Consider the following 226,318-nt stretch of genomic DNA (forward strand, 5'->3'; position numbering starts at 1 on the left):
CTGGCCGTGCTCCAAGCCGAAGCCGTAGAAGATGACAACCTGCACCTTGGCGCACTTGAAGGTCCGGGCCTGCAACTGCTCGACCTGCCTTACCAACTGGATCGTGATCGTGAAATCCAGCGTTAACAGCAGCACTTGTCGCAATACCCTAGAGAAAAGAAATGAGCGAGCTGGCGGATAAGGTCCAACAGGATTTGGTTGAGGCCATCGATAACGATGACCTGGTTCTGCCAACATTACCGGAAGTGGCCCTGCAGATTCGCAAGGCCGCCGAAGACCCGGAAATCAGTGTCAGTACCCTGAGCAAAGTGATTGGCCGCGATACCGCGCTGTCGGCGCGACTGATCAAAGTGGTCAATAGTCCGTTGCTGCGCGCGACCCAGGAAGTGACTGACCTGCACACGGCCATCACCCGACTGGGCGTCAACTACAGCAGCAACCTGGCCATCGGTCTGGTGATGGAACAGATCTTCAATGCCCGTTCCGAAGTGGTGGAACAGAAAATGCGCGAGGTCTGGCGCAAAAGCCTGGAAATCGCCGGCGTCAGCTATGCGTTGTGCCGCAGCTACACGCAGCTCAAGCCTGATCAGGCAGCCCTTGGCGGCCTGGTGCATCAGATTGGCGTGCTGCCGATCCTGACCTACGCCGAAGATCACTATGAATTGCTGGCGGATCCGGTCAGCCTCAACCATGTGATCGACCGCATTCATCCGCTGCTTGGCGATAAATTGCTCAGGGTCTGGGAGTTTCCGGAAATGCTGGTGCAACTGCCAGGGCTGTATCTGGATTTCAAGCGGCAATCGGAGCGGGTCGATTATGTCGATCTGGTGCAAGTGGCCAGTCTGTATTGCCACAAGGACCCCGATCATCCACTGGCCCGTATCGACCCGTTCAGCGTGCCGGCCCTCAAGAAACTGGGGATCGATCTGGAGAACGAGGCGATATGCAAGGATCTGGAAGAATCGCGGTCGATGTTTTACTGATTGTGAACACAAGCAACTGTGGCGAGGGAGCTTGCTCCCGCTCGGCTGCGCAGCAGTCGTAAACCCGATAAATAGGGTTTAACTGAAATACTGCGCTGTATGGTTTTGGGGCTGCTTCGCCGCCCAGGGAGCAAGCTCCCTCGCCACAAAAGCCTCTGTGCCACAGGGTTGTGTTCACTCTCCCGCAATAAAACTCACCCGCACCTTCAACCCCGCCCGATCGCCATCGTGCAGGCTGATCTGCGCCAGGTGAGCGCGGCAGATCTCGCCGACAATGGCCAGGCCCAGCCCCGACCCGACCACCTGCTGGTTGCGCCGGTAAAAGCGCTCAAACACCCGATCCCGCTCTTCGAGGGGAATCCCCGGGCCATCGTCCTCGACTTCCAGCACCGCCGGTGCCGTGACCCGCAAGATCACATTGCCGCCCGGCGGCGTGTGAGCCAGGGCGTTGTCCACCAGATTGCTCAACAGTTCGTTCAACAGCGTCGGCTCGCCGCGCAGCCATACCGGCTCGTCGGCTTCCAGCGCCAGTGCCACGCCACGTGCATGGGCCAGCGGCGCCATGGCCATGCCCAGTTCACGGGCCAACTGACTGAGGTCGAGCAACTGCGCACCACCCTCGGCGATTGCCCGGGCGCCATTCTCGACCCGTGCCAGCGAGAGCAATTGATTGGCCAGATGGGTCAGGCGATCCGTGCCCTGGGCGGCGGTTTCCAGGGTGCTGCGCCAGGTTTCGGGTTCGTTCGACCGCAAGCCCAGTTCGAGTCGTGCCTTGAGCGCCGCCAACGGAGTACGCAATTCATGGGCGGCATCGGCGATGAACTGCGCCTGACGCTCGAACTGCCCGCGCAAACGCTCGGTAAAGTGATTGAGCGCACGCACCAGCGGCCCCAACTCATGTTGCACTTCCACCAACGGCAAAGGCCGCAAGTCATCGGGCTGGCGCTCTTCCACCGCCGTGCGCAAGCGTTCCAGCGGACGCAGCGCCGCACTGACCGCAAACCACACCAGCAGCAGCGCACCGATCGCCAGCATGCCCAGCCGCAACAATGTGTCGGCCATCAAGCTGCGAGCCATGCGGACCCGCGCTTCATCGGTTTCCGCCACGCGGATTTCCGCCATGCCGTTCATGTTCGGCTCGCTGACCGCTTTAAGCAGGCTGACCACTCGCACGTTCTGCCCTTGATAAGTGGCGTTGTAGAAACGCGCCAGCGCCGGATAGTCATCGGTGCGCGGCGTTCCCGGCGGCGGTGCCGGCAGGTTTTCGTAGCCCGAGATCAGCTTCTGATTGATGTCGTTGACCAGGTAAAAAATCCGCCCGGCGCTGTCGTAGGCGAACGTATCGAGGGCCACATAAGGCACGTTGGCACTGAGGCTGCCGTCGCGCTGGGACAGGCCGGCGGCGATGGTTCGCGCCGAGGCCAGCAAGGTCCGGTCATAAGCGGTGTCGGCGGCTTCGCGACCGTTCCAGTACGCACTCAAACCACTGGCCAGCATCAACACCACCAGCAGCAGCGCGAGGTTCCACAGCAACCGCCAACGCAGACTGCTGAGCTTACGCATCGCGGCTTTCCAGCAAATAACCAAGGCCGCGGAAGGTCACGATAGCCACCGGTTGGCCGTCGAGTTTCTTGCGTAAACGGTGGACATAGATTTCGATGGCATCGGGACTGGCCTCCTCGTCCAGGCCGAAGACCTGGGCAGCCAGTTGCTCCTTGCTCATCACCCGACCGGGACGGGCGATCAGGGCTTCGAGCACCGCCTGCTCGCGGGAAGTCAGGGTGAGCAATTCTTCGCCGAGGGTGAAGCGCCGGGTGTCCAGGTCATAGGCCAGCACGCCACAACGCTGCTGGCGTTCACCGCCGAGCACACTGCGGCGCAGCAAGGCTTTGACCCGGGCTTCGAGCTCGGTCAGTTCGAAGGGTTTGGCCAGGTAATCGTCAGCCCCAAGGTTCAGGCCATGGACCCGATCCTTGACGTCGCTGCGGGCGGTCAGCATCAGCACCGGCAGGTTCTTGCCCCGGGCCCGCAGACGCGCCAGCACTTCGAAGCCATCCATGCGCGGCAGGCCGACATCGAGGATCGCCATGGCGTACTCCTCGCTGCTCAAGGCCAGGTCGGCCGCCACACCGTCGTGCAGCACATCCACGGTCAGCCCGGTGCTCTTGAGTGCCTGGGCGACACTTTCGGCAAGCTGCAGATGGTCTTCGACGAGCAGAACACGCATGGATCTTTACCTCATTCAGGGATGGTCGACGCCATTCTTTGGCGCGGAGTTTACAGCCGCATCCGTCGCTGTGAAGCCCGAAAACCGTGAAAGTCAGCTGAAAGGTTAGCGAAAGGTTGGCCGGTTAGAGTCCAGCCACGGACAGTTTCGACTGCCGTCGCTATACGAAAAACGCCTCGAAGCGTTTTCGCCAATAAGAACAATAAACGGAGTACGTCACCATGCTGTCCATGCAGCTTCAGGTTTGCCCACCTGCTCGTTTTTCCCGCCTCAGCCAGACCGCCCTTGCCAGTGCCGCCGCCCTCGCCGGCTTTTCGCCGTTGAGCCAGGCTGCCTTCTTCGAAGACAGTACGGCAACCTTCGAAACCCGCAACATGTATTTCAACCGCGACTTTCGCGACGGCACCAGCGCCCAGCAATCCAAGCGGGACGAATGGGCCCAGGGGTTCATGCTCAACCTGCAATCGGGTTACACCGACGGCACCGTGGGGTTCGGTGTCGATGCACTGGGCATGCTGGGAGTAAAACTCGATTCGAGTCCGGATCGCACCGGCACTGGCCTGTTGCCGACCCATGACGACGGTCGCGCGGCGGATGAATATTCCAAGCTCGGCCTGACCGGTAAAGTGAAGATCTCCGCCACGGAACTGAAAATCGGCAGCCTGATTCCGGAACTGCCAATTCTCAAACCCAACGACGGGCGCATTCTGCCGCAGACCTTTGAAGGCGGCCTGCTGACCTCCAAAGAAATCAAGAACCTGACCTTCACCGGCGGGCGCCTGGAGAAAGCCAAGGACCGCGACAGCACCGACTTCGAGGACATCGCCCTCAACAACAAGAACAGCCGCTTCGCCGGCACCGTGGCCGGCAAGCATTTTGACTTTGGCGGTGTGGACTATAAATTCACCGACAAGATCACCGGCAGCTACCACTTCGCCCAACTCGATGAAGTCTATAACCAGCACTTCCTTGGCGTGGTCGCCTCGCAACCGTTCGGCCCCGGTACTTTCGGCACCGACCTGCGATTGGCCATCAGTGACGACGAGGGCGCGGCCCGAGGCGGCAAGATCGACAACAAATCCCTGAACGGGCTGGTGAGCTACGCCTTGAACGGGCATAAACTCAGCGCCGGCTATCAGCACATGTCCGGCGACAGTGCCTTCCCCTACGTCGATGGCAGCGATCCGTACCTGGTCAACTTCGTGCAGATCAACGACTTTGCCGGTGCCGAAGAACACTCCTGGCAGGCACGTTACGACTATGACTTCTCCAAAATCGGCATTCCCGGCCTGAGCTTCATGAGCCGTTACGTGAGCGGCGACAACATCAAGCTCAAGAACGGCGACGAAGGCAAAGAGTGGGAACGCAACACCGAGATCAAATACGTCGTACAAAGCGGCGCCCTGAAGGATGTCGCCGTACGCCTGCGCAATGCCACCTACCGCTCCAACTACTCCGCTCGCGATGCCGATGAAGTGCGTCTGCTGGTGAGCTATAGCGTTGCCCTTTGGTAATTCAGTACGTCCATAACAAAAACACTTAAGGAGACTTGAATGAACCTATCACTGCGTAAAGTTGCTTTGGCCACCGGCATCATGCTGTTCGCCGGCCAATTGCTGGCCGAACCCAAACGCCCGGAATGCATCGCCCCGGCCTCGCCGGGCGGTGGTTTCGACCTCACCTGCAAACTGGCGCAAAGCGCGCTGGTCAACGAAAAACTGCTGACCAAACCGATGCGCGTGACCTACATGCCCGGCGGTGTCGGCGCGGTGGCGTACAACGCGGTGGTCGCCCAGCGACCGGCCGATGCCGGTACGCTGGTGGCGTGGTCCAGCGGTTCGTTGCTGAACCTGGCCCAAGGCAAGTTCGGTCGTTTCGATGAAAGCGCGGTGCGCTGGCTGGCGGCCGTTGGCACCAGTTATGGCGCCATCGCGGTGAAAAGCGATTCGCCTTACAAGACCCTGGACGATCTGGTCAAAGCCCTGAAGAAAGATCCGAGCTCCGTGGTGATCGGTTCCGGCGGCACCGTCGGCAGCCAGGACTGGATGCAGACCGCACTGATCGCCAAAGCCGCCGGGATCAACCCGCGCGACCTGCGTTACGTCGCTCTCGAAGGCGGTGGTGAAATTGCCACCGCCCTGCTCGGCGGCCACATTCAGGTCGGCAGCACCGACATCTCCGACTCCATGCCACACATCCTGAGCGGCGACATGCGCCTGCTGGCGGTGTTCTCCGAGAAGCGTCTGGACGAGCCGGAAATGAAAGACATTCCGACCGCTAAAGAGCAAGGCTACGACATCGTCTGGCCCGTGGTTCGCGGTTTCTACCTCGGGCCAAAAGTCAGCGACGAAGACTACGCCTGGTGGAAAAACGCCTTCGACAAACTGCTGGCCTCCGAGGATTTCGCCAAGCTGCGCGATCAGCGTGAACTGTTCCCGTTCGCCATGACCGGCCCGGAGCTGGACACCTACGTGAAGAAACAGGTCGCGGACTACAAAGTGCTGGCCAAAGAGTTCGGCCTGATCCAGTGATCGCCTCTGTCTAGCGGCTGCGGCCCCGGTTCTCGGGGTCGTGGCCCAGGAGTTCCGCATGCTCATACAACGCATTTTCGCTTCGGTGCTGTTGCTGGCCTGTGTCGGCCTGGCGCTGATGGCGTGGCCGTATCAAGCGGCTTTTTCCTACGAACCGGTCGGGCCTCGCGCCTTCCCCCTGCTGATGCTCGGCCTGATGGGCCTGGCTTTGCTGTACATGGTGTTTCGGCCAGCGCCGATCGTGCACAGCGATGACGACCCGAAACTGGACCGCGAAACCCTGACCAAAATCGGCCTCTGCGTGCTGCTGTTGCTGGTGTTCGCCGGGGCCTTCGAACCTCTTGGCTTCATCGTCGCCAGCATTCTGATCGGGGTCCCGATGGCACGCCTGTATGGCGGCCGCTGGCTGCCCAGCGCAGTGATCATCAGCCTGATGGCCATCGGTCTTTATCTGCTGTTCGACAAGTTGATGGACGTGCCACTGCCGTTGGGCGTGCTCGACGTTCTGGAGAACTGACATGGATACTCTTGGCTATTTGGGTCAGGGTTTCGGCGTTGCGCTGAGCCCGTACAACCTGGTGACCGCGCTGTGCGGCACCCTGATCGGCACCGTCGTCGGGCTGTTGCCGGGGCTGGGGCCGATCAACGGCGTGGCGTTGCTGATTCCGATCGCATTCGCCCTCGGCCTGCCACCGGAGTCGGCGCTGATCCTGCTGGCGGCGGTGTACCTGGGTTGCGAATACGGTGGCCGGATCAGCTCGATCCTGCTGAACATTCCAGGCGAAGCCTCCACCGTCATGACCACCCTCGACGGTTACCCGATGGCCCGCAAAGGCCTGGCCGGTGTAGCGCTGTCGTTGTCGGCGTGGAGTTCGTTCATCGGCGCGTTCATCGCGACTTGCGGCATGGTGCTGTTCGCCCCGCTGCTGGCGAAATGGGCGATTGCCTTCGGACCGGCGGAATATTTCGTGCTGATGGTGTTTGCGATTGTCTGTCTCGGCGGCATGGCCGGTGATCGACCGCTCAAGACTTTCATTGCTGCGCTGATCGGTCTGTTTCTGTCGAGCGTCGGGATCGACGCCAACAGCGGCGTATACCGTTTCACCGGGGATAACATTCATCTGACTGACGGCATTCAGTTCGTCGTGCTGGTATTGGGCCTGTTCTCTATCAGCGAAATCCTCCTGCTGCTGGAGAAAACCCACCGAGGCCAGGAAGCGGTGAAAGCCACCGGGCGCATGATGTTCAACTTCAAGGAAGCCTCGGCGGTGTTCGTGGTGAACGTCCGTTGCGGTTTGCTGGGTTTCATCATGGGCGTGTTGCCGGGTGCCGGCGCGACGCTGGCCAGCGCAGTGGCTTACATGACCGAGAAACGTATCGCCGGCGCCAAGGGCACGTTCGGACAAGGCGACATGCGTGGCCTCGCGGCTCCGGAAACTGCCATCGGTGGCGCCGCCTGCGGCGCACTGGTACCGATGCTGACTCTTGGTGTTCCGGGTTCGGGTACCACGGCAGTGATGATCGGCGCGCTGTCGCTGTACAACATCACCCCGGGCCCGCTGTTGTTCCAACAGCAACCGGACATCGTCTGGGGCCTGATCGCGTCGTTGTTCGTCGCCAACGTGATGCTGGTGATCCTCAACATTCCGATGATCCGCATCTTCACCCGCATCCTTGCCGTGCCGAACTGGGCACTGGTGCCGGTGATCGCGATCATCACCGGGATCGGCGTCTACGCAGTACACGCTACAACCTTCGACCTGTTCCTGATGATCGGCATCGGTATCTTCGGCTACATCCTGCGCAAGCTGGACTTCCCGTTGTCGCCGGTACTGCTGGGCTTCATCCTGGGCGGTCTGATGGAACAGAACCTGCGTCGCGCGCTGTCGATCTCCAACGGTGCACTGGAAATCCTCTGGTCGAGCCCGATCACGTTCGGTTGCTGGGTGCTGACTGCAATCATGTTGCTGATGCCACTGCTGCGCATCTGGCGCAAACGTTCGGTCGCCCGGCGCGCTATTGCCGATGTCTGATCGAACACCTTTCAAAGCCTGGTGGGGAACACCGCTGGTCGGTCTGCTGGGCGGTTACCTCGCCAGCCAGATCGGCTGGCCGCTGCCGTGGATGGTCGGCTCGTTGCTGGCGATCATCCTGGTGCGCTGCCTGACCCCCTGGCAACTGGCGGAAATCCCTGGCGGCCGCAAGTGCGGCCAGTGGGTCGTCGGTATCGGCATCGGCCTGCACTTCACTCCGGTGGTGATGGAGCAGGTGCTGAGCCACTTCGGTCTGATCTTCTTCGGAGCGTTGGTCACCAGCCTGTCCGCGGTGGTCGGGGTCTGGTTGATGCGGCGTACTGGCGAAGATCGCGCCACGGCGTTCTTTTCCAGCATGCCCGGCGGTTCCGGGGAGATGGTCAACCTCGGCGCCCGCAACGGCGCGGTGCTCAGCCGTGTCGCGGCGGGACAAAGCCTGCGGGTGTTGGTGGTGGTGCTGTGTGTCCCGGCGGCATTCAAGTATCTGTTGGGCGGCGGTGCGCTGGTCTTGCATCCATCGACCGTCAACGGGTGGTGGCTGGCCCTTCTGTTCCCGGCGGGCGCCCTGGCCGCCTGGATCTGGGAGCGCCTGCGTCAACCCAATCCGTGGTTGTTCGGGCCACTGCTGGTAAGTGCGGCGATGAGTATTGGTTGGGACCTGCACATCGGACTGCCCAACGGCGGCAGCCAGATCGGCCAGTGGCTGATCGGTAGCGGGTTGGGTTGCCACTTCAATCGGCAGTTCTTCCGGCGGGCACCGTCCTTCATGGGCCGCACCCTGATCGGCACGGCGTTGACCATGTTGATCGCCACATTGGCGGCGCTGGGGTTGAGCGCGCTGACCCATCTGGATCTGCGCTCGCTGACGCTGGGCATGATGCCCGGAGGGATTGCCGAGATGAGTTTGACGGCGGAGACCCTGCAATTGTCGGTGCCGCTGGTGACGGCGATGCAGGTGATGCGGTTGTTGTTTGTATTGTTTCTGGCAGAGCCGTTGTTTCGGTATTGGAACCGGGAGCCGGATTCTCCCTGATAGACCGAGTCGCTTTCATCGCGGGCAAGCCCGCTCCCACAGGGGCCGCGCAGTCCTTGTGGGAGCGGGCTTGCCCGCGATAGGGCCCTCCCGGTCAACACATCAGACCGACGGCAACCGCCACTCGATCGGCGTCTCGCCATTCTGCTCCAGAAACTTGTTCACCCGACTGAAATGCCCGCAGCCAAGGAAACCGCGATAAGCGGACAGCGGTGACGGATGGACCGAGGTCAGCACCAGGTGTTTGGTGGCGTCGATGAGTTTCTGCTTGCTCTGGGCATGCGCGCCCCACAGCAGGAACACCAGATGGGGCTGGTGCTCGCTGACCACTTCGATAATCCGGTCGGTAAAGTACTGCCAGCCCTTGCCCGCATGGGCGTTGGCATTCGCGCGCTCCACGGTCATGGTGGTGTTGAGCATCAACACGCCCTGCTCTGCCCAACTCTGCAGGTAGCCGTGGTTGGGGATGTCGATGTTCAGATCGCGTTTCAACTCTTTATAGATGTTCACCAGCGACGGCGGAGCGGGCACGCCCGGTTGCACCGAGAAGCACAACCCATGGGCCTGGCCCGGGCCGTGATAAGGGTCCTGACCAAGAATGACGACCTTGACCTTGTCCAGCGGCGTGGAATTGAGTGCGTTGAAAATCAACGGCCCTGGCGGATAGATCTCCTTGCCCGCCGCGCGCTCCTGCTGCAGGAATGTGCGCAACTCTGCCATGTAAGGCTGGTCGAATTCGGCACGCAGGGCCTCCTTCCAGCTCGGTTCGAGTTTGATACGGTCGTCAGCAGTCATGGTTACATCCGGCAAAAACAATGGGGCGAACCCTAGGAAACCCTATCTCCCTTGTCAATTGATCTGACGCAGATACGGCACTTTCCTATAGAGCGATCATACTGAACGCTCAAATTCCCGATCGAGGTCATGATGAATCTGCACTTCGAAGAACTCACCGGCACCGACGGCGCACGCATCGGCATCGCCAGCCTGGATGCCGAAAAGTCCCTCAACGCCCTCTCTTTGCCGATGATCAACGCCTTGCGCGATCAACTGGATGCCTGGGCCAAGGAACCACAGATCGTTTGCGTGCTGCTACGCGGCAATGGCCCCAAGGCTTTTTGCGCCGGCGGTGAAGTGCGCAGTCTGGTGGAGGCGTGTCGCGCGCATCCCGGAGAAGTGCCGCCCCTGGCTGCACACTTCTTTGCGGCAGAATATCGCCTCGACTTCAATCTGCACACCTACCCGAAACCGTTGATCTGTTGGGGGCATGGTTATGTGCTCGGCGGCGGCATGGGACTGCTGCAAGGGGCAAGCATTCGGATTGTCACGCCGAGCAGCCGGTTGGCGATGCCGGAGATCGGCATCGGCTTGTACCCGGACGTCGGCGCCAGTTGGTTTCTGTCGCGGTTGCCCGGCAAGCTCGGGTTGTTTCTCGGCCTGACTGGCGCCCAGATAAACGGTCGTGATGCGATCGATCTGGACCTGGCTGACCGTTTTTTGCGCGATGAACAACAGCAACAACTGATCGAAGGCTTGCTGCAATTGAACTGGCAGGAACAGACAGCCATGCAGCTCAACAGTCTGCTCAAGGCCTTGCAGCAGGAAGCGCTCGTAAAAATGCCCGAAGCGCAGTGGTTGCCACGACGCCAGCAGATTGACGAGCTGCTGGATGTCAGCGATGTCCGTTGCGCCTGGAAGGCCGTCAGTGCGCTGCGCGATCACCCCGATCTGCTGCTCAGCCGTGCCGCCAGGACTCTGACTGAAGGCTCACCGTTGACCGCTCATCTGGTGTGGGAGCAGATCGCTCGCGCCCGCCACCTGTCGCTGGCTCAAGTCTTTCAGATGGAATACACCATGAGCCTCAATTGCTGCCGTCATCCGGAGTTCAGCGAGGGCGTGCGTGCGCGGTTGATCGACAAGGACCAGAAACCTCACTGGCACTGGCCGGATATCAACACGGTGCCGGATACGGTGGTGGAAGCGCATTTTCGCAAGGTCTGGGAAGGTCGACACCCTCTGGCCGATCTGTCGGAATACTGAATGGCGGGCATAAAAAAGCGGCGCTTCATGCGCCGCTTTTTTGTGGAGGATTAACGGCGGCCGCCTCGGCCATCGTTATCGCCGCGATCGTGGTTATCGCCTCTTCCGTCACGGTGATCCCGCCCGCTGTGGCCTCGATAGTCATCGCCCCGACCACCCCGGTTCCGGCCGTCCCAATCGCCGCGGTCATGACGGTCCCATCCGCCATTCTGGTGGCCACGATAGTCTGCCCGTGGCGCCGGCTGGTAGTAGCGTGGAGCCGGTTGATAAACCCGCGGCTGGTGGTAATAACGCGGCGATGGCTGGTAATACCGTGCAGGCGGTGAGTAATACCTGCGCGGGGCTGTGTAGTAACCATCGTTGGAGTAATAAGACCCGCCACCGGAGTAATACGGCGCAGGGGATGTGTAGACCTCGGAACGGTAGTAGCTATCTCCTTCATCGGAATAGGGCACGCACGCGCCAAGAGACAATCCCAATACAACAATCAGAAGAATTCGGCGATACATAGCGGCCTCCTGGACCGCGAGTGAGCCACACCAGCGACGCTGGCAGGCGACAGTCAATTGTTCGGCGACTGTCGAAAGATCAGACACTGAAATCGGAATCTGGTGCGTTCCTGCAACACGTTGAAACAAGTAGCCGATGAAAGGTTTTTCATCTATCCCATAAGAAAACGACGCGTCCGTAAACCGGACGCGCCGCTGCATTCATGAGCTGATTAATGGTGCCCGCGATTGTATCCACCGCGGTAATGACTGGGTCCATGTCCATCATAGTAATGGTAGCGATAGCCACCGTAGTAACGCGGGCCGTAATAGCCACCGTAGTAGTAAGGCGAGTAGTAGCCGGGGTAGTAATAAGGTGCCGGGTAAACATCGGCAGGACCTACGTAGTAGTAACACCCGGACAGACCCAAACCAAAACACACACTGAGCAGTATTTGGCGGAGCTTTTTTCGACAGAGCATGGCGGCCTCCTGGAAGACCCGCAGCAGCCGGCATAGACCGACCGACACCTGTTTTGACTTTCAAACCGGACCCGAGTGCCAGATGTCGCCGGCCTCTCGGATCAGCGGCCAAATCCGTCCACCTACGGTGCATAGACATGCGCCAACGCACCATGACAAGGCAGGAGATGCCGCTCGTCTATCTCTCCCCTTTCCTCCATGCCGCCAGACAGAGGCCTCAAGCCAACTTGGCACGGCTCTCGCTTAACCAAAGACGTGCAGGAGTCATCACAGGTTCGCGGCACCACAATTTGCAATGGCTGACTAGGGTTCCGGCTCGCAATCGCGAGTGGCTGGTCCGAGAGTTGGCGACCTCCAGTTGAGGTTACACGGCGGGACAAAAGCCCGGGAGACAAGCCACCGTTCGCGGTGCCGCTGCCTTCCTGTCCGCCCTTGATCAACTGGAGAACCACCCCATGTCCCGACTTCGTTTACCCGCCCTGCTCGCCGCTGCTTTTGCAGCCCTGGTGAGCGTCTCGTCCCAGGCCGCACAGAAAGACCATTTCAGCGTTTGCTGGACTATTTATGCCGGATGGATGCCGTGGGAATACGCTGGCAGCCAAGGCATCGTCGACAAATGGGCGAAAAAATACGGCATCAAAATCGATGTGGTGCAGCTCAACGATTACGTCGAATCCATCAACCAATACACCGCCGGCCAGTTCGACGGCTGCACCATGACCAACATGGATGCGCTGACCATTCCGGCTGCCGGTGGCGTCGACAGCACGGCGCTGATCGTCAGCGACTTCTCCAATGGCAACGATGGCATCGTGCTCAAAGGCGAAGGCAAGAAAGTCGCCGACCTCAAGGGCATGGACGTCAACCTGGTTGAGCTGTCCGTCTCCCATTATCTGTTGGCCCGCGCTCTAGACTCGGTAGACCTCACAGAGAAAGACCTGAAAGTGGTCAACACCTCCGATGCCGATATCTCGGCTGCCTTCAACACTGAACAGGTCAACGCTGTCACCACCTGGAACCCGATGCTCTCGGACATCAAGGCCAAGCCTGGCGTGACCGAAGTCTTCAACTCCAGCCAGGTTCCCGGCGAAATCATGGACATGATGGTGGTCAACAGCGCCACCCTCAAAGACAACCCGGCCCTGGGCAAAGCCCTGACCGGCGCCTGGTTCGAAGTGGTCGAGTTGATGAACGCGAAAAACGCCGCCAGCAAATCCGCCCTCGAACACATGGCCAAAGCCTCGGGCACTGACCTGGCGGGTTTCCAGGCGCAACTCGACACCACCAAATTGTTCACCACACCGAAAGAGGCGTTGGAGTTCTCCACCAGCAAACAACTGCCCGACACCATGCGCAAAGTCGCCGAGTTTTCCTTCCAGCACGGCTTGCTGGGTGAAGGCGCCAAGGACACCAGCGCCATCGGCATGGCCTTCGCCAATGGCGTGACCAGCGGCGACAAGGCCAACCTCAAACTGCGCTTCGACCCGAGCTACGTGCAGATGGCTGCCGACGCCAAGTTGTAACAACGGAGGACGAGGCCATGCGCCTGATCAATCGCCACCCGGATCGCCCGAGTCGCCTGTTGTTGGTGATCCTGCCGTTCGCCCTGGTGCTGTTCGCCTACTTCATGGGCTCGGCCGAGCGGCTGATGGACAACCCCAACGACAAACTGCTGCCCAGTGCCGTGCAGATGACCGACGCGGTGAAACGCCTGGCCTTCACCGCCGACACCCGCACCGGTGAGTACCTGCTCTGGCAAGACAGCGTCGCCAGCCTGCGACGGCTGGCCATCGGCCTCGGCATCAGTGCGTTGGCCGGGCTGTGCCTGGGCATCGCCGCCGGGACCCTGCCGCTGTTTGGCGCACCACTGTCGCCGGTGCTGACGGTGCTGTCGATGGTGCCGCCGCTGGCGATCCTGCCGATTCTGTTCATCGTTTTCGGGCTGGGGGAGTTGTCGAAAGTGATGCTGATCGTGATTGGTATCACCCCCTGCCTGGCCCGGGACCTGGAACAGCGTGCCCGGGAAATTCCCGTCGAGTTGCTGATCAAGGCGCAGACGCTTGGCGCGTCGACCTGGACCTTGATGTTGCGGGTGGTGCTGCCGCAATTGCTGCCGCGTCTGCTGATCTCGCTGCGGTTGATGCTCGGCTCGGCGTGGTTGTTTCTTATCGCTGCCGAAGCCATCGCGTCGACCGACGGTCTCGGCTACCGGATTTTCCTGGTGCGTCGTTACCTGGCGATGGACGTAATCCTGCCCTACGTGGTCTGGATCACCCTGCTCGCCTGGCTGATGGACTGGGGCCTCAAGCGCCTGACCCAGCGCGCCTTTCCTTGGTACGAGGGGGCCCGCGCATGAGCTTCATCACGGTAAAAAACGTCTGGCAGCAATACGCCGATCAGGTAGTGCTCGAAGGTCTGAACCTGAACGTCAACGAGGGTGAGTTCTGCACCTTGGTCGGCGCGTCCGGTTGCGGCAAATCGACATTCCTGCGGCTACTGCTGGGCCAGGAACGGGCCAGTCGCGGCGAGATTCTGTTGGACGGCCAAGCCCTGGCCAGCGAACCGGATGCCAGCCGTGGCGTGGTATTCCAGCGCTACTCGGTGTTCCCGCACCTGACGGTTCTGGACAACGTCGCCCTGGGCCTCGAACTGCCCCGCTCCCCGTTGCTGGGCCGGTTGTTCGGCAGCTCGAAAAAAGACGCGCAAGAACAAGCCTCGGTCTTGCTGCACAAAGTCGGCCTCGGACACTCGCTGGACAAGTACCCGGCGCAGCTCTCCGGCGGTATGCAACAACGGCTGGCAATCGCTCAGGCATTGATCATGAAACCGCGAGTATTGCTGCTCGACGAACCGTTCGGCGCGCTCGATCCGGGCATCCGCAAGGACATGCACGGCCTGCTGCTGGAGCTGTGGCGCGAGACGCAACTGACGGTGTTCATGGTCACCCATGACCTGTCCGAAGGTTTCAGCCTCGGCACCCGCTTGCTGGTGTTCGACAAAGTCCGCCTCGACCCGCACGCCCCCGGCGCCTATGGCGCACGCATCACCTACGACATCCCTTTGAACAGCGACCGCCGCACCCATCGCGCCGCCGTCGACGCCCTGCCGGCAACGCTGGCAGGCACGCTTCGCATCGCTTAGAGGCATTTACACATGACTGATTCGACCCAACTGTTCCCGCCGTTCGCCGAAGAAATGCTCCCCGGCGGTGGCCATCGTTCTTTCGTTCTGAAACGCGGCCAATTGCTGCGCCTGACCGACCTGCGCGGCGGTGCCAACGTCAGCCTGACGCTGCTCAACGCCAACGAAAAAACCGAACGCTTGAACCTGCCCGACAGCCTCAAATGTCAACACACCGCCAAGCTCACCACCGGCCATTGCCTGTACTCGGACATGGGCCGGGTATTGGCCGCCATCACCGCCGACACCTGCGGCTGGAGCGACAGCCTCGGCGGCGTGCTGTGTGCTGAAGAGGTCGCGCAAAAGTACGGCGCGGGCCGCTATCAGGAACTGCGCAATGGCTTCTTCCGCAACGGCACCGACAACCTGTTGGTGGAGTTAGGCAAGTGGGGGTTGGGCCTGTCCGACCTGTTGATGACCCTCAACCTGTTCAGCCGTGTGAACGTCGATGAAGTCGGGGGTTTCCACTTCGTCGAAGGCCACTCCAAGGCCGGTGATTACATCGAGTTGTACGCACCGATGGACACTCTGGTGGTGCTCACCGCGCTGCAACACCCGATGGACCCTTCGCCGGAATACGCACCGAAACCGCTGAAGCTCAGCTGGATGAACGCCGATGCCAGTGTCGCCGAACACTGCCGCACCTCGCGCCCGGAAAACGAGCGTGGCTTCATCAACACCGACCGTCTGTTCGCCTGAGGATCGCTGCCATGTCACTCGCAATCGCTACTATTCACAAGCAACCAGAAGCTGCGGTCTACCGCGCCACCGTCTCCGCCGGTGAACCCTGGCTGATGGAGGTCAAGGCCGGCCAGACCCTGCGTATCCTCGACCTGGAAGGCAATCAGGCGGTCGACACTCTGTTCTACAGCCTCGCCAATCCAAAGGAGCGCTATGACGTGCAGCGCACGTTGCGTCGGCAGAACAGCGTCTACCTGAGCACCGGCAGCGTGCTCTATTCCAACCTCGGCAAGCCCATGCTGACCATCGTCGAAGACACGTGCGGCCGTCATGACACCCTCGGCGGCGCCTGCGCCCAGGAGAGCAACACCGTGCGGTATGCGCTGGAGAAACGCTACATGCACAGCTGCCGCGACAACTACCTGCGCGCCTGCGTCCACGACGGTCGGCTGGGCAAGGGCGACATCGGGCCGAACATCAATTTCTTCATGAACGTGCCAGTGACGGCCGACGGCGGCCTGACCTTCGAAGACGGGATTTCGGCGCTGGGCAAATACGTCGACCTGCGGGCCGAGATGGACGTGATCGTGCTGATCTCCAACTGCCCGCAACTGAACAACCCGTGCAACGCCTACAACCCCACCCCTGCGGAGCTACTGGTATGGAACTGAAACTCGCGCGTTTGCGGCGGTGGTTGTTTGCCCTGTGCCAGGCTCGCTCCGGGCAGTGCCTCAAATAGAAGAACACCCTCAATCCAATGTGGGAGCGAGCCTGCTCGCGATGGCGTCAGCACATTCACCATTGATGTCGACTGATACACCGCTATCGCGAGCAGGCTCGCTCCCACAGGGGTTCGGTGGCGTTTTGACGTGAACTGATTCTGCCGCCGGGGACGACCTCGGCGCCTATCGAAAAACTGCGGGACGGCCCGCATCCCAGGTCGAGGCTGATGCGCCATCGCCTCCAGGGGTTATGCCATGTTCGAAAAAGTCCTGATCGCCAACCGTGGCGCCATTGCCTGCCGCATCCTGCGTACCCTGCGAGAGTTGCAGGTCAAGGGCGTCGCGGTTTACTCCCAAGCCGACGCCGCCAGCCTGCACATCCTGCAAGCCGATGAAGCCCATGGGCTGGGCGAAGGCGCGGCAGCCGGCACTTACCTGGCCGTGGACAAAATCCTCGCCATCGCCACATCCACCGGCGCTACGGCGATCCATCCCGGCTACGGCTTCCTCTCGGAAAACGCCGCATTCGCTGAAGCCTGCGAAGCCGTTGGCATCGCCTTCATCGGCCCCACGCCGGAACAGCTGCGCGTCTTCGGCCTCAAGCACACCGCCCGCGCTTTAGCCAAACAAAACGGTGTACCGATGCTCGAAGGCACCGAACTGCTCGACAGCCTCGACGCAGCCCTGATCGCCGGCGAACAGGTCGGCTACCCGGTGATGCTCAAAAGCACCGCCGGCGGTGGCGGCATCGGCATGCGCGTATGCCGCAGTGCTACTGAATTGAGCGAATCCTTCGAAGCGGTCAAACGCCTCGGTCAGAACAACTTCAGCGACGCCGGCGTGTTCATCGAGAAATACATCCAGCGCGCCCGGCATCTGGAAGTGCAGGTGTTCGGCGACGGCCAAGGCGAGGTGATTACCCTCGGCGTGCGCGACTGTTCGGTGCAGCGGCGCAACCAGAAAGTCCTCGAAGAAACCCCGGCCCCCAACCTGCCCGACGGCATGGCCGAAGCGCTCTGCCTTGCTGCGATCAAACTCGCCAAGGCAGTGAATTACCGCAGCGCCGGCACCGTGGAATTCGTCTTCGACAGCGATACCCAGCGTTTCTACTTTCTTGAAGTGAATACCCGCTTGCAGGTGGAACACGGCGTCACTGAACAAGTGTGGGGCGTGGACCTGGTGCGCTGGATGGTGGAACTGGCGGCCGGAGATTTACCGCCATTGAACACATTGAGCCAAAGCTTGAAAGCCGACGGCCACGCGATTCAGGCACGGCTCTACGCCGAAGATCCGGGGCGGGACTTTCAACCAAGTCCCGGCCTGCTGACCGCTGTAAATTTCCCCACCGCCGATGGCCAACACCTGCGCATCGACACGTGGGTCGAGGCCGGTTGCGAGATCCCGCCGTACTTCGATCCGATGATTGCCAAGGTCATCAGTTGGGCGCCGACTCGCGAAGCAGCCCGTGTCGATCTGCATCAGGCCCTGGGCGACAGCCTGTTATACGGGGTGGAAACCAACCGCAATTACCTGCGGCAGATTCTGCTCGATACACCCTTTGCCAGCAGCCAGCCGTGGACCCGTTGCCTGGAAGGCCTGATCTATCAAGCCAACACCTTTGAAGTGCTCAGCGCCGGCACGCAGACCAGCGTTCAGGACTATCCGGGACGCCTCGGTTACTGGGCGGTGGGCGTGCCGCCGTCGGGGCCGATGGACAGCCGGGCGCTGCGTCTGGGCAATCGCTTGCTGGGTAACGATGACGGTGCAGCGGCGCTGGAAATCACCATGAGCGGGCCGTTGTTGCGCTTCAATTGTGATTCGGTGGTGGCCGTCACGGGTGCGGTGATTGCGGTGATGCTGAACGGTGAAGCGGTGCCGATGAATACCGCACTGTTGATTCCTGCCGGTGCCACTTTGAGCCTCGGCACCATAGGCGGCGCAGGCGCGCGCAGCTATCTGTGCCTGCGCGGCGGCCTGCAAATTCCGGATTATCTGGGCAGCAAAAGTACCTTCACCCTCGGCCAGTTCGGTGGCCATAGCGGTCGTGCGTTGCGTGCCGGGGACGTGTTGCATGTGCCAGCCTTGATCGACCGTAGCGCGGATGTTCAATTGCCTGAAGAACAGGTCAGCGAGTTACCGGCCGTGCGGCAAATCCGGGTGATCTACGGCCCGCATGGCGCGCCGGAATACTTCACCGAACACTACATCGGCACCTTCTTCGCCACTCAATGGGAAGTGCATTTCAACTCCAGCCGCACCGGTGTGCGATTGATCGGGCCGAAGCCTGAATGGGTGCGGGCCGACGGTGGCGAAGCCGGGTTGCACCCGTCGAACATTCATGACAATCCGTACGCGATTGGCGCGGTGGATTTCACCGGTGACATGCCGGTGATCCTCGGCCCCGATGGCCCGAGCCTCGGTGGGTTTGTCTGCCCGGTGACGGTGATCGAGGCGGACCTTTGGCAGTTGGGGCAGCTCAAGGCTGGGGACAAAGTTCAGTTTCACCCAGTCGACCTGAAAACCGCCCGCCAACTCGCCTTGAAATGGGATTCCTGTGGGAGCGAGCCTGCTCGCGATGAAGTTGATGCGGTGTCTGATCTGGCCCCATCGCGAGCAGGCTCGCTCCCACAGAGGATTGCGTCGCCTGTGGTGTTGGATATTGGTCAGGGGGATACGCGGCTGGTTGCACGTCTGTCGGGCGACACTCATTTGTTATTGGAAATCGGTGCCCCCGAACTGGACCTGGTCCTGCGCTTTCGCGCTCACGCGTTGATGCAGGCATTGGAAAGCAAACACCTGCACGGCGTGATCGACCTGACACCGGGCATCCGCTCGCTGCAAGTGCACTACCAACCCGAACAACTGCCGCTGGCCGATCTGCTGGGCATTGTCGCCGGTGAATGGGACGCCGTGTGCGCCACCAAGAACTTGCAAGTGCCCTCGCGCATCGTCCATTTGCCGCTGTCCTGGGATGACCCGGCCTGCCAATTGGCCATCGAGAAATACATGACCACTGTGCGCAAGGACGCGCCCTGGTGCCCGAGCAATCTGGAGTTCATCCGCCGCATCAACGACCTGCCGAACCTCGACGAAGTGCAACGCACCGTGTTCGACGCCAGTTATCTGGTGATGGGCCTGGGCGATGTCTACCTCGGCGCACCGGTCGCCACCCCGCTTGATCCGCGGCATCGCCTGGTGACCACCAAATACAACCCGGCCCGCACCTGGACCGCGGAAAACTCGGTAGGCATCGGCGGCGCCTATATGTGCGTGTACGGCATGGAAGGCCCCGGTGGTTATCAGTTCGTCGGTCGCACATTGCAGATGTGGAATCGCTACCGCGAAGTCGCCGCGTTCGACGGTAAACCTTGGCTGCTGCGCTTCTTCGACCAGATCCGCTTCTACCCGGTGAGCGCCGATGAACTGCTGCGTATTCGTCGGGATTTCCCGCTTGGGCGCTTCGATCTGAACATCGAACACAGTCAGCTGAATCTGGCGGATTACCAGGCGTTTTTGGCCAAAGAAGCACAGAGCATCGCGGCATTTCGGGATCAGCAAAAAAGCGCGTTCAACGCCGAACGCGAGCGCTGGATCGCCAGCGGCCAGGCGCATTTCGACAGTGAAGAACTGGCCCCGGAAGTGACCGAAGAGGCGCCGTTAGCCGACGGTCAACAGAGCGTCGACAGCCACATCGCCGGCAACCTCTGGCAGGTTCAGGTGCAGGCTGGCAGCCGGGTCGCCGCGGGTGATGTGCTGGTGATTCTGGAGTCGATGAAGATGGAAATCCCGCTGCTCGCGCCCATGGCCGGGGTGGTGCGCGAGATTCGCGTGCAACCGGGTTCGGCGGTGCGCGCCGGACAGCGTGTCGTGGTACTGGAACTCGACTGAAGCCATTTGAAAAGGATGAACGCCATGAACATCAATCTACAACTCGACGCCCTGCGCAACGCTTACCGCGACGGCCGCATTACGCCTCGGCAACTGCTGCTGAGCCTGCGGGAAAAAGCCGCGGCACTGAACCCGGATTATCATCTGTTCATCCATTTGCTCAGTGCCCTGGAACTGGAACCGTACCTCGCCGCACTCGACGGCCGTGCCCCAGACAGTCTGCCGCTGTACGGCGTACCGTTCGCGATCAAGGACAATATCGATCTGGCGGGCATCCCCACCACGGCGGCGTGTCCGGCGTTTGCCTACCTGCCGGAACGTTCGGCGACCATCGTCGAGCAGCTGCTGGCGCTGGGCGCGATCCCGTTGGGCAAGACCAATCTCGACCAGTTCGCCACTGGCCTTAATGGCAGCCGCTCGCCGTACGGCGCTTGCCCGAACAGCGTGTTGCCGGAGTATCCGTCGGGCGGTTCCAGCGCCGGGTCTTCACTGGCGGTGGCGCTCGGCGTGGCAAGTTTTTCACTGGGCACGGACACGGCAGGCTCCGGTCGCGTGCCGGCGGCACTGAATAATCTGGTCGGTTTGAAAGCCACCAAAGGGCTGATCTCCACTGCCGGTGTGGCTCCGGCCTGTCGAACGCTCGACTGCGTCACGACTTTTACGGCCACGGCCCGGGAGGCCAGCCAGTTGCTGGCGCTCACCGCTCATCCCGATCCACGGGACGAATACAGCCGCAATAACCCCCTGTGGAATGACGGCTCGGCCTTCGGCACACCGCGTCCATTCCGTTTCGGTGTACCCCGTGCGCGGGATCTGGCGTTCTTCGGCTGTCCTGAAGGCCCGTTGTTGTTCGGCGACGCCATCGACCAGCTCAGAGCCATGGGCGGCGAAGCGGTCGAACTGGATTTGTCGCCGTTTCTCGAAGCGGCGCGGTTGCTCTACGAAGGGCCGTGGGTGGCCGAGCGTTACAGCGTGGCCGGCGAATTGATGGAGCAACATCCTCAAGCCGTGCTGCCGGTGATTCGCGCCGTATTGGCCAAGGCCCCGGCCGTGACCGGTGTGCAAACCTTCCGCGCCCACTACCGTCTGCAAGCCTTGAAGGCGCTGTGCGACAAAGCCCTGGAAGGCCTTGATTGCGTGGTCACGCCAACCATCGGCCGCCCGGTGACACTGGCGGAACTGGAAGCCGAACCGCTGCTGCGCAACTCGGAACTGGGCTACTACACCAACTTCATGAACCTGCTCGATTACGCCGCCGTCGCCGTGCCCAGCGGATTCATGGGCAATGGTTTGCCATGGGGCGTAACGCTGTTTGGCCGGGCGTTTACCGATCAGTACCTGTTGAGCGTGGCGGATGCCTTGCAACGGCAGCAAGGGTTGGCCGCGCCTGCGCCGACGAATGCTGCGCGCAATGATCGCGCACGGCTGGTGGTCTGCGGCGCGCACCTGGATGGGCTGGCGCTGAATTGGCAACTCAAGCAGCGTGGAGCGCGGCTGGTCGAAGCGACTCACAGCTCTCCCGACTATCAGCTGTATGCCCTGGCCGGCGGTCCACCGTATCGTCCCGGCATGGTCCGTGTGAAAGAAGGTGGCGTGGCGATTGCGGTGGAAGTATGGGAGTTGCCGAGCAGTGAGCTGGGTTCGTTCCTGACCGCCATTGCGGCGCCGCTGGGGTTGGGCAAGGTGCAACTGGCGGATGGCCGTTGGGAGAGCGGGTTTATCTGTGAACCGTATGGGCTGGAGGGCGCGGTGGATATCAGCCATTTGGGCGGGTGGCGTGCGTATCTGCAAGATCGGCGTTGATTTCCAGGGTCGCCGGCTTGCGCAGGAGTGCTTGCCGGCCGATCATGCGCGGTCTCGGGCCAGACAAACCGGCCGTAACCGAACGCCCCCCCATGAATAAGCCTGACCTCTGCCCGGCCTGCGGCGCCTCCAACAACTGCAGCCTGGCTGACCCGCGAACCGTCGATCGTGCCTGTTGGTGCTACGGCGTCAGCATCGACCCGGCGGTGCTCCAGGCGCTGCCGGCCGAGCTGCGCGACAAGTCCTGCCTGTGCCCGGCCTGTGCCCTGGTCGAGGTGCAGTTGCAAGCAGCCGCCTGGCCGATCACGTAAGATGCGCCCCCCTTTTCCCACCGATCCCTAGTCATGCGCGTTGACCGCTTTCTCAGCAACCTGCCCCGCTTCAATCGCAAGCAGGTACGCCTGTTGCTGGTGGAAAAGCGCATCAGGGTCGACGGAAACATCGTCAGCGACCCTCACGCCGAGGTGCTCGAGTTCAGCCGCGTGGAAGTTGACGGTGAGGTGCTGCAAGTCGGTAAACCGGCCCGCTACTTCATGCTGCACAAACCGCCCGGCTGCGTCAGCGCCACCCGCGACCCGCAACACCCGACGGTGCTCGACCTCATCCATGAACCGGACAAGGATGACCTGCACATTGCCGGTCGCCTGGACTTCAACACCACCGGCCTGATGCTGATCACCAACGACGGCACCTGGTCGCGACGCCTGACCCAACCGCAAACCAAACTGCCCAAGGTTTACTACGTCGAGACCGAGCAGGACATCACTGCCGAATACGCGATCACCTTCGCCAACGGGCTGTATTTCGCCTTCGAAGACCTCACCACACAACCTGCCGAACTGGTCATCCTCGGGCCAAAATCCGCGCGTCTGAGCATCGTCGAGGGCCGCTATCATCAGGTCAAACGGATGTTCGGCCATTTCGACAACAAGGTATTGCGCCTGCACCGCGAATCCATGGGCCCGCTGGTGCTCGACGACGCGTTGAAGCCCGGCGAATACCGGCCGCTGAGCGATGAAGAGATCCGATTGATCTAAGCAGACGACCGCTCAGCAGAAGTTGTCGAACATTTTACGAAAGATACTTGCGCGATGACGTGACCCCTGCTTGAATCAGGACGTCGGCGCGAAATGTGACCGACGAGTCACCAAAACTACTCTAAGAAACTTTTTGCCGGCAGAGAACCCTCAGGTTCCGCATTCCCCCGGCAAACTGCCCGCTTATAACAATACCCGTCGACCGGCCTTCAATGGATCGACATGGGCCTTCAAAAATTCCAGGCGTATGCCTACCTGTCACAAAGCTCGTGCAATCTGATTTGCGCGCATACCCGCTTGCCAGGAGTCTTTGACATGAGGCCAGAAATCGCTGTGCTGGATATACAGGGTCAGTATCGGGTTTACACGGAGTTCTATCGCGCAGACGCCGCAGAGAAGACCATTATTCTGGTCAACGGCTCGATGTCCACGACTGCGTCGTTTGCACAGACCGTGAAAAACCTTTATCCGCAGTTCAATGTGGTGTGCTACGACCAGCCCTACGCGGGCAAGTCAAAAGCGCACAACCTGCATGAGAAAATGCTCACCAAGGAAATCGAAGGGCAGATCCTCCTTGAGCTGATCGACCACTTCGCCGCCGAACACGTGCTGTCGTTTTCCTTTGGTGGCGCTGCCACGCTCGTCGCCCTCGCCCAACGGCCACGGCGCATCGAGAAGGCTGTGATCAGCTCGTTCTCGCCGGTGGTCAACGAGCACATGCTCGACTACCTTGAACGCGGTGTCGATTACCTCGGCAGCCGTGACGGTGAGCGGGTCGGCCATCTGGTGAACAGCACCATTGGCAAACACCTGCCTTCGCTGTTCAAGCGCTTCAACCACCGTCACGTCAGTTCGTTGGCCGAACATGAATACGGGCAGATGCACTTTCACATCAGCGACGTGCTCAACAGCGACCGCAACTGCTATCTGAACGCGGCAAAGAAAATCAATGTGCCGGTGCTGTTCATGAACGGCGAATGGGACGAGTACACCGCCGCCGACGATGCCAGGCTGTTCGCCGGACACGTGGAGCACAGCACCTTCAGCACTATTCAGGCCACCGGCCACTTTCTCGACATGGAGCACAAATCCGCCTGCCGAGACAGCCGTAATGCACTGCTGGGCTTCCTGAAACCGGCGCAACTCGAAAGCCGACCGCGTTACCACTACGTCCAGGACCACCATGCGTTGGCAATCTGAAACAGAGTCATCGCGAGCAAGCTCCGCCCTACCGTGTTGAACGCACTCCTGTAGGCGCGAGGCTTGCCCGCGACAGACCGCAAAGCGGTCTCTGGTTCGTTTCACCTGTGCTAAAGCCATCGCGCATAAAGAAAAACTTCAAATCCGCGCTCACATCTGGTACAAAGTCAGCCGCTCTGAGCGGGTGTCGTATAATGGCATTACTCCAGCTTCCCAAGCTGATAACGAGGGTTCGATTCCCTTCACCCGCTCCAATCAGATTTCAGTCTCACGTCGTTTTTTGACGGGGGATGCAGGTAAAGAAAAAACCGGCTTTGATGGTCGGTTTTTTTGTGTCTGGGATTTGGTGGAATCGGGCTCTGAGGCATCCCTAATTTCGTTCGTTATCCGCGCCTTCCATACCTTGACGCTTCCCTCTCAACATGCTAGCGGGTGCTATACTTCTCTCGAATTGCATGAAGTGTGCAACGTTCCCCACGGGCACAGATACCGACTGAAAATCTCAGTTAACGGCTGCAGGACAGAGAAGGGCTACAGCCAACACGAGATGGGAGGTGCAGCATGAATCGGCACTATTACATCAGTGATAATCTCGACGATCTCGAAGCCGTTGAAAATGAACTGGAAGCCAACGGCATCAATACCGAACAAATTCATGTGCTCAGCGAAAAAGTGGCTGATGTTGAAGAACATCACCTCCACGAGGTTAACTCGCTGATGAAACAGGATGCTGTTCACTCTGGCGAGATTGGTGCAGTGATCGGTGTGCCACTCGCGGCACTGGTCCTTGGCGGCGCCTATTGGCTGGGCTGGACCGAATCCGCCGCAGGCTGGGTGCCTTTTATCTTCCTGGCCGTTGTTATATTTGGCTTCTGCATCTGGGAAGGCGGTTTTTTCGGGTTCCAGGTGCCGAATGCTCACTTCCGCAACTTTAAACAGATGGTAGAAGAGGGCAAACATGTCTTCTTCGTGGATGTTGAACCGAGCCAGGAATTGGTACTGGACCAGGTCATCGAACACCATCCAACGCTGAAGATCGCCGGCACGGGAGCGGCAGCACCCCACTGGACAGTCGCCTGGCAGCACAAATGGCATCAGTTCAAGCGAGTGATATCGGGTTAGCCCCTGGAGGCTGAAGGCCATCCGACAGTGGATTATTGGCCGAAGAAAATGACCCGGCTGAGGAAAACATAGTCCGCCTCGGTGGCCATCAGCCCGACGAGCACCAGTAAGCACAACGGTGGCACCAATATGGCGTAGACCATGGCCAACCGTTCCCAGGCCATATGCATGAAGATGGAGACAATTAAACCTGCCTTCAACAACATGAACGTGATAATCAGGGCCCACCGAAGGTAGCCATGGAAGTGAAAGTAGTCGACCAGATACGACATCGTGCTGAGGACGAATAACAGCCCCCAGATTTTGAGGTACAAACTGATTGGATGTTGCTGACCCTGAGCATGTGCCATCACCCGTGCTCCTCTACCATAAATAGAAGAAAGCAAAAATAAACACCCACACCAAATCCACGAAGTGCCAGTAAAGCCCGGCTATCTCGACGTTCTGATAGTTTCCGGAGCGCTCATAATCTCCCCGCATTACCTTCATCGCCACAATGCTGAGGTAGATGGCGCCGATTGACACATGCAGCCCGTGAAAACCGGTAATCATGAAAAAGCTGGCACCAAATTGCGCCGCCCCCATGGGGTTCCCCCAGGGACGCACCCCTTCTGCGATGAGCTTGCTCCATTCAAATGCCTGCATGCTGACGAAGGTCACACCCAACGCTGCGGTCACCAGCATGAGGGCCGTGGTTTTCGCGCGATCACGGCGATAAGCGAAATTAACGGCCATGGCCATGGTGCCGCTGCTGCTGATCAGCACAAAGGTCATGATGGCGATCAGAATAAGTGGGATTTCTCTGCCGCCGATCGTCAATGCGAACACTTCACTGGGGTTCGGCCAAGGGGCGGTGATGGTCATGCGGACCGACATGTAGCCGGTTAAAAAGCAGGTGAATATAAACGTATCGCTGAGCAGGAATATCCACATCATCGCCTTGCCCCACGGGACCTGCTTGAAGGCCTCCTTATCCGAGGCCCAGTCGCTGGCGATGCCCTGCCATCCGGGTGCAGATGGCGAACCTGGTGGATTGGGGGAACTTGACTCGCTTGGGGCTTGTGGGTGCGATGCCATGGCTTTTCACCTCAGGCCGCAGAATCTGGCGATGGCTTCATAGGTTTGCGGCGTGCTGGTCAGCAGCGCGAACAGCACGAACCAAAGACCCAACAAGTAGTGCCAATAGATGGCACAGAGTTCTACGCTGGCGCTGAGTTGCGGCAACGGTACGCGATACAGGAATTTAGCGACGATGATGCTCCAGGCTATCAACCCGCCGAGCAGGTGGAGCCCATGCACACCGGTCAACAGGTAGAAGAAACTGTTGGCCGGATTGCTGGCGACAAAGTAACCCCAGGCGACAAACTGCTGCCAGACCCAGAATTGCCCCACCAGAAAGGCAATGGCAAATACGCCCCCCAATACAAAGCCAATGACCATTGCGTCCAGTCGAGCCCGTCGGGCGGCCATGCGCGACCATTGCAGTGCGATGCAACTGAACACCAGAAAAGCCGAATTCACCCACAGCGGCCATGGATTGGCTAACGGCGCCAAGGGTTCTGTCAGGGGTAGCCAGTCGGCCATTTGTGAGCGGGCGATAAAGGCGAGCAGGAAGAGAAAGAATAACGAGCTCACCACGGCCAAAAACAAGCGCAGGCCTATTCTTGCGGTTTGGTTTCTATCGGCACCCTCGCCGGCCTGAATACCTTCAGGATCGCGATTCCAACTGCCGCCGGGGTCCGCGCCGTCGGCGTTTCTCAATAGCAGTCTGTTCATGTTTTAACGTCCGCTATCTTGGTTGCGGCACTGAGTTGCCGCATTTGCTCCAACTCCTCGGCGGAGACCGTTTGCGGAACGAAATCCTGTTCTATCCCCGGCACGCTGTAGTCATAGGCCCAGCGATGCACGACCGGCAGTTTCGCTCCCCAGTTACCGTGTATCGGCGGGGTGTTCGGCGTTTGCCATTCCAGACTGGCCGCGCCCCAGGGGTTACTGCCTGCGGGCTTGCCTTTAAATACACTCCAGGCCAGGTTGAACAGAAACAGCAACTGGGAAACGCCGACGGTCAATGCGATCACCGTAATGAAAGCATTCAACTCTTGCGCCGACTGCGGGATGAACGCGTAGTTTTCATAGGCGTAGTAACGGCGTGGCATGCCCTGGAAACCCAGGTAGTGCATGGGGAAGAAGATGGCGTAGGTACCCAGAAAGGTAATCCAGAAATGCAGTTTGCCCAGGGTGTCATTCAACATGCGCCCGGTGACTTTCGGGAACCAATGATAAATGCCGCCGAACACCACCAGTACCGGCGCGACCCCCATGACCATATGAAAATGGGCGACGACGAAGTAGGTGTCCGAGAGCGGAATATCCACGATCACATTGCCGAGAAACAACCCGGTCAGACCGCCCACCAGGAAGGTGACGATAAAGGCCAGGGCAAAAAGCATCGGCACGGTCAGATGGATGTCGCCCCGCCAAAGGGTCAGCACCCAGTTGTAGACTTTCAGTGCGGTTGGCACCGCGATGATCAAGGTGGTGGTCGCGAAGAAAAAGCCAAAGTACGGGTTCATTCCGCTGACATACATATGGTGCGCCCAGACCACAAAGCTGAGTACGCCAATCGCAATAATGGCCCACACCATCATTCGGTAGCCGAAGATATTTTTACGCGCATGCGTGCTGATCAAATCGGAGACCAGACCAAACGCAGGAAGAGCAACGATGTAGACCTCCGGGTGGCCGAAGAACCAGAACAGGTGCTGGAATAAAATCGGGCTGCCACCCTGGTGATCGAGCGACTGCCCCAACGAGACCATCGCCGGCATAAAGAAGCTGGTGCCCAACAGCTTGTCAAACAGCATCATGACCGCACTGACAAATAATGCCGGGAAGGCCAGCAAGGCCATGATCGAGGCCATGAAGATTCCCCATACGGAGAGCGGCATGCGAAACAACGTCATGCCGTGCGTGCGCGCCTGCAATACCGTGGTGACGTAGTTCAACCCACCCATGGTGGCGGCGACAATAAAAATCGCCAGTGAGACGAGCATCAGGACGATGCCCCATTGGCCCCCCGGTGTCCCCTGAGAAATGGACTGTGGCGGATAGAGCGTCCAGCCCGCACCGGTGGGGCCGCCAGGGACAAAGAAACTGGAGAGCAACACCACTACCGCTAGCAGGTAGAACCAGTAACTCAGCATGTTGACATAGGGGAAGACCATGTCGCGGGCGCCCACCATCAGTGGGATCAGATAGTTGCCGAAGCCACCCAGAAACAAGGCCGTCAGCAAGTAAATGACCATGATCATGCCGTGCATGGTCATCGCCTGATAGTAAGTACTGGCGTCCATGAACGCCAAAGTGCCGGGAAAGCCAATCTGTATGCGCATCAAGCCGGACAACACCACGGCGATAACGCCCACGAATAAAGCCGTCAAGGAATATTGAATGGCGATGACCTTGTGGTCCTGACTCCAGATATATTTGGTCAGGAAACTTTTTGGTTCGTGCAGTGCTTCTGTTTCGGCTTGCTCCGCATAGGCCATCACGTCATCCTCCTGTCGAAGTTTCGGTGCATTCCTGGCTGCTTTACGGCTACTTCCCTGGCTCCGCCTTGCTCGCATCAGCGTCGGTATTCGCTTTGGATTTGATAAAAGCGATCAGTGCATTCAACTCCTTATCATTCGGAGAAAAGGCCGGCATGACGGCTGCATAGCCTTTGACGATTTTGGCGCCGGGATTAAGAACCGAATCCTTTATATAGCCCTCATCGACCTTGATACTCGTACCATCGGCAAGGGTTTCTGTCTTGCCATACAGGTCCTGCCAGCTGGGGCCGACGCCCTTGCTGCCATCGACACTGTGGCAGGCCAGACAGCCGAGCGACTGGGCCAGACGCTGTCCCTGCGCCGCCAAGTCGTCACCCGGGCCCGGCGCTTCGCTGGCAGAAGGTTCATTGTCTTGCCGCGCAGCACCCAGCGATTTGATCAGGGCGACGAGTGCACCCAGTTCATCGTCATTGAGAGTATAGGTCACCATGACCGGCGGGTAGCCCTGTACCAGTCGGGCCTTCGGATCGAGGATCGACTCTTTCAGGTAGGCCTCATCGACCAGCACACTGGTGCCATCGGCAAGCTGTTCTGTCCGACCGTACAGCCCCTTCCATCCCGGGCCGAGACTGGCACTGCCATCCTGGCTATGGCAGGCATTGCAGCCAAGCTTTTCGACCAACTGGCGGCCTTTTTCCAGCACGCTGTCCCGACTGGGCTTGGTCGCTGTCGTTAATGTCTGCGCAAAAGTCGGTTGGCTGTTCAGCCATTGATCGAAGGCGTCCTGCTCCTCAACGATCATATGGCCGCGCATGTTGTAATGACCTACGCCACAATATTCAGCACAAAGGACTTCATACTTCCCGGTTTTAGTCGGCGTAAACCAAAAGTACGACACCATCCCTGGCACCATGTCCATCTTGCTGCGCATTTGTGGCACATAGAAATCGTGAAGTACATCTTTAGAGCGCAGTAAAACTTTTACCGGCTTATCGAGCGGAAGGCGAACTTCATTGTTTAATACAAGTACATCGTCTTGCCCAACAGGATCCTTGGGGTCAAGGCCGAAGGGATTGGTGGAATCAACAAACTTGATATCCGACTTACCCAACTTCCCGTCCTGGCCGGGAAAGCGAAAGGCCCACTGCCACTGCTGGGCGACTACTTCAAGTTCATAAGCATTTTTCGGCACCCGGATGAAATCATTGTAAACAACCAGACCTGGCGCCAACATGGCGGCAATACCTACCGAAGTCACGATAATCAACCATGTTTCCAACTTTTTACTTTCTGGCTGGTAATGCGCCCTGGAACCCTCCTTGTGACGATAACGCATCACGGCTACTGCCATGAATACCGTAATGGCGATGAAGAATATTCCGCTAATGATCAGGGTGATGAACAGGGTGGTGTCTATTGACCCCCAGTTGGAAGCTGCCGGTGTCGCATGCCAAGGCGCCAGTATGTGGAAGAGCACTGATGCAATAACGATTAGTATTAAGATAATTGCTATTGCCATTTTCTCGTCATCCTATGCCTGTTGCTCATTGGCTTGCAAAAGCATCACCACTAAACAGCATAGATTGAGAAGGCCAAGGCGCAGGTGCGGTCGAAGGTCGGACAAGCGAGGCCCGGTTGCCAGCTATACTCAATTTCAGATTACGGACGGCAGAGGTCGGCCAGAAGCGCCCCCGATGACGTACCCTGCCCCGAGAAGAGACAAGAGCTACCGAGCCCAGCAGTCCACGACGGAGATTTCGTCATGAGTACCCTGACAATCGAAGGCTGGTGCAAAACCAGCCCCGACCAAAAGTCCACCCCGACGGGCGAGATCCATTTTTACGTCGACGGCCCCCTCCATCTGCGTCTGGAGCAAGCTGAAGAACGCCTGCAGAAGACCCATGAGCGTGAAGCCATGGTCGATGTCGACATGAGCTCAATGGATTTGATCTTGCCAGAGGGATACGGCCCCTTGTCCGACTGCCAAATGCGCGTCTATTTGCACCATGAGCGCGGTCAGTTCCATTTGGTCGGGCATCGAGCGAGCGATGGAAGCTTGATCTATACCAACGCGGTTTTGATTGATCAGCTGCTTTAGAAGCACGATGTCCTGTCTCATCGACGAGAGCAGCGTATTTATCCCTGGGCCGTCAGGTTTGAATCCCCGAAGTATCCGTTTAGAAATAAAAATGCCAGTCAGACTAACTGACTGGCATTCCCCTTGAAGGACCCTTTTGTACTCAACCAAAATCACTTGGTCAGCCAAGACTTGAATCGCTTGCGATGGCGGCTAGATCGCCTAGAGCGTGTAAGAAATACCGACCTGAACGGTTCTTGGCTCACCAGGGTAGGCATAAACATTGCCGAAGGCGCCTTCTTCATAGTCACGGTCGAACAGGTTCTTCACATCGAGATTAAGCCTGACCTGGTCATTGACCTTGTAGAAACCAAGCAGATCGACAACTGTGTAGCTGCCCATCGAAAACGCCGTGTTAGCGGTCTGGCCCGCACGTTCATCGACGTATTTACCCCCCACACCCAAGCCTAACCCTTTGAAAGTGCCATCCTGGAACTCGTAGACGTTGAGCAGGCTGAAGCTGTTCTGCGGAATGTTCATCAGCCGGGTTCCCGACTGGATCACATTGTCCTTGGTGACCTCGGCATCGACATAGGCATAGCCGCCAATCACCCGCCATTCTGGAGTCAGATTGCCTGCCACGTTCAGATCAAAGCCACGGCTGCGTACCTCGCCAGCCGCCACGCTGAATGTAGAGTCCACGGGGTCGGTGGTGAGGACGTTGCGTTTTTCAATCTGGTATATCGCCGCGTCAACGCTCAACTGGCGATCCAGGGCTTCCCATTTGATACCCATCTCATAAGACTTGCCCTTTTCCGGCTCAAAGCCACCGCCCTGACGGCTGGCCCCCGTATTGGGTTTGAAAGAGCGTGCGGCATCGGCATACACCGCCACAGTATCGGTCAGGTCGTAAATCACCCCAAGACGCGGCGTCACCGCGTTATCGCTCGCAGCCCAGCTTCTGCCACCCGGTACAAAGTTTTCGTATTCATGCTCAAAGCGCTCGAAACGGGCACCCGCCAAGACTTTTAAACGCTCGGTCAACGCTACCTGATCCTGAACGAAGGCCGCGTATGTCTTGAGGTTTTCCTTGTCGTTGGTCGGGGTACGGGTCAGGGCTGGACGAGGCTGACCGTACACCGGATTGAAGAGGTCGATCGAATAGGCGCCGACCGCTCCGCTGGAGCGCTGGATGATGGACTTGTAGTCATAATCCTCGTACTCGACACCGGTCAACAGCGTGTGATCGAAGCCGCCCGTGGAGAAATGCCCGGTGAGGTTCAGTTGAGTGTCTTTGTCCGTCCATTCCAGCTTGCGGTAGCTGAAGTTACGACCCAGCGTGCGCCCATCAGCGGCGACACCATTGGCTTCAATTGCGTTGCCCTGCAAGGTGCCATCGAGCCATTGAAAACCACCACCCAATGTCCAGTCATCACTTAGCAGGTGCTCGAACCGCAGTTGCGCCATGTTGTTGTCGTTGTGTAATTTGCCCGCGTCTTTTTCACCGAAGAAGGTGTCACGGGATGCTGTGCCAATCTGATTCGGATAGCGCGTCACACCGCGATCCAGCGGGTGATTGTTGCGCATGAAGTCGCCCTCGAAAATCACCTTGGTGTCGTCGTTGGCCTGCCAGGATAGTACCGGTGTCACACCATAACGTTCGGTTTCGACATGGTCACGGAAGGTATCCCCGCCCTCGCCCACCACATTCAGGCGATAGGCCAGACGACCTTCTTCGTCGAGCGGGCCAGAGGCATCCAGCGTGCCGCGCTGCATACCCTGGTCGTCCAGTTGGCTGCCCAGTGTTACCGTGCGTTCTGCCAGCGGCTGTTTGGAGACCACGTTGAACGTGCCACCAGGGTCGCCCCGGCCATAGAGCATGGTCGCTGGGCCGCGCAGTACCTCCAGCCGCTCGATGGTGTTGGCATCAGGCATGTTCGGATAACCACGGTTGATCGGAAAACCGTTGCGATAAAACTCACCGGTGGTAAATCCACGCACCGTAAAAGTGGTCAGCCCCTGACCACCGAAGTTGTTGGCCCGCCCCACTCCGCCAGCATAATCGAGTGCGTCCTGAAGACGAGTTGCACCGATGTCCTCTACAACATCCTTGGACACCACGCTGATGGACTGCGGCGTCTCGTGAATCGCAGTGTCGGTTCGCGTCGCACTGGCCGACCGCGTTGCGTGATACCCCTTCACCGGCCCTTGTGCCGTTTCATAATCCGTCGTACCGATGATGTCGGTCGCTTGCAACTCCAGACTGGTCTTTTCCGTAGCGGCTTGCTCTGCCCATGTAGAAGGAGAAAACGCCTGAAGCACACAGATAGAAAGCAGAGTACGACGCATTGATGATGAACCTTGGTGAAGAAGCCAAATGGAATGGCATACGTGCCAATAATTTGCGGCGAATGGTATACCGTACCGACAGCTTTTGATACGTATTCGCATTTGAATTCTTCACGGAGCTCACCAAAGGGCTCCAGGGACAAACGATCAAGCGTGTGTCCCTTTATTCGTCAGCGCGTCGCCACCATGAACAACCGCGGAAACGGCAGCAGCACCGAGCCATCGCTCAGCGCTGGATAAGCCTGCTCGATCGCCGTCTGATACTGCTTGAGATACTGCGCCCGCTGCGCGTCATCCAGCGGTTCGAGAAAAGGCCGCAAACCGGAGCCCTTGAACCACTCGACCACGCCCGATGCGCCGTCCGCGAGCGGGTGATAGTAAGTGGTGCGCCATACATCGACCCGAGTGCAGTGGGCACGCAGCATCGAGTAGTAGCCGCCAGCATCCTCCATTTCCGTTCGCAGGCCAGCGGCCCTTGCCAGTTTGTCAGCCCAAGGGCCGTTCGCGGCGACCTCGCGCATCAACCGGTGTGACGGTTCGTTGAGGTTGTCGGGCATCTGGATCGCCAGGCTACCGCCGGGCGCGAGCCTGGCCACCAATGAAGGCAACAACCGGGCGTGATCGGGCAGCCACTGCAACACCGCGTTGGCGAAAATCACGTCGAACGGGCCGGTCTCGTTCCAGGTATCAATGTCAGCAGTGTCGAAACGCAGGTGAGGCAAGCGCTCGCGAGCGGCCTCGATCATATCGGGCGAACTGTCCACCCCTCGCACCGCGGCATTGGGAAAGCGCTGCACCAGCAACTCGGTGGAATTACCGGGGCCACAACCAATGTCGATTGCCGATCGAACGTCCACCGCGGGGATGGCGGCCAGCAAGTCACGCGCCGGGCGCGTGCGTTCATCTTCAAAAGCTACGTATTGTTTGGCGGACCAACTCATGTCGCTCTCCTGTCGGTACATGGTTGTAGCCAGAGGCCGACAACCGGTTCGCTACGATACATTGACCGGTGTGCTCTGCCCTATCTCGACTTTTTGAGAGCATAGGGATTTGAGTGAGTTTTCTCTTATCGCAAAATCATTGAAAGCCACAACCAAAAGGACCGTTCGTCGACCGACTAGCAAAGCAGTTTTGACAGTATATAAATGACATCTATAGTCCTATCGCGGCCTGTTGGAAGGAACCCGACCCGTCATTTCAAGACAAGGAGCAAGGCCAGCTCGTCCCCTTGATCGAGTGGGTTCCCCCAGTAGTGTGTTCGCAACGGCCGCAAGGCAAGCAAGCGTTGTCGTGCCTGGTAGGTAGCCAGGTAATCACTATGTTCAAAGGAGCTTCACTATGTCTCGAGTCACGGATGTACTTGTTTCGATCGACACTGAAACCATTCTGAAAAACTACCCGAACATCAGCAAAAATCCTGCTGCACCGACGATGATCGACGTCAATCATGTGTACATGGTGACCAATCAGAACAACGTGGTAAGTGGCCAGGCCGGTGGCGAGCTCAACTTGAAAGCCCAGGTAGGCGATCTGATTCGCTGGCGTGAAGCCAGCCTGTCGCTGGGCTTCGAGCAAGCGGTGATTTTCTACAAGTTCGTCGGTAACGCAGGCAACGAGTTGATCTCTACGCCCACGCCACGCAAGGCTACCGCCTCCTTTGCAGTCCCTAACACCAGCAATCCGTCGGTGCCCAGCTGCCAGAAGGTCGATAACCATTACTGGTCTTCGGAAACCCTTGCCTGCGGCAGCGTGACTTATCACTTCCAGTTTCTGATCGTGAATCGCGACTGCCAGATCATCGGCTGCTGCACATGGGATCCGTTCATTACCATCCGTAACTGATGCTGGGCCGGGCCCCTTGGCAACGAGGGGCCTACCGAGCTCGTTGCCGCCTCGGCTGGAACAGGATGTCTCACCTGAACCGAAGCGGTTACCGTTTTGCGTCAACATCATGAAAGGATCCATGATGACTTCCGAACCGATCACTTCCCCTTCGGCGGACGCCGTGATAGCCAGTAGTGTGCTGCTGATCGTCGATGCCGAATCGTTGCTTTCACGTTATCCACAACCCAGCCTTGAAGCGCAAAACCCGACTGTGATTGAAGACGGCTTCATCTTCTCCGTGAGTAGTAGCACGACGAAAAAAAATACTGAAAATGACAGTAAAATAACGCTGACAGCCAGCAATGGAAAGGTCTTCCATATTCGCGGCAGGACCGTCAGCCTGTTGGCCGAACATACGGTGGTATTTCACAACCTGACGGTGGACGATGCCGGGGTCCTTTCGCCGCCCAAACTGATCGTCCACAGCGACCAGGCAGTCCCCGCACCCGACCCCGCCAATCCGACCCAACCGGGTAGCCATAAGGCCGACGATCATTATTGGGAGTGCTCGCAACTGACCACGGGCGTGGCCACCTGCGAACTGAGCTTCATGCTGATCAACCAGCGCTGTGAAGCGGTGGGATACTTCAGCTGGAAAACTGAAGTGACGCTGTCGGCGTGAATAGAGCCCCGCAAAACTAATGCCGATCAGTCAAGCTCTCTTGCTTGACCTTTGGCCGCAAGAATCAGAATCCGACGCCTGTACTGTCATCGGCGAGCGGGTGATAGCAAGTGGAGCGCCATACATCGACACGGGTGTCCTGCCCTATCCCGACTTTTAAAGGGCATAGGGTTTGAATGAGTCTTTTCTTATCGCCAATTCATTGAAAGCCATAACCAAAAAGACCGTTCGTCGAACGACAGGTAAAGCGATTTTGACAGTATTAGAATGGCATCTATAGTCCTACTCGCGGCCTGTTGGAAGGAACCCAACCCGTCATTTCAAGGCAAGGAGCATGGCCAGCTCGCACCCCGTGATCAAGTGGGTTCCCCAGTAGTGTGCTCGCAACGGCCGTAAGGCAAGCAAGCGTTGTCGTGCCTGGCAGGTAGCCAGGTAATCACTATGTTCAAAGGAGCTTTACTATGTCTCGAGTCACGGATGTACTTGTTTCCATCGACACTGAAACCATTCTGAAAAACTACCCGAACATCAGCAAAAATCCTCATACACCAACAACGATCGATTTCAGACACGTTTATATGGTCACCAACCAGAACAACGTGGTCAGCGGCCAGGCCGGTGGTGAGCTGGACCTCAAGGCGCAGGTCGGCGATCTGATTCGCTGGCGTGAAGCCAGCTTGTCGCTGGGCTTCGAGCAAGCCGTGATTTTCTACAAGTTCATCGGTAACGTAGGCAACGAGTTGATCTCTACGCCCACGCCACGCAAGGCTACCGCCTCCTTTGCGGTACCCAACACCAGCAATCCGTCAGTGCCTAGTTGTCAGAAAGTCGACAACCATTACTGGTCCTCGGAAACCCTTGCGTGTGGTCGCGTGACCTACCACTTCAACTTCCTGATCGTGGATCGCGACTGCCAAATTATCGGCTGCTGTGCGTGGGACCCGTTCATTTCCATCCATAACTGACGATGGATCGGCCCCTTGGCAACGAGGGGCTACCTGGTTCGTTACCGCCTCGGCTGGAATGGATCTCTTGCTTGAACTGAAGCGGCTACGGTTTTGCTTCAACATCATGAAAGGAATCCATGATGACTTCAAAAGCGATTACTTCTCCTTCGGCGAGCATCGCGACAGCCAATAACGTGCTGCTGATCGTCGATGCCGAATCGCTGCTTCCCCGTTATCCGCACCCAAATCTTGAACCAAAAAAACCAACTGTAATTGAAGATGGTTTCATCTTTGCCATCAGCGGTACAACGACAACACAAAATACTAAAAGTGACAGTGTAATTACACTGACAGCCAACAACGGAAAAGTCTTTCATCTCCGCGGCAGGACCGTCAGCTTGCTGGCCGAACACAGCGTGGTATTTCACAACATGACAGTGAGCGATGACGGAGTGCTTTCACCACCCAAACTGGTCGTCCACAGCGAAGACAGTCCCCGCGCCCGACCCCGCCAATCCGACCCAACCGGGTAGCCATAAGGCCGGTGATCATTATTGGGAGTGCTCGCAACTGACCATGGGCGTGGCCACCTGCGAACTGAGCTTCATGCTGATCAACCAGCGCTGTGAAGCGCTGGGGTACTTCAGCTGGAAAACTGAAGTGACGTTGTCGGCGTGAATGGATAGGCATAAAAACCGGCCTCAAGAACCTAATGCCAGTCAGTTCAGCTATCTCAGCCGCGACGCACTCTTTGTAGCAGCTGCCGAAGCCTGCACTCGACTGCGCCGCAGTCGTAAAACCAGAGATTGCGGTGTGTCAGGCAGACCGCGCCAACCGGATTTACGACTGCTTTGCAGCCGAACACAGGCTTCGCCAGCTGCTACAAATTGCATGACGGTTTAACTGAGGCGTCACCCGCGCAACAGGCTGACTAGCGACCGGCTTGCAGAGCCCTGGCCATTTGCAGGTGGTTTTGCAGTTTGGGCAGGGTTTCTTCGGCGAACGCTTTGATTTGCGGCACATCCGTGGTCTGCGCCTGTTGTTGAAGTTGCTCGATGGCTTCCTGGGTGGTTTTTACCTGACTGTCGACGTACGCCTGATCAAAAGAGGCGTCGTCCTTCATCTCCGGTATCAAGGCTTTGGCCTTGTCGACCACCTCTTCGCGTGGCGCGACCGGTAAATCGAGTTGTTTGGCAATTTTCGCCAGATGCTGGTTTGCAGTGGTGCGATCGTTGATCACCACGATGGTGTAATCCTTGACCGCTTTGGATTCGGTTTTCTGATGCGCCAGGCGGCTGGCTTCGATATCGGCCATGCCTTTGGCCGACGCCTCGTTGACGAAGTCGGCGGGGGACTGGGCAAAGGCACTGCTGGCACACAGGCCCAGTAAGGCGGCAAAACTGGCATTGCGTAAGCGGGTGGCCATCCGGCTCATGGTCGCGCCCTCCTTCTAGAAATTCAAACGGGAGCTTGCGCCCCCGTCTATTAAACAAAACTACCGTCACCTATTACCGAGATTTCTGACCGCCTTTGCGGCCCATGCCGCCTTTGGCAGGGTCTTTATCAACAGTCGTGGTGGTAGTTTTCCCACCTTTGCGACCGGCTTCAGACGCCTTCGTTCGATCGATGGCGCTACCCGGGGTCGGAGTTTTTGAAGTAGGCATGGCTCTCATCCTCTTGGTGATGATCACAGCGAGCAGTCGCCCGCATAGGATATGAATTTCCATGACCTAAAAGGTTTAGAAAACCTGACAACGTCGCGACGAACGGTGACGGTCTTTCAGGCCCCGAGACGCAAATGATGCTGGCGCTTGGCGGCGTACATCGCCTCGTCGGCATGCCTGAACAGCTGATTTTCTTCGGTGCCATGCTCGGGGTATCGCGCGACGCCGATGCTCGGCTGGATGTTCAGGTTATGCCCGTCCAGGCGCAGGGGCTGAACCAGCACCTGGCGGATTTTTCCCGCCACATTCTCGGCGTCTTCCGCAGCGTGGATGCTGTGCAACAACACGACAAACTCATCACCGCCGATGCGCGCTACCGTGTCGGTTTCTCGCACGCACCCCTTGAGCCGATTGGCGACCGCTTGCAGCAGCATGTCGCCGACCGCATGACCGAGGGTGTCGTTGACTTGCTTGAAGCGGTCCAGGTCGACGTAGAGCAACGCCATTCGACCGGAGTCTGCCCGGGCCTGCGCCAGCGAGGCTTTGAGGCGTTCGCGCAGCAATTCGCGATTGGGCAACTGAGTCAGTTGGTCGTACTGGGCCATGCGCTGGAGCCGGGTATGCAATTGCTTGCGCTCGATCGCGGTCGCGACCTGGGCGCAAACATACTGCAGCAGCTCTTTGTCTTGCTCGGTGTAGCGCTCACCGCCCGGTATGCTTTTGACGATCAGCGCGCCGATGGTGCCGTTCTGCGAACTCAATGGCACGCCCAGCCAGCAGGGCGAATCCTGGCCCGCGACCAGCGCCGCAAAGCCCTCCGGCAGATTGTCCTGATCCGGGGTCAGCAGGATCGGCTGGCCACTGCGAATCACTTCGGCACACAGACGCCCGGTAACAGTCCCGGGCTGCTCGGGTTGCGACTCACGATCGTCGACGTGATAGGGAAAATTCAGCTGTGCACAGTGCTCGTCATACAGCGCCACGGAGAAATTCAACGCCGGGAGCCATTCGCCGATGATCGAATGGATGCGTTTGAACAGCGCCAGCAAATCTTCGGCCGCGTGGGCCGCTTCGGAGATCGCATACAGCGCCGCTTGCCGGGACTCGGCCTGTTTGCGCTCGGTGATGTCATGGGCCACGGCGATGCGCAATTGGTCGACCTCCGACCAGCGTGCCGACCAGAGAATGTGTGCCACCCGGCCATCCTTGCGCAGGTAACGATTTTCAAAGTTGAGCTTGGGCTCGCCCCCCATGATCTCCCGAGCGGCGTCGAGGGTGCGCTGTCGGTCGGCGGGATGGACCAGATCGATCATCGGCTGGCCGATCAGCTCGTCGGGGGTGTAACCGAAAATGCGCTCGCAGGCCGCGCTGACAAATACGAAGCGGCCTTGTTTGTCCACCGCACAGACGGCGTCCAGCAAGAGGTCGATGTAGCTCGCCAGTGGCGCGGAATTTCTGGTTTCCATTATGCCGAGAGCATGTCCGGACAATGCAACATTGAACAACCCTCCCTGACCGGTCATACGCCCACGCGATGACGATGCAGCCGACGCCTCCTTGCGCTCAGCCTCAAGCCTTGTTCGTCACCAGCCCCGGCAGCGCGTGCACCAGGGCATTGATGGCAAAACCGATGAACATCAGCCCACACAACCGGGTGATCGCCAGTTCATGGCGCTGATACAAGGTGCGCACCTGTTGCGCACCGACAATACCGATGAGAATAGCGTAGGCCATAAGGCCACCGACGAAGCTCAGGATGATCAGCCATGGCAGCATTGACCAATGCAGCAATTCTGCACGGCTGGATAGCAGCGCAGTAAAGGTCGCCACCGCCACCGGATAGGCCTTGGGGTTGGTCAGGCCGAACACAATGCCGTGCCAGAACGGCTGCCGCGCCGGGCCTTGAGGAGACTCGGTACTGGCGCGGCGAGCGCGAACCGCGCGCAGGCCAAGCCAGAACAGGTAGAGCCCGCTGAGCACACCCAGCACATCGAACGCGGCGCTGCCGATTTCCCGCGCGCCGACAATTGCGATCAGCGCAGTGCTGCACCAGACCACATCGCCCAGCAAATGCCCGCACAGAAACCCCGCTCCGGCCCGCCGCCCGCGTGCCGCGCCGATGCCGAACACCGCCAGCACCCCCGGCCCCGGCGTGATGCCATAAATGAAGCCCGAGGCGAGAACGGCCATTAGCAGCGATGGGGTCATTGGAAGTCCTTTTGAAACGCTTGGGGTGAATGCACGCCAGTCTATCTCAGTGCCCGGAACATCGACTCACTGATCGTCGAAGAACGTCATCCCTGCATACGGCCGTTGCCGACAAGCCGCCAGCCGCGACGCCAGATCCCCGACATGCGCCTCAAGCTTGTGCCCGTCCGGGTCGAGAAAGTAGAACGACGCACCTTCGCTGCGGTTGTCCCGCCATTCCTGAACATTGGCGGATCGCAGGCATTCGACGAACAACGGGAAGTCTGCAGTGCCGAGGCTGAAGGCGTAATGAGTGTAGTCGGCGGCGAGCCGGGACTCGCGCAGCGGGTCGAGGGAAAGGCACAGCCACAGACCGGGTAGCGACAGATGGGCGCCAGAGTCCCAAGTGGCTTCAAGCTGAAGTTGCAGCAGATCGCGATAGAACGCCACGCTGCGGTTCAGGTCGGTGACGGCGAGAGTCAGGTGGTTGAGGCCGGTTAGCATGGATTGGGTCACCTTGAGTCGCTCTGGCGGTTTCCGAACGGAGCGTACAACTTAAATGCCCTTGAGCGTAGAGCTGCTGGGGCTTCGTTGGCTGTGAGTCAGTCTTCGCGAGCAAGCCCGCTCCCACATTTTATTTGTGGTGTACCGAATATCGCATCCGGCACAAATCCTTTGCAGGAAAACTTCAGGTTAATATCCGCCCCTTTGCCAGCCTCATACGAACCGAACAAGACGACCGGGGCATCGGCGGCTGAAACTCAGGGAAGATTAAATGAAGAGCAGCACCACCCTCCTCATCACCTGCTGCACGGTTTTTCTCGCCCAATTGGGCATGAGCATTTATCTGTCGGCGCTACCGGACATTGCCCGGGATCTGTCCGCCGATGCCTCGCAGGTCTCATGGGGGCTGGCGGTGTATCTGATCGGCATGGCGTTGCCGATGCTGTTCTGGGGTAGCCTGGGCCAGCGCATTGGCCGCAAACCGGTATTGCTCGCGGCGCTCGGCATCTATGGGGTGGGCAACCTGGCCCTGCCCCTGGGCCAGACCCTCGAGTCATTCCTGACTTTTCGACTGATCCAGGGTATTGGCGCCAGCGGAATTTCAGTCATGACCCGGGTGCTGATCCGCGACAGTTTTCGCGGCGACCTGCTGGCCAAGGCATTGTCCTGGATATCGATTTCCTTTGTGGTGGCGCTGGGTATCGGCCAATACCTGGGGTCGATCATCCTGCTGGTGCTGGGCTGGTCGGCGATTTTCTACGTGTTGGGTGGTGTGAGCCTGTTGATGGCAGTGGTGGTGGCGCGGGTCACGTTCCCGGTACTGGCAGAAGAGAACACACCGTCATCCGCCTGGACGAGCTACCGGCACATCCTGCGTCATCGGGCCTTCCTGCTGCCGGCCCTCGCCGGTGGTCTGGGGTACGGGGTGATCGTCGCGTTCAACACGGCGGCTCCGCTGATTCTGCAAGGCGCCTTCAACTGGTCGGCAGTGGAATACGGATTGTTGGGCTGGCCAATCAGCGCGGCCTATTTTCTCGGGGCTGTGGCGGTCAATCGCTTTGTGCTGCGCACGGGTCAGCGCCAACTGATGGCGGCGGGCGTTGGACTGATGCTGGTCGGCAGCGCAGTCATGTTGCTGGGGAGCATCGCCGGCACTTCAATAGCGCTGCTGTTCTGGTTGCCCTATTGTTTTGCGGTGTTTGGCCAGTCGCTGAATTACCCGATCAGCCTGTCCCTGGCCAATGACGGTTCACCGGTCGGCGGTGCTTATGCGATGGCGTTGAGCGGTTTCATTCACCAACTGATGGCCGCCGTAATCGGCGGTATCGCCAGCCTGATAGCCAGCCAGCAGGCATGGCCGCTGTCGCTGCTTTGCACCTTGCTGGCCTTGGGCGCGCTGCTTTGCGCAGTGCTCGCGCCCGGCCGTAGAACCGCTTAGAACGCGCTGCGGAAAATCTCCTCGATCTGCCGCTGATCCGCCGGCCGTGGATTGGTCAGTCCGCAGGCATCTTTCAGGGCATTGCTGGCGAGAACCGGGATGTCATTGAGCCTGGCACCGAGTTCACGCAAACCGGCGGGAATGTCCACATCCCTGGCCAGGCCGCGAATGGCCGCGATCGCTGCTTGCGCACCCTCTTCCGGGCGGAACCCACGAATGTCGGCGCCCATTGCCCCGGCCACATCGGTCAGACGATCGGCACACACCAACGCATTGAAGCTTTGCACATGAGGCAGCAGCACCGCGTTGCACACGCCATGGGGCAAGTCGTAAAACCCGCCCAACTGGTGCGCCATGGCATGGACATAGCCCAGGGATGCATTGTTGAACGCCATGCCGGCGAGGAACTGCGCGTAAGCCATGTTTTCCCGCGCGATCATGTCACTGCCGTCCTGTACGGCCAGGCGCAGGTTATGGCTGATCAACGTGATGGCTTTCAGCGCACAGGCATCGGTAATCGGGTTGGCCGCCGTGGAAACGTAGGCTTCGATGGCGTGGGTCAGTGCATCCATGCCGGTGGCGGCGGTCAGGCCCTTGGGCATGGCGACCATCAGCGCCGGGTCGTTGACTGACAGCAGCGGCGTAACGTTGCGGTCGACAATGGCCATTTTCACGTGACGGGATTCGTCGGTGATGATGCAAAAGCGGGTCATCTCGCTGGCGGTGCCGGCGGTGGTGTTGATCGCGATCAGCGGTAGTTGGGGTTTGGTCGACTGGTCGACACCTTCGTAGTCACGAATCGTCCCGCCGTTAGTGGCACACAAGGCGATGCCCTTGGCGCAGTCGTGAGGCGAACCGCCGCCCAGAGACACCACGAAATCACAGCGACTTTCCTTGAGCAAGCCCAGGCCACGCTCGACGTTGGCGATGCTCGGATTCGGCTTGGCACCGTCAAAGATCACCGAATCGATGTCCTGCAGCGCCAGTTTCCCGGCAATCATCTTCGCCACGCCCGCCTCGGCCAGCCCGATGTCGGTGACGATCAACGCCTTGCGAAAACCATACTTGCCAATGGCGTCCATGGCTTCGTCGAGGCAACCGGAGCCCATGATGTTCACGGCAGGGATGAAAAACGTACTACTCATGAGCGTGTCTCCTGGCTGAAGCCGAATCAACAGCACCGATCCGGCGGGTGCGCACAGGATCGACCCATTAGTCGTGCGGTAACTTGATCTGGCTCAAGTCCGGGTCGTGATAAAGTCGCCGTCCATCAGACCTTTTGCTTTGAGACAACGAACGCAATGACCGATTTCCAGGATGTCGATGCCCAACTTGAAGACTGGAACGCCTTGCGCACCACCGCCTCGTTCGGCGGCTTGTTAGTGGGTAACGGCGCCAGCCGCGCAGTGTGGGACGACTTCGGCTACGACTCGCTGTTCGAAAACGCCCGCACTGTCGAAGAAAAGCCTCTGAGCCAATCCGAACTGAGCGTGTTCGACGCGATGCAGACGCGCAGTTTCGAGCAGGTTCTCAGCGCGCTGAAAACCACCAGCCGCGTGAACAAGGCATTGGCCGTCAGCTCTGCCGCACCGCGTAATCGCTATTACGCGATCAAGGAAGCGCTGATCAACACCGTGCATGCAATACACATCCCGTGGCGGTTGGTGAAGGCTTCGACGCTGGTGACGATCAACCAGGAACTGGGCAGCTATCGGACGGTGTTCACCACCAATTACGACCTGCTCAACTATTGGGCGATTCAGCACCGGCCGGACGTCATTACCGATCTGTTCCAGGGCACCGAGCCACGTTTTGATCTGAGCCTCACCGCAACGGACAAAACCCGGCTGCTGTACCTGCACGGCGGTCTGCATCTGGTGCGCAATCAGGACGGCACCGCGCGCAAACTGATGTCGACCGAGGGCACGTTGCTCGGCAGTTTCGCGATCAACAATACGATCAAGACCCTCGACGACGTGCCGCTGTTCGTCAACGAAGGCCCGGTTCAAGACAAGCTCAAGACCATTCGCAGCTCGGATTACCTGTCGTTCTGCTACGACCAATTACTCGGCCATGCCGACGGGTTGTGTATCTTCGGGCATGCCCTTGGCGAGCAGGACAGTCACATCATTCATGCGTTGCGCCAGGCGAAGCCAAAGACAGTGGCGATCTCGATTTATCCACGCAGCAAGGCGTTCATCCAGCATCAGAAGCGGCATTACGCGAAGGTGTTTGAGGGGATGGGTGTGGAGTTGCGGTTTTTTGATTCGAAGACGCATGCACTCGGTAGTCCGAAATTATCCGTTCCGGTCGAAGCTTAGCGACGACGGGGCCAACGCCTTCGCGAGCGGTGTACGCCAAGCCCGCTCCCACACAGGATGGGTATCGGGCTTAGCAAACGGTAGGGTCAGAGCACCGGCAAGGTCTTGTCCTTGATCACCGTGGTCGGGCCGTTGGCCTTGACGCTGGCGATGCCTTTATCCCTCGCTGCATCGGAGGAGTAGGACTCGCTGCTGCCGATGACCTGATGGTTGGCAGCCTTGAGGTTGAAGTAAGGATGACCGTCCTTGGTGTTTTTTTTCTCGTAGCGTTCGTCCAGCGGGCTGTTGGCCTGAACCGAGGCGATACCGCTGTCGGCCGCACCGCGCGTGGTGTACAGCTCGCTGACCAGAATGGTTTCGGCGTTGGCCGCTTTCAATACAAACTTGAATTGACCGTTGCTGGTTTTGCTCACTTCGTACCATCCAGACATGCTTGTTCTCCTTGGCGATTGAGAGGTTGCGCGCTTCAGAGTAAAGACCAAGCCGGGATTTCTGTCGCCTGTACCGGCCTCTTCGCGGGCAAGCCCGCTCCCACAGTTGACCGAGTTGTTCAGAAGGTGCGGTCTGATGTGGGAGCGGGATTGCCCGCGAAGAGGCCGGTAAGGTCTAAACAAAACCGTCCTATTTCACCACCGCCCGCACCACCGACAACTCAGGTGCCTGCACCCGACGCTGGCTCAAATAGCGCATGCAACTGACCCGCAAGAACGAGGCGAAATTCACCACTTCGCCGCGGTAGTCCATCACCTCTTCATACAACTTGGCGATCAACTGATTGGTCGTCATGCCGTCGACCTCGGCGATTTCGCTGAGAATGTCCCAGAACTGATTCTCCAGCCGCAGGGTGGTCACCACCCCGCAGATGCGCAGCGAGCGGGAGCGCGATTCGTAGAGTATCGGATCGGCTTTGACATAGAGCTCGCACATGAACAGGTCCCTCGTTACAGCGTGATTTTGGTACCCAGCAACCCGAGGAAACCGGCCAGCCAGCTCGGGTGCGCCGGCCAGGCCGGAGCAGTGGCCAGATTGCCTTGAACGTGGCCTTCCGTCACTGGGATATCGATGTACGTGCCACCAGCCAGGCGCACTTCCGGGGCACAGGCCGGGTAGGCGCTGCACTCGCGACCTTCAAGAATGCCTGCGGCGGCGAGCAATTGCGCGCCGTGACACACGGCGGCGATCGGTTTGCCGGCCTTGTCGAACGCTCGCACCAGGTCCAGGACTTTTTCGTTCAGGCGCAGGTACTCCGGTGCACGACCGCCCGGGACCAGCAGCGCGTCATAGTCCGCGGCGTCGACTTTGGCGAAATCGAAGTTCAAGGCAAACAGGTGTCCGGGTTTCTCGCTGTAGGTCTGGTCGCCTTCGAAGTCATGGATCGCGGTGCGCACGGTCTGGCCGGCGGACTTGTCCGGGCAAACGGCGTGTACCGTGTGACCAACCATCAGCAGCGCCTGGAAGGGCACCATCACTTCGTAGTCTTCAACGTAATCGCCGACCAGCATCAGAATTTTTTTAGCAGCCATGGGGAGGACTCCTCTGGGAAATGCGTGGGCATGCAGGAGTATTCAAGGTAGTCCTTATCTGGCGGGGTGGGTAATAACCAGCTACTACGGCGTTATCGTTCATCGCGAGCAGGCTCGCTCCCACATTGGAATGCATCCCCCTGTGTGCGAGCCTGCTCGCGATGGCGTCCTCAAACTGTACGCCTAACTCTGCGCCTAGCTGTAACAGCAGCTCACCTCGTGTTTATGGCTAGATAAAGGCTCTTCCGCCACCCTCGATTCTGGTTGCCATCATGTCCTCGCGCGAAAACACTGGCATGGCCCTCGGCCTGCTCGGTGTCGTTATCTTCAGCCTGACCCTGCCCTTCACACGGATCGTCGTGCAAGAACTCCATCCACTGCTCAACGGCCTCGGCCGTGCGCTGTTTGCGGCGATTCCGGCAGCACTTTTATTGCTGTGGCGCCGGGAAAAATGGCCCACCTGGAAACAGGTCAAAGGCCTGACGCTGGTGATCGCGGGTGTCATCCTCGGCTTCCCGGTGCTGTCGGCCTGGGCCATGCAGACGTTGCCCGCCTCCCACGGTGCATTGGTCAACGGCTTGCAACCGCTGTGCGTGGCGCTGTATGCCGCGTGGCTGTCCCATGAGCGCCCGTCGAAAGCCTTCTGGGCCTGCGCCGCGCTGGGCAGTGAGTTGGTGCTCGGTTATGCATTGATCAGCGGCGCCGGCAGTATTCAGGCCGGTGACTTGCTGATGCTCGGCGCGATTGCCGTGGGTGGGCTCGGTTATGCCGAAGGCGGCCGGTTGGCCAGGGAGATGGGTGGCTGGCAGGTGATCTGCTGGGCGCTGGTGCTGTCGACACCGCTGCTGATCGGGCCGGTGGTGTACCTGGCGCTGCAACATCAGGGCGAAATTTCGGCGAAAACCTGGTGGGCCTTCGGTTACGTCTCGCTGTTTTCGCAGTTCATCGGGTTCTTTGCCTGGTACGCCGGGCTGGCCATGGGCGGCATTGCCCGGGTCAGCCAGATCCAGTTGCTGCAAATCTTCTTCACGATCGCGTTTTCGGCGTTGTTCTTCGGTGAACATGTCGAGCCGATTACCTGGCTGTTTGCGGCCGGGGTGATCGTGACGGTGATGTTGGGGCGCAAGACCGCAATCAAACCCCATGTGGGAGCGAGCCTGCTCGCGAAGGGGCCATGACATTCAACACTTATGCTGACAGTTAAGCCGCCTTCGCGAGCAGACTCGCTCCCACAGATTTAGAGGAAGCCGTCGGCCCGCAGCAGGGTTTCCAGGCAATGCTCGCTGATGTGGTAGAAATCCTTCAGCTCCTGAATCTTCACCAACAACTGAGCCGGGTCCACCGGCTCGGCGCGTTTGACCGCCAGAATCATCTTGTTCTTGTTGGTGTGGTCCAGTGAGATGAACTCGAACACCTTGGTCTCGTAGCCGCAGGCTTCCAGAAACAGTGCACGTAAACTGTCGGTGACCATTTCCGCCTGCTGGCCCAGGTGCAGACCGTATTGCAGCATCGGCTTGAGCAGCGCCGGGCTCTGGATTTGCAAGCGAATCTGTTTGTGACAGCACGGCGAGCACATGATGATCGAAGCGCCCGAACGAATGCCGGTGTGAATCGCATAGTCGGTGGCGATGTCGCAGGCGTGTAACGCGATCATCACGTCCAGTTCGCTCGGCGCCACGCTGCGTACATCACCGCATTTGAACACCAGCCCCGGATGCTCCAGCTTCGCCGCCGCGCTGTTGCACAGGTTGACCATGTCTTCGCGCAACTCGACGCCAGTCACCTCACCTTCGGCTTTCAAGGTGTTGCGCAGGTAGTCGTGGATCGCGAACGTCAGGTAACCCTTGCCCGAACCGAAATCCGCCACCCGTACCGGTTTGTCCAGCGCCAACGGCGACGAGGTCAGCGCATGGCTGAAGACCTCGATGAACTTGTTGATCTGCTTCCACTTGCGCGACATCGCCGGGATCAGCTCATGCTGCGCGTTGGTCACGCCGAGGTCTTTGAGGAACGGCCGGCTCAGGTCGAGGAAGCGGTTCTTCTCGCGGTTGTGCTCGGCGGACGGCACTTCGCGCAATTGCTGAGGCTTGCTCTTGAACAGCGAAGATTTGCCCTTCTTGCTGTATTCGAGCTGGGCTTCGTCGGTCAATGACAGTAAATGCGCATTTTTGAACGAGGCCGGCAACAGTGCGGCGATGGTCGCCACGCCTTCGGCAAGCGGCAGGTTTTTGGTGATGTCGCGGGTTTTGTAGCGATAGACGAAGGACAGACATGGCTGATCCTTGACCGTCAGCTGCTTGATGATCAGCCGCTGCAAATCCGCTTCGCCACCGACGTACTTGGCCAGCACCAGTTTGATGAAAGCATTCTGGTCGAGGCTGGTTTGCAGCAGGTCGATGAACTGGGCGTGATGATCCGGCGCGAGGCTGGCGGGAGTGGCGGTGACAGACATGGGAAAAAACGGCCTCGGGCGGTGCGGATCGGGGAATGGTGGGTATTTTAGGGGGGATGGCCGTTCGGGACACGCAGTTATTTGCCGAACGGTGCGAATCCTGCGGCGAGTGAGCCCCCTCGCCACAAAAGCGGCTGAAGGCTGCGATCTTTTTAGTTCAACACCACCAACCGATTCGGTAACTCATTGCGCACATGGGTCACCGGCACATGCACCTTGAGCAACTCGCCGCACGCCTCGATGCACGTCACAAAGCCCTGCAACGTCTGCCCCTGTTTCACCTGTTGCGTGAACGCGGCCACGATCGCATCCCAGTTCTTGTTGTCCAGCCGCTTGGAAATCCCTTCATCCACCAGAATTTCCACATAGCGCTCGGCCTCGGAGACGAAAATCAGCATGCCGGTGCTGCCCACGGTGTGGTGCAGGTTTTGCTCCAGGAACTGCCGACGCGCCAGGTTCGACGCCCGCCAGTGACGGACCGAGCGCGGGATCAGGCGCGTGGTGACTTTCGGAATCCGGAACACCAGGCACAACACGATGAAGCTGAGCCATTGCACCAGCAACAGGCTGTGCATGGTCAGCCAGCCCGTCAGGTAATGCACGATGCCCGGCACCACCAGCGCCAACAGACTGGCCCAGAGCAGCGGGATGTACGCGTAATCGTCGGCGCGGGCCGCAAGCACCGTGACCAGTTCGGCGTCGGTGTCGTGCTCGACCCGGGCAATCGCCTCGGCGACTTTGCGTTGTTCGTGTTCAGTCAGTAATGCCATGGTTATGAATGCCTGCTCGCTATTATTTTTACCAGCAATGTTATGACCCTCAGTGTTATCACCAACCGCCAGACGAACCGCCGCCCCCGAAACCGCCCCCGCCGCCGCTGAAGCCCCCGCCGTCATCTCCACTGCCGCTGCCGCTGCCCCCATCAGAGCCGCTGCCGTAGAATATGTCGTCAGACGAGCTTCGTCCCCTTGAGCCCACTACGCCGAGCATGTTCAGGAACCAGTACGTAATCAAAAAAGGCAATGCCATGATAAAAAGCATACCCACGCCATTGGCAAATATCTGGCTAAACGACTCTTCGTCTTCCGGCGGCCCCACGTTCAGCGGGTTGCCACCCAGCACCACCAGCATGGCGGCCACGCCGTCACTGATGCCCTTGCTGAAATTGCCTGTCTTGAACGAGGGAGTGATCACCTGATTGATGATCACTGAACTCTGGGCATCGGTCAGGCGATCTTCCAGTCCATACCCGACTTCGATGCGCAACTTGCGGTCATCACGGGCGACGATCAGCAAGGCACCCGTATTTTTGTCCTTCTGGCCGATGCCCCAGTGGCGTCCCAGCTGATAACCGAAGTCTTCGATGCTGGCGCCCTGCAGGTTTTCCACAGTGACCACTACCACCTGTTCACCGGTGGCCTTTTCGTGAGCCTGGAGCTGTTGCGTCAATTGCTCGCGCACCCCGGGCTCGATCAATCGGGCGTTGTCCACCACCCTTGCGGTCAGTGCCGGAAACGTCAATTCGGCCTGGGCCGTGAGCGCCATGGCGCACAACAATAGCGCCAGGCCTATTCTAAAAACACGCATTGGAACCTCATCCCTGATAACTGTATCGCCGACAGGGCGTTGATCAGAATTTCACTTGCGGCGCTTGTTCGGCCCCGGGAGTGGTGGCCTCGAAGGTTTCGCGAATCGGCAAATCGCTGTACATCACGCTGTGCCACAGGCGACCGGGGAAAGTGCGAAGCTCGGTATTGTACTTTTGCACCGCCAGGATGAAATCGCGACGCGCCACGGCGATGCGGTTCTCAGTGCCTTCGAGTTGCGATTGCAGCGCCAGGAAGTTCTGGTTGGCCTTGAGGTCCGGGTAGCGCTCAGACACCACCATCAAACGACTGAGAGCACCGCTCAACTGATCCTGGGCCTGCTGATACTGTTTGAGTTTTTCCGGATTATCGAGGGACTTGGCATCGACCTGAATCGACGTCGCCTTGGCCCGGGCTTCGATCACCGCCGTCAGGGTGGCCTCTTCATGCTTGGCGTAGCCCTTGACGACTTCCACCAGGTTGGGAATCAGATCGGCGCGGCGCTGGTACTGGTTCTGCACCTGGCCCCAGGCGGCCTTGGCCTGCTCGTCGAGGGTCGGGATAGTGTTGATGCCGCAACCGGCCAGTAGTGTGGTCAGCAACATCAAGGCTGCAACCTGCAGGCTCGACCGATAGTGGTGTCGTACATTCATCTGGTTGACGCTCCTTGCACATTCCGTTGAAAAACAACCGGCGAACTTTGAACCCCGCTCTTGGGGCATAATCTGCGCCGCTACTGGATTGCATCGAGCCAATGGGCTAAAAGATGCCCAGCACTGAGACTCTGCAGAAGTGTGCTGCATTTACCTGAACAACAATAGTCGCTCCCCAAATTTTGGCTGACCGGCGTGTATTCACTGCCGTTTAGGCTTTTGAGAAAACAATTCATGAAGAAGCTGTGTTTGCTGGGCCTGTTCGTCAGCCTGGCCAGTCATACCGTATTGGCCGCCACGACGCCCGCACCTATAGAGAACAAGGACGCCTTCATCAGCCACCTGATGAAGCAAATGACCCTCGATGAAAAGATCGGCCAGTTACGCCTGATCAGCATCGGCCCGGAAATGCCGCGGGAGATGATCCGCAAGGAGATCGCTGCCGGCAATATCGGCGGCACCTTCAACTCGATCACCCGCGCCGAAAACCGTCCGATGCAGGACGCGGCCATGCGCAGCCGGTTGAAGATCCCGATGTTCTTTGCCTATGACGTGATCCACGGCCACCGCACCATTTTCCCGATTCCGCTGGCCCTGGCCTCGAGCTGGGACATGGACGCCATTGGTCGCTCCGGGCGCATCGCCGCTCAGGAAGCGGCGGCTGACAGCCTCGACATCACCTTCGCACCGATGGTCGACATCTCCCGCGACCCACGCTGGGGCCGCACGTCCGAAGGTTTCGGCGAAGACACCTACCTGGTTTCGCGGATCGCCGGCGTCATGGTCAAGGCGTTCCAGGGCTCAGGCGCGAACGCGGCCGACAGCATCATGGCCAGCGTCAAGCATTTTGCCTTGTACGGCGCGGTCGAGGGCGGTCGCGACTACAACGTCGTCGACATGAGCCCGGTCAAGATGTACCAGGATTACCTGCCACCGTACCGCGCCGCTATCGACGCCGGTGCTGGCGGGGTGATGGTTGCGCTGAACTCGATCAACGGCGTGCCAGCCACCGCCAACACCTGGTTGATGAACGACCTGCTGCGCAAGGAATGGGGCTTCAAGGGCCTGGCGGTCAGCGATCACGGGGCAATTTTCGAGCTGATCAAGCACGGCGTCGCCGCTGACGGTCGCGAAGCCGCGAAGCTGGCGATCAAGGCCGGCATCGACATGAGCATGAACGACACCCTCTATGGCAAGGAATTGCCAGGGCTGTTGAAGGCCGGTGAGATCGAACAGAAAGACATCGACAACGCCGTGCGCGAAGTGCTCGCCGCCAAGTACGACATGGGCCTGTTCAAAGACCCGTACCTGCGCATCGGCAAGGCCGAGGATGACCCGGCCGACACCTACGCCGAAAGCCGCCTGCACCGCGCCGAGGCCCGTGATGTGGCGCGCCGCAGCCAGGTATTGCTGAAGAACCAGGGCGACACCCTGCCGCTGAAGAAAACCGCGAAAATCGCCCTGGTCGGTCCACTGGCCAAAGCCCCAATCGACATGATGGGCAGTTGGGCTGCCGCTGGCCGGCCCGCGCAATCGGTAACGCTGTTCGACGGCATGACCCATGCACTCGGCGCGCAGTCGACGCTGATCTACGCCCGTGGCGCGAACATCACCAGCGACAAGAAAATCCTCGATTACCTGAACTTCCTCAACTTCGATGCACCGGAAGTGGTGGATGATCCGCGTCCGGCCAACGTGTTGATCGATGAAGCGGTGAAAGCCGCACAGCAGGCCGATGTGGTGGTGGCAGCGGTGGGCGAATCACGTGGCATGTCCCACGAATCGTCGAGCCGTACCGACCTGAACATTCCGGCCAACCAGCGCGAGCTGATCAGGGCTTTGAAAGCCACCGGAAAACCGCTGGTGCTGGTGTTGATGAATGGCCGTCCGCTGTCGATTCTCGAAGAGAAAGAGCAGGCTGACGCGATTCTGGAAACCTGGTTCAGCGGCACCGAAGGCGGTAACGCTATCGCCGACGTGCTGTTCGGCGACTATAACCCGTCGGGCAAACTGCCGATCACCATTCCCCGCTCGGTGGGTCAGATTCCGACCTACTACAACCACCTGAGCATTGGCCGGCCGTTCACCCCGGGCAAACCGGGCAACTACACCTCGCAGTATTTCGAAGACACCACCGGGCCATTGTTCCCGTTCGGCTTCGGCCTGAGCTACACCCAGTTCAGCCTGACCGACATGGCCCTGTCATCGACCACACTGAACAAGACCGGCAAGCTCGACGCCAGCGTCGTGGTGAAGAACACCGGCAAGCGTGACGGTGAAACCGTGGTGCAGCTGTACATCCAGGACGTGACCGGTTCGATGATCCGCCCGGTCAAGGAACTGAAGAACTTCCAGAAAGTGATGGTCAAGGCCGGCGAACAGAAAGTCGTGCACTTCACCATCACCGAGGATGACCTGAAGTTCTACAACGCCCAGCTCAAGTACGCCGCAGAACCGGGCAAGTTCAACGTGCAGATCGGCCTGGACTCCCAAGACGTGACGCAGCAGAGTTTTGAATTGCTGTAATCCCGCGCACGGACTGATCGTTCCCACGCAGAGCGTGGGAACGATCTGAACGACTACCCCCGCCGATCCAGCAGATTCACCACCAACCGATCCACCCATCCCCACATCCGTTGCTTGACCCGCCGCCACAATGGTCGGCGCTTCCATGCCTCGAGGCTGACTTCCTGGCTCAGGGCAAAGTCATTCTCGAAACTCGCCGCTACCGCCCGGGTCAGTCCGGGGTCCAGGGCTTCGAGATTGGCTTCCAGATTAAAGCGCAGATTCCAGTGATCGAAGTTGCACGAACCGATGCTCACCCAGTCATCGATCAACACCATCTTCAGGTGCAAGAAACATGGCTGGTATTCGAAGATCTTCACACCGGCCCTGAGCAGGCGCGGGTAATAGCGATGCCCGGCGTAGCGTACCGACGGGTGATCGGTGCGCGGCCCGGTCAGCAGCAGACGCACGTCGACGCCACGACTCGCCGCCCGGCGCAGTGAGCGGCGGACTTTCCAGGTCGGCAGGAAATACGGCGTGGCCAGCCAGATTCGGCGCTGGCCGCTGTTCAGCGCGCGAACCAGCGACTGCAGAATGTCCCGGTGCTGGCCAGCGTCGGCGTAGGCGACCCGGCCCATGCCCTCGCCCATGGCCGGCACTCGCGGCAGGCGCGGCAAACCGAAGTGCGCAGTGGGTTTCCAGGCACGCCGATGGCGGTTGGCGATCCATTGGCGGTCGAACAGCAACTGCCAGTCGATCACCAGCGGGCCGGTGATTTCCACCATCACTTCGTGCCATTCGCTGGTGTCTTCGCCTGGCGTCCAGAACTCATCGGTGACCCCGGTGCCGCCGACGACCGCCAGGGTTTGATCCACCAGCAGCAGCTTGCGGTGATCGCGATAGAAGTTGCCCACCCAGCGCCGCCAGCTCAGGCGATTGTAGAAACGCAACTCGACACCGGCGGCCATCAGGCGCTGACGCAAGGTCAGGGTGAAGGCCAGGCTGCCATAGTCATCGAACAGGCAGCGCACCCGCACACCGCGCTCGGCGGCCTGGACCAACGCCTGAACCATCGCCTCAGCGCAGGCCCCCGCCTCCACCAGGTACAGCTCCAGTTCGACTTGCTCTTCGGCGCGGGCAATCGCCACCAGCATTCGCGGAAAAAACTGCGGACCGTCGATCAGCAGTTCAAAGCGATTGCCTTCACGCCACGGGAAAATTGCGCCGCGCATATCAGCGCGCCGTGAAAATCAGCACCGCACCCACCGGCACCGACAGACTGATGGCCGATAAACCGGCAACCTTGCGCAAGCTTTCCAGGCCCGGGGCCAGGTCGAAATCTTGGGCACTGATCACCAACGGTTCGAGGGTCACCACTTGAAAGCGCCGGTCATCGAGACGGGTCGCCAGCAGTTCGGCGTTGTATTGGTGTTGTTTGCCATGCAGGTTGACCGTCAGCGGCAAGCGCAACTCCAGCTGCGCACCGGGCGCCAGGTCGTTGATCGGCCGCAGATCGATTTGCGTGGTGATCAGCGCTTCGGGAAACGTCTGGATCTCGAACAGCTCCTTGCGCATGCGTTCGTCACGCAGCGGAATACCGCTGTTGACCGACTCCAGCTCAACCTCCACCTGCGCCAGGCCTTTGGGGTCGACCTTGCCGTGCAGCACCAGAAAGCGCTGCACTTCGCAGATGTTGGCGTTTTTAGTGCTGATGAACGACAGCCGCGAAGACTCGCCGTCCAGATACCAATTGGCCTGGGCCGACACGGTGACACCGGCCAGCAACAGGAAAGCGAGGGTTTTGCAGACAAAACGGTTGAACATAGAGACTCATGGGCAGATAAACCTGAGCGAACCTTAACTGGCCTGAGGCAGGTTGCAAACTTTCTGTTACTCCAACCCAACCTTTGTGGCGAGGGAGCTTGCTCCCGCTGGAGTGCGAAGCGCTCCCAAAATCAGACAATGAGTTCTTCCAGTCAGACCTCGGCCACTGACATTACGACTGCTTCGCAGCCGAGCGGGAGCAAGCTCCCTCGCCACAAAAAACTGACCACTGTCAGGGTTGCAGGCGACAGCCTTGGCGTTCACCAACCCAAACAGCGCTATTGCTGCGCCCCATCCCACCAACCGTCACACGCTTGTTCACGGCGTCATCGACGAATCCACTGGTGGGCAAATACTGCCTCACATAGCTCTGGCAATACTCCACCGGATTGTTCATCACATACCGGCAAGAACAGTATTCCTTGGCGGTATAGGCGCTGATGATGTCCGGGAAAGCCCACAACGCCACACGCTCCTGCCAGACCCAGCCGAACAAGGCGATCAGCAGCACCAGCAACAGCGTGCTGAACGGCCGACGGCGAATAAAACTGTGGCGGCTCATGGCTGCACCTTCATGGCAAACGCCTTGAGCGCAAGTTTAAGCAATTCGTTGTGCCGATAACGCCCATCGCGATCATCGCCGTAGCGCACGATCACCAGCTTCTCGCTGGGAATCACGTACATTGCCTGACCCCAATGGCCCAGTGCGGCGAAGGTATCGGCGGGGGCATCGGGCCAAGGTTGTGTCGCGCCATCCACCGCGCGATTGAGCCACCAATGCCCGCCGGGCACTGCTTCATCCTGGTTGGCTTGATAATGGGCAAAAGGCTCACGGCTGAAGTCGACCCAATCCTTGGGCAGCAATTGCTGCTCACGCCAACGACCGTCACGCGCCATCAACAGGCCGACGCGAGCCAGGTCCCGGGCGGTGAGGTAGGCATAAGACGATGCGACAAATGTCCCCGTGGCATCCGCTTCCCAAACGGCACTACGAATCCCCAAGGGTTCGAACAGCGCAGTCCATGGATAATCCGGATAACGGGCCGGGCCGACGATGGTTTTCAGTGCGGCGGACAGCAGGTTGCTATCGCCGCTGGAGTAACGGAATGCCTGACCGGGCCTGGCGTACTCGTCGTGGTCGGCGGTGAACGCAGCCATGTCGCGGTGACCACGGGTGTAAAGCATGGCCACCACTGAGGACTTCAACGGTGCGTATTCATAGTCTTCCTGCCAGTCCAGGCCCGAGGCCCAATGCAGCAGGTCGGCCATGGTCATGGCCGGGTGTTTTTCCAGCGGTGGATAGAATTTCACCGCCGGGTCCTGCAGTTTGAACAGCCCTTCGCCATAGGCCACCCCGAGCACCGCGGCCATCAGGCTTTTGCTGATCGACCAGGTCAGGTGCGGCGTTTGGGCAGTGGTCGGGCCGGCGTAGTGTTCGTAGACGAGTTGACCGTCGCGGATCACCAGCAAGGCATCGGTGCGAATGCCTTGGTGAGTGGCATCGTCGCGGGGTGGGAAGGCGTAACTCTCCAGGGCCTGAAGTGCCGGCCCGGTGACTTTCGGGCCGGGCGGCCATTGTTCGGCTGGCCAGTTTTCGGCCTGGGCCGTCAGGCTGAGCAGCAGCATGAAAAACAGGGACAAGCCTTTGAACATGGGGGGCGCTCGGAGGAATGAACCTGCAGAGCCTAGTCGAGGTTGATGACAGTTTTGGGGTTTGCGTTGCCTGTGAGATCGCTATCGCGAGCAGGCTCGCTCCCACAGGGGGGCTGTGTTGAGCACACATCTGCGGCACAACACAAATCCAATGTGAGAGCGAGCCTGCTCGCGATGAGGCCCGTCAATACACCGCCAACGCCTTGGCCAATCGCTTCCCCCGCGCCACTGCCGCCAAATCCATAACGGCCTGATCGCGCTGCCACATCGCCGCCCATTGCGGCGGCCCATCGGCCAGAGCCTGACTCACTTCAGCCTTGAGCCCATCGAACTGCGCAAACAACCCGCCCAGCAACACATGCCCGGCCGGATTGTTCGGCGCCTGGCGGCTGACTTCCGCGCACCCGGCCAGCAGCGCCAGCAAGCGCAGTTGCAAGGCGTGCGGCCAGTCGCTGTCCTGGCCGACACCGAACAGCCAGGCAGTCATGGCGCTCAGCACATAGATGTCTTCCAGGGTGCGGAACGGTTTGACGTAAGCATCCCAGCCATCCCCCGCCAGCAATTCGCATAGTGTGTTGTCGAGAAACAGCCGACCGTGGCCGATGTCCGGCATCAGCGGCATCGGCGCGAGTTTTTCCAGACGCACGCCCGGTTCGCCGGGGTAAACCACCGCCAGGCTCAGTCGCGGGTCGCTGCCGGGCTTTTCACTGCGAGCGGCGACCAGCAACCAGTCGGCGGCATCGCCGGCGGTGACGAAATCCTTGCGCCCGCTCAGGCGCAGATCGCTCAGGCGGGTCTGCATGTCCGCCACCCGCAAGCTGCGCTGTTCGGTCGCGCACAACGCGCCGAGGCTCAGCGGTGCGCTCGGCCAAAGCATGCGCAACGCCGCTTGATACCCCACCAGAAACGCCAGCCCCGGTGTCGCCATCAGCCGTCCGCCGACCACCGCCAGTTCGAACGGCGTGACCGTACCCAACCGGTGCATCAAGGTCGCAAAGCCTTCGGCCAGGTCTGGGTTGGCGGGCAGGCGATCGCGGCGAGTCAACAGGGTTTGCCAGGGCATAAGAGGCTCCTTGTGGGCTGTCATATAAGCATCACCAAAGCTTCATGGCGATGACACCGGGGCTACATAGCCTGACTTTGCACAACACGGCTGCATAAAGAAAGTCGATCGGCTGCACCCCAAGACGGGTGGCCAGCCCGCACGGAGATTCGCAATGACTCAGATCGCCCGCATCAGCGACACCGGCAATGAACGCCGCCTGCAAGCCGAACGCCTGGTGGGCGCCGAGGCGTTGCAGGAAGCCCAGGCCTTGCGCTTCAACGTGTTCAGCGGCGAATTCAACGCCAGGCTCAAAGGCGCGGAGCTGGGTCTGGACATGGATGACTATGATGTTCACTGCGCCCACATCGGCGTGCGTGACTTGAACACCGGGCGCCTGGTGGCGACCACCCGTTTGCTCGACCACACAGCCGCCAGCAGCCTGGGCAAGTTCTACAGCGAAGAAGAATTCAGCCTGCATGGTCTGGTCCATCTGAAAGGCCCGATCCTGGAAATCGGTCGCACCTGCGTCGACCCGGCCTACCGCAACGGCGGCACCATCGCCGTGCTCTGGGGTGAACTGGCCGAAGTGCTGAACCAGGGCGGTTACAGCTATTTGATGGGGTGCGCGAGCATTCCGATGCAGGACGGCGGCATTCAGGCCCACGCGATCATGCAGCGTCTGCGCGAACGCTACCTGTGCACCGAACACCTGCGGGCCGAACCGAAAAAGCCACTACCGACACTGGATATTCCGTCCAACGTCATCGCCGAAATGCCGCCGCTGCTCAAGGCCTATATGCGTCTGGGCGCGAAAATCTGCGGCGAGCCGTGCTGGGACGAGGATTTCCAAGTGGCCGACGTGTTCATCCTGCTCAAACGCGACGAGCTCTGCCCGCGTTACGCCAAGCACTTCAAGGCGGCTGTGTAATGAGCCGCTTACGGGTGTACGCGCGAATTGCGCGAGTGCTTTTGGTGGTGACGCTGGGCTTGAGCATGGCCAGTGTGTTCGGGTTGTTCGAGCGACTGGGGATTGCCCACTCGATGGTCCGTCGCCAGCGCTGGTCGCGGTTTTTCATGGCACGGCTGAGCAATGCCCTGCCCTTTCGCGTGACCGTGCATGGTGAATTGCCGAAGGCGCCGATGCTCTGGGTCAGCAACCACGTGTCCTGGACCGATATTCCGTTGCTCGGCATGCTCACGCCGCTGTCGTTCCTGTCCAAGGCCGAAGTGCGCACCTGGCCCGTGGCGGGCTGGTTGGCAGCCAAGGCCGGCAGCCTGTTCATTCGCCGTGGTTCAGGTGACAGTCAATTGATCCGCAAACAGATGACACGCCATCTGGAACAGGAACACCCGCTGCTGATGTTCCCGGAAGGCACCACCACCGATGGTCGCTCGCTGCGTACGTTTCATGGTCGTTTGCTGTCTGCGGCGATCGATTCCGAAGTGGCGCTGCAACCGGTGGCGATTCGTTATCTGCGCGGCGGCGAGCTCGATACGCTGGCACCGTTCATTGGCGATGATGATTTGCTCTCGCACCTGATGCGCTTGTTCGCCAATGATCGGGGTGAGGTGGAGATTCACCTGCTCAAACCGATCGAGTGCCAGGACCGGGAACGTGCGGCGCTGGCGTTCGAAGCGCAGCAGGCGGTGCAGAAGGCGTTGTTTGGTGAAATCGCGAAACCTGCCGAGCCACGGCGTGCCGGCGAACTGATCGCTGCCTGATAGAAAAAGATCGCAGCCTTCGGCAGCTCCTACATTGGAATGATGCCCCCTGTAGGAGCTGCCGAAGGCTGCGATCTTTTGATCCTGCTGGCTACACTCGTCGCGCTACAAAGTCCTGCAACTCGGGATAGAACAATCGGAAATCCTCGCTCAACGGTTCATACAACACCCGTAATTCCTGCATCGCAGCGGCCAGTTCCTCCGGCCGGGTCAGCCTGCGTGATATCCCGCGCAGCACCTGCTCCAGCACCTCGAACTCCTGATAAGCCCCCAACCAGTCATTGGCCACCATGTGCGGCGCAATCTTCGCCAGGCGCTCCGGCAATTGCGACTCGGTGGACAGCACCCTGTACACGTCCGACGTGAACTGCTCCAGTGGCTGATCCGAATAAAGCGTCCAGTCCCGCGCCAGGCAATGATCGAAAAACACATCGAGCACGATCCCGGCGTAACGCCTGCGCGTGATGGAAAACCGCGACAAGGCGATATCCACCAAAGGATGGCGATCGGTAAACACGTCAATGCTGCGATGCAACTGAATGGCCGCTTCGATCTCCGGATCGAACTGCCCTTGCAGCCGTCCTTTGACGAAATCGCCATACAAACTGCCGAGCAGTTGACCGGGGCGCTGGCCACCGAGGTGCAGATGTGCGAGATAGTTCATGGGCGCAGCTTAACACTGCGTCATCCATATCGTTATAACTCGATATACCGATTTACGCGGTCATCAGACCAAAATCATATTGGTATATCGCGAAGTACCGATTTAAAGTTCGCCTCATCGCGATATAGCGTTTTACTCATCACGAGCCCAAACCATGACCCTCGACCTCGACGAAATAATAAAAGCCCTGGCACACCCAGTACGGCGAGACATCCTGCACTGGCTCAAAGACCCGACCGTCGAATTCCCCGACCAGTCCCACAGCAATGAGCACGGCGTCTGCGCCGGGCAGATCGATCAACGTTGCGGTTTGTCGCAGTCCACGGTGTCCGCACACCTGGCGACTCTGCAACGCGCCGGCTTGATCAGCAGCCGCAAAGTCGGCCAGTGGCATTTTTTCAAACGCAACGAGGAAACCATCCAGGAATTCCTCCGCACTTTCAGCAAAGAACTCTGACCCTTTACGTCAGTACGCCGATAAGGAATCAACAATGCCCCTCTCGCTACTCATTCTGGCCTTGAGCGCCTTCGCCATCGGCACCACCGAGTTCGTCATCATGGGTTTGCTGCCCGATGTGGCGGCGGACCTCGGCGTGTCGATCCCCGGCGCTGGCTGGCTGGTGACCGGTTACGCCCTGGGCGTAGCCATCGGTGCGCCGTTCATGGCACTGGCCACCGCCAGACTGCCGCGCAAGGCCGCTTTGGTAGCATTGATGGGCATCTTCATCATCGGCAACCTGCTCTGCGCCCTGGCCAGTGACTACAACATTTTGATGTTTGCCCGCGTGGTCACCGCGCTGTGTCATGGCGCCTTCTTCGGCATCGGTTCGGTGGTGGCGGCAGGTCTGGTACCGGCCAACAAACGTGCGTCGGCCGTGGCTTTGATGTTCACCGGCCTGACCCTGGCCAACGTCCTCGGCGTGCCGCTGGGCACCGCGCTCGGTCAGGAAGCCGGCTGGCGTTCGACCTTCTGGGCGGTGACCGTGATCGGTGTGATTGCGCTGATCGGCCTGATCCGTTTCCTGCCGGCCAAGCGCGATGAAGAGAAACTCGACATGCGCGCCGAACTGCGCGCCCTCAAGGGCGCTGGCATCTGGTTGTCGTTGAGCATGACTGCGTTGTTCGCCGCCTCGGTCTTCACCTTGTTCACCTATGTCGCCCCTCTGTTGGGCGAGGTCACCGGAGTCTCGCCACGCGGCGTGACCTGGACCTTGATGCTCATCGGTCTGGGCTTGACGGTCGGCAACATCATCGGCGGCAAGCTGGCAGACAAAAGCATGGCGGCGACGCTGATCGGTGTGTTCATCACCATGGCGGTCGTGTCCACCGTGCTGACCTGGACCAGCATTGCCGTGATCCCGACCGAAATCACCCTGTTCCTCTGGGCCACCGCGTGCTTCGCCGCCGTACCCGCCCTGCAAGTGAACGTTGTGACCTACGGCAAGGCGGCACCGAACCTGGTATCGACCCTGAACATCGGCGCTTTCAACGTCGGCAACGCGCTCGGTGCCTGGGTCGGCGGCAGCGTCATCGCCCACGGCTTCGGTCTCACCAGCGTGCCGCTCGCGGCAGCGGCACTGGCGGTACTCGCCCTACTCGTAACCCTGATTACTTTCCGTCAGAGCGGTAATCCCGAACTGGCCCCTGCTACCAACTGATACCTCACGAGGGTTGTATTAAATGACGACTATTTTCGATCCGATCAAACTGGGCGACCTCGAGTTGGCCAACCGCATCATCATGGCACCGCTGACCCGCTGCCGCGCCGATGAAGGCCGTGTGCCGAACGCGCTGATGGCCGAGTACTACGTACAGCGCGCCTCCGCCGGCCTGATCCTCAGCGAAGCTACGTCGGTCACGCCGATAGGCGTGGGCTACCCGGACACTCCCGGTATCTGGTCCAATGACCAGGTACGCGGCTGGAGCAACGTGACCAAAGCAATCCACGGCGCTGGCGGCAAAATCTTCCTGCAACTGTGGCACGTGGGTCGGATTTCCCACCCCTTGTACCTGAACGGCGAAGCACCGGTCGCGCCGAGTGCCATCCAGCCCAAGGGCCATGTCAGCCTGGTTCGCCCATTGGCCGACTTCCCAACGCCACGTGCCCTGGAAACCGCTGAAATCGCCGACATCGTCGATGCTTACCGCGTGGGTGCCGAGAACGCCAAGGCTGCCGGTTTCGACGGTGTGGAAATCCACGGCGCCAACGGTTACCTGCTCGACCAGTTCCTGCAAAGCAGCACCAACCAGCGCACCGACAACTACGGCGGCTCCCTGGAAAACCGTGCGCGCCTGTTGCTGGAAGTGACCGATGCCGCCATCGAAATCTGGGGCGCGGGCCGCGTGGGTGTGCACCTGTCACCACGTGCCGATCTCCATGACATGGGCGACGAAAACCTGTCCGAGACGTTCACCTACGTCGCTCGCGAATTGGGCAAACGTGGTATCGCCTTCATCTGCTCGCGCGAGAAAGAAGCCGGCGACAGCCTCGGCCCACAACTGAAGGAAGCCTTCGGCGGCCCGTACATCGCCAACGAACGCTTCACCAAGGACAGCGCCAACGAGTGGCTGGCCAGCGGCAAGGCTGATGCCGTGGCGTTCGGTGTACCGTTTATCGCCAACCCGGATCTGCCGGCGCGTCTGAAGGCCGATGCGCCGCTGAACGAGGCGCGTCCTGAGTTGTTCTACGGTAAAGGCCCGGTCGGTTATATCGATTATCCGGCGTTGTAAGTTTCAACTATTGAAATGAAAAGCCCCGACTCGAAAGAGCCGGGGCTTTTGCGTATGGATAGAAGAACAAAAGATCGCAGCCTTCGGCAGCTCCTACCTTGGAATGGCATACACCTTGTGAGAGCTGCCGAAGGCTGCGATCTTTTCAGTCGTTCACACTCATTCACACACTCGACACAAAATCCCTACAAAATACGTAGTTCGCTATGTATCAACCCGAGTCGCAGACGTATATAAAAGCATCCCATTGCAATGAGGCGAGCGAACAGGGTTCGTCACTGGCGTCCGTCATTGACACAACCTGATCCAATTACGCATTTTGTTTCATTTGCGCAGGCTGGGACTCAAGCGCAGCATATCCAACCCTGTATCGACCCATCGCTCGGCTTCGGTGTGCAGCTGAAAACTGTCGGGAGCCAACAGCCACTGATACAGGATGCCATCGATGTACGCATGCAGGCTGATGGCCGCGCGGGCAGCGTCGAGATCTTCCGGCAATTGCCCGCGTTTCATCGCATTACTCAGGGCCAGAGCGATTCGCACATTGCAATCGAGACTGACCGTTCGGCGCTGCTGGCGCAGGTCGCACATTTCATCGGTGAATTCGCACTTATGAAACAGAATCTCGTTGATGCGTCGGGTTTTCGGGTCCAGTGCAACTTGATGAAACAAATGAATCAGCAGCTTGCGCATGCAGCCCAGCGGATCAAGTTCCTCTTCGCTTTCGCTGGCCTTGGCCATTTCCTCCAGCGGCTCATGCAAGGTATCAAGCATCGCCTGCACCAGATCCGCCTTGTTATTGAAATGCCAGTAGATGGCTCCACGAGTCACACCGGCCAGGGCAGCGATATCCGCCAGCGTCGTGCGTGCCACGCCCCGCTCATAAAAGGCTTTTTCCGCCGCTTCGAGTATCTGGCTTCGGGTTTCTTGAGCTTCCTCTTTGGTACGACGGACCATGGCAGTAAAACCTCAATCAGGGGTGCTTCAGCGATGTCTGAATATCTGCTGAATAAAAGTGGGGCGAGCGCTCTCGGGCTTCGTCTCCGGCCTACAATTCAAACCTTTGAACGGCTTTTGTAACTGTGTGGGTACGCCGCCAAGGCCCTTTACAAACAACCATGAACGTAAGTATATTCATTAGCAAGCTACTTATCCACCCGGTAAAAATTTTTACCCTTCCACCTTTCTTGTGCGCAATGTGCGCGCCTGACCCGAGGATCTTCATGCAATTCAAGCCAGCTGTTACCGCTCTGGTTACTGCCCTCGCCCTGGCATCGCTGCTCAGCGGATGTAAAAAGGAAGAAGCGGCACCAGCCGCACCACCCCCTCAGGTCGGCGTCGTAACCCTGCAACCTCAAGCCTTCACCCTGACGTCCGAACTTCCGGGGCGCACCAGTGCGTTCCGCATTGCCGAAGTTCGCCCACAGGTCAACGGCATCATTCTCAAACGACTGTTCAAGGAAGGCGGCGACGTCAAGGCCGGTCAGCAGCTCTATCAGATCGACCCGTCGGTCTATGACGCGACCCTGAAAAGCGCCGAAGCCAACCTGCGTTCGACCAAGTCGATCTCCGATCGCTACAAACAACTGGTCGACGAACAGGCCGTCAGCCGTCAGGAATACGACACGGCGCTGGCCAACCGCCTGCAATCGGAAGCGTCCCTGCAAAGTGCCCAGATCAACGTGCGCTACACCAAGGTTTACGCACCGATCTCCGGTCGCATCGGCCGTTCGTCCGTGACCGAAGGCGCACTGGTCAGCAGCGGCCAGACCGACGCCATGGCCGTCATCCAGCAACTCGACCCGATCTACGTCGACGTGACTCAGTCCTCGGTGGAGCTGCTTGAGCTGCGTCGTGAACTGGAAAGCGGTCGTCTGCAAAAAGCCGGCGACAACGCCGCCACGGTCAAGCTGACCCTGGAAGACGGCAGCCAGTACAAAGTGGACGGCAAGCTTGAGTTCTCCGAAGTCTCGGTTGACCAGACCACCGGTTCCGTGACCTTGCGCGCGGTGTTCCCGAACCCTGATCACACCCTGCTGCCGGGCATGTTCGTTCACGCACAGTTGCAGGCTGGCGTGAACAGCGCCGCGATTCTGGCTCCGCAACAAGGCGTGACCCGTGACCTCAAAGGCACCCCGACCGCACTGGTCGTCGGTCCGGACAACAAGGTCGAACTGCGCCAGCTCAAGGCCAGCCGCACCGTCGGCAGCCAATGGCTGATTGAAGACGGTCTGAAGGCAGGCGATCGCCTGATTACCGAAGGGCTGCAATTCGTCAGACCTGGTGTCGTAGTCAAAGCCACTGAAGCGACTAACGTTGGCGCAAAGAGCCCGGCCCCCGCACAGGCAGCTAATACAGCTGTCGGCGGCAAAGGGGAGTAAACCATGTCGAAATTTTTTATCGACCGTCCGATTTTCGCCTGGGTGATTGCCCTGGTGATCATGCTGGTCGGGGCTTTATCGATCCTCAAACTGCCGATCAACCAATACCCGAGCATTGCGCCTCCGGCCATTGCCATCTCTGTGACCTACCCAGGCGCGTCTGCACAAACCGTGCAGGACACTGTGGTGCAGGTGATCGAGCAACAGCTCAACGGTATCGACAATCTGCGTTATGTCTCGTCGGAAAGTAACTCCGACGGCAGCATGACCATTACCGCGACCTTCGAACAAGGCACCAGCTCCGATACCGCGCAGGTTCAGGTCCAGAACAAACTGAACCTGGCCACCCCGCTGCTGCCGCAAGAAGTGCAGCAACAGGGCATCCGCGTGACCAAGTCGGTGAAGAACTTCCTGATGGTCATCGGCGTGGTATCGCGCGACGGCAGCATGACCAAGGACGACCTGTCCAACTACATCGTGTCGAACATGCAGGACCCGATCTCCCGCACCGCCGGTGTCGGTGACTTCCAGGTCTTCGGTGCCCAGTACGCGATGCGGATCTGGCTCGACCCGGCCAAGTTGAACAACTTCAACCTGACCCCGGTGGACGTGAAAACCGCCATCGCGGCCCAGAACGTCCAGGTCTCGTCCGGTCAACTCGGCGGCTTGCCCGCCCTGCCCGGCCAGCAACTGAACGCTACGATCATCGGCAAGACCCGTCTGCAGACTGCCGAGCAATTCAAGGAAATCCTGCTCAAGGTCAACAAGGACGGCTCGCAGGTTCGTCTCAAAGACGTCGCCGAAGTAGGCCTGGGTGGCGAGAACTACAGCGTCAGCGCCCAGTTCAATGGCAGCCCGGCTTCCGGTCTGGCAGTGAAACTGGCCAACGGTGCCAACGCCCTCGATACCGCCAAGGCCCTGCGCAAAACCATCAACGACCTGAAGCCGTTCTTCCCGCAAGGGATGGAAGTGGTGTTCCCGTACGACACCACCCCGGTGGTGACCGAGTCGATCAAGGGTGTGGTTGAAACCCTGGTCGAAGCGATCGTGCTGGTGTTCCTGGTGATGTTCCTGTTCCTGCAGAACTTCCGCGCCACCGTCATCACCACGATGACCGTGCCGGTGGTACTGCTGGGTACGTTCGGGATCCTCGCGGCATTCGGCTTCAGCATCAACACCCTGACCATGTTCGGTATGGTGCTGGCCATCGGCTTGCTGGTGGACGACGCCATCGTCGTGGTGGAAAACGTCGAACGGGTCATGAGCGAAGAAGGCCTGTCACCCAAGGAGGCCACCAAGAAATCCATGGGGCAGATCCAGGGTGCGCTGGTCGGTATTGCCCTGGTGCTGTCGGCGGTACTGCTGCCGATGGCGTTCTTCAGCGGCTCCACCGGTGTGATCTACAAGCAGTTCTCGATCACCATCGTTTCGGCCATGGCCTTGTCGGTGATGGTTGCATTGATCTTCACCCCGGCGCTCTGCGCCACCATGCTCAAGGCGATTCCGAAAGGCGAGCACGGCATACCGAAACGCGGCTTCTTCGGCTGGTTCAACCGCAACTTCGACCGTGGCGTCAGAAGCTACGAGCGCGGCGTCGGCAACATGCTCGCGCACAAGGCTCCGTACCTGCTGGCGTACCTGATCATCGTGGTCGGCATGATCTGGCTGTTCACCCGCATTCCAACGGCGTTCCTGCCGGAAGAAGACCAGGGCGTACTGTTTGCCCAGGTGCAAACCCCGGCCGGTTCCAGCTCCCAGCGCACGCAAGTGGTCGTGGATGAAATGCGCGAGTTCCTGCTGCGTCCGAGCAAGGATGGCGGCGAAGGCGATGCGGTGGCCTCGGTGTTTACCGTGACCGGTTTCAACTTCGCCGGCCGTGGCCAGAGTTCGGGCATGGCGTTCATCATGCTCAAACCGTGGGACGAACGTAACGCCGACAACAGCGTGTTCAAACTGGCGGCCCGTGCCCAACAGCACTTCTTTACCTTCCGCGACGCCATGGTGTTTGCCTTCGCGCCACCGGCGGTACTGGAACTGGGTAACGCCACCGGTTTCGACGTATTCCTTCAGGACCGCGCCGGTATTGGTCACGAAAAGCTGATGGCGGCACGCAACCAGTTCCTCGGCATGGCGGCGCAAAGCAAGGTCCTGTCGCAAGTGCGTCCTAACGGCCTGAACGACGAGCCGCAATACCAACTGGAAATCGACGATGAGAAGGCCAGCGCCCTGGGCGTGACCCTCACCGACATCAACAACACCCTGTCGATTGCCTTGGGTAGTAGCTATGTGAACGACTTCATCGACCGCGGTCGGGTGAAGAAGGTTTACGTGCAAGGCCAGCCGGGTGCCCGCATGAGCCCTGAAGACGTCAAGAAGTGGTACGTGCGCAACAGCGCCGGCACCATGGTTCCGTTCTCGGCCTTCGCCAAGGGTGAGTGGATTTACGGTGCGCCGAAGCTGTCGCGTTACAACGGCGTAGAGGCGATGGAAATCCTCGGTGCCCCGGCCCCCGGTTATTCCACCGGTGAAGCCATGGCCGAAGTCGAAGCCCTGGCCAAGAAACTGCCGGCCGGTGTCGGTATTTCCTGGACCGGTCTGTCGTACGAGGAACGTCTGTCCGGCTCGCAAGCGCCAGCGCTGTACGCCTTGTCGCTGCTGATGGTGTTCCTGTGTCTGGCGGCGTTGTATGAAAGCTGGTCGATCCCGATCGCGGTCATGTTGGTCGTGCCGCTTGGGATCATCGGTGCGCTGATGGCGACCAGCCTGCGCGGCCTGTCCAACGACGTGTATTTCCAGGTGGGGCTGTTGACCACCATCGGTCTGGCGGCGAAAAACGCCATTCTGATCGTCGAGTTCGCCAAGGAACTGCATGAACAAGGGCGCAGCCTGCGCGATGCAGCGATCGAAGCCTGCCGGATGCGTCTGCGACCGATCATCATGACCTCGCTCGCATTCGTGCTCGGCGTGGTACCGCTGGCCATTTCCACGGGCGCAGGTTCGGGTAGCCAACATGCGATCGGAACCGGGGTGATTGGCGGTATGCTCACGGCCACGATCCTGGCGATCTTCTGGGTTCCGTTGTTCTTCGTCACCGTGTCGTCCATGGGCCAGCGCAAAGTCGCCGACCAGGATGACGCCATTGAAACTTCTCAAGAGGCTGGCTAATGAGCAAGTCGCTACTCTCCCTCGCAGTCGCCGCCTTCGTGCTGGGTGGCTGCTCGCTGATACCCGATTATCAGCAGCCTGAAGCACCGGTGGCGGGCCAATACCCGCAAGGCCCGGCGTATTCGCCGGCCCAGGCGCCCAACCAGGCCGCCGCCGAACAGGGCTGGAAGCAGTTTTTCCACGACCCGGCATTGCAACAGCTGATCCAGACCGCATTGGAGAACAACCGTGACCTGCGCGTCGCGGCGCTGAACATCGACGCTTATGCGGCTCAGTACCGCATTCAGCGTGCCGATCTGTTCCCGGCGGTTTCGGCTACCGGCAGCGGCAGCCGTCAGCGGGTCCCGGCACGGGCCTCGCAAACCGGTGAAGCGGGTATCACCAGCTCTTACTCAGCCACCGTCGGCATCAGCGCCTATGAACTCGACCTGTTCGGTCGGGTTCGCAGTCTGAGCGAAGAAGCCTTGCAGAAGTACTTCGCCACTGAAGAAGCGCGGCGCAGCACGCAGATCAGCCTGGTGGCCAGTGTGGCCAATGCCTACCTGACCTGGCAGGCTGACAAGGAATTGCTCAAGCTCACTCAGGAAACCCTCGGTGCCTACGAGGAGAGCTACAAGCTCACCTCGCGCAGCAACGAAGTGGGTGTAGCCTCGGCACTGGATCTGGCCCAATCGCGTACCTCGGTGGAAAACGCCCGCGCACAACAGGCCAAATACACCCGTCAGGTTGCCCAGGATGAAAACAGCCTGGTGCTGCTGCTCGGCACCGGTATCCCGGCCAATCTGCAAGCGGCCAAGCCACTGTCGGACGACCTGCTGAGCGAAGTACCGGCCGGCCTGCCGTCGGACTTGCTGCAACGTCGTCCGGACATCCTTCAGGCCGAGTACAACCTCAAAGCTGCCAACGCCAACATCGGCGCGGCGCGGGCTGCGTTCTTCCCGAGCATCAGCCTGACTGCCAATGCCGGCTCCCTGAGCCCGGACCTGTCCGGTCTGTTCAAGGGAGGTTCGGGCACCTGGTTGTTCCAGCCGCAGATCAACCTGCCGATCTTCAACGCCGGCAGCCTGCGCGCCAGCCTGGATTACTCCAAAATCCAGAAAGACATCAGCGTGGCGAACTACGAGAAGTCCATTCAAACGGCCTTCCAGGAAGTCGCCGACGGCCTGGCCGCACGCCAGACCTACACCGAGCAGTTGCAGGCTCAGCGTGATTTCGTCAGCGCCAACCAGGACTACTACCGTCTAGCCGAGCGTCGTTACCGCATCGGCGTCGACAGCAACCTGACCTTCCTCGACGCCCAGCGCCAGCTGTTCAGTGCCCAACAGGCGCTGATCACCGACCGTCTGGCGCAGCTGACCAGTGCGGTCAATCTGTACAAGGCGCTGGGGGGTGGCTGGAATGAACAGACGGCGAAGAACGAGCCGTTGAAAGAAGAAGCGCCGAAGATGAAGTTGTTCTGATAGCGCGGTAAACACGAAGCCCACCAAACGGTGTAATGGCCAAATGGTGGGCTTTTTGTTGGCCATGAAAAAGGTAACGCGTTCGTATTACCTCCCAACCCCATTCACCAGAAACACCGGCTCTTCCAGATAATCGAGCCCCAAGCGGTTTTCGAACATTTCGTCGCGTAACGCCGCTGTGGTGAAACAGCCCAGATCCAAGGCGGTGGCCAGCAGCGAAAAGGTCTGGCTCAGATGCCCGGCATCCATCAGCGCCACCCGCAGTGCCCGGCTGAATTCGTATTTCCAGGCCATCCGTTCGACCCGCGCCGTGGAAACGAACACCGCCGCCGCGTCCTTGATCCACGGCTGCCCGCCACAAGCCTCGCTGATCCAGGCTCGCGGATCTTCCAGGGACAGCAACTCAAGCCCGTGACGACGTACCGAATAGTGGTAAAGACCTCGCTCGAAACCCTGCACATTCATCAGCACCGCATACACCTCGGTGCCTTGCAGCGAACCGCCGGCCGGCGAGGTTTTTTTCAGGAAGTAGTCCCCCATGCGGTTTTGCTCCATGACCGTCGCGCCCCAGGTGTAATAGAGCAACAGAGACAACTGTGCCGAACTCAACGGCTGGTCACTGAAGGTTCGTGACGTGCGGCGATTGCACAGCGAGTCCAGCAACGCCGGCTGAGCAATCGCGCAGGGAGTCAGTAGCGGGTTTTCCAGGGCAATGAACGGATGGGACCCATAGTCCTTGAACGCCGAGGGCTGGCGTTGCGCCGAGGCCCTTTGCTCAAGCTCCGTTTCCAGCTCGGCAACGCTGATATAGGGCGTGTGCGAGCCGGTCCGGGTACTCAGGTAAAACTCCAGCGCCGCATCCCAGTGGGCCCAAAGGTCAAGCGGATGTTTGCACTCGTCGGGCGGGATAATGTCCGATTGATTCGCGACGGGCAGCAAAACCCCGTGGCTGACCAGCGTCCTCAGGAACGCCAGGTTGTCGTCCTGTGCAGGGCTTTGCAAAACACCCGGCAGCAACAAGGCACTCTCCAGCGTCTGCGGGGTCAGGAAGTGGCGCAGTAACGGCAGAAACGTCACATCGAACGCCAGGCTCAGGTCCTGCTGCCGATCCCGGATAAAAAACGATGCCGAGCCGACACTGAGCCAGGTGTTTTCCCTGAGTTTCAACAGAGTCTGCGCACCCTCCGCTGGCGTCTGTTGCGCGCCCTGTTGATCGCTCCCCTGCCAGAACAGGGCCTTGGGTCTCAAGGACTTGATGGCCTTGATCAACGTCGACAGTTCCGCGTCATCGGCTTTGCGGGAAATATCCCATTCAAGGGTGATCGCTTTCACCGGGGATGTTGCAAACAACTGACGCAAGATATCCCAATCCCGCCGCGGATGACCGGTGTGAATTTCAATCAGCCGGTCCAGCGGCAACGACCGCAAATAGTCGTTCAGGTCGTAACCCTGGGTTCTGGCCGTCGTGATCGCGCTGTCGAGATCCAGCAGAAAGCCCGAGCCGCTGCGCTCCACCACACTGGAGATGAACTCGCCTTCGGACTGCGCTTGTGCATCGTGCAATGAAAACAACCGCGGCGCGTTTTCCAGCACCAGCAGCGTTGCCGTGAGTTCCCGCAGTTCAATGGCATTGGCCACCACCGTGTCAGCCACCTCTTGGGCCAAGGTCGGCAAAATGAAGTGCTGAATGTCGCCACCGTGGAAACGCGACCAGGAAATATGCTCGGCCAGCCACGGCGAACGGGTCTTGTCGCACAGTCGCCGCGTCATGCGCAGAAACTCGCGATCCATCGCGATACCCACGCTGCCCAGGGACAAACTGGACGAATGCAGCAAGCTCGGCACTTGGGCGCTGACCTCAAGCAGACGAGGTTCCAGAATGCAGTGCGTCGGCTGAAACTCGACGTAATCGAAATGCGGTAAACCCTCGGCGAGAATCCGTTCGACAGTCTGGTCGAGTCCATGCTCCGACAGATCATCCTGAAGGCTGTGCCGTGGCAAATGGTATTCCAGCCCTACCCCGGCCTCGGGATAGGGCGAGGCATCAAACATCTCCATGTGAGCCTCCCTGGCATCAAGCGGTCATACCCAGCAAGCGTTGTTGCTCAGCCTCAGCCCCCGATATCGCCAATAGCCCGGCATACTGGCTTTCCAGCGATTTGACCTCTTTGACCAGGTTCTCCATCAGCTGACGTCCCTGGGGGGTGAAGTCAGTGCTGGCTTCGAAATCCGGCACCGCCTTGATCAAGCCTTGCAGAATGAACACAAGACGGTTTTGCGCCCGTTGCAGCTCCTCGGGCGAACGCGAACGAACCCGCCCCAGGTATTTGACCAACGCGATGTACACGAAAAACGCGTGGAAGTAGCCATAAAAGTCACGCTTCTGTCCCGACCACGGCAAGGCGAACAACGGCTCCCGCGAGGTCTCTTCCTTAACGACCGGGCACACCTCGACAATGTGATAGAGCAACTGATGAGTAGCCTCGTGCACCAGAGACTCTTCCAGATCGAGTATCGAATCATCCCGGCTCGACAAGAGGATGATTCCGGTGAAGCGGGAAGCCGAACAGCTTCGAAATGAACCATCGGGTAAATAAAAAATCGACTTGACCAGCTTTTTAAATTGTTCGCGACAGGCAGGCCAGGTGTGTTCTATGCGCAACAGGGCAATATTCACCACATCGCAAAAAAAACGCACGGAGTAACCGCTACGTTCCAACTGTTTGCGGACTGTTTCATCTTCCGGAAACTCATAGCTGGGAGGCATTACTATCGCAACCAGCGGATCGACATCAAACCGATGCACGGGAGGACAATAATGATTCGCGCGAGGACTGTCCGTCGCTTTAACGCGCAGTAGCATCTCTGGAAATTCGAACAACATTTTTTCCAACTCACCCCTGTCCTCCGTCTTTTTCGTTATGACCAGGTTGGCGTAATGAGCCGTCAGCACATTCCACACTTGAAACACCGGATCATTAATAATCAAACGCTGTTCCCGGGTGGGAGGAACGATAAGATTAAACGCTTGCTCAAAGAAATCCGCCAAATGCGGGGCATTGGGAAACAATTGAAAAAGCTCGGTGTACAGCGCAACAAAGCTGGTGTAGCGATTTCGACTGACACGCTCCAGCAAGACTTCAAATCGCGAAAGCTCCGAATCCGGAAGGAAGGTCGTACCCTGAAATAAATCGTCGACCGATAGCTCACGTTGACCACTGTTACCGATGTCCATTTCTCAACCTTCCCTTAGGCTGGCGGCAATGGCTTCGCCATCGTCAGACTGGCAATGCCATAACCCGATTGTTCATAAAGACGACGCGCCGCATCGTTGCGGCCAAAGACATGCAACCGCACTTCCTCGCATCCCGCCTGGCGTGCCCATGACTCCAGGGCCAGCAGCGATTGCTTTGCATAACCCTGACGACGCACGTCGGGGTCAATGTAAATGTCCAGGATGAAGGCGATCCGACCAGCACCGGCCTGTCGTTCGGCGACCCATAATTCACCGATGCGCCGAGCTTGATCCTTGATCACCCAGAGTTGATTTTTTTCAGTCAGTCGCCCTTGCGGCAACAATTGCTCGAAGACACTTCGTGCCTTTTGCGACGCCTCCTCTCGAACCCACTCGCCCGCAGCGACCATGCCGTCGCCATATTCAGCAAGGGCTCTTTCAGCAAACGTAACAAAGTCCGCGTCATTCATTGGAGCCAAGGTGACAGACATGAGTCATTCACTCCGTGCTCGAGCGCTTTACATCATGAATTCAATAAAGCCATTCGGCGTACCACCGAAAAAGCCAACCTTGCGTGGCACGCCAAATGGCATCGCCGGCCTTTAATCCATTCGCGCCTGTTGCTGCTGGTTCTGTGTATCAAATACCGCGCGGATTCCCAGGTTGCTCCGGATTCCAGCGGAGGCTGCCGTCAGTTTTGCAGCATCCATACCTTTAACCGCCGCGATCTCATCAGTACTTAAGTGCACGCCAATATTTTTAGCGGCACCGGCCGGATCTTTGTGAAGTTCAGTGGCGAATTTCTCGTCCAGCACGGCGCGTCCGAGAACCGAGGCCAAACGTTCCTGATTGACTTTATTACCCATGGCACTTCTCCTTGTTATTTCGGCATGACTAAAAAAACCCCTGACGAAGCATGCGATTTCCCTTTCCCCGCCTGAGGATTTTGAATATAGCAAGGCCTCTTTTCTTTTCCAGCCACATCCACGATTCCCTTTAAATCTTTTCACGATAACCGACAACACCAATCCTTAAGTTTAACTGGCGATTATCGACAGACCTTTAATGACAGAAAGAGCCGTAGGAAACTTCTTACAACCAAAGCATTAAGCACATCCATCCAACTTCAACATAAACAAAGCGCCATTAATAAAACATAAACCCGGACACCCATTATTGCCCCGGATAACTATGGGATTTAATTAAGAATGCCTCATACCGTCCATGACCGGGCTGGCGCCCATTAGTGTTCGATAATCGCCCAAAACCCCATCCACCCAATTGAATCCCCCCGCCCATCCCTCGCACCATTGCCCGCACCTGCAAAAATCAATAACAACAAGGTCCGACACCATGACTACGCGCCCTCCCCACTCTGGCTGATCTCGCCCGATCCTTTTTCCCGTTCGATTTTTTGTCTGCGACCCCTTGGTTGCGGCTGTGTACTGCTTCATCCCTGACAATTAGAGAGACCCGAACCCATGACTTCCTCCACCACGCAGTATTTGTTTCCCAGCCTGATCGCCATCGCACTGGCCGGCGCGGCCCTGCCCGCCATGGCCGAGGAAGCCGGTTTTGTCGAAGGTGCCAAGGTCAACCTGAACCTGCGCAACTTCTACATCAACCGTAACTTCACCAACCCGACCAAGACCCAGGGCAAGGCTGAAGAGTGGACGCAGAGTTTCATCCTCGACGCCAAGTCCGGGTTCACCCAGGGCACCGTCGGGTTCGGCATGGACGTGCTGGGGTTGTATTCGGTCAAGCTCGACGGAGGCAAAGGCACCGGCGGTACGCAGTTGCTGCCGCTGGATCACGACGGTCGCCCGGCGGATAACTTCGGTCGCACCAATGTGGCGTTCAAGGCCAAGCTGTCGCAGACCGAAGTGAAGGTCGGTGAATGGATGCCGGTGCTGCCGATCCTGCGTTCGGACGACGGTCGCTCGCTGCCGCAAACCTTCCGTGGCGGCCAGATCACCTCGAAGGAAATCGACGGGCTGACCCTCTACGGCGGCCAGTTCCGCGCCAACAGCCCGCGGGACGACAGCAGCATGAGCGACATGTCGATGACCGGTAAAACGGCATTCAAGTCAGACCGCTTCAACTTCCAGGGTGGCGAATATGCCTTCAACGACAAGCGCACCCAGATCGGCCTGTGGAATGCTGAACTCAAGGACATCTACAGCCAGCAATACGTCAACCTGATCCACACCCAACCGCTGGGCGACTGGACGCTGGGCGCCAACCTCGGGTTCTTCTACGGCAAGGATGACGGCAGCGCCCGGGCTGGCGAGCTGGACAACAAGACCTGGTCGGGCCTGTTCTCGGCCAAATACGGTGGCAACACCTTCTACGTCGGCCTGCAAAAACTCACCGGCGACAGCGCCTGGATGCGGGTCAACGGCACCAGCGGTGGCACCCTGGCCAACGACAGCTACAACGCCAGCTATGACAACGCGAAGGAAAAATCCTGGCAACTGCGCCACGACTACAACTTCGCCGCCCTGGGTGTACCGGGCCTGACCCTGATGAACCGCTACATCAGCGGCGACAACGTCCATACCGCAACCACCAGCGACGGCAAGGAATGGGGCCGCGAAAGCGAACTGGGCTATACGGTGCAGAGCGGCACGCTGAAAAACCTCAACGTCAAATGGCGCAACTCGACCATCCGCCGCGACTTCAGTAACAACGAGTTCGACGAAAACCGGTTGATCGTCAGCTATCCGATCAGCCTGCTGTAAACACAAACTGAATGTGGGAGCGGGCTTGCCCGCGATGGCAATCTTTCAGTCACATCAATATTGAACGGACTGCCGCCATCGCGGGCAAGCCCGGCTCCCACAGGGATCTTCGGTGAACACAACATTTGCATCCACACCGCAGACCTGTGGGAGCGAGGCTTGCCCGCGAAGGTGTCAGCTCAGGCAACACAACTTTCGCGGATCACTCCCGCGACTCAACCCCCAACTCATCCCACACCGACTCGGCCAGGTGGAAGGTCGCGTTGGCCGCCGGGATGCCGCAGTAGATTGCGCTCTGCATGATCACTTCCTTGATCTCGCCGCGGGTCACACCGTTGTTGGCGGCGGCACGCAGGTGCAGTTTGAGTTCTTCGTTGCGGTTCATGCCGATCAGCATGGCAATGGTGATCAGGCTGCGGGTGTGACGCGGCAGGCCCGGGCGGGTCCAGATGTCGCCCCAGGCGTGGCGGGTGATCATTTCCTGGAACTCCGAGTTGAACTCGGTCAGCGCGCTCAGGCTGCGGTCGACGTGGGCGTCGCCGAGTACTGCGCGGCGGACTTTCAGGCCCTCGTCGTAACGTTGTTTCTCGTCCACAACAATCCCCTCAATGAGCTGACAAAAACGCCAGCACTCGGTCGCTGAACGCAGCGCCGGCCTGGACGTTGGACAGGTGCGCGGCGTAGAACTCGGCGTACTCGGCGCCCCGCACATGTTCCTGAATGAAATGCCCACCGGACGGCGGCGTGACAGCGTCTTCAGTGCCGGCGATCACCAACAGCGGCACTTGAATCGAGGCCAACTGATCGCGGAAGTCGGCATCGCGCACCGCCGCGCAATTGGCTGCGTAACCTTCAGGTGAAGTCGCCGCGAGCATATCGGTAATCTGCTTCGTCGCCGCCGGATTGGCCTCGGAAAAATCCGCGGTGAACCAGCGCGCAATCGACGCATCGCGCAGGGCAACCATCGCCGCCGCGCCGTCACGCAGCACGGTTTCGATCCGTGGATTCCACACCGATGGATCGCCGATTTTTGCCGCGGTGTTGCACACGATCAGTTTGTTCAATCGCTGACCGGCATTGATCCCCAGCCACTGACCGATCAACCCGCCCATGGACAGACCACAGAAATGCGCGCGCTCGATGTGCAGCGCATCCAGCAGCGCCAGCACGTCGCGGCCCAGTTGCTCGATGCTGTACGGCCCTGGTGTCACCAATGATTTGCCGTGACCACGGGTGTCGAAACGCAGCACGCGAAAATGTTCGGTGAACGCCGGGATCTGCGCGTCCCACATGTGCAGGTCGGTGCCCAGTGAGTTGGACAACACCAGCACCGGCGCATCCGCCGGTCCATCGAGTTGCGGCCCTTGAATTTGGTAGTGCAGTTCGCCCTCGGCGAGTTGTACGAATGCCACAGCAGTCTCCTTCAGGCTATCAACGCAAAATGTTCAGCCACCGCTCGCTCGACCCAAGTATGGGCCTGACCGAGGTAATGGGTGGGGTCCAGCAGACGATCGAGTTCCGCGTCCGACAGCTCGGCAGTCACCTGCGGCTCCTCGCCGAGTACCGCGCGCAGATGCCGTTGTCCAGCCACTGCGCGCTTGCAGCATTGCTCCAGCACATGGTGCGCGGTGTCGCGACCGACCCGTTGCGCCAGGACGATGCTCACCGCTTCGGCCAGCACCAGGCCTTGGGTCAGGTCGAGGTTGCGCGTCATGCGCATCGCGTCCACTTCCAGTCCGTCGGCCACCAACAGCGCTTGCTTCAGGCTACCCGACACCAAACAGCAGATCTCCGGCAGGGTTTCCCATTCGGCATGCCACAGGCCCAGGCTGCGCTCGTGCTCCTGGGGCATGGCGCTGAACAAGGTCGAGAGCAAACCCGGCACCCGCGTCGCCGCACCGATCAGCACCGCCGCACCCACCGGGTTGCGTTTGTGCGGCATGGTCGAGGAACCGCCCTTGCCCGGCGCCGACGGTTCGAACACTTCGCCGGCTTCGGTCTGCATCAACAGGCTGATGTCGCGGCCGAGTTTGCCGAGGCTGCCGGCGATCAATCCAAGTACCGCGCCGAACTCCACCAGACGATCGCGCTGGGTGTGCCAGGGTTGTTCCGGCAAGGTCAGTTGCAGTTCTGTGGCCAAGGCTTTGGCAATCGGCATCGCCTGCTCACCGAGCGCCGCGAGGGTGCCGGAGGCGCCACCAAATTGCAGCACCAGCAGGCGCGGTTTGAGTTCCAGCAGGCGCTGGCGACTGCGGGTCACCGCGCCCAGCCAACCGGCGATTTTCATGCCGAGGGTGACCGGCGTCGCGTGCTGCAACCAGGTGCGCCCGGCCAGCGGCGTGGCGACGTAACGCCAGGCCTGGGTGGCGAGGGTTTCCCCCAGTTGCGCCAGATCAGCTTCGATCAGTTCCAGTGCGCGGCGCAGTTGCAACACCAGGCCGGTGTCCATCACGTCCTGGCTGGTCGCGCCCAGATGCACGTAGCGCTCGGCTTCGGCATCGCTCCTGGCGATCTGCTTGCCCAGTGCCGTGACCAAAGGAATCGCCGAATTGCCCGCTGTGGCAATCGCCTCGCCGAGCGCGACGAAGTCGTAATGTTCAGCGAGGCAGGCCGCTTCGATAGACGCAACAGCCGTCTGCGGAATCAGGCCGACCCGCGCCTCGGCCCGGGCCAGTGCGGCTTCGAAATCAAGCATGGCCTGAACCCGGCCCTGATCGCAGAACACCTCACGCATGTCCCGTGCGGTGAAGTAGGCATCGAACAATTGATTGCCCGGTCGCTGGTTCATAAACAGTCCTTGCAGGCGAGGGTCAGTGAGGCCCCCGCGTAAAGATCAAAGGTCGTTTTGCAAATACTTCGCCTGTTTCGGCAGGCGCAAGCTGAACAGGAACGCGACCGCCATCATCACCGTCACGTACCAGTAGAACGAGTTTTCCATGCCTCCGGCTTTAAGGCTCAGCGCCACATACTCCGCCGAACCGCCGAAGATTGCATTGGCCACCGCATACGCCAGGCCGACGCCCAGGGCGCGCACCTCTGGCGGGAACATTTCGGCTTTCACCAGACCGCTGATCGAGGTGTAGAAACTGACGATCGCCAGCGCCACGGTAATCAGCACAAAGGCCAGGAACGGACTGCTGACACTTTTCAGGCTCAACAGGATCGGTACGGTGCACAACGTGCCGAGGGCGCCGAACCAGAGCATCGAATTGCGCCGGCCGATCTTGTCGGCGAGCATGCCGAAGAACGGTTGCATGCACATGTAAAGGAACAGCGCGCCGGTCATGATGTAGCTGGCGGTTTTGGCGTGCATGCCGGCGGTGTTCACCAGGTACTTCTGCATGTACGTGGTGAAGGTGTAGAAAATCAGCGAGCCACCGGCGGTGTAGCCCAGCACGGTGATGAACGCAGCCTTGTGATCACGGAACAGTGCACCGATGCTGCCGGCGTCTTTGTTTTCGCGCATTTCCTTGCTGCTGGTTTCCTTGAGCGCACGACGCAGGAACAACGAAATCAACGCAGCGGCCGCCCCGACCACGAACGGAATTCGCCAGCCATAGGCACGCAATTCATCCTCGCTGAGGAACTGTTGCAGGATCACCACCAGCGACACCGCCAGCAACTGCCCACCAATCAGTGTCACGTACTGGAACGACGCGAAGAACCCGCGCTGGCCCTTGAGGGCGACTTCGCTCATATAGGTGGCGGTGGTGCCGTATTCGCCGCCCACCGACAAGCCCTGCAGCAGGCGCGCGAACAGCAGCAGGATCGGCGCCCAGACACCGATGCTGTTGTAGGTCGGCAGGCAGGCAATGAGCAAAGAGCCGAAGCACATCATCAGAATCGAGATCAACATCGAATTCTTGCGCCCGTGTTTGTCCGCCAACCGACCGAAGATCCAGCCGCCGATGGGCCGCATCAGGAACCCGGCAGCGAATACGCCCGCTGTGTTCACCAGCTGCACCGTGGGGTTGTCGGAGGGGAAAAACGCCGGTGCGAAATAGATCGCGCAGAAGGCGTAGACGTAAAAGTCGAACCACTCGACCAGATTGCCGGACGAGGCGCCGACAATCGCAAAGATCCTTTTGTTGCGTTCTTCACGGGTGTAGAGAGCTGTGAGAGTAGTCATTGTTTTTTACTCTTTTGGGGACCGTGAGAGTCTAGACACATCTAGCAACAGTCCCGTTCCGCAAATGCATCAGCGACACAGATCCCCTGTGGGAGCGAGCCTGCTCGCGAAAGCGGCGTATCAGTGCCATCAATGCTGAATGACTCACCGCAATCGCGAGCAGGCTCGCTCCCACAGGGGGTTGGGTGTTCTCAATAATCGAAGAACACCGTCTCCGCATCCGTCCCCTGCAAAATCACATTCCACTGATAAACACCCGCAGCATCCTGCTTCGCCAGCAACGTACTGCGGCGTTCGGCAGGCACGCACTCCAGCAGTGGGTCCGCCACGTTGGCCGGTTCGCCATCAAAGTAAATCCGCGTCAGCAAGTGCTTCACCAACCCGCGAGCAAACACCAGCACCACCAAGTGCGGCGCCTGGGTCGCGCCCTTCAAGCCTTCCACCGTGCCCGGCTTGATCGTGGTGAAGCGGAAGCGCCCTTCTGCATCCACCGGCACCCGACCAAACCCTTCGAAGTTCGGGTCCAGGGGTTTGTCCTGATCGTCTTCGGGATGGTCGTATTTGCCGGCGGCGTTGGCCTGCCAGACTTCCAGCATGGCGTCGTTGACGAAGTCGCCATTGCCATCGACGACTTGCCCGGTGATCGCCACGCGCTCGCCAAGGGTTTGTGCAACGGTCAGGTCTTCGCGGTTCAGCCAGGTCAGGCCGATGTGGTAATACGGCCCGACGGTGTGGGACGTGGTCGCGTTCAGCGTCATCTTATTTCTCCATCGGCGTGGCATCGCGGCCGCGCAAGACGATGTCCCAGCGATAACCGAGGGCGTAGGAAGGGATGGTTTTTTCCAGATCGAAACTGGCGATAAGGCGTTCTTTGGCGCTGGTATCGGGCACGCAGTTGTAGATCGGGTCGTAGGCCAGCAACGGGTCGCCCGGGAAATACATCTGGGTCACCAGGCGCGTCAGAATACTCGGCCCGAACAGTGAGAAATGGATGTGCGCCGGACGCCAGGCATTGTGGTGGTTGCCCCACGGATAGGCGCCTGGCTTGATGGTCTGGAACTGATACCAGCCATCGGCGTCGGTCACGGTGCGACCGGTGCCGGTGAAGTTCGGGTCCAGCGGTGCATCGTGCAGGTCGCGGGCATGGTTGTAACGACCGGCGGCGTTGGCCTGCCAGATCTCCACCAGAATCCCCGGCACCGGCAGACCGTTTTCATCCAGCACACGGCCGTGGATGATGATCCGCTCACCCAACGGCTCGCCCGAGTGCTGGGCAGTCAGGTCGTTGTCCCGCTCCTGAATACGCTCGGCGCCGATGGTCGGCCCGGTGATTTCCGACAGCGAATGAGGCAAAAACACCAACGGCTTGGACGGCGAGCGAAGGTTGGTGGATTGATAAGGAGGGTGCAGGTATTCCGGCTGAGTGCCCGCCTGTGGGCGACGGTAACCAGGTTTGTCAGTCATTGCGCTTTCCTCTGTTCTTATTAGTCGACGCTACTTATTCACAGCCAAGCGTGTCAGACCCGTTCAATCGCCAAGGCCAGCCCCTGGCCGACACCGACGCACATGGTCGCCAGACCTTTCTTGCCACCGGTTTTTTCCAGTTGATGCAGCGCAGTCAGAACAAGGCGTGCACCGCTCATGCCCAGCGGATGGCCCAAGGCAATGGCGCCACCGTTCGGGTTGACCTGGGCCGCGTCATCCGCCAATCCCAGTTCACGCAGCACGGCCAAACCCTGGCTGGCGAAAGCTTCGTTGAGTTCGATCACGTCGAAATCGCTGACCGCCAGGCCCAGACGCTCGGTCAATTTACGCACCGCCGGCACCGGGCCGATGCCCATCACCCGTGGTGCGACTCCGGCGCTGGCCATGCCGAGCACTTTGGCGCGGGCCGTCAGGCCATGTTTCTTCACGGCTTCGGCCGAGGCCAGAATCAGCGCCGCCGCACCGTCATTCACACCGGAAGCATTACCGGCAGTGACGGTTTTGTCCGGGCCATTGACCGGTTTGAGTTTGGCCAGAGTGTCGAGCGTTGTGTCGGCGCGCGGATGTTCGTCCTGGCTGACCACTGTTTCACCCTTCTTGTGGGCAATGCGCACTTCCACTATTTCTTCGGCGAAAAATCCTGCGGCTTGCGCGACGGCCGTGCGTTGTTGACTGCGCAGGGCGAAAGCGTCCTGATCCTCGCGAGAAACTTCGTAATCGTCGGCCACGTTATCGGCGGTCTGCGGCATCGCATCGACGCCATATTGGGCTTTCATCAACGGATTGATGAAGCGCCAGCCGATGGTGGTGTCTTCCAGCTTCATGTTGCGTGAAAACGCCGCGTCGGCCTTGCCCATCACGAACGGTGCGCGGGACATCGACTCGACGCCGCCAGCAATCGCCAGCTCCATCTCGCCGCTGGCGATGGCCCGAAACGCGGTGCCGATCGCATCCATGCCCGAAGCGCACAGCCGATTGAGGGTAACGCCCGGAATGGTTTCCGGCAGCCCGGCCAGCAACAACGCCATGCGTGCCACGTTGCGGTTGTCTTCGCCGGCCTGGTTGGCGCAGCCGAGGAACACCTCGTCCACCGCGCTCCAGTCCACCGACGGGTTGCGTTCCATCAGCGCTTTGATCGGCACGGCGGCCAAGTCATCAGCGCGGACCGCCGACAGGCCACCGCCAAAACGGCCGATGGGGGTGCGAATCGCGTCGCAGATATAAACGTCACGCATCAGGCTTCTCCGGGTGCTTGGCCGTGGGCCGCAGCGGTGCGGGCTTCCAGATCGCGCAGCACCGTCAGCTCAACATCGGTTGGCTCGGCAGTGTTTTCAACTGCGTCGGCAAAACGAATCGCCCAACCGGTGGCCGCGACCACTTGCTCGCGGGTCACGCCTGGGTGCAGCGCGGTGACCACGAATTCATGGGTGCCGGCTTCCGGTTCCATGATGCACAGGTCGGTAATGATACCGACAGGACCGGCACCCGGCAGGCCCAGACGCTTGCGTGAATCACCGCCCTCGCCATGGCCGACCGAGGTAATGAAATCGAGTTTGTCGACAAAGGAGCGCGCCGACTGCTTGAGGATGATCAGCACGCTCTTGGCGGAACCGGCGATCTCCGGCGCGCCACCGGCACCCGGCAAGCGAACTTTCGGCTGATGGTAGTCGCCCACCACGGTGGTGTTGATGTTGCCGAAGCGATCGACTTGCGCGGCGCCGAGGAAACCGACGTCGATGCGCCCGCCCTGCAACCAATAGCGAAAAATCTCACCAGTCGGGACGACAGTGTCGGCAGTTTCCGCCAGTTCACCGTCACCGATCGACAGCGGCAGTACGCTCGGCTTGGCACCGATCGGACCCGATTCGTAGATCAGGACTACATCCGGCGAGGACGTCAGCCGCGCCAGGTTGGCAGCTTTCGACGGCAGGCCGATACCGACGAAGCACACCGAACCGTTTTTCAGACGGCGGGCGGCGGCGACGGTCATCATTTCATTGGTGGTGTAAGTCATTACTTGGCCTCCGAAGCAGCGGTCAGCTTGGCCTGGAACTCGCTGAAGTCAGCGCAGCCGTGGATGTACTCGTTGATCCACGCGGTGAAGGTTTCACGGTCGCGGGCAATCGGGTCCCAGGCCTGGTAGAAACGGTTGTCGCGCTCGGTGTAACCGTGGGCGTAGGATGGATGCGCGCCACCCGGGACGTGGCAGACCGCGCTCAGAGCCCAAGTCGGCAGCACGCAAGCGTTCATCGGTGCATTAAGGTCATCGACGATTTCTTCGACAGTGACGATGCAGCGTTTGGCCGCCAGCGCCGCTTCTTTCTGCACGCCGAGAATGCCCCAGAGCAACACGTTGCCTTGACGGTCGGCTTTCTGCGCGTGAATCACGGTGATGTCCGGGCGCACCGACGGCACCGCCGCCAGCACTTCGCCGGTGAACGGGCACGTGACGGTTTTGATCAGCGGGTTGACCTTCGGCAGGTCGGAACCGGCGTAGGCACGCAACACCGCGAACGGCAGGCCCGAAGCGCCCGCGACGTAGGCATTGGCCAGGTCGGCATGGCTGTGCTCTTCGATTTCCAGCGCATGCGGCCACTGCTTCTCGACCGCATCACGCAGGCGGTGCAGCGAGCCCACGCCCGGGTTACCGCCCCAGGAGAAAATCAGCTTGCGAGCACAACCGGCACCGATCAATTGGTCGTAGATCAAGTCAGGCGTCATCCGCACCAGGGTCAGGTCTTTCTTGCCCTGGCGAATGATTTCGTGACCCGCCGCCGTAGGAATCAAGTGAGTGAAGCCTTCGAGCGCGACGGTATCGCCGTCGTTGACGAACTGCTTCACCGCGTCATGCAGCGAAAGGATTTCAGCCATGGGGCAGGCTCCCGTTTTTTTATTAACCGACAGTGGTAGAAAAAGGCGCGATGCGCAGCGCCGGAATGACTGAAGATTAAGCCCCTGGAAAAACCCAAACAATCCGATAATCGACTGAGCGTTCGTTTATCGAACAGATTGTTATCTTCCTACCGATCTCCGACTTAGATCTGATCGTTCCCACGTTCCGCGTGGGAATGCCTCAATGGACGCTCTGCGTCCGCTTCGGGGACGCGGAGCGTCCCGGGCTGCGTTCCCACGCAGAGCGTGGGAACGATCACTGTCGAAAATTACCCTCAGGTCGCGTCCGCATGACTGACCATGCCCTTGATCACCACCGCCGTGGTCGCCAACGCGGCCGGAATCACCAGCGCCGTCAGCACCTGCTCGAAGTTCCAGCCCAGGCCCAGCAACGTTGCGCCCATCCACGCCCCGAGGATCGCGCCGAAACGGCCAATCCCGAGCATCCACGACACACCGGTCGCCCGCCCTTGAGTCGGGTAAAACCGCGCCGCCAGCGATGGCATCGCCGATTGCGCGCCGTTGACACACATCCCGGCCACCAGCACCAGGGCCGCCAATATCGTGATGCTGCCCAGGCTCTGCCCTACCGCGTAGGCAAACACCCCGGCCAATAGGTAGAAAGTGCCGATGACCTTGTGCGGATTGAACCGGTCCATCGCCCAACCCACGCCCACTGCACTCAACACCCCACCAAACTGGAACAGCGCACCAATGAATGCCGCCTGCTCCATGCTCGCGCCGCTGTCACGCATCAGCGTCGGCAGCCAACTGGTCAGCAGGTAAACGATCACCAGCCCCATGAAGTACGTCAGCCACAGCAACAATGTGCCCGTGCTGTAGGTGCCGGAGAAGATCACCGCAAACACATTGCGCGCCTTCACGGTTTTCTGTTCCGGCACACTGAAGCTCGAAGCCTGGGCCACCACCGTCGGGTCGATCGGCGCCAGGGCCTTGCGCACTTTGTCGGTGCCGCGATTGCGCACCACCAGGTAACGTGCCGATTCCGGCAACCAGAACAGCAATACGACGGCGAGGATCAGCGGCAGAATTCCGCCGATCATCAACAGACTGTGCCAGCCGAAGGCCGGAATCAGTTTGGCCGAGATGAACCCGCCCCCGGCCATGCCGAGGTTGAAGCCGCAGAACATACTGGTCACCAGCAGGGACTTCTTGCGCTCCGGTGTGTATTCGGACAGCAGCGTGGTGGCGTTCGGCATGCCGGCGCCCAGGCCCAGGCCGGTGAGAAAGCGCAGTACCAGCAGTTGATCGACATTGGTGCTGTAGGCCGACGCCAGGCTGAACGCGCCGAACAACAGCACCGCGCCCACCAGTACGACTTTTCGCCCGAAGCGGTCAGCCAACGGGCCGGAACCCAAGGCACCAAAGACCATGCCGATCAGCGCCGCACTCATCACCGGACCGAGACTGGCGCGGTCGATGCCCCAGTCCTGGGACAGTGCCGGCGCGATAAAACCCATGGCCGCGGTGTCGAGGCCATCGAGGAAGACAATCAGGAAACACAGGATCACCACCCGCCATTGGTAGCGCGAAATGGGTTGAGCGTTAATGAAGGACTGCACGTCGAGGCAGTTTCCTACTGCAGACTGAGGCTGGTTCATTATTTTTATCCCACGCAAAGAACGCAGTCGAACAGGTGCCAGCCGAGGCTGACGCTGTCACAAGAAAAGGAGGTCGGGGATCAGGCGATTCGGTTTCGGCAAATAAACCGGTGGGAACAGCGGCAGTCGGGAAACGTGCGCATGGGGAGGGCCTCTTCTCATTATTATTGGGGTCGTCGTCCGGCGACTGACTGAAGGTCAGCAGCGCCGGATGACGCTGCCGCGACATTAATGAGCCAAGGGAAAGAGCGTCAATTCGATAAGCGCAACTCTGTGCGTTTATCGAACAGCTTAGGCAAAGAGTTGCGCGCTCAGATCACGACTGGCACTTAGCAGGCCGGGCAGGAAACGCTGCTCCAGCTCGCTGCGACTGACCCGGCCGGCATGGGTGCTGACGTTCAGCGCCGCCACCACTTGGCCGGAAGCGTCGTACACCGGCACGGCAATCGAGCGCAGCCCCTGCTCCAGTTCCTGATCGACGATGCACCAGCCTTGTTGCCGTACCTCTTGCAGGCATTCGAGCAATGCCTCGGGAGTATGCAAGGTGCGACTGGTCTTGGCTTGCAGCTCGGCATGGTCGAGATACTCGCGCAACGACGTGTCGTCCAGCGCGGCGAGAAGAATCCTGCCCATGGAGGTGCAATAGGCCGGCAAGCGTCCACCCACCGAGAGGTCGACGGAAATCAGCCGCTGGGTGGTCGCCGAGCGCGCGATGTACAAAATGTCATCACCTTCCAGGGTGGCCATGTTGCAGGCCTCGTGCAGTTGCTCGCTCATGCGGTCCAGGTACGGCTGGGCAGACACCGCCAGCGGGGTCGACGACAGATAGGCATGGCCCAGGGTCAAGACTTTGGGCAACAGCGAATAGGTGCGCCCGTCGGTGGTGGCGTAGCCGAGCTTGATCAGGGTATGCAGGCAACGTCGCACAGCGGCGCGGGGAATTTCCGTACGGTGGCTGATCTGTGCAATGGTCAGGTGCCGCTTGCGCTCCTGGAACGCTTGCACCACCGCCAGGCCACGCGCCAGGGAAGTCATGAAATCCGGGTCACCGGTCAGGGCCTGAATTCGCTTGGCGGGCGAGGCGACGATCGGCGGTGCTACTGAAGCGAAGGAATTGCGCATTTGATCGTTCATATCAGGTTGTTCCCCACGCGGATCAGCGACTATTACAAGCGGCTGCCGGTCTGGCACACAAGTCACCGGCCGCCAACATTGGGCGATTATCGAACCGCAGGCCGATAATCGCAATCGATAGAGCTTACGGTGAGCCACACGGCTTTCACTCGCCGCACAACACGGTTGTTATTTTCGGTCACTGGCTTAAAGGAGGACGATGTAATAATTTGTTCGGCTTAATGGCGTCAGAATGTCACCGCAGCAACTGGCATCAGCCCACCGTAGTTACCGCTAAAGTTAGGAGCAACAAAACAATCACACATGAGGAACTACTTTTAACTCTCGAGAGATAGTGTTCTTCGGATCGACCGCTATAATGCATCTCAATGGCGACCGGTTTTTTACGTGCCGAATCCGCCAACCGGCAGCGCAATATCCATTGCCGCTGTCCGCAGCAAGCGCCTGACGCTCATTTCATATGCTCCGCCAACGCGCTCGCTGAAACAGGAGACTGATGCTACGTCAGCTGTTTTTCTCTGGTGCCGTGGCCGCCTGCAACAAGGAAGTATTGATTGCGCCGTGGGAATGATGCCGTGTCAGGCATTATCCTTTCTACGAGCATGGTCAATAGATCGATGCAGCGCGTTTCACCAGAATTAATCTCAACTCAATCAGGTAGCACTGTGACGAAAGACGAACTGCGCGCAGAACTTGAGCGCCAGGAACAACGTTACAAGGAAGTTTACGGCGGGGAAGTCACCACTTACGCCGCTCAGCCCGAACCCGAACGCAAACCCTGGCGTAAACGCGCCACCGTTCAGGATCAGGCCTTCACCCAGGAATTGCAGAAGATGGAAAAGGAACTCAAAGCCGAAGAGCCATGACTGCCTCGGCCTGATTCCTTTCAAGAGCCTGCGTCTACACCCGTTAAAAGCGGGTTGTATCGATGATGCTTTTCGCGCCCGCTACAAGCGGGCGGCGGCTCCTCTCATCCATTGGATGAGGAAAATGGCTCATGTCTGACCCTCTTCTCAGATATTTCACACAAGCGTCCAAGCCTCTCGCTCCGACGAGCGAAACCCTTGTGGCTGCTGCCTTTCCAAGCAAATTCAACGACTTGTAAAGCCCTGAAAAAGCCTGGGACTTAGGGGATTGCCACAAATTAATTCGTTGAAGAATGTTACCGACGAGCAGCTAGTGCATCGATTAGCAGTCTTTTCTGGCATAATCGCGCCCCCTTACGAACGGGTCAGAAAACCTTCATGATCGATTTATTCAGCGGACTGGATGCTTGGGTGCTTGTGAGCCTCTTGCTCGCCCTGGCCTTTGTCCTCGCCTTCGAGTTCATCAACGGCTTTCATGACACCGCAAACGCGGTGGCCACTGTTATCTACACTAAAGCCATGCCGCCTCATCTGGCGGTGTTCTTTTCCGGTGTGTTCAACTTCCTCGGCGTATTGCTGGGCGGTGTGGGCGTGGCGTATGCCATCGTCCATCTGCTGCCGGTTGAACTGCTGATCAATGTGAACACCGGTCACGGACTGGCCATGGTGTTCTCGTTGCTCGCCGCCGCCATCACCTGGAACCTGGGCACCTGGTACTTCGGTATTCCAGCCTCCAGCTCCCACACGCTGATCGGTTCGATCCTCGGGGTTGGCCTGGCCAACGCCCTGATCAACGACATTCCGTTGGCCGACGGTGTGAACTGGCAAAAAGCGATCGATATCGGGGCGTCCCTGGTGTTCTCGCCGATGGCAGGCTTCCTGATTGCAGCCCTGGTGCTGATCGGCCTTAAATGGTGGCGTCCGCTGTCCAAGATGCACAAGACACCGGAACAGCGCCGCAAGATCGACGACAAGAAACACCCGCCGTTCTGGAACCGTCTGGTGCTGGTGATTTCGGCGATGGCGGTCAGTTTCGTGCACGGCTCGAACGATGGCCAGAAAGGTATCGGCCTGATCATGCTGGTACTGATCGGCATCGTGCCGGCGCAGTTCGTCCTCGACCTGAGCAGTACCACCTACCAGATCGAGCGGACTCGCGATGCGACCCTGCACCTGAGTCAGTTCTACAAGCGCAATGCCGATACGCTGGGTGAATTCCTGGCCTTGGGCAAGAGTGTGGAAGGTGATCTGCCGGAGAAATTCCGTTGCAACCCGCAACAGACCGAACCGACCATCACTGCCCTGCTCGACACCCTCAAGGGCGTAGCGGACTACCACTCGCTGCCGTCGGAAAGCCGCATCGAAGTGCGTCGTTACCTGCTCTGCCTGGACGACACGGCGAAGAAAGTCAGCAAGTTGCCTGGCCTCGCTGCCCGTGAAAAGGCGGACCTGGACAAGCTGCGCAAGGACCTGACCACCACCACCGAATACGCCCCGTTCTGGGTGATTCTGGCGGTTGCCCTGGCCCTCGGCCTGGGTACCATGGTCGGCTGGAAACGCGTGGTACTGACCATCGGCGAGAAAATCGGCAAGCAAGGCATGACCTACGCCCAGGGCATGTCGGCGCAGATCACCACCGCGTGCATGATCGGCATGGCCAACATCTTCAGCCTGCCGGTTTCCACCACCCACGTCCTGTCCTCAGGCGTAGCCGGCACCATGGTCGCCAATAAAAGCGGCCTGCAAGGCGGTACCGTCAGAAACATCCTGCTGGCCTGGGTCCTGACCCTGCCAGCCACCGTGGCCCTGTCGGCCGGTCTGTTCTGGCTGGCATCGAAGGCACTGGGTAGCTGATCTACCGCTATTGAAAAAGGCGCGTTCCGTGAGGTTCGCGCCTTTTTTATTCCTGCAATCACACCACTGATCCCTGTGGGAGCGGGCTTGCCCGCGATGACGGCGGCAGATCCGACATCGATGTAACAGACCTATCGCTATCGCGGGCAAGCCCGCTCCCACAGTTGATCGTGTACCCCGGAAAACCACAGACAAAAAAAAAGGGCGACCGAAGTCGCCCAAAATGCCTTGCGTGCTCATTGCTCCAGAAAGACCTACGGCTTCTTGCGCTTATGCGCATCCTTCCAGATGAAAAATCCAAACCCGGCAAAAAACAGAACCATGAGGCCGACAGTCAGCACTCCGGCGATCACCACGTTGTCGAAAAACATGACTGGCCTCCTGCACTTGCCCTGTTGCGATGGGGCTAAGTTAACCAATCGGGCAGGAGAAAAAATTGACCGGGATCAATGCCGCCCAAGACTGGGCGTAAAGGAAGGGAAATAACTGACCTGTATCAACCGATGCAGGGTGTTTCAACGTTTTTTCGGTTTGTTCTTCGGCTTTTTCTTCGCTTTACCCAGCGGCATGGCCTGCTCAAACGCTTGGCGCACTTCGTTCAGGCGTTTTTCATTAAGGTCATGAACCCGTTTGGCACGTTCGGAGTTGAGGTCAATCAGCTTGTCATCTTGGTTCATGGCGTTCAGTGCATCGCTTGGAAATGAATTCAGCTGCCGGCTAAAGGCGGTAGGATTGTGCCAATAATGCGGTCTGGCGCGGGTGCTGACCAGTCATCCGACACTTCAGATCTCGATATCGACCCACAATCCCTGACGTGGCTGATTCTCCATCAACGGTACCACCGGCACGGTGTTGTCGGCATTGAGTTCATTTCCGGGAATCGCGAGGTGTTCTTCAGGATCTTCATCGGCCTCATGACGGCGCCGCTCCCGTTCCTGCCGACGACGCTGTTCCTCGCGCAGCTGCAGGCCCGCCTCTTCCGGATCGCGCTTTTGCAGGTCGATGGTGCTTTCGTTGGAGTTTTCCTGCACCGGCACCACGGGCGGAATATCCGGGCGCTGGCGGATCGGATCCTGCTGTGAAGTGATCGGCACGGCGCTCAAGGGGAGCATCGGTGGCAGCATATTTTTAGTCTCCTGTCAGCAGGCTGTCGGCTGCGGGGATGGCGACTTGAGCCATCGGTCGCAAACTTGTGATCCGTCTGGCACCGTAGGAGCTGGCCCAGTCTGCGATCTTTTGATCTTCATCTCCCGAAAAGTTCGCATCCTCCATCGGCGAGCGCATGTAATCCTTTGGTCCTGAAGGCTCATTCCGTTAAGATAGCCCGCTTTTTCAAGGTGGGAGTCAGGCAGCATGGCGCAGCAGTATCAACCGGGGCAACGCTGGATCAGTGACAGCGAAGCCGAGCTGGGTTTAGGCACCGTTCTGGCACAGGACGGCCGCTTGTTGACCGTGCTCTACCCGGCCACTGGCGACACTCGCCAGTACGCGCTACGGAATGCGCCCCTCACCCGCGTGCGGTTTTCGCCGGGTGACTCGATCACTCACTTCGAAGGCTGGAAACTGACCGTACAAGAAGTCGACGACGTCGACGGCCTGCTGGTCTACCACGGCCTCAACGCGCAAAACGAAGTGGTTACCCTGCCGGAAACCCAGCTGTCGAACTTCATTCAGTTCCGCCTGGCGAGCGACCGTCTGTTCGCCGGCCAGATCGACCCGCTGGCCTGGTTCTCCCTGCGTTATCACACCCTCGAGCACACCAGCCGCCAGTTGCAGTCCTCCCTTTGGGGCCTGGGCGGCGTGCGGGCGCAACCCATCGCGCACCAGTTGCACATCGCCCGTGAAGTCGCCGACCGTATCGCGCCGCGGGTTCTGCTGGCCGACGAAGTGGGCCTGGGCAAGACCATCGAAGCCGGTCTGGTGATCCATCGCCAACTGCTCTCGGGCCGCGCCAACCGCGTGCTGATCCTGGTGCCGGAAAACCTCCAGCACCAGTGGCTGGTGGAAATGCGCCGCCGCTTCAACCTGCAAGTCGCCCTGTTCGACGAAGAACGCTTCATCGAAAGCGATGCCGCCAACCCGTTCGAAGACACCCAGCTTGCGCTGGTTGCACTTGAGTGGCTGGTGGAAGACGAAAAGGCCCAGGACGCGTTGTTCGCAGCGGGTTGGGACCTGATGGTGGTCGACGAAGCGCACCACCTGGTGTGGCACGAAGACCAGGTCAGCCCTGAATACTCCCTGGTGGAGCAACTGGCCGAAGTCATTCCCGGCGTCTTGCTGCTGACCGCTACCCCGGAACAACTGGGTCAGGACAGCCACTTCGCCCGTCTGCGCCTGCTCGACCCGAACCGTTTCCACGACCTGCACGCCTTCCGCGCCGAGAGCGAAAACTATCGCCCGGTGGCCGAAGCCGTTCAGGAGCTGCTGGACAAAGGGCGTCTGTCGCCTGAAGCGCACAAGACCATCCACGGTTTCCTCGGCAACGAAGGCGAAGCCCTGCTGACCGCCGTCAATGATGGCGACACCGAAGCCAGCGCTCGTCTGGTCCGCGAACTGCTGGACCGCCACGGCACCGGCCGCGTGCTGTTCCGTAACACCCGCGCCGCCGTGCAGGGTTTCCCCGAGCGCAAACTGCATCCGTACCCGTTGCCGTGCCCGGCCGAATACCTCGAACTGCCACTGGGCGATCACGCCGAGCTGTACCCGGAAGTCAGCTTCCAGGCCCAGCCGGACGCCAACGAAGAAGAGCGCTGGTGGAAGTTCGACCCGCGCGTCGAGTGGCTGATCGATCAGCTGAAAATGCTCAAACGCACCAAAGTGCTGGTGATCTGCGCCCACGCCGAAACCGCCATGGACCTGGAAGACGCCTTGCGCGTACGTTCCGGCATTCCGGCCACGGTCTTCCACGAAGGCATGAACATCCTCGAGCGTGACCGCGCCGCCGCCTACTTCGCCGACGAAGAATTCGGCGCTCAGGTGCTGATCTGCTCGGAAATCGGCAGTGAAGGTCGCAACTTCCAGTTCTCGCACCATCTGGTACTGTTCGACCTGCCGTCGCACCCGGACCTGCTGGAGCAGCGTATCGGTCGTCTCGACCGGATCGGCCAGAAGCACGTCATCGAACTGCACGTGCCGTACCTGGAGACCAGCCCGCAAGAACGGCTGTTCCAGTGGTACCACGAAGCGCTGAACGCGTTCCTCAACACCTGCCCGACCGGTAACGCCTTGCAGCATCAGTTCGGCCCACGCCTGCTGCCGCTGCTGGAAAACGCCGACGATGGCGAGTGGCAAGCGCTGATCGACGAAGCCCGCGCCGAGCGTGAGCGTCTCGAAGCCGAACTGCACACCGGTCGCGACCGCTTGCTGGAACTCAACTCCGGCGGCGCGGGCGAAGGCGATGCGCTGGTCGAGGCGATCCTCGAGCAGGACGATCAGTTCGCCCTGCCGATCTACATGGAAACCCTGTTCGACGCCTTCGGCATCGACAGCGAAGACCATTCGGAAAACGCGCTGATCCTCAAGCCAAGCGAAAAAATGCTCGACGCCAGCTTCCCGCTGGGCGACGACGAAGGCGTGACCATCACCTACGACCGCAACCAGGCGTTGTCTCGCGAAGACATGCAGTTCATCACCTGGGAGCACCCGATGGTCCAGGGCGGCATGGACCTGGTCTTGTCCGGTTCGATGGGCAACACCGCCGTGGCGCTGATCAAGAACAAGGCACTGAAACCGGGCACCGTGTTGCTGGAACTGCTCTACGTCAGCGAAGTGGTTGCCCCGCGTTCGCTGCAACTGGGCCGTTACCTGCCGCCAGCCGCCCTGCGCTGCCTGCTCGACGCCAACGGCAATGACCTGTCGGCCCGGGTGTCGTTCGAAACCCTGAACGATCAGCTGGAAAGCGTGCCCCGCGCCAGTGCCAACAAGTTCATCCAGGCCCAGCGCGACCAGCTGACGCCACGGATCAACGCCGGCGAAGAGAAGATCACCCCACGTCACGCCGAGCGCGTGGCCGAGGCGCAACGTCGCCTGGCGGCGGATACCGACGAAGAACTGGCACGCCTGACCGCCTTGCAAGCGGTCAACCCGACCGTACGTGACAGCGAACTGGTTGCGCTGCGCAAGCAACGTGAGCAAGGCCTGGCCATGCTCGACAAGGCGGCGCTGCGACTGGAAGCGATTCGGGTGCTGGTGGCGGGTTAATCCGCTCTGCTCCACCGCTAAAAAGAAGGCCCGCAGCGATGCGGGCCTTTTTTTGTCTGCTGATCGTTCCCATGCTCTGCGTGGGAACGATCATTTACGCGGTGACCGCCGGAGTCTGCGGCTCAGCCACCGCCACCAACCCTTCCTTCATCCGTTTGGCATCCCTCACAAAACACCGCGATGCCAAAAACAGAAACACCATCGTAAAGAACAATGCCACCGGAATCAGATACATCGCATCATGCAAACCAACAGCCTTGAAGGCTTCAGTCATCTGCTCAGCGCCGGCCGAGAGCATGGCCAAGTGCGCAAAATGATCAGACAATCCGCCCACCACCACCGGCCCCAAGCCACCGCCCAACAGATACAACCCGGCAAAGAACAACGCCATCGCCGTCGCTCGCAGGCGCGGTTCGACCACGTCCTGAATCGCCGTGTACACACAGGTGTAGAAGTTGTAGGCGAACAACCAACCCAGGCTGAACACCGCGACAAACAACCCGATCTCGATCCGTCCGGCGTGCAGCGCCCAGGCCGTGCACAAGGTTGAAATGACCAGGCTGAACGCCGCGAACAGCAGTCGCCCATTGGCCACCCGCTGGTGAATCTTGTCGGCAATCCAGCCGCCGAGTGTCAGGCCGAACAACCCGGTCACCCCGACGATCACCCCGGTCGCCACCGCCGCTTCCTGCAACGGCATCAGGAAATAACGCTGCAGCATCGGCACCAGGAACGAGTTGCAGGCATAGGTGGCGAAGTTGAAGCACAGCCCCGCCATCACCAGCCACAGGAAAGTCGGCACCGCCAGCACCCGACGGATCGGCCGGTCCACGCGTTCCTGAGACACTTGCACGCTTTCTGCCGCGCCACGTTTCGGCTCTTTGATGAAGAACATGAAGACTGCCAGGATCAGCCCCGGCACCGCCGCGATGAAGAACGGCGCACGCCAGCTGTCAAACGCCTTGACCATCGCGCCAATGGTGAAGAATGCCAACAACAGGCCCAGCGGCAAACCGAGCATGAAAATACCCATGGCCCGCGCCCGACGGTGAGCCGGGAACAAATCGCCGATCAGCGAGTTGGCGGCCGGCGCGTAACTGGCCTCACCAATGCCGATGCCCATGCGCACGATCAGGAAACTCCAGAAACTGCCCACCAACCCATTGACCGCTGTCAGCCCGCTCCACGCCGCCAGGCCCCAGCCCATCAGTTTGCTGCGCGAACCGGTATCGGCCAATCGCCCCAGAGGCAGGCCGGCAATGGCGTAAACGATGGTGAATGCAGTCCCGATGATCCCCAGTTGAAAGTCGCTGAGGTGCCACTCCATGCGGATCGGCTCGATGATGATGGCCGGGATCGTGCGGTCGAAGAAGTTGAACAGGTTGGCCAGGAACAACAGGAACAGAATGCGCCAGGCATTCGCCGCTTGGGTCGAGTTCTGCATGGGTCCGTCTCTTTTATTGTTATTGGGGCTTCATTGCCAACGCATTCGAGCCCGGAACCGTCAATCTAGTCAGGCCCGCCAGCGCTGTCTGTCATTATTCGTAAGGCTGATATCCATCCATGGCAGCCAGCGCGGCCCATGCAACAATTTATTTCCAATAGCTCTAAAAGCCATTCCAAAAGCATTGGCACTAATGTGCCACCACCCCTTGCGCTCCATGCATGGCCTCTATACTGCAAGCATTCGCCCGCGTGCACGACGCAGGCCAGGATGAATCAGAGACGGGGCATGCTATGGAGTGGCTGGGTTTGCATTTCATGACCGGGCTGCCAGAGAGCGGGCAGGTCATACTCGATTGCACCCATAACCCTTTTCTAGTGTTGCTGGCCTATCTGGTCGCCTGCACGGCCGGCTTTGCCACGCTGGATATGACCGAACGGGTCGGGCATGTGGAAAAATCAGCCTCCCAGCGGCTCTGGCGCTGGGTCGGCGCCGGGTGTCTGGCCGGCGGCATCTGGGCCATGCATTTCATCAGCATGCTGGCGTTCCAGGCGCCGATCGAAATCCATTACCACCTGCCCACCACCCTGCTCTCGCTGTTGTTCGCCCTGACCGCCTCGTGGCTGGCCATGTACACCCTCAGTCATCCTCAGCCGAGTTTCCGACGATACCTGCAAGCCGCGGTGTGGATCGGCCTGGGCATCGCGACCATGCACTACGTTGGCATGGCCGCCCTGCGATCGAATGCGCGGGTCTATTACCACCCCTTCCTGTTCGCCCTTTCCATTGTGATCGCCATCGGTGCCAGCCTGGCCGCTCTGTTGATTTCCAGTCACCTGCGCGATGGCGCCGGTGTGCTACATCAACTGCTCAAATACACCGCCAGCCTGGTGCTCGGAGCCGGCATCGTCAGCATGCATTTCACCGGCATGGCGGCACTCAGCCTGGTGCTGCCCGCTGGCAGCCTTCAACCACTGCCCGAGGACGACAATCACCTGCAACTGGGATTGACAGTGGCGGTGATCACACTGCTGATTATCGGCAGCAGCATCAGTGCCGCGCTGGCGGACAAGAAGCTGCAACACAAGGAGTCCGACCTGCAGCGGGTCAACGCCCTGCTCAGCCAACTGGATCAGGCACGCATGTCGCTGCAACAGGTGGCGCACTACGACCCCTTGACCAACCTGATCAACCGCCGGGGCTTCAATCAGATCTTTGCCGAGAAACTCATCGAGAAAACCAACGAAGGCGGCATGCTGGCGATGATGTTCCTCGATATCGACCACTTCAAGCGGATCAACGACAGCCTCGGCCATGACGCCGGCGACGAACTGCTCAAAGTCCTGGCCAGCCATATCAAGGCCTCGATACGCAGCCATGAAGACGTGGTGGCGCGCTTCGGAGGCGACGAATTCTGCATCCTCTTCAGCCTGTACGACCGCGAAGAAGCACGGCAAATGGCCCAGCGCATCATGCTGAAAATGAAGGACCCCATCGAGTTGTCCGGACGGCGCATGGTCATGACTACCAGTATCGGCATCAGCCTGTTTCCGGAAGATGGCAAGACTTGCGAGGAATTGCTGAAGAACGCCGATCTGGCGCTATACCAGTCCAAGGACTGCGGTCGTAACGCGCTGCATTTTTTCAGTTCAAACCTGAAAACCCGTGCCACCCTGGAGTTGCAACTCGAAGAAGAACTGCGTTATGCCCTGCGCGAAAACATCGGGTTGATGCTGTATTACCAACCCATCTATGACCTGAAAAACGGCCAGGTCACCAAACTTGAAGCGTTGATTCGCTGGCAACACCCGGTTCACGGATTACTGACGCCGGATCGGTTCATCGCCATCGCCGAGGCCAACGGCCTGATCGCCGAACTGGACAACTGGGTGCTGCGCAAGGCCTGCGAAGACTTGGGTGAGCTGTCCCGCCACGATTGCGAAGGCCTCAAAATCGCGGTGAATTGCTCGCCCCTGAACCTGGCGCGAGAAGAGTTGGCCGAGGAAATCGAACACGCCCTGCGCATCTGCGGGGTAGCACCACAGCGGCTGGAACTGGAAGTGACCGAGAACGCGCTGATGGGCAATATCACCAACACCCTGGTGTTGCTGCGGCAGATTCGCGCCCTCGGGGTTTCGTTGTCGATCGATGACTTCGGCACCGGCTACTCATCCCTGGCCTACCTCAGGCGCCTGCCATTGAACACGCTGAAGATCGACCGCTCGTTCATTCAAGACATCCCCAAGGCCACCCAGGACATGGAAATCGTCATGGCCATTATCGTCATGGCCCACACCCTGCATTTGCAGGTCGTCACCGAAGGCGTCGAAACTTTCGAGCAATACGATTTTCTCGAACGCCACGGCTGCGACTTCGTTCAGGGCTACCTGCTCAGCCGTCCGGTGCCGCTGGCTGAATTGCGTCCGGTGCTGGCCGAAATCAACCAGCGCAAACACACGCACACCGTCAATCCGTTGAGTCTGGCTCGCGGTACAACTGCACTAGCGTCGACGGATCCTTCTCCAGAAACCCCTGCCCCCCATGGAGGCGCATCAGTTGTGCGGCCAATCCGCTGATCGGCGTGGCCGAACCCTGTTCGCGGGAAAACTTCACGGCGGTGTCGAGATCCTTGAGCAGCGTGCGTACGTGCCATTTCATCGGTTCGAAGCGGCTCTCGGCCATTTGCGGCGCAAGAATCTGCAACGGTTTTGAATCGGCGAAACCACCGGCCAACGCCTCGGCGATCAGGCGGGCATCGACCCCGGAACGCTCGGCCAGGGCCACCACTTCGGCAATGACCAGAGCATTGCAGGCGACAATCATCTGATTGCAGGCCTTGGTCACCTGCCCTGCGCCGACGGCCCCCATGTGGGCCTCCCGCTGGCCAAGGGTCAACAACACCGGCCGCACCCGCGCAAGGTCTGCCGCCTCGCCACCGACCATGATCGCCAGGCTGCCGGCCTCGGCGCCGACCACCCCGCCGGACACCGGTGCATCGAGCCAACCCCTGCGAAGGTAACGCTGCCATCATTTAGCCTCCCTTTGATTAAAGATCATCGAATATTGGCCGACTCATCATGATTAAGGAAAGGATTCCCCCGAGCGATGCTCAGGCCAAGGCCCTGACGCTTGGGCCACATTCGCGCAGCAAAAAGACGCGAGATCCCATTCCGTGATGACTCGATGACACTTGTCGCCGAGCCGACCAGTCCAGGTATATGGCGCAAATGACTTCCAAAAATAATCCGGCCACCGCGGTATCCGATCTGACCCTGAGCCCCGCGGCGAACAGCCCCTCATCGTCGAAGCCATTGACCCCGTCGCGTCCACTGGCGACTCAGCAATACCTGTACTTCACCGAAACCAATACCGACCGCATCCTCGACAACCTCGACGGCCTGCGCGATCTGGTGTTCCCGCGCCCGCCCCATCTGGAAGGTGACAACGAACAGCACAACGACCAGGAATTCCCGTCGGTGTGCCTGATCGGCCTGGGCCGCTGTGGTTCGAACATCGCGCTGGACGTGGCGGAGCTGGTGTACAACGCCCGCAAGTTCTACCTCAACGAATTCAACAACGAAGACCGTCTGTCGCCGGACAAACGCTACGCCGAAAAGGGCTACAGCCCAGCGCAGTGGATTCGCAACAACCTGCGCCTGGGGCCGAACAAGGCCACCAAACCGGTGTTCCTGGTCGAACCGCTGGTGATGCTCGGCGACCTGGACAAGGACATCGCCGGTCGCATCCGCTTCTCGCGCAAGGGCGAAAAAAGCGGCTTTCTGCGTGACTACAGCAAAATGAAAATCATGGACTTGTCGGAAGTCCACGCCGGTGGCGCCGGTAACGCGCCGATCCTCGGTCAGTACCTGGCCAAGATCATCCTGAACAAGGACACCCAGCGGTTCTCCAGCCCTGACTGGAAAATGATTCACTCGTACCTGATCGACAGCTGCGGGATCAAGGCCAACCAGTCGCGCCTGTATTTCTCGATCTTCAGCGCCGGTGGCGGTACCGGTTCGGGCATGGCCTCGGAATTCGGCCTGGCCCAGCAACACTCGTACATGAACAAAACGTTCGACACCAAGCCGATGGACGAGCACGACGGCAAGAGCGGTCATTCCTTCGTCTTCGAGCCGATCTTCACCAGCGGCATTTGCGTACTGCCGAATATTTCCGATCACCGCAGTGAAATGTCCGAGGCGCTGCACATCAACGCCGGTCGCCTACTGTGCAAATACCTGTCGGAAGAATGGGACTTCTCCTACAACTTCGCCAACGAAGACAGCAGCGAAGCCAGCGTCATGGGGCGCATTCGCCCATGGAACGCGATGATGCTGATCTCCAACGACATCATGCGTTATGCCGAAGAGAGCGATGACGGCAATATCCAGAACATTGATGTCAATGCCATGGAAAAGCACGCCAACCAGTACATCTCACAGCAGATATTCAACATTCTGACAGCGCAGGCGGTGACCACCGACTACGACCAGAACTATTTCCGTCGCGCCGGCATCGACATCGGCGAAACCATTCGCCTGGACGCCAACGACCTGTTCATGAGCCTGGCCGGCCCGGTGGCGATTGCTTACGCCGAGTCCGTGGTGCCGGAAACCCCGCCGCCGAGCAGCGACAAGTTCAAGGTGTTCGAGAAAGAGCCGCAGCGCCTGAACATCGACGACCTGTTCTTCCGCTCCATCGACCTGCCGCACTTCAACAAGGTCACCCAGGCGATCGAAGGCATCAGCCTGTTGCCGATCGAGTCCAAGCGCTATCGCGCTTCGCTGGAGCAGTACAAGAATTCGGGCTACGACGCGGCCGCGTTGCACGACCTGCACTTCTTCAAGAATTGCTCGTCGGTGGTATCGATTGTTTCGTTGCCTAAAGACTACAAGCTGTCCTACATGGACCTGAACCGGTTGAAGACTCACCTCAACAGCCTGTTCCCCAACACCACGCTCAAGCGTTACGCGCTGGTGATCGGCGCCTCGGCCAACCTGTCGCTGACCACCCTGATCGCCAAGAGCCCGTGCCTGTCGGACGACTTCCTGACCCTGATCGTGGCCTTCATCAAGCGTTGCTTTGCGAAAAACCCGTACCGCTTCGACGAGACTCTGGACAACTCGATCCTGGACTTCATCATCAATGAAGACTTCGACGAAGACCGGATCGACGAACTACTCAACGAATTCGAAAACCCGGCGAAGATCCTCGATACCAACTGGTACGCGATCAAACCGATGTACGAGAAGAAGTACCGCGAACTGATCAACGACAAGGACAAGTTCGTCTCGATCAACGACATCCGCCTGTCCCGGGATTGCGTGAAAAAAGCGATCAAGTACCTGCGCGAGATCTACCGTCACCGGATTGGCAAGACCAAGGTTATTTCTTTGAATAACCATACGGGCAAGACGGCGTAATTAGCGGCGCGCCCAATCGCGAGCAGGCTCGCTCCCACAGGAGACCGCGGACTTTCAGGAGGAACGCGATCACATTGTGGGAGCGAGCCTGCTCGCGATGGCGGCATAAGCATCACCACAAATCACCAACATCCAGAAACAATTAAGCAGCCAATCGGTTGCTCAATAAACTGTTCCCGTTACGTTTACGTCACCCTCGCCAAGACCCTTCTGTGGCCTTTCTCTACGGCAACATGCCATCACGCTACTCGGCTACACACTTTTGCCCGACAAAGGCCAGCACCAAATCAGTGCAAACCTTCAGGCCTGCGCTCTTTCCTGGATCAGAATCCACGGCGAAACAACAACGGCCCACAGTTCGGGATCGCGCTCGAAAAGATCCAGCGCCCGCGTTTCAGACAGCTTGGCGACCTTGTCGGCGGCCAGCCAGGCAGCCACTTTCTCGCCTTCATCGGTCGCCACCGCTTCTGCTGCGGCGATCAAATCCAGGCCTGGATCGACCCACAATAGGGCACCCTTGGCGAAGAATGGCTCCAACTCTTTCCAGGTAATAGATGCGGTCTCACCAAGCAGCTTGGCATAGAGGGTGCTAGGTTCTTGAGTCATGGGTTCCTGTCCGCAAAAGAAATCGACGTGAATGATAACGTCGCTAATGCGCCAGAAAAACCCGGATGCAATCGCGTCACCGAATGAGAAACGCAGGAAAGCCAGGGAATGCTGCTGAATCAAGTGTTAGCCAGCTAACATCCGCCGCGATTCTGTCTTTTTCTTTCAATAAAGCGACATCCTCAGGTTTTGCCCCCTGGCGCCAGCTTCCCAGGCTAACAATCGGCGCTCTACACTGTACCGGTACAGTTGCCGGGGGCATTTTCCGGAGGATATCGACGATATCTGACCCGGTTCTGCTGCTACGGCGCCAGGACTATAAAAACTACAACAGTAAGAGTGGAGCACTATGACTAAGGCTACTAAGCAGATTTCAAAACTGTTTGCCGCTATGGTTCTGGCCGGAGTTGCCAGCCATTCGTTCGCCGCCGACACCATCAAGATCGGCATCGCCGGCCCTAAAACCGGCCCTGTAGCCCAATACGGCGACATGCAGTTCAGTGGCGCCAAAATGGCCATCGAACAAATCAATGCCAAGGGCGGCGTCGACGGCAAGAAGCTCGTAGCCGTTGAATACGACGATGCCTGCGATCCAAAACAAGCGGTAGCGGTCGCGAACAAAGTCGTCAACGACGGCGTCAAGTTCGTGGTCGGCCACCTGTGCTCCAGCTCCACTCAACCGGCGTCCGACATCTACGAAGACGAAGGCGTGATCATGATCACCCCGGCTGCCACCAGCCCGGACATCACCTCCCGTGGTTACAAGATGGTGTTCCGCACCATCGGTCTGGACAGCGCCCAGGGCCCTGCCGCCGGTAACTACATCGCCGATCACGTAAAACCGAAAATCGTTGCCGTGCTGCACGACAAACAGCAATACGGTGAAGGCATCGCCAGCGCCGTGAAGAAAACCCTCGAAGGCAAAGGCGTCAAGGTTGCCGTGTTCGAAGGTATCAACGCCGGCGACAAAGACTTCTCCTCGATGATCGCCAAGCTCAAGCAAGCCAACGTCGACTTCGTCTACTACGGCGGCTACCACCCGGAACTGGGTCTGATCCTGCGTCAATCCGAGGAAAAAGGCCTGAAAGCCAAGTTCATGGGTCCGGAAGGCGTGGGTAACGACTCCATTTCGCAGATCGCCAAGGAAGCCTCCGAAGGCCTGCTGGTGACCCTGCCGAAATCCTTCGACCAGGATCCGGCCAACATCGCCCTGGCTGACGCGTTCAAAGCCAAGAAAGAAGACCCGAGCGGTCCGTTCGTGTTCCCGGCCTACTCGGCTGTGGAAGTGATCGCCGAAGGCATCAAGGCCGCCAAGAGCGAAGACACTGCCAAAGTGGCTGCTGCCATCCACGCAGGTACCTTCAAGACCCCGACTGGCGACCTGAGCTTCGACGCCAAGGGTGACCTGAAAGACTTCAAATTCGTGGTTTACCAGTGGCACTTCGGCAAACCTAAAACTGAAGTTTCGCCTCAGTAAGGCGCAGCCGAACTGATTGCCAATAAAGCCCACGGCGTGCCGTGGGCTTTATTTTACGAACGTATTGGGCCGCGCTGGCGTGATCCGCCAGCCTCCCCACCTGAAAATCTCAAAACCGTCATCAGCGGTTCGCTGGCAAACCTCGAATTCGAAGTGGATGCAGATCCATGGGGCTCGAGCGGGAAAATGACTCCACCAGTGAAATGCGTATCAGGTTTTTAGGAGCGCTGTAATGCCTGACATCTATCACTTTTTCCAACAGCTGGTTAATGGTCTGACCATTGGCAGCACGTATGCCCTGATCGCCATCGGCTATACGATGGTTTACGGCATCATTGGAATGATCAACTTCGCCCACGGCGAGGTTTACATGATCGGCTCTTACGTGGCGTTCATCGCCATCGCCGGGCTGGCCATGCTGGGACTCGAGAGCGTCCCGTTATTGATGACCGCCGCTTTCATCGCGACCATCGTCGTTACCAGTGCCTACGGCTACAGCATCGAACGGATCGCCTACCGCCCCCTGCGCGGCAGCAACCGTCTGATCCCGCTGATTTCCGCCATCGGCATGTCGATCTTCCTGCAGAACACCGTTCTGCTTTCGCAAGACTCCAAGGACAAATCCATCTCCAACCTGATCCCCGGCAACTTCTCCATCGGGCCAGGTGGCGCACATGAAGTGCTGATTTCCTACATGCAGATCGTGGTGTTCGTGGTGACGCTGGTCGCCATGCTCGGCCTGACGCTGTTCATCTCCCGCTCTCGCCTGGGTCGCGCCTGCCGTGCCTGTGCCGAAGACATCAAGATGGCCAACCTCTTGGGCATCAACACCAACAACATCATCGCCCTGACCTTCGTCATCGGTGCGGCACTGGCGGCTATCGCAGCTGTGCTGTTGAGCATGCAATACGGCGTGATCAACCCGAACGCCGGTTTCCTGGTCGGCCTCAAGGCCTTCACCGCCGCGGTACTGGGCGGTATCGGCAGCATCCCCGGCGCCATGCTCGGCGGGTTGGTGCTGGGGGTGGCGGAAGCCTTTGGTGCCGATATTTTCGGCGACCAGTACAAGGACGTCGTGGCGTTCGGTCTATTGGTCCTGGTGTTGTTGTTCCGGCCAACCGGCCTGTTGGGCCGTCCGGAGGTTGAGAAAGTATGACTAGGAATCTTAAACAGGCGCTTTTCAGTGCCTTGCTGGTGTGGGCCGTGGCCTACCCGGTACTCGGTCTGAAACTGACCATCGTCGGCATCAACCTCGAAGTCCAGGGCGCCAGTACTGCCACAATGATCACCATCGCCGCGTGCTCGGTGCTGATGTTCCTGCGGGTGCTGTTCGACCACTCGATCAGCGCGGCCTGGAAATCCTCGCCAAGCCTGCCGGTGATGCCGGCCAAGGCCAGTCACTTCCTGACCCTGCCGACCACCCAGCGCTGGATCATCATCGCGTTGATCGTCGGTTCGCTGGTCTGGCCGTTCTTCGGCTCCCGCGGGGCGGTGGACATCGCCACCCTGGTGCTGATCTACGTGATGCTCGGCCTGGGCCTGAACATCGTGGTCGGCCTGGCCGGCCTGCTCGACCTCGGTTACGTCGGCTTCTACGCCGTGGGCGCCTACAGCTACGCGCTGCTGTCGCACTACTACGGCCTGAGCTTCTGGATCTGTCTGCCGATCGCCGGAATGATGTCGGCCACCTTCGGCTTCCTGCTCGGCTTCCCGGTGCTGCGTCTGCGTGGTGACTACCTGGCGATCGTGACCCTGGGCTTCGGTGAAATCATCCGTCTGTTCCTGCGTAACCTGACCGGCCTCACGGGCGGCCCGAACGGCATCAGCAACATCGAGAAGCCAACGTTCTTCGGCCTGACCTTCGAACGCAAAGCCGCCGAAGGCCTGCAGACGTTCCACGAGTACTTCGGCCTGGAATACAACTCGATCAACAAGGTGATCTTCCTTTACCTGGTGGCGTTGTTCCTGGCGTTGTTCGCCCTGTTCGTCATCAACCGCTTGCTGCGCATGCCCCTGGGTCGTGCCTGGGAAGCGCTGCGTGAAGACGAAATCGCCTGCCGTGCGCTGGGTCTCAACCCTACGGTCATCAAGCTGTCGGCCTTCACCCTCGGTGCCTGTTTCGCAGGTTTCGCCGGCAGCTTCTTCGCCGCGCGCCAAGGCCTGGTGACACCGGAGTCTTTCACCTTCATCGAATCGGCGACCATCCTCGCCATCGTGGTGCTGGGCGGCATGGGGTCGCAACTGGGCGTCGTACTCGCCGCCACGGTGATGATCCTGTTGCCGGAAATGATGCGTGAATTCAGTGAATACCGCATGTTGATGTTCGGCGCCTTGATGGTGCTGATGATGATCTGGCGTCCTCAAGGTCTGCTGCCTATGCAACGCCCCCACATGGAGCTGCGCAAATGAGCCGTGAGATCCTGAAAGTCACAGACCTGAGCATGCGCTTCGGCGGCCTGTTGGCGGTCAACAGCGTGGCCTTGAGCGTCAAAGAGAAACAAGTGGTATCGATGATCGGCCCCAACGGTGCCGGCAAGACCACCGTGTTTAACTGCCTGACCGGTTTCTACCAGCCAACCGCCGGCAGTATCGTGCTGGACGGCGAGCCGATCCAGGGCCTGCCCGGCCACAAGATTGCCCTCAAAGGCGTGGTACGGACCTTCCAGAACGTGCGGCTGTTCAAGGAAATGACGGCGGTCGAGAACCTCTTGATCGCGCAACACCGTCACCTGAACACCAACTTCCTGGCCGGCCTGTTCAAGACCCCGGCGTTCCGCAGAAGCGAACGCGAGGCCATGGAATACGCCGAGTACTGGCTGGAAAAGGTCAACCTCAAGGAGTTCGCCAACCGTCCGGCCGGCACACTGGCCTACGGTCAGCAACGTCGCCTGGAAATCGCCCGCTGCATGATGACCCGTCCGCGGATCCTCATGCTCGACGAACCGGCGGCCGGCCTCAACCCGCGGGAAACCGAAGACCTCAAGTCACTGATCGGCACCCTGCGTGAAGAGCATAATGTGACTGTGCTGCTGATCGAACACGACATGAAACTGGTCATGAGCATCTCCGACCACATCTTCGTGATCAACCAGGGCACACCGTTGGCCAATGGCACGCCGGAGCAGATCCGCGACAATCCTGAAGTGATCAAAGCCTACCTGGGGGAAGCGTAAATGCTGCAGTTCGAAAACGTTTCCACCTTCTACGGCAAGATCCAGGCGCTGCACAGCGTCAACGTCGAAGTCCGCCAGGGCGAGATCGTGACCCTGATCGGCGCCAACGGTGCCGGCAAATCGACCCTGCTGATGACCCTCTGCGGTTCGCCGCAAGCCCATAGCGGCAGCATCCGCTACATGGGCGAAGAGCTCGTCGGCCAGGACTCGTCGCATATCATGCGTAAAAGCATCGCCGTGGTCCCGGAAGGTCGTCGGGTGTTTGCCCGTCTGACCGTGGAAGAGAACCTCGCCATGGGCGGATTCTTCACCGATAAGGGCGACTATCAGGAACAGATGGACAAGGTCCTCGGACTTTTCCCACGCCTGAAAGAACGCTTCGCCCAGCGCGGTGGCACCATGTCCGGCGGCGAACAGCAAATGCTCGCCATCGGCCGCGCGCTGATGAGCAAGCCCAAGCTGTTGCTGCTCGACGAGCCGTCGCTGGGCCTGGCACCGATCATCATCCAGCAGATCTTCGACATCATCGAACAGCTGCGCAAGGACGGTGTGACGGTGTTTCTGGTTGAGCAGAACGCCAACCAGGCTCTGAAAATCGCTGACCGTGCCTACGTGCTGGAAAACGGCCGGGTGGTGATGACAGGGACGGGTGAAGCGCTGTTGACCGACCCGAAAGTGCGCGAAGCGTACCTCGGCGGCTAAGCCATACCGATGAACAAAAAAACGGCCTTCGCGGCCGTTTTTTTGTGCCTGCCACAACCCACACACCAATGGAGATCCCCTGTGGGAGAGGGCTTGCTCGCGAAAGCGGCATCACATTCAACAGAGATGTTGGCTGACACACCGCCTTCGCGGGCAAGCCCGCTCCCACAGGGGATTTGTGGTGTTTTGAAGATTTCTGAAAAAAATTCGCTGTCAGCTGTAACGCCACGCCCTGTCGTTTCTCTAGAGCGGTAAGCAAGCACAAACGCTTGCCAACCCAAGCTCAATTTCGGAGAAACATCATGACTGCTACCACCCGCACCCTGTCCGCCACCGCCCTGGTTCTGGCCCTCGGTTCTGCCCTGAGCATCGCCGCCGTGTCGACTGCCCATGCCGCTGACGCCAACATGGAAAAATGCTTCGGCGTGGCCATGAAAGGTCATAACGATTGCGCCGCAGGCGCTGGCACCACTTGCGCCGGCACCGCCAAAATGGATCACCAGGCCAATGCCTGGAAACTCGTCCCGAAAGGCACCTGCATGACCACCGAGAGCAAGACTTCGCCAACCGGTTTCGGCCAGATGGAAGCCTACAAAGCCAAGTCGTAATCAGCCCCCAGCCTGAGTGTCGACCATGAACAATTCATTCTCCGGGCTCCCGCCCCGCTCCGGGCTGGGGCTCAAGACCGAGCACTTTCGTGAAGTGCTCGGTGCACAACCGGACATCGGTTTCTTCGAAGTCCACGCCGAAAACTACATGGTGGCCGGCGGCCCGTTTCATCATTTTCTGGGGTTGATCCGCGAGCAATATCCGCTGTCGTTGCACGGTGTTGGCCTGTCCATCGGTGCCGAAGGTCCGCTGGATCTTCAGCACCTGCAAAGGCTTGCCGCACTGATCGAACGCTATCAACCCCAGTCCTTTTCCGAACACCTGGCCTGGTCCAGCCATGGCCCGGTGTTTCTCAACGACCTGCTGCCCCTGGCCTATGATGCGCCGACGCTGGACCGCGTCTGCGAGCACATCGATCAGGTGCAGAGCACCCTCAAACGTCCGATGCTGCTGGAGAACCCGGCGACGTATCTGGCGTTCCAGCGCTCGACCCTGGACGAAGCCGACTTCATCAGTGAAGTCATTCGCCGCACCGGCTGCGGCCTGCTGCTGGACGTCAACAACGTCTACGTTTCCTGCATCAATCATCAAAGAGATCCACTGGCCTACATCGACGCGCTGCCGCTGCACGCAGTAGGCGAGATTCATCTGGCCGGGTTTGCCGAAGACACCGACAGCCTCGGTGATCGTCTGCTGATCGACGATCACGGTGCGCCCATCGATAACGCGGTGTGGGCACTGTATGGGCAGGTGCTGGAGCGAGTTGGCCCGATCGCCACGTTGCTCGAGCGCGACAACCAGTTACCGGCCTTCAGCGTGCTGCATGCCGAAGCCCGTCAGGCTGATGAGTTGCTGCATTGCGCGGGGAGCCGATCATGAGCACTCACGCCGCGTTTGCCGCCGCCCTGCTCGATCCGCAACGGCCCTGCCCCGAGGGTTTGTTCAGTGCCAACGGCGCCGATCCCGCCAGCCGTTTCGCGGTGTATCGCAACAATGTGCAGAGTTCGCTGATCAACGCATTGGCGGATAGCTACCCAGTGGTTTTGCAGTTAGTCGGTGATGATTTTTTCCGGGCGATGGCGGGGTTGTATGCGCAGAGTTGCCCGCCTCAAAGCCCGTTCATCAACGACTACGGCAAGGACTTCGCCGAGTTCATCGACCGCTTTGAACCGGCAGCCAGTGTGGCTTATCTGGCCGACGTGGCGCGGCTGGAGCGGTTGCGCGTTCAGGTCTATCACGCCGCCGACGCCCAACCCCTGAGCCATGAACAGATCACCGCCGCGTTGTCGGACCCGCAAGCGCTGAGCGAGCTGACGGTCGGCCTTCATCCCTCCCTGAATCTACTGACTTCAGCCTTCGCGGTGGTTGCGATCTGGGCGGCCCATCAACAGGACGCGACGCTGACCGGAATCGACGTCGACCACGGGCAAAACGCGCTGGTATTGCGCAATGGGCTGGAGGTTGAGGTGTTCGCCATCGACCACGGCGCCAGCACATTCATTCAGAACCTGCAAAACGGCCAATCCCTGACCCAAGCATTAGAGGCTGCGCCCGCCTTCGACCTCAGCCAAACCCTGGCGCTGCTGATCAGCCACCACGTCATCACCCATTTACACCACAAGGTATCGCCATGAACAGTCGCCAGAACCCCATCGCCCGTACCATCGCGCTGCTGGAAAAAATCCCCCACAGCCTGATCGCGTTTATCGCGCGCTTTTCCATTGCCGCGGTGTTCTGGAAGTCCGGGCAGACCAAAGTGGAAGGCCTGGCCATCGACTTGATCGACGGCACCTTTGAAGTCGGCGTACCACGGCTGGCGGGCTCGACTATTCCGTTGTTTCAGAGCGAATATCACCTGCCACTGCTCTCCCCGGAACTGGCGGCGCACCTGGCGGCCTTCACCGAGCATTTCTTTCCGGTGCTGATTCTGATCGGCTTCGCCACACGTTTTTCGGCGCTGGCACTGCTGGGTATGACGCTGACTATTCAGCTGTTCGTGTACCCCGATGCCTATCCGACTCACGGTACTTGGGCGGCGGTGCTGCTGTACTTGATGGCGACCGGGCCGGGCAAGTTGTCGATTGATCATCTGATTGCCAAGCGTTACGCCCGCTAACGGCCAACCATTGACGGATAGGGATCCCCTGTAGGAGCTGCCGATCCAATTGCACCAGTTCCCGTTATCGTTGAAGCCGATCCAACGCCTCGCCACTGCGCTTGAACCAACCAATCAAATAATCCGCCAGCACTTGGGTGCGCTTCGGCAATCCGCCCTGATACGGGTGCACCAGATACATCGGCATGCTGCGAGTCTGATAATCGCGCAGGAGCCATCTCAAACGCCCGTCAGCCAATTCCTCTTGCAGCAAGTACGACGGCAAACGCGCAATGCCCGCATCCGCCAGCGCGGCCTTCTTCAAGAGGTTGTAGTGGTTGCTGGCGAACGGTCCCGACACTCGCACCCGCAGTAACTCGTGCTGTTGGTGATAGAGCCATTCTTCGCGACCGCTGTAATGGCTGTTGAGCAGGCACCGGTGTTCGGCCAGCGCCTGAGGCGTCAGCGGTTCACCGCATCGCTCAAGATACGCCGGGCTGGCGCAAGTCATCTCGTGCCAGGCCAGCAGCGGGCGGGCGACCAGGCGATCGTCGTTGGCCACTTCCGAGCGGATCGCCAGATCGAATCCGTCACGGGACAGGTCGCGGTAGTGGTTGTTGAGCTCCAGCTCGATCTGCACCTCGGGGTACTGCCGGGAAAACTCCAGCAATGCGCCGTCAAAGAAGGTTTCCCCCAGTGAAACCGGAACTGTCATCCGCACCGGGCCGGCCATGTCGTCCTTCAGCCGCGCCAACGCCTGACGCGCTCGCTCGACTTGAATCACCAGCGCCTGGGCTTGCGGCAACAGCGCCGCGCCCGCCGCCGTCAGGCTCAAGCGGCGCGTGGTGCGTTGCAGCAACACCACGCAAAACCGCGTTTCCAGCAGGCTGATGCGCTTGGAGAGTTGCCCTTTGCTGCAACCCAGTTGCTGCGCCGCCAAGGTGAAACTGCCCGCCTCGATCAATATCGCGAACGCCGCCAGGTCGTCCATTTCGCTCATGGATTGTTTCCATTTGAAAACCAAAGGTTGCCTATTAGCACGCTTATCAATAAAAAAAACCACACTAAACTTAAATTTAAATCCAACCCATACAGGTACAGCACGATGAAAATTCTCTTGATTGGCGCCTCCGGCACCGTCGGTTCGGCCATTGACCATGAACTGTCCCAGCGCCACAAAATCATCCGCATCGGCCGCAAGAGCGGTGATTTTCAGGTCGACATCAGCGACAGCGCCTCGATCCGCAAACTGTTCGAACAGACCGGCAATTTCGACGCGCTGATCTGCGCCGCCGGCAGTGTCAACTTCGTGCCACTGGCCACCATGACCGCGCAAGACTTCGAGCTCGGCTTGCGGGACAAGCTGATGGGCCAGGTCAACCTGTTGCTGATCGGCCGGGAGTTCGCCAATGACGGTGCGTCATTCACCTTCACCACCGGCATCCTCAGCCACGACCCGATCCGTACTGGCAGCTCGGCGTCCCTGGTCAATGGCGCCCTGGACAGTTTCGTCCGTGCAGCGGCGATCGAACTACCGCGCGGTTTGCGCATCAACTCGGTCAGCCCGAACGTGCTGGTCGAAGCCATGGGCAGCTATGCCCCGTACTTCCGTGGTTTCAAACCGGTTCCCGCCGCCGAAGTGGCACTGGCCTACGCCAAAAGCGTGGAAGGCTTGCAGACTGGCCAGACCTACCGCGTCGGCTAAACCGCCAGAATCAAAAGATCGCAGGCTTCGCCAGCTCCTACAAAAGGCACCGCGTACACCCCGCAGGAACTGCCGCAGGCTGCGATCCTTTGCTCTTGATTTTGGGAAAGCGAGGACATTGCAGGGTTGTGATGAACGGTCAGGCTGAGTAACGTGGCGGCACTTGTCAGGAGACTCAAAGATGCGTGTTGCCCGTTCCTTGGTGCTTGTTGCCCTGCTTCCGCTGTTCGCCGCGTGCCAGTTGCTGGACGGCCCGCGCGAAAGCGCTTCACATGTGGGCCAGACTCGCATGCAGGGCCAGTTGACGGCGGCCGACGGCAAGTTGCTGTTCCAGCCGTGCAATGAACAGCGTAGTTATGTGGTCAACGACACCGGTGGCACCAGCGTCCTGCAAGAGGCCGCAACCCTGGCCGATGATCAGGGCAAATTGTTTGCCGACGTGCGCGGTCGGATCGTTGCCAGTGGTGCCGATAGTCGGCTCGACCTGGCGCAGCTGTACCGCGTCGAGCGCTCGGGCACGGCGTGCGACGATCCCAATTTCAAGCAGCTGATCCTGCGCGCCGCCGGCCATGGCCCTGAATGGAACGTCAGAGTCAGCGGCAAGGGCATGGTCATCGACCGCGCCGGTCAGCCGCCCTTGGCCGTGCCGTACGTTGAAGAGCAACTGGGCGATGGCCGCTTCAACCTCAGTACCGAAGCCAATAATCAGCGCATCGAGCTCTGGGTCGCGCCGCAACGTTGCGTCGACAGCAGCACCGGCAGCGTGCAGCACATGAGCGCCGAGCTGCGCATCGATGGCCAGGTGCAGCGCGGCTGTGGGTATTTCGGCGGATCGCGCGACGACTGATCGTTTTAGCCTCACGGGAATCATCCTTTGAGGCTTATAATCGCGGGCTTCAAACGCCTTGGCGCAGTTGTGCGCCCCGCGAACCGGATCCCGTCATGTTACGAATCACTGAACTCAAGCTGCCGATCGACCATCCCGAAGAAGACCTGCGCCCTGCCATCGTGCAGCGCTTGGGCATCGCCAGTGATGACCTGCTCGATTTCACCTTGTTCAAGCGCAGCTACGATGCGCGTAAAAAGTCCTCCGAACTGTGCTTCATCTACACCATCGACCTCAACGTTCGCGATGAGGCGTCGGTGCTGCACACATTCGCCGATGACCGTAACGTCAACGTGGCGCCGGATGTCAGCTACAAAGTGGTCGGCCAGGCGCCGGCCGACCTGAGCCAGCGCCCGATCGTGGTCGGGTTTGGCCCGTGCGGGATTTTCGCCGGGTTGCTGCTGGCGCAAATGGGCTTCAAGCCGATCATCCTCGAACGCGGCACCGAAGTGCGTCAGCGCACCAAGGACACCTGGGGCCTGTGGCGTAAAAGCGTGCTCAACCCCGAATCCAACGTGCAATTCGGTGAAGGCGGTGCGGGAACGTTCTCCGACGGCAAGCTCTACAGCCAGATCAAGGATCCGAAATTCATCGGTCGCAAAGTCTTGCACGAGTTCGTCAAGGCTGGCGCGCCGGAAGAAATCCTCTACGTCAGCAAACCGCACATCGGTACGTTCCGTCTGACCGGTGTAGTGGAAAACATGCGTGAGCAGATTCGCGCCCTGGGCGGCGAAGTGCGCTTCCAGCAGCGTGTCACTGACGTCTTGATCGAGGACGGCCAGCTGGTCGGCGTCGAGCTCAATGGCGGCGAGCAGATCCATTCCAAACACGTGATTCTGGCCCTCGGCCACAGCGCCCGAGACACCTTCCGCATGCTTCACGGCCGTGGCGTATACATGGAAGCCAAGCCGTTTTCGGTGGGCTTTCGCATCGAGCACCCGCAGTCGCTGATCGACCGCGCGCGCCTGGGCAAATACGCCGGCCACCCGAAACTCGGCGCTGCCGACTACAAACTGGTGCACCACGCCAAGAACGGCCGTTCGGTCTACAGCTTCTGCATGTGCCCGGGTGGCACCGTGGTGGCGGCGACCTCCGAGCCGAACCGCGTGGTCACCAACGGCATGAGCCAGTATTCGCGTAACGAGCGCAACGCCAACTCCGGGATCGTCGTCGGGATTACCCCGGAAGTCGATTATCCGGGCGGCCCGCTGGCTGGCATCGAGTTGCAGGAACGCCTGGAATCCCACGCCTTTGTGCTGGGTGGCAGCAATTACGAAGCACCGGCGCAGCTGGTCGGCGACTTCATTGCCGGCAAGCCGTCGACCGAGTTGGGCAGCGTCGAGCCGTCCTACAAACCGGGCGTTGCCTTGGGTGACTTGGCCCTGGCTTTGCCGGCGTTCGCCATCGAAGCGATTCGCGAAGCCTTGCCGGCGTTCGAGAAGCAGATTCGTGGCTACTCGCTGCACGACGCGGTGCTGACCGGGATCGAGACGCGCACGTCATCGCCGTTGCGGATTACCCGTAACGAGTCGATGCAGAGCCTGAATGTGAAGGGCCTGTTCCCGGCCGGTGAAGGTGCGGGTTATGCGGGTGGGATTCTGTCGGCGGGTGTCGACGGGATTCGGATTGCTGAAGCGGTGGCCCGAGACATTCTTGGACTGGAAGCCTGATACGTAATTGCTGAAATAACGCAAAACCCTGTGGGAGCGAGCCTGCTCGCGATAGCGGATTAACATTCAACAGAGATGTTGACTGATCTACCGCTATCGCGAGCAGGCTCGCTCCCACAGTGGTTTAAGCGTCTATTGAATGTCAGATATTGGCGCGCAACACGCTGGCCGGCAGTGGCTCGCCACGCTCGACACTCGCCGCCACGGCATCCATCAAACCACTCAACTCATACCCCTGGGCCTTGAGCCAGGCCTGATCGTAATAGGTGGTGGCATAGCGCTCGCCGCCGTCGCACAGAATCGCCACGATCGACCCCGATTCCCCCGCCGCCGCCATCTGCCGGGCCGCCATCAAGGCGCCGATCAGGTTGGTCCCGCTCGATCCGCCAACCCGTCGCCCCAAACGTTGTGCCAGATAGTGCATGGCCGCCAACGACAACGCGTCCGGCACTTTGACCATCGCATCGATCACTTTGGGCAGGAACGACGCTTCCACCCGTGGCCGGCCAATGCCTTCGATCCGCGAACCGTGATCCAGGCGCAGGCTGGCGTCGCCGGTCTTGTAGTAATCGAAGAACACCGAACGCTCGGCATCGGCGCACAGCACGCGGGTGCAATGCTGGCGATAGCGCACGTAACGGCCGAGTGTCGCGGTGGTGCCGCCGGTGCCGGGGCTGGAAATCAGCCAGCTCGGCTCCGGGTGCTGCTCGAAGCGCATCTGCTGGAAGATCGATTCGGCGATGTTGTTGTTCGCCCGCCAGTCGGTGGCGCGTTCGGCGTAAGTAAACTGGTCGATGAAGTGCCCATCGTGTTCGCGAGCCAGGCGTTCGGACTCGGCGTAGATCTGCGTCGGATCGTCCACCAGATGGCTCTTGCCACCGTAGAAAGCAATCTGCGCGATCTTTTCCTTGGACGTGCTCGCGGGCATCACCGCAATGAATGGCAAACCCAGCAAGCGGGCGAAGTACGCCTCGGAAATCGCCGTCGAACCGCTGGAAGCCTCGATCACCGGCGCACCGGGTTTGAGCCAACCGTTACACAGCGCATAAAGGAACAACGAGCGCGCCAGCCGATGTTTCAGGCTGCCGGTGGGATGGCTCGACTCATCCTTGAAATACAACTCGATGCCCGGCAACCCCGGCAGCGGCAAGGGGATCAGGTGGGTATCGGCGCTGCGCTGGAAGTCGGCTTCTATGATCCGGATGGCTTCGCGGGCCCACTGTCGGTTGTCGCTCATGATGATTTTCTCGCTGGATCGGGCAAAGAGTCGGCCTTGTCGCAAGGCTCAGCCCACAAGCTTAGGAAAGAACCTACATCATGCACAGATACAGCTGAGGTCCAATACGTCCGGCAACTGCTAGGCTCTGGCCTTTGCTGACTGCCCACGTCGTAACGGCATATAACAAAAAAGAATATAACTTTTGTTTTAACAACTAACAGTACGGGTTAGGGTGTGTCACCTTTTGAATTCATCGATGGAGAGCGACCTTGCCTCTGCGTAGCACATTCACGCGTTTCTTTCAGTTGGAAGCTGCCAGCGGTCTGTTATTGATCGCTGCCGCTGTCCTCGCACTGATCATCAACAATTCATCGCTGTCGTGGCTCTATAGCGGCCTGCTGGACACCCCCGTGGTGGCGCAGATCGGCGCGCTGAAGATCGCCAAGCCGCTGCTGTTGTGGATCAATGACGGTCTGATGGCACTGTTCTTCCTGTTGATCGGCCTGGAAGTGAAGCGCGAAGTCCTCGACGGCCAACTGTCGAAACCGTCGCAGATCGTCCTGCCCGGCGCGGCGGCGATTGGCGGCATGGTGGTGCCGGCGCTGATCTACTGGTTTTTGAACCGTGACAACCCGACCGCACTGAGTGGCTGGGCCATCCCGACGGCCACCGACATTGCCTTCGCCCTCGGCGTGCTGGCCTTGCTGGGTAAACGCGTGCCGGTGTCGCTGAAACTGTTCCTGATGACCCTGGCGATCATCGACGACCTGGGCGCGATCATCATCATCGCGATCTTCTATTCCGGCGCACTGTCGACCCTCTCTCTGGCACTGGCCGCGGCCTGCATCGCAGCCTTGATCGGGATGAACCGGCTCGGCGTGGTGAAGCTCGGGCCGTACATGATCATCGGGCTGATCCTCTGGGTCTGCGTGCTCAAGAGTGGCGTGCACGCCACGCTGGCCGGTGTGACCCTGGCCTTCTGCATTCCACTGCGCACGAAAAACGCCGAACCTTCGCCGCTGCTGACCCTGGAACATGCCCTGCATCCGTGGGTGGCCTATGGCATCCTGCCGCTGTTCGCCTTCGCCAACGCCGGCCTGTCCCTGAGCGGCGTGACCGTCGAAAGCTTCACCCACCATGTGCCGATGGGCATTGCTGTTGGCCTGCTGCTGGGCAAGACCGTCGGCGTGTTCGGCCTGACCTGGCTGGCGGTAAAAATCGGCATCGCTACCCTGCCCCAAGGCGCCAACTGGGGCCAGGTGCTGGGTGTGGCGATCCTCTGCGGTATCGGTTTCACCATGAGCCTGTTCGTCGGCTCCCTGGCCTTCGTTCCCGGCACCAGTGAATACGCCGGGATGGACCGCATGGGGATTTTGACCGGTTCGATACTCGCGGCATTGATCGGTTATGCGGTGACGGCGGCGGCGAGTCGTAAGAGCACTGCGCTGCAATCCTGAAGCACAGAGAACAATCCCCGCAACATTCAGGATTCGTCCTACAGCCACAATTTTCCTGCTTCGTTAACGTCATGCAGCCCCTTTCGAGGGGTTGCCGATGCATGAACGAAAGGACAATCAGTGGCTGGCCAAAAGGACATCCCCCGGGTTCCCAACCCACCGTCAGGCGACGGACATCACGTAACTTACCGCTTCATGACGGCCACCGAACTGGCCGAGCGCGATGCCAGACAAAACGCTTACAACGCCATGCTCGCCAGGCAGCAGGCCTTTGAAGACAGCCTTCAAGTTATCGCGAAAAAGGACGATGTTGTCCGCGCGGGATGCGTGTTCGCCAAGTCCTGCAAGTTGCCCGATGCAATCATCGACTACACCAATCCCTCTGGCGTTGTTCCGACTGACAACCTGAAGGATTACGGCGAACTGATCCTGCTCGGTGCCCGCGAGGCTGATGAAAGTGGCGGCATCCCGCTCAAGAAAATCAGTGGAACCACCATTCCGGCGGGTTTCGGCAGCTTCGCCCTGGGTGGCTCAGCGTTCGCCGCACTGCCCGCTGTCGCCGCCAGCACCGCTGCGGCCACCCTGGCAGGCCTGGTGGCCCTGCTCATGCCATCGAGCCTTGGCGACAGCTCGCTCTACACCGAAGACCAACTGCGATCCCTCAAACAGGCCCGCACTCGCGTTCGTCTGCGGGTCGAGCAACAGGCTGACGGCAGTCTCAAGGGATACGGGTTCTACACCGGCAAAAACCGTGACTGGGAAATGGTCGATGTCGTGCAATTCACCTTGCGCGGCAGTCAGCAGGTGGCTGATCTCGGGGACGGCGTTGAGCTGATCTGGACACCGGCCGAGGACGGTTCAAACATCCTCGGCATTCCCGCTTTGGAAACTGCGCCACAAGCACCGCACATCTGGGTTTATCCGCCGACGAAGGCGGCTGACAGCATCATCGTGAACCCGGTTTATCCGCCGGAGTACAAGGACTTCATTCTTGTGTTTCCGGTTGGTTCCGGGGTGTCGCCGCTATATGTTGTGGTCAGCGCTCCTCGTAAAGGCTTGCCAACAGCTGGTCACAGGTATCATCCAGCGCCAAAAACTGAGGATATCAGTGCATTTCCTGGTCTAAAAAAAGCCAAGAAAAAGAACCCCGTCGTAGGTGGTGGAGGACTTAGAGAGCGTTGGACTGATGCAAAGGGCAAAACGATCTACGAATGGGACTCGATGCATGGTGAGCTGGAGGTATATCGCGCAAGTAATGGGAGTCATTTGGGAGCATTTGACGCCGTAACGGGTGAGCGACGCGATGATGCTAAAAATGAACGAAACATCAAGAAAAAATACTTGTGAGACAAAGATGGGACTGAGGCTACGGTTGGAATGGTATGACAAGCAAACCGAAATTTGTCAGGGCGAAGAGTCCTCTAAAGATTTAGGCGACGATGAGTCAATACTTGATGCTCTCGGCATCCCCGTCGAAAACAATATTAACAATGGGGGTTTTGATGTTGGCAGCCATTGGATCGATATTATTCAACCCCACTTTCGCCACCTAATAGACCTAGGCACCCACGATTACCAACTATCTTTCGATTACCGCGAGAGCTGGTGATCCAGTCGAGGCACTTAGCCTACCTTTAACTGGATGTCCTCAGGAGACACCGAGTTTTGATTTATCGCGTAGAAGCGTTCGATATCGAAACCGAATTCCTCGCGTTCGAGGAAGATTTACCCGACGGATCGGATGACCAACTGAAAGTCATCATGGGCTGGACTTCAGACCAGCAAGGCTGGGAAGGCTACAACCTGTCCCAGTTGCAACTTTCAGCGATCGAAGGGCTGATAGGAAAGCCCATTCACGACCCAGACCATTACTTCCAACTCACGTGCAATGCGTGAAGGCAGCAGACACAAAAAACCCCGACCAGTCACCTGATCGGGGTTTTCTTTTACCCTTCGTCCCCGCTTAGTGCGTAACGCGGCTGGTCCCACCCACAGTGGAGATCCGCACCCGCTCACCCACGCGGAACACTTCGTTTGGCTGAACTTCCTGCACATAGGCGCGCATGCTGCCATCGTCTTCGCGCACGGTGATTTCAACACCTTGCGTACGGGTCAGGCCTTCTTCGGCCGCCGAACCCACCAGGCCGCCGGCAACCGCGCCGATGACCGCTGCGACGATGCTGCCGCGACCGCCACCGATGGCGCTACCGCCTACACCACCCACGACTGCGCCGGCAGCGCCGCCGATCGGGGTTTTGGTGCCTTCGATTTTCACCGGACGCAGGGCTTCGATGGTGCCCATGCGAATCGTCTGCACGCGACGCGCTTCGTCACGGGAGTAGGAGTCACCGGTCAGGCTCGATTGGCAGCCAGTGAGCAACATCGCCATCGTGGAAAAGGAAGCAACCAGCAGAACAGACTTACGCATAGCATCAAACTCCATAGGACAGGTGTCCATTAAACTCCGCAGCTTGACGCCTGTCACGGCATCGCCCGGATAAAATTGGTTTCATTCAGGCCCGGTACAGGCACTTTTCGAACTCACCACACAGTAGCGTCAAATTACAAAATCTGCGCCGCTGACCCAAGGATTTTCATGGATTACTTCATCATTGTCGTCACGACCGTCGCCGGTTTGTACTTCCATTGGTGGCTGTACGTGCGGATCAAACGCTGGATGGACCGCGACCTGGCCTTGTCACTGGCGGGTAAAGACGAACAGAAAAGAGCCTTCATGCTCCAGCAACTGGCGAACGCTCAAGCGCAGAAGATCAAGCGTCGAGACCTGCCCCAGTGGCTTGAGGCCGCTGCGGCAGGGTATCCCGATCGGTAGACCGTTTAGGGAGCCAGGCGTTCACGAACCCAGTCGGCGCCCTGCAAGCGGTAGTTGAGGCGATCGTGCAGACGGCTCGGACGGCCCTGCCAGAATTCGATGCGCTCGGGTAGCAAGCGATAACCGCCCCAGTGCTCGGGGCAGTGAGGCTGGGTGTCGCTGAAACGTTGCTCGGTGTTCTTGAGCAACGCTTCCAGTTCGCCACGATCGGCGATCACCCGGCTCTGGGGCGACGCCCAGGCACCAAGACGGCTGCCCAGAGGACGAACCTGATAGTAGGCGTCGGACTCTTCAGGCGTGACCTTCACCACCCGCCCTTCGATGCGCACCTGGCGCTCCAGGGCCGGCCAGAAGAACGTCATGGCCGCAAATGGATTGGTTGCCAGTTGCTGCCCCTTGTCGCTTTCATAGTTGGTGAAGAAGGTGAAGCCCTGCTCATCCAGGCCCTTGAGCAGCAGAATGCGGCAATGCGGCCGACCGTCCTGATCGACGGTGGCCAGCGTCATGGCATTCGCCTCCACCGGCAGCTGCTCGGTTTTCACCGCGTCGGCGAACCACTGATGGAACAGCGCGAACGGCTCGGCCGGGGCTTGCGCCTCGGTCAGGCCATCACGGGTGTAATCGCGACGCATATCAGCCAAGGCCTTGGTCATGGCGCATTCCTTTTGGTTAACGAATCACTGCTTTGTGGCATCGGCGGCGGTGGTGCTCTTCGAATCGGCAGCGGCTTTGGCCGGTGCCGTCTTTTTCGCTGGGGTCGCGGTTTTAGCCGGTGCTTTTTTGGCTGGAGCCTTGGCGGCCGCTTTCTTGGCCGGTGCTTTTTTCGCGGCTGCTTTTTTGGTGGCTGGCGCAGGGGTAACAGGCTTGGCCACTGGCTTGACGTCTTGCGCGACAACTTTGGTCACCGGCGCCGGTGCCGGCATGTTGTACTTGCTTAGCAACGCGACCATGGTGTCTGCCGGCGTCACCAACAGCTCGACGCGACGGTTCAAGGCACGACCTTCAGCACTGTCGTTGGCGGCACGTGGTGCCTCACCGCCCATGCCGCGCAGCATCAGGCGATCACGTTGCAGGCCGCTGAGACGGAAGATCGCCGCCACCGCTTGGGCGCGCTCCTGGCTCAGTTTCACGTTGGCCGGTGCGGCGCCCGACGTATCACTGTGGCCGAGTACCAGCACGGCGGTCTTTGGATCGGCTTCGAGGATTTTCGCGACACGGGTGAACGGGCCGAGGGTCACCGGCAGCAGCATGGCCGGACGATCAGGGTTGAACGAACCTTCTACCGGGGCCGTGACAACCAGCACGTTTTCACGGCGCTCGAGTTTCAGGTTGCTGTCCTTGATGGCCTCGCGCAGACGCGGTTCGTAGTCGTCGAGCCAGGCCTGGGTGACTTTCGGATCGGGCATCGGCACGGCTGCTTTGGCGGTGCTCTGCTCCTTGCCGCCGAACGGCCACCACCACTTGCCACCGGCATCGGCTTCAGCCTTGGTGACAGGTGCTGTGGCAGCAGGTTTCAGGGGTGCCGGGGCCGGGGTGGGTTCTTTAGTCGCAACCTTGTCGGAAGAACCGAACGGCCACCAACTGCTGCCGCCTGCGGCATCATTTTGTGGGGTTTGTGCGCAACCGGTGATAGCGAAGCACAGGGCCAGGGCGAGGGTTTTATTGGACGACATGGGATATCCACAAAATGAAGTAATGAAGAATCAGACCGGGTTGCCCCGGATAAACAGACGCTTTGAAACCACACAGGCTTTCGGGTTCCGGCCCTGGCCCCCTTGAGCGTGATTTACAGACAAGTGGCCAGTACTCGCACAAGCTTTTGGGCTCGTGGATCCATCAAGACGTACGGCCCCAAGGTATTTGTCACAAAGCCGAAAGCCACATCATGCTCCGGATCAGCAAAGCCGATGGAGCCGCCGGCACCCGGGTGACCGAACGCCCGTGGGCCGAGGCCGTAGGTGGCGTTGGGTACGTCCGGTTGATCGAGCATGCAACCCAGGCCGAATCGGGTCCGGGTCAGTAACGTCTTGTCCTCGCCAATGCTGTGTTCGCGGGTCAACTCGTCAAGCATTTCGCTTTCCAGCAGACTGCCATCGAGCAGACCGGCGTAGAACCCGGCCAGGCTGCGGGCATTGCCGTGGCCATTGGCGGCCGGCTGCTGCATGCGCCGCCATTCCGGCTTGTTGGTGCTCGTCAGGATTGACGGCGGGTTGGTGAAGGCCCGGGTGGTCATGGCCGTCGGTTCGCGCATGGTCACTTGCAGCAAGCGCTGGGCCGCGGCATCACCGAGGTTGCCTTTGCTACGGGCGATGTGCGCCACACGATGAAACTCTTTGTCGGCAAGGCCGACGTGGAAATCCAGCCCCAAAGGCTTGGCGACCCGCGCCACGATGGATTCGCCCGGCCCACGACCGTCGGCGCGTCGCAGCAATTCACCGACCAGCCAGCCATAGGTAATCGCCGCATAACCGTGACCTTGACCCGGCGTCCACCATGGCGCTTCGGCGGCCAGGGCATCGGCCATGGTCTGCCAGTCGTAAAGTGCTTCGGCGGGCAGCAACTCGCGCAGTGCCGGCAGACCGGCCTGATGGCAGAGTAACTGGCGCAGGGTCACGGACTCTTTGCCGGCGGCGGCAAACTCGGGCCAGTAGCGGGCGATCGGGGTATCCAGTTGCAGCTTGCCTTCGGCCACCAATTGCAGCGCCGTCACGGCGGTGAAGGTTTTGGTGCAGGAAAACAGGTTGGCAATGGTGTCGCTGTGCCAGGCCTCAAGGCCGTCCTTGTCGGCGGTACCGCCCCAGAGGTCGAGAACGGTTTCACCGCCGATCCGGATGCACAACGCCGCGCCGCGTTCCTGAGGATCGTCGAACAGCGCGGCGAACGCTTCGCGCACCGCTTCGAACTTAAGCTCGTAATGACCCTGAATCTGCACCCGCAACTCTCCCGGATAAACGCTCTACAAAGTGGCCCGCATTGTTCCAGCCCTTGAGGGTTTTGGGAACAGTCGTGGGCTGGGTGGTAGGTAGCCCTGTATTCCGCTTTGAGAAGCGGCGATGCTGATGACGCCTTCGCGAACAAGCCCGCACACATTTGACCGAGGTATCCAGACGGACGCGATCCAGTGTGGGAGCGGGCTTGCTCGCGAAGAACGATGATGCTGTGTGTCAGAACTCAGCAATCAATGGCCGTTGCCCGAATGCCCACCTGCATGCCCTGCCCCTTTCCCCGGGCCTTTGCCTGCCTCGCCTTTCCTGCCGCCCTCGGCGTCGTGACTGGCTTTATCCGCCTCGGCCCTGGCCTTCTCGGCCTCTTTGCCAAGTTGATCGACGATCTGCACATTGCTTTTGCGCACGCTGTCGACGAACCCCTGGAACGGCAGATCAGTAATGCCCACCAGACCGAAGTGCCCGTTCTCGCCATCCAGCAGACGGCCGGTCACCGGTTGATCGAGGTACTGGAACCAGTGCACCCCGACAATTGACGGCTCGCTCATCGCCTGCTTGAGGAAGTTGGCGTAAGCCGGGCCGCGGTCTTCTTCCTTCGCCAGTTGCGTCACGCCGCTCCAGAACGGGCCGCGATCCTTTGATCCGAAGTTGAATTCGGTGATCAGCACCGGTTTGTCCAGGCTGCGCAGTCTGGCAAAGTCGTAACCGTCCTGGGGTTGCAGGGTGTACATGTTGAAGCTCAACACATCGCAGTATTGCGCGCAGGACTCAACCGCTTCCGGGGTGCTGATGGCAAAGCGGCCGCCCAGCAACAGCTGATTCGGCGCATGCCATTTGAGCGAGTCGGAAATGGTCTTGAAGTAAGTGTCGGCAAAGACCTTCTGGAAGTATTTGAAGTCGGCTTCGATTTCCGGGTATTCGGCGCTCGGTTGCGGCGGCACGAAGCCCGGGTCCTCCATCAATTCCCAGGCCGGCAGATCAATGCCCCAGGCTTTCGACAGACCCGCCTGGTTACGGTACTTGTCTCGCAGCTGTTTGAGGAAGGCGCGTTTGGCCGGCACGTCGGTGGTCATCTTCAAGGTGCCGTAGGCCAAGGCATAACGAGCCTTCGGGTCGTCACCGGGACCGGCCCAGGCCAGTTCGTTGTCGGCGAAGTAACCGATCAGCCATGGATCGTCGCGATGATCGCGGGCGGCGATGGCCACGGCGCGCTCGGTGGCCATGGCGAAACGCGGGTCGAACGGGTCGGGCATGCCGCCCCACCAATCGGTGCCAGTGCTGATGCTGGCGTAATCGCCGACAATCGACAACGGCAAGGTGTACGGCACACGGTCGGCATTGCCCAGAACAGGCGCGCTCCAGTTGCCGAGGGTGTTGAAGCCCCAGGCTTGCAGGCGATCGAGGGTGTGACTGGCCCAGCGTTTTTCGTCGATAACCACTTTGCAGGGTTCGGCGGCGGTTGGCTCGGCCGCTTTTTCGACCGACGCTTCAACGGCGCCGGCCTTGGCGGCTTCAGCCACACCGGCCTTGGTGTCGCTGCCCGGTGCGCAAGGCTCGCCATAAAGACGCTGCAGGTTGGCGCCATAGAAATCGTACCAGCGACCGGCGTTGTAGGCTCGGCCCTGATCGGCACCGTTGCCGCCACGGTTATCGCCTTCGCCATAATGGCTGGCCAGGGGTTCGTCGGGTTTGGGCAGGGATTCGAACATCCACTCACGACCGGCGACGTAGGTCTGGTTGACGCTCGGGGTCACGGTATTAACGCCGAGGGAATAGAACGGATGACCTTCCGGAGTCACCAGGTACCAGCGGCCGTCACGCTTTTCGGTGCGAAAAAAACCGCTGGCCTTGAACACAGGGCCTTTGTTCAAGCCGCCGAACTTGTCCAGGGACGCCTTCTCGCGCTCGGCCAGCCAGGTTTTCAGTTGTTGCTGTTCTTTGGCGGCTGCGGATTTCAGTTGCTCGTCGCTGCCGATCTTCTCCGGCCATTTGGCCCGGGTCGATTGCCCGTAGGCGTCCACCAGACCGCCATAAGCGGCTTTGGTCACGGCCTCGTCGTCCTGCACGCCGAAGCGCTCGAGCAAAATGCTTTGGGCGACTTTCGGTTGGTCCATCGACAAGGTCACCGACACCACCTGGCTGCGATCCAGCTCACCGGCGCTGCTGGCCAGCAACACACGTTGGCCCTCGAAGTTCATCGGCATCGGCGGGCCGGCTTTCATGCCCTGGCTCAGCGGCGAACTGGCGACCAAAGGCACCAGCAGGGTTTGTGCAGGGCCGGCCGGCAGATCGACACGGCTGACCAGGGTTTTGCCGTCATTGCTCTGGATGTTCACGTACAGGGTCACGGCCCAGCTCATCGCGCTCTGGATCCGCAGGCTCATGACGCCCGACTGCGACCAGTCCCACGCACCGGTCTGCGGCGTCAGGCGCACGGTCGGCTGGGCGACCGGGTTGAAGGTCACGCGGCGCAGCACTTCACCTTCAGCTGTTTGCTCCGCGTTGGATTGCGGCAGGCTGGCGTCCTGGGTCGCCACCTGAACCACGTCGGCGGGGCGCACAAAATTGAACAGCGTCTGCTGGCCGGCAGGGGCCGCCAGCAAAGGGGTTGCGAACATCAAGGCAAAAACGGCGGGCAACGAACGGCGAATCATAGGAACGTGGTTCTCCCTAACGACCATCAATGGGCCAATGGAAAAGCAGTGGCAGTGAGGTAGACAACGCGGCGGGCCTATTTGCCCACCGGCGCATCAGGAAATTTCACGACGGAATGGCGGCAACGCATTGAGAATAGCTTTGCCGTAGCGCTGCGTGACCAAACGACGGTCGAGCAAGGTGATGGTGCCGCGATCTTCTTCGGTCCGCAGCAGCCGACCGCAGGCCTGGACCAGTTTCAGCGACGCGTCCGGCACCGAGATTTCCATGAACGGATTGCCGCCACGGGCTTCGATCCACTCAGCCAGCGCGGCTTCGACCGGATCGTCGGGCACCGAGAACGGAATCTTGGCGATCACCACGTGCTCGCAGTAGGCACCGGGCAAATCCACGCCTTCGGCAAAACTCGCCAGGCCGAACAGCACGCTGGAGTCCCCGCCATCGACCCGCGCCTTGTGCTTGTTCAGGGTTTCCTGTTTCGACAGGTTGCCTTGAATGAACACTTGCTTGCGCCAGTCGCGGTCCAGCCCGTCGAATACGTCTTGCATCTGTTTGCGCGAGGAGAACAGCACCAGGGTGCCACGGGAACCCTCTACCAGTTCCGGCAAGTCACGAATGATCGCTGCGGTGTGAGCCGGCGCATCACGCGGGTCGGCTTTGAGGTCCGGCACCCGCAGCACGCCGGCGTCGGCATGATGGAACGGGCTCGGGACCACTGCGGTCACGGCGGCTTTAGGCAGGCCGGCGCGCATGCGGAAACGGTCGAAGGTGCCGAGGGCAGTCAGGGTCGCCGAGGTCACCAGCGCCCCGTAAGCCACGTTCCACAGGTTACGCCGGAGCATTTCCGCCGCGAGGATCGGGCTGGCGTTGACCTCGATGTCGAACAACGAACCGCTTTCGGCCAGGGTCAGCCAACGGGCCATGGGCGGGTTGTCTTCCGGGTCTTCGACGGTGAAGGCGGTCCACAACTCCCAGTTGCCCGAAGAACGGGACAGCAGGCTGCCGAACAACGGATACCACTCTTCGGCCTGGTTGCTGGCGATACCGATGTTGACCTCGCCGTCCATGCCTTCCTTGAGCAGTTCGGTGAGCCGGGTGAACAGGTCGGTCAGCCGGGCAAAGCCCTTCTTCAGCTCGATGCCCATTTCGCGCATGTGCTCGGGAATCACCCCGCCGACGAAACGGTGACGCGGCCGCTCACGGCCTTCGACATCTTCGCCGGGTTTGAAGTCAGCGACCTGCTCACAGGCGCTGAACATGAACTGCTGCTGGGTCTTGATCTCCCGCGCCAGCTCCGGCACCTGCTCGATCAACTTGCCCAGATCTCCCGGCAATGGATGCTGGGCGAGCAATTTGGTGAGGTTCTTGGCGGTGGTTTCCAGCCAGTCGGCGGTGGAGCGCAGGCGTGTGTAATGGGCGAAGTGGCCGATGGCCTTGTCCGGCAGGTGATGGCCTTCGTCGAACACGTAGATCGTGTCGCGCGGGTCCGGCAGTACCGCGCCGCCGCCCAGGGCCAGGTCGGCCAGCACCATGTCGTGGTTGGTGACGATCACGTCGACCTTGCCCATGCCTTCGCGCGCCTTGTAAAAGGCGCACTGGCCGAAATTCGGGCAATGACGGTTGGTGCACTGGCTATGATCGGTGGTCAGGCGCGCCCAGTCGGCGTCCTCCAGCGCAGTCGACCAACTGTCACGGTCGCCGTCCCACTTATTGCCGGCGAGCTTTTCGATCATGCTGGTGAACAGCTTCTGACTGGCCTCATCGACCTCGATCTTGAAGCCTTCTTCTTCGAACAGCTGCGCGGTGGCGGTTTGCGCGTGACCTTCCTGGAGCAACATGTCGAGCTTGGACAGGCACAGGTAGCGCCCCCGGCCCTTGGCCAGCGCGAAGCTGAAATTCAGCCCGCTGTTACGCATCAGGTCGGGCAAGTCCTTGTAGACGATCTGCTCTTGCAGGGCCACGGTGGCCGTGGCAATCACCAGACGCTTGCCGGCGGCCTTGGCGGTGGGGATGGCCGCCAGGCTGTAAGCCACGGTTTTGCCGGTACCGGTGCCGGCTTCCACCGCGACAATCGCGGGGTCGCCACTGCGCCGGCCTTCGTCGTCGGTGTCGATGTCACCGAGGACCTTGGCGATTTCGGCGATCATCAGGCGTTGGCCGTAGCGCGGCTTGAGGCTCTTGGCTTCGAGAAAACGCGAGTAGGCGCCCTGGATCGTGGTTTTGAGTTCGGTGCTGATCATGGATTGTCGGGCGCAAAAAACGCTGGATAAATTTTCAGTGGTTCGGATCGGCCGCTATCATACCCCGCTAATTAATCCCGCGCAGAACGGAGTACCCCAATGACACCTTTTGGCATCGTTTATATCCTGCATGTCCTGGCCGCCCTGGTGTGGGTCGGCGGCATGTTTTTCGCCTGGATGGTCCTGCGTCCCGCGGCGATGAAGGCGCTGGAAGGCCCTGCCCGGTTGAAGCTGTGGGTGGAAGTGTTTCAAGGTTTTTTCCGCTGGGTCTGGGTCGCGGTGGTGCTTTTGCCGATCAGCGGTGTGGGCATGATTCATTTGCAGTTCACCGGGTTTGAAGCGGCACCGCGTTATGTGCAGGTGATGATGGGCTTGTACGTGGTGATGGTGGCGCTGTTTATCCGGATTCAGGCGTTGCTGCTGCCGGAACTGCGCACGGCGGTGGAGGCTCAGGATTGGCCGACGGGTGCGGCGACGCTGGGCAGGATTCGCCGGTTGGTGGGGATTAACCTGATGGTCGGGTTGGTGCTGGTGGCGATTGCTGCGGCTCGGCCGATGCTCTGAGCAATGCATAGTCTCTGTGGCGAGGGAGCTTGCTCCCGCTCGGCTGCGCAGCAGTCGTAATCGATCACTGCGCACGTTCTGAAAGAACAGAGTCGCCGGTTTTGGGGGCCGCTTCGCGACCCAGCGGGAGCAAGCTCCCTCGCCACAGAGGGGCTCAGTCGTTCTTACAACCGCTGAATGCTCACCGAACCCGCCGCCCCGGCAGGCCCTGGCTGACCATCAGCGCCAGGACGACCGCTCTTGCCGCCATCGGCTGTGTACACGATGCAGCCCTCGGCCTTGCCGCCCGCTCCCGGTTTGCCACCAGTCCCTGCCACGCCACCGGCACCGCCCGCCACTTCGACCTTGATTTGCTCTGCCGGGAATTCACGCGGCACTTCTAACCGAACCAGCGCACCCGGTGCCCCTGGCTGGCCGTCGCTGCCATCACCGCCGTCGCCGCCATCGCCACCTTGACCCCCGGTGCAACCCGATGCCGCGCCGTTGCCGCCATCGAGACCGACAAAACCCGGTGCACCCGCGCCACCGCGTGCGTCTACCGACAGTTGCAGTGCTTTCAAGGCCTTGATCTGCAAGTTCAGATTACGCCCGGAGCGCGCGGCCTTCTGATAAGTCCCCGCCGCGCCCCGCGCAGTGATCTGGCTGCCTTCGGACAACTCGGCACGGCTGACCTTCAATACCAAAGCCTGTTCGCTCGGCACAATGGCGATCCGCGCGTCGCGCCCCAGGTGCAACTCACCGACGGTCACTTCAGTCACGTTCGAGGGAATCAGCAAGGTACCGTGATCGGCGACTTCCAGCCGTTCCAGTTGCAAGGCGCTGGCGGTGTTGGGCAAGCGCATCAGCGAGTTGGTTTCGACGCTCACCACCTGGGCGCAGGCCAATGGGCTGATGAGTGCGGCGAGCAGACAGAGTTTACGCATGGGAAGCCTTCGCAGTGGCCGGGGCCGGAATGGTTTGCAGGTGAAAAACGCCGAAAAAGACAATCTTCAGGCGATCACGCCAGGGGTGGGCTCGACCTTTGAGACTGCGGTTGCAGAACACTAGCTCCAGAAGATGAGTCAGCGCCAACAGGCTGCCGGCCAGATTGACCAACAGGTGCAGCGGATGAACAAACGGTATGAGCAGATTGACCAGCACCACCAACCAGAACAGCAGGGTCAACAACTTCCCCAGCCCCCAAAACACCTTCATACGCTCCTCCGTTGAGAATTATTCTTTGCACGCACAGTAACGGCTTACAGGCGGGATAAGCCAGAGGGCAACAGAAAATTCTTCCGGTAGGCGCCGAATGGCCGTCGGGCCCACCTTGATGGTCCTCCGACGGCTCTATCACAGGCCTTTTGATCACAAAGCTCAGCGATTGATGTGCAACTCCACGCGACGGTTTTGCGCCCGCCCTTCTTCCGTGTCGTTATCGGCCACCGGCTGGCTTTCGCCCCTGCCTTCGCTGGTGAGTTTGTTCGGCGCCAGCCCCTGACTCAACAGGTAGGCTGCGACGCTGCTGGCACGACGTTCCGACAGTTTCTGGTTATAGGCGTCCGAACCCTGGCTGTCGGTATGACCGACGACTTTGATGCTCACCACATCGGCGCTCTGCAATTTGGCCATCAGCGAATCCAGCTGACTGTGCGCTTCGGGCGTCAGGTTGGATTTGTTGTAAGCGAACAACACGTTACTGCTCAGGGTGATGACTTCGGATTTCGCGGCTTCAGGTTCAGCAGGTTTCACGCTGGCCGGGTACTGCGGCAACGGACAACCGTGATGTTCGACAGGCGTATTGGCGGGCGTATCAGGGCAGCGATCGCGTCGATCGAAGACACCATCATCGTCTTCATCGCCATCCTGGGCATAACAGATCAAACCACCGGTCAAGATCCCGAGCGCCGCTCCACCTGCCGCCCAACCGCCACTTTCGATCGCGCCCAAACCGCCGCCGACCAGTCCGCCAATGACACTGCAGATTGGCCAGGTTCGTTGATTCAAGGGGGCGGTGCCATCGCTGTGAGTCGCGCAACCGGAAAGAAGACTGCCAAGTAACATAACCGGCAAGACGGTCCTTGTGAGAACGCTCATTGTGAATGCTCCTGTGTCACCGGCCCATACCGGTCACACAGGAGTAAAGACCCGCATCCGCGACTGCACAAGCCGCGGAGTACAAGGGGCTCAGCGGTTGATTTTGATTTCTGTGCGGCGGTTCTGCGCACGGCCGTCAGCGGTTTTGTTATCGGCCACCGGCTGGCTTTCACCGGCACCGGTCACAGACACGAAGCTGCTGCGTGGCACGCCTTGGGAAATCAGGTATTCCACCACCGAATGGGCGCGCCTGTCCGACAGTTTCTGGTTGTACTTATCGCTGCCGACGCTGTCGGTATGACCGGTGACGGTCAGTCGGGAACCGGAGGATTCCTGTTTCAGGCGCGTGGCAACGGTGTTGAGTACCTCTTTATCGGAAGGGGTGAGCTTGGCCGAATCGAACTGGAAGTGAACATCACGGATAACGATGACTTCTTCCTTGACCACCGCCTTCTCTTCGACCACCGGCACAGGCGCCGGTGGAGGGCAGCCGTCGGCATCGACCCGCACGCCTTTAGGTGTGTGCGGGCACTTGTCGCGGCTGTCCGGCACGCCATCGCCGTCCTCGTCGCCATCGCCGTGCACCCAGCACCAGGCCGCTGTCGTGCCGCCGACCAGCAGCGCGCCATAGCCCGCCCATGCCGCGCTCTCTGTCGCGCCGAGCCCTGCACCGACGACACCACCGACCGCCGCACAGGTCGGCCAGTCGGTTTTCTGCAAACCTGCGCAACCAGTCAACACACTGGTTAGCAGAACCAAGGGTAATGCTGTCCGAATTATGCTCATCTAGTTCTTCTCCTGAGGGATCGGCTTAAAGCCGATTCAGGAAGTAAAGACCCGAGCTTTAATCTCCGCCAGCAATAGGCCATTGCTGTTTTGCCCTATGTTCACGGAAGATCGCCGCTTTTTGCTTAAACCGCCCGACAAGACAAGCTAGTCTTGGCGTTCTGATTGAGGATCTTCGATGATTGCAGGTATTTCTTCGCGCACGCCCCAACAGGCGTTGGCCGCATTGCTTGATCGTTACGCCCCGGCGCGTCTGCTGCTGATGGGCGCCAGCGAATTCCCCGCGCTCGAGGCGTTCCAGCTCGCGCACCCGCAGAGCATCGTCGCCTTTGCCGCGCCCGGGCCATTGCCGGCCGAACTGGCGGCGCAACGGTATGATCTGGCGCTGGTGGTCGATTGCCTCGAACACTTGCCCAAGCGCGACGGCCTGAATCTGCTCGGCGGAATACGCAACCTCAATGCCAGCCGCATTGCAGTGCTGGCCGACTTGCCGGCCAGCGGCTGGCAGGAGACGGATTTTTTCTCCCTGGCCCTGCAAGCCAGCGAACGCTTCCAGCGCGACGATCAAGTGTTGACGTTGTTTACCTACGATCTGCTTGACTACAAACAGGTGCCCGACTGGCTCAACTCACGCTTCTGGGCCAATCCGGAAAACTTCGGGAAATATTGGTGGTAACGCAATGAGTACATCCATTTGCCCTTGCGGCAGCGGCACGCTGCTCGATGCCTGCTGCGGTCATTACCATGCCGGCCATCCGGCCCCTAGCGCCGAAGTCTTGATGCGTTCGCGCTACAGCGCCTATGTGCTGGGGCTGGTCGACTATCTGGTGGCGACCACCCTGCCCGCGCAACAGACCGGCCTGGATCGCCAGTCGATCAGCGACTGGAGCGCCCAAAGCACCTGGCTGGGCCTGGAAGTGGAGAGCGCCGAAGTCTTCGGCGGTCAGCCGGAGCACGCCTTCGTCACCTTTACCGCTCGCTGGCACGACAACAGCGGCGAACACAGCCACCGCGAACGTTCGTCATTTGTACAGAACGCCGGCCGCTGGTACTTCATCGACCCTACCGTGCCACTCAAGGCCGGGCGCAACGATGCGTGCCCTTGCGCCAGCGGGCAGAAGTTCAAGAAGTGTTGTGCGAGTTATTTCAGCGCTTGAGGTGATCCCTGTAGCAGCTGTCGAGCCTGTGAGGCTGCGTTCGGCTGCGCAGCAGTCGTGAAACCGGGCGGCGCGGTGTTTAAGATAGACCGAGGCGCCAGGGTTGGCGACTGCTTCGCAGCCGAACGCAGGCTTCGCCAGCTGCTACAAAGGGAGAAACACGACCATGACCACCCGACGACTCGCGCTCTATCTGTTCACCTTGCTGCTGTTTTCAGGACTCGGCGGCTGCGCCTCATGGTTCAGTGACGACCTGCCGGATCCGCAGGTCCATCTGGTCAAGGTCGAGGTGGTCCGGGCCAGGCTGCTGGAGCAGAAATTCCTGCTGCATTTTCGCGTCGACAATCCCAATGACCAAGATCTGACGGTGCGCGCCCTGGAATATCGCATTCACCTGGGGGACATCCTGCTGACCGAAGGCGAGCACGAACACTGGTTCACCGTAGGCCCCAAGCGCAGCGCCTATTTCAAAGTACCGATCCGCACCAACCTGTGGCCCAAAGTCCGGGACCTGGTGAAACTGCTGAAAAAACCCGATCAACCGATTCCCTATCGTCTGGAAGGCACACTTGAAACCGGTATATTCATCGCGCACTACGTGCACCTGGCGCGCAATGGCGTGATAATCGCCGCCGATTTAATTGAGTAAGGACGGAACCCAATGAACTCAGGGGTTTCAGCTCATGACCAGTTTCGAATGTGCCAAGCAAGGCACTAACCTGTTACAAACCATCCTCGCTAAACCGTGGCACTTCAGGCGCAATGGTCGTTACTACCTGCGTCTACGACCTCGCAGCACCACACAGAACTACTTCACGATCTCTTTACGCACAGCAGACCGAACCACAGCAATGGACATCTCTAAAGACATCCTCAGGGCTCTTGCAGTCTTCCACCTTGACAACCCAGCTGCCACATGGGAGGACCTGCGCCCTCGCCTCTTGGTCATCGCTGAGGAATGCTTGACGATGGCCCACGGTGATGACTCATTGGTGGCCTACGAGATGATCTATGACGAACTCAAGTCCGCACTGACTATCGCGTCGGCTCATAAGCCCTTCACAGAGCCTCAGCAGCGAACAGTCGGATACGGCAAACGAATCATGACGGGCTCGCAAGATCGACTCAAAGGAGACCCAGAACCGCTCTTAGGCATCATTCGGGAACTCTCCGAGAGTGAAGATGCCACCTCTGCGCCTCTATCTGTATTCGATCGGCAAGCACCTCTACTGTGGGATGACCTGTCGGCTCAGTTCATGAAGGAACATAAGGCCAACATTAAGGATTCATCGCTGACCCAGATTGTGAGCAACCACAAGATCATCGGTGAGACTCTGGAAGCGTGCGGATTGGATGACCTAAGGAAGCACACACGGGCCGATATGGTGGCTGTAAGGGCTGAGCTTTTAGAGACTCGCAAGCCATCCACAGTGAATACTATCCTCGCTAAACTCATCGCTGTTATGGCTTGGGGGGTGGCTAATGATTACTTGGTCAAGGCGTACACCTCGAAGCTTAAGTTCACAAAGGGCACGGAGAGCGCCCGTGAAGCGTTCAAGCGGGATCAGGTAGAGGCGATTATGAATCATGCGAACTCGCTCCAATCGTCATCGTGGGAACGCTGGGCCCTGTCCCTTCTGGTCGTCACAGGGGCTCGTGTTGGTGAGGTCTTGCAACTCACCAAAGGCGACATCAAGGAAGTTGAGGGACATTGGTGCATCAGCATCAACGAAGAAGGCGAAGATAAGTCCATCAAGAACAAACACAGTGAACGTGTGGTGCCTCTGACTGATGGGGCGCTGGGCTTCGACTTGGAGGAATTCCTAAAGGCCGTTGAGGCGGGCTACCTGCCTTCTGATTGCTCCATTTCCGTACCAAGGAAAAGCGGCCTACTGCGCAGCTTCGTTAAGGAGGTCCTTGGGGTGAACAAGACCGAGAACCAGACACTTCACTCTCTGCGCCACCACATGGCATCCTCACTGCAAGCGCGGGGCGTCCCGGCAACCTTTACTCAGGGCATCCTTGGGCACGCCAGTAACTCTATCTCCTATGACACATATGGGTCGGGAGTTCCTGTCGATATCCTCGCAAGCACTCTAAGTGGCGTTTGGTCGTCCGTTACGAGCTGAATCGTTTGAGAGCATTATGGAAAACCAAAGGACACCAGCCGGTAAGCGGATCACGCGTCTTAGCTTCTCCCTTGTTACTCAGCAGATCGATAATGGGATAACCAGCTACCACTTAGAGCGTTGCACGCACTCTTTAGGGCTCAACGCAGCCAAAGAGGAGGTCTTGAATCTTTGGTGTGAGATAGCCGGTGACTATCTGACCGTGACTATGATTGTCAGTCCTTTTGGGTCTCAGCCTGACTTAATTAGGGCCGGCAACGAAATGGTAGAGTGGGTAAAGACCACCGGACCAAGGAGAAAAATAAAGAAAGGGCAGCGCAAAGTTCCCATCGCCGAACTTGAAGCGGCTGAATGTGCAGAAGCTGACGAAATACTATTGCGGATGTGGAATCACGTAGAAAGCATGGAGCAGCGGCAGGTTATTTACAAAATGTCAGAGATAACCGGGCCAGTTGAGTGGGCAGACTATCTACCACCAACCGAAAAACCTAAGCGGCTTACGCCTGGGGATGTCTCATAGCATTAGGTCACACAGCACACCCGGCGCGCATTCAGCACTTCACAAAATTTATTTAATGTTAGGCGGACCCTATGGCCTCCCCAAAACTTCACACGACAACCCTTCAGATACATGACAAGGCACCAGGGCGAGCACATGCCGAGCTTCTTAAGACAATCTTGCGCGCAATTGATGAGTTGAGCCAAAGCGGGATGGTGGTGAAGGAGACCAATGAGCTTGGGATTTCTCTATGGAGCGCCAAGGGCGCGAAAGGGATGGCGGTGATAGCGGAAGAGTACACATACATCGATAGCGTGCAGCGCACCCAAAAAGCTCTCCGACTTAGCTCATGGCTATGCTTAGCTCTGACACTGAAGGTAACGCGGGAAAATACGCGTCAGGCCTTTGTTGACGTATTGCTTAAGCACCCTGTCTGCTAATCGCCCCGCCCCACTAACAGGTCAGAAAGCCCGGCTGAAGCCTTCGCGGATTCACCGGGTATTTTTTTATTATCTGATACGTTATTAATCGTTTACTTAAAACAATATTGATCGTACATTTGGCGGATCGAAAGGCTCGCAAAATAGGAAAGCCATCCATGTCAGCATTCACCCATCTGCGAAGAAGCTACGTAGTCAGCCTGAAAGTGCATCCGCTGAAAATCCAAGTTTAGTTAGGCCCTCTAACAAAACCGCTGTCCCTCTATGAGCCTTAACCCTTAGAGACTTCTTTAAGTCCTCTTTGCGGACCTCTGCGCTCTCGATTCAGCAAAACACCTAACTAATTAGTTGGAGGCCGTAAAAGGCCTCTAAGGGATCTCCATGTCCGCAGAAAGCCAAATTCAACCAACTAAGCACGACTTCAGCGATATTAAAGATAAGGCCTCGTGGGCCTTTGAAACTCTTTCAGGCATGTACGGGCCTGATCTTGCAGCCACTCAACTTTCCTTGGAGCACGAAGCTTACACACTGGGCGAAGAGCGTTTCCATAAAGCACTTGAACGTCAGATTGATCGTGGTGAGTTCGCAGACAATGCGACCGCAAAACACGTATTGACCTCGCTTGTTCCAATGATGATGACTGCCTTTGATAACTGGGTTGAATACCAAGTAACGAAGGTTCGCCGTAAGCATGTAGGCCTTCAGTTCTTCCAGATGGTCAAGTCGGAGAACGTGGCGGCTATCACCGTGAAAATCGTGTTGAACACCGTGGCAAAGAAAGGCCCTCAGAGCGTGCAAAGTCTGGCTGTCGCCCTTGGCCGTGGCCTGGAGGAGGAAGCCCGCTTTGGTCGTATCCGTGAACAGGAGGCGGAGCACTTCAACAAGAACATCCGCAAGGCCCTCAACAAGCGCAATGGCCACACCTACAAGGTCAAATTCCTTGAGAAAGTTGAGGCGCACATGCAGGAGGCCAATGAGATTGAGTCTTCGTGGACCTCATGGGACTCCGTGGACAATGACGTGGCGTACCACATGGGCATCCGCTTGTTAGAGCTGCTCATTGAGTCCACTCAATTGGTCGAGATGAAGCGTGAGAACGCTGGCAACGTGAAGCTTGATGGTGAGTTCATCTACCTGACTCAGGCATGGGCCGACAAGCTGTGCAACCGGGCCTTCTCTCTGGCTGGGATCACTCCACGGCATCAACCAATGATTGTCCCGCCGAAAGAGTGGACCAAGATGATTGGCGGGGGCTACTGGGCCAAGGGTCGCAAGCCTATCCCATTGATTCGTGTCCGCTCGAAGCGTGCTCTTCAGCGCTACCGTGACGTGTCCATGCCCGAGGTCTACAAGGCCGTCAACATCGCTCAGGCCTCCGCATGGAAGGTCAACACAAAGGTTCTCGAAGTCGCCAAAGCGATCATGAAGTGGAAACGCGTCCCTATCGACAAGTTCCCAACCGCTGACCGTGAAGAACTGCCAATCCAGCCAGACGGCATCGGGGAAGACCCTGTGGTCCTGAAGGCTTGGAAGAAAGAAGCAGCCGGTGTCTATCGCCGTGACCGTGCCCGTGTGAGCCGTCGCCTGTCCTATGAGTTCATCATTGAGCAGGCCGAGAAGTTCGCTGATTACGAGGCGATTTACTTTCCGTACAACCTCGACTGGCGGGGCCGTGTTTACGCAATCCCTTCGTTCAATCCCCAGGGCAACGATATGACCAAGGGGATGCTCATGGCTTCCGTTGCGGAGCCTGTAGGCAAGGACGGTATTGAGTGGCTCAAGATTCACGGGGCCAACTGTGCGGGTGTCGATAAGGTTGATTTCAGCCAGCGTAAGAAGTGGGTTGAGGACAACGAAGAGCTAATCCTTGAGATTGCTCGTGACCCTCTGGGTCAGCCTGAGTGGACCAAGATGGATTCCCCGTTCTGCTTCTTGGCGTTCTGCTTTGAGTGGGCCGGTGTGGTCGAACACGGCGAACTGTGGGAGTCGGCTCTACCGATTGCCTTCGATGGTTCTTGCTCTGGCATTCAGCACTTCTCGGCCATGCTGCGAGACGAGCGGGGCGGTCGTGCGGTGAACTTGCTTCCCTCGGATGAGGTGCAGGACATCTATCGGTTGGTCGCTGAGGAAGTCATTGAGAAGGTCAAAAAGGATCTGATCGAAGGCACCGAAGACAGCGTCCAGCTCATCACCAACGAGAAGACCGGTGAGATTACCGAGCGCCGCATTTTGGGGACTCGGACCCTCGCACAGGGCTGGATGGGTTACGGGATCAGCCGTAAGGTGACCAAGCGTTCCGTGATGACACTGGCTTACGGCTCAAAGGCCTTCGGGTTCACCGATCAGGTCCGCGACGACATCATTCAGCCAGCAATTGACGAAGGTGACGGCGCTCAGTGGTTCCCGGATGCGCAGCAATGTGCACGCTACATGGCCAACATGATTTGGGACTCGGTGAGTGTGGTCGTGGTGAAGGCAGTTGAGGCCATGCTGTGGCTACAAAAAGCGGCAAAGCTCCTGGCTACTGAGGTCACTGCGACCAAGAAGACCAAGAAGAACCCTGAGCCGGAAATCCTGAAGCCTTGCATGCCTGTTTACTGGGTGACCCCTGATGGTTTCCCTGTATGGCAGGAGTACATGAAACCTATTCAGCGTCGGGTTGAGCTGATGTTCCTCGGGACTATCCGCCTGCGCTCCACGGTGAACATTAAGGACTCGGACATCATCGACGGGCCTAAGCAGGAATCGGGCATCTCTCCGAACTTCGTGCATAGCCAAGATGGGTCACACCTCCGCAAGACGGTCGTTAAGGCTTCTGAGTGCTACGGCGTGGAGTTCTTCGCGTTGATCCATGACAGCTTTGGGACCATCCCAGCGAAGGCCGGGAAGATGTTCAAGGCAGTTCGGGAAACAATGGTTGAGACGTATACCGAAAACGATGTTCTTGATGACTTCCGTGAGCAGTTCATGGAGCAGCTACATGAAAGCCAACTGGAGAAGATGCCGCCACTGCCAACCAAAGGGACCTTGGACATCTCCAAGATTCTGGAGAGTGAATTTGCCTTCGCCTAAGCGAATCTCCTTTTATGCAACGCGCCTGCTTTCTACAGTTGAAGCTTGGGATGCATATTCTGATTTAGCTTCGCCTCACACCAAAGACACAACATGTAGTGACGGATAACAATGAAAGCACCACATATAGACCCCCACTATAAGCGATGACATCCCGTCAGGATACCAGTGAGGGCAATCAATGAATCAAACACAGACGCATCACCTTCCGATGCCTGAGCTAAGTAAATTGCTCGATAATTTCAAGATTGATCAAGGAAGCCCTTCGGGCCTCTCTCGGATCAAGGCAGGAGGCGGCAGGAACGGAAAAATAGGCCCGGTTCTGAGTAAGGATCGCGAGGGCTACTACCGATTCAAATTCAAAAACCTTCATTACCGCACAAATCGAATCGTCTACTTTATGCATACAGGCGAGGACCCAGGGCCTTTGGTTGTAGACCATATTGACGGTGATATATCGAACAACCATGTTGACAATCTACGGTGCTGCACCAACAAGCAGAATTTACAGAATGCACGTAAGCGTGGGAAAGGTGATCTTCCTAAAGGAATCAGCAAACTACCGAACGGTATGTATCAGGCTCAGGTAACACTTGGTAGCAGTGTACACCGCACTGTAATTGCATCGATACACACGGCAACGCGCTACCTCGATCAAGTTCGTAAGCGATATCACGGCCAATACGCCAGAAACTAATACAAGAAACTGAACCGCCCTTCCGGCCCGACCGCCAGAAAATTAAATCATCATTCAAAGCTTCTTTCTGTCTGACTTTCCGAACCATGCCGGAGCCCTGAGTGTGGGCGCTTTGAACTGGTCGTGGAGGTCGGCGGGAAGTCAGACAAAAGGAAAAATACTCATATGACCACAGAAAAAGATTACGCATCGGTGAAGGCCAAAGGCACGCCATACGACAGCCTTATTCGACAAGAAGCTGATCGCAACAACATCCCCTACGACTTCATGCACAAGCTGATCTTCAATGAGTCCAGCTTCAACCCTATCGCAAAATCCCCTACAGGCCCCTTGGGTCTCGGCCAGATGACGGAGCTGACCGGCAAGGCTTACGGCCTGATGTCCCCTGAAGATCGTATGGACCCCGCTAAGGCAATCCCAGCGGTTGCCCGCCACCTCAAAGACCTCAGCGGGGCCTATAAGGGCGACTTGCTGAAGACCGCGTTGGCGTACAACCAAGGGCAAGGCCGTTTAGGTTCCTCACAGCTGTCCGCCCTGGACTCGGGCGACTTCAGCAAGATCAGTCCCGAGGGTCAGAACTACATGCGCAAGCTGCTGGATGTGTCTGGTGACTCGCCATCCCGCCAGTGGTTCGATGCTCAGGAGGTGACCAATCCGGGGATCAACCCAAAGGCTCAAGCCGTCACCTTTGAGGATGCAACTCAGGGCGTGGCGGCAACCCCCAAGGTCCGTGTAGGTGAAAACCTCCCTCAACTGGGGAACATGAACCTTGATGGTGGTACGGCTCCGCAAACTCAGCAGGACTACATCACGCTCTCAGCTCACATTGGGAAGCCCGAGAAGGGCACCTTTGAGGGCACTGGTGATGCAACTGCTGCCTCGCTGGCTACGTCCCCGGTCGCTTCGATCTTCCGATACGCCACACAGGAAGACCATGATCCGTTGGACTGGGTGAATCCCACAGACAACTCTCAGTGGACCGCTGAGGACTACGACATGATCCGCAAGGAAGGCGTAGACCCTCAATACTTCAGCTTCGTGCAGGACTACGCCAAGGGCAAACGAGCCAACCTCCCGAATGCTATCGCAATGGCAAAGGAAAACATGGAGTACGAGCGGCGTATCAATGGAGCCGGTACAGGCGCCCAGATTGTGGGTGGTTTTGCCGGTGCTGGCCTTGACCCACTGACTTACGTTCCTGTGCCTGGGACAACTGGCGCTCGCCTCATCTCTCGGGTTGCTCAGGGTGCAATGTACTCGGGCGCTGCTGCCGTGGCGTCTGAGGGGCTACGGGAAAGCATGACGGGCATTGAGGGTCATTACGGGACTGCTCTGGTAGGTGGGGCCCTGTTCGGTGCAGGCGCTACGGCGCTTTTCGACAGAGCCCTACAAGCGGCTCCTAAAGCTGCTGCGCGCTCCGAGGTTACGGATGGTGATCTTGAGGCGATCCTTGCGAGGCACGGTGAGTCTGCCTTGCCAAACGAACGGTTCGACTTGCACCCCGATATGGAGCCGGACGCCAATGATTTTGCCGGTTCGAGTATTCGCTTAGAGGCCCGAGAGACTGCCCGTCAGTTAGGTCAGGAAGACCCCTCACGTTTCCCATGGATGGCCGGTGAGGAGCCTAAGGAAGCCTTTGGGGTGAGCTATGTTGACCATCCTAACGAGCCGGGTGCTGTGCGCCTGCAAGATGGCTCAATCCTCTCAGCCACCAATCCTCTCAATCCAAAGCTTCTGGCTGAGGCCGCTGAGGTGATGCCGGATCGTGCAGCCAAAGGCGTCTCAATGGGTGGCTTCACAGAGATAGGCTATACGCTCAATCGCTCTGAGAGCCCTGATGTCTTGGCGATTGGTAGCCAGTTGTTCCGCTCGCCTACAGGGACCGTAACGGGCTCTAACGGGAAGTTCGGGGCTACCGCTTCGGACATCATTGAGCGCATCCAAGGTCAGGATCATGTGACCTACAACAAGATGTCCGAAGAGGTCTTGGAGGCCATCAAGGACCCAAGCTATGCGATGACCGAGGGAGGCCGTCAGGCTCACATTGAGCGTGCATACCGCCGTGTCGCTGAGGCCATTGAGGAGATGTCAGGCAACAAGCTGACCCAACTCACAGCAGGCGAGCGGAAGCTTATGGACACCATCAAGAGTCACTACGACCTCAAAGGTGACTATTTGGCTGCACCGGCTCAGTTTGGCAACCGTAAGGCCCGCCCTGTGTTGCCTGAGACGCGTCACGCTGGTTCGTACATCCCCAACATATATTCGTCTGCTGCGAAGAACCTTCACCTACAGAAGTTCGGTGGTCAGGATGGGCTTCAGGACGCCATTAAGGAATCTTGGTTGGCCAGCTATGCGGCTCGCCCCCACGTCAAATCTCGGGTGGACAACTACCTGAAGGATGCTGTTGAGGAAGAGCTGAAGGCACGGATGCCTAAGCCAGGCGGAAAGAAGCCAGCGGCCCCAGTGGACGCCGTGAAGCTTCGCGAAGAAATCTTGGATGAACTGGTCGAGGACTACGCCACTCGGAAGGCTTTCGGTGTCGCTAAATCAGAAGACTTCGATGAGTCGAACCTACTTTCACTAAGCGACCAAGGAAGCATCCCCGGCTCTATGGGACTGGCCTCCAACAACTTCCTCGAAGGACGCCACCTGTTCGACTCTGACATGACAGTCCCGCTGTCTGATGGCTCTCAGTTCGCTGTCAATGACCTTCGTGAGTTCGACCTGTCACGCATCACGCCCAGCTATGACCGCCGTGTTAACGGTGACATCGGAATCATGGGCGCTACTGGCAGAACCACAGGGGAACTCCTTCACGACATCACTAAGGTGAAAACCTCAGTGGCGTCTGAGCGTAAGGCCCTTGAGGAGTCCGTTAAGATTCTGACAGGCCGTGCCCGGCGTGATCCTGAAGGCGCCTTGGCGACTGCGTCACGGGCTCTGACAGACATGAGCTTCTTCGCAAAGAACGCCTACATGGGCGTGCAGTCCATCACTGAGGTTGCCGGTATGGTGACCAAGGGGCACACGCGGATGCTCTTGAAGGGCGTGCCGATCCTGAAGGACATGACCGCGTGGGGCTCCAAGATCAAGGCTAACGACCTTGCGGATATGCATCTGATGGTCTTCGGGCGTGAGCTGGATAATCACATCCGTCCAACCCGTCAGGACATTATTCAGCGCCTGCGCGACCATGCGAATACGAACCCGACGCTTGCTCAGGTCGTGGGGACGATCAGGTATGGCACACAGGAAGCAGCGGCATGGTCGCCGTTCACCAAGTTCCTCACAGAGTCGTCCAACTATATTGCAGACGCTGGCCGTCAAGGGGTCCTCTCGGACTTCGTGAATCACGTCGTAGGGGGGCGCAGCTCGAAGCTCTTTGAGCCTGAGCGTCTGAAGTCGATGTCGATCACCCCTGAGCAGTTCGAGGGGATGAAGGATCTCATTGCGACCTACGTGAAGAAACAGTCAGACGGGTCCTATAAGGTCTCTGACAGAGCAGCCTTCCAGCGTGATCCACGGACAATGGACCTGTGGCGCATGGGCGATAAGATCGCTGACGAAACCATACTTCGTACTCACAAGTTCTCCTCGACGGACACGGAGGCCTATGGCGCTGGCGTGAAGATGGCGATGCAATTCAAGAACTTCACGATGCGCTCAGTCAACTCCAGGCTGATCCGTGGCTATCACGATGCGACGAAGAATGGCCGGGCGATTGACCAAACTATGCAGGCAGTCCTTTCGACTGGTCTGGCTGTGTCTGGCTACGTCGCAATGAAGTACAGCCAAGCATCGGGGATGCCTAAGGACCAGCGTGAGAAGTTCCTACAGCAAGCGCTTGATCCCAACATGCTGGCCTACGCGGCACTGTCCCGTAGTTCCCACATAGGCGCTCCGCTGGGCTTGATGAACATCATCGCGGCACCTTTGGGATTTGATCAGGCCGCAATGGTCCGTTCCTCGATTCTCCCTCGGGGACCCAAAGAGCAACGTCCGCAAGGCGCCATGAAGTACAGCGCAACGAAGGACGACCGGACCACAGCGGTACTCGGTCGAGTTGCTGAACAGGTTCCGGCTTACGGGGTTCTCTCCAGCGTCGGGCAGGTTGGTTACAACGCCTTCGGGGCATCTGGTACGGACTCCCGCCGAGCAGACCAAGAGTACATGACAGGCGTTTTCAATGGTCTGCGTGGGCTCGTGCCTAACGATCCAGTCAGTCAGAAGTTGTTGCTGATGATGCTGGAAGGTCAGGGCGTCGAGATTCGTTAAAACACAGTCCTACAGTCTGCATCCAGCTAACGGAGTGGTTCATTTGGTTGGGCTTTCCGCAGCTCTTATAGAGCATCCACGTTCCTCGCAGGCCATTGAAAACGCTTGTCATGGGAAATCTCGCAATCAATCAACTCGCCCCATTGGCTGCCTTCTGGACCATGCGCAGACCTCCATAAGGTCGAGTAGCTGGGTCGTGGAGGTCGGCCAGGGGGCGAATCTAATATGGAGAAAATGAAACATGACCAGTATTAAAACTGCCTGCCTTGCTGTCGGCGATGCCCAAATTTATAAAGTAAAAGCAACCCTCGCTGACCTGCATGTGGCAGCAGATGATTTATCCGCTGGTGATCTCTCAGATTTTCATTCGATGCAAACAGGCCGCGACCCTGCCGAGGTTTTTCCCAAGGCCATCGACGAGACAACTCACGCGATCAAGTTCGGCTCTCGTGTGCTGGCTGTGGGCGGGCACGCTGGGGGAGGCATTTGGTTTGTTACGACGAACGTAGTTACGGAACTCTCGAAAGCCGAACGGTATCGATTCTACAGAATCCTGAAGAGTCACTTGGAAGACATCAAGCGCGGGAATTCCAGCGGAGTAGCGCTAACCAACTATGTCGCCGTAAGTAATCGCGCTCACGTCCGACTCTTGGAGGTGCTTGGAGCAACATTTCAAGCTGACCACGCCATGAGCCCTGCGGGATTTCCATTCAAACAATTTTGGTTATAGGAGGACATTGAAATGTGTGGACCACTCGTTATACCCATGGCGATGATGGCTATGAGCGCCGCTGCGGCTGCCTCAAGTGCATCTGAAGGAGCCAAGGCCAAGGGTCAGATGACCGACAACGAACGGAAGCAGCAGAACGAAATCGTCAAGCAGGCCAACTTTGCTGAGAACGATCAGAAGCTTGCAACCGTGGACAAGCATGACGAAGCCCGTAGGCAACTCACAGAGGTGAACCTTCAGACAATCCGCAATCAAGGCACTATTCGTGCAGCTATTGGCGAGTCTGGACTTTCTGGTAACTCAATGGACCGTCTGCGTAATTCTGTGGACAACGACGCCTCAGCTCAGCGGTTGAACATTACCGACAACTACGAGCGGGACTATCAAGCGATCTTCGCGAATCGCGTAGGTAGCTCTGAGAACTCTAAGGCCGCTGTTCGTGGGCAGGGAGGCAACAAGTACAAGGTCAACAACATCGCGAACGCTTTGAACATCGTTTCCTCTGGCGTCCAAGGATATGCAGCGGCGGGAGGTAAATTCGGTAAGGGCGCCTCTGGGACCCCGGCAGGAGGTAACAGCGCAAGCGTGCAGAACGGTGGCACACGGTAATTCTCAAAGGGGACCTTAACGGGTTCCCTTATTTTTCAAAATGACCACCTCTGAGAGGCCCGGTCTATAAAGCCTCCAGAAACACCCACTATAACCAGAGGGGACTTAAGGTTACCTATACAGATTGACCCTGCGCCTCTTCTTTAAGACGCCCTCACAGGCTGCCCTGTTGGAAGGTGGTTATCATCCACCTAACCCTACAGCTCAAGGAGGGCTATGCGATGACTACACGGTGGAAGACCTGTGTTGCTGTACTCCGCACTCTGGCTACCCACCGTGTCACCTACCGATTTCTTGGTTTACTCCTTGTCACTCTGGGAGTTACTCAAGGTGGTCCTTTGGTCGAAGGCTTTGGGGATGTCGTCTGCGTTGTACTTGGTGGCTGTGATGGGTGATCTTGCTGTGATTCTGGCCGGGTGCCTCAAAGGGCTCCTTGAGTCACTTCAACAACCTCATTGAAACAAGTCTTGTAGATCAGAATTCGCTCGAAAGGGGTTCTACCTACATCCTCGTCTACTGGCCAGTGCGTGCCTTGATCCTGTGACGAATCCCAGTAGTCGACAACAATTAGAAGCCATTGGGCCTCGCAATTCTGATACTCCAGAACCTTCGCGGCCTTGTTCGCCACCTCCTTCTTTACTCGTTCGACTAACAAAGCTGGCGTGTCATAGACCTGCGGGTTCTCCCAGTTACTGAGGGGATACTCATTCCCATCGTGGTGAAGGTAGCTAAGCTCAGGAGACGCTTCGATAGGGTTGTATGCAGTGTACATATCCCTATGCGACGAGACTCCCAAAGCAAAGAGGGCCAAGTTCTCCGCTGTCTTCTTTACGTGCTCCTTACCTATGATCGGATGATTAGGATCGAAGGAGATGTGTAGGCAAATTTTCCGCCCACCTCTTGATAGATAGATGTCCTCCGCCCTATCAATGACATTGCGACGCATTTTGATTTGGCGCTGTTCGCCCTTGAGGTCACCACCCTCAGTTTGGTAAAGCCTTGTTATCTCTATACCGAGTATTCTCTGCCCGCCTTCATCGAGAATGAGTACATCGGGCTTGTCGCTGTATTCGATTGTCCCGGACGGCAGTACATAGTGTTGGCGAAAAGAATCAAAGTATTGTTCCTCAATCTTCCGGTTCGTTACGCGTGCCATTTTGTGATCCCGAGTCACTGACATGAACAGGCAGTGTAGCGTCAGATAGCTCGCCCCACCCTTGAGAATCTGGCAGAAAAATCTGAATGACCACCTCAGTGTTTCTATGGTCCCAAAGTCCCCCGTACGCCCTCGCGCCTGAGCCTTAACGTGCGCTCGCATGGGGTCCTTATCGCGCACGCGCAGGCCTCTGAATGAAGCTTTTGGGACTGCGCCAAGAATGCGACAATGGTGTGACAAACCGAGTAGACAAACAGTTGAGTGGGTCCATATCATGTGATCCCCGGCCTACTCGGCTAATTGCCGCCGATTTAATTCCGGAGTGACCCCGATGACCCAGCAACCCCATGTCCATGGCCCTGACTGCAACCACGATCATGACCATCACGACCACCATGATCACGACCATGGCCATGTCCACGGCCCGAACTGCGGCCACGCCCACCAGGAGCCGGTGCGCAATGCCCTGAAGGATGTCGGCCGCAACGACCCTTGCCCCTGCGGCAACGGCAAGAAATTCAAGAAGTGCCACGGCGCTTGATGCTTCGGGCGGATAATTTTTTCGCCTGTTGAATCGCCTTCGCGAGCAAGCCCGTTCCCACATTGGATCTGCTGTGTTGTGGGTGACGCAGTTCAAATGTGGGAGCGGGCTTGCTCGCGAAGACGGCGGCACATTCACTATCAATTTGGCCGTTAAAACGCTATCGCGAGCAGGCTCGCTCCCACAGGTTTTCAGCCAGCCATTAATATTTCTGCTGTGCCCACGACCGTCGCATATTCGCCATGCAAATTACCCAGCGACATCGCATGCACCTCTTCGGCTGAGTGGTCGTTGCCGAAAAAATCCGCCTTGTCGAAGGTAAAGCACGCATCCTCCGCAACCCACGCTTCAAACCCAAGATTCCCGGCCGTTCGCGCCGTGGACTCCACCGAGTTGTGGGTCGCCACACCAACGATGATCAACTGATCGATCCCCGCCTCGCGCAAACGCGCCTCCAACCCCGTCGAACAAAACGCATCCGGCACTTGCTTCTGTATCAGCCACTCACCGACCGATGGCTGAAATCGCTGCTGAAACTCCACCCCCGATTGCTGCGGCCAGAACACCGAATCCGCTGAACGGGACAGGTGTTGCACATGAATCACCGGCCGCCCGGTTCGACGCCAATGCCCCAGCAATTCCAGAATGCGCTCTTCGGCCTGTGGGTTGTTTCGACGACCCAACCTGGGGTGCAGGATGCCTTTTTGTTGATCGATGATGATCAGCGCCGCGTTCGTCTTGAGCTCCATGCCGACTTTTCTCATGCAAGGTCATTGAGTTTTCCGCACTTCAGCATCACTTCCTGCTACTGGCAAGCCATCAAACGCAAACAGGACGACCTGATGCTCGCGGTCGCTGCCCGTACCTGACTATGTCTCTTGATTTGGAACCATCGTCGATCACGAGCCGGCCGATGACGGAGCTCCGTTGTCGCTGTTCGAGTCGGGGGCGATTCTTTTGTACCTGGCGGAGAAAACCGGCAAGTTCTTGCCCAAGGACCTGCGCGGGCACCAGCAGGCGCTGCAATGGCTGTTCTGGCAGATGGGCGGCCTGGGGCCGATGGCCGGGCAGAATTGCCGACATGGCGATCTACCCGTGGATCGTTTCCCACAAATGGCAGAGCCAGAACCTGGAAGACTTCCCTAACGTGCTGCGCTGGTTCAACCACATCCAGAACCGCCCGGCGACGGTGAAGGCGTATGCGCTGGTGGACAAGTGTAGTGGTCAACTAATTCCGGACACCTCGATAGGAGGTTTAGACGCCATTGCCCGTTCGTAAACGGTCGGTGGCAGATATCCCAGTTTCGAGTGCAGCCGCTCGTTGTTGTAAAACCCAACGATGTATTCAGTGATGTCACGTATCGCTTCGGCGTGGTTGGCGTAATCGCGCCGCCATACCCGCTCCATTTTCAAACTCAGGAAGAAGCGCTCCATCACTGAGTTGTCCCAGCAATTACCTTTACGGCTCATGCTTTGCTGCATTTCATTTCTTGCCAACAGCGCTCTGTAGCTTGCGCTCGCGTATTGGCTGCCACGATCCGAGTGGGCGACCAGACCCGGTGGTGGTTGACGTTGAGCAATCGCCAGCTGCATTGCACTACACACCAGCTCAGCCGGCATGTTCGGGGCCATGGACCAGCCGACTATCTTGCGTGAGAACAAGTCCAGCACCACGGCCAGGTATAACCAGCCGCTTCGGGTCCGGATGTAGGTAATGTCTGCCACCCAAGCTTTGTTTACTGCGTCGGGTTCAAATTGGCGATTCAACACATTTTCAGCAATCGGCAGGTCGTGGTTGCTATCTGTCGTATGCACAAACTTACGCTTCCAAGCCGAACGCAGACCGTTGGCACGCATCAAGCGACGAATTTTATAAAGGCCTATTTCCATGCCCTTGGCGTGCAACACTTTACGCAACGGACGACTGCCATAACAGCCGCCACTTGCGGCAAACGATGCCTTGAGTTGCAGAGCCATGGGACAAATTGATGTTGGCACTTCAGCACGCTTGTTGGCTTCGTAGAACCCGGATCGACTGATGCCCAGCAGCCGACAGACATGCGCCACCGAATAAGCCTTCTGTTGCAGCTGCCGAACCAAGCGATACGTTACTTCAGCTCGCGGGCAAAGAAGGCGGTAGCCTTTTTTAATACATCGTTATCCATCTTGAGCTGGCGATTTTCCTGCTCCAACTGCCGGATACGTTGTTGCTCAGCAGTCAACGGTTTGCCGATTCCGACATCTCCCAGCTGTTCAGCCTCGTACTGCTGCACCCAGCGCCGGACGGCGGTCTCACCAATATTCAGGTCGCGGCAGACCTGCGGAACGGCCAGTCCCTGGTCCTTGATCATCTTTACCACTTGCAGTTTGAAGCTGTCGTCGAATGTTCTGCGTTTGCCAGTCATGAAAAAATCCTCGATAGATGCATTCTCCACCTATCGAGGTGTCCGGGGAAATTAGACCACTGCACAAGGTCAATCCACCTAAATCCTGAGGCAAACACAAACCCTGTGGTTAGGAGGCTGTTGTGGCGAGGGCGCTTGCCCCCTCGCCACGGGTAACGCATCGTCCAGAAGTTTGTGGTTTATCAGACATTTCCTGAAATAACCCTACACCCCGCTTGCGCGGCCTCCTCCTGCTCACTAACGTAGCGCCTTTATTGCGCCTCTACCCCCCGCAGGAGCTTTGCCATGGCCTCGCCAGCCCTTACACATTTTCTTCCCCGGTTCGGCGTTGCCGCAGCAGTGGCCGGTGTTTTGAGCCTGACCGGTTGTCAGACCTGGAACACTCAGGACACCCTCCCGCCCACCTCCGGCGTGCAACCGCTCAAGGGTCTGGCGCAGAACGTTTCGGTTCGTCGCAATGCCATGGGCATGCCGCTGATCGAGAGCAACAGCTTCCACGATGCGCTGTTCACCCTCGGCTACGTGCACGCCAGCGACCGCATCAGCCAGATGGTCACTCTGCGCCTGTTGGCCCAGGGCCGTTTGGCGGAGATGTCCGGTTCGGACCTGCTCGACGCCGACCGCTACATGCGCGCGGTCAATCTGAAGAAAAGCGCGGATGAGCTGTACAAGGCCTCTTCGCCGCGCCTCAAGCGGTTCTTCGAAGTCTATGCCCGCGGGGTCAACGCCTACCTGTTCCGCTACCGCGACAAATTGCCTGCGGACCTCGCGGCCACCGGCTACAAGCCTGAATACTGGAAACCGGAAGATTCGGCGCTGATGTTCTGCCTGCTGAACTTCAGCCAATCGGCGAACCTGCCGGAAGAGATTTCCTCATTGATGCTGGCCCAGACCGTCAGCACCGACAAACTGGCGTGGCTGACGCCGTCTGCGCCCGACGAAAAACTGCCGGTGACTGAAGCCGAAAAACTTCAGGGCATCAAACTCAACGGGCAAATCCCGGGGCTGAGCGAAATAGGCAAAGCCACCGGCCAACTGTCGGATCTGAATCTGCTGGGCGCCACGTCTTCGAACAACTGGGCGATCGCCCCGCAACGCAGCCGCAGCGGCAAAAGCCTGTTGGCCAGCGACAGCCACGGGCCGCTGGGCGTGCCGTCGTTGCTCAGTTACGTGCAGATTCGCGCGCCGAAATACCAGGCCTCCGGCGTGACCATTGCCGGGTTACCGATGGTGCTCGGTGGTTTCAACAGCAAAGTGGCGTGGAGCATGACCACCGTCATGGGCGACAACCAGGACCTGTTCCTGGAAAAAATCAAACGCCAGGGCAACGGCCTTTCCTACGAAGTGGGCGGTAAATGGCAGCCGGCGATCGTGCGCAACGAAACTTATTTCGTCAAAGGCCAGCGGCCGATTCGCGAAGCGGTGTACGAAACCCGCCACGGGCCGCTGCTCAACAGCGCACAAGGCACCGCGCTGGCGAATGGTTACGGTCTGGCCTTGCAGATGCCGGACTTCACCGACGACAAAAGCCTGGACGCCTTTTTCGACCTGTCCCGAGCACAGAGCGCCGAGAAAGCGTCGGACGCCAGCCGTGAGATCCGTGCCATTGCCCTGAATCTGGTGTTTGCCGATGCCAGCAATATCGGCTGGCAAGTCACCGGTCGCTACCCGAACCGTCGCGAAGGCGAAGGCTTGCTGCCGTCGCCAGGCTGGGAAGGTCGCTACGACTGGGACGGTTACGCCGACCCGATGCTCCACCCGTATGACCAGGACCCGGCTCAGGGCTGGCTCGGCACCGCCAACCAGCGGGTCATTCCCCATGGTTACGGCATGCAGCTGTCCAATTCCTGGTCCGCCCCGGAGCGCGGCGAACGCATGGCTGAACTGGCGGGCGTGGGCAAACACGACACTCGCAGCCTGATCGCCATGCAATACGACCAAACCACCACCTTCGCCGCCAAACTGAAGAAAATGTTTGAAGCGCCGGGCATGGCTCAGCCACTCAAGCAGGCCATCGAAGCGTTGCCGGTTGCGGACCGCGGCAAGGCTCGCGAGACGTACACACGCTTGATGGCCTTCGACGGCAAACTGAGCCCGACCTCCGCCGACGCGGCGATTTACGAGCTGTTCCTGCAGGAAAGCACGAAACAGATTTTCCTCGACGAACTGGGCCCGGAAAGCAGCCCGGCGTGGAAAGCCTTTATCGTCAACGGCAAGTTGTCCTACGCAGCTCAGGCCGATCACCTGCTGGGCCGTGAGGACAGTCCGTTCTGGGATGACGTGCGCACTGCGCAGAAAGAAGACAAACCGGCGATTCTCGCCCGTAGCCTGGCCTCGGCGATCAGCGCGGGTGACAGCCAGTTGGGCGGCGACCACAAAGCCTGGCAGTGGGGCAAACTGCACCGCTACGAGTGGAAGAACGCCAGTGGCCAGACCGTGCGCGGTCCGCTGGCGGCCGGCGGCGACCACACCACGCTCAATACTGCCGCGTTCACCTGGGGACAGGACTTCAACACCACGCTGGCGCCCGCCATGCGCTTTATCGTCGACTTCGGCCAGACAGAACCACTGATGGGCCAGAACGGTACCGGCCAATCCGGCAACCCCGCCAGCCCGCACTATCTCGACAGCGTCGATCCATGGCTCAAGGGGCAATACATGAGCCTGCCGATGCAGCCGCAGAACTTTGACAAGGTGTATGGCAAAACGCGGTTGACGTTGACGCCCGGCAAGTAACCCCACTCCCACATTTGGCGCCTGGCACGGTCAACTGTGGGCTTGCTCGCGAAGAGGGAGTGTCAGTCGACATCAATGTTGCCTGGCACACCGCCTTCGCGAGCAAGCCCGCTCCCACAGGTTCTGCACCTTGACTGGCTGATCAGGGCTAGCCCCCTGGCCCACACAGCGCACCATCCAGACGCAAAGATCTGGCGGCGCCCGTTTTCGTGCACAAATCCCGCATTGCCACTTCTTGTACTACCTTTTAAACGCTTGTTCGGGACTCTGGTTCGGAAATTGCTACTTTTAATAGGTCTTACGCTTTTCAGTAACAGTACTTCTGCGCCACAAGCGCTCATATTGGTTCTTAGGGATTGAATAATGAAAAAAGCATTGCTGACCCTTTCTGCACTGGCGTTGTGCATGGCTGCCGGCTCCGCGCTGGCCAAGGAATACAAAGAATTGCGTTTTGGCGTTGACCCTTCCTACGCGCCGTTCGAGTCCAAAGCAGCCGATGGCAGCCTGGTAGGCTTCGACATCGACCTGGGCAATGCGATCTGCGCCGAGCTGAAGGTCAAGTGCAAGTGGGTCGAAAGCGATTTCGACGGCATGATTCCGGGCCTCAAGGCCAATAAATTCGACGGTGTGATCTCTTCGATGACCGTCACCCCCGCCCGCGAAAAAGTCATCGACTTCTCCAGCGAGCTGTTCTCCGGCCCAACCGCTTACGTGTTCAAGAAAGGTTCCGGCCTGACCGAAGACGTCGCCTCGCTGAAGGGTAAAACCGTAGGCTACGAGCAAGGCACCATCCAGGAAGCGTACGCCAAAGCCGTTCTGGACAAGGCTGGCGTGAAAACCCAGGCCTATCAGAACCAGGATCAGGTGTATTCCGACCTGACTTCCGGTCGCCTCGATGCGGCGATCCAGGACATGCTGCAGGCCGAACTGGGCTTCTTGAAGTCACCAAAAGGCACCGATTACGAAATCAGCAAGCCGGTGGACAGCGAATTGCTGCCAGCCAAAACAGCGATCGGTATCTCTAAAGGTAACAAAGACCTCAAGGCACTTTTGGATAAAGGTATCAAAGCGTTACACGACGATGGCACCTACGCCACCATTCAGAAGAAACACTTTGGCGATCTGAATCTGTACAGCGGCAAGTAATGCCCGGCGCCCATCTCGCGATGGGCGCTTTTTTTATCCGATCAGGTTGCTGATTTATGTTCGAAACCCTATTACAAAATCTGGGGCTCTCCGCCTTCAGCCTCAAGGGCTTCGGTCCTTTGTTGATGGAAGGCACCTGGATGACCATCAAATTATCGGTGTTGTCGCTCTTGGTAGCCGTCTTGCTCGGCTTGCTGGGCGCCAGTGCCAAACTGTCCAAAGTCAAACTGGTGCGCGTGCCGGCGCAGGTCTACACCACGCTGATTCGCGGCGTGCCGGATCTGGTGCTGATGCTGTTGATTTTCTACAGCCTGCAAACCTGGCTGACGTCGCTCACCGACTTCATGGAATGGGAATACATCGAGATCAACCCGTTCAGCGCCGGGGTCATTACCCTGGGCTTTATCTATGGCGCGTACTTCACCGAAACCTTTCGCGGGGCGATCCTTGCCGTGCCACGGGGTCAGGTCGAAGCCGCAACCGCTTATGGCCTCAAGCGTGGCCAGCGCTTCTGGATCGTGGTGTTCCCGCAAATGATGCGTTTTGCCCTGCCGGGTATCGGCAATAACTGGATGGTGATGCTCAAGGCCACTGCGCTGGTGTCGATCATCGGCCTCGCCGACCTGGTCAAAGCTGCTCAGGACGCCGGCAAAAGCACCTATCAACTGTTCTACTTCCTGGTGTTGGCCGCGGTGATTTACCTGCTGATCACCAGCGCCTCCAATTTCGTCCTGCGCAAACTTGAACGCCGCTACGCCGCCGGCTCCCGGGAGGCCGTACGATGATCGAACTCTTGCAGGATTACTGGAAGCCCTTCCTTTATACCGACGGTTACCACATCACCGGCCTGGCCATGACCATGTGGTTGCTCAGCGCGTCGATCTTCATCGGTTTTCTGGTGTCGATCCCGCTGTCCATCGCCAGGGTTTCACCCAAGGTCTACGTCCGCTGGCCAGTGCAGTTCTACACCTACCTGTTTCGCGGGACGCCGCTGTATATCCAGTTGCTGATTTGCTACACCGGGATTTACAGCCTGGCCGCCGTGCGCGCCCAACCGGTACTGGATGCGTTCTTTCGCGATGCGATGAACTGCACCATCCTGGCCTTCGCCCTGAACACCTGCGCCTACACCACGGAGATCTTCGCCGGGGCGATTCGCAGCATGGCGCACGGTGAAGTCGAGGCGGCCAAGGCTTACGGTCTGTCGGGCTGGAAGCTCTATGCCTACGTGATCATGCCGTCAGCCCTGCGTCGTTCGTTGCCTTATTACAGCAACGAAGTGATTCTGATGCTGCACTCGACCACCGTGGCGTTCACCGCGACCATCCCGGATGTCCTGAAAGTCGCTCGTGATGCGAACTCCGCGACCTTTCTGACCTTTCAGTCGTTCGGCATCGCCGCGCTGATCTACCTGACCGTTACCTTTGCGCTGGTCGGCCTGTTCCGCCTCGCCGAACGCCGATGGCTGGCCTTCCTCGGGCCGACTCACTAGGACAATTCGTACATGCGCCACCAGATTCATGACCTGCTGGCCCCTCTGCCGGGGACCGTGCGACAGATTCACAGCTTCCACTTCGGCCCCCAGGCGGCCAAAGGCAAGATCTACATCCAGTCCTCCCTGCACGCCGATGAACTGCCCGGCATGCTGGTGGCCTGGCACCTCAAGCAACGTCTGGCGGAGCTGGAAGCCGCTGGCCGGTTGCGCAGCGAAATCGTGCTGGTGCCCGTGGCCAACCCGGTTGGCCTGGAACAAGTGTTGATGGACGTTCCACTGGGCCGCTACGAGCTGGAAAGCGGGCAGAACTTCAATCGCTGGTTCGTCGACTTGAGTGAAGAAGTCGGCTACGAGATCGAAGGTCTGCTCGGCGGCGACCCGCAACGCAACCTTGAACTGATCCGCGACAGCCTGCGCAAGGCTTTGACGCGGCAGACCGCCGCCACTCAACTGCAATCCCAACGCTTGACCCTGCAACGGCTGGCCTGCGATGCGGACATGGTGCTGGACCTGCATTGCGATTTCGAAGCCGTCGCGCACCTCTACACCACACCCGAGGCCTGGCCTCAGGTCGAGCCGCTGGCGCGGTACATCGGTGCCGAAGCCAGCCTGCTGGCCACCGATTCGGGCGGCCAGTCGTTCGACGAATGCTTCACCCTGCTCTGGTGGCAGTTGAAGGAGCGCTTCGGCGAACACTTCGATATTCCGCTGGGCAGTTTTTCGGTCACCGTCGAATTGCGCGGTCAGGGCGACGTCAATCACCCGCTGGCCAGCCTCGATTGCCAGGCCCTGATCGACTATCTGATTTACTTCGGTGCGATTGCCGGTGAGCCGGCGCCATTACCGGAACTGCCCTACCCGGCCACGCCGCTGGCCGGGGTCGAACCGGTGTCGACACCCGTGGGCGGATTGCTGGTGTTCACGGCCCTGCCCGGGGAATACCTGGAGGCCGGGCAACTGATCGCCGAAGTCATCGACCCTATCAATGATCGCGTCACCCCCGTTCATTGCACCGCCGCCGGGCTGATGTACGCCCGTTCGCTGCGGCGCATGGCCACTGCCGGCATGGTGATCGCCCACGTCGCGGGCACCGAAGCCTATCGCAGCGGCTACCTACTTTCGCCTTGAGGATGCATGTCCCATGTACAAATTGACCATCGAAGACCTGCATAAAAGCTACGGCGATCATAAGGTGCTCAAAGGCGTTTCGCTCAAGGCCAAGACCGGTGACGTCATCAGCCTGATCGGCGCCAGCGGCTCAGGCAAAAGCACCTTTTTGCGCTGCATCAACTTTCTCGAACAACCCAACGACGGCACCATGAGCCTCGACGGCCAGAACATCCGCATGGTCAAGGATCGCCATGGCATCCACGTGGCCGACCCCGATGAGTTGCAACGGCTGCGCACCCGCCTGGCCATGGTGTTCCAGCACTTCAACCTGTGGAGCCACATGACGGTGCTGGAAAACATCACCATGGCCCCGCGACGGGTGCTCGGTTGCAGCAAGGCAGAAGCCGAGGACCGTGCCCGACGTTACCTCGACAAGGTTGGCCTGGCGGCGCGTGTGGCGGATCAGTACCCGGCGTTCCTGTCGGGTGGCCAGCAACAACGGGTAGCCATTGCCCGCGCGCTGGCCATGGAACCGGAAGTCATGCTGTTCGACGAACCGACCTCGGCGCTGGACCCGGAACTGGTGGGCGAAGTGCTCAAGGTGATCCAGGGTCTGGCCGAAGAAGGCCGGACCATGATCATGGTCACCCACGAAATGAGCTTCGCCCGCAAGGTCTCGAGCCAGGTGCTGTTCCTGCACCAGGGGCTGGTGGAAGAAGAAGGTGCGCCGGAAGACGTGCTGGGCAATCCGAAGAGTGAGCGGTTGAAGCAGTTCTTGAGCGGCAACCTGAAATAAAAATATCGCAGGTTTCGCCCACGGCTACAGATCGCTCTGTAGAAACTGGCGAAGCCTGCGATCTTTTGATCTGGCTTTTCGGCTGTGAAATCTCGCAACCCACCAAAGATCGTCCGAACGCGGCCCGAACCTTCGGCAGCGCCTACAGGGGCGGATTTCAGCGACAGGCCTTAGACCACAGGCGCGGGAGGCGGCTCATCCGGCAGGGTGGGCTCTCCGGGTTCTGTCGGATCTTCGTTGGGGGTGTCGGGATCAGGCTGATGGGGAATGCCCCCTGCCATGCTGACGGGCGGATGTGCCAACAAGGACCAGGCCAGCACGCCAACCTGATTGGGTTCAAGCCTTGCCAGTTCGGCACTTATTCGCGGATCGATCTTCATGAAGCACTCCTGAGCGATGGCCCGATCCGCCTTGCGCGAATCGGAGCAGTACACCCCATAGAGTGTACGCTCGCTCAGGAATTCCAACGGGTTGTCAGACGGTTGACTCAGGTCCGCGGCAGGGTCACGCCGCGCTGGCCCTGGTACTTGCCGCCACGGTCCTTGTAGGAAACTTCGCACTCTTCGTCCGACTCAAGGAACAACATCTGCGCCACGCCTTCGTTCGCGTAGATTTTCGCCGGCAGATTGGTGGTGTTGGAGAACTCCAGGGTCACGTGACCTTCCCACTCAGGCTCGAGCGGCGTGACGTTGACGATGATGCCGCAACGCGCGTAGGTGCTTTTCCCCAGGCAAATGGTCAATACGTTACGCGGGATGCGGAAGTATTCGACGGTGCTGGCCAGAGCGAAGGAGTTCGGCGGAATGATGCACACGTCGCTGTGGATGTCGACGAAGCTGCCAGCATCGAAGTTTTTCGGGTCGACGATCGCCGAATTGATGTTGGTAAACACCTTGAAGTGATTGGTGCAACGCACATCGTAGCCGTAGCTGGACACGCCGTAGGAGATCACACGGCTATCGTCGCTGCCGCGCACCTGGCGCTCGACGAAAGGCTCGATCATGCCGTGTTCCTGCGCCATGCGGCGAATCCACTTGTCCGATTTGATGCTCATGGCGGGTGTCCTGAATAGCGAGGTGGAAAAATTCTGTCCGGCATCTTACCGGGCAGGCGCTCCGGGTTCAAAGTCCGGGAGACAATTCTCGCCGATCCCCCGTGAATTCCGGGCCGTCACCGTTGTACGACGCACCGTCAGTCATGAAAACAGAGAAACCTTCGCAAGAACCATTGGCACGTTCCGGAAAAAGGGTTAAGGTGGCGCCACTGTGCTGCTTGTGTCACTGAGAATCTCTACACGATATGTTGAATTTCGATCCAACCATCTACAAGAATTTTTCCTGCTCTTTGCACTCAGTCTCGGCCAGGGTTCTTCCTGAGTCGCAGTTATCTTTGTTCAAGGAGTTACACCATGTCTAATCGCCAAACCGGTACCGTTAAGTGGTTCAACGATGAAAAAGGCTTCGGCTTCATCACTCCACAATCCGGTGACGACCTGTTCGTTCACTTCAAAGCTATCCAATCCGACGGCTTCAAAAGCCTGAAAGAAGGCCAACAGGTTTCTTTCATCGCTACCCGCGGTCAGAAAGGCATGCAAGCTGAAGAAGTTCAAGTTATCTAACTTGTAACTGCTTTAGTAAAAAGCCCCGCCCTTAAAAGCGGGGCTTTTTTGTGGGCGTCTATTTCCCCCTTACACCCACCGCTTGTCATCTATAAGATTCGCCGCCTGAAAAAACCACATGGAAGCAGCAGGATGCAATTCACACAATGGACGTCGCTGGGCGCAACGCTGATTGCACTTGCACTCCCCCTCTCGGCTCACGCCGATACTCCCCACCCCGATCATCCGACGATCATTATCGGCATGAACCCTCACGCAACGTATATCGGCAAAGGCCCGGAAATACAGGGCGTTCCCCAGGCCCAGTTGAGAGCTGCGGCATTGCTGACGCTCTCCACAGCGCATGCCTGCGGCAGCAACGAGGTCTACCTCACACCAGAATCGGTGGGCGTTCCCAATGAATCGTTTGGCAGGCTCCTCGACGAAGTTCAGCAACTGATCGACGATGAAACCCCACTGCTGCTGACGCTTTCGGAGTGCGACGGCAAACGGGCCTTTTTCGAAAAGGTGCGCCCCTGCACGCCAGAAGAATGCAGCGCACTGACGGCATCACTGGTGGACGGCAAGCTGTATCTGGATGAGCAATATGCGCCAACAACAAAGGGCCAGGCCTCTTATTTCTTGCCGATGCCGCTGACCTACGACAGCAAGCGCAAGGCCTGGCACGCCAAGGTCTTTTACGTCGAATCAGGCACCGTGCGTCGCGACTACTTCGTCGACGCCAAGGACTTTGTTTCAGGCAAGCCCGTCCTTGATTCGAAAACCTACTACCCAGACAAAAAAATCGGCCAAACCTTCAAGTACGACATGAACGGCAAGCGTCAGGGCGAAATGCTGACCTACTCAGACAGCGGCATTGTCACTAAACGCGCCCATTACTTGAACGATGAACTGGATGGCTGGGAAACCACCTACCACGATAACGGCAAGAAATCAGAGTCCTACAACTGGCACTCGGGCCAGCGGGTGGACGGTGAGTATTTGGAATATGACGAAAACGGCGCAGTGATCGGTCGCGTCAGCTATCGCAACGATGTACTGGACGGTCCAATTTTCGGCTACTACCCCGACGGCACGATCGAGCATCGCGGCCAGTTCGTCGACGGAAAAAAGGTTGGCCCAAGCCTTTCTTACTACCCGGACGGCACGCTACAAAGCAGCGGGGACTATGTCGACAACAAGCCCTTGGGCTGGCATATCCAGTACCACCCCAATGGAAAAGAGAAACAGAAGGACTTCAACGACGAACAAAACGTGCAGCGTAGTTACGCAACATGGACCGATCAGGGCGTGCAAACCGTGCAATGGCAGTGGGATGAACAACACCGCGAGCAAGGTGACTTCAAAGAGTGGTATGGCACTGGCCAACTCAAGGATCACAAGATCTACAAGGACGGAAAGCTTGAGGGCACTGCCCTCACCTGGTACGAAAGTGGTCAGATGAATTCGTCAGCGGAATACAAGGACGGTCTCCAACAGGGCGTCAGCCGTTTCTGGGGGCCGGACGGCCGCTTGAGTGCTGAATGTCACTACGACGCCGGTGTCCGCCAAGGCGAATGCACGAGCCTTTAACTGAGCACGCGACACGCTAATAAAACCTCGCCCTCAAAAGCATTTTTTATGCTGAGTGTTTTGTGTGGCAAAAAAAGATCGCAGCCTTAAACAGCTCCTACAGGATGTACCTCAATCCTGCGCAGGAGCTGCCGAAGGCTGCGATCTTTCGAGCTTTCAGCGTGTTACCAGGCCACGCCAAACCCCGCCGTATAGCGAGTCTTGCTCAAGTCAGCATCCTCGGTACCACTGATGATGTCTTTCTCGGCCTTCAGGTTCAGCGACGCCCAATCGGTGACTTTGTAGCGCAGGCCGACCTCGGTATCGAGGGCGTAATCCGCCACGCCCGACAACGGCTTGCCAACTTCGCCGCTGGTGAAGAACTCGACCTTCTTGCCGATCAGGTAGCGGTTGTAGTTCCACTTCACGGCCAAGGAATAGAATTGATCCTTGCCACCATCCCTGTACTCATAATCCGTATGGTTGAGCAGGGATCCAAGAGAGAAAGCGCCCAATTCATCATCCCAGAACTGATAGCCGGGACCGGTACCGACCACGCGTTGACGGGACAGGTCTTCGACCTTGTCACGCTTGTAATTCAAACGCCCTTGCCAGAACCACTTCTCGGTGAGGAATCGGTCGAGAGAATACTCGGCACGCCAGTTGTCAGTGGTGACGACGTCATCCTGGAACTCGCGGTTGTACTCACCTTCCGCCGTATGACGCCATCGACCATGACGCGCGGTAGTCTTGAAGCCGACGTCATAATCATCCGTATCTTTTTCGGCCCGCCGATAATCCAGCGCCATATCAACATTACCTTTCCACACCAAATCCTCGACCACCGGTTTCGGCTTGAGGATCTGCTGGATACTCGCCAGCTCAACCGTCTTGGGCGTCTCGCCGTTGGCCAGGGTGACCTTGCCATCTTCTGCCGCGTGTAGCGCCTTGGCCTTTTCGCCGGTGTAGGCATCCTGTTTGACCAGCAACTGCTGATCGCTTTCCAGGGTTTTCACCTCTTTCCAGTCAATCGGCACCGCCCCGGCATATTGAGTCTGGATCAATAGCTTGCCACCGTCGAACACGGTGATTTTGCCACTCAACTTGTCACCGTTCTTCAACCACACGGTGTCGGCGAGCAGGGGAGTGGAAGCACTGACGACAGCGAGGCACAGCAAGGTTCTGGACAACATAAGCGAATGGATGGCTCAACTTTGCGAAAAAAAGTCGGCATTATTCTTACGAATAGGGCCCTAGCAAGCACTGACCCGACTATTTCTATTGAGTTCAGTTCTCAACGGCCGATCCAGGATTTACCCTACAGACGGTCAATACGCATTTTTCAGGAAGCCCGGGACGTGACCGACTCAACCGCTGAAACCGAAAGCGCGGCGCAAATCCGACGCACGGCGCTCTACCTGACCCTGGCGCAAGTACCCGAGGGCAAAGTCGTGAGTTATGGCCAGCTTGCCGAGCTGGCGGGACTGGGCCGTGCCGCCCGCTGGGTCGGGCGAACATTGAGCCAACTGCCCGGCGACACTAAATTGCCCTGGCACCGTGTGCTGGCTGCCGGCGGTCGGATCAGCCTGCCTGTGGGCAGCCCTTCGGGGGATGAACAACGGGCCCGGTTGCGCATGGAAGGCATCAGTATCCTGAACAATCGTGTTGATATTCAGCGCCATGGCTGGCGCCCGGTAGAGCACAGCGGTTAGAGTGCGCGCTTTGTTTCCGTAACTCTTGAGGCAGACTCCAGCCCATGCCCCGTAAAACCTGGCGCGCCGCGCTCGCCGCCTATGCCAGCCCTTCGACGCTCGTGTTGTTGCTGCTTGGTTTCGCCGCCGGCCTGCCCTACATGCTGGTGTTTTCGACGCTTTCAGTCTGGCTGCGCGAGGCCGGTGTTGCCCGCGAAACCATCGGCTACGCAAGCCTGATCGGCCTGGCCTACGCCTTTAAATGGGTCTGGTCCCCGCTGCTCGACCAATGGCGCCTGCCACTGCTCGGTAAGCTGGGTCGACGACGTTCCTGGCTGGTTCTGGCCCAGGCACTGGTGATCCTCGGCCTGATCGGCATGGGTTTCTGCGACCCGCAAAAGCACCTGTCCTGGCTGATCGCCATCGCCGTGATCGTCGCTTTCGCCTCCGCGACGCAAGACATCGCCGTCGACGCCTATCGCCTGGAAATCGCCGACGACACCCGCCAGGCTGCATTGGCGGCCAGCTACATGGCCGGTTATCGGGTCGCGGCCCTGCTGGCGACGGCCGGCGCACTGTTCTTCGCCGAAGGCTTCGGCTCCACCGGTTTCAACTACAAGCATGCGGCGTGGACAGGCACCTACGTGCTGTTCGGCATCTTGATGATCCCGGCGCTGCTGACCTCCCTGTTCATGCGCGAACCGCCGGTGCCACTGCGCACTCAGCTCCAGGCCGGCCGCTACAGCTTTGTGCACCAATTGGCGTCAGTGTTCGTGCTGATCGTGCTGCTGGTGTCCGTACCGGCCATGTTCACCCAGCTCTATAACACTGACTTCGCCAGCGTACTGTTCAACGGTGTAAGCCTGCTCGACCTGCTGCTCGAAGACCGCGCGTTCCTGCGAGCGATCCTCTATACCACGCTCACCACCCTGTGCCTGTCGGCCATGGGCCGCCGTGGCCTGGCGCCGGTGCTGACCCCGGTCAACGACTTCATTCTGCGTTACCGCTGGCAGGCGCTGCTGCTGCTCGGGCTGATCGCCACCTATCGGATGTCCGATACGGTCATGGGCGTGATGGCCAACGTGTTCTACATCGACCAGGGGTTCACCAAGGACCAGATTGCCAGTGTCAGCAAGGTTTTCGGCCTGATCATGACGCTGGTCGGTGCCGGCATGGGTGGCCTGCTGATCGTGCGCTTCGGCATTCTGCCCATCCTGTTCATCGGCGGCGCTGCATCGGCCGCCACCAACCTGTTGTTCCTGATGCTCACGGACATGGGGGCCAATCTGCAGATGCTGATCGTCACCATTTCGCTGGATAACTTCAGCTCGGGCCTGGCGACTTCGGCATTTGTCGCTTACCTGTCGAGCCTGACCAACCTCAAATTCTCCGCCACCCAGTACGCCCTGCTGAGCTCGATCATGCTCTTGCTGCCCCGCCTGATCGGCGGCTACTCAGGGGTTATGGTGGAAAAATTCGGTTATCACCAGTTCTTCCTGATCACCGCCCTGCTGGGCGTTCCGACCCTGCTGTTGATCGCCTTGCACTGGTTCCAGGAAAACCGCCGCGCAGGTCCGACACCGACGCCGGAACCGGTTCAGACTCCCGTCACGGAAGAATCGTAGGCTCTATTACGCAGCAAGCATGAGGGCGAGCGGATTCTCGCCCTCCAGCCACACAGCCGGCCGCACTCCTGTACGCCGGCAGATCTCGCCCGTACAATGCTCCGTCACTTCTCGATATCAGCAACCGACAACGGCCAACCATGCGCACCAGTCAATTTTTGCTCGCCACACAGAAAGAAACGCCTTCCGATGCGGTCGTCATCAGCCATCAGCTGATGCTGCGCGCCGGCATGATCCGCAAACTCGCCTCGGGCCTGTACACCTGGCTGCCCATGGGCTTGCGAGTGATGCGCAAGGTTGAAGCCATCGTGCGTGAAGAAATGAACGCCGCCGGCTCTCTCGAAGTGTTGATGCCGAGTACTCAACCGGCTGAGCTGTGGCAGGAATCCGGTCGCTGGGAAGAATACGGCCCGGAATTGCTGCGCTTCAAGGATCGCCATGGCCGCGACTTCTGCGCCGGCCCGACTCACGAAGAAGTCATCACCGACCTGATGCGTAACGAGTTGAGCAGCTACAAACAGCTGCCGATCAACCTGTATCAGATCCAGACCAAATTCCGTGATGAAATCCGCCCACGCTTCGGTTTGATGCGCGGCCGCGAATTCATCATGAAGGACGCCTACTCCTTCCACGCTGATCAGGCATCGCTGCAGATTACCTACGACCGCATGCACCAGGCGTACTGCAACGTGTTCACCCGCCTGGGCCTGAAATTCCGCCCGGTTGAAGCCGACAACGGCTCGATCGGCGGTGCCGGCTCCCACGAGTTCCACGTGCTGGCCGAATCCGGCGAAGACGACATCGTCTTCAGCAACGGTTCCGACTACGCAGCGAACATCGAAAAGGCCGAAGCCGTACCGCGCGAAACCACTCGTGCCGCGCCTACCGAAGAGCTGCGCCTGGTCGACACGCCGAACGCCAAGACCATTGCGCAACTGGTCGAAGGCTTCAATCTGCCGATCGAAAAGACCATCAAGACCCTGGTGGTGCACGCTGAAGAACAAGGCAAACTGATTGCCCTGATCATCCGTGGCGACCACGAGCTGAACGAAATCAAGGCCGCCAACCAACCTGGCGTTGCCAGCCCGCTGGTCATGGCTTCCGAAGCTGAACTGCGCGACGCCATTGGCGCCGGCGCCGGTTCTCTTGGCCCGTTGAACCTGCCTCTGCCGATCATCATCGACCGTTCCGTCGAGCTGATGAGCGACTTCGGCATTGGTGCCAACATCGACGACAAACACTACTTCGGCGTGAACTGGGAACGTGATCTGCCGGTTCCGACCGTCGCCGACCTGCGCAATGTCGTGGCCGGTGATCCGAGCCCTGACGGCAAAGGCACCCTGGAAATCAAGCGCGGCATCGAAGTCGGGCACATCTTCCAGCTGGGCAACAAGTACAGCAAAGCGATGAAGTGCGAAGTGCTGGGCGAGAACGGCAAGCCGGTCACCCTGGAAATGGGCTGCTATGGCATTGGCGTGTCTCGCGTGGTGGCCGCCGCCATCGAACAGAACAACGACGAGAACGGGATCATCTGGAGCGACGCTCTGGCTCCGTTCCAGGTTGCTCTGGTACCGCTGCGCTACGAAACCGAACAGGTTCGCGAAGCCACCGACAAGCTCTACGCAGAACTGACTGCCGCCGGCTTCGACGTGCTGCTGGACGACCGCGACAAGAAAACCAGCCCGGGCATCAAGTTCGCGGACATGGAGCTGATCGGCATTCCACACCGGATCGTGGTCAGTGACCGCGGCCTCGCCGACGGCAATCTGGAATACAAGAGCCGCACCGAGGCCGAGGCGCAAGCGCTGCCGGTCGCTGACGTGCTGTCTTTCCTCCAGGCCCGTATCCGCCGCTGAAACCAGATAGAGACGTCATGTTCAAGCGAAACACCTTAGGCCTCGGTGGCGCCGCCCTGTGCGGCGCCCTGCTGGTCAGCGGCTGTGCCAATCAGATGTCACAACGCAGCGAGCACGAGGAACGGGTCGAGCGCAAACTGCTCGATCACAGCCTGCAGATCGATGTCGGTGAGCCCAAGGTACTTGAGCTGCCGCAACGCCGGGTGAAAATCCACGAGCAAAAGACCTTCGAAGTCACCGAGTTCGAAGTCACGCGTCACTACGATCGCTACACACCTTACCAACCCTGGAGGGAGATCTACGAGATCCCACTGGGTGCGGTGGCGGTGGTGGCCGGTGTCGGTGCGAACGTGGTCAACGTGTTCGCCCTCGGCAATCTGCCGGACAGCGTGACGAAGGACTGGCTCAGCTATGGTTTCGCCGGGCTCAACCCGTTCATGAACGTGCAGTCCCATGGCCGGGCGCAACAGAACCTGGCGGGTATTGACGAAGTCCAGCGCGACAAGCGCACGGAATACTCGAGCCTGCCGTGGAGCGAGCGCCCGGTGCAGGTCAAGGCTGGCAAGAACACGTTCGAGCTGAGCACCGACCGCAACGGCGTGTTGCGCCTGAACCTGCTGGACAGCCCGTTCGCCGAGCATGACCTCAACCATCTGGACAAGCTGCAGATCAGTGTCGAGGACAACAAGGACGATGTGCACACCGACTCGTCCCTGGCGATCAGCAACACCTTGCGCGGCAAGCTGCTCGAAGCCCATGGGCTGATTTACGACGACCTCGAAGACGACGAAGTGAGCCAGTGGGTGCACCGGGTCAAACGCCTGTCGGAACTGGGTCTGGAAGAAGAAGCCAGTGAGCTGGAACAGAGCCTGATCGAACTGACCCGCAACGATCCCGAGTTGCAGGCCGAGTTCCTCAAGTCACTGACCAAGGATGCCGGGCGACTGGTGGCGGATCCGGGGCCGAATTGAACGCATAAAAGCATCGCGAGCAGGCTCGCTCCCACAGTTGACCGAGTTGTTCAGACGAACGCGGTCTAATGTGGGAGCGAGCCTGCTCGCGATGAGGCCCTTAAATTCCCCCCCAAACTACCGCTCAAACAACTCCAGCTGCTCAAACCCGCCCCGCAAATCCTCCAGCCTTACCCCAATCCCCAACAACCGCACCGGTTTCCCGCCGCGATTGAAGGCCTGGGTCAGCAGCAACTGATAACTCCCCAGATCCCGCCCTGCCCCGGCTTGCTCCAACGTGGTCTGGGTAAAATCATGAAATTTCACTTTGACGAACGGCTTACCCGGTCGATAGCTGCTGTCGATCCGAGCCATGCGGCCATTCAGGGACTCCAGTAACTCAGGCAATTTATCCAGACAACTCACCAGATCCGGCAGGTCCACGTCGTAGGTATTTTCGACGCTGATCGACTGCCGACGACTGTCGTTGTGCACCAGCCGCTCATCGATCCCACGGGCCAGGCTCCAGAGTCGCTCGCCGAAGCTGCCAAATTCTCGCACCAGCGCCAATTTGCTCCATTCGCGTAATTGCGAGCAATCGGCGATGCCGAGCTTGCCCAGTTTATCGGCGGTCACTTTGCCAACACCGTGCAGCTTGCTCACCGGCAAACCGCTGACAAAGTCCTCCACTTGATCCGGCGTGATCACGAACAAGCCGTTAGGCTTTTTCCAGTCACTGGCGATCTTGGCGAGAAACTTGTTCGGCGCCACACCGGCCGACACGGTGATGTGCAACTGGTTGGACACCCGACGACGAATGTCCTGGGCGATTCGCGTGGCGCTGCCGCCGAAATGCGCGCTGTCCGACACGTCGAGGTACGCCTCATCCAGGGAAAGCGGTTCGATCAGGTCGGTGTAATCGCGAAAGATCGTGTGAATTTCCTTCGACGCTTCTCTATAGGCTTCCATGCGCGGCTTGACGATGGTCAGGTCCGGGCACAACTTCAAGGCATGCCCGGAAGACATGGCCGAGCGTACGCCATAAGCCCGCGCTTCATAGTTGCAGGTGGCAATCACCCCACGCCGATCCGCCGAGCCGCCCACCGCCAATGGCTTACCGGCCAGGCGCGGGTCGTCCCGCATCTCGATGGCGGCGTAGAAGCAGTCACAATCGACGTGGATGATTTTTCGCTGCGTCATATAAAAGCGGTATTCATGGCGAAGAAATGAAGTATTGGCGAGTCGTACCGGCAGTATCTCACTGACACCTGTATATAGCACCAGTACTCTGAATGTTCTTTTCCTGTTGTGGGAAAAGTACCAGGAATTTATTCTCTCAATCGAAACCACTCTACCGATAGAGCTGCAGGCCTTGCCCCGCCTGCGTTTCAAGCCTTTCGCCACATCCCTTAACGCACCTAAGCACTTGAACAGGAACAGGTTTTTCAGGATTTAAGGTTGACAGCCCGGCGATCCTCTGTAGAATGCCGACACACAGACGCGGGATGGAGCAGTCTGGTAGCTCGTCGGGCTCATAACCCGAAGGTCGTCGGTTCAAATCCGGCTCCCGCAACCAAACATCAAAAAAGGCTACTCGAAAGAGTGGCCTTTTTTGTGCGCGCCTGTTTTATAAAGAAACAGCGGTCGATGCCTCACGGCACAGAAATAAGAAATCGTTCTGATTCCGAAACTTAGGCCTCCCCCGCGACCGTTCGCCGCTGATTCACGCTTATTTGATCTATCCTTGGATTAACGGTTGACACTCCGGCGTTCGCCTGTAGAATGCCGCCACACAGACGCGGGATGGAGCAGTCTGGTAGCTCGTCGGGCTCATAACCCGAAGGTCGTCGGTTCAAATCCGGCTCCCGCAACCAAACATCAGAAAAGGCTACTCGAAAGAGTGGCCTTTTTTGTATCTGCTGAAAAAGTCCTTTCGCAACAATGATCTGTCACTGTGTAGTGAGCCGTTCGGGATCGCCAGACTGTGAGTTCAGACCGGCTGAACCACAGACCAAAACCCTCTACGATTGGTGACGTGCCATCGCCGCTACCCGGTGAGACGCGTTAATATTTGTGATTATTTTTTTCTACAGGGATTGGTAACTTGGCTGGATACCCCCATCCTGTCGCGCACAATCCAAGAGGTGATTGATGCGCGCCAACTCGTCTGATCCACAAGACACTGTCACAGCGACACAACCGATCAAAGCCGAGCGCCTGCGCTTGCTCGATCGAATCAGCAAATACCGTCAACCCATCGGACTGGCGGTCACTTTGCTGTTGTTCGCTATCGCGCTGATTGCCTGTCGTCATCTGCTGAGCGAACTCGATCTGTACGCGCTGCACGACTCGATCCTGGAAGTGCCGAAACCGGCCTTGCTGGGTGCGTTCGGTGCGACCGTCATCGGTTTCATCATTCTGCTGGGCTATGAATGGTCAGCCAGCCGTTATGCCGGCGCGACGCTGGCGCCGCGAATACTGGCACTGGGCGGTTTTACCGCCTTCGCTATCGGCAATGCCATCGGTCTTTCGCTGCTGTCGGGCGGCTCGGTTCGCTACCGTTTATATGCACGTCATGGCGTGGGCGCTTCGGAAGTCGCGCATATGACGCTGTTTGCCAGCCTCTCGCTCGGTTGCGCCCTGCCGCCCCTGGCCGCCCTCGCCACGCTCAGCAACCTGCCTGCCGCCTCCGTGGCACTGGGCTTCTCCGAAACGTTGCTGGGCGCGATTGCAGTGGCCGTGCTGCTGCTCGCCACGGTATTGGCCATCGGTATCTATCGCCGTCGCCTGCCGGAACAGCCTTACCCGGACAACCTGCTGGTCAAGGTCGGCCGCCGCACCTTGCGCCTGCCAGGTCGTCGCCTGACCTTCCTGCAACTGGTCATCACTGCCCTGGACGTGGCCGCCGCCGCGACCGTGCTCTATCTGTTGCTGCCGGAAGCGCCACCCTTCGGTGCGTTCCTGCTGGTCTATCTATTGGCCCTGGCCGCTGGCGTGCTCAGCCATGTGCCGGGCGGTGTCGGGGTGTTCGAAGCGATTTTGCTGGCGGCCTTCGCCGACAAGCTCGGCGCCGCGCCACTGGCTGCCGCCCTGCTGCTCTACCGCCTGATCTACGTGGTGTTGCCACTGCTGGTGGCTTGCGTATTGCTGCTGGTCAACGAAGGCCAGCGCCTGTTTCAGACACGCCAGTCCCTGCGTGCCGCCTCTGGCCTGGCCGCGCCGATTCTGGCGGTGCTGGTGTTCCTGTCCGGCGTGGTGCTGCTGTTTTCCGGCGTGACGCCGGAAATCGATACCCGCCTTGAACACATCGGCTTTCTGATCCCCCATCGCCTGGTCGACGCCTCGCACTTCGGCGCCAGCCTGGTGGGCGTTCTCTGCCTGCTGCTGGCTCAGGGGCTGCGTCGCCGCCTGTCGGCCGCATGGATGCTGACCACCATTCTGTTGTTGGTCGGCGCGGTGCTCTCTCTGCTCAAAGGGTTCGACTGGGAAGAGGCCTGCCTGATGACCCTGACGGCGAGCTTGCTGGGGGTTTTCCGGCGCTCGTTCTACCGCCCCAGCCGCCTGACCGAAGTACCGTTTTCGCCGCTGTATCTAGTGTCCAGTCTCTGCGTACTCGGCGCGTCGATCTGGCTGCTGCTGTTCGCCTATCAGGACGTTCCCTACAGCCATCAACTCTGGTGGCAGTTCACCCTTGACGCCGATGCCCCGCGAGGCCTGCGCTCGCTGCTCGGCGCCGCGGTCCTGCTGGTGGTGGTGTCGCTGACCTGGTTGCTGCGCACTGCGCGCCCGGTGATCCATCTGCCAACGCCCGATGAACTGGACCGCGCGGTAAAGGTTCTCATGGCCTCCTCCCAACCGGATGGCGGCCTGGCCCTGACCGGTGACAAGGCGCTATTGTTTCACCCCAACGACGAGGCGTTTCTGATGTACGCCCGCCGCGGCCGCAGCCTGGTAGCGTTGTATGATCCAATCGGCCCGACCCAGCAACGGGCGGAAATGATCTGGCAGTTCCGTGACCTGTGCGATCTCCACCACGCCCGCCCTGTGTTCTATCAAGTGCGCGCCGAGAACCTGCCGTACTACATGGACATCGGCCTGAGCGCGATCAAGCTCGGCGAAGAAGCCCGGGTCGATCTCAAGCGTTTCGATCTCGAGGCCAAAGGCAAAGAGATGAAGGACCTGCGCTACACCTGGAATCGCGGCACCCGTGACGGCCTGTCGCTGGAGATCCATGAGCCGGGGCAAGCGCCGATGGACGAGCTCAAGGTGATTTCCGATGCCTGGCTGACCGGCAAGAATGTGCGCGAGAAAGGCTTCTCGCTCGGGCGTTTCAGTGATGACTACCTCAAGCACTTCCGTGTCGCGGTGATTCGTTTCGAAGGGCGCCCGGTGGCGTTCGCCAACTTGCTCGAAACCTACGGCCATGATCTGGCCAGCCTCGACCTGATGCGCGCACACCCCGACGCCCCCAAGTTGACCATGGAGTTCATGATGGTCGGCCTGATTCAACATTATAAAAATCATGGATACGCGCGTTTCAGCCTGGGCATGGTGCCGTTGTCGGGGTTGCAACCCCGGCGCGGCGCACCACTGACCCAGCGCCTGGGCTCGATGGTATTCCGCCGTGGTGAGCAGTTGTACAACTTCCAAGGTTTGCGCCGCTTCAAAGACAAGTTCCAGCCCGACTGGGAACCCCGTTATATGGCTGTGCCCGCCGGACTCGATCCGCTGGTGGCCCTGGCCGACACTGCTGCCCTGATTGCGGGCGGCTTGACTGGATTGGTGAAACGCTGATGATTCAACGCTCCCTGCGGTACGTACTGGCCACACTGGTAGTGCTGGCCCTGATTGTCGGTGGCGGTTACTGGTACCTCAAACGCCCGGCGCCAGAACCGACCCTCGAACTGCTGACGCCAGCCGATGGCGCCGCGATGACCCGCGTCATCCCCGGCACCACGCCGCGCGCCCAGGTGCTGGTGGCGGTCAATGAAGAGCAGAAGCTCAGCGACAAACAATTGATGACCCTGAGCCGCAGCGGCTCGGCGCAGATTGTTCAGGTGATTTTGCCCAAAGACTGCCTGCTGCAAAGCCGCGCATTGCAATCGGGTTTAAGAGAACTCAAAGGCCCGGCAACCCTGGTCAGCGGTATCGGCCCTGGCGCTGTACTGGCCTGGCGCTGGTTGTCCGAACAAAAGGACGACAAGACTCAGGCCATTTCGGTTGACCTGGCCCTGGAAAAACCCGGCTGCACTCACCTGCTGCCAAAAAGTGCCGCTCACGGCCACTGGCTGGTGGCCTGGAACGACAACCCGGACGACACCAGCGCCGGCTTCGTGCGCGACCAGCCCAATGCCGAAACCAGCATCAGCGACTACGACATCAACCTGCCGCAAGTGCTGAACAACGAACTGCGCAAAACCCTCGTCGGTGGCGATAAAGCCGCCGGCGGCCTGCAGATTCCGGTGGTCGAAGTGCCCGCCGGCCAAGCCAAGGACACCGTCACCCTGTTCCTCTCCGGTGACGGCGGCTGGCGCGACCTGGACCGCGATGTAGCGGGCGAGATGGCGAAGATCGGCTACCCGGTCGTCGGCATCGACACCCTGCGCTACTACTGGCAGCACAAGAGCCCGGAACAAAGCGCTCTGGACCTGACCGAACTGATGCAGCACTACCGGCAGAAATGGGGCACCAAGCGCTTCATCCTGACGGGCTACTCGTTCGGCGCGGACGTCCTGCCCGCCATCTACAACCGCCTGCCGGAAGCCGAACAACAGCGGATCGATGCAATCATCCTGCTGGCCTTCGCCCGCACCGGCAGCTTCGAGATCGAAGTCGAAGGCTGGCTCGGCAACGCCGGCAAAGAAGCCGCCACCGGCCCGGAAATGGCCAAGCTGCCGCCTGCAAAAGTGGTGTGCATCTACGGCGAGGAAGAAGTCGACGAGAGCGGCTGCACTGACAAGACTGCTGTGGGCGAGGCGATGAAACTGCCTGGCGGCCATCACTTCGACGAGAACTACCCGAAACTGGCCCAGCGCCTGGTCGATGCCATCGAGAAGCGTCAAGCGAAGGCGGCGGCTCAGGAGTGAGCTGAACCGCACTCACAAAAAAGCCCCCGCCGCCTTATGGTTGCGGGGGCTTTTTAATTAGAGACGGCGCTCTGCTGCGTCGTGATAATCCGCTCTTCGATAACATCAAGAATGCGATTCGCCGCCACAGCTCCCAGCAGATCCAGATCCTTCTGGACTTCCGGATGATAGATAACGCCCCAAACCATCCACAGCTCCTTTAGTCTTTCCTGGCGTACCGCGCCCGCATATCGTCGTGGCTGACGGCCTTGGCCTGATCAAAACCGATCAATCGCTCCCGAGCCGCTGCTTCAACCCGAAGGTCCTCAAGCTCGTCGAGCATTTCTTGATACGCATCGACATTGATAATGACCGCTGCCGGCTGATTGTCTTTGAAAATGACCAGCCTCTCAGTGGCTCGGCTGGAAATCTCTTTTAGCCTCGCGCTGAACCCCCTGACCATTGCCGTCACCGAAATCGCTTGGTCAGCACGCTCCAGTAATGCCGTCATACTCACCTCTCTACACATTTATGCAAATTTGAACACACAGTTCTACGCAGAGTACCGCGTCGAATTAGACATCCAGCAAGCTACAAAAAAACGCGAATCTACCAACCTGCGTTTTTCCATGCGTACAAAACATGCGTACAAAAAATGAGCCGAACGTCTTGTGAATGCTCTCGCCCCGTTCAGTTTTGTTTACTTAAGGTCTCGCAAAATCAGATGACGCCCGCAGACCTTGTAGGCAAACTCCGAATCTCGCGTTTGGGCACTTTGCCGCCTTGTTGCACTTTTCTTCGACGGGATACTCTCCGGACGTCGCTGACCATTCAGCGATCGGGCTTGGAAACCCGTCGGATACTAGCCGCAACAGCGCCCCGTCATGATTGCATGCGTTTTGTGATCATGAGTTATGGCAGCTGTGCGTGGGACGTCCTCGGGCGTGCCGGTTCCTAGTTCCCGGTTTTCCAACCTGCGTACAGCTGTCACCCATTCGCTTGGAAACGAATGTGTCAGCTCCTCGACTAGGATTTTGACTATGACTAAAATTGATTCGTCCGCGATTTCAGAACTAAAAACCATCGGTTTCACCCCGCTCATCTACTGCTCGGATCAGGCGTTGTTCAACGTCCGCGCCGGCGTCCCCATCGTTGATGCATTGTCACAAGCCTCCGATCTGCTGTTCCTCGCCAAATCATTTTCCGAGGATGCCGCCTACGCAAAAGACACTGACCGCCACGCCTGGGCCGCGCATTGTCTGACGGCGATGGGTAAGGCGGTGATTGATGATGTAGTGAAGGTGCTGACCCCGCGACCTGCTCGGACAATGACTGAATCTGAAGAAGAGCTGCCTGAAAGCAAGTAAAGGTGCCAACACCGCAGATCCCTTGTGGGAGCGAGCCTGCTCGCGATGAGGCCATTACATTCAACATCTGCGTTGGCTGACAGGTCCTCATCGCGAGCAGGCTCGCTCCCACAGGGGATTGTCAGTGGACTCAAGTCATCGACCACAAAAAAGCCCCCGCTACCTTCATGGCAACGGGGGCTTTTTCATGGGGGCTTACATCTCGACCTGGGTACCCAGTTCAATCACCCGATTCAACGGCAGGTTGAAGAAGCGCAAATTACCATTGGCGTTCTTCAGCATGAAGGCGAACAACGCCTCTCGCCAGCGGGCCATGCCTTCGAGCTTGGAGGCGATGACCGTCTCGCGGCTGAGGAAGTAAGTGGTGCGCATCGGGCTGAAGTCCAGGTCGTCGAGATGACACAGCTTCAGCGCTTGCGGCACATCCGGCTCGTCGATGAAGCCGAAATGCAGGATCACCCGGAAGAACCCTTCGCCGTAGGAATCGACCGCGAAACGCCGTTGCGGCGGGACGCGCGGGATGTCTTCGTACACCACCGTCAGCAACACCACTTGCTCATGCAGCACCTGGTTATGCAGCAAGTTGTGCAACAGCGCGTGAGGCACCGCGTCCGGGCGAGCGGTAAGGAACACAGCCGTGCCCTGGACCCGATGCGGCGGTTGCACGCGGATACTGCTGATGAAGATCGGCAGCGGTAGCCCGCCCTCGTCCAGACGATCGACCAGCAGCTCTTTACCGCGCTTCCAGGTGGTCATCAGGATAAACAGCACGATCCCCGCCAGAACCGGAAAGGCACCACCCTGAATGATCTTCGGCACGTTGGCGGCGAAGAACAGCCCGTCCACCAACAAGAAGCCGATCAATATCGGCACCGTCAGCACCGGCGGCCATTTCCAAAGCAGCAGCATCACCGCCGACACCAGAATGCTGGTGATCAGCATGGTCCCGGTCACGGCGACACCGTAGGCCGAGGCCAGCGCACCGGAAGACTCAAACCCCAGCACCAGCAAAATCACCCCGACCATCAGCGCCCAATTCACTGCACCAATGTAAATCTGCCCCTGTTCGGCACTGGAGGTGTGCTGAATGCGCATGCGCGGGATGTAGCCCAACTGAATCGCCTGACGGGTCAACGAGAACGCACCGGAGATCACCGCTTGCGAGGCGATGACGGTGGCCAGCGTCGACAGGATCACCAGAGGAATCAACGCCCAGCCTGGCGCCAACAGGTAAAACGGGTTACGTGCAGCTTCCGGGTCTTCTAGCAACAAGGCGCCCTGACCGAAGTAGTTCAGCACCAACGCCGGCAGCACCAGCGCGAACCAGGCACGAGCGATCGGCTTACGGCCGAAGTGGCCCATGTCTGCATAAAGCGCTTCGGCACCGGTCAAGGCCAGCACGACCGCGCCGAGAATCGCCACCCCCATGCCCGGATGCACAATGAAGAAACGCACACCCCACACCGGATTGAGTGCATTGAGTACTTCAGGATGCTTGATGATCCCGCTGATGCCGAGTACACCCAGCACCACAAACCACGACACCATCACCGGGCCAAACAGCTTGCCGATGCGGTCCGTGCCGTGTTTCTGGATCAGGAACAACCCCACCAACACGATCAGCGACAATGGTACGACCCAGCGCTCCAGCCCCTCGAACGCCAGTTCCAGCCCTTCCACCGCCGATAGAACGGAAATGGCTGGGGTGATCATGCTATCGCCATAAAACAGCGCAGCACCGATCAATCCCAGAATCACCAATAGCGCGCGCAACTTCGGATAAGGCGTCGAAGCACGACGAGCCAGTGCCGTCAGCGCCATGATCCCGCCTTCACCCTGATTGTCGGCGCGAAGAATGAACAGCACATATTTAATCGAAACGACCCAGATCAGCGACCAGAAAATCAGTGCCAGAATCCCGAATACTCCGTCATGGTTGACCGGAACCCCATAATGCCCGGCAAAAACCTCTTTGAGGGTGTACAACGGGCTCGTGCCGATATCGCCGTAAACCACCCCGACCGCCGCGACCAGCATGCTGATCGGCTTCGCCGCCGAATGCCCGCCGGCTATCGCCTGACTACTTGCCTGCCCCATCCATCACTCCTACTACTCAGACCCGGACTTCATCGAAGAAGCACTATGCTTTGTCGTGCAGCATGCACTTTTTTACTTGTCGTTACAGACCTTTTATTGACTGCAAAAATCGGTAAAGCGTAACGGCGCGAAGCATAACGCAGCACTCGTCGTATTTCCCTGCATAAAGCTGGTCAAGTGCGCTGCCCATCGTTAGAATTGCGCACTTTTTGACCAGAGGGTGCAAGATAGCGCCCGTCTGTCGCCTTGCCGTCTTCGGCTGGAGGCGTCACAAATACCGAGGTTAGACATGTCCACCACTCCTGCGCCGGCCAATCCAAAGGTTGGCTTCGTATCCCTGGGTTGCCCGAAAGCACTGGTCGACTCCGAGCGCATCCTTACCCAGCTGCGCATGGAAGGCTATGACGTTGTGTCCACTTATCAGGACGCCGACGTCGTGGTAGTCAACACCTGCGGCTTCATCGACTCGGCCAAGGCTGAGTCCCTGGAAGTGATCGGCGAAGCCATCAAGGAAAACGGCAAGGTCATCGTGACCGGCTGCATGGGTGTCGAAGAAGGCAATATCCGCAACGTACACCCAAGTGTGCTGGCGGTGACCGGTCCGCAGCAGTACGAGCAAGTGGTCAACGCCGTGCACGACGTCGTGCCGCCGCGTCAGGATCACAACCCGCTGATCGACCTGGTGCCGCCCCAAGGGATCAAACTGACCCCGCGCCACTACGCCTACCTGAAGATTTCCGAAGGCTGCAACCATAGCTGCAGCTTCTGCATCATCCCGTCGATGCGCGGCAAACTGGTCAGCCGCCCGGTCGGTGACGTGCTCGACGATGCCCAGCGCCTGGTCAAGTCCGGCGTCAAAGAGCTGTTGGTGATTTCCCAGGACACCAGCGCCTACGGCGTCGACGTGAAATACCGCACTGGTTTCTGGAACGGCGCGCCGGTGAAAACCCGCATGACCGAACTCTGCGAAGCCCTGAGCACCCTCGGCGTCTGGGTGCGCCTGCACTACGTTTACCCGTACCCGCACGTCGACGAGCTGATCCCGCTGATGGCCGCCGGGAAAATCCTGCCGTACCTGGACATCCCGTTCCAGCACGCCAGCCCGAAAGTCCTCAAAGCCATGAAACGCCCGGCCTTCGAAGACAAGACCCTGGCGCGGATCAAGAACTGGCGCGAGATCTGCCCGGACCTGATCATCCGTTCGACCTTCATCGTCGGCTTCCCCGGCGAAACCGAAGAAGACTTCCAGTACCTGCTGAACTGGCTGACCGAAGCCCAGCTCGACCGCGTCGGCTGCTTCCAGTACTCGCCGGTTGAAGGTGCACCGGCCAACGATCTGGACCTGGAAATCGTTCCGGACGACGTCAAGCAAGACCGCTGGGAGCGCTTCATGGCGCACCAGCAGGCCATCAGCTCGGCGCGCCTGCAAATGCGCATCGGCCGTGAGATCGAAGTGCTGGTCGATGAAGTCGACGAGCAAGGCGCAGTCGGCCGTTGCTTCTTCGATGCCCCGGAAATCGACGGCAACGTGTTCATCGACAACGGCAGCAACCTGAAGCCAGGCGACAAAGTCTGGTGCAAAGTGACTGACGCCGACGAATACGACCTGTGGGCTGAACAGATCTAAACGCAAAAATACAAAAAGCCCCGCCCTCTTGACGAGATGCGGGGCTTTTTTACGTCTATCGTTTTGTGGGAGAAAAAGCTCGCAGCATTACGGAAACGGCTCTTAACAGAAGGAGCAAGCGGCCATGCGCCAACATTCGGTCATTCACACACCGAAACAGAGCGACTACGAAGAACTCACCCAAGTGTGGGAAGCCTCGGTGCGCGCTACCCATGACTTTCTGCCCGGCACCTATATCGAACTGCTGAAGAACCTGGTGCTGACCCGCTACCTCGACGCCGTCATGCTGATCTGCACCAAAGACTCGCGCCAGCGCATTACCGGGTTCGCCGGCGTCGCGGCGGGCAAGATCGAAATGCTCTTCATCGATCCAGACCACCATGGCAAGGGCCTGGGCAAGCAATTGCTGCGCTATGCCCTGGAACACCTGAACGCCGATGAGCTGGACGTCAACGAGCAGAACCCGCAGGCCCTGGGCTTTTACTTCAAGCAAGGCTTCGAAGTGATCGGCCGCTCCGAGCACGACGGCATGGGCCAGCCCTATCCGTTGCTGCACATGCGTTTGCGTCAGGCGCAACAACGTACGCGCAGCGGCTGACACAACATGAAACCCTTGTGGGAGCGAGCCTGCTCGCGAAAGCGGCCTATCAATCGACATTGATGTTGAAGCTCATGACGCTTTCGCGAGCAGGCTCGCTCCCACATTAAAAGCACATGAGGCAAATGGACCCGCGATTAACCGGCGCCAGGCAGGTACAATGCCCACCCCTTTTTTGTTACGGCCCTGTCATGACTGACCCGATTCGTCTCTCCAAACGCCTCATCGAACTCGTCGGCTGCTCCCGTCGGGAGGCTGAGCTGTTCATCGAGGGCGGCTGGGTCACCGTGGACGGTGAAGTCATCGACGAGCCGCAGTTCAAGGTCGACACCCAGAAAGTCGAACTTGATCCCGAAGCCAAGGCCACCGCACCAGAGCCGGTGACCATCCTGATGAATGTCCCTGTGGGCATGGACGCGGAAACGGCCATGGCGACCCTCAGCGCCGCGACCCTGAGCGAAGAACACCGCTACGGCAAACGTCCGCTCAAGGGCCACTTCCTGCGCCTGACCGCCAGCGCCGACCTGCAGGCCAACGCCAGCGGTCTGCTGGTGTTCACCCAGGACTGGAAGATCCTGCGCAAACTCACCGCCGACGCCAGCAAAATCGAGCAGGAATATGTGGTTGAAGTTGAAGGCGACATGGTGGCTCACGGTCTCAACCGCCTGAACCACGGCCTGACCTACAAGGGCAAGGAACTGCCGCCGGTCAAAGCCAGCTGGCAAAACGAAAACCGTCTGCGCTTTGCCATGAAGAACCCACAACCGGGTGTGATTGCCCTGTTCTGCCAGGCCGTCGGCCTCAAGGTCGTCGCCATCCGCCGCATCCGCATCGGCGGCGTGTCCATCGGCAAAGTGCCCGCCGGGCAATGGCGCTACCTGTCCGGAAAAGAGAAGTTCTAAGACTTTTCCCGCCGCCACACATTTCGGCGCTGCAGCTTTATGCGGCGCCCACAGCGAACTATCAGGACTGCACACATGATTCATAACGACGTACTGCGCAGCGTGCGCTACATGCTCGACATCAGCGACAAGAAAGTCATCGAGATCATCAAGCTCGGCGGCATGGACGTGTCCATGGAAGACCTGCTGACGTACCTCGACAAGAAAGAGGAAGACGAGGAAGGCTTCGTACGCTGCCCGGACGAGGTCATGGCGCATTTCCTCGACGGTCTGGTGATCTTCAAGCGCGGCAAAGACGAAAGCCGTCCACCGCAGCCGATCGAAGTGCCGGTGACCAACAACATCATCCTGAAGAAATTGCGCGTGGCCTTCGAGTTGAAGGAAGACGACATGCACGCCATCCTCAAGGCCGCCGAGTTCCCGGTATCCAAGCCTGAGCTGAGCGCGCTGTTCCGCAAATTCGGCCACACCAACTACCGCCCGTGCGGCGACCAGTTGCTGCGCAACTTCCTCAAGGGCCTGACCCTGCGCGTGCGCCCGCAATAACGTGCGAGACGGATCTGATCTGTGAACGCTGTGTAGGAACTGTCGAGTGAAACGAGGCTGCTATCTTTTGATCTTTCGCTAGGAACTCAAGTGGACAAGAAAAGATCGCAGCCTCGTTTCACTCGACAGCTCCTACACTGCTCCTACAAGGCCGTATAGCCCCCCATTCCGCGCAAAAATAGTGGCTCCGCTTCCGGCGGCTGGCGACTAGGGTGTATTGACCCTCAGCCCTCAGGACTCGCCATGCATCCCTACTTCTCTCTGCAAGGTCGCCCTGCATCAACTGTCGCGGATCCTGGCGCGGGAGCTGGTGAGCCAGCACATCAACGTCAACGTGATTGCGCCGGGACGCTTCCCGAGCAAGATGACTCAGCGCATTGGCAACGATGAGCAGGCACTGGCCGAAGACACGGCGTTGATTCCGATGAAGCGTTGGGGGCGTGAGGAAGAGATGGCGGCGTTGGCGATCAGTCTGGCGAGTACGGCCGGGGCTTACATGACCGGGAATGTCATTCCTTTAGTCTCTGAGATTGGTGGCGCGTCCATCGCGAGCAGGCTCGCTCCCACAGGGGCGCGCTGTGACCACAACATTTGTGCCCGCCGCAAATCAAATGTGGGAGCGAGCCTGCTCGCGATGGCGGACTGACAAGCGCCACCGATCTCGCGACCGCTCAGGTTATCATGCCCGCCCACACCCCGCCTTGACCCCAGACCATGACCTACAGCGTTTCCCCCATCGGCTTCGTGCGTTCCTGCTTCAAGGAGAAGTTCGCCATTCCGCGCCAGCCACAACTGGCCCCGGCTGCTAGGGGCGTGCTGGAACTGGTGGCGCCGTTCGATCAGGGTGATGCGGTGCAGGGGCTGGAGCAGGTCAGCCATGTCTGGCTGTTGTTCCTGTTCCATCAGGCCCTGGAAGAAAAGCCACGCCTGAAAGTCCGCCCTCCGCGCCTGGGCGGCAACAAATCCATGGGCGTATTCGCCACCCGCGCGACGCACCGCCCCAATGGCATCGGTCAATCGGTGGTCAAACTGGACAAGGTCGAAGCCAATCGGCTGTGGATCTCCGGCATCGACTTGCTGGACGGCACGCCGGTTCTCGACATCAAACCTTACGTGCCCTACGCCGACATCATCGACACAGCGTCCAACAGCATCGCCAGCGCCCCGCCACCGTTGATTCCCGTGCAGTGGACGGACTCAGCGCTGCAACAGGCTCACAGCCACGCTCAGCGCCTTGAAGAGCCCTTGGTCGAGCTGATCGAGCAATGCCTGGCACAAGACCCACGCCCGGCCTACCAGATTCCTGCGCCTGAGCGGGAATACGGCGCGCAGTTCTGGGATGTGGATGTGCGCTGGCATTACCCCACGCCTGACCTGATCCGCGTCCTTGAAGTCATTCCCGTCTCCAACGCGTAGGAGCAGCCTCGTTTCACTCGACAGCTCCTACAAGGTTTGTGTCCGGCATAAAAAAGCCCCCATTGCCTTCACAGGCAATGGGGGCTTTTCAGTGATGCGGTGTTCTTACTTCTCGACGAACGCACGCTCGATCAGGTAATCACCCGGCTCGCGCATCCGCGGCGAAACTTTCAGGCCGAAACTGTTCAACACTTCGCTGGTTTCGTCGAGCATGCTCGGGCTGCCGCACAGCATGGCGCGGTCGTCCTGCGGGTTGATCGGTGGCAGACCGATGTCGCTGAACAGCTTGCCGCTGCGCATCAGGTCGGTCAGGCGGCCTTCGTTTTCGAACGGCTCGCGGGTCACGGTCGGGTAGTAGATCAACTTGTCACGCAGGGCTTCGCCGAAGAACTCGTTCTGCGGCAGGTGCTCGGTGATGAACTCGCGGTAAGCGACTTCATTGACGTAACGCACGCCGTGGCACAGGATCACTTTTTCGAAACGCTCGTAGGTTTCCGGGTCCTGGATGACGCTCATGAACGGCGCCAGACCGGTACCGGTGCTGAGCAGGTACAGATGTTTGCCAGGCTTCAAGTCGTCCAGCACCAGCGTACCGGTAGGCTTCTTGCTGATGATGATCTCGTCGCCTTCCTTCAGATGCTGCAACTGGGAAGTCAGCGGGCCATCAGGCACCTTGATGCTGAAGAACTCGAGATGCTCTTCCCAGTTAGGGCTGGCAATCGAGTAAGCGCGCATAAGCGGCCGGCCGTTGGGTTGTTGCAGGCCGATCATCACGAACTGACCGTTCTCGAAGCGCAGGCCCGGATCGCGGGTGCACTTGAAGCTGAACAGAGTGTCGTTCCAGTGGTGAACACTGAGGACACGCTCGTGGTTCATGTTGCTCATGTACGTGGGACTCCTGGGAGATTTTGTCTGCGCATGCTCTGCGCCTGCTCTGCGAAAGATGAGCTGTTGTGCGCAATTGCATCGCATTCTAATGGCAGCGACAATATCTGTTAAATGGATTATTAAGATAAGGGTTATCGGTTATATCGATATGCGATTTACTCTCCGTCAACTTCAAGTATTCGTCGCCGTCGCTCAGCAGGAAAGCGTATCCCGTGCCGCGGGTCTGCTCAACCTCTCACAATCGGCGGCGAGCACCTCGATCACCGAGCTAGAGCGCCAGTGCAGCTGCCAGCTGTTCGACCGCGCCGGCAAACGGCTGAGCCTCAACGCCCTCGGCAAACAGCTGTTGCCACAAGCGGTGGCCCTGCTCGATCAGGCCAAGGAAATCGAAGACCTGCTCAATGGCAAATCCGGTTTCGGCTCCCTGGCGGTCGGCGCGACCCTGACCATCGGCAATTACCTGGCGACCTTGCTGATCGGCAGCTTCATGCAGCGTCACCCGGAAAGCCAAGTGAAGCTGCATGTGCAGAACACCGCCAACATCGTGCAACAGGTGGCTCACTATGAAATTGATCTGGGTCTGATCGAAGGCGACTGCAGCCATCCGGACATCGAAGTGCAGAGCTGGGTCGAAGATGAGCTGGTGGTGTTCTGCGCGCCCCAGCATCCGCTGGCCAAACGCGGCACAGCCACCATGGAGGCGCTGAGCCACGAAGCCTGGATCTTGCGTGAACAAGGCTCGGGCACACGGCTGACGTTCGACCAGGCCATGCGTCACCACCGTAGCGCGCTGAACATTCGCCTGGAGCTGGAACACACCGAAGCGATCAAGCGCGCGGTGGAGTCAGGTTTGGGGATTGGCTGCATTTCGCGCCTGGCGCTGCGCGATGCGTTCCGTCGCGGCAGCCTGGTGCCGGTGGAAACACCGGATCTGGACCTGGCGCGACAGTTCTATTTCATCTGGCACAAACAGAAATATCAGACATCGGCGATGCGCGAATTCCTCGACTTGTGCCGCGCGTTCACCGCCGGGGTTCAGCGCAGCGACGAGATCGTCCTGCCCACCATCGCTTAAAGCAGGATCACCGCCCACACCAGGGCGATCATGCTCAACGCCACCAATTGAGCAGCGCTGCCCATGTCCTTGGCGTTCTTGGACAGCGGGTGCAACTCGAGGGAAATACGGTCGATGGCCGCTTCCACCGCCGAGTTGAGCAATTCGACGATCAACGCCAACAGGCAGACTGCAATCAGCAGCGCCTGCTCGACACGACTGACATTCAGGAAAAACGACAGCGGAATCAGGATGGCATTGAGCAACACCAGTTGGCGAAAGGCCGCTTCACCGGTGAAGGCCGCGCGCAGGCCGTCCAGGGAGTAACCGGAGGCGTTGAGGATGCGTTTTAGGCCGGTCTGGCCTTTGAAAGGTGACATAGAGTAAGCAACTGACCAAAAAGGAGTGGGAAAGCTAGATGAAGCAAAGTCAAAAAAGCGTGAATACGTAGTGCTTTAGTGACTCGGAATTGACTCAAGTTGTTGCAAGAGCAGCGCCGCCTGAGTCCGGGTCCGCACATTCAACTTACGGAAAATCGCTGTGACGTGGGCCTTGATCGTCGCTTCGGAAACGCTCAATTCGTAAGCAATCTGCTTGTTCAGCAAACCTTCACAGACCATGGTCAACACCCGGAACTGCTGGGGTGTCAGGCTGGCAAGGCCTTCGCTGGCAGCCTTGGCTTCGTCGGAAACGCTGACCGCTTCGAAGGCCTGGGGCGGCCAGAATACGTCGCCATCGAGCACCGCGCGCACCGCTTTCTGAATGACGCTCAGGTCACTGGACTTGGGAATGAAGCCACTGGCGCCGAACTCACGGGATTTCACCATGATCGACGCTTCTTCCTGAGCCGACACCATCACCACCGGAATCTGCGGGTACTGCCCACGCAACAGCACCAATCCGGAAAAACCGTAAGCCCCCGGCATGTTCAGGTCCAGCAACACCAGATCCCAGTCGGCCTTCTCGTCAAGACGGGTTTCCAGTTCGGCAATGCTCGCCACCTCCACCAGGCGGACATCCGGGCCCAGGCCCAGGGTCAACGCTTGATGCAAGGCACTACGAAAAAGAGGGTGGTCATCGGCAATCAGGATTTCGTATGTGGCCATTTTTCAAATGATCCTGTTTTTCATGGGACGCCCGATGCATTCAGGCCTCGCCAAAACGGCGCCAAGCATGCCCAGCGAAGCCGGGGTGGTCAAGTTGCATGGCGCTGCCAACGAACCTCGTTCTTTGCAGTATGGGCGACGTTCAGCAGACCACGGGCGCCGTGTGCTGCACGAAGGGCATCAACTCGGCGTGGGCCGGTGTTTCAACATTCATATCCAGCTGATGTTTAGCGTCCAGGTAATGCTGGCTGAACACATCAAAATAGGCGTCCAGTGCCGAGGCAGCGTCGGTATCGCCGGCAAGATCCAGGCACAGCGCTGCCACTTCGGCCGTGCACAAGTGCTCGCTGCGCGTGGACCTGCGCAATCGGTAGCGTGAAAGCTTCTCGGGGAGCAGGCTCAGAATCGGCAACGCATCGAAATAGGGGCTTTTACGGAAAATCTTCCGGGCTTCGGTCCAGGTGGCGTCCAGCAGAATGAACAGCGGGCGCTTGGTGCTATCGACCGCGACGCTGTGGGTGACTCGCTCGGGCTCGACGTATTCCCCCGGAAACACCAGATACGGCTGCCATTGCGGGTCGGCCAACAGCGCCAGCAGTTGTTCATCGACCTCGGTACGCGACCAGATGAACGCATGGTTGTCGCGCACCACATCGGCAATCAGCCAACCGGTGTTGCTCGGTTTGAACACTTCTTTGTTGGTCATGATCAGGCACACGCCGCTGCGGGTGTCGACCTGCGGGCGCCAGGCGCACAGGCAGTGGCTCTCGATCACGCGGCAGGCGCGGCAACGTGGCGCCCGCCAGCCACGGGCCTGAATCGGCTTGATGCCCGCCTCTTCGCGCTCGTCGCGCAAGCGGGCTACGGCGTTCTTCGCAAAGTGCACAGGGGTTTGACTCATCGCAGGCAACGCCGACGGCTAAGGAAAATCGACACAAAAAACACTCGGCAAGGCAAAAAGTGCCGGCAGTTTACCAGAGGGTTCGGCGCAAGCCTGTACCGTCCGGGCCACCTCCCCTATAATTCGCCGCCACTGAACGCACAGTCACGTGACGGGTCGAACCACCAGTCACTGAACCAGGAGAGTTTCATGCTGCGCCTTATCGTTCCCACCGCTGCCGTTTTGCTGGCGTCGTCCTTCAGCGCTCAGGCTGCTTCCTTGAGTGAGCAGAATCTGAACAGAGAGCTGCGAAACGTCGCCGCACAAAGCAGTGTTGGCACTCCACGGGCGATCAACGAAGACATTCTTGATCAGGGCTACACTGCCGAAGGCAACGTGCTGATCAACCACTTGAGCGTGCAAAGCAGCCACGCCGAAAAAATGCGCGCCGATCCGAAAGCGGTGTACTTCCAGCTTGGCGCCTCCGTCTGCAGAAACGACGGGTTCCGCAAGCTGATGGCCAAGGGCGCGATCATGCGATACGACTTCACCGAGGTGAAGACCAACCGCCCGGTCGGCTCCGCAAGCTTCCAGGAATCGGACTGCCCGAAAGCGACTCCACCGAAGAAGAAGTAATCACCTGGAATTGGCGCGCCGCTGTTCATCCTCGGCGCGCAGTTCTGCCAACAGCGCCTGCAAGTAGCGCGAACGCCGGTCCCCGCCCTCCAGACGTCGGCAGCACTCTTCTTCGAGACTCAAATGGTGGGCCTCGGCCGATGCTTTCAGTAATCGATACAGTTGCGCATCGATCTCCAGAGTGACTCTGGGCATGGTTTCCCGCCTCCCTGCACGCATTGATCACTGTTGACCACGCGATAAATCCCTGAATTGCTAGAACGTTGCGTCCTGCCATTGACGCAAAGTTGTCGTGTCACGCCTGTCACTTAGTAAATCAGAGCGCAGGACATACGGCTTGCGTTCAGACGAGCGGTGAAAGCGCCTTGCAAATCGTCAACAAGCGGTTGCCAGGAAAGACGTTGCGGCGCAATGATCAAGCCAGCGAAAATCGTTGCGAGGGTCTAAATTCAAAGTGTTCACGTTGATTTTTTTCAGGGCAGAAAAGGGGCTGCCCATTGCGGGTCTTATTGTGCGAACGTTTCTTTCATTCAAGGGATAAACAGAACCCGTATGGATAGCTCGATTGCAACCGAGTCAGATGGAGCGCCCAGGCATGGGCTTGGGCAGACAGCGACACAAGGGGTGTCGCGGCACCGGCGATTGTTTGGTCGGGCCGAGGGTTCTGTGCAGAAGGAGAAGTTGAATGCCTTACCAACCGAATGACCTCCTGAGCCGTCATTTTCAAGAAAGCGGCCACGACCTCACCAGCAAGGTCGAAGAACAACTCAACCTGGTTTCACCCAACAGCCCCAACATCCCGATTTACCGCGACATGATCCTGACCGTGCTGCGCATGGCCCAGGAAGATCACAACCGCTGGAATGCCAAGATCACCCTGCAAACCCTGCGCGAACTCGAGCATGCCTTCCGTGTGATGGAGCAGTTCAAGGGGCGACGCAAAGTCACTGTTTTCGGCTCGGCCCGCACACCCATAGAACATCCGTTGTATGGTCTGGCCCGTGAATTGGGCGCCGCTCTGGCGCGCTCGGACATGATGGTCATCACCGGTGCCGGTGGCGGCATCATGGCGGCGGCCCATGAGGGTGCCGGCCTGGAACACAGCCTGGGATTCAATATCACCCTGCCCTTCGAGCAACATGCCAATCCCACGGTCAATGGCACCGCCAACCTGCTGCCCTTCCACTTTTTCTTTACCCGCAAGCTGTTCTTCGTCAAGGAAGCCGACGCACTGGTCCTGTGCCCAGGCGGTTTTGGCACGCTGGATGAAGCGCTGGAAGTACTGACCCTGATCCAGACCGGCAAAAGCCCGCTGGTACCCGTGGTGCTACTGGATGCGCCGGGCGGCACGTTCTGGCAAGGCGCGCTGGATTTCATTCACCATCAACTGGAGGAAAATCGCTACATCCTGCCGAGCGACATGAAGCTGTTGAGCATGGTCTACAGTGCCGAAGAAGCGGTGGAGCAGATCAACCAGTTTTACAGCAACTTCCACTCCAGCCGCTGGCTCAAGCATCAGTTCGTGATTCGCATGAACCACAAGCTCAGCGACCAGGCACTCGAACACATGCAGCAAGCATTCGCCGACCTGTGCCTGAGCGATCATTTCCATCAACACACCTACAGCGGCGAGGAGCACGACGAAGCGCAGTTCAGCCATCTGGCGCGACTGTCCTTCACCTTCAACGCCCGTGATCACGGCCGTCTGCGGGAATTGGTGGATTACATCAACCTGCCGGAAAACTGGGCCCAGTCCAAACCCCAGGCGCAACAACGCACACGGAAACCGTCCAAGGTAACGTGAGGCAAAAAAAACGGCCCGCTATCGAAATAGCGAGCCGTTTCAGTCAATCGTCCATCCCTCGGCCGCTGAACAAGCGGCTGATCATTTCCATGGAATATCCCCGATAACTCAGGAACCTGCCCTGCTTGGCGCGCTCCCGGGCGTCTATCGGTAAATGCCCGGAAAATTTGCGCCGCCAGGTGTCTTCCAGTTGTTCCTGCCAGTCGATACCACTCTCGCGCAAGGCAAGTTCGATGTCGGTACGTTGCAGGCCGCGCTGGCTCAACTCTTCGCGAATTCGCAAAGGGCCATAGCCGGAACGGGCACGGTAGGAAACGAAGCTCTCGAGGTAACGGGATTCAGACAACAGGCCCTCTTCCGTCAAGCGGTCGAGTGCTGTGTCGATCATTTCAGGGAGGGCGCCGCGCTGACGCAGTTTACGCGTCAGCTCGACTCGACCGTGCTCGCGTCGCGCGAGCAGGTCCATTGCGGTTCGCCGCACCGCGACGAGTGTATCGAGTACGGCGGTCATCGGATCGATCAGATATCAGCGTCAGCCAGGTCGTCAGCAGTCTCTTTGACCGGCGATGCTTTGACATCCGGTGCTGGAGACAGCAATTTGTCGCGCAGCTGCTTCTCAAGTTTCGCGGCGATCTCCGGGTTGTCCGCCAGGAACTTGGCCGAGTTGGCCTTGCCCTGACCGATCTTGGTGCCTTCGTAGGCATACCATGCACCGGATTTCTCGACGAAACCGTGCAGAACACCCAAGTCGATCATCTCACCGTTGAGGTAGATACCCTTGCCGTAAAGAATCTGGAACTCGGCCTGACGGAACGGCGAAGCCACCTTGTTCTTCACAACCTTGACGCGGGTTTCGCTACCGACGACTTCATCACCTTCTTTCACCGCGCCAGTACGGCGGATGTCCAGACGAACCGAGGCGTAGAACTTCAGCGCGTTACCACCGGTGGTGGTTTCCGGGCTACCGAACATCACGCCGATCTTCATGCGGATCTGGTTGATGAAGATTACCAGGCAGTTGGCGTTCTTGATGTTACCGGTGATTTTACGCAGCGCCTGGGACATCAGACGGGCTTGCAGGCCCACGTGCATGTCGCCCATTTCGCCTTCGATTTCAGCCTTTGGCACCAGAGCGGCCACGGAGTCGACGATGATCACGTCAACCGCGTTGGAACGCACCAGCATGTCGGTGATTTCCAGGGCCTGTTCACCGGTGTCCGGCTGGGAAACCAGCAGGTCATCGACGTTGACGCCCAGTTTGCCGGCGTACTCAGGGTCGAGGGCGTGTTCGGCGTCGACGAAGGCGCAGGTCGCGCCGGCTTTTTGAGCCTGGGCGATCACCGACAGTGTCAGGGTGGTTTTACCGGAGGATTCAGGACCGTAGATTTCAACGATACGGCCTTTTGGCAGGCCGCCAATGCCGAGCGCGATGTCCAGACCCAGAGAGCCCGTGGAAATGGCCGGGATCGCCTGACGGTCCTGATCGCCCATACGCATTACGGCACCCTTGCCGAATTGACGTTCGATCTGACCCAGGGCCGCAGCCAAGGCTTTCTTCTTGTTGTCGTCCATTAAAGTCCTCACGTAATCAATAAGGCCTGACGGCCAACACCTGTATAAGTAGCCAGTATTATTCCACAGCGTTTCAGGATCGCCTACCCCTGATTTGAGATTTCTCCAGCGGCATGCCGCAGCAGCCCCTCTAGCGCGGCCTTCACCGTTTGTCGGCGGACCTCGTCACGGTTACCGGCAAAGTACTGGACCTCGCTGAACACCTGCTCACCGACGCCCCAGGCCAGCCACACCGTACCCACCGGCTTGCCCGGCGAGCCGCCATCCGGCCCCGCCACACCGCTGACCGCCACGGCAAAACGCGCCCGGTTTTTTTCCTGCGCGCCGCGGACCATGGCCTCGACCACCTCGCGACTGACCGCCCCGACGGTTGAAAACAACTCGGCCGGGACATTCAATTGCTGAGTTTTCTGGCGGTTGGAGTAGGTGACATAACCGGCCTCGAACCACGCCGAACTGCCCGGAATGCGGGTGATCGCCTCGCAAATCCCGCCTCCGGTGCAGGACTCGGCGGCAGTGACGTGGGCATTGAGAACCTGCAAGCGCCTGCCAAGTTCAGCGGCCAGCTGAGTGATATCTTTCACGACTCTCTCCTGATCGAGCGGAATGAGGCCTACCGTACACGAGCGGATCGCGCTTGCAAGGTTCAGGATCGATCAAAATGTTAGCGAGCGAGAGCCCTGACATAGGCCTGACAGGCCTGCAAGGCAATCAGTCCGCTGTCGCCGGCGTCGGTGATGGCGATAATTCGTTGAGCATGCGCCGGGTCAAGTCGGGCTCGCGGGGCGCCATGATCCATGCCGCCGGCGCCGGAGGCGGCTGGCACTGCACAGGTTGAGGCCGCGTCATGGGCATCGAGGAGGACTGACAGGCGCACATCAGCAGTGGCAAGACGATCGCGCAGGCGACCTTGATCACGTTCGGCATCGCTAAGCGCTCGATAATGGGTTTGTTCACTGACCGAAAGCCGTTGCTCCAGGGCCAGACGCTTGTCCTGTTCGGCCTGTTGCTCGGTGGCGGCGGCCAGGGTCAGTTGATTAAGGGTCTCGGCGTGCAGCCTGGCCTGCTCCGCCAGTTGCCGGCCGTAGCGCCAATCCTGAAACTGCCAGGCCAGAGCCGCCGAACAGCCGGCCAGCACCAGCATGCCGATCACTCGCCAGGAAATCAGGCCGAAGGCTGGCATAACACCGCCCTCGCCCGCGCCCAGAGTTCCAGGCGATCCTGCAACCCGTTAAGCCCGCCGTTGATACGGCGAGTGATGCTGTTGAACTGGTCGCGGTCGGCCAGTTCATTCAGGCCGTTCTGCTCCCAGAACCACGCGGCGGACTCAGCCGCCCATTGCGGTTGCTCCAGCAGTTCCGGCAAGGCCAACAGGCGTTCATCGCCGAACAGGCCGAGGCTGCATTGGCGGTAATTGTTGCGACCGGTGATCTGGATCAGGCCGCGACCACGGTATTTTTGGCCGTCGCCGTCGGATTCCGGAGTGTTGCCCAAGCGGGCGGCCAGGGCGCCGGTGTCGTATTTGCTCAGGTATTGAGTGCCGCCCAGTTCACGTACGTACTGCAACTGCCCCGATTCGTGACCGACTTGCGCGAGGAAGGCGGCGATGCGTTTGGGGGTGTTGATGTTGCGGTGAGACATGGCGGTGTTCAGGGCGGAAATGAAAACGCCCGCTTGAGAGCGGGCGTCAGGGAATATGTGTTGCAACTGCGCTGAAGTGAGAGACATGGGTCATGTTCCATTTGCCGTTGTTTTAAACCAGACCGGCGCCAGGGGTTTGCTGAAGTCTTTTGGAAAGTTGGCTAGCGAGGGCCAGTCGCGCAGATCCTGCCGATAATCCAACAGTTCATGATATTGATCACTGCTCAAAGTCAACGGAGTGCCGGCAGCTTGCTCATCGCGATCACGGTCGACCAGCCATTGGCTGGCGGCCAGTTCCTGGTTCCGCCACGCTCGGGCAACTGTGGCTGGTTCAGGTTCTGCCTCCGGAGCGTCTTCCAGCATGGCGAGCAGTGGCACACCACCACTCGCCAGCCATTGTTGGTATTCATCCCAGAAACGGTGATGCCGAGGCACGGTTGCTCCGTCAGGCAGACGAATGACAGTGGCCGGGTCTTTAGTGAGTTGATAGTGCATAGGGAAAACCTCCTTAAAGCTCGGCATCGGCGGTAGCGTGGATGTAATAAGTCTGAGTAACCAACCCGATATCGGAGTTATCTACCCAGGTGCCGCGAGTCGACACCCCAAGAGGTCGAGCATTAGCCGATGAAACTTCATCGCTCCCCGAACGCCATTGCCCCGCGACCCCCTTCGAAGTAGTGGTAAATAAACTGAGACTTGGAATAGCTCTCTTCTCAACCTTGAAGGTCCACTGAGCCAAGGGCTGTGAGGCAAAGCCCGTTTGCCCCTGTTTCACTGTGGATAACAGTGCACCGTAGGGACCTGTCATGCTTCCAGGCGGCAGATCCTGGCTATAGGTTTTTTCGTAATAACGCTGGCACAACATCAACTCATCGCCAGGGCTACGGAGTTCGAACGGCGTCGACACCCGCCCCTCTTCCAACTGGATCTGTGCCAGGTCTATCACCTGCAAAACATTCAAAGGCAGGTCGAAGGAGAGCCGCAGAAAGTCATTGCCGCTACTTCCCAACGTTTTGCCTGCCAGGGACGGTATTTGAATCGTCGCGCTGTATCGGGTCCAGGAAGTTTTGAGTTGAAAGCTGCCAACCGGCGTCACGGTATCCACACTACCGCCCGCTCCGAAATACTGCGCGACAGTCACATTGATCTGACGCGCCGTGTCGGCCTTGGCCCAGAACGTCAGCGTCGCGGTTTTCCCCGCCAAGGTCCTGACCGACTCGATAGCCTGGGAAATTTTATGCACGCTGGCGCCAACGCCCGCGGTGATTTGTTGCCAACGCAAAAAGTAACGGGGCTCATTGGGTACGTCGACCTGACCTAATGCGAAGTTCTGCCGGGAAATATTCACCCCGGCGTTCCCATTCCAGTCGCAACGAAAACGGTCAGCGATATAGGCACCGGTGTAAGGCCCCAAGTTGACCGTACCGCGCTGCCAGATATCGAAGTTGCCGTTAATCATCAGGTTCTTGCGATAAACCTGCACCGGAAAACTCTGTTGCGGGTCGAGTTTGGCCAACTCTTTAATGGCCAGGCTCAGTTGATCAGTTTGATTCTCGGAAGGCATCAATCCCGCGGCGGTGATGGCGTTGAGAATTTCCTGGGTGACGCTATTACCCCAGCTGGCTGGAATCAGGGAGCCAGGAGTTCCTGCTACCGGGTTTTCATCGGCAAATCTACCGTTGACCAGTCCTGCACTGGGGACGCTTTTTGGATAGTCCATTTGATCTACTCAAGTTGAAGGGCATCAACACAGGCAATGTAGTTACTCGGTCGAGCCTGGAACCTGAGGCCAGTCGATCTCTGCAGGAAAGGTTGCTTGCCGTTCAAGGCGATTTAACTCAACGCTGTAGAGTTTCCATTCCATCAATGCCAGTTGCTCATCGTGAGTGGCGCCGCCGATATCTTCGGCGTATTGAAGCGGGGCTATACGCAGGACTGCGTCACGAAGTAGCGCGTCTCGTTTGGTGAACACCTGATTCCTGACATCCGCCAACCGCGCCTGGCCGTCCAACTCCCAAGTGTTATCACGCCAGACATAATACTCACCCGGCCATGGAACCGTGGTAAAGGCGTCAGGCAATTCCCCAAGTTCACTCCAGATCTGCTGAGCCCCGCCCTCTTTGCGATACACCAGACCGCGCCGGTCGATGACTTCGCGCGGGACATTGTTGACCAGTACCCAAGTACGGCCCTGTTCCGGAGGCGGCAATTCAAATGAAAGTTCAACGGCATTACTGGGCAGTTGAATACCGATTCCCGGCGTCACGAAGAACTCCACCGGCCCCGACAAGGCGCCCGAGTTATCAATCAGATAATTAAACATGGACACCTCAGATAAGTTTGATACGGCCGGGATAGGCAATGTTGCGTCCGCGAGTCTCTGATCCGCCGGAAAATCCGGTAGCACCGGCTTGCCAAAGTGAGTAGTTGTTGGAGCCGCCGCCCATCATCTGTGTACCGTAGGAACCGGCACCCGGCGTTGAGTGGTTGTGAGACTCGATTTGGCCGGCCTGCCAGCTACCCGCCGCACGGCTTGCATCCACCCCACGCGACTCATCAAGAACTCGCACAAACTCACCACGGGCCTCTGGGCTACGGAAGGTCGTGGCGCCGTCGCCCGAGGTCCACATACCCTCCTTACCCGCGCGCAACGCTTCGGTGGTGAGCATCCCCGACGCCTGCGCGTGATCCCAAACCCACGGCCACTCGGTACGATTGAGCAGAGATCCATTGAGCGCACCATATCCACCCGGCATCACCGTCGTAGAGGTCTCAAAAACTGCCCGTCCCAGCGTCGTACCGTCATACCGCCCAACAGGCCACCAGTTACCCGAGGCATCACTGCGCAGATGCCACCAATCGCCCGCCCCCATCAACACCAAAAACGGATAGCCACCCGCTCTCAGATGGGTGTGAAACTTGATGGAATCTGTTTCCGAACAGCGAACGACCAACCGATTACCAGTGTTATCCACCCGTCGCACGATCACATCACGAATCCCCAAACCGGTGTTGGCCACTGGCAGGGTAACGGTGGTGGCCCCAGGGTTTGCATCAATCAGCACCAGACCGAGCTCTTCCGGCGCCAGCAGCTTCGATGCCGCTAGCCGGGTCACCACCGAACGCGTCGGACTGCTCACACCGATAATCGCCTGAATCGCCTTCAACAACTGCCCCGTGTCCGCCTCCAACGGCGCCATCCCGGCGCCAGCCACCACACTCAAGATCTCCTGCGTAACGGCATTGCCCCACACCGCCGGAATCAACGACCCAGGCGAACCGGCGACGGGGTTTTCATCGACAAACTGGCCATTCACCAATCCGACGCTGGGGACGCTTTTTGGATAATCCATACGTCTATCACTCCTCTGAAATAACAAATGAACCGTGTCGATGCGGTTGTCGGTGCAACCTCATCCACGTTTTTTTCTGGAAATAAAAAGCCCACATTTAAGCGGGCTTGGGTCAAGCAGAACGAAGGGCTAGCGGCTAGCCGGCCTGACCGCTGGCGAGGTCTCGAATGGCCATCAAGGCCTCATCGCCGACGCTACGGGCCAGATCGATCTTGCCCTTGGCCGCGTGCACGCGGATTTGCGTTTTAGCCTTGAGGCGCAATGTGCGCAGGGTCAGCAGGTTGTCACTCAGCTGTGCGGCATTGCTCAGGATCTGCTCGGCGGCCTGCTTGGCCGTCCGGCCTTTAACGACCCATGCGGACACAGCCAGCGGCACGTCCTTTTTCGGGTAGCCCGCGTCCTGAAAGGCTTGGGCGTCAACGGCGGCTTGGGCATATTCCATGGCTTTGAGTGGATCACCGGCCAGAGCAGCGCGTGCGCTGTCTGCCGCGGCATCAACTTTGGCGCACAGGCGTTCGGTTTCCTGTTGCTCCAGCAGGGCGACTTTCGTGGCGTCCAGTACCCATTGTTCACCGTCCCAGTCATGGATGGCGGAAGGTTGTGCGGGACGCAGACCGTCCTCGAACTGATGAAGCTCTTGAATAACGTTCATCGAATCAACTCCCAGGAAAAACTGACATTGACTGCCGCCACGAAGTTGACCGCGATTCCAGTGACGTAATCAGACACGGGGTGGTTCTTGATCCCCATACTGAACAGCAATTCATCGCTGGCGGCGCTGGTAGAACCGAGCAGGTGCTCGGCCTGGTAGGACTGCCACAGCGAACGTACTTGGTTATGGTCAAAACTGGCGGTCAGCGTCGTGACCGTGACGTCGTTGACAAAGTTGTTGGTGAAGATCACGCACGGCAGCGGAGTCGTCCAACCCGTATCGTGATTGGAGCTGGTGGTCACCGCCGGTGATAGATAGCAATAGTTGCCACCAACCCAACCTGTTGGCGCAAACGCCACCGAGGAAATTTCCGTCGCCGAAGGTGTCGGGTTCCCCACCACCAGACGTGCCGCACGGGCATGGGGATCCAGAGGCAGGTAAACCACGCCGTTGCCATTGACGGTTTGCGTCCACGCCAACCGGTTGCGGTTGTAGATCGGCCTGATGACCGGGACGGAACCCGGTGCTCCCGTCATTACCCAGGCAATGCAGATGTCCAGCGGCGTGGACTGAAAACCGCCCCCCGCCCCGCCATTGACAGTGCCCTTAAAACCTTCGGGCGCCGCGTCATAGATCGTTCCTCGCTGCATGTAGAACGTCAGCACACCACCGATCACTTGCGCCCTCAGGAAGTAGCCCGAGCTGGGCAACAGATCCACGCTGCTCCAGGCCGTGGTCATAAATGTACGGGAGCGCCCCAACTGCCCGGCCACGACTTCCTGACCGATACTGATGTACACGCCTGCCGGAATCGAAACCTTGCCACCGTTGGTCGAAACGGCGGCCGGGGTTACCGGCAGACGGGCATCGGCTGTTGCCACCGTCGGCAATGGCAAGGCCGTGAGGGGCAACGCCAGGTCCTGGTTCCAGCCCTTGGCGGTGACCGTCTGAATCGCTTGCAGCAACTGATCGCTTTTCGCCTCATCCGGCGTCAATTCCCCGGCCTTGATGACGTTCACAATCTCCTGCGTCACCCCATTCCCCCAGTCCGCCGGAATCAACGACCCCGGCGTCCCGGTCAACGGGTTTTCATCCACAAACTTCCCATTCACCAACCCGGCGCTGGGCACACTCTTCGGATAATCCATCCCTCTACTCCCTAGTCATAATTGATGTGCACCTTGGTATGCGCCGGTGCGCTGCGGTGGATCAGGCACTCCAGTGCCGAGCCCGGATTCACGCCGAAGCGCTCGCCCCAGTAACTGGCGCCAAAACGCCGCCCTAGCAGCAACCGCCCACCGGTATTGAGCGTCCACATGAACTGTGCTTCCCAGGTGCCCCAGTGCGCCGCACCGAAACGCGAGCGCCCCATGCGCGGGGCTTCCAGTTCGGTGATGGTGGCATTCGGGTAACCCTGGCTTTTGGCGATATCGAGGTAGTAGCCGACGGCCTGGCTGCCGACCGCGAGCAGGCGACGACGTACAGCAAGGCGGCGGTCGTCGAACAGTGGCGTGGCGCCCAGGCACGGGTCGGGCAGGTTCATTACCCGCTCCCAGTCCGGCACCAGTTCGCTGACACCGGCCGGGTCCATTTCATTGAGCAGGTCGGCGGCACGGGCATCGAGGCGCGCCAGTTCCTGGGCGACGCCTTCGAGCACTTCTTCAAGCTCAGGAACTTGTTCAGGGTCCCAGGCCGGCCCGCTGGGCAGCAGGCTGCGCAGTTGGGCGTGGTATTGCGCGGCGGTTCTTATGCCCCCCATACGCAACCTCCGAAGGTCAGCAGTTCGCTTTTGTTGGCGGGGACATCGGCGACGGGCGATGTGAGTGTGTGGTCGTATTCACCACTGGCGCTGCTGATCGCTTCACGGATGTGACTGATCAACAACTTCTGGCCGAGGTCGGCTTCACGGTTATGCAGGTCACGCAATTGCGCTTCGACCGCAGCACGCACCGCCGTGGTGTCGGGATTCACGGTTAGGCGATAGACGACGGGGACCTGAACCGGCCGCTGCACATGCACCTCGGCGGTGACCGGGCGCAGAGGCTCGATGTAGGCCTGGACTTCAGCCAGTTGTTCGTCGTTCGGCACCGGTTGCAGATCGTCATCACGCATGATGAAAAGGCTGACTGTACCCGGCCCCAACAAACCGCCACGGCACCAGACGCGGGTCACGCCGGGGCACTCCAGAGCCCAGGTTTCATAGTCCTGGGCCGAACCGCCGTGAGGGATGACGCGGTAGGAGCGGATCACCCGCGCACGCAGCGATTCCAGGCTTTCCCTCGCCACACCGCCGCTGAGGCCCGACGCCAGCACGGTGAAGCTATTGCCGACGATACCCGCAATCGGCTGCACCGGAATCAGCGCCAGACCGGCCTCGGCATTGCCCAGGCTGCCAGCCTCGAGCGCGGCGATGGTGGTGGTGTTGAGACCGTTGCTGGTGGTGCGCGCGGCGGTCACTTTGTAGGTGCGACCGTCGCTCGATTGCAGCAGGGTGTCGACGTCCAGCACGGCACCGGCGCTGGCGGTGAAGCTGACGCTGCCGCTGGCCGCTTGTGCGGCTTTGCGAGGCTGGTTCAGGCGCAGTGCGGCGATCCGTTCCAGGGTCGATTCATCGGCCTTGTCCGGGAGGATCTGCTCGGCGATCCAGTCCAGATAGCCATACAGCCCATAGGCGGCGCCACCGAGGGTGCGGGCCAGCACTTGCGCATCGGACTGGCGCAGCGAATCGCTGGCCAGGTCGCTTTGGGTGCGTTTGATCAGCACCGGCAGCGAAGGGGTTTCAAACGGCATAGATCACCTGCCAACTGTTATCAGGGTTGATGTCCAGGCGCTCGCCGTCGGCCAGGGTCAGGACCGTGCGCAGGTTCAGGCGCTGGGCGTCGAGGCGTTCGCTGATGATGTCGATGGCGCTGCAATGGCCGTCGTCGATCAGCCATTGCAGGGCTTCGCGGGCATAGAACTCGGCGTCCATCTGGGTTTGTCGGGTCAGCTTGACCCGGCGCAGCAGCCACAGCCGCGAACCGATGCGGTCGTCGGCCACCGTCGGAAAGGTGTCGCCCCACCAGCCGAAACGTTCTTCGTCGTCGAGGGCATCGTCATCGGCGGCACGGCGCCAGGTGAACAGGCTGATCAGCACTGAACGGGTCAGGGCGGCGTGGAGGTTTTGGCTGATCAACATCACTGCCCTCCTGCCGGTACGCCGGTCTGGCCGTTGCCCGCTTGTACGCCGCCATGCACGTGCTTGATCTGGCTGATGCCACCGGCAATCTGGTCGCCCTGGGAGACGATCTTGCCGGTCTGGGTCAGGGTCGGTGTGTCGATGTTCACGGCGCTGCTGGCGCGGATGTTCAGGGTGGCGGTTTCGATGTCGATGATCCGCCCGCGCTTGAAGTGGATTTTGTCGCCTTCATCGGTGTAGATCGCCACTTCGCCAGCGGCCAGGGACTGGAGGCGATAGCGACGGTCGGCGACCACCAGCACGATGGCGTGAGAGCGATCACCGCCCAGGAAGGTGGCGATACCTTCGGCGCCGGCCAGCGGATTGCTGGTGAAACCGTAGGGTTCGAAGTGCTCCATGTCGTCGTTCACTTCACCGGCGGTGAGGCGCATTTGCAGCGATTGAAGCTTGGTGGCCGAGTTGGCGAGCACGACAGTGCCGCGCGCCAGAAGGCGTGTCAGTAAGCTCATTGGATTTCCTTCAGAGAATTGGCCCGGACACGATCCACTGTGGGAGCGAGCCTGCTCGCGATGGCGGCGGGTCATTCAGCTCGATGTTGGATATGAAGCTGCCATCGCGAGCAGGCTCGCTCCCACAGGTTCAGGTGTCGGGCTCAGGCCTTTTTGGGAGGCTCTGGATTGGCGTCGAAGGTATGCGGCGGTGCGACTTGCAGGGTGGTGACCGAGCCTTGTGCCGATAGCGAATACGTCACTTTGGAGATCAGCATGTCGTCATCGAACCCCAGCACCGGGTCCTTGACCCTGACCTGCGTGTTATGACGCCAAAGATCGCCATTGGATTGCCGCCAGCCCTGCACCTGATAGGTGGTGGTTTTGGCCTTGCCCACGCGGGTGGCGCTTTCCCAGTTGGCCCGTTGCAAGGCGAGATCGGGATTGATCTGCATGCCTTCGTTGATCACCGTGACCCGCCGACGCTTGTAGCTCAGGTCGGCGGACACCGATTCAACCTCGCTGACCGCTGCCCCGCTCTTCTTGTCCGTGCCCTTGTGCTGGCCGATGACCCGGTATTCGGAGAACACCTGGCTGTAATCCATCGGCGCGTTGGCCGAGAGAATATTTTTCCCCAACTCCAGTGCATCGCTGGCCCGGCCACCACTGCCAGGCTTGGCCAGCACCAGCCGGCCCTGGGCATCATCGGTAGAAAACACCCGGAACAATGTCAGCAAGCGGTCGATGGATTGAAACACCGTTTCCCCCGGCACGATGGTGTGACTGCTGAGCCGGGCGGTCTCGGGAATTTCACTGACCACAAAGACCTTGTAGGTGATCGCCAGCGCTTCGACGATGCTCAACAGCGATTGCTCATGCCATTGGTTCGGGCGGTTGGTCGCGGCGCAATCCACCAGGTCCTGAGTACAAGAACTGCCTTCGATGTTCAGGCTGATCTGCCGCCCGTCATAACTGATCGGGGCCTTGAACACATACCCGGTCAGCACCAGATCCTGGCCGATGCGCACTTCACAGGCGTCACCGGGCTGGATCCGCTTGTCCACGGTCTGCCCCGGCCATTGCCAGGTGATATTGAGTTTAAAGGTGCGGAACTGACGCTCCAGATCCGCAGTGATTTCCACGCTTTTCCAGCCGCCGTATTCCAGGCCGCCGACGGTCAGGGTGACCCGGTTATCCATGTCGTTCATGGCTCACTCCCCGGAGACTTTCACATCGTTCGGCGGCAGGAACAACGGATGGGCAACACCGTTGCGCTGAGTCACTTCAGTGACCCGCGTGGCATCGGCAAATTGCCGATAGGCCACGACGACGGCAGGCAAGCTCTCCTGAAAGGATTTACTGACCAGCCGCACGCCGGATGACGCCACCGCCTTGAGGTGCGCATTCAACGCCTGCTTCACATCATTGATGGCCTGGTAGTGCGAGGGATTGGCCTTGTTCAATGCCAGTTGGAGCGCTTCGTTCAACTCCTTTTGCAACAACTGCAAATCGTCGGTGACCGGCACTTCCTGACGGGTGACCGGCTGCAGCGTCTGATGATCCAGCGACGGCTGCGAGACCAGTTTCACCGGCCTCGACGCCACTGGCATCGAGGCGACCCATTGCGCCACTTTGACCAGCAACGTGTCCTGCACCAGATCGGCCATGGCTTGAGCCGCTGCCGTGGTGTCCTTGCCGGTGGTGAGCTTCGGCGCATCGGCCTTGCGGATGGCTTCGAGCTGTTGGGACACGTCGGCAATCACGCCACGATAGCCCTCCTTCGCGAAGTCCTTGAGCGATTTGATATCGCCGAGCAATCCCTTGAATTCCGCCGCCACTTCCTTGGGCAATTCCTTGACTGCCTTGACCAGCTCGGTGATCTGCCGGTACTGCTCGATCAACGGTTTGAGCTGTTCCTTGATGACGTCATACACCCCGGTCAGGCTGTTGCGCAGATTGGCGATGCCGATTCGCGCGGCCTTGATCAGGGTCATGGCCTGTTCGAACCGCGCCACCGCCGAGCCCAGCAAGGTGTCGGCCTTGGCCAGCAGCACCTTCTGCGTGCTGACCGTGGCCGTCGGAAACGGCAGCGGTTCATCGGGGTAAAACTTCAGCGCAAAGGTCACCAGCCCGCCGTCCTGGCGGGTGTGGGTCATGTCGCATTCGCCAACCTTGACTTGTAGCCGCCCCAGCCAAGGGTGCACCAGTTCGCCGCTGCCTGCCTCCAGCGCCTTGAGCAGCTTGTCGCGCTGCTCCAGGCAATCGGAGCCGACGATGAACGCCGTCAGATCGTGGGTCTTCGCCTGCTGGCCAAGGCCCTCGAAAAACGGCAGGTCCCGCTGCGGGTACTCGTGCAACTGGCCCTTTTTACCGACCGGGGTTTTCGCCTGATCGACCCAGAAACCGACACCGCGAAAGGACGCCGGCAACAAACGGTCACGCCAGTTCATTGGAACCTCCCATAGACAACGAGCGATAGCCGATGCGCGAACTTAGCGCCAGCCCCGGTTGATTGGTTTGCGGTTGATCGGTGCGCAGCCCGGCTGGCGCGTTTTCGAAGCGCACGGTCAGGCCGCCTTCGAGTTGCGTGCGGTTGTTGGCGGCGCTTTGCTGGATCAGGGTGTTGGAGTTTTGGGTCAGAGAACCGGGTTGCATCGACGACTTGAGCGGCAAACTGCCGGGAGTCGCCAACGCGTTTGAGGGTTGCTCGGTAGCGGCATTAATGAACGCCGCCGCCGGCGCAAACTCACCCTTGCCATCGGCATTGGTTTTCTTTTGCACCTCGGTGAAGTCTTCGACCTTGCCGGTAATTTTGGCAATAAAACCACCAACGCTGCCGCCCAGCATCTCCTGGATCGGCGCCAGAATGGCCCGGAGCTGTTCCGCTTTTTCACTGAAAAACTGAACCACAGATGCCCATGTTTCGCTCAGTGCGTCCAAGGGCGACCAAGTGAACAGGCCGCTGAGGTAGGAAAAGAACGCCTGCGCCCCAAGCTTGATTGACTCCCAGTACCCCGAGAACACGGCAGGCACCTGACCCCAAGCCGCGGCAATGGCGTCCAGCGGGACCCAGTCGAACAGGCTGCGCAGTTTCTCCTTCACCGGCACGGTCAGTGCCATGAGCAGATCCCAGATGGCCGCAAACAAACCGACAATGGCCCCCCAGTTGTTCAGGATCATTCCGTAAGGCGTCCAGGCAAACCACGCCTTGAGGAAATCGAATCCCGCACTCACGACTGCTTTGACTTGATCAAAAATGGCCGAGAAAACGCCGCTGATCGGCGCCCAGTAACTGACAACCTTTTGCCAGAGCCCGGCGAAGAACGTCGAAATCGGTTCCCAGTTGGCAATGATCAAACCGGCCGCCAGGGCAATGCCCATGGCAATCAGCATGATCGGATTGGTCTTGAGCACCATGCTCATCAGATCGAACACCTGAGTGGCGCCGGTCACGGCGGTTTGCATCGCCGAGAACGCAATGGCCCCTGCCGCCAGGCCTTCGACCAGTTTCGGGTTGTCGTTGAGCAGACTGCCGACACCGGTCAGCAACGGCTCAAGACCGACCACTACCGCTCCGACCGCCGGCAACAGCGCGGCGTCCACGGCGGCGGAGACTTTTTCCATCGACGCGCTGAACACATTCAGGTTCTGCGCGGCGGTTTTCGGCGCAGCGGGCATGTCAACCGTTTTGGCCGTCTCACTGACCTCGGCCAATTTGCCCTGGAACGCGGCAGACGCCTTGATCCCGTCCACGAACGGCGTGATCACGCTGCCGCCCTTGAACAGACCGCTGATGTCCAGTTTGCCGAGGCCGGTCTGCTCCAGGTTTTTCTTGAAGCTTTCGACTTTTGCCCGCAGGGCGCCGAGTTTGGGTGACAGTTCGTCGATGCCCGTGAGCAGCACCGAGGTTTTCTCTTTCGTTTGTGTGTCTGCCATCACTGCACCTGCTGCATCGCATTGATCCGTTGCGCGTGCTCCAGCGATTCGCGGAGCACATCCAGTGGCCTGGCCATCATCTGTTCGGGGTCAACCTTCCAGAACCAGGCCAGGTCATAGGCGACTGCGATCAGGTCGGTGATGGCGCCGACGCCGCACTCATGAAAAAACTCGCGACGGCCCAACTCAGCGCGTTGAGGTCAGCCAGGTCCAGCTGGTTGACCGACGACGGCGGGATGCCGGCGCACACGGCGATGTATTTGGCCGCGACGTCCATGTCGAGGCTGACCTCTTCGCTCTTGTCGATCTTGTACGGCAGAGCCTTGATCGCCCGCACTTCCTGCACCGTCGGGCGGCGCAGGTTGAGTTCGGTCAAGGGCTCGCCGTGGGCTTCGATCGCAACTTGAAGCTTCACGGCGTTGCTCATTGCCAGGTCCCCTTGATGCCTTCGAATTTCAGTTCGATGGTGGCGTCATCGCCTTTGGATACCGGCTCTTCCACCAGGTAGGCGCCGGCCAGCACGTAGACTTTGCCGTTGCTGAATTCGCAGGTGACGGTCATGTCAGAGCCTGCGATCAGTTGCTTGAGCGGGAAGTCCGCGGTGTGCAGCGCCGTCACTTTGAACGACGGCGCGATGTCGGTTTCCTTGTAGAAACCCGGCACGACGGTTTCCCGTTTAACGGCCATCAATGGCGCTTCGCAGCCACCGTTGATGGTCAGTTGAGCGCCGTCCACTTTGACGTAGCAGGTGCCCGCAATCAGTTGACCCATGGTGTTTCTCCCTTCAAATAAAAAGCCCACGCGGGGTGGGCTGAATTCACACAGTCAAGCGCAGCGATCAGGCGGCGGCGTCGTACTGCAGACGGAACTGGTTGAGCAGCGCGAACACGCGCAGGCCGTTGATGTAATCCGGCGGGAACATCACGTTGACCCGGCTCGGGTCCTGAACATCGCGCTCGACGATCAGGTGCTCGGCGAACAGCTCGGCGTTTTCCACGTGGCCTTCCAGTTCGAGCTTGGCGTACTGGGCGATCAGCTCACCGCGAAGGGTGCTTGGGGTGACGATGGGCTGGCCGGCACCGAAACGGGTGCCGTCGGAGGCCAGTTTGTGGCGACCGTATTTGCTGGTGATCACGCTTTGCAGGCGACGCACGATGAACGCCGACTGGTGCATGGTTTCGCTGTCCAGGTAGGAGTTGTCTGCCTGGCCGTAGGCGTTCTTCTGATAGGTGGTGATCGAACGCTGAATGCGCACGTAGCCGCCTTCGTAGTACGCGGTGGCGATACCGTAGTTGAGCAGCGACTGACGCTCGGTCAGGGTGAACCGCTCACTCGCCGGTGCCGGGTCAAGACCTGGCAGGCTGCCGCTTTGGGTCGGACGGCTGGCGTCGGCCGAGATAAACACCGAAGTGCGCGCGGCCAGTGCGGCGGCCTGCACCCAGAACGGCTGCGGGACGCCCGGTTCCAGCGCCTGGATGGTCATGTGCTGGTCGTTACGCGCTTGCCCTGCCGCCACCAGAGTACCGATGGTGCCGCGCTTGGCGCTGTAGACGTGACCGAACAATTGCTTGGCCCAGGACCACCGACCGGTGCTGTCATCCATGACGGCTTGCCAGGTGTTGAGGGTCGACAGATCCGACCACGGCATGCAGATGAACTCGAACGGTTCATCGCCCAGCGCCGCCACGGCGGCCACTTGATCCGGCACACCGGCGCCGCCGGTCATGGCGGTGATGGCCGAGGTCAGGCCCGCCGGGGTTTCTTCGCCGTTGCTCTTGCCCAGGCGATTGAATTGCAGGCTGATGTCGTTGCCGCTGTCGCCAGTCCATTTGGCGCTCAGGGTGACCACACCTTCGACTGCCGCAGCAGTGACAGGCAGATCGGCGCTGGCGTTGATTTTCAGTGCCAGGGCCGTGGCCGCTTGCGCCGCGGTGGCGCCGTTGACGATGGCCGCCTGAACACGAACGCCACCGACGTACAGGTTGAGCACGCCGCTTTGAGTCGCCGCGCCGGTCAGGGTCAGCACGCCTTTGGCAATGCTGCCCTCAGTGTTGTGCAACGGCAGGCACCAGATCTCGCCGATCGGGTCGGTCTTGCGCCAGGTTTCGTACATCGAGGCGAGCATCGAGCCCTGGCCGCCAATGCTTTTGGCCAGCGCCACGCTGGACACCAGCACCAGTTTGCCGGTGTCGGCCGGCGCAATGTTGTCGTTGACCTGAGCGACGATCAGGCGGCGCATGGCCGACGACGCGCTATTGGCAGCCGAGTTGTCCATTTCGGCATAGAACAACGGAACACGAATGTCCGCGGGGATGTTGCTGAATCCGATCGCCATTATTTGGCTCCCTGTGGTTTCGCCGCTTTCACGGCTTTGGTAGTGATATCGCCATCGGCCAAACGTCGACGCCACCAGGCGTTGTCCGGCACTTCACGGCCCTCGAGGGGCAACAGATCGCCCGCTTCCGGGTCCGGCACGGCACGGCCCGGGGCCGGCAGCACGGTGATGCGTTTGCTCATGGGGTTACGTCTCCAGAGAAAGTCAGTTCCAGGCGCCCGTCGGGGCCTGGGCGTTGCAGATTGGGGTCCGCCGGGTCGATCGCATCGACCCGCACGGTGACCCCGGTAAAGGACGACAAGCCGTCCAGTTCACGCTCGTGCCAGCTTTCTGCCGGTTGACCCGGCAGATTGCGGCCGAGCTGGAATTCGGCAAAAAAGCGCAGGCGATACAGCACGCGGCTGTTGTTGATGGAAACCAGTTCGCCGCCGTCGTAGGCGATGGCGCCGTAGTCGCTGCCAGGCTTGAAACCCACCAGCGCGCGCCACAGTTCGGCGCGTAAGTCATGCAGTAGATCCAGCGCGTTTGTGGCGTCCGTGGTGTCGAGCACCAGGGTCACTTCGAAGCGGTCACGGATCGGTTGCAGCATCAGGTTTTGCGCCACGCTCTTGCTCGCCAGATCGGCAATCGGCACCACATAGGCGCAAGGTGTTTGCAGCGGGGTGTTGGCTTGCAGCGTGGCGAGATCGATGCCAGCGGCCACGCGATTGGCCAGGGTTGGGCATTGCTCACGCAACTGCGTGAGGATCGGGGTGATCTTCATGGAGGTGCTCCAGACTCGAATGAAAGGTGCCGCAGGAACGTGTGGGAGCGAGCCTGCTCGCGATAGCGGCGGGTCTGGCGCCATCGATGTTGAATGAGCGGCCATCTTCGCGAGCAGGCTCGCTCTCACAGGGCTCTGCGCGTTGGCTACAGGTTTGGATCAGGCGACGGTGTCAGCGCCTGGATCGAGGCAAGTCGCCTCGATCATGCAGCGATAGCTGTTGGTGCGATCGCCGCTGGCGGTGACTTTGTCGATCGACCAGCGCCCACGCATAAAGTCCGGCCACGTGTCGTCCAGCACTACCAGCCCTTCAGCCGAGAAGTCAGGATTGCCCGGACAGCTGATTTTCACCTTGAGCTTTTCACGGCCCATTTTGCGCACTTCACCTTCGCCGACCGCCTGCGCTTCTTCCGCGCTTTGGCAGCTCTGGCGCACGGTCTTGAACGGCGCGAGCCCGGTTTCAACCACCTGCAGCAAACCGGCTGCGGCATCCCACCAACTGATCTTGCAGCCCTGGCTTTTGCCCCGGGCGGAGTCATCGAGGGTGGCGGTGATAAACCCATGATCGCCGGGGCGATTGTTGCGGGTGACCGACAGTTTCACGTCCGGCAAAACTTTGCCCGACAACGATTTGACCTGGCCTGGCCGAGCCAGCACATACAGCTCATTGACCGGTTTGGCGATGGCGCCGTACTTGGCCGCCAAACGTGTGATGAAGCCCATGTCGGTTTCATTCGACTGGTCGATGTGTTCGACCTTTTTCAGCGCCAATGCCGGGTCCACTCTCGGCGAAAAGCCGTGCCTGGCCGTCAGCTCGCGAAACAAAGCACCGAGGGTAGTCGGGCCATGACTGGCCGAACGACGCTGCTGAAATCCGCTCTCGTCCGCCGCACTGAACGGTGCGGCGGTAGCCACCAGTGACACACGAAACGGGAACAGCGTCGGCGTGCGTCGGGTCACCAGAAACTGGCCTTTATCCACCAGCCCGGACTCCAGATAACCCACGCGCAAGCCGACTTTCCCGCCCAGGCTCGGCAGCCCTTCAAGGCCTTCCAGATCGAGTAGCAGAGTCAGTTGATCGGACTCGATACCGGCGGCATCGATGTGCTCCCAACTGATCAGACGCTGATTGATCAGGGCCGCGTTGGCCCCGTAAATTTCTACCGCAGGCGTGAACCCCAGTGCCATGTAACCTCCTCAATCCCACGCTGTTACCGGTGTGGTCGCTACGGGTCTGGATTCAAGTTCCGGCAGCACCACCCAGATGCCGGCGGGCAGTACCGGACCTTGCTCGGCCAGCGTCGGGTTGAGACGCCACAGCGCCTCTTCGGCCAAATCGTCACAACGTTCAAGCTCTCGGTAGAGCAACAGATTCACCGAATCACCGGCCACCGTTCGTACCTTACGCATTTACGAATTCCTCCAATGTAATCGACCAACTGATCAACATCGCCGTGCCGTCATCAATCACGTCGCTTTGGGTTTCCGTCACATCGTTGATCCGCCATAAACCCCAGTTACGGCCAATGCCATCGACCAACGGCAGCGGTACTCTCATTGCTTGCAAGGCGCGCAATTCATCGAGCCGGTCCATCGCCACCGCGTACATCGCCTTGCCGGTTATCGTCAGGCTTTGCAGGCCTTGACCGGTCTGGCTGGACTTGGGCTTGCTGGTCAGAATATCCACCTTCACCCAGCCACCGTCCGATTTGCGCACCAGACCGCTGTAGGCGAAGTTGCGCGACAAGCCGAAAATGAACGTGCCGAGTGCCATTTGCTGCCTCATCAAGCCACCCCGTCAGTCAGGGCCGTGTCACGTCGCACGGCGAGTTGGTTGGTCGTTGTCATCAGTCCAAATTGCCCGGAAATGTGCTGCACCACCAGGTTTGCCAGTTGAGTGGCGCTGGCTTGATCCTGACCATTGATATAAATGTTCGCGGTCAGTGCGTTTTGCTGACTGGCTGCCTGGGTGTTGGTCAGGTCTTTGCTGACCTGATCTGGAGCGGCGAGCTTGTCGGCGGGCGCGGCGAGTTTGTCACCCAGCCAGGAACCCGATTCTCTCCCCATCCAGCTTCCCGCCAGTCCGCCGATGACCGCGCCGACCGCCCCGCCAATGGCAGTGCCTAAGACAGGGCCGAAAAAGCTACCCACGGTGGCGCCCATGGCAACACCTGCCGAAGCCCCCGCCCAACCGCCGCCAGCGGCTCCCAGGCCAGCGCCCGCCATCCGGGCATCGCCGTTCATCGCGCCTTCAACCACCTGGGGGGCGGCACTTAACGCGAATGCTCCAGGTATAAAACGGGTAACCGAGCCCAATGAAGCGCTCATGCCTGTCAGGGCACCGCTGGCACTCGCCCCGGCCTCAGCTTTCGCAGCGTTCGCAGGATCCGCTACAGCCTTGAACAACGTCCCCATCAGCGGTTTGATCGCCGCTGCAACCAGTACAACTGCAGCGGTGGCTTTAGGTGAGGTTTCAACCAATTCACTCAAGCCATCAACCAGCGAACCAAGGGAGTGGAGCGAGATTTCCGTCACCGGCGCCAGAGCATTACCCGTGGCCACCGACAGACGATCATTGCGCGCGCTCAAGATGTTCAACTGGCCTTGCTGGGTTTTCGACTGCGCGAGTGCGTCTTGCCTCACCGAGCCTTTGTCACCCAACTCCGATGTGGCGTACTGGGCTTTGTCTCTTACCTGCCAGAAAGCGCCATTCACATCGGCAAGGTTTTGCGCCATGCGCAGCGCCGCCTCATCACCATTGCCAAATAGCGTGGAGGCAAGCGTCGAGCGTTTCTCGGCAGGTTGCGCGTTTAAGGCCGCAAGCACCGACATCACCGTGCCAGGCGCCGCGTCCTTGTCACGCAAGCCGCTCGCCACCGCCTTCGGCTCCAGACCCAGCTGCTTCCAGGCCGCTTGCTCGGTTGCCGAGGCCTGATCACCCTTGCCCATCACAGTGGTGATGCTTTTTAGCGCTTCGCCGGCATCAGCCTTTTGCGTACCGGTTTTCAGCAGTGCCGCCGTCAACGCTGCGGCTTGCGCAGGGGACAGGCCCGCCGCCGTAGCAGCAGCACCCTCACGCTGCAAGACGGCACCGATGTCAGCCGCTTTTGCACCACCGGGTATCTTGCCCAGATGGTTGGTTGCATCCGCCAGGTCAAAGGCTTGAGCACCGTTGAGCTTCATGGAGGTGCGCCAGCCGACTATCATCTCGGCGACATCCATGGCCGGCATTTTGAACGCCGACGCGGCGACGCCAGCATCACTGGCAAAGCGCAGCAGCTCAAACTGTCGGTCCGAAGCATTGGGCAGATCGCTAGCGATTCCTGCCTTGGCAGCCAGACTTTCAATCCTCACCAAATCAACCGCCCTGGTCCCCCCGGCCGCCACCAGTGGAGCGATGGCGATGTGCTGGGTTGACTGCGCCATCTCTTCGCTCTGGCGCGGGGTAAATTGGGCGTCCCGCTTCAGATCGGCCCTGGCCGAATCCATCGCTATCGCGGGTTTAAGCAGGTCAGGCGGCTCGATACCGCCACCCGACTTGCCCGCACTCTTTTGCTCGCTGGCCGGCTCACTCTTGGCGCCGCCTCCCGTTGCCTGGGATAACAAACGTTGCGACGAAAGTTTCAAGGTCAACGACTCAATAGCCGTTGTCAGCAGACCGAGCTTGAGCCCGACGTCTTTCAGCGCCAGACCGAGGCCGGGCATCTGATCCCTGGCGGACGCGCCCGTACCTTGTGCTGACACAACGCTGGTGACTGCCGTGGTCAGGCTGGTATTACCGAACGCCAACCCACTGTCGTCGAGGGCTGCGAATTTGAGCGAATATCTATCGTCCGCCATCCCGCTCTACTCCTGTTTCACGCCAAGGCGAGTGATCGCGATGTCGTAGCGGCGCAATGCCTTGCCGGCGTCCCACTCCAGAATTTCCGCCTCACTTACCGAGTAAATGAGCGGCACCACATCGAGGATTACTTCGATGTCGCGCTCCGAAAGAAGTCCGCCGGTTTGTTTAAAAAATCGTCGATGCGCACCTGAAGCTGTGTCCAGTCGGGCACGGTCAGCAGGTCCAGATCGGGAAGCATCAGCCCGGTGCAATGGGCGGTGATGAACTCGGCGCGTTCTTTGGCCGTCTTGAGTTTTTTCATCGCCTTGGTGGCGCGCAGTACCGGTATTTCCAGGGTCAGCGAGGTCATGCTGCGGCCCGCTGCATTGAGCGGTTGCAGCAGTTGCACCTGGTCTGGGTCTACCGACTGTTCGCCCTGCGCTTGCTGCTCAAGAAAGTACGAAGCTGGGCGAGTCGACATCTCATGCACGTACTGCGCGATGCTCACGTAGTCCGGGCGTTTGAACTGATCGAGCTCCTTGACCGACAAGCCGGTGGCCAGCCTGGCCAGTTCGAAAAACTGATCGTCCTCATCATCGCCGGCACGGGCCAGGGCCTCTTTCTGCGCGGCGTAGTACAACGGTTTGAGTTGGATCTGCTCGATTTCGGATCCGTCATCACCGGTAATCGGCGACAACAGTTCATGTTTGGGTGGCATCCAGGACATGTAGGAAATTCCTTGGTGATTCAAGAATGGGTGCTGCCACAATCCTTGTGGGAGCGAGCCTGCTCGCGATAACGTCAGGGCAGTCAACAATGATGTTGAATGTGATTCCCTCATCGCGAGCAGGCTCGCTCCCACAGGTTGTGCGCCTTGGCTGGCCTTGGTGTTACGGCAGCAACACAGCGCGGCGGGCGTCGCCGAGGATGTCGACGCCGTTGAGTACGAACTTCTGGGTGCGCACGTCGATGTCGATTACCGGGATGCCGTTTTCCAGACGGTTGTAGGTGCGGCAGGACAGCTCGAGGGTGGTCTTGGGTTTTTCGCCCATTTTCAGCGCGGCTTCCCCAAGAGACTTCAGCTTGCCGCCGACGGTGTGGTAGGTGAACCAGGTATTGCCGTCCTGATCCTGGCCGGCTTCACGTACGTTCAGCAGAATGTCGTCGCCCAGTTTCACACCCAGGGCGAGCATGATTTCCGGACCGGCGCCTTGCAGGATGAGGGTGGCGCCCAACACTTTGCCGCTCTTGGCCATTTCCTCGGCGATGAAGCGTCCGCCGGCCATCGGTTCCATGTCGAATTCGATCTTCGGCGGGGTGAACTCTTCCACGGTCGCCGACAACGGCAGGCCTTGCAGGGTGGCCGCGATGGCCTGTCTTACGCGGTTGGTAAACATTAGAGAACGTCCTCCAGGAACTGCTCGATGATTTCATCGCGGGCGTTGAGTTGATAAATCATGTGTTCGTTCGGCGCGTAGCGGCCGTAGTCGATGACCACGTACCAGGTGCCGTTTTTGTACTTCTCGACGCTGTTCAATTCCGGGTGCAGGTACACGCTGCCGCCGGGAATGGTTTCGTCGGCGACCAGGGTTTGCAGCCAGTCGTTGATGCGCTTGACCTCCTGATCCATGAACGACTTGGTCAGGTTCTTGGCCATGGCCTTCTGGCCGGCTTTCACCAGCTTGCGGCTGATCGCATCTTCAAGGCCGACGTAGCTGATGAACTTGCCGGTGATGGAACGGTTACCCAGCAGCGAGAAGCCGCCGAGGATCGTGCGAGCGTAGTAGCTGACGCCGTAGCGGTTGAGCAGATCGCCCTCGGTGGAGGTGTCGAGAATGTTGTATTCCACGACTCGCGAAACGTCTTCGGCGTAGGTCACCTGGTTGCCTGGGCTTTCCCACTGTTTGACCTTGGCCAATGCAGCGATGGCCAGGCTCGATGGCGCCAGGAACACGTTTTTCTTCGCCGCTTTGGAGTAAACCGCCGGCATGTTGTGCACCACCAGGCAACGGTCGAAACCGAGATCCGCGCCGCCCAGTTCCTGGCTGTAAGTCACTTGATCGGCGACCGAGGCGTCCTTGCCGTCGAGTACCACCCGAGCCTTGATGCGTTTGCCGAACGAGGCGAACTCACTGGCCACCGCTTTGGTGCCGGTGAAACCCGGTGCGCCGATGATGGTCAAGTCTTCCGGCACACCGCCAAGTGCGGCCAGACCCAGTTTGCGACCAGTCGACGGCTCGATACCGCCGATCACGTTGTTCACGGTGTCGGCCGGGGTGGCGCCCTCTTCGACGATGACCACGTAGACCGGCACCTTGACCACTTTCAGGATCTGGAACACCGCGTGGAACAGCGTGCCCGACTCGGTGCCGGTCGGGTCCAGCAGTGCCTGGGTGGTGAAGCTGTTGATGCGGAACGGGGCGTTACGCGGGATCAACAGATCCGCTTTCGGCGCAGTGCCGACCAGACCGATGACGTTGTCACCCAGGCCACCCATGGCCTCGGGAGATTCAGTGGCATTGACGGTAATGCCGTTGTGCTCGAAGTTCAAAACCTCAGCCATGGTTATTCAGCCTTCTTGGCAGCGGCCTTTTTGGCCGGGTTGGATGTAGAGGCCGACTCTGCAGCCTCGGTTTTTTTCAGCTCCAGACGACCAGCGCTGCACAACGCACTGGCCTCCACATCGAGCAGGTCGAGCTCTTGGCCGACGCTCGACCAGTGGCCACCCCCGGTGGGGAATGGGAGGAGCACGGTGTAGGTTTGGCGTTGTGCCATTTGGGTTTCTCCAGATACGAAAAAGCCCCTTTTGAGGAAGGGGCTGTCGGGTGTTGTTTGATGTTTGGCGGATAAAAAAACGCCCCGTGAGTGCGGGGCGTTTATTGAGCAGCTGTGTTCGTTGTGGGTAGCGAAGAATCCGGCCAGCCTTCATCGAGCATTTCATTCGTGTAGGTGCCGGATTCAACGGTACGAAGCAAGATCAGCTCGCGGTCGAAACAAGCCTGGACGTGCTTCCGGACTGCCATGGCAATCGTGATGATCTGCGGCGCAACAATTTCGACAAATCCATTGGCCGTTTTGAAGTTGCAGCGATACTCCGGATCAAGGATCGCGGAAAGTCCGGTTCCGGCAATCAGTGCCTGGCTGTCGCGCGTTGTTTCGATTGCCAGGCCATCGACAGCGATGCCCGTCCCTTCACGCCTATACCGCTCTTCAGCAATCATTACTTTCAGCTCAGCATGCGACACGGGTGAAACGACAGGCGCCACGAACGCCTCACCATCGAACAGCCACCCCTGCTGCACCTGCGACGGACATTCAATCCAAACCAAGCTGGGGTGAAACATCTGGGTGATATCACCGTCAGTTTCAAACAACTCAATCACTTGCCCGTTATAGATGTGCGCGTAACTTTTCATTATGCGTACTCCTCAAGAATCATTACGCCAGGGCCTCCGGTCGCGCCGACCCTCGCCGCGGTGGAAGGACCGCATGCTACGCCTCCAGCGCCAGCCCCATACCCAGTCCCAGGAGAAGCCGCTGCGCTTATTCCCGCGCCAGCCCCCCCTGAACCGAGCGGACTATTTGCCCCGTGACCAGCCAGCGTCGAGGCATTAACCAGGATTGCCGGAGTGCCGGGTTGGCCCGCACTGTTTATGATATTGCCGCCGGAAGAGGTAGCCCCAGGAAAACCACCCGGTATCAGGTTGAAGGCAGTATTTGCGACGGCAACGCCCGGATTATTAGTTCCCAAACCACCTGGAGCGGAAACCAATCCCCCTAATGAAGTTGTTCCACCCGCCCCTCCCGCCGTGCCTGCCCCACCCGCTGCCCCGGCGGCACCGATGGTTACAACTTGACTAGCACCAATGTCTTGAGCTGTTAGCAAAGCTTCTGCGTAGCTACCTGCTGCGCCGCCTCCAGATGCCGATGTTTGGGTTGACGAAGTTGCAGCCGAACCAGCTGACCCACTGCCGCCACCGACCATCCGCACTCGAACCTTTTTCATTCCGGGGGTTGGGATAAAGACGCCGCTCGCGGTGAACTTCTGGACGTTTAAAAGGCGTCCATACTCGTTGTCGTGGACTCTCTGCTCTAACGCCGCAATATCAATATTTCCCTGATTGATCGGCGCGCTCCAAGCCTTGATGCACCACATAACGGCCAAGTTGCGCGGGCGAGCCTCGGCGCCACCGGAGCTGCCGAGAACAACGGCGAATGAGTAATTCGGTGTCGGTACGACGTTGGTACTGTCGATAACCATGCCAACCCCGGCCGTGCCCTGAGCGGAGCCGATCAACGGAGATCGAGTAATTGCGTGGGAATGAGCCTTGTTGTCATCAGCCTGCCAGCTGCCAATCGCCCGGCCTGCATCAACCCCGCGCCCATGGTCCCAGCCGCGCAAGAACTCGCCGCGCGATTCAGGCAAACGAAAATTACCAGCCCCCTCATCCCCCTTGTTAAATATCGTGCCGAGGAACGCCGCGAGATCCGGATAGACCGCAATGCTCTTCACACTGCCATCAATCTCGAGAAATCCCGGCGGGACCTTATCCAAAGGAAACGGCACCATCGCGCCGACCGGCAGCGCCGAAGCCTCGGCAATCATCGCCTCGATTTCAGGCTTGGTGTACGTGTCCTTGATGCCAAACCCGGCCAGCGTTTCAGGATTCGTACCAGCGGTAGCCCGACCGTACTTATCCACGGTCAGACTCTTATAAGTCCCCGGCTGAATCCCCGTCCGCCCGGCCAACATCTCAAATGTCAGCGCCGTCGTGCCCAGGGTTATCGGCCCGTTGGTAGTCAGGTGCCACAGCGAATCGCCGTTGGCGGTGCCCTCTTCGACCATCACGGTCAGGCCCGGCGTTACTTTGGCACTGGTATTGGCATCGTTCGCACGGGTCCAGGCACCATTGCCCACAACCCACAGGCCGTTGTCTTTCGCCAACGTCTGGTACGCCAGCAACACCCGATCACCCGCTACCGCCGCCACACCATCAATCTGCTGCGCGCCGTTCAACACCACATTGCCCGTGGCCGCGACACGAACCGACTGTTTACCATCGAGCTTACCCAGCTCTTCAGCGAGATAACTCATCACCCATGCACGAGTCGCTTTAACAACCGTGTCGTCAATCAACAACGTCACCAACGCCGCATTACTGGTCTCGAAAATCGAGCGAATGTAGAACTCTTTCCCCGACCCCGAAGTCGCCAACACCGGCTTGAACGACTCCGGATACTTGACGATGGCATACAGAATGCCGGTATCAGTCCACAGCCCAGCCTCACGCACATACCAGCCGCCTACTTCAGGCGGGATAGTCACTTCGGCCAGCAACCAACTCGGATTTTTCTCATCCTGGAACAGTGCGTTTAGCGGCCCGCGCCACACTTCGCGTTTCAGTGCGGTGGCGGTTGCGGCCGGGTTATAAATCGCGCCGCCGCCGTCGCCGACGGAAATCTGCGACAGCTTGATCGGTGTGCCCGCTGCCTTGCAGGCGGTTTCGTAGGCGATCCCCGCATTGGTGAGCAGGGTGTAATAGTCGGCCATTTAGGACCCCTGTGGATAAATAGTGGAGGTTTCAACGGTGTAGAGCCCAGCGGCCATAAAGGCCTGGCCCGAGGCTTCAAGCCCTTCGATGACAAGCGGATAAACCGTGGTCAGCTCGCCGCACACCGTCGCGGCACCGATGACGTGAGTGCCGAATGCGCTCAAGCCGACGGAAACCTTCAAGGTGTCGCGTTCGCTTTTGGCATCCGCCAGGCGTCGGTCGAGACGGGCGTCGATTTCTTCGCTGTAGGGCTGTTCGGTGAAGGCCCTGACGGAAAAGCTGTAAGCCGGCCCGGGCGGCGTTTGCTCGTACCAGGCACGAATCTCCGGTGTCAGCCGCAAACCCTTGGCTGCGTTTTCCAGCGCCTTTCGTGTTCCGGCTTGCCGTGCGGTGGGCCAGGCGAGTTCTACTGTCAGGCGTTTTTCCGCCTCGGCCGCCTCGGAGCTCCACTCACTGACGCCGCGGTCCGCCGCGAGATACGGCAGAAATGCCAAGGGTGTTGCAACCGGATTCATCAGCTCGGGGAACGGCGGCGCGATGCGATCGAGCAATGTGCCGAAACCGAGATCAAGTGCCTTTTCCAGCGGTGAGCTGTTGGCCGGCAACAGGCTCGGGCGAGGTGTATCGTCACTCATAACGTATCCACCTCGACCTCGACGCCCGTGCAATACGGCGCATGAAAAGCGCTCGTCACAATCGGCGTTACCGGCTCAAGGATTTGCAGCTGAACCGCGCCGGCGCTGTGCAGCGTGTAGTCGATCCAGCTCGGATCCACCCGCCCTTCCAGGCGATGGCAGGCATCGGCATACGCCTGCAACTGCTGTTGCGCGGCGACTTTGGTGAGCCCTGAATCGGGCCCCGGGTTGATCTTCGCAATCACCCGGATTTTGTAGTTCTTGATTTGCGCGGCCTGCACGGTGACCAGATCCGTTTCGGGCCGGACATCAGGCCGGGCGAAATGCTGGCGAACACCGTCGAGCAGCGCTTGGGATGGCGTGCCATCACCCTCCCGGGAAAGCACCGTGACCGTGACTTCGCCTGGCGCGGTCCGGCGTCCATTACCGTCCTTGATCTGCGCGACATAGCCGTCCGGGTCGAAGGTGTAAGTGACCGTCACCACACCCGCCGCGGTGGTTTCCACCTTCACGACAGGCCGTTCGCCAAGGGTGAAAATCTCGCGCCGATACTGCATGCGTGAGCCGGCAGCCGGGGCATGGGGCGCCAGGTAATAACGCAACCGGGCGTCGTCGTCGCTCTCAAAAACCGGATCGATCGGCGGGAATGCCGCCGGGTCGCCCGGATCAAGCAGCTGACGTTCAAGTCCCATGTCCGCAAGGCGCGCATCGAGGTTGGTCCCGGTGGCCCACCACGCCAGCATCTGTTTGATGCGGGCGTTGTATTTACGCTCGTGGGTTTGCAGCCGCACACAAAACGCCTCAAGGGCCAGGGTCAGCAACTCGCTTTCGTTTTCAAGGCTAGCTGCAAGCTTGGCCGCGCTCTCGGGAGCACGGGCTCCGACGTACTCGACGACGAAGGTCTTGAACTCTGCGAGCAGATCCTCGAACGCTTCGACCGTGACGATGGCCGGTTCGGCCAACTGGTTCTGGCCAGGTATCAACATGCTCATGCCACCACCTCGAAGGTCTGATTGCGGTTTTTCCAGGTGCCGGCGAAGCGCAGCAACAACCCGGCACCGTAGCGGCTGGCCACAATGACCTGCGGCTCGAAATCGTCGATGCCGTTGTGCTTGTTGTAGAACGCTTGGGCCGCATGGCTCTGGGCCAGAATCAGCAGGTCATCGCCGAGGTTCCTCCCCAGCAACTCAGTGAGTGCGCAGCCATACAAAGGGCGCTTCTGACGCGTGCCCAAAGGCGTGGTCAACGCCCGGGTGGCACGCTGCACAAATTGCAGCCAGTCATCGACCGTTGCGCCGGTGTTTCTATCGATTCCGATCATGGGAAGCTCTTTATGCGGTACTGATGACGCGACCCTGGTGATCCACCAACGGGCCGCTCAGATGCACACCGGAAGCATCGAGCCGCAGGCCGACGGCGCCCAGTTGCAATTCGATGGCCTCAGGCCTCATCGCCAACCTTGCCGGGCCGATGCTCAATTCGAGAGATTCACGGGAGCCGGTGAACGCCGCCGGGCCGTTGTTCCAGTGCAAAACATGACTGGCGTCGTCGTAACCGTTTTCCGTGCCGTCCTGATAGAGGCGACGCGTCAGCGATGCCTGTGTCGAGACGGGCGGGAACTGACCGCCATTGAGACCGAACAACGCCACCGACTGCCCGCCGCCCTCTCCGCCGCCATGGTTCAGCAGCAAACACTGCTCGCCCACGGAGGGGATCCGCGACTCGCTCTGTGCGCCGGCACTCGGGTTGAAAAACCGGATCGCCGGGGTGAGCAGCTCCCCATGGCTGACCTTGCAGGTGTTGCTGGCCGCATCGACCTCCTGGCACACACCGATGCGACAGAAACTGTCGGCACGCCGGTGCAGGTCTTCCATCTCGGTTTCCATTTCGGCCAGACGCTCGATGATCGGGCCCAGCTGCAGACGTAAAAGCGCATCAAACATGGGTCAGCCCTCGAGTGCGGTGTATTGATCCGGGTCGTCGATGTTCGACACCTCCCAGGTGCGAGCGAATTTCGGGATGCCCAGCGGGTCTTCGAGCAGCGTCGGGCCGAGGTACAGGGTTTGGGTAAATGAAACGGTCCAGGCGGTGTGCTCCCGTGTTTCGCTGATGAACGTGGACGGGACACCCTCAATGTTCATGGGCGGATCGCATTGCTCGCCCGGCAGTGCCCAGCGATTATCGACAACCAGGTTCTTCAACTCACTGGCCAGATCGCAAGCCGCCAACCCTGTACCGGGCACCACGGCTTGCAAGGAAACGGTCAAGACGTGAGCAATGCGCCCGTCGTTGGCACGGCTGCCTGGCGCATCACGTTCGATGGCGATAAGCACCCAGGGCTGATCGCCGGTGCCGTCGAAGTCTTGATGACTCCCGACCTTCAAGCCGGGAACGGTGCTGCGCAATGTCTCGGCAATGGCGGAAAACAGCTGCGACGGTTTTTCGATGACGGCGGGCATTCATGGCCTCCTGTTCCTGTAGCAACGCGAAGATCAGCGACGCCGGTTTACTGTTGGTCGGGACGAGAATCCCGCGGTGGCACTTCGCAAACGCCAATCCGCTTGGCGGCCCAGCGTTCGTAAAGCCCGATGGCCACGTCCGCCCCGGCCATCGCCGTGAGGCAACCAAAGGCACCGGCGGCCCAGATCGACACGCCGGCGGCGTACAGCAGCATGATTGCCGAGACGCCGCAGATCATGCAGGCCCCGGACCGCAACGCCAGACGCCGCAACAGCGACCAGCCACGGGCGCCTTCCTTGTCGGCGCGCCACATTTCGCCGGACACCCCGCCCACCAGGGCGAGGACGATGACCAGCCAGATCGGCATGTCCAGCAACGCTTGTTGCTCGTTTGTCATGTCACGCCTCCTGGGGGTGATTGATGAGTGATGGGGTGGTGTGTTTCGGATGCAGCCTTGGTGATCGACAGCCGTCTCTCAAGCGCAGAGAAACGACTGCCAGTTCTGTTGATGGCAGGAGTTTTAAAGAGGCTCAACGATTACGTTGTCGATAAAGGCAAAGTTGGCGTACGGGTTCTGTTCGTTGGAGAAGGCCAGGGTCGTTTGAGCCGTGGTAGCAGTGAAGTCGTAAGTGATGGTGCTCCACTCGACTGTTACACCGTTAGCGGACGGGGTGTTGAAGGTGACGGTTTGCCCAGCCACTTTCACCTGGATGACACCGTCGCCGGAGCGACCGGCGTAGCGCGAATTACCCGCGCTGAAGGTCAATCGGTACTGGGCGCCGACCGTGGTGGCAAAGTTCTGTTGAATGCCGCCGCCGTTTTCATAAACGTAGTTGGCCAGGTCGACAATCGCAACGCCATCCGCGGCGGTCGTACTGAAGTACTCGACACCGGACAGAAACGTCGTCCAACCCGTGATGAAGTTGGCTTGCTCCGTGGTATCCAGTGTGCAACTACCACCGCAACCTGGCTGTTCAAAGCTGCCGTTGACCAAAAGATTGGCGGCAACAGCGTTGCCCCCAGCGCCGAGCAGAGCAGCGGACAGCAACAGCGGGGCAACATACTTCTTGAAAACGTTCATGGTTCACCTATTGAGTTAATTGAGTTATTTGCACTGCTGATGCAGCGCTCATGTCGCTCATAGGCGATCGCTCGAGGCTCGCGGCCTTCACATGATTCAGCGTCCCGCATCGGGAACATTTGATCTGGAGCTCGGTGTACTCACCCATTCGGGCAAGCAGTCTTTTGCAATATCCACATCTGCAATCTTTCAACATCTGCAATGCCTTTTGTTTTCTGCCGGATCCTTCCTGTTGCTCTGGCGATGCCGAGACGAGGCTTGATGTGCCTGACGGTAAGCAGGCATTCCAAAAAGCCCGGTCGCCCAGGCTTTTCAGTAATGCACTTGTGTGATCTTTCGGCGCTACTGGCGCGGTACGGATCGATTCAAATTGTTTTTCCGACCGCGGTCCCTGCCCGCCGGATAACTGCTTCTGGTGCTTTACGCTGCACACCCGGGTCAGTTGCCAACCCTCTGAACCGTTGAGGCCGGTTCATCGCTGCCTTTGTTGTGGAACTAAAGAGCTTCGTTTCGAGCCGCTTTGTTGAGCGGCTTGAGACAAAGAATATGCATGTATGCATATACAGTCAATGCATAAATGCATTTATTTATGCATTGAAAATGCACGAACGCATGAAAGCCCCGCAGACAAAGGCGTTGGCGGTTTACGGCAGGCGAAAAAAAACCCGCCGGGGGGCGGGTTTTATCTGACAGCGGTGAGGTTAGCGGGCGTACATGCCCCACCAGAAGACGTGACCGAGGATGACAATTTGCTCTTCCTGGATTTCCTGGAAGCTGTAGTCCTCGTCCGGATGCTCATCGCGGTTGAAGCTGCGCAGGCGAATCCCGGTCGGCAGGCGATAAAGCTGTTTCACCCGCAATTGGCCGTTGTGGTTGATGGCGTACAGGTCGCCGTCGACGATGTCGCCAATCCCGCATTTGCCAGCATTCACACCAACGGTGGCGCCATCGCGCAGCACCGGCAACATGCTGTTGCCACGCACGGTCACGCATTTGGCCTGGTCGAACTGCACACCGTTGTGGCGCAAACTGCGCTTGCCGAAGCGCAGGCTAGAGCGCTCGCTCTCTTCGATGACGAATCTTCCTGATCCAGCAGCCAATTCAACCTCGCGAAGAAAGGGGACCGACACCTCGTCGTCATCGACGGGTGTATCGTCGTCCCACAGGCTTATGTCCTTGAGTTCCGAATGCAATTCATCGCGCCCGGCGCTGGCAGCCGGCGCGACATCCGCGCGGCCCCGCAACTGATCGGTACTCACGGAGAAGTATTCGGCAATCTTCGAAATATGTTTATCCGAAGGATCGACGATCTTCCCGCTGAGGATCCGCGAGAGAGTGGATTGAGGCACGCCGGTGCGACGGTGAAGCTCCGTGGGGGAGATCCCGTGTTGGTCGAGCAGCGCTCTTAAGACGGTAGAAACATTGCGTTTTTGCATAACGCGCATAGTGCTTGATCTTTTTTCGGAAGACAAATGCCAAATTGCATAAATTGTGCATAGACCCACGAAAAATTGCCTTGAGGCTTTCATGCCTGCGTCGGGCGGACCGCCCATGGTAACCTTGCGCCCATCGCGGAAAAGCCGGGCCAATGCCCCTCCTTTGCCCCACACCTTTCAACGAATTTGCCTATATCCGATGAATAAAGCGCTCTCCGATCTGTCCTCCCACACGCCGATGATGCAGCAGTACTGGCGCCTGAAGAACCAGCACCCTGACCAGCTGATGTTCTATCGCATGGGCGACTTCTACGAAATCTTCTATGAAGACGCGAAGAAGGCCGCCAAGTTGCTGGACATCACCCTGACTGCCCGTGGGCAATCGGCGGGCCAGGCGATTCCGATGTGCGGGATTCCTTACCATGCCGCGGAAGGTTACCTGGCGAAACTGGTGAAGCTCGGCGAGTCGGTGGTGATTTGTGAGCAGGTCGGCGACCCGGCCACCAGCAAAGGCCCGGTGGATCGTCAGGTGGTGCGGATCATCACGCCCGGCACGGTCAGCGATGAAGCGCTGCTGGATGAACGCCGGGACAACCTGATCGCGGCGGTACTGGGTGACGAGCGTCTGTTCGGCCTGGCGGTGCTGGACATCACCAGCGGCAACTTCACCGTGCTGGAGATCAAAGGCTGGGAAAACCTGCTGGCGGAGCTGGAGCGGGTCAATCCGGTAGAGCTGATGATCCCGGACGACTGGCCGAAGGACCTGCCGGCGGAGAAACGTCGTGGGGTTCGTCGCCGTGCGCCGTGGGATTTCGAGCGCGACTCGGCGCTGAAAAGTCTTTGCCAGCAGTTTTCCACCCAGGACCTGAAAGGTTTCGGCTGCGAGAACCTGACCCTGGCGATTGGCGCCGCCGGTTGCCTGCTCAGCTACGCCAAGGAAACCCAGCGCACCGCCCTGCCGCACTTGCGCAGCCTGCGTCATGAACGCCTGGACGACACCGTGGTGCTGGACGGCGCGAGCCGTCGCAACCTGGAACTGGACACCAACCTGGCCGGCGGTCGCGACAACACCTTGCAATCGGTGGTCGACCGCTGCCAGACCGCCATGGGCAGCCGTCTGCTGACCCGCTGGTTGAACCGTCCGCTGCGGGATTTGACCGTATTGCTGGCACGCCAGACCTCGATCGCCTGCCTGCTCGACGGCTACCGCTTCGAAAAGCTGCAACCGCAGCTCAAGGAAATCGGTGACATCGAGCGGATTCTGGCGCGGATCGGCCTGCGTAATGCCCGTCCTCGTGACCTGGCGCGTCTGCGCGATGCTCTCGGTGCACTGCCAGCGTTGCAGGTGGCGATGGCCGAGCTTGAAGCCCCGCACATCATGCAACTGGCGACGACCACCAGCACCTACCCGGAACTGGCGGCGCTGCTGGAAAAGGCCATTATCGACAACCCGCCCGCTGTCATCCGTGACGGCGGCGTGTTGAAAACCGGTTACGACAGCGAACTCGACGAACTGCAATCGCTGAGCGAGAACGCCGGTCAGTTCCTGATCGATCTCGAAGCCCGGGAGAAGGCCCGCACTGGCCTGGCCAACCTCAAGGTCGGCTACAACCGCATTCACGGCTACTTCATCGAACTGCCGAGCAAGCAGGCCGAATCGGCGCCGGCCGACTATATCCGTCGCCAGACGCTCAAGGGCGCCGAGCGCTTCATCACCCCGGAACTGAAAGCGTTCGAAGACAAGGCGCTGTCGGCCAAGAGCCGCGCCCTGGCTCGCGAGAAGATGCTCTACGAAGCGCTGCTCGAAGACCTGATCGCCCAGTTGCCGCCCTTGCAAGACACCGCCGCCGCACTGGCCGAACTGGACGTGCTGAGCAACCTCGCCGAGCGCGCACTGAACCTGGACCTGAACTGCCCGCGCTTCGTCAGCGAACCGTGCATGCGCATCAGCCAGGGTCGTCACCCGGTGGTCGAGCAAGTACTCACCACGCCGTTCGTGGCCAACGACCTGAGCCTCGACGACAACACCCGCATGCTGGTGATCACCGGCCCGAACATGGGCGGTAAATCCACCTACATGCGTCAGACCGCGTTGATCGTGTTGCTGGCACACATCGGCAGCTTCGTGCCGGCGGCCAGTTGCGAATTGTCCTTGGTCGACCGGATCTTCACCCGAATCGGTTCCAGCGATGACCTGGCCGGCGGGCGTTCGACCTTCATGGTCGAAATGAGCGAAACCGCGAACATCCTGCACAACGCCACCGAGCGCAGCCTGGTGCTGATGGACGAAGTCGGACGCGGTACCAGCACCTTCGACGGCCTGTCCCTGGCCTGGGCCGCCGCCGAGCGCCTGGCGCACCTGCGGGCCTACACACTGTTTGCCACCCACTATTTCGAGCTGACGGTGCTGCCGGAAGCCCAACCGCTGGTGGCCAACGTGCACCTCAATGCCACCGAGCACAACGAACGCATCGTGTTCCTGCACCACGTGCTGCCTGGCCCTGCCAGCCAGAGCTATGGCCTGGCGGTTGCGCAGTTGGCCGGTGTGCCGAGCGAAGTGATCGTGCGTGCTCGTGAACACCTGAGCCGGCTTGAATCCACAGCGTTGCCTCATGAAATGCCAGCGCCGGCCAAAGGCAAAACCGTGGCGCCACAGCAGAGCGACATGTTCGCCAGCCTGCCGCACCCGGTGCTGGATGAACTGGCCAAGCTCGACCTGGATGACCTGACACCGCGCAGGGCTTTGGAAATGCTCTATACATTAAAGACACGGATCTAACGCACTTGCCTGCAAGCTGTTAGAATCTCGCGCGGTTTGGGATGCTGCAGGCTAACAGCCTGGCCTGCAGACTATCGCTCCCGAACCTGGCGACCCCGTCCTGAAGGGGCTCCGCTGCCGCCGCCTGAGGAGAAAATTAGAAATGACCTTCGTCGTCACCGACAACTGCATCAAGTGCAAGTACACCGACTGCGTAGAAGTCTGTCCGGTGGACTGCTTTTACGAAGGCCCGAACTTCCTGGTGATTCACCCGGATGAGTGCATCGACTGCGCACTGTGCGAGCCAGAATGCCCTGCCGTGGCCATCTTCTCCGAAGATGAAGTTCCGGAAGATATGCAGGAATTCATTCAGCTGAACGTTGAGCTGGCGGAAATCTGGCCCAACATCACCGAGAAGAAAGAATCGCTGCCTGATGCCGAAGAGTGGGATGGCGTCAAAGGCAAGATCAAAGACCTCGAACGCTGATTACCCCCCGCGTTCTCGAAAAGGCCCCTTGCGGGCCTTTTTGCTTTTTCAAAGATCAAAAGAAAGATCAAAAGATCGCAGCCTGCGGCAGCTCCTACAGAGATTGCTCATGTTCGCGAAATCACGGGTGTACGTGGTTTGTGTAGGAGCTGCCGCAGGCTGCGATCTTTTGATATTTTGCTTTTCTGCAGGCAAAAAAAAGGGGCGGTTTGACCCGCCCACATTTCTTCCCTATTCCCTGTGTTCCTTTTCATCGTCCTGATGAATCGCATCCTGCGATATCCATTCCCCTCCTCCTTGAAGGGCGTGTCTATCCGTCGACACAGTTCAAATACTAAAGTGTTCCCCACCAAGCGCAATCGGCCTTTATGGCTGAAACCACCTGTAATATGTCGTTAACCTAAAAAAATAATCATATAAATCAACTAGATAAACCGTGAGCACACGTTGAATAGACAACTGCCAGGGTGTAAAAATAGTGAACACTTACGAAAGAGTAAGCAAAGACTTACACCACAAGACTACAAACCTGAGGCGGCGCCAAAAACAATGCACCTCTCATATCCCAGACAGCAAAAAGCCCCGAACCAGTCAAACCAGTCGGGGCTTTTTGTTACCGGTTGAGCGAATGGCTTATTGGAACAGCGACTCACTCGACAGGCCGTTTTTCTCAAGAATCTCCCGAAGACGCTTGAGGCCTTCAACCTGGATTTGCCTGACCCGCTCCCGGGTCAGGCCGATTTCCAGGCCGACGTCTTCAAGGGTGCTGCTCTCGTGACCTCGCAAGCCGAAGCGGCGTATGACCACCTCGCGTTGTTTGTCGGTCAGTTCCGAGAGCCATTGATCGATGCTCTGCGACAGGTCGTCGTCCTGTAACAATTCGCACGGATCGGTTGGGCGGTCGTCGGTAAGGGTGTCCAGCAGGGTTTTATCCGAATCCGGACCCAGCGAGACGTCGACCGAAGAAACCCGCTCGTTCAGGCCGAGCATGCGCTTGACCTCGCCTACCGGTTTCTCCAGCAGGTTGGCGATTTCTTCGGGTGAGGGTTCGTGGTCGAGCTTTTGAGTCAGCTCCCGTGCAGCCCGCAGGTACACGTTGAGCTCTTTGACCACATGGATCGGCAACCGGATGGTCCGGGTCTGATTCATGATCGCGCGCTCGATGGTCTGACGAATCCACCAGGTGGCGTAGGTCGAAAAGCGGAAGCCGCGTTCGGGATCGAACTTTTCCACTGCCCGGATCAGGCCGAGGTTGCCCTCTTCGATCAGGTCCAGCAGCGACAGCCCACGATTGACGTAACGCCGGGCGATTTTCACCACCAGCCGCAGGTTGCTTTCAATCATGCGCTTGCGCCCGGCCGGGTCGCCACTTTGCGACAAGCGCGCAAAATGAACTTCTTCTTCCGGAGAGAGCAATGGGGAAAAGCCGATTTCGTTGAGGTACAGCTGCGTGGCATCGAGTGCCCGGGTGTAGTCGATGTACTTGTGTTGCTTTAGCGAAGCGGAGTGTCTGGATTTGGCACGAACGGAAGGTGGTGCATCCCCTTCATCATTCGACATCGAATCCGTAGCGATGCCGGTCTCCATCAGGAGAACCTCATCGTCGATGTCAAACTCCGGCACTTCTTTACTGAGAGCCATTGTTATAGTCCTTTGGTGAGTTCGACCTCAAGCTCAAGCGGCGCCTTTATCCCTGGCAACGCTGGAGCCTGTTCCCTCTACGTGACGGAACAGGCTGGCGCACAAATCAACGACGTGGCAGGAATTGCAGCGGATCTACAGGCTTACCTTGTCGGCGAATCTCAAAATGCAGTTTCACCCGGTCTGTACCCGTTGACCCCATTTCGGCAATTGTCTGTCCGACTTTGACCTGCTGCCCCTCCCGAACCAAAAGCCTGCGGTTATGACCGTAGGCACTGACGTAGGTATCGCTGTGTTTGATGATGACTAATTCGCCGTAGCCCCTTAAGCCACTCCCGGCGTATACCACCGTCCCATCAGACGCAGCTAAAACAGGCTGTCCCAAATCTCCGGCGATATCAATTCCTTTATTCAAACTACCGTTTGAAGAGAATTTTCCAATGAGAATGCCACTAGAAGGCCACCCCCAGCCCGTCGGGGCCGGACCGGCAGGAGGCAGTGGCGCGGGTGCCGGCTTGCTGGCGACGGACGGTGCAAGCACCGTTGTACTGGTCGTTTCGCCATTTGCCTGGCGTCGGATTACCGTGGTTTTACTCGACGAAGAAGGCGAGGAACTGGACGAACTCACGACTGCCGTTGGCGTTGAACCGCTGCGACCGTCAAAGCGAATCGTCTGACCCGGATGAATCGTGTAAGGCGTAGGAATATTGTTCCTTGCCGCGAGGGCTTTGTAGTCCCAACCGTAGCGAAAGGCGATGGAGAACAAGGTGTCTTTGGGTCGAACAACGTACTGGCCGGTGGTCACGACCGGACGCTGGGCGACCGCGTTGTTGCGTTCGACAACTCCCACACTACTCGATTTGGTACTGGAGCAACCGACCAGCAAGGTACTCAAGACAAGGCCAGTCACCAGACGCTGAAAGCTCGTTATACCCATTCGCTGCGCAACGACTGTGAGACTCACCCGCCGCTCCCTTTGTGGTGGCTGAAAATATGAATTGCCGTGTTCCGGCACAAAATGTCGCAAGTATAACGGGCCGAACAGGCTTTACCTTTAATGAAGCGATTTGCTTGGCGCACACGTTTGCTGCCTGACGATGAAACGTTTAACCAATCGATGCCGCTGTAAGACCCAGGCAATCGAAGAGAATTCAGCGCGCCAAAATAAATGCTCAGGCCAGCGGCCCGTTGAGCAATGGCACAAAGCGTACCGCCCCCAGAACACGCCTGGAAAAGCCCTGCTCTTCACGGATGATCAGCATCAATTGCTGCACCTCACCGGAGCCGACCGGAATCACCAGTCGCCCGCCCGGCGCCAACTGATCGAGCAGTGCCTGAGGCACGTCGGTGGCCACGGCGGTGACGATGATGCCGTTGTAAGGCGCCAGCGCCGGCCAGCCTTCCCAACCATCGCCCCAGCGAAATACCACGTTGCGCAGATTCAGTTCCACCAGGCGCTCCTTGGCCCGGTCTTGCAAAACCTTGATGCGCTCCACGGAAAAAACCCGCTCGACCAGCTGCGACAACACCGCCGTCTGGTAACCCGAACCGGTACCGATTTCCAGTACCTTGTCCAGCGGACCGGCCTCCAGCAGCAGCTCGCTCATGCGCGCCACCATATAAGGCTGGGAAATGGTCTGGTTATGCCCGATCGGCAACGCGGTATCTTCATAGGCGCGGTGTGCCAGCGCCTCGTCGACGAACAGGTGACGCGGCGTGCGGCGGATGACTTCCAGCACCTTGGCGTTGGACACCCCTTCTTCATAGAGACGCTGAATCAGGCGCTCGCGGGTTCGCTGAGAGGTCATTCCGATGCCGCGACGCAGAATGTCGTCTTGTTCACGAGTCATTTGCGCAGCCCCTCCAGCCAGCCATCGAGACAACTGAAGGCATCATTGAAGGTGCGATCCAGTTGCAGTGGCGTGATTGAAACATAGCCTTGCATCACCGCATGGAAATCGGTGCCCGGGCCGCCATCTTCAGCGTCCCCCGCTGCGGCGATCCAGTAACCCGACTTGCCGCGCGGATCAACCACTTTCATCGGCGCAGCCGCTCGGGCGCGATGACCGAGACGGGTCAGCTGGATACCGCGAATGTGATCCAGCGGCAAGTTGGGAATGTTCACGTTCAGTACCGTGCGCGGTGGCAGATCCAGGTCCGCGTGAGCCTCCACC

222 protein-coding genes, 3 tRNA genes, 4 pseudogenes and 1 riboswitch (2 of these 230 running past the window's edge) are annotated in these 226,318 nt (G+C 59.2%); of the genes and pseudogenes, 103 read left to right on the plus strand and 126 right to left on the minus strand.

Annotated elements, in window-relative coordinates:
- Together QMK51_RS21670 and QMK51_RS21675 are read left to right on the plus strand one after the other, a co-directional pair.
- On the plus strand, positions 1 to 126 hold the final stretch of the coding sequence (locus QMK51_RS21670; protein ID WP_320391748.1) for a folate-binding protein YgfZ. 816 nt of this gene lie to the left of the window's left edge; the window shows 126 of its 942 coding nt (coding positions 817-942); its start codon lies beyond the left edge, outside the window; its stop codon occupies positions 124 to 126.
- A 35-nt stretch (positions 127 to 161) separates the two neighbouring features.
- Positions 162 to 983, plus strand: a complete 822-nt coding sequence (locus QMK51_RS21675; protein ID WP_258697137.1) for an HDOD domain-containing protein — start codon at positions 162 to 164, stop codon at positions 981 to 983.
- 174 nt (positions 984 to 1,157) lie between these two features.
- On the opposite strand, the gene QMK51_RS21680 is transcribed toward QMK51_RS21675, so the two are convergent.
- On the minus strand, positions 1,158 to 2,546 hold the full coding sequence (locus tag QMK51_RS21680; protein WP_320391751.1) for a sensor histidine kinase: 1,389 nt from the start codon (positions 2,544 to 2,546) through the stop codon (positions 1,158 to 1,160).
- On the minus strand, positions 2,539 to 3,210 hold the full coding sequence (locus QMK51_RS21685) for a response regulator (RefSeq protein WP_007941432.1): 672 nt from the start codon (positions 3,208 to 3,210) through the stop codon (positions 2,539 to 2,541). The genes QMK51_RS21680 and QMK51_RS21685 overlap by 8 nt, the downstream gene beginning before the upstream one ends.
- A 221-nt stretch (positions 3,211 to 3,431) precedes the next feature.
- Between QMK51_RS21685 and QMK51_RS21690 the strand changes: the two genes are divergently transcribed.
- Genes QMK51_RS21690 through QMK51_RS21710 form a run of 5 tightly spaced genes read left to right on the plus strand, consistent with a single transcriptional unit; the run spans position 3,432 to position 8,807 of the window.
- Positions 3,432 to 4,724, plus strand: coding sequence for an OprD family porin (locus tag QMK51_RS21690; protein WP_320391752.1), 1,293 nt, complete (start codon positions 3,432 to 3,434; stop codon positions 4,722 to 4,724).
- Between the two features lie 39 nt (positions 4,725 to 4,763).
- Positions 4,764 to 5,741 carry a tripartite tricarboxylate transporter substrate binding protein gene (locus tag QMK51_RS21695; protein ID WP_320391754.1) on the plus strand — a complete coding sequence of 326 codons (978 nt, stop codon included), beginning with the start codon at positions 4,764 to 4,766 and terminating at the stop codon, positions 5,739 to 5,741.
- A 58-nt stretch (positions 5,742 to 5,799) separates the two neighbouring features.
- A complete protein-coding gene (locus tag QMK51_RS21700; RefSeq protein WP_258697141.1) occupies positions 5,800 to 6,258 on the plus strand; it encodes a tripartite tricarboxylate transporter TctB family protein in 459 nt (152 codons plus the stop codon).
- 1 nt (position 6,259) lies between these two features.
- Entirely contained in the window at positions 6,260 to 7,774 is a 1,515-nt protein-coding gene (locus QMK51_RS21705; protein ID WP_019580849.1) for a tripartite tricarboxylate transporter permease, read from the plus strand.
- Complete coding sequence (locus QMK51_RS21710) at positions 7,767 to 8,807, plus strand: AbrB family transcriptional regulator (RefSeq protein ID WP_320391755.1); 1,041 nt, start codon at positions 7,767 to 7,769, stop codon at positions 8,805 to 8,807. The genes QMK51_RS21705 and QMK51_RS21710 overlap by 8 nt, the downstream gene beginning before the upstream one ends.
- A gap of 102 nt (positions 8,808 to 8,909) precedes the next feature.
- Here the strand turns inward: QMK51_RS21710 and ung are convergent, their stop codons facing one another.
- A complete protein-coding gene (gene ung / locus QMK51_RS21715) occupies positions 8,910 to 9,602 on the minus strand; it encodes a uracil-DNA glycosylase (RefSeq protein WP_320391757.1) in 693 nt (230 codons plus the stop codon).
- A 132-nt stretch (positions 9,603 to 9,734) separates the two neighbouring features.
- Between ung and QMK51_RS21720 the strand changes: the two genes are divergently transcribed.
- Positions 9,735 to 10,847: an enoyl-CoA hydratase/isomerase family protein gene (locus QMK51_RS21720; RefSeq protein WP_320394548.1), complete on the plus strand. Its 1,113-nt coding sequence runs from the start codon at positions 9,735 to 9,737 to the stop codon at positions 10,845 to 10,847.
- A gap of 50 nt (positions 10,848 to 10,897) precedes the next feature.
- Here QMK51_RS21720 and QMK51_RS21725 read toward each other — a convergent pair whose 3' ends face one another.
- Entirely contained in the window at positions 10,898 to 11,356 is a 459-nt protein-coding gene (locus QMK51_RS21725; RefSeq protein WP_320391759.1) for a hypothetical protein, read from the minus strand.
- A gap of 753 nt (positions 11,357 to 12,109) precedes the next feature.
- Positions 12,110 to 12,210: riboswitch (guanidine-I (ykkC/yxkD leader) on the plus strand.
- A gap of 62 nt (positions 12,211 to 12,272) precedes the next feature.
- Here QMK51_RS21725 and QMK51_RS21730 point away from each other — a divergent pair.
- The 12 genes from QMK51_RS21730 (at position 12,273) to QMK51_RS21785 (ending at position 25,450) form a co-directional block, all read left to right on the plus strand.
- Positions 12,273 to 13,340 (plus strand): putative urea ABC transporter substrate-binding protein, encoded by a 1,068-nt coding sequence (locus tag QMK51_RS21730; protein ID WP_320391761.1) that lies wholly within the window; start codon positions 12,273 to 12,275, stop codon positions 13,338 to 13,340.
- Positions 13,341 to 13,357: 17 nt separating this feature from the next.
- Positions 13,358 to 14,173: an ABC transporter permease gene (locus QMK51_RS21735; protein WP_320391763.1), complete on the plus strand. Its 816-nt coding sequence runs from the start codon at positions 13,358 to 13,360 to the stop codon at positions 14,171 to 14,173.
- The gene (locus tag QMK51_RS21740; protein ID WP_320391764.1) at positions 14,170 to 14,958 is read left to right on the plus strand and encodes an ABC transporter ATP-binding protein; all 789 of its coding nucleotides are present in this window, start codon (positions 14,170 to 14,172) and stop codon (positions 14,956 to 14,958) included. The genes QMK51_RS21735 and QMK51_RS21740 overlap by 4 nt, the downstream gene beginning before the upstream one ends.
- 12 nt (positions 14,959 to 14,970) lie before the next feature.
- Positions 14,971 to 15,696, plus strand: coding sequence for an urea amidolyase associated protein UAAP1 (locus tag QMK51_RS21745; protein ID WP_320391766.1), 726 nt, complete (start codon positions 14,971 to 14,973; stop codon positions 15,694 to 15,696).
- Between the two features lie 11 nt (positions 15,697 to 15,707).
- The gene (locus tag QMK51_RS21750; protein WP_320391768.1) at positions 15,708 to 16,349 is read left to right on the plus strand and encodes an urea amidolyase associated protein UAAP2; all 642 of its coding nucleotides are present in this window, start codon (positions 15,708 to 15,710) and stop codon (positions 16,347 to 16,349) included.
- A 306-nt stretch (positions 16,350 to 16,655) separates the two neighbouring features.
- Positions 16,656 to 20,288, plus strand: a complete 3,633-nt coding sequence (uca, locus tag QMK51_RS21755; RefSeq protein WP_320391769.1) for an urea carboxylase — start codon at positions 16,656 to 16,658, stop codon at positions 20,286 to 20,288.
- Positions 20,289 to 20,312: 24 nt separating this feature from the next.
- Positions 20,313 to 22,091, plus strand: a complete 1,779-nt coding sequence (atzF, locus tag QMK51_RS21760) for an allophanate hydrolase (RefSeq protein WP_320391771.1) — start codon at positions 20,313 to 20,315, stop codon at positions 22,089 to 22,091.
- A 92-nt stretch (positions 22,092 to 22,183) separates the two neighbouring features.
- Positions 22,184 to 22,402, plus strand: a complete 219-nt coding sequence (locus tag QMK51_RS21765) for a cysteine-rich CWC family protein (protein ID WP_320391772.1) — start codon at positions 22,184 to 22,186, stop codon at positions 22,400 to 22,402.
- Between the two features lie 33 nt (positions 22,403 to 22,435).
- On the plus strand, positions 22,436 to 23,128 hold the full coding sequence (locus QMK51_RS21770) for a pseudouridine synthase (RefSeq protein WP_320391773.1): 693 nt from the start codon (positions 22,436 to 22,438) through the stop codon (positions 23,126 to 23,128).
- A gap of 315 nt (positions 23,129 to 23,443) precedes the next feature.
- Positions 23,444 to 24,328, plus strand: coding sequence for an alpha/beta hydrolase (locus tag QMK51_RS21775; protein WP_320391775.1), 885 nt, complete (start codon positions 23,444 to 23,446; stop codon positions 24,326 to 24,328).
- Positions 24,329 to 24,508: 180 nt separating this feature from the next.
- Positions 24,509 to 24,582, plus strand: a tRNA-Gly gene (locus QMK51_RS21780).
- Positions 24,583 to 24,889: 307 nt separating this feature from the next.
- Positions 24,890 to 25,450 (plus strand): magnesium transporter, encoded by a 561-nt coding sequence (locus QMK51_RS21785; RefSeq protein WP_320391777.1) that lies wholly within the window; start codon positions 24,890 to 24,892, stop codon positions 25,448 to 25,450.
- A gap of 32 nt (positions 25,451 to 25,482) precedes the next feature.
- Here QMK51_RS21785 and QMK51_RS21790 read toward each other — a convergent pair whose 3' ends face one another.
- The 5 genes from QMK51_RS21790 to QMK51_RS21810 are packed head-to-tail and all read right to left on the minus strand — an operon-like array spanning position 25,483 to position 30,520.
- A complete protein-coding gene (locus tag QMK51_RS21790; protein ID WP_007935708.1) occupies positions 25,483 to 25,800 on the minus strand; it encodes a cytochrome C oxidase subunit IV family protein in 318 nt (105 codons plus the stop codon).
- A 13-nt stretch (positions 25,801 to 25,813) separates the two neighbouring features.
- Positions 25,814 to 26,527, minus strand: a complete 714-nt coding sequence (locus tag QMK51_RS21795) for a heme-copper oxidase subunit III family protein (RefSeq protein ID WP_320391780.1) — start codon at positions 26,525 to 26,527, stop codon at positions 25,814 to 25,816.
- Positions 26,528 to 26,533: 6 nt separating this feature from the next.
- The gene (locus QMK51_RS21800; RefSeq protein WP_320391782.1) at positions 26,534 to 27,226 is read right to left on the minus strand and encodes a cytochrome c oxidase subunit 3; all 693 of its coding nucleotides are present in this window, start codon (positions 27,224 to 27,226) and stop codon (positions 26,534 to 26,536) included.
- Positions 27,223 to 28,998, minus strand: coding sequence for a cytochrome c oxidase subunit I (ctaD, locus tag QMK51_RS21805; RefSeq protein WP_320394549.1), 1,776 nt, complete (start codon positions 28,996 to 28,998; stop codon positions 27,223 to 27,225). Before ctaD ends, QMK51_RS21800 begins: the two co-directional genes overlap by 4 nt.
- 49 nt (positions 28,999 to 29,047) lie before the next feature.
- Entirely contained in the window at positions 29,048 to 30,520 is a 1,473-nt protein-coding gene (locus tag QMK51_RS21810) for a cytochrome c oxidase subunit II (RefSeq protein ID WP_320391784.1), read from the minus strand.
- Positions 30,521 to 30,763: 243 nt separating this feature from the next.
- Here QMK51_RS21810 and QMK51_RS21815 point away from each other — a divergent pair, with 243 nt between their 5' ends.
- Positions 30,764 to 31,099, plus strand: coding sequence for a hypothetical protein (locus tag QMK51_RS21815; RefSeq protein WP_320391786.1), 336 nt, complete (start codon positions 30,764 to 30,766; stop codon positions 31,097 to 31,099).
- Positions 31,100 to 31,300: 201 nt separating this feature from the next.
- Here QMK51_RS21815 and QMK51_RS21820 read toward each other — a convergent pair whose 3' ends face one another.
- Both QMK51_RS21820 and tam read right to left on the minus strand, forming a co-directional pair.
- The gene (locus QMK51_RS21820) at positions 31,301 to 33,427 is read right to left on the minus strand and encodes a TonB-dependent siderophore receptor (protein ID WP_258697202.1); all 2,127 of its coding nucleotides are present in this window, start codon (positions 33,425 to 33,427) and stop codon (positions 31,301 to 31,303) included.
- A gap of 170 nt (positions 33,428 to 33,597) precedes the next feature.
- Positions 33,598 to 34,368 carry a trans-aconitate 2-methyltransferase gene (tam, locus tag QMK51_RS21825; RefSeq protein WP_320391789.1) on the minus strand — a complete coding sequence of 257 codons (771 nt, stop codon included), beginning with the start codon at positions 34,366 to 34,368 and terminating at the stop codon, positions 33,598 to 33,600.
- Between the two features lie 397 nt (positions 34,369 to 34,765).
- Here tam and QMK51_RS21830 point away from each other — a divergent pair, with 397 nt between their 5' ends.
- The 4 genes and pseudogenes from QMK51_RS21830 to QMK51_RS21845 all read left to right on the plus strand — a co-directional run bounded on the left by QMK51_RS21830 (position 34,766) and on the right by QMK51_RS21845 (position 37,558).
- Positions 34,766 to 35,269, plus strand: coding sequence for an inclusion body family protein (locus QMK51_RS21830; protein WP_007903283.1), 504 nt, complete (start codon positions 34,766 to 34,768; stop codon positions 35,267 to 35,269).
- Positions 35,270 to 35,393: 124 nt separating this feature from the next.
- Complete coding sequence (locus tag QMK51_RS21835; protein ID WP_258700781.1) at positions 35,394 to 35,933, plus strand: inclusion body family protein; 540 nt, start codon at positions 35,394 to 35,396, stop codon at positions 35,931 to 35,933.
- Positions 35,934 to 36,394: 461 nt separating this feature from the next.
- On the plus strand, positions 36,395 to 36,898 hold the full coding sequence (locus QMK51_RS21840) for an inclusion body family protein (RefSeq protein WP_258697204.1): 504 nt from the start codon (positions 36,395 to 36,397) through the stop codon (positions 36,896 to 36,898).
- Between the two features lie 122 nt (positions 36,899 to 37,020).
- Positions 37,021 to 37,558, plus strand: a pseudogene (locus tag QMK51_RS21845) (AidA/PixA family protein).
- Between the two features lie 253 nt (positions 37,559 to 37,811).
- On the opposite strand, the gene QMK51_RS21850 reads toward QMK51_RS21845, so the two are convergent.
- From QMK51_RS21850 to fos, 5 genes are all read right to left on the minus strand, one after another.
- Complete coding sequence (locus QMK51_RS21850) at positions 37,812 to 38,315, minus strand: DUF4142 domain-containing protein (RefSeq protein ID WP_320391790.1); 504 nt, start codon at positions 38,313 to 38,315, stop codon at positions 37,812 to 37,814.
- Positions 38,316 to 38,388: 73 nt separating this feature from the next.
- Entirely contained in the window at positions 38,389 to 38,544 is a 156-nt protein-coding gene (locus tag QMK51_RS21855) for a stress protein (protein ID WP_258697206.1), read from the minus strand.
- A gap of 116 nt (positions 38,545 to 38,660) precedes the next feature.
- Positions 38,661 to 40,010, minus strand: a complete 1,350-nt coding sequence (locus QMK51_RS21860; RefSeq protein WP_320391791.1) for a diguanylate cyclase domain-containing protein — start codon at positions 40,008 to 40,010, stop codon at positions 38,661 to 38,663.
- Between the two features lie 103 nt (positions 40,011 to 40,113).
- Positions 40,114 to 40,752 (minus strand): LysE family translocator, encoded by a 639-nt coding sequence (locus tag QMK51_RS21865; RefSeq protein ID WP_258697208.1) that lies wholly within the window; start codon positions 40,750 to 40,752, stop codon positions 40,114 to 40,116.
- A gap of 66 nt (positions 40,753 to 40,818) precedes the next feature.
- The gene (fos, locus tag QMK51_RS21870) at positions 40,819 to 41,235 is read right to left on the minus strand and encodes a fosfomycin resistance glutathione transferase (RefSeq protein ID WP_320391794.1); all 417 of its coding nucleotides are present in this window, start codon (positions 41,233 to 41,235) and stop codon (positions 40,819 to 40,821) included.
- A gap of 271 nt (positions 41,236 to 41,506) precedes the next feature.
- Here fos and QMK51_RS21875 point away from each other — a divergent pair, with 271 nt between their 5' ends.
- The gene (locus QMK51_RS21875; protein ID WP_320391796.1) at positions 41,507 to 42,673 is read left to right on the plus strand and encodes a multidrug effflux MFS transporter; all 1,167 of its coding nucleotides are present in this window, start codon (positions 41,507 to 41,509) and stop codon (positions 42,671 to 42,673) included.
- Here the strand turns inward: QMK51_RS21875 and yiaY are convergent.
- Positions 42,670 to 43,818, minus strand: coding sequence for an L-threonine dehydrogenase (gene yiaY / locus QMK51_RS21880; RefSeq protein WP_320391798.1), 1,149 nt, complete (start codon positions 43,816 to 43,818; stop codon positions 42,670 to 42,672). The genes QMK51_RS21875 and yiaY overlap by 4 nt on opposite strands.
- Before the next feature lie 156 nt (positions 43,819 to 43,974).
- On the opposite strand from yiaY, the gene QMK51_RS21885 reads away from it, so the two are divergent.
- Complete coding sequence (locus tag QMK51_RS21885) at positions 43,975 to 44,994, plus strand: DUF4917 family protein (protein WP_320391800.1); 1,020 nt, start codon at positions 43,975 to 43,977, stop codon at positions 44,992 to 44,994.
- A gap of 86 nt (positions 44,995 to 45,080) precedes the next feature.
- Here QMK51_RS21885 and QMK51_RS21890 read toward each other — a convergent pair whose 3' ends face one another.
- From QMK51_RS21890 to QMK51_RS21900, 3 genes are all read right to left on the minus strand, one after another.
- Complete coding sequence (locus tag QMK51_RS21890) at positions 45,081 to 45,425, minus strand: YegP family protein (RefSeq protein ID WP_258697211.1); 345 nt, start codon at positions 45,423 to 45,425, stop codon at positions 45,081 to 45,083.
- Between the two features lie 190 nt (positions 45,426 to 45,615).
- On the minus strand, positions 45,616 to 45,921 hold the full coding sequence (locus tag QMK51_RS21895) for a ribbon-helix-helix domain-containing protein (RefSeq protein ID WP_007935755.1): 306 nt from the start codon (positions 45,919 to 45,921) through the stop codon (positions 45,616 to 45,618).
- Between the two features lie 14 nt (positions 45,922 to 45,935).
- Positions 45,936 to 46,517 (minus strand): DJ-1/PfpI family protein, encoded by a 582-nt coding sequence (locus QMK51_RS21900; protein WP_320391804.1) that lies wholly within the window; start codon positions 46,515 to 46,517, stop codon positions 45,936 to 45,938.
- Positions 46,518 to 46,789: 272 nt separating this feature from the next.
- Here QMK51_RS21900 and QMK51_RS21905 point away from each other — a divergent pair, with 272 nt between their 5' ends.
- The gene (locus QMK51_RS21905; RefSeq protein ID WP_320391806.1) at positions 46,790 to 47,695 is read left to right on the plus strand and encodes a DMT family transporter; all 906 of its coding nucleotides are present in this window, start codon (positions 46,790 to 46,792) and stop codon (positions 47,693 to 47,695) included.
- Between the two features lie 59 nt (positions 47,696 to 47,754).
- Here QMK51_RS21905 and QMK51_RS21910 read toward each other — a convergent pair whose 3' ends face one another.
- The 4 genes from QMK51_RS21910 to QMK51_RS21925 all read right to left on the minus strand — a co-directional run bounded on the left by QMK51_RS21910 (position 47,755) and on the right by QMK51_RS21925 (position 51,208).
- The gene (locus QMK51_RS21910; protein WP_320391808.1) at positions 47,755 to 48,969 is read right to left on the minus strand and encodes an SAM-dependent methyltransferase; all 1,215 of its coding nucleotides are present in this window, start codon (positions 48,967 to 48,969) and stop codon (positions 47,755 to 47,757) included.
- 152 nt (positions 48,970 to 49,121) lie between these two features.
- Positions 49,122 to 49,739 (minus strand): TPM domain-containing protein, encoded by a 618-nt coding sequence (locus QMK51_RS21915; protein ID WP_258697215.1) that lies wholly within the window; start codon positions 49,737 to 49,739, stop codon positions 49,122 to 49,124.
- 58 nt (positions 49,740 to 49,797) lie between these two features.
- Complete coding sequence (locus tag QMK51_RS21920; protein ID WP_320391810.1) at positions 49,798 to 50,556, minus strand: TPM domain-containing protein; 759 nt, start codon at positions 50,554 to 50,556, stop codon at positions 49,798 to 49,800.
- A gap of 43 nt (positions 50,557 to 50,599) precedes the next feature.
- Entirely contained in the window at positions 50,600 to 51,208 is a 609-nt protein-coding gene (locus QMK51_RS21925) for a LemA family protein (RefSeq protein WP_258620474.1), read from the minus strand.
- A gap of 234 nt (positions 51,209 to 51,442) precedes the next feature.
- On the opposite strand from QMK51_RS21925, the gene bglX reads away from it, so the two are divergent.
- Positions 51,443 to 53,734 (plus strand): beta-glucosidase BglX, encoded by a 2,292-nt coding sequence (gene bglX, locus QMK51_RS21930; protein WP_258697218.1) that lies wholly within the window; start codon positions 51,443 to 51,445, stop codon positions 53,732 to 53,734.
- Positions 53,735 to 53,787: 53 nt separating this feature from the next.
- Here the strand turns inward: bglX and QMK51_RS21935 are convergent, their stop codons facing one another.
- From QMK51_RS21935 to QMK51_RS21955, 5 genes are all read right to left on the minus strand, one after another.
- Positions 53,788 to 54,945, minus strand: a complete 1,158-nt coding sequence (locus QMK51_RS21935; protein WP_320391814.1) for a phosphatidylserine/phosphatidylglycerophosphate/cardiolipin synthase family protein — start codon at positions 54,943 to 54,945, stop codon at positions 53,788 to 53,790.
- 1 nt (position 54,946) lies between these two features.
- A complete protein-coding gene (locus QMK51_RS21940) occupies positions 54,947 to 55,537 on the minus strand; it encodes a YceI family protein (protein WP_258697220.1) in 591 nt (196 codons plus the stop codon).
- A gap of 232 nt (positions 55,538 to 55,769) precedes the next feature.
- The gene (locus tag QMK51_RS21945; protein ID WP_320391816.1) at positions 55,770 to 56,099 is read right to left on the minus strand and encodes an amidase; all 330 of its coding nucleotides are present in this window, start codon (positions 56,097 to 56,099) and stop codon (positions 55,770 to 55,772) included.
- Positions 56,096 to 57,190: a serine hydrolase gene (locus QMK51_RS21950; protein ID WP_320391817.1), complete on the minus strand. Its 1,095-nt coding sequence runs from the start codon at positions 57,188 to 57,190 to the stop codon at positions 56,096 to 56,098. The genes QMK51_RS21945 and QMK51_RS21950 overlap by 4 nt, the downstream gene beginning before the upstream one ends.
- A gap of 184 nt (positions 57,191 to 57,374) precedes the next feature.
- A complete protein-coding gene (locus tag QMK51_RS21955) occupies positions 57,375 to 58,253 on the minus strand; it encodes an acyl-CoA dehydrogenase family protein (protein ID WP_320391818.1) in 879 nt (292 codons plus the stop codon).
- A 154-nt stretch (positions 58,254 to 58,407) separates the two neighbouring features.
- Here QMK51_RS21955 and olsB point away from each other — a divergent pair, with 154 nt between their 5' ends.
- Both olsB and QMK51_RS21965 read left to right on the plus strand, forming a co-directional pair.
- The gene (olsB, locus tag QMK51_RS21960) at positions 58,408 to 59,163 is read left to right on the plus strand and encodes an L-ornithine N(alpha)-acyltransferase (protein WP_019580897.1); all 756 of its coding nucleotides are present in this window, start codon (positions 58,408 to 58,410) and stop codon (positions 59,161 to 59,163) included.
- Positions 59,163 to 59,957 carry a lysophospholipid acyltransferase family protein gene (locus tag QMK51_RS21965; RefSeq protein WP_320391821.1) on the plus strand — a complete coding sequence of 265 codons (795 nt, stop codon included), beginning with the start codon at positions 59,163 to 59,165 and terminating at the stop codon, positions 59,955 to 59,957. Before olsB ends, QMK51_RS21965 begins: the two co-directional genes overlap by 1 nt.
- 91 nt (positions 59,958 to 60,048) lie before the next feature.
- On the opposite strand, the gene QMK51_RS21970 is transcribed toward QMK51_RS21965, so the two are convergent.
- Positions 60,049 to 60,621: an ACP phosphodiesterase gene (locus tag QMK51_RS21970; protein WP_320391823.1), complete on the minus strand. Its 573-nt coding sequence runs from the start codon at positions 60,619 to 60,621 to the stop codon at positions 60,049 to 60,051.
- Positions 60,622 to 60,775: 154 nt separating this feature from the next.
- Between QMK51_RS21970 and QMK51_RS21975 the strand changes: the two genes are divergently transcribed.
- From QMK51_RS21975 to QMK51_RS21985, 3 genes are read left to right on the plus strand one after another with little or no spacing between them, the layout of a single operon-like run.
- The gene (locus tag QMK51_RS21975) at positions 60,776 to 61,078 is read left to right on the plus strand and encodes an ArsR/SmtB family transcription factor (protein ID WP_258697226.1); all 303 of its coding nucleotides are present in this window, start codon (positions 60,776 to 60,778) and stop codon (positions 61,076 to 61,078) included.
- A 34-nt stretch (positions 61,079 to 61,112) separates the two neighbouring features.
- Positions 61,113 to 62,279 (plus strand): MFS transporter, encoded by a 1,167-nt coding sequence (locus QMK51_RS21980; protein ID WP_320391826.1) that lies wholly within the window; start codon positions 61,113 to 61,115, stop codon positions 62,277 to 62,279.
- A 22-nt stretch (positions 62,280 to 62,301) separates the two neighbouring features.
- Positions 62,302 to 63,351, plus strand: a complete 1,050-nt coding sequence (locus QMK51_RS21985) for an alkene reductase (RefSeq protein WP_320391828.1) — start codon at positions 62,302 to 62,304, stop codon at positions 63,349 to 63,351.
- Between the two features lie 324 nt (positions 63,352 to 63,675).
- Here the strand turns inward: QMK51_RS21985 and emhR are convergent, their stop codons facing one another.
- Positions 63,676 to 64,308 carry an efflux system transcriptional repressor EmhR gene (gene emhR, locus QMK51_RS21990; protein WP_258697229.1) on the minus strand — a complete coding sequence of 211 codons (633 nt, stop codon included), beginning with the start codon at positions 64,306 to 64,308 and terminating at the stop codon, positions 63,676 to 63,678.
- 266 nt (positions 64,309 to 64,574) lie between these two features.
- Between emhR and emhA the strand changes: the two genes are divergently transcribed.
- The 3 genes from emhA to emhC are packed head-to-tail and all read left to right on the plus strand — an operon-like array spanning position 64,575 to position 70,357.
- Positions 64,575 to 65,732, plus strand: coding sequence for an efflux RND transporter periplasmic adaptor subunit EmhA (gene emhA, locus QMK51_RS21995; protein WP_413817500.1), 1,158 nt, complete (start codon positions 64,575 to 64,577; stop codon positions 65,730 to 65,732).
- Positions 65,733 to 65,735: 3 nt separating this feature from the next.
- Positions 65,736 to 68,897, plus strand: coding sequence for an efflux RND transporter permease subunit EmhB (gene emhB, locus QMK51_RS22000; protein WP_258697230.1), 3,162 nt, complete (start codon positions 65,736 to 65,738; stop codon positions 68,895 to 68,897).
- A complete protein-coding gene (emhC, locus tag QMK51_RS22005) occupies positions 68,897 to 70,357 on the plus strand; it encodes an efflux RND transporter outer membrane subunit EmhC (protein ID WP_320391830.1) in 1,461 nt (486 codons plus the stop codon). Before emhB ends, emhC begins: the two co-directional genes overlap by 1 nt.
- A gap of 87 nt (positions 70,358 to 70,444) precedes the next feature.
- Here emhC and QMK51_RS22010 read toward each other — a convergent pair whose 3' ends face one another.
- The 4 genes from QMK51_RS22010 to QMK51_RS22025 all read right to left on the minus strand — a co-directional run bounded on the left by QMK51_RS22010 (position 70,445) and on the right by QMK51_RS22025 (position 74,458).
- Positions 70,445 to 72,415 carry a DUF692 family multinuclear iron-containing protein gene (locus QMK51_RS22010; RefSeq protein ID WP_320391832.1) on the minus strand — a complete coding sequence of 657 codons (1,971 nt, stop codon included), beginning with the start codon at positions 72,413 to 72,415 and terminating at the stop codon, positions 70,445 to 70,447.
- A 16-nt stretch (positions 72,416 to 72,431) separates the two neighbouring features.
- Complete coding sequence (locus QMK51_RS22015; protein ID WP_320391833.1) at positions 72,432 to 73,592, minus strand: aKG-HExxH-type peptide beta-hydroxylase; 1,161 nt, start codon at positions 73,590 to 73,592, stop codon at positions 72,432 to 72,434.
- 14 nt (positions 73,593 to 73,606) lie between these two features.
- Positions 73,607 to 74,083: a GNAT family N-acetyltransferase gene (locus tag QMK51_RS22020; RefSeq protein WP_258697234.1), complete on the minus strand. Its 477-nt coding sequence runs from the start codon at positions 74,081 to 74,083 to the stop codon at positions 73,607 to 73,609.
- Positions 74,084 to 74,194: 111 nt separating this feature from the next.
- Positions 74,195 to 74,458: an Os1348 family RiPP precursor gene (locus QMK51_RS22025; protein WP_258697235.1), complete on the minus strand. Its 264-nt coding sequence runs from the start codon at positions 74,456 to 74,458 to the stop codon at positions 74,195 to 74,197.
- Positions 74,459 to 75,073: 615 nt separating this feature from the next.
- On the opposite strand from QMK51_RS22025, the gene QMK51_RS22030 reads away from it, so the two are divergent.
- Positions 75,074 to 76,333 (plus strand): OprD family porin, encoded by a 1,260-nt coding sequence (locus tag QMK51_RS22030; RefSeq protein WP_320391835.1) that lies wholly within the window; start codon positions 75,074 to 75,076, stop codon positions 76,331 to 76,333.
- A 202-nt stretch (positions 76,334 to 76,535) separates the two neighbouring features.
- On the opposite strand, the gene pcaC is transcribed toward QMK51_RS22030, so the two are convergent.
- The 11 genes from pcaC to pcaR all read right to left on the minus strand — a co-directional run bounded on the left by pcaC (position 76,536) and on the right by pcaR (position 87,595).
- On the minus strand, positions 76,536 to 76,928 hold the full coding sequence (gene pcaC / locus QMK51_RS22035; RefSeq protein ID WP_320391837.1) for a 4-carboxymuconolactone decarboxylase: 393 nt from the start codon (positions 76,926 to 76,928) through the stop codon (positions 76,536 to 76,538).
- Between the two features lie 10 nt (positions 76,929 to 76,938).
- Positions 76,939 to 77,745 carry a 3-oxoadipate enol-lactonase gene (gene pcaD / locus QMK51_RS22040; RefSeq protein ID WP_320391839.1) on the minus strand — a complete coding sequence of 269 codons (807 nt, stop codon included), beginning with the start codon at positions 77,743 to 77,745 and terminating at the stop codon, positions 76,939 to 76,941.
- Between the two features lie 11 nt (positions 77,746 to 77,756).
- Entirely contained in the window at positions 77,757 to 79,121 is a 1,365-nt protein-coding gene (locus tag QMK51_RS22045; RefSeq protein WP_320391840.1) for a 3-carboxy-cis,cis-muconate cycloisomerase, read from the minus strand.
- Between the two features lie 45 nt (positions 79,122 to 79,166).
- Positions 79,167 to 80,462, minus strand: coding sequence for an MFS family transporter (locus tag QMK51_RS22050; RefSeq protein ID WP_320391841.1), 1,296 nt, complete (start codon positions 80,460 to 80,462; stop codon positions 79,167 to 79,169).
- Between the two features lie 191 nt (positions 80,463 to 80,653).
- Entirely contained in the window at positions 80,654 to 81,220 is a 567-nt protein-coding gene (gene pcaG, locus QMK51_RS22055; RefSeq protein ID WP_320391842.1) for a protocatechuate 3,4-dioxygenase subunit alpha, read from the minus strand.
- A gap of 1 nt (position 81,221) precedes the next feature.
- Complete coding sequence (pcaH, locus tag QMK51_RS22060; RefSeq protein WP_258697242.1) at positions 81,222 to 81,926, minus strand: protocatechuate 3,4-dioxygenase subunit beta; 705 nt, start codon at positions 81,924 to 81,926, stop codon at positions 81,222 to 81,224.
- Between the two features lie 53 nt (positions 81,927 to 81,979).
- Positions 81,980 to 83,185, minus strand: coding sequence for a 3-oxoadipyl-CoA thiolase (gene pcaF, locus QMK51_RS22065; RefSeq protein ID WP_320394550.1), 1,206 nt, complete (start codon positions 83,183 to 83,185; stop codon positions 81,980 to 81,982).
- Positions 83,182 to 83,961: a CoA-transferase subunit beta gene (locus tag QMK51_RS22070; RefSeq protein ID WP_320391844.1), complete on the minus strand. Its 780-nt coding sequence runs from the start codon at positions 83,959 to 83,961 to the stop codon at positions 83,182 to 83,184. Before QMK51_RS22070 ends, pcaF begins: the two co-directional genes overlap by 4 nt.
- Complete coding sequence (locus QMK51_RS22075) at positions 83,961 to 84,818, minus strand: CoA transferase subunit A (protein ID WP_320391846.1); 858 nt, start codon at positions 84,816 to 84,818, stop codon at positions 83,961 to 83,963. Before QMK51_RS22075 ends, QMK51_RS22070 begins: the two co-directional genes overlap by 1 nt.
- A 296-nt stretch (positions 84,819 to 85,114) precedes the next feature.
- Positions 85,115 to 86,461, minus strand: a complete 1,347-nt coding sequence (locus QMK51_RS22080) for an MFS transporter (RefSeq protein ID WP_320391847.1) — start codon at positions 86,459 to 86,461, stop codon at positions 85,115 to 85,117.
- A gap of 291 nt (positions 86,462 to 86,752) precedes the next feature.
- Positions 86,753 to 87,595 carry a pca regulon transcriptional regulator PcaR gene (gene pcaR, locus QMK51_RS22085; protein ID WP_007903845.1) on the minus strand — a complete coding sequence of 281 codons (843 nt, stop codon included), beginning with the start codon at positions 87,593 to 87,595 and terminating at the stop codon, positions 86,753 to 86,755.
- A gap of 665 nt (positions 87,596 to 88,260) precedes the next feature.
- Here pcaR and QMK51_RS22090 point away from each other — a divergent pair.
- Both QMK51_RS22090 and QMK51_RS22095 read left to right on the plus strand, forming a co-directional pair.
- Complete coding sequence (locus tag QMK51_RS22090) at positions 88,261 to 88,461, plus strand: hypothetical protein (protein ID WP_007935837.1); 201 nt, start codon at positions 88,261 to 88,263, stop codon at positions 88,459 to 88,461.
- Positions 88,462 to 88,839: 378 nt separating this feature from the next.
- Positions 88,840 to 90,315 (plus strand): inorganic phosphate transporter, encoded by a 1,476-nt coding sequence (locus QMK51_RS22095; RefSeq protein ID WP_320391858.1) that lies wholly within the window; start codon positions 88,840 to 88,842, stop codon positions 90,313 to 90,315.
- A 254-nt stretch (positions 90,316 to 90,569) separates the two neighbouring features.
- On the opposite strand, the gene ccoM is transcribed toward QMK51_RS22095, so the two are convergent.
- The 3 genes from ccoM to QMK51_RS22110 form a co-directional block, all read right to left on the minus strand.
- Positions 90,570 to 90,686 carry a cytochrome c oxidase subunit CcoM gene (gene ccoM, locus QMK51_RS22100; RefSeq protein WP_007926603.1) on the minus strand — a complete coding sequence of 39 codons (117 nt, stop codon included), beginning with the start codon at positions 90,684 to 90,686 and terminating at the stop codon, positions 90,570 to 90,572.
- Positions 90,687 to 90,830: 144 nt separating this feature from the next.
- The gene (locus tag QMK51_RS22105) at positions 90,831 to 90,992 is read right to left on the minus strand and encodes a hypothetical protein (RefSeq protein ID WP_219096873.1); all 162 of its coding nucleotides are present in this window, start codon (positions 90,990 to 90,992) and stop codon (positions 90,831 to 90,833) included.
- A 105-nt stretch (positions 90,993 to 91,097) separates the two neighbouring features.
- Positions 91,098 to 91,439: an aspartate-semialdehyde dehydrogenase gene (locus tag QMK51_RS22110; RefSeq protein WP_320391864.1), complete on the minus strand. Its 342-nt coding sequence runs from the start codon at positions 91,437 to 91,439 to the stop codon at positions 91,098 to 91,100.
- A gap of 229 nt (positions 91,440 to 91,668) precedes the next feature.
- On the opposite strand from QMK51_RS22110, the gene rapA reads away from it, so the two are divergent.
- Complete coding sequence (gene rapA, locus QMK51_RS22115) at positions 91,669 to 94,515, plus strand: RNA polymerase-associated protein RapA (protein ID WP_258697245.1); 2,847 nt, start codon at positions 91,669 to 91,671, stop codon at positions 94,513 to 94,515.
- Between the two features lie 94 nt (positions 94,516 to 94,609).
- Here rapA and QMK51_RS22120 read toward each other — a convergent pair whose 3' ends face one another.
- On the minus strand, positions 94,610 to 95,959 hold the full coding sequence (locus QMK51_RS22120; protein ID WP_320391866.1) for an MFS transporter: 1,350 nt from the start codon (positions 95,957 to 95,959) through the stop codon (positions 94,610 to 94,612).
- A gap of 293 nt (positions 95,960 to 96,252) precedes the next feature.
- On the opposite strand from QMK51_RS22120, the gene QMK51_RS22125 reads away from it, so the two are divergent.
- On the plus strand, positions 96,253 to 98,535 hold the full coding sequence (locus QMK51_RS22125; protein ID WP_320391867.1) for a bifunctional diguanylate cyclase/phosphodiesterase: 2,283 nt from the start codon (positions 96,253 to 96,255) through the stop codon (positions 98,533 to 98,535).
- Here QMK51_RS22125 and QMK51_RS22130 read toward each other — a convergent pair.
- Positions 98,426 to 98,962 (minus strand): annotated as a pseudogene (locus tag QMK51_RS22130) (NAD(P)-dependent oxidoreductase); the annotation flags it as partial. The gene QMK51_RS22125 and the pseudogene QMK51_RS22130 sit on opposite strands and share 110 nt — an antisense overlap.
- A gap of 224 nt (positions 98,963 to 99,186) precedes the next feature.
- Between QMK51_RS22130 and QMK51_RS22135 the strand changes: the two are divergent.
- Positions 99,187 to 101,382, plus strand: coding sequence for a hypothetical protein (locus tag QMK51_RS22135; protein ID WP_237883827.1), 2,196 nt, complete (start codon positions 99,187 to 99,189; stop codon positions 101,380 to 101,382).
- Positions 101,383 to 101,682: 300 nt separating this feature from the next.
- Here the strand turns inward: QMK51_RS22135 and QMK51_RS22140 are convergent, their stop codons facing one another.
- The gene (locus tag QMK51_RS22140) at positions 101,683 to 101,988 is read right to left on the minus strand and encodes a DUF2288 domain-containing protein (protein WP_320394551.1); all 306 of its coding nucleotides are present in this window, start codon (positions 101,986 to 101,988) and stop codon (positions 101,683 to 101,685) included.
- A gap of 349 nt (positions 101,989 to 102,337) precedes the next feature.
- On the opposite strand from QMK51_RS22140, the gene QMK51_RS22145 reads away from it, so the two are divergent.
- From QMK51_RS22145 to QMK51_RS22185, 9 genes are all read left to right on the plus strand, one after another.
- Positions 102,338 to 103,465, plus strand: a complete 1,128-nt coding sequence (locus QMK51_RS22145; protein WP_320391873.1) for a branched-chain amino acid ABC transporter substrate-binding protein — start codon at positions 102,338 to 102,340, stop codon at positions 103,463 to 103,465.
- A gap of 232 nt (positions 103,466 to 103,697) precedes the next feature.
- Positions 103,698 to 104,621, plus strand: coding sequence for a high-affinity branched-chain amino acid ABC transporter permease LivH (gene livH, locus QMK51_RS22150; RefSeq protein ID WP_320391874.1), 924 nt, complete (start codon positions 103,698 to 103,700; stop codon positions 104,619 to 104,621).
- Positions 104,618 to 105,874, plus strand: coding sequence for a high-affinity branched-chain amino acid ABC transporter permease LivM (locus QMK51_RS22155; protein WP_320391875.1), 1,257 nt, complete (start codon positions 104,618 to 104,620; stop codon positions 105,872 to 105,874). Before livH ends, QMK51_RS22155 begins: the two co-directional genes overlap by 4 nt.
- Entirely contained in the window at positions 105,871 to 106,638 is a 768-nt protein-coding gene (livG, locus tag QMK51_RS22160) for a high-affinity branched-chain amino acid ABC transporter ATP-binding protein LivG (protein ID WP_320391877.1), read from the plus strand. The genes QMK51_RS22155 and livG overlap by 4 nt, the downstream gene beginning before the upstream one ends.
- The gene (locus tag QMK51_RS22165) at positions 106,639 to 107,340 is read left to right on the plus strand and encodes an ABC transporter ATP-binding protein (protein ID WP_007906649.1); all 702 of its coding nucleotides are present in this window, start codon (positions 106,639 to 106,641) and stop codon (positions 107,338 to 107,340) included. It abuts the gene before it with no gap.
- A 302-nt stretch (positions 107,341 to 107,642) separates the two neighbouring features.
- A complete protein-coding gene (locus QMK51_RS22170; protein ID WP_019580935.1) occupies positions 107,643 to 107,948 on the plus strand; it encodes a DUF2282 domain-containing protein in 306 nt (101 codons plus the stop codon).
- 25 nt (positions 107,949 to 107,973) lie between these two features.
- On the plus strand, positions 107,974 to 108,828 hold the full coding sequence (locus tag QMK51_RS22175) for a DUF692 domain-containing protein (protein WP_320391881.1): 855 nt from the start codon (positions 107,974 to 107,976) through the stop codon (positions 108,826 to 108,828).
- Positions 108,825 to 109,583, plus strand: a complete 759-nt coding sequence (locus QMK51_RS22180) for a DNA-binding domain-containing protein (RefSeq protein WP_320391883.1) — start codon at positions 108,825 to 108,827, stop codon at positions 109,581 to 109,583. The genes QMK51_RS22175 and QMK51_RS22180 overlap by 4 nt, the downstream gene beginning before the upstream one ends.
- Positions 109,580 to 110,065: a DoxX family protein gene (locus QMK51_RS22185; protein ID WP_320391885.1), complete on the plus strand. Its 486-nt coding sequence runs from the start codon at positions 109,580 to 109,582 to the stop codon at positions 110,063 to 110,065. The genes QMK51_RS22180 and QMK51_RS22185 overlap by 4 nt, the downstream gene beginning before the upstream one ends.
- A gap of 64 nt (positions 110,066 to 110,129) precedes the next feature.
- Here QMK51_RS22185 and QMK51_RS22190 read toward each other — a convergent pair whose 3' ends face one another.
- A complete protein-coding gene (locus QMK51_RS22190) occupies positions 110,130 to 111,044 on the minus strand; it encodes a LysR family transcriptional regulator (RefSeq protein ID WP_258697254.1) in 915 nt (304 codons plus the stop codon).
- A gap of 105 nt (positions 111,045 to 111,149) precedes the next feature.
- Between QMK51_RS22190 and QMK51_RS22195 the strand changes: the two genes are divergently transcribed.
- The 3 genes from QMK51_RS22195 (at position 111,150) to QMK51_RS22205 (ending at position 114,305) form a co-directional block, all read left to right on the plus strand.
- Entirely contained in the window at positions 111,150 to 111,749 is a 600-nt protein-coding gene (locus tag QMK51_RS22195) for a short chain dehydrogenase (protein WP_258697255.1), read from the plus strand.
- Positions 111,750 to 111,930: 181 nt separating this feature from the next.
- Positions 111,931 to 112,596 (plus strand): hypothetical protein, encoded by a 666-nt coding sequence (locus QMK51_RS22200; RefSeq protein WP_320391887.1) that lies wholly within the window; start codon positions 111,931 to 111,933, stop codon positions 112,594 to 112,596.
- A gap of 95 nt (positions 112,597 to 112,691) precedes the next feature.
- The gene (locus tag QMK51_RS22205) at positions 112,692 to 114,305 is read left to right on the plus strand and encodes an NAD(P)/FAD-dependent oxidoreductase (protein ID WP_320391888.1); all 1,614 of its coding nucleotides are present in this window, start codon (positions 112,692 to 112,694) and stop codon (positions 114,303 to 114,305) included.
- A 142-nt stretch (positions 114,306 to 114,447) separates the two neighbouring features.
- On the opposite strand, the gene QMK51_RS22210 is transcribed toward QMK51_RS22205, so the two are convergent.
- A complete protein-coding gene (locus tag QMK51_RS22210) occupies positions 114,448 to 115,545 on the minus strand; it encodes a PLP-dependent cysteine synthase family protein (RefSeq protein ID WP_258700784.1) in 1,098 nt (365 codons plus the stop codon).
- A gap of 248 nt (positions 115,546 to 115,793) precedes the next feature.
- On the opposite strand from QMK51_RS22210, the gene nhaA reads away from it, so the two are divergent.
- The 4 genes from nhaA to QMK51_RS22230 all read left to right on the plus strand — a co-directional run bounded on the left by nhaA (position 115,794) and on the right by QMK51_RS22230 (position 118,877).
- Positions 115,794 to 116,981 carry a Na+/H+ antiporter NhaA gene (gene nhaA, locus QMK51_RS22215; protein WP_320391889.1) on the plus strand — a complete coding sequence of 396 codons (1,188 nt, stop codon included), beginning with the start codon at positions 115,794 to 115,796 and terminating at the stop codon, positions 116,979 to 116,981.
- A 120-nt stretch (positions 116,982 to 117,101) separates the two neighbouring features.
- A complete protein-coding gene (locus tag QMK51_RS22220) occupies positions 117,102 to 118,328 on the plus strand; it encodes a colicin E3/pyocin S6 family cytotoxin (protein WP_320391890.1) in 1,227 nt (408 codons plus the stop codon).
- Positions 118,297 to 118,590: a colicin E3-like toxin immunity protein gene (locus QMK51_RS22225; RefSeq protein ID WP_413817501.1), complete on the plus strand. Its 294-nt coding sequence runs from the start codon at positions 118,297 to 118,299 to the stop codon at positions 118,588 to 118,590. Before QMK51_RS22220 ends, QMK51_RS22225 begins: the two co-directional genes overlap by 32 nt.
- Positions 118,591 to 118,646: 56 nt before the next feature.
- A complete protein-coding gene (locus QMK51_RS22230) occupies positions 118,647 to 118,877 on the plus strand; it encodes a hypothetical protein (RefSeq protein ID WP_258697259.1) in 231 nt (76 codons plus the stop codon).
- 67 nt (positions 118,878 to 118,944) lie between these two features.
- Here the strand turns inward: QMK51_RS22230 and QMK51_RS22235 are convergent, their stop codons facing one another.
- The gene (locus QMK51_RS22235; protein WP_320391892.1) at positions 118,945 to 119,409 is read right to left on the minus strand and encodes a glycine zipper 2TM domain-containing protein; all 465 of its coding nucleotides are present in this window, start codon (positions 119,407 to 119,409) and stop codon (positions 118,945 to 118,947) included.
- Positions 119,410 to 119,577: 168 nt separating this feature from the next.
- Here QMK51_RS22235 and QMK51_RS22240 point away from each other — a divergent pair, with 168 nt between their 5' ends.
- The gene (locus QMK51_RS22240) at positions 119,578 to 119,814 is read left to right on the plus strand and encodes a hypothetical protein (RefSeq protein ID WP_258697261.1); all 237 of its coding nucleotides are present in this window, start codon (positions 119,578 to 119,580) and stop codon (positions 119,812 to 119,814) included.
- A 5-nt stretch (positions 119,815 to 119,819) separates the two neighbouring features.
- Here QMK51_RS22240 and pdxH read toward each other — a convergent pair whose 3' ends face one another.
- The 5 genes from pdxH to dinG form a co-directional block, all read right to left on the minus strand.
- Entirely contained in the window at positions 119,820 to 120,467 is a 648-nt protein-coding gene (gene pdxH / locus QMK51_RS22245) for a pyridoxamine 5'-phosphate oxidase (RefSeq protein WP_320391894.1), read from the minus strand.
- Between the two features lie 24 nt (positions 120,468 to 120,491).
- Complete coding sequence (locus QMK51_RS22250) at positions 120,492 to 121,487, minus strand: OmpA family protein (RefSeq protein ID WP_320391896.1); 996 nt, start codon at positions 121,485 to 121,487, stop codon at positions 120,492 to 120,494.
- Positions 121,488 to 121,600: 113 nt separating this feature from the next.
- Positions 121,601 to 122,746 (minus strand): serine hydrolase domain-containing protein, encoded by a 1,146-nt coding sequence (locus tag QMK51_RS22255; protein ID WP_258697264.1) that lies wholly within the window; start codon positions 122,744 to 122,746, stop codon positions 121,601 to 121,603.
- Positions 122,747 to 122,992: 246 nt separating this feature from the next.
- A complete protein-coding gene (locus QMK51_RS22260; RefSeq protein ID WP_320391898.1) occupies positions 122,993 to 125,413 on the minus strand; it encodes a beta-agarase in 2,421 nt (806 codons plus the stop codon).
- Between the two features lie 96 nt (positions 125,414 to 125,509).
- Positions 125,510 to 127,654: an ATP-dependent DNA helicase DinG gene (gene dinG / locus QMK51_RS22265; protein WP_320391899.1), complete on the minus strand. Its 2,145-nt coding sequence runs from the start codon at positions 127,652 to 127,654 to the stop codon at positions 125,510 to 125,512.
- A gap of 99 nt (positions 127,655 to 127,753) precedes the next feature.
- Between dinG and QMK51_RS22270 the strand changes: the two genes are divergently transcribed.
- Positions 127,754 to 128,218, plus strand: coding sequence for a CopD family protein (locus QMK51_RS22270; RefSeq protein ID WP_258697267.1), 465 nt, complete (start codon positions 127,754 to 127,756; stop codon positions 128,216 to 128,218).
- A 164-nt stretch (positions 128,219 to 128,382) separates the two neighbouring features.
- Here the strand turns inward: QMK51_RS22270 and QMK51_RS22275 are convergent, their stop codons facing one another.
- From QMK51_RS22275 to QMK51_RS22290, 4 genes are all read right to left on the minus strand, one after another.
- Positions 128,383 to 129,141 carry a collagen-like protein gene (locus QMK51_RS22275; RefSeq protein ID WP_320391903.1) on the minus strand — a complete coding sequence of 253 codons (759 nt, stop codon included), beginning with the start codon at positions 129,139 to 129,141 and terminating at the stop codon, positions 128,383 to 128,385.
- Positions 129,134 to 129,412 carry a DUF1145 domain-containing protein gene (locus QMK51_RS22280; protein ID WP_320391904.1) on the minus strand — a complete coding sequence of 93 codons (279 nt, stop codon included), beginning with the start codon at positions 129,410 to 129,412 and terminating at the stop codon, positions 129,134 to 129,136. Before QMK51_RS22280 ends, QMK51_RS22275 begins: the two co-directional genes overlap by 8 nt.
- A gap of 162 nt (positions 129,413 to 129,574) precedes the next feature.
- A complete protein-coding gene (locus QMK51_RS22285; protein WP_320391906.1) occupies positions 129,575 to 130,294 on the minus strand; it encodes an OmpA family protein in 720 nt (239 codons plus the stop codon).
- Positions 130,295 to 130,384: 90 nt separating this feature from the next.
- A complete protein-coding gene (locus QMK51_RS22290; protein WP_320391908.1) occupies positions 130,385 to 131,080 on the minus strand; it encodes an OmpA family protein in 696 nt (231 codons plus the stop codon).
- Between the two features lie 178 nt (positions 131,081 to 131,258).
- Here QMK51_RS22290 and QMK51_RS22295 point away from each other — a divergent pair, with 178 nt between their 5' ends.
- The 12 genes from QMK51_RS22295 to QMK51_RS29030 all read left to right on the plus strand — a co-directional run bounded on the left by QMK51_RS22295 (position 131,259) and on the right by QMK51_RS29030 (position 145,086).
- Positions 131,259 to 131,756 carry a DUF6231 family protein gene (locus QMK51_RS22295; protein WP_320391910.1) on the plus strand — a complete coding sequence of 166 codons (498 nt, stop codon included), beginning with the start codon at positions 131,259 to 131,261 and terminating at the stop codon, positions 131,754 to 131,756.
- 4 nt (positions 131,757 to 131,760) lie between these two features.
- Entirely contained in the window at positions 131,761 to 132,237 is a 477-nt protein-coding gene (locus QMK51_RS22300) for a YchJ family protein (RefSeq protein WP_258697273.1), read from the plus strand.
- A 166-nt stretch (positions 132,238 to 132,403) separates the two neighbouring features.
- Entirely contained in the window at positions 132,404 to 132,886 is a 483-nt protein-coding gene (locus QMK51_RS22305; RefSeq protein WP_320391912.1) for an LEA type 2 family protein, read from the plus strand.
- A 34-nt stretch (positions 132,887 to 132,920) separates the two neighbouring features.
- Positions 132,921 to 134,366 carry a tyrosine-type recombinase/integrase gene (locus QMK51_RS22310; protein WP_320391914.1) on the plus strand — a complete coding sequence of 482 codons (1,446 nt, stop codon included), beginning with the start codon at positions 132,921 to 132,923 and terminating at the stop codon, positions 134,364 to 134,366.
- 16 nt (positions 134,367 to 134,382) lie between these two features.
- Entirely contained in the window at positions 134,383 to 134,886 is a 504-nt protein-coding gene (locus QMK51_RS22315) for a hypothetical protein (protein WP_320391916.1), read from the plus strand.
- Between the two features lie 71 nt (positions 134,887 to 134,957).
- A complete protein-coding gene (locus tag QMK51_RS22320; RefSeq protein ID WP_320391918.1) occupies positions 134,958 to 135,305 on the plus strand; it encodes a hypothetical protein in 348 nt (115 codons plus the stop codon).
- Positions 135,306 to 135,686: 381 nt separating this feature from the next.
- Entirely contained in the window at positions 135,687 to 138,377 is a 2,691-nt protein-coding gene (locus QMK51_RS22325; protein ID WP_320391920.1) for a DNA-directed RNA polymerase, read from the plus strand.
- Between the two features lie 181 nt (positions 138,378 to 138,558).
- Positions 138,559 to 139,074 (plus strand): HNH endonuclease, encoded by a 516-nt coding sequence (locus tag QMK51_RS22330; RefSeq protein WP_320391922.1) that lies wholly within the window; start codon positions 138,559 to 138,561, stop codon positions 139,072 to 139,074.
- Positions 139,075 to 139,239: 165 nt separating this feature from the next.
- Complete coding sequence (locus QMK51_RS22335; RefSeq protein WP_320391923.1) at positions 139,240 to 143,352, plus strand: transglycosylase SLT domain-containing protein; 4,113 nt, start codon at positions 139,240 to 139,242, stop codon at positions 143,350 to 143,352.
- A 241-nt stretch (positions 143,353 to 143,593) separates the two neighbouring features.
- Positions 143,594 to 144,082: a phage protein Gp13 family protein gene (locus QMK51_RS22340; protein WP_320391924.1), complete on the plus strand. Its 489-nt coding sequence runs from the start codon at positions 143,594 to 143,596 to the stop codon at positions 144,080 to 144,082.
- Between the two features lie 36 nt (positions 144,083 to 144,118).
- Positions 144,119 to 144,691, plus strand: coding sequence for a hypothetical protein (locus tag QMK51_RS22345; protein WP_320391925.1), 573 nt, complete (start codon positions 144,119 to 144,121; stop codon positions 144,689 to 144,691).
- A gap of 221 nt (positions 144,692 to 144,912) precedes the next feature.
- Positions 144,913 to 145,086, plus strand: a complete 174-nt coding sequence (locus QMK51_RS29030; RefSeq protein ID WP_413817502.1) for a gp19.5 family protein — start codon at positions 144,913 to 144,915, stop codon at positions 145,084 to 145,086.
- 26 nt (positions 145,087 to 145,112) lie between these two features.
- On the opposite strand, the gene QMK51_RS22350 is transcribed toward QMK51_RS29030, so the two are convergent.
- Positions 145,113 to 145,847: a hypothetical protein gene (locus QMK51_RS22350; protein WP_320391926.1), complete on the minus strand. Its 735-nt coding sequence runs from the start codon at positions 145,845 to 145,847 to the stop codon at positions 145,113 to 145,115.
- Positions 145,848 to 146,178: 331 nt separating this feature from the next.
- Here QMK51_RS22350 and QMK51_RS22355 point away from each other — a divergent pair, with 331 nt between their 5' ends.
- On the plus strand, positions 146,179 to 146,388 hold the full coding sequence (locus QMK51_RS22355; RefSeq protein ID WP_007906737.1) for an SEC-C metal-binding domain-containing protein: 210 nt from the start codon (positions 146,179 to 146,181) through the stop codon (positions 146,386 to 146,388).
- Positions 146,389 to 146,579: 191 nt separating this feature from the next.
- On the opposite strand, the gene QMK51_RS22360 is transcribed toward QMK51_RS22355, so the two are convergent.
- Positions 146,580 to 147,137 (minus strand): cysteine hydrolase family protein, encoded by a 558-nt coding sequence (locus QMK51_RS22360; RefSeq protein ID WP_258697275.1) that lies wholly within the window; start codon positions 147,135 to 147,137, stop codon positions 146,580 to 146,582.
- Positions 147,138 to 147,279: 142 nt separating this feature from the next.
- Between QMK51_RS22360 and QMK51_RS22365 the strand changes: the two are divergent.
- Positions 147,280 to 147,667: pseudogene (locus tag QMK51_RS22365) on the plus strand (hypothetical protein); the annotation flags it as partial.
- Here QMK51_RS22365 and QMK51_RS22370 read toward each other — a convergent pair.
- Positions 147,613 to 148,793, minus strand: a protein-coding gene (locus tag QMK51_RS22370; RefSeq protein ID WP_258696059.1) for an IS3 family transposase whose coding sequence is annotated in 2 segments (ribosomal slippage) — positions 147,613 to 148,529 and positions 148,529 to 148,793 — 1,182 coding nt in all. Because the reading frame shifts where the segments join, the coding sequence is not laid out codon by codon here. The pseudogene QMK51_RS22365 and the gene QMK51_RS22370 sit on opposite strands and share 55 nt — an antisense overlap.
- Before the next feature lie 285 nt (positions 148,794 to 149,078).
- Between QMK51_RS22370 and QMK51_RS22375 the strand changes: the two genes are divergently transcribed.
- The 6 genes from QMK51_RS22375 (at position 149,079) to QMK51_RS22400 (ending at position 156,076) form a co-directional block, all read left to right on the plus strand.
- Positions 149,079 to 151,529 (plus strand): penicillin acylase family protein, encoded by a 2,451-nt coding sequence (locus QMK51_RS22375; RefSeq protein ID WP_320391930.1) that lies wholly within the window; start codon positions 149,079 to 149,081, stop codon positions 151,527 to 151,529.
- A 363-nt stretch (positions 151,530 to 151,892) separates the two neighbouring features.
- On the plus strand, positions 151,893 to 152,675 hold the full coding sequence (locus QMK51_RS22380) for a transporter substrate-binding domain-containing protein (protein ID WP_258697277.1): 783 nt from the start codon (positions 151,893 to 151,895) through the stop codon (positions 152,673 to 152,675).
- A gap of 56 nt (positions 152,676 to 152,731) precedes the next feature.
- Positions 152,732 to 153,460: an ABC transporter permease gene (locus QMK51_RS22385; protein WP_258697278.1), complete on the plus strand. Its 729-nt coding sequence runs from the start codon at positions 152,732 to 152,734 to the stop codon at positions 153,458 to 153,460.
- A complete protein-coding gene (locus QMK51_RS22390; RefSeq protein ID WP_258697279.1) occupies positions 153,457 to 154,167 on the plus strand; it encodes an ABC transporter permease in 711 nt (236 codons plus the stop codon). Before QMK51_RS22385 ends, QMK51_RS22390 begins: the two co-directional genes overlap by 4 nt.
- Before the next feature lie 12 nt (positions 154,168 to 154,179).
- Entirely contained in the window at positions 154,180 to 155,298 is a 1,119-nt protein-coding gene (locus QMK51_RS22395; protein ID WP_320391932.1) for a M14 family metallopeptidase, read from the plus strand.
- A 13-nt stretch (positions 155,299 to 155,311) separates the two neighbouring features.
- Positions 155,312 to 156,076, plus strand: a complete 765-nt coding sequence (locus tag QMK51_RS22400) for an ABC transporter ATP-binding protein (protein ID WP_320391933.1) — start codon at positions 155,312 to 155,314, stop codon at positions 156,074 to 156,076.
- Positions 156,077 to 156,246: 170 nt separating this feature from the next.
- Here QMK51_RS22400 and QMK51_RS22405 read toward each other — a convergent pair whose 3' ends face one another.
- Complete coding sequence (locus tag QMK51_RS22405; protein WP_019580966.1) at positions 156,247 to 156,456, minus strand: hypothetical protein; 210 nt, start codon at positions 156,454 to 156,456, stop codon at positions 156,247 to 156,249.
- A 107-nt stretch (positions 156,457 to 156,563) separates the two neighbouring features.
- A complete protein-coding gene (gene dcd, locus QMK51_RS22410; protein ID WP_007904652.1) occupies positions 156,564 to 157,130 on the minus strand; it encodes a dCTP deaminase in 567 nt (188 codons plus the stop codon).
- A gap of 354 nt (positions 157,131 to 157,484) precedes the next feature.
- Here dcd and QMK51_RS22415 point away from each other — a divergent pair, with 354 nt between their 5' ends.
- Together QMK51_RS22415 and QMK51_RS22420 are read left to right on the plus strand one after the other, a co-directional pair.
- On the plus strand, positions 157,485 to 157,694 hold the full coding sequence (locus tag QMK51_RS22415) for a cold-shock protein (protein WP_002554837.1): 210 nt from the start codon (positions 157,485 to 157,487) through the stop codon (positions 157,692 to 157,694).
- A 48-nt stretch (positions 157,695 to 157,742) separates the two neighbouring features.
- The gene (locus tag QMK51_RS22420; protein WP_320391939.1) at positions 157,743 to 159,266 is read left to right on the plus strand and encodes a toxin-antitoxin system YwqK family antitoxin; all 1,524 of its coding nucleotides are present in this window, start codon (positions 157,743 to 157,745) and stop codon (positions 159,264 to 159,266) included.
- 164 nt (positions 159,267 to 159,430) lie between these two features.
- Here the strand turns inward: QMK51_RS22420 and QMK51_RS22425 are convergent, their stop codons facing one another.
- On the minus strand, positions 159,431 to 160,438 hold the full coding sequence (locus QMK51_RS22425) for a DUF481 domain-containing protein (RefSeq protein WP_320391941.1): 1,008 nt from the start codon (positions 160,436 to 160,438) through the stop codon (positions 159,431 to 159,433).
- A gap of 165 nt (positions 160,439 to 160,603) precedes the next feature.
- Between QMK51_RS22425 and QMK51_RS22430 the strand changes: the two genes are divergently transcribed.
- The 4 genes from QMK51_RS22430 (at position 160,604) to QMK51_RS22445 (ending at position 165,388) form a co-directional block, all read left to right on the plus strand.
- Complete coding sequence (locus QMK51_RS22430; RefSeq protein ID WP_258697284.1) at positions 160,604 to 160,957, plus strand: MGMT family protein; 354 nt, start codon at positions 160,604 to 160,606, stop codon at positions 160,955 to 160,957.
- Positions 160,958 to 161,001: 44 nt separating this feature from the next.
- Positions 161,002 to 162,561, plus strand: a complete 1,560-nt coding sequence (locus QMK51_RS22435; RefSeq protein WP_320391943.1) for an AmpG family muropeptide MFS transporter — start codon at positions 161,002 to 161,004, stop codon at positions 162,559 to 162,561.
- A gap of 140 nt (positions 162,562 to 162,701) precedes the next feature.
- Positions 162,702 to 164,417: a proline--tRNA ligase gene (locus tag QMK51_RS22440; RefSeq protein ID WP_320391945.1), complete on the plus strand. Its 1,716-nt coding sequence runs from the start codon at positions 162,702 to 162,704 to the stop codon at positions 164,415 to 164,417.
- A gap of 17 nt (positions 164,418 to 164,434) precedes the next feature.
- Entirely contained in the window at positions 164,435 to 165,388 is a 954-nt protein-coding gene (locus QMK51_RS22445) for a hypothetical protein (RefSeq protein WP_320391947.1), read from the plus strand.
- A gap of 117 nt (positions 165,389 to 165,505) precedes the next feature.
- Here QMK51_RS22445 and dinB read toward each other — a convergent pair whose 3' ends face one another.
- Positions 165,506 to 166,567 (minus strand): DNA polymerase IV, encoded by a 1,062-nt coding sequence (gene dinB, locus QMK51_RS22450; protein ID WP_258697288.1) that lies wholly within the window; start codon positions 166,565 to 166,567, stop codon positions 165,506 to 165,508.
- A gap of 299 nt (positions 166,568 to 166,866) precedes the next feature.
- On the opposite strand from dinB, the gene QMK51_RS22455 reads away from it, so the two are divergent.
- The 4 genes from QMK51_RS22455 (at position 166,867) to QMK51_RS22470 (ending at position 171,453) form a co-directional block, all read left to right on the plus strand.
- Positions 166,867 to 166,943 (plus strand) — tRNA-Met (locus QMK51_RS22455).
- Positions 166,944 to 167,164: 221 nt separating this feature from the next.
- A tRNA-Met gene (locus QMK51_RS22460) sits at positions 167,165 to 167,241 on the plus strand.
- Between the two features lie 277 nt (positions 167,242 to 167,518).
- On the plus strand, positions 167,519 to 170,161 hold the full coding sequence (gene mprF / locus QMK51_RS22465) for a bifunctional lysylphosphatidylglycerol flippase/synthetase MprF (protein ID WP_320391949.1): 2,643 nt from the start codon (positions 167,519 to 167,521) through the stop codon (positions 170,159 to 170,161).
- Positions 170,161 to 171,453 carry a virulence factor family protein gene (locus tag QMK51_RS22470; protein WP_320391951.1) on the plus strand — a complete coding sequence of 431 codons (1,293 nt, stop codon included), beginning with the start codon at positions 170,161 to 170,163 and terminating at the stop codon, positions 171,451 to 171,453. Before mprF ends, QMK51_RS22470 begins: the two co-directional genes overlap by 1 nt.
- Before the next feature lie 53 nt (positions 171,454 to 171,506).
- On the opposite strand, the gene QMK51_RS22475 is transcribed toward QMK51_RS22470, so the two are convergent.
- On the minus strand, positions 171,507 to 171,641 hold the full coding sequence (locus QMK51_RS22475) for a hypothetical protein (RefSeq protein ID WP_320391952.1): 135 nt from the start codon (positions 171,639 to 171,641) through the stop codon (positions 171,507 to 171,509).
- Between the two features lie 11 nt (positions 171,642 to 171,652).
- A complete protein-coding gene (locus tag QMK51_RS22480) occupies positions 171,653 to 171,943 on the minus strand; it encodes a Phd-YefM (RefSeq protein WP_007904631.1) in 291 nt (96 codons plus the stop codon).
- Positions 171,944 to 172,472: 529 nt separating this feature from the next.
- Here QMK51_RS22480 and QMK51_RS22485 point away from each other — a divergent pair.
- Positions 172,473 to 172,799, plus strand: a complete 327-nt coding sequence (locus QMK51_RS22485; protein WP_320391953.1) for a DUF3077 domain-containing protein — start codon at positions 172,473 to 172,475, stop codon at positions 172,797 to 172,799.
- 195 nt (positions 172,800 to 172,994) lie between these two features.
- Here QMK51_RS22485 and QMK51_RS22490 read toward each other — a convergent pair whose 3' ends face one another.
- Positions 172,995 to 174,896, minus strand: coding sequence for a potassium transporter Kup (locus QMK51_RS22490; protein ID WP_320391955.1), 1,902 nt, complete (start codon positions 174,894 to 174,896; stop codon positions 172,995 to 172,997).
- 289 nt (positions 174,897 to 175,185) lie between these two features.
- On the opposite strand from QMK51_RS22490, the gene rimO reads away from it, so the two are divergent.
- The 6 genes and pseudogenes from rimO to tsaA all read left to right on the plus strand — a co-directional run bounded on the left by rimO (position 175,186) and on the right by tsaA (position 179,985).
- The gene (rimO, locus tag QMK51_RS22495) at positions 175,186 to 176,523 is read left to right on the plus strand and encodes a 30S ribosomal protein S12 methylthiotransferase RimO (protein ID WP_320391957.1); all 1,338 of its coding nucleotides are present in this window, start codon (positions 175,186 to 175,188) and stop codon (positions 176,521 to 176,523) included.
- Positions 176,524 to 176,647: 124 nt separating this feature from the next.
- A complete protein-coding gene (locus QMK51_RS22500; RefSeq protein WP_320391958.1) occupies positions 176,648 to 177,121 on the plus strand; it encodes a GNAT family N-acetyltransferase in 474 nt (157 codons plus the stop codon).
- 191 nt (positions 177,122 to 177,312) lie between these two features.
- The gene (locus QMK51_RS22505) at positions 177,313 to 178,023 is read left to right on the plus strand and encodes an rRNA pseudouridine synthase (protein WP_258697300.1); all 711 of its coding nucleotides are present in this window, start codon (positions 177,313 to 177,315) and stop codon (positions 178,021 to 178,023) included.
- Between the two features lie 75 nt (positions 178,024 to 178,098).
- Positions 178,099 to 178,569 (plus strand): DUF1456 family protein, encoded by a 471-nt coding sequence (locus QMK51_RS22510; RefSeq protein ID WP_258697301.1) that lies wholly within the window; start codon positions 178,099 to 178,101, stop codon positions 178,567 to 178,569.
- Positions 178,570 to 178,834: 265 nt separating this feature from the next.
- Positions 178,835 to 179,089: pseudogene (locus tag QMK51_RS22515) on the plus strand (SDR family oxidoreductase); the annotation flags it as partial.
- Positions 179,090 to 179,283: 194 nt separating this feature from the next.
- Entirely contained in the window at positions 179,284 to 179,985 is a 702-nt protein-coding gene (tsaA, locus tag QMK51_RS22520; protein WP_258697302.1) for a tRNA (N6-threonylcarbamoyladenosine(37)-N6)-methyltransferase TrmO, read from the plus strand.
- 105 nt (positions 179,986 to 180,090) lie between these two features.
- On the opposite strand, the gene fpr is transcribed toward tsaA, so the two are convergent.
- Positions 180,091 to 180,870: a ferredoxin-NADP reductase gene (fpr, locus tag QMK51_RS22525; protein ID WP_003443014.1), complete on the minus strand. Its 780-nt coding sequence runs from the start codon at positions 180,868 to 180,870 to the stop codon at positions 180,091 to 180,093.
- Positions 180,871 to 181,021: 151 nt separating this feature from the next.
- Here fpr and QMK51_RS22530 point away from each other — a divergent pair, with 151 nt between their 5' ends.
- Positions 181,022 to 181,948: a LysR family transcriptional regulator gene (locus QMK51_RS22530; RefSeq protein WP_258697303.1), complete on the plus strand. Its 927-nt coding sequence runs from the start codon at positions 181,022 to 181,024 to the stop codon at positions 181,946 to 181,948.
- Here QMK51_RS22530 and QMK51_RS22535 read toward each other — a convergent pair.
- The 3 genes from QMK51_RS22535 to QMK51_RS22545 form a co-directional block, all read right to left on the minus strand.
- The gene (locus tag QMK51_RS22535; RefSeq protein ID WP_019580981.1) at positions 181,945 to 182,307 is read right to left on the minus strand and encodes a diacylglycerol kinase; all 363 of its coding nucleotides are present in this window, start codon (positions 182,305 to 182,307) and stop codon (positions 181,945 to 181,947) included. The two genes, QMK51_RS22530 and QMK51_RS22535, sit on opposite strands and share 4 nt — an antisense overlap.
- 75 nt (positions 182,308 to 182,382) lie before the next feature.
- Positions 182,383 to 183,033 carry a response regulator transcription factor ErdR gene (gene erdR, locus QMK51_RS22540; RefSeq protein WP_258697304.1) on the minus strand — a complete coding sequence of 217 codons (651 nt, stop codon included), beginning with the start codon at positions 183,031 to 183,033 and terminating at the stop codon, positions 182,383 to 182,385.
- 142 nt (positions 183,034 to 183,175) lie between these two features.
- Complete coding sequence (locus tag QMK51_RS22545; RefSeq protein ID WP_320391963.1) at positions 183,176 to 183,934, minus strand: tRNA-uridine aminocarboxypropyltransferase; 759 nt, start codon at positions 183,932 to 183,934, stop codon at positions 183,176 to 183,178.
- Positions 183,935 to 184,123: 189 nt separating this feature from the next.
- Between QMK51_RS22545 and QMK51_RS22550 the strand changes: the two genes are divergently transcribed.
- Positions 184,124 to 184,549 carry a PA3611 family quorum-sensing-regulated virulence factor gene (locus QMK51_RS22550; RefSeq protein WP_320391965.1) on the plus strand — a complete coding sequence of 142 codons (426 nt, stop codon included), beginning with the start codon at positions 184,124 to 184,126 and terminating at the stop codon, positions 184,547 to 184,549.
- Here QMK51_RS22550 and QMK51_RS22555 read toward each other — a convergent pair whose 3' ends face one another.
- Positions 184,550 to 184,744 (minus strand): hypothetical protein, encoded by a 195-nt coding sequence (locus QMK51_RS22555; protein WP_258697307.1) that lies wholly within the window; start codon positions 184,742 to 184,744, stop codon positions 184,550 to 184,552.
- A gap of 490 nt (positions 184,745 to 185,234) precedes the next feature.
- Here QMK51_RS22555 and QMK51_RS22560 point away from each other — a divergent pair, with 490 nt between their 5' ends.
- Positions 185,235 to 186,353, plus strand: coding sequence for a TIGR00730 family Rossman fold protein (locus tag QMK51_RS22560; RefSeq protein ID WP_320391967.1), 1,119 nt, complete (start codon positions 185,235 to 185,237; stop codon positions 186,351 to 186,353).
- A gap of 43 nt (positions 186,354 to 186,396) precedes the next feature.
- Here the strand turns inward: QMK51_RS22560 and recX are convergent, their stop codons facing one another.
- From recX to QMK51_RS22775, 43 genes are all read right to left on the minus strand, one after another.
- Positions 186,397 to 186,864, minus strand: coding sequence for a recombination regulator RecX (gene recX, locus QMK51_RS22565; RefSeq protein ID WP_007940560.1), 468 nt, complete (start codon positions 186,862 to 186,864; stop codon positions 186,397 to 186,399).
- Positions 186,865 to 186,872: 8 nt separating this feature from the next.
- Positions 186,873 to 187,925, minus strand: a complete 1,053-nt coding sequence (recA, locus tag QMK51_RS22570; protein WP_008072704.1) for a recombinase RecA — start codon at positions 187,923 to 187,925, stop codon at positions 186,873 to 186,875.
- An 83-nt stretch (positions 187,926 to 188,008) separates the two neighbouring features.
- The gene (locus tag QMK51_RS22575) at positions 188,009 to 188,509 is read right to left on the minus strand and encodes a CinA family protein (RefSeq protein WP_258697310.1); all 501 of its coding nucleotides are present in this window, start codon (positions 188,507 to 188,509) and stop codon (positions 188,009 to 188,011) included.
- 80 nt (positions 188,510 to 188,589) lie between these two features.
- A complete protein-coding gene (locus QMK51_RS22580; RefSeq protein WP_320391972.1) occupies positions 188,590 to 189,108 on the minus strand; it encodes a lysis system i-spanin subunit Rz in 519 nt (172 codons plus the stop codon).
- Positions 189,090 to 189,653, minus strand: coding sequence for a glycoside hydrolase family 19 protein (locus QMK51_RS22585; RefSeq protein WP_320391974.1), 564 nt, complete (start codon positions 189,651 to 189,653; stop codon positions 189,090 to 189,092). Before QMK51_RS22585 ends, QMK51_RS22580 begins: the two co-directional genes overlap by 19 nt.
- Before the next feature lie 3 nt (positions 189,654 to 189,656).
- Positions 189,657 to 190,061 (minus strand): phage tail assembly chaperone, encoded by a 405-nt coding sequence (locus QMK51_RS22590; RefSeq protein ID WP_320391976.1) that lies wholly within the window; start codon positions 190,059 to 190,061, stop codon positions 189,657 to 189,659.
- Between the two features lie 13 nt (positions 190,062 to 190,074).
- Positions 190,075 to 191,286: a carbohydrate binding domain-containing protein gene (locus tag QMK51_RS22595; RefSeq protein WP_258697314.1), complete on the minus strand. Its 1,212-nt coding sequence runs from the start codon at positions 191,284 to 191,286 to the stop codon at positions 190,075 to 190,077.
- Between the two features lie 42 nt (positions 191,287 to 191,328).
- Positions 191,329 to 191,889, minus strand: coding sequence for a tail fiber assembly protein (locus QMK51_RS22600; RefSeq protein WP_320391978.1), 561 nt, complete (start codon positions 191,887 to 191,889; stop codon positions 191,329 to 191,331).
- Between the two features lie 7 nt (positions 191,890 to 191,896).
- Positions 191,897 to 192,919: a phage tail protein gene (locus QMK51_RS22605; protein WP_320391980.1), complete on the minus strand. Its 1,023-nt coding sequence runs from the start codon at positions 192,917 to 192,919 to the stop codon at positions 191,897 to 191,899.
- Between the two features lie 136 nt (positions 192,920 to 193,055).
- Positions 193,056 to 193,571, minus strand: a complete 516-nt coding sequence (locus QMK51_RS22610) for a phage tail protein (protein WP_258697317.1) — start codon at positions 193,569 to 193,571, stop codon at positions 193,056 to 193,058.
- Entirely contained in the window at positions 193,568 to 194,719 is a 1,152-nt protein-coding gene (locus tag QMK51_RS22615; RefSeq protein ID WP_320391982.1) for a phage tail protein, read from the minus strand. Before QMK51_RS22615 ends, QMK51_RS22610 begins: the two co-directional genes overlap by 4 nt.
- 11 nt (positions 194,720 to 194,730) lie before the next feature.
- Positions 194,731 to 195,330, minus strand: a complete 600-nt coding sequence (locus QMK51_RS22620) for a YmfQ family protein (RefSeq protein ID WP_258697319.1) — start codon at positions 195,328 to 195,330, stop codon at positions 194,731 to 194,733.
- Positions 195,318 to 196,361: a baseplate J/gp47 family protein gene (locus tag QMK51_RS22625; protein ID WP_258697320.1), complete on the minus strand. Its 1,044-nt coding sequence runs from the start codon at positions 196,359 to 196,361 to the stop codon at positions 195,318 to 195,320. The genes QMK51_RS22620 and QMK51_RS22625 overlap by 13 nt, the downstream gene beginning before the upstream one ends.
- Complete coding sequence (locus QMK51_RS22630) at positions 196,351 to 196,749, minus strand: phage GP46 family protein (protein ID WP_123719829.1); 399 nt, start codon at positions 196,747 to 196,749, stop codon at positions 196,351 to 196,353. The genes QMK51_RS22625 and QMK51_RS22630 overlap by 11 nt, the downstream gene beginning before the upstream one ends.
- The gene (locus tag QMK51_RS22635) at positions 196,749 to 197,258 is read right to left on the minus strand and encodes a phage baseplate assembly protein V (RefSeq protein ID WP_320391985.1); all 510 of its coding nucleotides are present in this window, start codon (positions 197,256 to 197,258) and stop codon (positions 196,749 to 196,751) included. The genes QMK51_RS22630 and QMK51_RS22635 overlap by 1 nt, the downstream gene beginning before the upstream one ends.
- 143 nt (positions 197,259 to 197,401) lie before the next feature.
- A complete protein-coding gene (locus QMK51_RS22640) occupies positions 197,402 to 198,445 on the minus strand; it encodes a phage baseplate assembly protein (protein WP_320391987.1) in 1,044 nt (347 codons plus the stop codon).
- A 3-nt stretch (positions 198,446 to 198,448) separates the two neighbouring features.
- Positions 198,449 to 199,687 carry a DNA circularization N-terminal domain-containing protein gene (locus tag QMK51_RS22645; protein WP_320391989.1) on the minus strand — a complete coding sequence of 413 codons (1,239 nt, stop codon included), beginning with the start codon at positions 199,685 to 199,687 and terminating at the stop codon, positions 198,449 to 198,451.
- Entirely contained in the window at positions 199,674 to 201,173 is a 1,500-nt protein-coding gene (locus QMK51_RS22650; RefSeq protein WP_320391991.1) for a phage tail protein, read from the minus strand. The genes QMK51_RS22645 and QMK51_RS22650 overlap by 14 nt, the downstream gene beginning before the upstream one ends.
- Positions 201,173 to 201,358, minus strand: a complete 186-nt coding sequence (locus tag QMK51_RS22655; protein ID WP_105340307.1) for a hypothetical protein — start codon at positions 201,356 to 201,358, stop codon at positions 201,173 to 201,175. The genes QMK51_RS22650 and QMK51_RS22655 overlap by 1 nt, the downstream gene beginning before the upstream one ends.
- Complete coding sequence (locus tag QMK51_RS22660; RefSeq protein ID WP_007907223.1) at positions 201,304 to 201,600, minus strand: phage tail assembly protein; 297 nt, start codon at positions 201,598 to 201,600, stop codon at positions 201,304 to 201,306. The genes QMK51_RS22655 and QMK51_RS22660 overlap by 55 nt, the downstream gene beginning before the upstream one ends.
- Complete coding sequence (locus QMK51_RS22665; RefSeq protein WP_018926973.1) at positions 201,597 to 201,944, minus strand: phage tail tube protein; 348 nt, start codon at positions 201,942 to 201,944, stop codon at positions 201,597 to 201,599. Before QMK51_RS22665 ends, QMK51_RS22660 begins: the two co-directional genes overlap by 4 nt.
- A gap of 67 nt (positions 201,945 to 202,011) precedes the next feature.
- Positions 202,012 to 203,508, minus strand: a complete 1,497-nt coding sequence (locus QMK51_RS22670; protein WP_320391993.1) for a phage tail sheath subtilisin-like domain-containing protein — start codon at positions 203,506 to 203,508, stop codon at positions 202,012 to 202,014.
- The gene (locus tag QMK51_RS22675) at positions 203,508 to 203,690 is read right to left on the minus strand and encodes a DUF2635 domain-containing protein (RefSeq protein ID WP_003198311.1); all 183 of its coding nucleotides are present in this window, start codon (positions 203,688 to 203,690) and stop codon (positions 203,508 to 203,510) included. The genes QMK51_RS22670 and QMK51_RS22675 overlap by 1 nt, the downstream gene beginning before the upstream one ends.
- Positions 203,687 to 204,271, minus strand: coding sequence for a hypothetical protein (locus QMK51_RS22680; RefSeq protein WP_320391995.1), 585 nt, complete (start codon positions 204,269 to 204,271; stop codon positions 203,687 to 203,689). The genes QMK51_RS22675 and QMK51_RS22680 overlap by 4 nt, the downstream gene beginning before the upstream one ends.
- A 159-nt stretch (positions 204,272 to 204,430) precedes the next feature.
- Positions 204,431 to 205,459: a phage late control D family protein gene (locus QMK51_RS22685; RefSeq protein ID WP_320391996.1), complete on the minus strand. Its 1,029-nt coding sequence runs from the start codon at positions 205,457 to 205,459 to the stop codon at positions 204,431 to 204,433.
- A gap of 9 nt (positions 205,460 to 205,468) precedes the next feature.
- Positions 205,469 to 205,681 carry a tail protein X gene (locus tag QMK51_RS22690; protein WP_320391998.1) on the minus strand — a complete coding sequence of 71 codons (213 nt, stop codon included), beginning with the start codon at positions 205,679 to 205,681 and terminating at the stop codon, positions 205,469 to 205,471.
- Positions 205,674 to 206,057 (minus strand): phage tail protein, encoded by a 384-nt coding sequence (locus QMK51_RS22695; protein ID WP_258697329.1) that lies wholly within the window; start codon positions 206,055 to 206,057, stop codon positions 205,674 to 205,676. The genes QMK51_RS22690 and QMK51_RS22695 overlap by 8 nt, the downstream gene beginning before the upstream one ends.
- On the minus strand, positions 206,057 to 208,111 hold the full coding sequence (locus tag QMK51_RS22700; protein WP_320392000.1) for a phage tail tape measure protein: 2,055 nt from the start codon (positions 208,109 to 208,111) through the stop codon (positions 206,057 to 206,059). Before QMK51_RS22700 ends, QMK51_RS22695 begins: the two co-directional genes overlap by 1 nt.
- A gap of 128 nt (positions 208,112 to 208,239) precedes the next feature.
- Entirely contained in the window at positions 208,240 to 208,821 is a 582-nt protein-coding gene (locus QMK51_RS22705) for a phage tail assembly protein (protein ID WP_258697331.1), read from the minus strand.
- A 163-nt stretch (positions 208,822 to 208,984) separates the two neighbouring features.
- Positions 208,985 to 209,491, minus strand: coding sequence for a phage major tail tube protein (locus QMK51_RS22710; RefSeq protein ID WP_253419256.1), 507 nt, complete (start codon positions 209,489 to 209,491; stop codon positions 208,985 to 208,987).
- Positions 209,491 to 210,657 carry a phage tail protein gene (locus QMK51_RS22715; RefSeq protein WP_258697332.1) on the minus strand — a complete coding sequence of 389 codons (1,167 nt, stop codon included), beginning with the start codon at positions 210,655 to 210,657 and terminating at the stop codon, positions 209,491 to 209,493. The genes QMK51_RS22710 and QMK51_RS22715 overlap by 1 nt, the downstream gene beginning before the upstream one ends.
- A gap of 2 nt (positions 210,658 to 210,659) precedes the next feature.
- A complete protein-coding gene (locus QMK51_RS22720) occupies positions 210,660 to 210,869 on the minus strand; it encodes a hypothetical protein (RefSeq protein WP_258697333.1) in 210 nt (69 codons plus the stop codon).
- Positions 210,870 to 210,970: 101 nt separating this feature from the next.
- A complete protein-coding gene (locus QMK51_RS22725; protein ID WP_320392006.1) occupies positions 210,971 to 211,510 on the minus strand; it encodes a DUF4376 domain-containing protein in 540 nt (179 codons plus the stop codon).
- A complete protein-coding gene (locus QMK51_RS22730) occupies positions 211,510 to 213,645 on the minus strand; it encodes a phage tail protein (RefSeq protein ID WP_320392008.1) in 2,136 nt (711 codons plus the stop codon). Before QMK51_RS22730 ends, QMK51_RS22725 begins: the two co-directional genes overlap by 1 nt.
- Complete coding sequence (locus QMK51_RS22735) at positions 213,646 to 214,281, minus strand: phage tail protein I (RefSeq protein WP_320392010.1); 636 nt, start codon at positions 214,279 to 214,281, stop codon at positions 213,646 to 213,648.
- Positions 214,278 to 215,273: a baseplate J/gp47 family protein gene (locus QMK51_RS22740; protein WP_320392012.1), complete on the minus strand. Its 996-nt coding sequence runs from the start codon at positions 215,271 to 215,273 to the stop codon at positions 214,278 to 214,280. The genes QMK51_RS22735 and QMK51_RS22740 overlap by 4 nt, the downstream gene beginning before the upstream one ends.
- Complete coding sequence (locus QMK51_RS22745; protein WP_258697338.1) at positions 215,270 to 215,602, minus strand: phage baseplate protein; 333 nt, start codon at positions 215,600 to 215,602, stop codon at positions 215,270 to 215,272. Before QMK51_RS22745 ends, QMK51_RS22740 begins: the two co-directional genes overlap by 4 nt.
- Positions 215,603 to 215,612: 10 nt before the next feature.
- Complete coding sequence (locus tag QMK51_RS22750) at positions 215,613 to 216,224, minus strand: phage baseplate assembly protein V (protein ID WP_320392014.1); 612 nt, start codon at positions 216,222 to 216,224, stop codon at positions 215,613 to 215,615.
- Between the two features lie 3 nt (positions 216,225 to 216,227).
- Positions 216,228 to 216,740, minus strand: coding sequence for a hypothetical protein (locus tag QMK51_RS22755; protein WP_320392016.1), 513 nt, complete (start codon positions 216,738 to 216,740; stop codon positions 216,228 to 216,230).
- 47 nt (positions 216,741 to 216,787) lie between these two features.
- The gene (locus tag QMK51_RS22760) at positions 216,788 to 217,138 is read right to left on the minus strand and encodes a phage holin family protein (protein ID WP_008010200.1); all 351 of its coding nucleotides are present in this window, start codon (positions 217,136 to 217,138) and stop codon (positions 216,788 to 216,790) included.
- 123 nt (positions 217,139 to 217,261) lie between these two features.
- Positions 217,262 to 217,822, minus strand: a complete 561-nt coding sequence (locus tag QMK51_RS22765; RefSeq protein ID WP_320392018.1) for a DUF642 domain-containing protein — start codon at positions 217,820 to 217,822, stop codon at positions 217,262 to 217,264.
- Between the two features lie 7 nt (positions 217,823 to 217,829).
- Positions 217,830 to 218,018 (minus strand): Com family DNA-binding transcriptional regulator, encoded by a 189-nt coding sequence (locus tag QMK51_RS22770; RefSeq protein WP_320394553.1) that lies wholly within the window; start codon positions 218,016 to 218,018, stop codon positions 217,830 to 217,832.
- 505 nt (positions 218,019 to 218,523) lie between these two features.
- On the minus strand, positions 218,524 to 219,258 hold the full coding sequence (locus QMK51_RS22775; RefSeq protein ID WP_258700787.1) for an XRE family transcriptional regulator: 735 nt from the start codon (positions 219,256 to 219,258) through the stop codon (positions 218,524 to 218,526).
- Positions 219,259 to 219,457: 199 nt separating this feature from the next.
- Here QMK51_RS22775 and mutS point away from each other — a divergent pair, with 199 nt between their 5' ends.
- Positions 219,458 to 222,037 carry a DNA mismatch repair protein MutS gene (gene mutS / locus QMK51_RS22780; protein ID WP_320392020.1) on the plus strand — a complete coding sequence of 860 codons (2,580 nt, stop codon included), beginning with the start codon at positions 219,458 to 219,460 and terminating at the stop codon, positions 222,035 to 222,037.
- A 142-nt stretch (positions 222,038 to 222,179) separates the two neighbouring features.
- Positions 222,180 to 222,503, plus strand: coding sequence for a ferredoxin FdxA (fdxA, locus tag QMK51_RS22785; RefSeq protein WP_003222178.1), 324 nt, complete (start codon positions 222,180 to 222,182; stop codon positions 222,501 to 222,503).
- 633 nt (positions 222,504 to 223,136) lie between these two features.
- Here the strand turns inward: fdxA and rpoS are convergent.
- The 4 genes from rpoS to surE all read right to left on the minus strand — a co-directional run.
- On the minus strand, positions 223,137 to 224,144 hold the full coding sequence (rpoS, locus tag QMK51_RS22790; RefSeq protein WP_105340288.1) for an RNA polymerase sigma factor RpoS: 1,008 nt from the start codon (positions 224,142 to 224,144) through the stop codon (positions 223,137 to 223,139).
- A gap of 106 nt (positions 224,145 to 224,250) precedes the next feature.
- A complete protein-coding gene (locus QMK51_RS22795; RefSeq protein ID WP_258697344.1) occupies positions 224,251 to 225,108 on the minus strand; it encodes a peptidoglycan DD-metalloendopeptidase family protein in 858 nt (285 codons plus the stop codon).
- Between the two features lie 208 nt (positions 225,109 to 225,316).
- The gene (locus QMK51_RS22800) at positions 225,317 to 225,952 is read right to left on the minus strand and encodes a protein-L-isoaspartate(D-aspartate) O-methyltransferase (protein WP_173861137.1); all 636 of its coding nucleotides are present in this window, start codon (positions 225,950 to 225,952) and stop codon (positions 225,317 to 225,319) included.
- A 38-nt stretch (positions 225,953 to 225,990) separates the two neighbouring features.
- Positions 225,991 to 226,318 carry the 3' end of a 5'/3'-nucleotidase SurE gene (surE, locus tag QMK51_RS22805; RefSeq protein WP_258697345.1) on the minus strand. Its footprint extends 425 nt past the window's final position, so 328 of the gene's 753 nt are visible here — the last part of the coding sequence; its start codon lies beyond the right edge, outside the window — the gene reads right to left on this strand; its stop codon occupies positions 225,991 to 225,993.

This window comes from Pseudomonas sp. P9_31 (assembly GCF_034008235.1).
GTDB lineage: Bacteria > Pseudomonadota > Gammaproteobacteria > Pseudomonadales > Pseudomonadaceae > Aquipseudomonas.

Bases quoted from the DNA above. Each gene is read 5' to 3' on its own strand.
- ctaD (WP_320394549.1), bottom strand. From the start codon at position 28,998: ATGGCCTATGCGGAGCAAGCCGAAACAGAAGCACTGCACGAACCAAAA.
- emhB (WP_258697230.1), top strand. From the start codon at position 65,736: ATGTCGAAATTTTTTATCGACCGTCCGATTTTCGCCTGGGTGATTGCC.
- livH (WP_320391874.1), top strand. From the start codon at position 103,698: ATGCCTGACATCTATCACTTTTTCCAACAGCTGGTTAATGGTCTGACC.
- QMK51_RS22435 (WP_320391943.1), top strand. From the start codon at position 161,002: ATGCCCCGTAAAACCTGGCGCGCCGCGCTCGCCGCCTATGCCAGCCCT.
- QMK51_RS22165 (WP_007906649.1), top strand. From the start codon at position 106,639: ATGCTGCAGTTCGAAAACGTTTCCACCTTCTACGGCAAGATCCAGGCG.
- QMK51_RS22300 (WP_258697273.1), top strand. From the start codon at position 131,761: ATGAGTACATCCATTTGCCCTTGCGGCAGCGGCACGCTGCTCGATGCC.
- QMK51_RS22770 (WP_320394553.1), bottom strand. From the start codon at position 218,018: ATGTTGAAAGATTGCAGATGTGGATATTGCAAAAGACTGCTTGCCCGA.
- QMK51_RS22385 (WP_258697278.1), top strand. From the start codon at position 152,732: ATGTTCGAAACCCTATTACAAAATCTGGGGCTCTCCGCCTTCAGCCTC.
- QMK51_RS22270 (WP_258697267.1), top strand. From the start codon at position 127,754: ATGACACCTTTTGGCATCGTTTATATCCTGCATGTCCTGGCCGCCCTG.
- QMK51_RS22030 (WP_320391835.1), top strand. From the start codon at position 75,074: ATGACTTCCTCCACCACGCAGTATTTGTTTCCCAGCCTGATCGCCATC.
- QMK51_RS22025 (WP_258697235.1), bottom strand. From the start codon at position 74,458: ATGGGTAATAAAGTCAATCAGGAACGTTTGGCCTCGGTTCTCGGACGC.
- QMK51_RS21945 (WP_320391816.1), bottom strand. From the start codon at position 56,099: ATGAGCCGCCACAGTTTTATTCGCCGTCGGCCGTTCAGCACGCTGTTG.
- QMK51_RS21835 (WP_258700781.1), top strand. From the start codon at position 35,394: ATGACTTCCGAACCGATCACTTCCCCTTCGGCGGACGCCGTGATAGCC.
- QMK51_RS22650 (WP_320391991.1), bottom strand. From the start codon at position 201,173: ATGGCAGACACACAAACGAAAGAGAAAACCTCGGTGCTGCTCACGGGC.
- QMK51_RS22475 (WP_320391952.1), bottom strand. From the start codon at position 171,641: ATGGTTTGGGGCGTTATCTATCATCCGGAAGTCCAGAAGGATCTGGAT.
- QMK51_RS22145 (WP_320391873.1), top strand. From the start codon at position 102,338: ATGACTAAGGCTACTAAGCAGATTTCAAAACTGTTTGCCGCTATGGTT.
- QMK51_RS21740 (WP_320391764.1), top strand. From the start codon at position 14,170: ATGAGCTTCATCACGGTAAAAAACGTCTGGCAGCAATACGCCGATCAG.
- QMK51_RS22305 (WP_320391912.1), top strand. From the start codon at position 132,404: ATGACCACCCGACGACTCGCGCTCTATCTGTTCACCTTGCTGCTGTTT.
- QMK51_RS22195 (WP_258697255.1), top strand. From the start codon at position 111,150: ATGAAAATTCTCTTGATTGGCGCCTCCGGCACCGTCGGTTCGGCCATT.
- tam (WP_320391789.1), bottom strand. From the start codon at position 34,368: ATGAGTTGGTCCGCCAAACAATACGTAGCTTTTGAAGATGAACGCACG.
- QMK51_RS22425 (WP_320391941.1), bottom strand. From the start codon at position 160,438: ATGTTGTCCAGAACCTTGCTGTGCCTCGCTGTCGTCAGTGCTTCCACT.
- QMK51_RS22680 (WP_320391995.1), bottom strand. From the start codon at position 204,271: ATGAAGATCACCCCGATCCTCACGCAGTTGCGTGAGCAATGCCCAACC.
- fos (WP_320391794.1), bottom strand. From the start codon at position 41,235: ATGCTAACCGGCCTCAACCACCTGACTCTCGCCGTCACCGACCTGAAC.
- QMK51_RS22315 (WP_320391916.1), top strand. From the start codon at position 134,383: ATGGAAAACCAAAGGACACCAGCCGGTAAGCGGATCACGCGTCTTAGC.
- atzF (WP_320391771.1), top strand. From the start codon at position 20,313: ATGAACATCAATCTACAACTCGACGCCCTGCGCAACGCTTACCGCGAC.
- QMK51_RS22555 (WP_258697307.1), bottom strand. From the start codon at position 184,744: ATGCCCAGAGTCACTCTGGAGATCGATGCGCAACTGTATCGATTACTG.
- QMK51_RS21810 (WP_320391784.1), bottom strand. From the start codon at position 30,520: ATGGCAATAGCAATTATCTTAATACTAATCGTTATTGCATCAGTGCTC.
- QMK51_RS22050 (WP_320391841.1), bottom strand. From the start codon at position 80,462: ATGACTACTCTCACAGCTCTCTACACCCGTGAAGAACGCAACAAAAGG.
- QMK51_RS22080 (WP_320391847.1), bottom strand. From the start codon at position 86,461: ATGAACCAGCCTCAGTCTGCAGTAGGAAACTGCCTCGACGTGCAGTCC.
- QMK51_RS22015 (WP_320391833.1), bottom strand. From the start codon at position 73,592: ATGGACATCGGTAACAGTGGTCAACGTGAGCTATCGGTCGACGATTTA.
- QMK51_RS22720 (WP_258697333.1), bottom strand. From the start codon at position 210,869: ATGGCACAACGCCAAACCTACACCGTGCTCCTCCCATTCCCCACCGGG.
- QMK51_RS22105 (WP_219096873.1), bottom strand. From the start codon at position 90,992: ATGAACCAAGATGACAAGCTGATTGACCTCAACTCCGAACGTGCCAAA.
- QMK51_RS22690 (WP_320391998.1), bottom strand. From the start codon at position 205,681: ATGCGTAAGGTACGAACGGTGGCCGGTGATTCGGTGAATCTGTTGCTC.
- QMK51_RS21695 (WP_320391754.1), top strand. From the start codon at position 4,764: ATGAACCTATCACTGCGTAAAGTTGCTTTGGCCACCGGCATCATGCTG.
- QMK51_RS22665 (WP_018926973.1), bottom strand. From the start codon at position 201,944: ATGGGTCAACTGATTGCGGGCACCTGCTACGTCAAAGTGGACGGCGCT.
- QMK51_RS22185 (WP_320391885.1), top strand. From the start codon at position 109,580: ATGAACAGTCGCCAGAACCCCATCGCCCGTACCATCGCGCTGCTGGAA.
- QMK51_RS22415 (WP_002554837.1), top strand. From the start codon at position 157,485: ATGTCTAATCGCCAAACCGGTACCGTTAAGTGGTTCAACGATGAAAAA.
- rimO (WP_320391957.1), top strand. From the start codon at position 175,186: ATGTCCACCACTCCTGCGCCGGCCAATCCAAAGGTTGGCTTCGTATCC.
- QMK51_RS21745 (WP_320391766.1), top strand. From the start codon at position 14,971: ATGACTGATTCGACCCAACTGTTCCCGCCGTTCGCCGAAGAAATGCTC.
- QMK51_RS22615 (WP_320391982.1), bottom strand. From the start codon at position 194,719: ATGGATTATCCGAAGAGTGTGCCCAGCGCCGGGTTGGTGAATGGGAAG.
- QMK51_RS22235 (WP_320391892.1), bottom strand. From the start codon at position 119,409: ATGCGTAAGTCTGTTCTGCTGGTTGCTTCCTTTTCCACGATGGCGATG.
- QMK51_RS22155 (WP_320391875.1), top strand. From the start codon at position 104,618: ATGACTAGGAATCTTAAACAGGCGCTTTTCAGTGCCTTGCTGGTGTGG.
- tsaA (WP_258697302.1), top strand. From the start codon at position 179,284: ATGACCTACAGCGTTTCCCCCATCGGCTTCGTGCGTTCCTGCTTCAAG.
- QMK51_RS22670 (WP_320391993.1), bottom strand. From the start codon at position 203,508: ATGGCGATCGGATTCAGCAACATCCCCGCGGACATTCGTGTTCCGTTG.
- QMK51_RS22340 (WP_320391924.1), top strand. From the start codon at position 143,594: ATGACCAGTATTAAAACTGCCTGCCTTGCTGTCGGCGATGCCCAAATT.
- QMK51_RS22335 (WP_320391923.1), top strand. From the start codon at position 139,240: ATGACCACAGAAAAAGATTACGCATCGGTGAAGGCCAAAGGCACGCCA.
- olsB (WP_019580897.1), top strand. From the start codon at position 58,408: ATGACTCAGATCGCCCGCATCAGCGACACCGGCAATGAACGCCGCCTG.
- QMK51_RS22625 (WP_258697320.1), bottom strand. From the start codon at position 196,361: ATGCCGTTTGAAACCCCTTCGCTGCCGGTGCTGATCAAACGCACCCAA.
- QMK51_RS22715 (WP_258697332.1), bottom strand. From the start codon at position 210,657: ATGGCTGAGGTTTTGAACTTCGAGCACAACGGCATTACCGTCAATGCC.
- QMK51_RS21925 (WP_258620474.1), bottom strand. From the start codon at position 51,208: ATGAATGTACGACACCACTATCGGTCGAGCCTGCAGGTTGCAGCCTTG.
- QMK51_RS22395 (WP_320391932.1), top strand. From the start codon at position 154,180: ATGCGCCACCAGATTCATGACCTGCTGGCCCCTCTGCCGGGGACCGTG.
- QMK51_RS22070 (WP_320391844.1), bottom strand. From the start codon at position 83,961: ATGACTTACACCACCAATGAAATGATGACCGTCGCCGCCGCCCGCCGT.
- QMK51_RS21690 (WP_320391752.1), top strand. From the start codon at position 3,432: ATGCTGTCCATGCAGCTTCAGGTTTGCCCACCTGCTCGTTTTTCCCGC.
- QMK51_RS22275 (WP_320391903.1), bottom strand. From the start codon at position 129,141: ATGCGTAAACTCTGTCTGCTCGCCGCACTCATCAGCCCATTGGCCTGC.
- QMK51_RS21985 (WP_320391828.1), top strand. From the start codon at position 62,302: ATGACGACTATTTTCGATCCGATCAAACTGGGCGACCTCGAGTTGGCC.
- QMK51_RS21785 (WP_320391777.1), top strand. From the start codon at position 24,890: ATGAATCGGCACTATTACATCAGTGATAATCTCGACGATCTCGAAGCC.
- QMK51_RS22095 (WP_320391858.1), top strand. From the start codon at position 88,840: ATGATCGATTTATTCAGCGGACTGGATGCTTGGGTGCTTGTGAGCCTC.
- yiaY (WP_320391798.1), bottom strand. From the start codon at position 43,818: ATGAGTAGTACGTTTTTCATCCCTGCCGTGAACATCATGGGCTCCGGT.
- QMK51_RS22350 (WP_320391926.1), bottom strand. From the start codon at position 145,847: ATGGCACGCGTAACGAACCGGAAGATTGAGGAACAATACTTTGATTCT.
- QMK51_RS22170 (WP_019580935.1), top strand. From the start codon at position 107,643: ATGACTGCTACCACCCGCACCCTGTCCGCCACCGCCCTGGTTCTGGCC.
- QMK51_RS21815 (WP_320391786.1), top strand. From the start codon at position 30,764: ATGAGTACCCTGACAATCGAAGGCTGGTGCAAAACCAGCCCCGACCAA.
- QMK51_RS21975 (WP_258697226.1), top strand. From the start codon at position 60,776: ATGACCCTCGACCTCGACGAAATAATAAAAGCCCTGGCACACCCAGTA.
- QMK51_RS22620 (WP_258697319.1), bottom strand. From the start codon at position 195,330: ATGGGGGGCATAAGAACCGCCGCGCAATACCACGCCCAACTGCGCAGC.
- QMK51_RS22725 (WP_320392006.1), bottom strand. From the start codon at position 211,510: ATGAAAAGTTACGCGCACATCTATAACGGGCAAGTGATTGAGTTGTTT.
- QMK51_RS22445 (WP_320391947.1), top strand. From the start codon at position 164,435: ATGTTCAAGCGAAACACCTTAGGCCTCGGTGGCGCCGCCCTGTGCGGC.
- pcaG (WP_320391842.1), bottom strand. From the start codon at position 81,220: ATGACGCTGAACGCGACCACGTCCCACACCGTCGGGCCGTATTACCAC.
- QMK51_RS21775 (WP_320391775.1), top strand. From the start codon at position 23,444: ATGAGGCCAGAAATCGCTGTGCTGGATATACAGGGTCAGTATCGGGTT.
- QMK51_RS21685 (WP_007941432.1), bottom strand. From the start codon at position 3,210: ATGCGTGTTCTGCTCGTCGAAGACCATCTGCAGCTTGCCGAAAGTGTC.
- pcaR (WP_007903845.1), bottom strand. From the start codon at position 87,595: ATGAACGATCAAATGCGCAATTCCTTCGCTTCAGTAGCACCGCCGATC.
- QMK51_RS22020 (WP_258697234.1), bottom strand. From the start codon at position 74,083: ATGTCTGTCACCTTGGCTCCAATGAATGACGCGGACTTTGTTACGTTT.
- QMK51_RS21915 (WP_258697215.1), bottom strand. From the start codon at position 49,739: ATGGCATTACTGACTGAACACGAACAACGCAAAGTCGCCGAGGCGATT.
- QMK51_RS22710 (WP_253419256.1), bottom strand. From the start codon at position 209,491: ATGTTTACCAACCGCGTAAGACAGGCCATCGCGGCCACCCTGCAAGGC.
- QMK51_RS22180 (WP_320391883.1), top strand. From the start codon at position 108,825: ATGAGCACTCACGCCGCGTTTGCCGCCGCCCTGCTCGATCCGCAACGG.
- fpr (WP_003443014.1), bottom strand. From the start codon at position 180,870: ATGAGCAACATGAACCACGAGCGTGTCCTCAGTGTTCACCACTGGAAC.
- QMK51_RS21700 (WP_258697141.1), top strand. From the start codon at position 5,800: ATGCTCATACAACGCATTTTCGCTTCGGTGCTGTTGCTGGCCTGTGTC.
- QMK51_RS22380 (WP_258697277.1), top strand. From the start codon at position 151,893: ATGAAAAAAGCATTGCTGACCCTTTCTGCACTGGCGTTGTGCATGGCT.
- QMK51_RS22705 (WP_258697331.1), bottom strand. From the start codon at position 208,821: ATGTCCTGGATGCCACCCAAACATGAACTGTTGTCGCCGATTACCGGT.
- QMK51_RS22765 (WP_320392018.1), bottom strand. From the start codon at position 217,822: ATGAACGTTTTCAAGAAGTATGTTGCCCCGCTGTTGCTGTCCGCTGCT.
- QMK51_RS22550 (WP_320391965.1), top strand. From the start codon at position 184,124: ATGCTGCGCCTTATCGTTCCCACCGCTGCCGTTTTGCTGGCGTCGTCC.
- QMK51_RS21890 (WP_258697211.1), bottom strand. From the start codon at position 45,425: ATGTCTGGATGGTACGAAGTGAGCAAAACCAGCAACGGTCAATTCAAG.
- erdR (WP_258697304.1), bottom strand. From the start codon at position 183,033: ATGGCCACATACGAAATCCTGATTGCCGATGACCACCCTCTTTTTCGT.
- mprF (WP_320391949.1), top strand. From the start codon at position 167,519: ATGCGCGCCAACTCGTCTGATCCACAAGACACTGTCACAGCGACACAA.
- QMK51_RS22610 (WP_258697317.1), bottom strand. From the start codon at position 193,571: ATGAACGTTATTCAAGAGCTTCATCAGTTCGAGGACGGTCTGCGTCCC.
- mutS (WP_320392020.1), top strand. From the start codon at position 219,458: ATGAATAAAGCGCTCTCCGATCTGTCCTCCCACACGCCGATGATGCAG.
- QMK51_RS22400 (WP_320391933.1), top strand. From the start codon at position 155,312: ATGTACAAATTGACCATCGAAGACCTGCATAAAAGCTACGGCGATCAT.
- emhC (WP_320391830.1), top strand. From the start codon at position 68,897: ATGAGCAAGTCGCTACTCTCCCTCGCAGTCGCCGCCTTCGTGCTGGGT.
- QMK51_RS22280 (WP_320391904.1), bottom strand. From the start codon at position 129,412: ATGAAGGTGTTTTGGGGGCTGGGGAAGTTGTTGACCCTGCTGTTCTGG.
- QMK51_RS21950 (WP_320391817.1), bottom strand. From the start codon at position 57,190: ATGTTCAAAGGCTTGTCCCTGTTTTTCATGCTGCTGCTCAGCCTGACG.
- QMK51_RS22585 (WP_320391974.1), bottom strand. From the start codon at position 189,653: ATGTCTCTCACTTCAGCGCAGTTGCAACACATATTCCCTGACGCCCGC.
- QMK51_RS22200 (WP_320391887.1), top strand. From the start codon at position 111,931: ATGCGTGTTGCCCGTTCCTTGGTGCTTGTTGCCCTGCTTCCGCTGTTC.
- QMK51_RS22310 (WP_320391914.1), top strand. From the start codon at position 132,921: ATGACCAGTTTCGAATGTGCCAAGCAAGGCACTAACCTGTTACAAACC.
- QMK51_RS22500 (WP_320391958.1), top strand. From the start codon at position 176,648: ATGCGCCAACATTCGGTCATTCACACACCGAAACAGAGCGACTACGAA.
- QMK51_RS21795 (WP_320391780.1), bottom strand. From the start codon at position 26,527: ATGGCATCGCACCCACAAGCCCCAAGCGAGTCAAGTTCCCCCAATCCA.
- QMK51_RS22250 (WP_320391896.1), bottom strand. From the start codon at position 121,487: ATGTCGTCCAATAAAACCCTCGCCCTGGCCCTGTGCTTCGCTATCACC.
- QMK51_RS22120 (WP_320391866.1), bottom strand. From the start codon at position 95,959: ATGCAGAACTCGACCCAAGCGGCGAATGCCTGGCGCATTCTGTTCCTG.
- pdxH (WP_320391894.1), bottom strand. From the start codon at position 120,467: ATGACCAAGGCCTTGGCTGATATGCGTCGCGATTACACCCGTGATGGC.
- QMK51_RS21750 (WP_320391768.1), top strand. From the start codon at position 15,708: ATGTCACTCGCAATCGCTACTATTCACAAGCAACCAGAAGCTGCGGTC.
- QMK51_RS22290 (WP_320391908.1), bottom strand. From the start codon at position 131,080: ATGAGCATAATTCGGACAGCATTACCCTTGGTTCTGCTAACCAGTGTG.
- recX (WP_007940560.1), bottom strand. From the start codon at position 186,864: ATGACCGCCGTACTCGATACACTCGTCGCGGTGCGGCGAACCGCAATG.
- QMK51_RS22595 (WP_258697314.1), bottom strand. From the start codon at position 191,286: ATGGACTATCCAAAAAGCGTCCCCAGTGCAGGACTGGTCAACGGTAGA.
- QMK51_RS21965 (WP_320391821.1), top strand. From the start codon at position 59,163: ATGAGCCGCTTACGGGTGTACGCGCGAATTGCGCGAGTGCTTTTGGTG.
- QMK51_RS22440 (WP_320391945.1), top strand. From the start codon at position 162,702: ATGCGCACCAGTCAATTTTTGCTCGCCACACAGAAAGAAACGCCTTCC.
- QMK51_RS21940 (WP_258697220.1), bottom strand. From the start codon at position 55,537: ATGTTCAACCGTTTTGTCTGCAAAACCCTCGCTTTCCTGTTGCTGGCC.
- QMK51_RS22485 (WP_320391953.1), top strand. From the start codon at position 172,473: ATGACTAAAATTGATTCGTCCGCGATTTCAGAACTAAAAACCATCGGT.
- QMK51_RS22545 (WP_320391963.1), bottom strand. From the start codon at position 183,934: ATGAGTCAAACCCCTGTGCACTTTGCGAAGAACGCCGTAGCCCGCTTG.
- QMK51_RS22580 (WP_320391972.1), bottom strand. From the start codon at position 189,108: ATGCCAGCCTTCGGCCTGATTTCCTGGCGAGTGATCGGCATGCTGGTG.
- QMK51_RS21725 (WP_320391759.1), bottom strand. From the start codon at position 11,356: ATGTATCGCCGAATTCTTCTGATTGTTGTATTGGGATTGTCTCTTGGC.
- rapA (WP_258697245.1), top strand. From the start codon at position 91,669: ATGGCGCAGCAGTATCAACCGGGGCAACGCTGGATCAGTGACAGCGAA.
- QMK51_RS22075 (WP_320391846.1), bottom strand. From the start codon at position 84,818: ATGGCTGAAATCCTTTCGCTGCATGACGCGGTGAAGCAGTTCGTCAAC.
- QMK51_RS21900 (WP_320391804.1), bottom strand. From the start codon at position 46,517: ATGGCTGCTAAAAAAATTCTGATGCTGGTCGGCGATTACGTTGAAGAC.
- QMK51_RS22590 (WP_320391976.1), bottom strand. From the start codon at position 190,061: ATGCACTATCAACTCACTAAAGACCCGGCCACTGTCATTCGTCTGCCT.
- ung (WP_320391757.1), bottom strand. From the start codon at position 9,602: ATGACTGCTGACGACCGTATCAAACTCGAACCGAGCTGGAAGGAGGCC.
- QMK51_RS22125 (WP_320391867.1), top strand. From the start codon at position 96,253: ATGGAGTGGCTGGGTTTGCATTTCATGACCGGGCTGCCAGAGAGCGGG.
- QMK51_RS22045 (WP_320391840.1), bottom strand. From the start codon at position 79,121: ATGAACCAGCGACCGGGCAATCAATTGTTCGATGCCTACTTCACCGCA.
- QMK51_RS22775 (WP_258700787.1), bottom strand. From the start codon at position 219,258: ATGCAAAAACGCAATGTTTCTACCGTCTTAAGAGCGCTGCTCGACCAA.
- QMK51_RS21710 (WP_320391755.1), top strand. From the start codon at position 7,767: ATGTCTGATCGAACACCTTTCAAAGCCTGGTGGGGAACACCGCTGGTC.
- QMK51_RS22530 (WP_258697303.1), top strand. From the start codon at position 181,022: ATGCGATTTACTCTCCGTCAACTTCAAGTATTCGTCGCCGTCGCTCAG.
- QMK51_RS22630 (WP_123719829.1), bottom strand. From the start codon at position 196,749: ATGTTGATCAGCCAAAACCTCCACGCCGCCCTGACCCGTTCAGTGCTG.
- QMK51_RS22190 (WP_258697254.1), bottom strand. From the start codon at position 111,044: ATGAGCGAAATGGACGACCTGGCGGCGTTCGCGATATTGATCGAGGCG.
- QMK51_RS22730 (WP_320392008.1), bottom strand. From the start codon at position 213,645: ATGGCCGACTATTACACCCTGCTCACCAATGCGGGGATCGCCTACGAA.
- QMK51_RS22320 (WP_320391918.1), top strand. From the start codon at position 134,958: ATGGCCTCCCCAAAACTTCACACGACAACCCTTCAGATACATGACAAG.
- QMK51_RS22605 (WP_320391980.1), bottom strand. From the start codon at position 192,919: ATGGATTATCCAAAAAGCGTCCCCAGCGTCGGATTGGTGAATGGCCAG.
- QMK51_RS22225 (WP_413817501.1), top strand. From the start codon at position 118,297: ATGAACGAAACATCAAGAAAAAATACTTGTGAGACAAAGATGGGACTG.
- QMK51_RS22695 (WP_258697329.1), bottom strand. From the start codon at position 206,057: ATGAGGCAGCAAATGGCACTCGGCACGTTCATTTTCGGCTTGTCGCGC.
- QMK51_RS22360 (WP_258697275.1), bottom strand. From the start codon at position 147,137: ATGGAGCTCAAGACGAACGCGGCGCTGATCATCATCGATCAACAAAAA.
- QMK51_RS21680 (WP_320391751.1), bottom strand. From the start codon at position 2,546: ATGCGTAAGCTCAGCAGTCTGCGTTGGCGGTTGCTGTGGAACCTCGCG.
- QMK51_RS22390 (WP_258697279.1), top strand. From the start codon at position 153,457: ATGATCGAACTCTTGCAGGATTACTGGAAGCCCTTCCTTTATACCGAC.
- QMK51_RS21955 (WP_320391818.1), bottom strand. From the start codon at position 58,253: ATGCCCTGGCAAACCCTGTTGACTCGCCGCGATCGCCTGCCCGCCAAC.
- QMK51_RS22685 (WP_320391996.1), bottom strand. From the start codon at position 205,459: ATGGCACTGGGGTTCACGCCTGCGGTAGAAATTTACGGGGCCAACGCG.
- QMK51_RS22560 (WP_320391967.1), top strand. From the start codon at position 185,235: ATGCCTTACCAACCGAATGACCTCCTGAGCCGTCATTTTCAAGAAAGC.
- QMK51_RS22135 (WP_237883827.1), top strand. From the start codon at position 99,187: ATGACTTCCAAAAATAATCCGGCCACCGCGGTATCCGATCTGACCCTG.
- QMK51_RS21800 (WP_320391782.1), bottom strand. From the start codon at position 27,226: ATGAACAGACTGCTATTGAGAAACGCCGACGGCGCGGACCCCGGCGGC.
- QMK51_RS21905 (WP_320391806.1), top strand. From the start codon at position 46,790: ATGTCCTCGCGCGAAAACACTGGCATGGCCCTCGGCCTGCTCGGTGTC.
- emhA (WP_413817500.1), top strand. From the start codon at position 64,575: ATGCAATTCAAGCCAGCTGTTACCGCTCTGGTTACTGCCCTCGCCCTG.
- QMK51_RS21820 (WP_258697202.1), bottom strand. From the start codon at position 33,427: ATGCGTCGTACTCTGCTTTCTATCTGTGTGCTTCAGGCGTTTTCTCCT.
- pcaH (WP_258697242.1), bottom strand. From the start codon at position 81,926: ATGACTGACAAACCTGGTTACCGTCGCCCACAGGCGGGCACTCAGCCG.
- QMK51_RS22355 (WP_007906737.1), top strand. From the start codon at position 146,179: ATGACCCAGCAACCCCATGTCCATGGCCCTGACTGCAACCACGATCAT.
- QMK51_RS21730 (WP_320391761.1), top strand. From the start codon at position 12,273: ATGTCCCGACTTCGTTTACCCGCCCTGCTCGCCGCTGCTTTTGCAGCC.
- fdxA (WP_003222178.1), top strand. From the start codon at position 222,180: ATGACCTTCGTCGTCACCGACAACTGCATCAAGTGCAAGTACACCGAC.
- dcd (WP_007904652.1), bottom strand. From the start codon at position 157,130: ATGAGCATCAAATCGGACAAGTGGATTCGCCGCATGGCGCAGGAACAC.
- QMK51_RS22660 (WP_007907223.1), bottom strand. From the start codon at position 201,600: ATGAGCAACGCCGTGAAGCTTCAAGTTGCGATCGAAGCCCACGGCGAG.
- QMK51_RS21735 (WP_320391763.1), top strand. From the start codon at position 13,358: ATGCGCCTGATCAATCGCCACCCGGATCGCCCGAGTCGCCTGTTGTTG.
- QMK51_RS22330 (WP_320391922.1), top strand. From the start codon at position 138,559: ATGAATCAAACACAGACGCATCACCTTCCGATGCCTGAGCTAAGTAAA.
- QMK51_RS22325 (WP_320391920.1), top strand. From the start codon at position 135,687: ATGTCCGCAGAAAGCCAAATTCAACCAACTAAGCACGACTTCAGCGAT.
- QMK51_RS22755 (WP_320392016.1), bottom strand. From the start codon at position 216,740: ATGCCCGCCGTCATCGAAAAACCGTCGCAGCTGTTTTCCGCCATTGCC.
- QMK51_RS22140 (WP_320394551.1), bottom strand. From the start codon at position 101,988: ATGACTCAAGAACCTAGCACCCTCTATGCCAAGCTGCTTGGTGAGACC.
- QMK51_RS21855 (WP_258697206.1), bottom strand. From the start codon at position 38,544: ATGCCTACTTCAAAAACTCCGACCCCGGGTAGCGCCATCGATCGAACG.
- uca (WP_320391769.1), top strand. From the start codon at position 16,656: ATGTTCGAAAAAGTCCTGATCGCCAACCGTGGCGCCATTGCCTGCCGC.
- QMK51_RS22645 (WP_320391989.1), bottom strand. From the start codon at position 199,687: ATGAACTGGCGTGACCGTTTGTTGCCGGCGTCCTTTCGCGGTGTCGGT.
- QMK51_RS22700 (WP_320392000.1), bottom strand. From the start codon at position 208,111: ATGGCGGACGATAGATATTCGCTCAAATTCGCAGCCCTCGACGACAGT.
- QMK51_RS21765 (WP_320391772.1), top strand. From the start codon at position 22,184: ATGAATAAGCCTGACCTCTGCCCGGCCTGCGGCGCCTCCAACAACTGC.
- QMK51_RS21980 (WP_320391826.1), top strand. From the start codon at position 61,113: ATGCCCCTCTCGCTACTCATTCTGGCCTTGAGCGCCTTCGCCATCGGC.
- QMK51_RS22295 (WP_320391910.1), top strand. From the start codon at position 131,259: ATGATTGCAGGTATTTCTTCGCGCACGCCCCAACAGGCGTTGGCCGCA.
- QMK51_RS21705 (WP_019580849.1), top strand. From the start codon at position 6,260: ATGGATACTCTTGGCTATTTGGGTCAGGGTTTCGGCGTTGCGCTGAGC.
- QMK51_RS22110 (WP_320391864.1), bottom strand. From the start codon at position 91,439: ATGCTGCCACCGATGCTCCCCTTGAGCGCCGTGCCGATCACTTCACAG.
- QMK51_RS21830 (WP_007903283.1), top strand. From the start codon at position 34,766: ATGTCTCGAGTCACGGATGTACTTGTTTCGATCGACACTGAAACCATT.
- QMK51_RS22740 (WP_320392012.1), bottom strand. From the start codon at position 215,273: ATGAGCATGTTGATACCTGGCCAGAACCAGTTGGCCGAACCGGCCATC.
- QMK51_RS21920 (WP_320391810.1), bottom strand. From the start codon at position 50,556: ATGCGTGTTTTTAGAATAGGCCTGGCGCTATTGTTGTGCGCCATGGCG.
- QMK51_RS22405 (WP_019580966.1), bottom strand. From the start codon at position 156,456: ATGAAGATCGATCCGCGAATAAGTGCCGAACTGGCAAGGCTTGAACCC.
- QMK51_RS21790 (WP_007935708.1), bottom strand. From the start codon at position 25,800: ATGGCACATGCTCAGGGTCAGCAACATCCAATCAGTTTGTACCTCAAA.
- QMK51_RS22760 (WP_008010200.1), bottom strand. From the start codon at position 217,138: ATGACAAACGAGCAACAAGCGTTGCTGGACATGCCGATCTGGCTGGTC.
- QMK51_RS22375 (WP_320391930.1), top strand. From the start codon at position 149,079: ATGGCCTCGCCAGCCCTTACACATTTTCTTCCCCGGTTCGGCGTTGCC.
- QMK51_RS21675 (WP_258697137.1), top strand. From the start codon at position 162: ATGAGCGAGCTGGCGGATAAGGTCCAACAGGATTTGGTTGAGGCCATC.
- QMK51_RS21770 (WP_320391773.1), top strand. From the start codon at position 22,436: ATGCGCGTTGACCGCTTTCTCAGCAACCTGCCCCGCTTCAATCGCAAG.
- recA (WP_008072704.1), bottom strand. From the start codon at position 187,925: ATGGACGACAACAAGAAGAAAGCCTTGGCTGCGGCCCTGGGTCAGATC.
- rpoS (WP_105340288.1), bottom strand. From the start codon at position 224,144: ATGGCTCTCAGTAAAGAAGTGCCGGAGTTTGACATCGACGATGAGGTT.
- dinG (WP_320391899.1), bottom strand. From the start codon at position 127,654: ATGATCAGCACCGAACTCAAAACCACGATCCAGGGCGCCTACTCGCGT.
- QMK51_RS22480 (WP_007904631.1), bottom strand. From the start codon at position 171,943: ATGACGGCATTACTGGAGCGTGCTGACCAAGCGATTTCGGTGACGGCA.
- QMK51_RS22640 (WP_320391987.1), bottom strand. From the start codon at position 198,445: ATGAACGACATGGATAACCGGGTCACCCTGACCGTCGGCGGCCTGGAA.
- QMK51_RS21865 (WP_258697208.1), bottom strand. From the start codon at position 40,752: ATGACCCCATCGCTGCTAATGGCCGTTCTCGCCTCGGGCTTCATTTAT.
- QMK51_RS22675 (WP_003198311.1), bottom strand. From the start codon at position 203,690: ATGAGCAAACGCATCACCGTGCTGCCGGCCCCGGGCCGTGCCGTGCCG.
- QMK51_RS22240 (WP_258697261.1), top strand. From the start codon at position 119,578: ATGGATTACTTCATCATTGTCGTCACGACCGTCGCCGGTTTGTACTTC.
- QMK51_RS22260 (WP_320391898.1), bottom strand. From the start codon at position 125,413: ATGATTCGCCGTTCGTTGCCCGCCGTTTTTGCCTTGATGTTCGCAACC.
- dinB (WP_258697288.1), bottom strand. From the start codon at position 166,567: ATGACGCAGCGAAAAATCATCCACGTCGATTGTGACTGCTTCTACGCC.
- QMK51_RS21840 (WP_258697204.1), top strand. From the start codon at position 36,395: ATGTCTCGAGTCACGGATGTACTTGTTTCCATCGACACTGAAACCATT.
- QMK51_RS21860 (WP_320391791.1), bottom strand. From the start codon at position 40,010: ATGGAAACCAGAAATTCCGCGCCACTGGCGAGCTACATCGACCTCTTG.
- QMK51_RS22505 (WP_258697300.1), top strand. From the start codon at position 177,313: ATGACTGACCCGATTCGTCTCTCCAAACGCCTCATCGAACTCGTCGGC.
- QMK51_RS21885 (WP_320391800.1), top strand. From the start codon at position 43,975: ATGACCGATTTCCAGGATGTCGATGCCCAACTTGAAGACTGGAACGCC.
- QMK51_RS22010 (WP_320391832.1), bottom strand. From the start codon at position 72,415: ATGGAGATGTTTGATGCCTCGCCCTATCCCGAGGCCGGGGTAGGGCTG.
- QMK51_RS21895 (WP_007935755.1), bottom strand. From the start codon at position 45,921: ATGTGCGAGCTCTATGTCAAAGCCGATCCGATACTCTACGAATCGCGC.
- QMK51_RS22635 (WP_320391985.1), bottom strand. From the start codon at position 197,258: ATGAGCTTACTGACACGCCTTCTGGCGCGCGGCACTGTCGTGCTCGCC.
- QMK51_RS22175 (WP_320391881.1), top strand. From the start codon at position 107,974: ATGAACAATTCATTCTCCGGGCTCCCGCCCCGCTCCGGGCTGGGGCTC.
- QMK51_RS22510 (WP_258697301.1), top strand. From the start codon at position 178,099: ATGATTCATAACGACGTACTGCGCAGCGTGCGCTACATGCTCGACATC.
- QMK51_RS21935 (WP_320391814.1), bottom strand. From the start codon at position 54,945: ATGCGCGGCGCAATTTTCCCGTGGCGTGAAGGCAATCGCTTTGAACTG.
- QMK51_RS22745 (WP_258697338.1), bottom strand. From the start codon at position 215,602: ATGATCGGAATCGATAGAAACACCGGCGCAACGGTCGATGACTGGCTG.
- QMK51_RS21720 (WP_320394548.1), top strand. From the start codon at position 9,735: ATGAATCTGCACTTCGAAGAACTCACCGGCACCGACGGCGCACGCATC.
- QMK51_RS21850 (WP_320391790.1), bottom strand. From the start codon at position 38,315: ATGAGCCGGATGGCCACCCGCTTACGCAATGCCAGTTTTGCCGCCTTA.
- QMK51_RS22205 (WP_320391888.1), top strand. From the start codon at position 112,692: ATGTTACGAATCACTGAACTCAAGCTGCCGATCGACCATCCCGAAGAA.
- QMK51_RS21910 (WP_320391808.1), bottom strand. From the start codon at position 48,969: ATGTCTGTCACCGCCACTCCCGCCAGCCTCGCGCCGGATCATCACGCC.
- ccoM (WP_007926603.1), bottom strand. From the start codon at position 90,686: ATGTTTTTCGACAACGTGGTGATCGCCGGAGTGCTGACTGTCGGCCTC.
- QMK51_RS22470 (WP_320391951.1), top strand. From the start codon at position 170,161: ATGATTCAACGCTCCCTGCGGTACGTACTGGCCACACTGGTAGTGCTG.
- QMK51_RS22600 (WP_320391978.1), bottom strand. From the start codon at position 191,889: ATGTTTAATTATCTGATTGATAACTCGGGCGCCTTGTCGGGGCCGGTG.
- QMK51_RS22345 (WP_320391925.1), top strand. From the start codon at position 144,119: ATGGCGATGATGGCTATGAGCGCCGCTGCGGCTGCCTCAAGTGCATCT.
- QMK51_RS22535 (WP_019580981.1), bottom strand. From the start codon at position 182,307: ATGTCACCTTTCAAAGGCCAGACCGGCCTAAAACGCATCCTCAACGCC.
- QMK51_RS22490 (WP_320391955.1), bottom strand. From the start codon at position 174,896: ATGGGGCAGGCAAGTAGTCAGGCGATAGCCGGCGGGCATTCGGCGGCG.
- QMK51_RS21875 (WP_320391796.1), top strand. From the start codon at position 41,507: ATGAAGAGCAGCACCACCCTCCTCATCACCTGCTGCACGGTTTTTCTC.
- QMK51_RS21970 (WP_320391823.1), bottom strand. From the start codon at position 60,621: ATGAACTATCTCGCACATCTGCACCTCGGTGGCCAGCGCCCCGGTCAA.
- QMK51_RS22750 (WP_320392014.1), bottom strand. From the start codon at position 216,224: ATGTTTGATGCGCTTTTACGTCTGCAGCTGGGCCCGATCATCGAGCGT.
- emhR (WP_258697229.1), bottom strand. From the start codon at position 64,308: ATGGTCCGTCGTACCAAAGAGGAAGCTCAAGAAACCCGAAGCCAGATA.
- livG (WP_320391877.1), top strand. From the start codon at position 105,871: ATGAGCCGTGAGATCCTGAAAGTCACAGACCTGAGCATGCGCTTCGGC.
- bglX (WP_258697218.1), top strand. From the start codon at position 51,443: ATGAAGAAGCTGTGTTTGCTGGGCCTGTTCGTCAGCCTGGCCAGTCAT.
- QMK51_RS29030 (WP_413817502.1), top strand. From the start codon at position 144,913: ATGACTACACGGTGGAAGACCTGTGTTGCTGTACTCCGCACTCTGGCT.
- QMK51_RS22800 (WP_173861137.1), bottom strand. From the start codon at position 225,952: ATGACCTCTCAGCGAACCCGCGAGCGCCTGATTCAGCGTCTCTATGAA.
- QMK51_RS22735 (WP_320392010.1), bottom strand. From the start codon at position 214,281: ATGAGTGACGATACACCTCGCCCGAGCCTGTTGCCGGCCAACAGCTCA.
- QMK51_RS22285 (WP_320391906.1), bottom strand. From the start codon at position 130,294: ATGAGCGTTCTCACAAGGACCGTCTTGCCGGTTATGTTACTTGGCAGT.